This window comes from Acerihabitans sp. TG2 (genome assembly GCF_035013185.1).
GTDB lineage: Bacteria > Pseudomonadota > Gammaproteobacteria > Enterobacterales > Enterobacteriaceae > Acerihabitans.
On record NZ_JAYGJO010000010.1, the window covers coordinates 1 to 164,687 of the forward strand.

Annotated in this window: 152 protein-coding genes, 2 tRNA genes, 1 other RNA gene, 4 pseudogenes and 1 other annotated feature; of the genes and pseudogenes, 91 read left to right on the forward strand and 68 right to left on the reverse strand. The window is 50.8% G+C overall.

Features of this window, described 5'->3' with window-relative positions; genetic code table 11:
• Positions 1-166: 166 nt before the first annotated feature.
• The 3 genes from SJI19_RS10720 (at position 167) to SJI19_RS10730 (ending at position 4,237) form a co-directional block, all read left to right on the forward strand.
• Positions 167-2,068, forward strand: coding sequence for a hypothetical protein (locus SJI19_RS10720; protein WP_323478254.1), 1,902 nt, complete (start codon positions 167-169; stop codon positions 2,066-2,068).
• A gap of 166 nt (positions 2,069-2,234) precedes the next feature.
• Entirely contained in the window at positions 2,235-3,692 is a 1,458-nt protein-coding gene (nifB, locus tag SJI19_RS10725; protein ID WP_323478255.1) for a nitrogenase cofactor biosynthesis protein NifB, read from the forward strand.
• Complete coding sequence (locus SJI19_RS10730; RefSeq protein ID WP_323478256.1) at positions 3,692-4,237, forward strand: nitrogen fixation protein NifQ; 546 nt, start codon at positions 3,692-3,694, stop codon at positions 4,235-4,237. Before nifB ends, SJI19_RS10730 begins: the two co-directional genes overlap by 1 nt.
• On the opposite strand, the gene hutG is transcribed toward SJI19_RS10730, so the two are convergent.
• From hutG to hutC, 3 genes are read right to left on the reverse strand one after another with little or no spacing between them, the layout of a single operon-like run.
• Positions 4,234-5,034 (reverse strand): N-formylglutamate deformylase, encoded by an 801-nt coding sequence (gene hutG, locus SJI19_RS10735; RefSeq protein ID WP_323478257.1) that lies wholly within the window; start codon positions 5,032-5,034, stop codon positions 4,234-4,236. The genes SJI19_RS10730 and hutG overlap by 4 nt on opposite strands.
• Positions 5,035-5,068: 34 nt before the next feature.
• The gene (gene hutI / locus SJI19_RS10740; protein ID WP_323478392.1) at positions 5,069-6,286 is read right to left on the reverse strand and encodes an imidazolonepropionase; all 1,218 of its coding nucleotides are present in this window, start codon (positions 6,284-6,286) and stop codon (positions 5,069-5,071) included.
• 55 nt (positions 6,287-6,341) lie between these two features.
• Positions 6,342-7,052, reverse strand: coding sequence for a histidine utilization repressor (gene hutC, locus SJI19_RS10745; RefSeq protein WP_323478393.1), 711 nt, complete (start codon positions 7,050-7,052; stop codon positions 6,342-6,344).
• A gap of 188 nt (positions 7,053-7,240) precedes the next feature.
• Between hutC and SJI19_RS10750 the strand changes: the two genes are divergently transcribed.
• From SJI19_RS10750 to SJI19_RS10775, 6 genes are all read left to right on the forward strand, one after another.
• Complete coding sequence (locus SJI19_RS10750) at positions 7,241-8,614, forward strand: formimidoylglutamate deiminase (protein ID WP_323478258.1); 1,374 nt, start codon at positions 7,241-7,243, stop codon at positions 8,612-8,614.
• Positions 8,611-9,201 carry a HutD family protein gene (locus tag SJI19_RS10755; RefSeq protein ID WP_323478259.1) on the forward strand — a complete coding sequence of 197 codons (591 nt, stop codon included), beginning with the start codon at positions 8,611-8,613 and terminating at the stop codon, positions 9,199-9,201. Before SJI19_RS10750 ends, SJI19_RS10755 begins: the two co-directional genes overlap by 4 nt.
• 351 nt (positions 9,202-9,552) lie before the next feature.
• Positions 9,553-11,115 carry a histidine ammonia-lyase gene (gene hutH, locus SJI19_RS10760; protein ID WP_323478260.1) on the forward strand — a complete coding sequence of 521 codons (1,563 nt, stop codon included), beginning with the start codon at positions 9,553-9,555 and terminating at the stop codon, positions 11,113-11,115.
• 27 nt (positions 11,116-11,142) lie between these two features.
• Complete coding sequence (hutU, locus tag SJI19_RS10765; protein ID WP_323478261.1) at positions 11,143-12,828, forward strand: urocanate hydratase; 1,686 nt, start codon at positions 11,143-11,145, stop codon at positions 12,826-12,828.
• 101 nt (positions 12,829-12,929) lie between these two features.
• Positions 12,930-13,610 carry a metallophosphoesterase gene (locus SJI19_RS10770; RefSeq protein ID WP_323478262.1) on the forward strand — a complete coding sequence of 227 codons (681 nt, stop codon included), beginning with the start codon at positions 12,930-12,932 and terminating at the stop codon, positions 13,608-13,610.
• A gap of 117 nt (positions 13,611-13,727) precedes the next feature.
• Positions 13,728-13,976: a GlsB/YeaQ/YmgE family stress response membrane protein gene (locus SJI19_RS10775; protein WP_323478263.1), complete on the forward strand. Its 249-nt coding sequence runs from the start codon at positions 13,728-13,730 to the stop codon at positions 13,974-13,976.
• A 107-nt stretch (positions 13,977-14,083) separates the two neighbouring features.
• Here the strand turns inward: SJI19_RS10775 and SJI19_RS10780 are convergent, their stop codons facing one another.
• Both SJI19_RS10780 and SJI19_RS10785 read right to left on the reverse strand, forming a co-directional pair.
• Positions 14,084-15,184: an ABC transporter ATP-binding protein gene (locus tag SJI19_RS10780; protein ID WP_323478264.1), complete on the reverse strand. Its 1,101-nt coding sequence runs from the start codon at positions 15,182-15,184 to the stop codon at positions 14,084-14,086.
• A 468-nt stretch (positions 15,185-15,652) separates the two neighbouring features.
• A complete protein-coding gene (locus SJI19_RS10785) occupies positions 15,653-17,134 on the reverse strand; it encodes a PLP-dependent aminotransferase family protein (RefSeq protein ID WP_323478265.1) in 1,482 nt (493 codons plus the stop codon).
• A gap of 128 nt (positions 17,135-17,262) precedes the next feature.
• On the opposite strand from SJI19_RS10785, the gene SJI19_RS10790 reads away from it, so the two are divergent.
• The 5 genes from SJI19_RS10790 to SJI19_RS10810 all read left to right on the forward strand — a co-directional run bounded on the left by SJI19_RS10790 (position 17,263) and on the right by SJI19_RS10810 (position 23,678).
• Entirely contained in the window at positions 17,263-18,531 is a 1,269-nt protein-coding gene (locus SJI19_RS10790) for a 4-aminobutyrate--2-oxoglutarate transaminase (protein ID WP_323478266.1), read from the forward strand.
• Positions 18,532-18,553: 22 nt separating this feature from the next.
• On the forward strand, positions 18,554-20,005 hold the full coding sequence (locus tag SJI19_RS10795) for an NAD-dependent succinate-semialdehyde dehydrogenase (protein WP_323478267.1): 1,452 nt from the start codon (positions 18,554-18,556) through the stop codon (positions 20,003-20,005).
• Positions 20,006-20,355: 350 nt separating this feature from the next.
• Positions 20,356-21,384: an ABC transporter substrate-binding protein gene (locus SJI19_RS10800; protein ID WP_323478268.1), complete on the forward strand. Its 1,029-nt coding sequence runs from the start codon at positions 20,356-20,358 to the stop codon at positions 21,382-21,384.
• Between the two features lie 33 nt (positions 21,385-21,417).
• On the forward strand, positions 21,418-22,680 hold the full coding sequence (locus SJI19_RS10805; RefSeq protein WP_323478269.1) for an ABC transporter permease: 1,263 nt from the start codon (positions 21,418-21,420) through the stop codon (positions 22,678-22,680).
• 167 nt (positions 22,681-22,847) lie between these two features.
• Entirely contained in the window at positions 22,848-23,678 is an 831-nt protein-coding gene (locus tag SJI19_RS10810) for an ABC transporter permease (protein WP_323478270.1), read from the forward strand.
• Positions 23,679-23,764: 86 nt separating this feature from the next.
• Here SJI19_RS10810 and SJI19_RS10815 read toward each other — a convergent pair whose 3' ends face one another.
• Positions 23,765-25,177, reverse strand: a complete 1,413-nt coding sequence (locus SJI19_RS10815; RefSeq protein ID WP_323478271.1) for a hypothetical protein — start codon at positions 25,175-25,177, stop codon at positions 23,765-23,767.
• 314 nt (positions 25,178-25,491) lie between these two features.
• On the reverse strand, positions 25,492-26,166 hold the full coding sequence (locus SJI19_RS10820; RefSeq protein WP_323478272.1) for a GntR family transcriptional regulator: 675 nt from the start codon (positions 26,164-26,166) through the stop codon (positions 25,492-25,494).
• 276 nt (positions 26,167-26,442) lie between these two features.
• Here SJI19_RS10820 and SJI19_RS10825 point away from each other — a divergent pair, with 276 nt between their 5' ends.
• Positions 26,443-28,134 carry a sensor histidine kinase gene (locus SJI19_RS10825; RefSeq protein WP_323478273.1) on the forward strand — a complete coding sequence of 564 codons (1,692 nt, stop codon included), beginning with the start codon at positions 26,443-26,445 and terminating at the stop codon, positions 28,132-28,134.
• The gene (gene btsR / locus SJI19_RS10830; protein WP_323478274.1) at positions 28,128-28,853 is read left to right on the forward strand and encodes a two-component system response regulator BtsR; all 726 of its coding nucleotides are present in this window, start codon (positions 28,128-28,130) and stop codon (positions 28,851-28,853) included. The genes SJI19_RS10825 and btsR overlap by 7 nt, the downstream gene beginning before the upstream one ends.
• A 36-nt stretch (positions 28,854-28,889) precedes the next feature.
• On the opposite strand, the gene SJI19_RS10835 is transcribed toward btsR, so the two are convergent.
• From SJI19_RS10835 to SJI19_RS10860, 5 genes are all read right to left on the reverse strand, one after another.
• A complete protein-coding gene (locus SJI19_RS10835) occupies positions 28,890-29,813 on the reverse strand; it encodes a cation diffusion facilitator family transporter (protein ID WP_323478275.1) in 924 nt (307 codons plus the stop codon).
• A 207-nt stretch (positions 29,814-30,020) separates the two neighbouring features.
• Positions 30,021-30,989, reverse strand: coding sequence for a TRAP transporter substrate-binding protein (locus SJI19_RS10840; protein WP_323478276.1), 969 nt, complete (start codon positions 30,987-30,989; stop codon positions 30,021-30,023).
• A 17-nt stretch (positions 30,990-31,006) separates the two neighbouring features.
• Positions 31,007-32,365, reverse strand: coding sequence for a TRAP transporter large permease (locus SJI19_RS10845; RefSeq protein ID WP_323478277.1), 1,359 nt, complete (start codon positions 32,363-32,365; stop codon positions 31,007-31,009).
• Positions 32,366-32,368: 3 nt separating this feature from the next.
• A complete protein-coding gene (locus tag SJI19_RS10850) occupies positions 32,369-32,893 on the reverse strand; it encodes a TRAP transporter small permease (RefSeq protein ID WP_323478278.1) in 525 nt (174 codons plus the stop codon).
• A gap of 606 nt (positions 32,894-33,499) precedes the next feature.
• On the reverse strand, positions 33,500-33,649 hold the full coding sequence (locus tag SJI19_RS10860; protein ID WP_323478279.1) for a hypothetical protein: 150 nt from the start codon (positions 33,647-33,649) through the stop codon (positions 33,500-33,502).
• Positions 33,650-33,663: 14 nt separating this feature from the next.
• Between SJI19_RS10860 and SJI19_RS10865 the strand changes: the two genes are divergently transcribed.
• Positions 33,664-33,801 (forward strand): hypothetical protein, encoded by a 138-nt coding sequence (locus SJI19_RS10865; protein ID WP_323478280.1) that lies wholly within the window; start codon positions 33,664-33,666, stop codon positions 33,799-33,801.
• Positions 33,802-33,910: 109 nt separating this feature from the next.
• On the opposite strand, the gene nudI is transcribed toward SJI19_RS10865, so the two are convergent.
• Positions 33,911-34,339, reverse strand: coding sequence for a nucleoside triphosphatase NudI (nudI, locus tag SJI19_RS10870; RefSeq protein WP_323478281.1), 429 nt, complete (start codon positions 34,337-34,339; stop codon positions 33,911-33,913).
• A gap of 204 nt (positions 34,340-34,543) precedes the next feature.
• Here nudI and SJI19_RS10875 point away from each other — a divergent pair, with 204 nt between their 5' ends.
• Positions 34,544-34,693 (forward strand): hypothetical protein, encoded by a 150-nt coding sequence (locus SJI19_RS10875; protein ID WP_323478282.1) that lies wholly within the window; start codon positions 34,544-34,546, stop codon positions 34,691-34,693.
• 143 nt (positions 34,694-34,836) lie between these two features.
• Here SJI19_RS10875 and SJI19_RS10880 read toward each other — a convergent pair.
• Positions 34,837-35,565: pseudogene (locus tag SJI19_RS10880) on the reverse strand (transposase).
• Positions 35,566-36,074: 509 nt separating this feature from the next.
• Here SJI19_RS10880 and SJI19_RS10885 point away from each other — a divergent pair.
• Positions 36,075-38,453, forward strand: coding sequence for a membrane-bound PQQ-dependent dehydrogenase, glucose/quinate/shikimate family (locus SJI19_RS10885; protein WP_323478283.1), 2,379 nt, complete (start codon positions 36,075-36,077; stop codon positions 38,451-38,453).
• A 293-nt stretch (positions 38,454-38,746) separates the two neighbouring features.
• Here the strand turns inward: SJI19_RS10885 and SJI19_RS10890 are convergent.
• The 4 genes and pseudogenes from SJI19_RS10890 to pth form a co-directional block, all read right to left on the reverse strand.
• A pseudogene (locus SJI19_RS10890) lies at positions 38,747-38,872 on the reverse strand (IS30 family transposase); the annotation flags it as partial.
• Positions 38,871-39,017 (reverse strand): annotated as a pseudogene (locus SJI19_RS10895) (Arm DNA-binding domain-containing protein); the annotation flags it as partial. The pseudogenes SJI19_RS10895 and SJI19_RS10890, both read right to left, overlap by 2 nt.
• A gap of 214 nt (positions 39,018-39,231) precedes the next feature.
• Complete coding sequence (gene ychF, locus SJI19_RS10900) at positions 39,232-40,323, reverse strand: redox-regulated ATPase YchF (RefSeq protein ID WP_323478284.1); 1,092 nt, start codon at positions 40,321-40,323, stop codon at positions 39,232-39,234.
• A gap of 135 nt (positions 40,324-40,458) precedes the next feature.
• The gene (pth, locus tag SJI19_RS10905) at positions 40,459-41,043 is read right to left on the reverse strand and encodes an aminoacyl-tRNA hydrolase (RefSeq protein WP_323478285.1); all 585 of its coding nucleotides are present in this window, start codon (positions 41,041-41,043) and stop codon (positions 40,459-40,461) included.
• Between the two features lie 741 nt (positions 41,044-41,784).
• Between pth and ychH the strand changes: the two genes are divergently transcribed.
• Complete coding sequence (gene ychH, locus SJI19_RS10910; protein WP_323478286.1) at positions 41,785-42,054, forward strand: stress-induced protein YchH; 270 nt, start codon at positions 41,785-41,787, stop codon at positions 42,052-42,054.
• A 171-nt stretch (positions 42,055-42,225) separates the two neighbouring features.
• On the opposite strand, the gene prs is transcribed toward ychH, so the two are convergent.
• From prs to lolB, 3 genes are all read right to left on the reverse strand, one after another.
• A complete protein-coding gene (gene prs / locus SJI19_RS10915) occupies positions 42,226-43,173 on the reverse strand; it encodes a ribose-phosphate diphosphokinase (RefSeq protein ID WP_323478394.1) in 948 nt (315 codons plus the stop codon).
• 153 nt (positions 43,174-43,326) lie between these two features.
• Complete coding sequence (ispE, locus tag SJI19_RS10920; RefSeq protein ID WP_323478287.1) at positions 43,327-44,187, reverse strand: 4-(cytidine 5'-diphospho)-2-C-methyl-D-erythritol kinase; 861 nt, start codon at positions 44,185-44,187, stop codon at positions 43,327-43,329.
• The gene (gene lolB / locus SJI19_RS10925) at positions 44,184-44,807 is read right to left on the reverse strand and encodes a lipoprotein insertase outer membrane protein LolB (RefSeq protein ID WP_323478288.1); all 624 of its coding nucleotides are present in this window, start codon (positions 44,805-44,807) and stop codon (positions 44,184-44,186) included. Before lolB ends, ispE begins: the two co-directional genes overlap by 4 nt.
• 223 nt (positions 44,808-45,030) lie before the next feature.
• Between lolB and hemA the strand changes: the two genes are divergently transcribed.
• The 6 genes from hemA to kdsA are packed head-to-tail and all read left to right on the forward strand — an operon-like array spanning position 45,031 to position 50,384.
• Positions 45,031-46,287 (forward strand): glutamyl-tRNA reductase, encoded by a 1,257-nt coding sequence (gene hemA / locus SJI19_RS10930; RefSeq protein WP_323478289.1) that lies wholly within the window; start codon positions 45,031-45,033, stop codon positions 46,285-46,287.
• A 32-nt stretch (positions 46,288-46,319) separates the two neighbouring features.
• Positions 46,320-47,402: a peptide chain release factor 1 gene (prfA, locus tag SJI19_RS10935; RefSeq protein ID WP_323478290.1), complete on the forward strand. Its 1,083-nt coding sequence runs from the start codon at positions 46,320-46,322 to the stop codon at positions 47,400-47,402.
• A complete protein-coding gene (prmC, locus tag SJI19_RS10940) occupies positions 47,402-48,235 on the forward strand; it encodes a peptide chain release factor N(5)-glutamine methyltransferase (RefSeq protein ID WP_323478291.1) in 834 nt (277 codons plus the stop codon). The genes prfA and prmC overlap by 1 nt, the downstream gene beginning before the upstream one ends.
• Before the next feature lie 29 nt (positions 48,236-48,264).
• Entirely contained in the window at positions 48,265-48,663 is a 399-nt protein-coding gene (locus SJI19_RS10945; RefSeq protein WP_416347531.1) for a SirB2 family protein, read from the forward strand.
• Positions 48,660-49,469, forward strand: coding sequence for an invasion regulator SirB1 (sirB1, locus tag SJI19_RS10950; RefSeq protein WP_323478293.1), 810 nt, complete (start codon positions 48,660-48,662; stop codon positions 49,467-49,469). Before SJI19_RS10945 ends, sirB1 begins: the two co-directional genes overlap by 4 nt.
• 60 nt (positions 49,470-49,529) lie before the next feature.
• Entirely contained in the window at positions 49,530-50,384 is an 855-nt protein-coding gene (kdsA, locus tag SJI19_RS10955; RefSeq protein WP_323478294.1) for a 3-deoxy-8-phosphooctulonate synthase, read from the forward strand.
• A gap of 73 nt (positions 50,385-50,457) precedes the next feature.
• On the opposite strand, the gene dauA is transcribed toward kdsA, so the two are convergent.
• Both dauA and chaA read right to left on the reverse strand, forming a co-directional pair.
• Positions 50,458-52,173, reverse strand: coding sequence for a C4-dicarboxylic acid transporter DauA (dauA, locus tag SJI19_RS10960; RefSeq protein WP_323478295.1), 1,716 nt, complete (start codon positions 52,171-52,173; stop codon positions 50,458-50,460).
• Positions 52,174-52,315: 142 nt separating this feature from the next.
• On the reverse strand, positions 52,316-53,410 hold the full coding sequence (gene chaA, locus SJI19_RS10965; protein WP_323478296.1) for a sodium-potassium/proton antiporter ChaA: 1,095 nt from the start codon (positions 53,408-53,410) through the stop codon (positions 52,316-52,318).
• 665 nt (positions 53,411-54,075) lie between these two features.
• Between chaA and SJI19_RS10970 the strand changes: the two genes are divergently transcribed.
• On the forward strand, positions 54,076-54,783 hold the full coding sequence (locus tag SJI19_RS10970; protein WP_323478297.1) for a gamma-glutamylcyclotransferase: 708 nt from the start codon (positions 54,076-54,078) through the stop codon (positions 54,781-54,783).
• 78 nt (positions 54,784-54,861) lie between these two features.
• Here SJI19_RS10970 and SJI19_RS10975 read toward each other — a convergent pair whose 3' ends face one another.
• Positions 54,862-56,220: an acyltransferase gene (locus SJI19_RS10975; protein ID WP_323478298.1), complete on the reverse strand. Its 1,359-nt coding sequence runs from the start codon at positions 56,218-56,220 to the stop codon at positions 54,862-54,864.
• Positions 56,221-56,822: 602 nt separating this feature from the next.
• Between SJI19_RS10975 and astA the strand changes: the two genes are divergently transcribed.
• From astA to spy, 3 genes are all read left to right on the forward strand, one after another.
• On the forward strand, positions 56,823-57,923 hold the full coding sequence (astA, locus tag SJI19_RS10980; protein ID WP_323478299.1) for an arginine N-succinyltransferase: 1,101 nt from the start codon (positions 56,823-56,825) through the stop codon (positions 57,921-57,923).
• Positions 57,907-59,250, forward strand: a complete 1,344-nt coding sequence (astB, locus tag SJI19_RS10985; protein WP_323478300.1) for an N-succinylarginine dihydrolase — start codon at positions 57,907-57,909, stop codon at positions 59,248-59,250. The genes astA and astB overlap by 17 nt, the downstream gene beginning before the upstream one ends.
• A gap of 296 nt (positions 59,251-59,546) precedes the next feature.
• A complete protein-coding gene (spy, locus tag SJI19_RS10990) occupies positions 59,547-60,032 on the forward strand; it encodes an ATP-independent periplasmic protein-refolding chaperone Spy (RefSeq protein WP_323478301.1) in 486 nt (161 codons plus the stop codon).
• Between the two features lie 126 nt (positions 60,033-60,158).
• Here spy and nadE read toward each other — a convergent pair whose 3' ends face one another.
• Entirely contained in the window at positions 60,159-60,986 is an 828-nt protein-coding gene (gene nadE, locus SJI19_RS10995; protein WP_323478302.1) for an ammonia-dependent NAD(+) synthetase, read from the reverse strand.
• Positions 60,987-61,214: 228 nt separating this feature from the next.
• Here nadE and osmE point away from each other — a divergent pair, with 228 nt between their 5' ends.
• Positions 61,215-61,547 (forward strand): osmotically-inducible lipoprotein OsmE, encoded by a 333-nt coding sequence (gene osmE, locus SJI19_RS11000; protein WP_323478303.1) that lies wholly within the window; start codon positions 61,215-61,217, stop codon positions 61,545-61,547.
• A gap of 179 nt (positions 61,548-61,726) precedes the next feature.
• Here osmE and SJI19_RS11005 read toward each other — a convergent pair whose 3' ends face one another.
• The 3 genes from SJI19_RS11005 to kduI form a co-directional block, all read right to left on the reverse strand.
• Positions 61,727-62,302: a metal-dependent hydrolase gene (locus tag SJI19_RS11005; protein ID WP_323478304.1), complete on the reverse strand. Its 576-nt coding sequence runs from the start codon at positions 62,300-62,302 to the stop codon at positions 61,727-61,729.
• A gap of 141 nt (positions 62,303-62,443) precedes the next feature.
• Positions 62,444-63,205, reverse strand: a complete 762-nt coding sequence (gene kduD, locus SJI19_RS11010; protein WP_323478305.1) for a 2-dehydro-3-deoxy-D-gluconate 5-dehydrogenase KduD — start codon at positions 63,203-63,205, stop codon at positions 62,444-62,446.
• Positions 63,206-63,286: 81 nt separating this feature from the next.
• The gene (gene kduI / locus SJI19_RS11015) at positions 63,287-64,123 is read right to left on the reverse strand and encodes a 5-dehydro-4-deoxy-D-glucuronate isomerase (protein WP_323478306.1); all 837 of its coding nucleotides are present in this window, start codon (positions 64,121-64,123) and stop codon (positions 63,287-63,289) included.
• Between the two features lie 233 nt (positions 64,124-64,356).
• Here kduI and SJI19_RS11020 point away from each other — a divergent pair, with 233 nt between their 5' ends.
• Positions 64,357-64,689 carry a cupin domain-containing protein gene (locus tag SJI19_RS11020; protein WP_323478307.1) on the forward strand — a complete coding sequence of 111 codons (333 nt, stop codon included), beginning with the start codon at positions 64,357-64,359 and terminating at the stop codon, positions 64,687-64,689.
• 60 nt (positions 64,690-64,749) lie between these two features.
• Here the strand turns inward: SJI19_RS11020 and hxpB are convergent, their stop codons facing one another.
• Entirely contained in the window at positions 64,750-65,415 is a 666-nt protein-coding gene (hxpB, locus tag SJI19_RS11025; RefSeq protein WP_323478308.1) for a hexitol phosphatase HxpB, read from the reverse strand.
• Positions 65,416-65,581: 166 nt separating this feature from the next.
• Between hxpB and SJI19_RS11030 the strand changes: the two genes are divergently transcribed.
• Complete coding sequence (locus tag SJI19_RS11030) at positions 65,582-66,127, forward strand: YniB family protein (RefSeq protein ID WP_323478309.1); 546 nt, start codon at positions 65,582-65,584, stop codon at positions 66,125-66,127.
• 43 nt (positions 66,128-66,170) lie between these two features.
• Here SJI19_RS11030 and SJI19_RS11035 read toward each other — a convergent pair whose 3' ends face one another.
• On the reverse strand, positions 66,171-67,052 hold the full coding sequence (locus SJI19_RS11035; protein WP_323478310.1) for a fructosamine kinase family protein: 882 nt from the start codon (positions 67,050-67,052) through the stop codon (positions 66,171-66,173).
• A 319-nt stretch (positions 67,053-67,371) separates the two neighbouring features.
• On the opposite strand from SJI19_RS11035, the gene SJI19_RS11040 reads away from it, so the two are divergent.
• Complete coding sequence (locus SJI19_RS11040; RefSeq protein ID WP_323478311.1) at positions 67,372-68,505, forward strand: ABC transporter substrate-binding protein; 1,134 nt, start codon at positions 67,372-67,374, stop codon at positions 68,503-68,505.
• 74 nt (positions 68,506-68,579) lie between these two features.
• On the opposite strand, the gene pfkB is transcribed toward SJI19_RS11040, so the two are convergent.
• The 3 genes from pfkB to SJI19_RS11055 all read right to left on the reverse strand — a co-directional run bounded on the left by pfkB (position 68,580) and on the right by SJI19_RS11055 (position 71,790).
• Positions 68,580-69,524: a 6-phosphofructokinase II gene (gene pfkB / locus SJI19_RS11045; RefSeq protein ID WP_323478312.1), complete on the reverse strand. Its 945-nt coding sequence runs from the start codon at positions 69,522-69,524 to the stop codon at positions 68,580-68,582.
• Between the two features lie 971 nt (positions 69,525-70,495).
• The gene (locus SJI19_RS11050) at positions 70,496-71,428 is read right to left on the reverse strand and encodes a glycosyltransferase family 2 protein (protein ID WP_323478313.1); all 933 of its coding nucleotides are present in this window, start codon (positions 71,426-71,428) and stop codon (positions 70,496-70,498) included.
• Positions 71,425-71,790 (reverse strand): GtrA family protein, encoded by a 366-nt coding sequence (locus SJI19_RS11055; RefSeq protein WP_323478314.1) that lies wholly within the window; start codon positions 71,788-71,790, stop codon positions 71,425-71,427. The genes SJI19_RS11050 and SJI19_RS11055 overlap by 4 nt, the downstream gene beginning before the upstream one ends.
• 357 nt (positions 71,791-72,147) lie before the next feature.
• Here SJI19_RS11055 and thrS point away from each other — a divergent pair, with 357 nt between their 5' ends.
• From thrS to SJI19_RS11135, 16 genes are all read left to right on the forward strand, one after another.
• Positions 72,148-74,076 carry a threonine--tRNA ligase gene (thrS, locus tag SJI19_RS11060; protein WP_323478315.1) on the forward strand — a complete coding sequence of 643 codons (1,929 nt, stop codon included), beginning with the start codon at positions 72,148-72,150 and terminating at the stop codon, positions 74,074-74,076.
• Between the two features lie 3 nt (positions 74,077-74,079).
• Positions 74,080-74,622: a translation initiation factor IF-3 gene (infC, locus tag SJI19_RS11065; protein WP_323478395.1), complete on the forward strand. Its 543-nt coding sequence runs from the start codon at positions 74,080-74,082 to the stop codon at positions 74,620-74,622.
• A 96-nt stretch (positions 74,623-74,718) separates the two neighbouring features.
• Entirely contained in the window at positions 74,719-74,916 is a 198-nt protein-coding gene (gene rpmI, locus SJI19_RS11070) for a 50S ribosomal protein L35 (RefSeq protein ID WP_009112988.1), read from the forward strand.
• Positions 74,917-74,958: 42 nt separating this feature from the next.
• Entirely contained in the window at positions 74,959-75,315 is a 357-nt protein-coding gene (rplT, locus tag SJI19_RS11075; protein ID WP_323478316.1) for a 50S ribosomal protein L20, read from the forward strand.
• 71 nt (positions 75,316-75,386) lie between these two features.
• Positions 75,387-75,510: a sequence feature (Phe leader region), on the forward strand.
• A complete protein-coding gene (gene pheM / locus SJI19_RS11080; protein ID WP_001386830.1) occupies positions 75,392-75,436 on the forward strand; it encodes a pheST operon leader peptide PheM in 45 nt (14 codons plus the stop codon). Its footprint overlaps the feature before it by 45 nt.
• Positions 75,511-75,558: 48 nt before the next feature.
• The gene (gene pheS / locus SJI19_RS11085) at positions 75,559-76,542 is read left to right on the forward strand and encodes a phenylalanine--tRNA ligase subunit alpha (protein WP_323478317.1); all 984 of its coding nucleotides are present in this window, start codon (positions 75,559-75,561) and stop codon (positions 76,540-76,542) included.
• Positions 76,543-76,556: 14 nt separating this feature from the next.
• On the forward strand, positions 76,557-78,944 hold the full coding sequence (gene pheT / locus SJI19_RS11090; RefSeq protein ID WP_323478318.1) for a phenylalanine--tRNA ligase subunit beta: 2,388 nt from the start codon (positions 76,557-76,559) through the stop codon (positions 78,942-78,944).
• 4 nt (positions 78,945-78,948) lie between these two features.
• Positions 78,949-79,245, forward strand: a complete 297-nt coding sequence (ihfA, locus tag SJI19_RS11095) for an integration host factor subunit alpha (protein WP_011411244.1) — start codon at positions 78,949-78,951, stop codon at positions 79,243-79,245.
• Positions 79,246-79,514: 269 nt separating this feature from the next.
• Positions 79,515-80,867, forward strand: a complete 1,353-nt coding sequence (locus SJI19_RS11100; protein ID WP_323478319.1) for a D-serine ammonia-lyase — start codon at positions 79,515-79,517, stop codon at positions 80,865-80,867.
• Between the two features lie 217 nt (positions 80,868-81,084).
• A complete protein-coding gene (locus SJI19_RS11105) occupies positions 81,085-81,909 on the forward strand; it encodes a DUF2502 domain-containing protein (RefSeq protein ID WP_323478320.1) in 825 nt (274 codons plus the stop codon).
• A gap of 70 nt (positions 81,910-81,979) precedes the next feature.
• Positions 81,980-82,453: a DUF2502 domain-containing protein gene (locus SJI19_RS11110; RefSeq protein WP_323478321.1), complete on the forward strand. Its 474-nt coding sequence runs from the start codon at positions 81,980-81,982 to the stop codon at positions 82,451-82,453.
• Positions 82,454-82,723: 270 nt separating this feature from the next.
• Positions 82,724-83,728 carry a vitamin B12 ABC transporter permease BtuC gene (btuC, locus tag SJI19_RS11115; protein ID WP_323478322.1) on the forward strand — a complete coding sequence of 335 codons (1,005 nt, stop codon included), beginning with the start codon at positions 82,724-82,726 and terminating at the stop codon, positions 83,726-83,728.
• Positions 83,729-83,782: 54 nt separating this feature from the next.
• Complete coding sequence (locus tag SJI19_RS11120; protein ID WP_323478323.1) at positions 83,783-84,334, forward strand: glutathione peroxidase; 552 nt, start codon at positions 83,783-83,785, stop codon at positions 84,332-84,334.
• A gap of 58 nt (positions 84,335-84,392) precedes the next feature.
• On the forward strand, positions 84,393-85,196 hold the full coding sequence (gene btuD, locus SJI19_RS11125) for a vitamin B12 ABC transporter ATP-binding protein BtuD (RefSeq protein ID WP_323478324.1): 804 nt from the start codon (positions 84,393-84,395) through the stop codon (positions 85,194-85,196).
• 10 nt (positions 85,197-85,206) lie between these two features.
• Entirely contained in the window at positions 85,207-85,674 is a 468-nt protein-coding gene (locus SJI19_RS11130) for an NlpC/P60 family protein (RefSeq protein WP_323478325.1), read from the forward strand.
• A 134-nt stretch (positions 85,675-85,808) separates the two neighbouring features.
• A complete protein-coding gene (locus tag SJI19_RS11135) occupies positions 85,809-87,254 on the forward strand; it encodes a protein adenylyltransferase SelO (RefSeq protein ID WP_323478326.1) in 1,446 nt (481 codons plus the stop codon).
• A gap of 42 nt (positions 87,255-87,296) precedes the next feature.
• On the opposite strand, the gene SJI19_RS11140 is transcribed toward SJI19_RS11135, so the two are convergent.
• Both SJI19_RS11140 and SJI19_RS11145 read right to left on the reverse strand, forming a co-directional pair.
• On the reverse strand, positions 87,297-88,343 hold the full coding sequence (locus SJI19_RS11140) for a 3-deoxy-7-phosphoheptulonate synthase (protein ID WP_323478327.1): 1,047 nt from the start codon (positions 88,341-88,343) through the stop codon (positions 87,297-87,299).
• A gap of 107 nt (positions 88,344-88,450) precedes the next feature.
• Positions 88,451-89,272 (reverse strand): pyruvate, water dikinase regulatory protein, encoded by an 822-nt coding sequence (locus SJI19_RS11145; protein ID WP_323478328.1) that lies wholly within the window; start codon positions 89,270-89,272, stop codon positions 88,451-88,453.
• A 165-nt stretch (positions 89,273-89,437) separates the two neighbouring features.
• Between SJI19_RS11145 and ppsA the strand changes: the two genes are divergently transcribed.
• Entirely contained in the window at positions 89,438-91,813 is a 2,376-nt protein-coding gene (ppsA, locus tag SJI19_RS11150; RefSeq protein ID WP_323478329.1) for a phosphoenolpyruvate synthase, read from the forward strand.
• Positions 91,814-91,913: 100 nt separating this feature from the next.
• On the opposite strand, the gene rprA is transcribed toward ppsA, so the two are convergent.
• Both rprA and ydiK read right to left on the reverse strand, forming a co-directional pair.
• An RNA gene (gene rprA, locus SJI19_RS11155) (antisense sRNA RprA) lies at positions 91,914-92,016 on the reverse strand.
• Between the two features lie 211 nt (positions 92,017-92,227).
• Complete coding sequence (ydiK, locus tag SJI19_RS11160) at positions 92,228-93,328, reverse strand: AI-2E family transporter YdiK (protein ID WP_323478330.1); 1,101 nt, start codon at positions 93,326-93,328, stop codon at positions 92,228-92,230.
• 280 nt (positions 93,329-93,608) lie between these two features.
• On the opposite strand from ydiK, the gene SJI19_RS11165 reads away from it, so the two are divergent.
• From SJI19_RS11165 to SJI19_RS11205, 9 genes are all read left to right on the forward strand, one after another.
• Entirely contained in the window at positions 93,609-96,740 is a 3,132-nt protein-coding gene (locus SJI19_RS11165) for an FAD-binding and (Fe-S)-binding domain-containing protein (protein ID WP_323478331.1), read from the forward strand.
• Complete coding sequence (locus tag SJI19_RS11170) at positions 96,737-97,171, forward strand: hotdog fold thioesterase (RefSeq protein ID WP_323478332.1); 435 nt, start codon at positions 96,737-96,739, stop codon at positions 97,169-97,171. Before SJI19_RS11165 ends, SJI19_RS11170 begins: the two co-directional genes overlap by 4 nt.
• A gap of 712 nt (positions 97,172-97,883) precedes the next feature.
• On the forward strand, positions 97,884-98,255 hold the full coding sequence (gene sufA, locus SJI19_RS11175) for a Fe-S cluster assembly scaffold SufA (RefSeq protein ID WP_323478333.1): 372 nt from the start codon (positions 97,884-97,886) through the stop codon (positions 98,253-98,255).
• A gap of 13 nt (positions 98,256-98,268) precedes the next feature.
• Positions 98,269-99,774, forward strand: coding sequence for a Fe-S cluster assembly protein SufB (gene sufB / locus SJI19_RS11180; RefSeq protein WP_323478334.1), 1,506 nt, complete (start codon positions 98,269-98,271; stop codon positions 99,772-99,774).
• 77 nt (positions 99,775-99,851) lie between these two features.
• Positions 99,852-100,598: a Fe-S cluster assembly ATPase SufC gene (gene sufC, locus SJI19_RS11185; RefSeq protein WP_323478335.1), complete on the forward strand. Its 747-nt coding sequence runs from the start codon at positions 99,852-99,854 to the stop codon at positions 100,596-100,598.
• Positions 100,573-101,871, forward strand: a complete 1,299-nt coding sequence (gene sufD / locus SJI19_RS11190) for a Fe-S cluster assembly protein SufD (RefSeq protein WP_323478336.1) — start codon at positions 100,573-100,575, stop codon at positions 101,869-101,871. Before sufC ends, sufD begins: the two co-directional genes overlap by 26 nt.
• The gene (gene sufS / locus SJI19_RS11195) at positions 101,855-103,075 is read left to right on the forward strand and encodes a cysteine desulfurase SufS (RefSeq protein WP_323478337.1); all 1,221 of its coding nucleotides are present in this window, start codon (positions 101,855-101,857) and stop codon (positions 103,073-103,075) included. The genes sufD and sufS overlap by 17 nt, the downstream gene beginning before the upstream one ends.
• Before the next feature lie 26 nt (positions 103,076-103,101).
• Positions 103,102-103,515: a cysteine desulfuration protein SufE gene (gene sufE, locus SJI19_RS11200; protein WP_323478338.1), complete on the forward strand. Its 414-nt coding sequence runs from the start codon at positions 103,102-103,104 to the stop codon at positions 103,513-103,515.
• Between the two features lie 221 nt (positions 103,516-103,736).
• Positions 103,737-104,804, forward strand: coding sequence for a L,D-transpeptidase family protein (locus SJI19_RS11205; protein ID WP_323478339.1), 1,068 nt, complete (start codon positions 103,737-103,739; stop codon positions 104,802-104,804).
• A gap of 122 nt (positions 104,805-104,926) precedes the next feature.
• On the opposite strand, the gene SJI19_RS11210 is transcribed toward SJI19_RS11205, so the two are convergent.
• The 5 genes from SJI19_RS11210 to SJI19_RS11230 all read right to left on the reverse strand — a co-directional run bounded on the left by SJI19_RS11210 (position 104,927) and on the right by SJI19_RS11230 (position 109,159).
• A complete protein-coding gene (locus tag SJI19_RS11210; protein WP_323478340.1) occupies positions 104,927-105,163 on the reverse strand; it encodes a major outer membrane lipoprotein in 237 nt (78 codons plus the stop codon).
• A 340-nt stretch (positions 105,164-105,503) separates the two neighbouring features.
• Positions 105,504-106,916, reverse strand: a complete 1,413-nt coding sequence (gene pykF, locus SJI19_RS11215; protein ID WP_323478341.1) for a pyruvate kinase PykF — start codon at positions 106,914-106,916, stop codon at positions 105,504-105,506.
• 556 nt (positions 106,917-107,472) lie between these two features.
• A tRNA-Val gene (locus tag SJI19_RS11220) sits at positions 107,473-107,549 on the reverse strand.
• Positions 107,550-107,557: 8 nt separating this feature from the next.
• A tRNA-Val gene (locus SJI19_RS11225) sits at positions 107,558-107,634 on the reverse strand.
• A 151-nt stretch (positions 107,635-107,785) separates the two neighbouring features.
• A complete protein-coding gene (locus tag SJI19_RS11230; RefSeq protein ID WP_323478342.1) occupies positions 107,786-109,159 on the reverse strand; it encodes an MATE family efflux transporter in 1,374 nt (457 codons plus the stop codon).
• Between the two features lie 230 nt (positions 109,160-109,389).
• Between SJI19_RS11230 and SJI19_RS11235 the strand changes: the two genes are divergently transcribed.
• A complete protein-coding gene (locus SJI19_RS11235) occupies positions 109,390-110,031 on the forward strand; it encodes a riboflavin synthase subunit alpha (protein WP_323478343.1) in 642 nt (213 codons plus the stop codon).
• An 87-nt stretch (positions 110,032-110,118) separates the two neighbouring features.
• On the opposite strand, the gene cfa is transcribed toward SJI19_RS11235, so the two are convergent.
• Complete coding sequence (gene cfa, locus SJI19_RS11240; RefSeq protein ID WP_323478344.1) at positions 110,119-111,270, reverse strand: cyclopropane fatty acyl phospholipid synthase; 1,152 nt, start codon at positions 111,268-111,270, stop codon at positions 110,119-110,121.
• A 465-nt stretch (positions 111,271-111,735) separates the two neighbouring features.
• Complete coding sequence (gene purR / locus SJI19_RS11245) at positions 111,736-112,752, reverse strand: HTH-type transcriptional repressor PurR (RefSeq protein ID WP_323478345.1); 1,017 nt, start codon at positions 112,750-112,752, stop codon at positions 111,736-111,738.
• Positions 112,753-113,047: 295 nt separating this feature from the next.
• On the opposite strand from purR, the gene SJI19_RS24850 reads away from it, so the two are divergent.
• Positions 113,048-113,137, forward strand: a complete 90-nt coding sequence (locus SJI19_RS24850; RefSeq protein ID WP_416347532.1) for a YnhF family membrane protein — start codon at positions 113,048-113,050, stop codon at positions 113,135-113,137.
• Between the two features lie 134 nt (positions 113,138-113,271).
• On the opposite strand, the gene SJI19_RS11250 is transcribed toward SJI19_RS24850, so the two are convergent.
• A complete protein-coding gene (locus SJI19_RS11250) occupies positions 113,272-114,135 on the reverse strand; it encodes a C40 family peptidase (protein WP_323478346.1) in 864 nt (287 codons plus the stop codon).
• Positions 114,136-114,530: 395 nt separating this feature from the next.
• Between SJI19_RS11250 and SJI19_RS11255 the strand changes: the two genes are divergently transcribed.
• Positions 114,531-114,887 (forward strand): Grx4 family monothiol glutaredoxin, encoded by a 357-nt coding sequence (locus SJI19_RS11255; RefSeq protein WP_323478347.1) that lies wholly within the window; start codon positions 114,531-114,533, stop codon positions 114,885-114,887.
• Between the two features lie 427 nt (positions 114,888-115,314).
• Here SJI19_RS11255 and rnt read toward each other — a convergent pair whose 3' ends face one another.
• Complete coding sequence (gene rnt, locus SJI19_RS11260) at positions 115,315-115,980, reverse strand: ribonuclease T (RefSeq protein ID WP_323478348.1); 666 nt, start codon at positions 115,978-115,980, stop codon at positions 115,315-115,317.
• A gap of 180 nt (positions 115,981-116,160) precedes the next feature.
• Positions 116,161-116,568, reverse strand: a complete 408-nt coding sequence (gene gloA / locus SJI19_RS11265; RefSeq protein ID WP_323478349.1) for a lactoylglutathione lyase — start codon at positions 116,566-116,568, stop codon at positions 116,161-116,163.
• Between the two features lie 230 nt (positions 116,569-116,798).
• Here gloA and SJI19_RS11270 point away from each other — a divergent pair, with 230 nt between their 5' ends.
• Together SJI19_RS11270 and slyA are read left to right on the forward strand one after the other, a co-directional pair.
• A complete protein-coding gene (locus SJI19_RS11270) occupies positions 116,799-117,044 on the forward strand; it encodes a DUF1289 domain-containing protein (RefSeq protein ID WP_323478350.1) in 246 nt (81 codons plus the stop codon).
• Positions 117,045-117,781: 737 nt separating this feature from the next.
• Positions 117,782-118,216, forward strand: coding sequence for a transcriptional regulator SlyA (gene slyA, locus SJI19_RS11275; protein ID WP_323478351.1), 435 nt, complete (start codon positions 117,782-117,784; stop codon positions 118,214-118,216).
• Between the two features lie 114 nt (positions 118,217-118,330).
• Here the strand turns inward: slyA and SJI19_RS11280 are convergent, their stop codons facing one another.
• Positions 118,331-118,798, reverse strand: coding sequence for a glycine zipper 2TM domain-containing protein (locus SJI19_RS11280; RefSeq protein WP_323478352.1), 468 nt, complete (start codon positions 118,796-118,798; stop codon positions 118,331-118,333).
• A gap of 326 nt (positions 118,799-119,124) precedes the next feature.
• Between SJI19_RS11280 and anmK the strand changes: the two genes are divergently transcribed.
• The 5 genes from anmK to pdxY all read left to right on the forward strand — a co-directional run bounded on the left by anmK (position 119,125) and on the right by pdxY (position 123,596).
• Positions 119,125-120,228 carry an anhydro-N-acetylmuramic acid kinase gene (anmK, locus tag SJI19_RS11285; RefSeq protein WP_323478353.1) on the forward strand — a complete coding sequence of 368 codons (1,104 nt, stop codon included), beginning with the start codon at positions 119,125-119,127 and terminating at the stop codon, positions 120,226-120,228.
• A gap of 51 nt (positions 120,229-120,279) precedes the next feature.
• Complete coding sequence (locus tag SJI19_RS11290) at positions 120,280-120,555, forward strand: MliC family protein (protein ID WP_323478396.1); 276 nt, start codon at positions 120,280-120,282, stop codon at positions 120,553-120,555.
• 69 nt (positions 120,556-120,624) lie between these two features.
• Positions 120,625-121,275 (forward strand): pyridoxamine 5'-phosphate oxidase, encoded by a 651-nt coding sequence (gene pdxH, locus SJI19_RS11295; RefSeq protein WP_323478354.1) that lies wholly within the window; start codon positions 120,625-120,627, stop codon positions 121,273-121,275.
• A gap of 100 nt (positions 121,276-121,375) precedes the next feature.
• Positions 121,376-122,650 (forward strand): tyrosine--tRNA ligase, encoded by a 1,275-nt coding sequence (tyrS, locus tag SJI19_RS11300; RefSeq protein WP_323478355.1) that lies wholly within the window; start codon positions 121,376-121,378, stop codon positions 122,648-122,650.
• Positions 122,651-122,732: 82 nt separating this feature from the next.
• Complete coding sequence (gene pdxY / locus SJI19_RS11305; protein ID WP_323478356.1) at positions 122,733-123,596, forward strand: pyridoxal kinase PdxY; 864 nt, start codon at positions 122,733-122,735, stop codon at positions 123,594-123,596.
• Positions 123,597-123,678: 82 nt separating this feature from the next.
• On the opposite strand, the gene gstA is transcribed toward pdxY, so the two are convergent.
• The 12 genes from gstA to SJI19_RS11365 form a co-directional block, all read right to left on the reverse strand.
• Positions 123,679-124,278, reverse strand: a complete 600-nt coding sequence (gene gstA, locus SJI19_RS11310) for a glutathione transferase GstA (RefSeq protein WP_323478357.1) — start codon at positions 124,276-124,278, stop codon at positions 123,679-123,681.
• A 105-nt stretch (positions 124,279-124,383) separates the two neighbouring features.
• Positions 124,384-125,019: an endonuclease III gene (gene nth / locus SJI19_RS11315; protein ID WP_323478358.1), complete on the reverse strand. Its 636-nt coding sequence runs from the start codon at positions 125,017-125,019 to the stop codon at positions 124,384-124,386.
• Between the two features lie 4 nt (positions 125,020-125,023).
• Entirely contained in the window at positions 125,024-125,713 is a 690-nt protein-coding gene (locus SJI19_RS11320; RefSeq protein ID WP_323478359.1) for an electron transport complex subunit E, read from the reverse strand.
• The gene (gene rsxG / locus SJI19_RS11325) at positions 125,706-126,341 is read right to left on the reverse strand and encodes an electron transport complex subunit RsxG (RefSeq protein ID WP_323478360.1); all 636 of its coding nucleotides are present in this window, start codon (positions 126,339-126,341) and stop codon (positions 125,706-125,708) included. The genes SJI19_RS11320 and rsxG overlap by 8 nt, the downstream gene beginning before the upstream one ends.
• Positions 126,342-126,351: 10 nt before the next feature.
• A complete protein-coding gene (gene rsxD, locus SJI19_RS11330) occupies positions 126,352-127,404 on the reverse strand; it encodes an electron transport complex subunit RsxD (protein WP_323478361.1) in 1,053 nt (350 codons plus the stop codon).
• Positions 127,405-129,087 carry an electron transport complex subunit RsxC gene (gene rsxC / locus SJI19_RS11335; protein WP_323478362.1) on the reverse strand — a complete coding sequence of 561 codons (1,683 nt, stop codon included), beginning with the start codon at positions 129,085-129,087 and terminating at the stop codon, positions 127,405-127,407. It lies immediately after the preceding gene.
• Positions 129,080-129,655 carry an electron transport complex subunit RsxB gene (rsxB, locus tag SJI19_RS11340; protein ID WP_323478363.1) on the reverse strand — a complete coding sequence of 192 codons (576 nt, stop codon included), beginning with the start codon at positions 129,653-129,655 and terminating at the stop codon, positions 129,080-129,082. Before rsxB ends, rsxC begins: the two co-directional genes overlap by 8 nt.
• Positions 129,655-130,236, reverse strand: coding sequence for an electron transport complex subunit RsxA (gene rsxA / locus SJI19_RS11345; RefSeq protein WP_323478364.1), 582 nt, complete (start codon positions 130,234-130,236; stop codon positions 129,655-129,657). The genes rsxB and rsxA overlap by 1 nt, the downstream gene beginning before the upstream one ends.
• Positions 130,237-130,311: 75 nt before the next feature.
• Positions 130,312-130,743 (reverse strand): DUF2569 domain-containing protein, encoded by a 432-nt coding sequence (locus SJI19_RS11350; RefSeq protein WP_323478397.1) that lies wholly within the window; start codon positions 130,741-130,743, stop codon positions 130,312-130,314.
• Positions 130,744-130,754: 11 nt separating this feature from the next.
• Positions 130,755-130,970: a transcription modulator YdgT gene (gene ydgT / locus SJI19_RS11355; protein WP_323478365.1), complete on the reverse strand. Its 216-nt coding sequence runs from the start codon at positions 130,968-130,970 to the stop codon at positions 130,755-130,757.
• A gap of 214 nt (positions 130,971-131,184) precedes the next feature.
• Positions 131,185-132,690: an L-arabinose isomerase gene (araA, locus tag SJI19_RS11360; RefSeq protein ID WP_323478366.1), complete on the reverse strand. Its 1,506-nt coding sequence runs from the start codon at positions 132,688-132,690 to the stop codon at positions 131,185-131,187.
• A 45-nt stretch (positions 132,691-132,735) separates the two neighbouring features.
• Positions 132,736-134,409, reverse strand: a complete 1,674-nt coding sequence (locus SJI19_RS11365) for a ribulokinase (protein ID WP_323478367.1) — start codon at positions 134,407-134,409, stop codon at positions 132,736-132,738.
• Positions 134,410-134,786: 377 nt separating this feature from the next.
• Between SJI19_RS11365 and SJI19_RS11370 the strand changes: the two genes are divergently transcribed.
• From SJI19_RS11370 to SJI19_RS11415, 10 genes are all read left to right on the forward strand, one after another.
• Positions 134,787-135,776 (forward strand): arabinose ABC transporter substrate-binding protein, encoded by a 990-nt coding sequence (locus tag SJI19_RS11370; RefSeq protein WP_323478368.1) that lies wholly within the window; start codon positions 134,787-134,789, stop codon positions 135,774-135,776.
• Positions 135,777-135,931: 155 nt separating this feature from the next.
• The gene (araG, locus tag SJI19_RS11375; protein ID WP_323478369.1) at positions 135,932-137,461 is read left to right on the forward strand and encodes an L-arabinose ABC transporter ATP-binding protein AraG; all 1,530 of its coding nucleotides are present in this window, start codon (positions 135,932-135,934) and stop codon (positions 137,459-137,461) included.
• Positions 137,462-137,478: 17 nt separating this feature from the next.
• Positions 137,479-138,462 (forward strand): L-arabinose ABC transporter permease AraH, encoded by a 984-nt coding sequence (gene araH / locus SJI19_RS11380; RefSeq protein ID WP_416347535.1) that lies wholly within the window; start codon positions 137,479-137,481, stop codon positions 138,460-138,462.
• Between the two features lie 117 nt (positions 138,463-138,579).
• Positions 138,580-139,515: an arabinose operon transcriptional regulator AraC gene (araC, locus tag SJI19_RS11385; RefSeq protein ID WP_323478371.1), complete on the forward strand. Its 936-nt coding sequence runs from the start codon at positions 138,580-138,582 to the stop codon at positions 139,513-139,515.
• Positions 139,516-139,605: 90 nt separating this feature from the next.
• Positions 139,606-140,655 (forward strand): oxidoreductase, encoded by a 1,050-nt coding sequence (locus SJI19_RS11390; protein WP_323478372.1) that lies wholly within the window; start codon positions 139,606-139,608, stop codon positions 140,653-140,655.
• Between the two features lie 65 nt (positions 140,656-140,720).
• Positions 140,721-141,743: a bile acid:sodium symporter family protein gene (locus SJI19_RS11395; protein WP_323478373.1), complete on the forward strand. Its 1,023-nt coding sequence runs from the start codon at positions 140,721-140,723 to the stop codon at positions 141,741-141,743.
• A 471-nt stretch (positions 141,744-142,214) separates the two neighbouring features.
• Complete coding sequence (locus SJI19_RS11400) at positions 142,215-143,228, forward strand: Zn-dependent oxidoreductase (protein ID WP_323478398.1); 1,014 nt, start codon at positions 142,215-142,217, stop codon at positions 143,226-143,228.
• 122 nt (positions 143,229-143,350) lie between these two features.
• On the forward strand, positions 143,351-144,883 hold the full coding sequence (locus tag SJI19_RS11405) for an MFS transporter (protein ID WP_323478374.1): 1,533 nt from the start codon (positions 143,351-143,353) through the stop codon (positions 144,881-144,883).
• A gap of 10 nt (positions 144,884-144,893) precedes the next feature.
• Entirely contained in the window at positions 144,894-145,919 is a 1,026-nt protein-coding gene (gene yiaK / locus SJI19_RS11410) for a 3-dehydro-L-gulonate 2-dehydrogenase (protein ID WP_323478375.1), read from the forward strand.
• Entirely contained in the window at positions 145,916-146,386 is a 471-nt protein-coding gene (locus SJI19_RS11415) for a YhcH/YjgK/YiaL family protein (protein ID WP_323478376.1), read from the forward strand. Before yiaK ends, SJI19_RS11415 begins: the two co-directional genes overlap by 4 nt.
• Before the next feature lie 199 nt (positions 146,387-146,585).
• Here the strand turns inward: SJI19_RS11415 and add are convergent, their stop codons facing one another.
• From add to manA, 3 genes are all read right to left on the reverse strand, one after another.
• Positions 146,586-147,590: an adenosine deaminase gene (gene add / locus SJI19_RS11420; protein ID WP_323478377.1), complete on the reverse strand. Its 1,005-nt coding sequence runs from the start codon at positions 147,588-147,590 to the stop codon at positions 146,586-146,588.
• Between the two features lie 177 nt (positions 147,591-147,767).
• A complete protein-coding gene (locus SJI19_RS11425) occupies positions 147,768-149,279 on the reverse strand; it encodes a YdgA family protein (RefSeq protein ID WP_323478378.1) in 1,512 nt (503 codons plus the stop codon).
• Positions 149,280-149,423: 144 nt separating this feature from the next.
• Positions 149,424-150,599 carry a mannose-6-phosphate isomerase gene (manA, locus tag SJI19_RS11430; RefSeq protein WP_323478379.1) on the reverse strand — a complete coding sequence of 392 codons (1,176 nt, stop codon included), beginning with the start codon at positions 150,597-150,599 and terminating at the stop codon, positions 149,424-149,426.
• Positions 150,600-150,788: 189 nt separating this feature from the next.
• Here manA and fumC point away from each other — a divergent pair, with 189 nt between their 5' ends.
• The 3 genes from fumC to SJI19_RS11445 all read left to right on the forward strand — a co-directional run bounded on the left by fumC (position 150,789) and on the right by SJI19_RS11445 (position 152,985).
• A complete protein-coding gene (gene fumC / locus SJI19_RS11435) occupies positions 150,789-152,186 on the forward strand; it encodes a class II fumarate hydratase (protein WP_323478380.1) in 1,398 nt (465 codons plus the stop codon).
• Between the two features lie 263 nt (positions 152,187-152,449).
• A complete protein-coding gene (locus SJI19_RS11440; protein ID WP_323478381.1) occupies positions 152,450-152,701 on the forward strand; it encodes a type II toxin-antitoxin system Phd/YefM family antitoxin in 252 nt (83 codons plus the stop codon).
• Entirely contained in the window at positions 152,698-152,985 is a 288-nt protein-coding gene (locus SJI19_RS11445; RefSeq protein ID WP_323478382.1) for a type II toxin-antitoxin system RelE/ParE family toxin, read from the forward strand. Before SJI19_RS11440 ends, SJI19_RS11445 begins: the two co-directional genes overlap by 4 nt.
• A gap of 174 nt (positions 152,986-153,159) precedes the next feature.
• Here SJI19_RS11445 and tus read toward each other — a convergent pair whose 3' ends face one another.
• Positions 153,160-154,101, reverse strand: coding sequence for a DNA replication terminus site-binding protein (gene tus, locus SJI19_RS11450; protein WP_323478383.1), 942 nt, complete (start codon positions 154,099-154,101; stop codon positions 153,160-153,162).
• Positions 154,102-154,432: 331 nt separating this feature from the next.
• On the opposite strand from tus, the gene SJI19_RS11455 reads away from it, so the two are divergent.
• The 3 genes from SJI19_RS11455 to SJI19_RS11465 are packed head-to-tail and all read left to right on the forward strand — an operon-like array spanning position 154,433 to position 157,146.
• Positions 154,433-154,843, forward strand: a complete 411-nt coding sequence (locus SJI19_RS11455) for a type III secretion system chaperone (RefSeq protein WP_323478384.1) — start codon at positions 154,433-154,435, stop codon at positions 154,841-154,843.
• The gene (locus tag SJI19_RS11460; protein WP_323478385.1) at positions 154,840-156,801 is read left to right on the forward strand and encodes a hypothetical protein; all 1,962 of its coding nucleotides are present in this window, start codon (positions 154,840-154,842) and stop codon (positions 156,799-156,801) included. The genes SJI19_RS11455 and SJI19_RS11460 overlap by 4 nt, the downstream gene beginning before the upstream one ends.
• Before the next feature lie 45 nt (positions 156,802-156,846).
• A complete protein-coding gene (locus tag SJI19_RS11465) occupies positions 156,847-157,146 on the forward strand; it encodes a TSUP family transporter (RefSeq protein ID WP_323478399.1) in 300 nt (99 codons plus the stop codon).
• A gap of 94 nt (positions 157,147-157,240) precedes the next feature.
• Here the strand turns inward: SJI19_RS11465 and SJI19_RS11470 are convergent, their stop codons facing one another.
• Together SJI19_RS11470 and SJI19_RS11475 are read right to left on the reverse strand one after the other, a co-directional pair.
• Positions 157,241-158,479, reverse strand: a complete 1,239-nt coding sequence (locus SJI19_RS11470; protein WP_323478386.1) for a sodium:proton antiporter — start codon at positions 158,477-158,479, stop codon at positions 157,241-157,243.
• 372 nt (positions 158,480-158,851) lie between these two features.
• The gene (locus SJI19_RS11475; protein WP_323478387.1) at positions 158,852-160,126 is read right to left on the reverse strand and encodes an MFS transporter; all 1,275 of its coding nucleotides are present in this window, start codon (positions 160,124-160,126) and stop codon (positions 158,852-158,854) included.
• A gap of 120 nt (positions 160,127-160,246) precedes the next feature.
• On the opposite strand from SJI19_RS11475, the gene SJI19_RS11480 reads away from it, so the two are divergent.
• From SJI19_RS11480 to bioD, 3 genes are all read left to right on the forward strand, one after another.
• Positions 160,247-161,140: a LysR family transcriptional regulator gene (locus tag SJI19_RS11480; RefSeq protein ID WP_323478388.1), complete on the forward strand. Its 894-nt coding sequence runs from the start codon at positions 160,247-160,249 to the stop codon at positions 161,138-161,140.
• A gap of 211 nt (positions 161,141-161,351) precedes the next feature.
• Positions 161,352-162,569: an ROK family protein gene (locus tag SJI19_RS11485; protein ID WP_323478389.1), complete on the forward strand. Its 1,218-nt coding sequence runs from the start codon at positions 161,352-161,354 to the stop codon at positions 162,567-162,569.
• Between the two features lie 120 nt (positions 162,570-162,689).
• Positions 162,690-163,370 (forward strand): dethiobiotin synthase, encoded by a 681-nt coding sequence (gene bioD, locus SJI19_RS11490; RefSeq protein ID WP_323478390.1) that lies wholly within the window; start codon positions 162,690-162,692, stop codon positions 163,368-163,370.
• A 161-nt stretch (positions 163,371-163,531) separates the two neighbouring features.
• On the opposite strand, the gene SJI19_RS11495 is transcribed toward bioD, so the two are convergent.
• Both SJI19_RS11495 and SJI19_RS11500 read right to left on the reverse strand, forming a co-directional pair.
• Positions 163,532-163,828 carry a DUF1161 domain-containing protein gene (locus tag SJI19_RS11495; RefSeq protein ID WP_416347533.1) on the reverse strand — a complete coding sequence of 99 codons (297 nt, stop codon included), beginning with the start codon at positions 163,826-163,828 and terminating at the stop codon, positions 163,532-163,534.
• A 76-nt stretch (positions 163,829-163,904) separates the two neighbouring features.
• Positions 163,905-164,252: a DUF1283 family protein gene (locus SJI19_RS11500; RefSeq protein WP_323478391.1), complete on the reverse strand. Its 348-nt coding sequence runs from the start codon at positions 164,250-164,252 to the stop codon at positions 163,905-163,907.
• Positions 164,253-164,364: 112 nt separating this feature from the next.
• On the opposite strand from SJI19_RS11500, the gene SJI19_RS11505 reads away from it, so the two are divergent.
• The gene (locus SJI19_RS11505) at positions 164,365-164,487 is read left to right on the forward strand and encodes a hypothetical protein (protein ID WP_416347534.1); all 123 of its coding nucleotides are present in this window, start codon (positions 164,365-164,367) and stop codon (positions 164,485-164,487) included.
• Positions 164,488-164,580: 93 nt separating this feature from the next.
• Positions 164,581-164,687, forward strand: a pseudogene (locus SJI19_RS11510) (recombinase family protein); the annotation flags it as partial.

Consider the following 164,687-nt stretch of genomic DNA (forward strand, 5'->3'; position numbering starts at 1 on the left):
GGTGCTGGCCGAGTGATTGTAATCAGTGAACAAACAACATGTTTATAACGTGGAATATAACAGCGCTACAATGTGAATATATAGCCGCTTAGCTTCATTAATTATTAATTTTATGTAGTTTAGGTTTTATTATTATCAAGGATGTTAATGAGGTATATGTCATAATATGAAGGCGCGTTTTTATCGATTATTTTCGCTTGCGGGCATGTTCACAGAACCCTCAGCTAATAGCATGGCGCAACAGGAAAAAAATCAATTCTGGGTACACCGTTGCACAGTGATCTTGTTTGCCGCTTATTGTCTGCTGGGTACTTTTGGCCGCTTTCCTTGGAAAGCCGATGAGCCTTATTCGTTTGGCATTGTGTGGAATATGCTGGTAAACGATCGGTGGCTGGTGCCCCATGTGGGAGCTGACCCCTTCCTGGAAAAACCGCCCCTGATGTTTTGGCTCGGCGCATTGTGCGCCAGATGGCTGCCCTGGCTGGCGCCGCACGAAGCGGCACGCCTGGCGGTGGTGCTGTGCGTGGCGCTGACGGGGTGGGCCTTTTGCCGTACCTCTTCATGGTTGTATGACGAAACCCGCGCTAGCGCGGCCGGGTCGGTGGATACTGCAGCGCAGCTCGGGCCGGTGGCCTGGCGTATGCTAGCGCTGACGCTGTTGGTGGGCACCCTCGGTCTGGCCGAACATATACATAAATTCACCGCCGACCTGGGCCAGTTGGCTGGTGCCGCCCTGGCGCTGGCGGCGCTGGTGCGCGCCTGTCCCCGCAGTCCGGCAGCGGCCCCGATTCAGCATCAGGCGATCCGCCAAGGCGTTATGTTGGGGGTGGGGGTCGGTGTGGCGCTATTGTCGAAAGGACTGCTGGTTCCCGGTATCATCGGTCTTGTGTGTATGCTGTGCTGTTGGTTACTGCCCGCGTGGCGACAGGCTACCGGGCGGCGGTTTTACCTTGCCGCTGGCGTGGCGGCGCTGCCGTTTATCCTACCCTGGCCCTGGTCGTTATATCAGACTGCGCCGGGACTGTTTGATGAATGGTTTTGGGTCAACAACGTGGGACGATTCACCGGGGGCACGGCGCTAGGCGGGCATGATAACCCGTTACGTGACCGGATGGTGTCGACCTTGGTAAACGGCGCGCCTGCGTCGCTGTTGCTGCTGGTGGCGCTACCTGGCCTGGCAATAGGCATGGGCCTTGGCGCGCCAGGCCGGTTACGTCGCCTGCTCACCCTGGCGCAGCGTCACCCGGCATACACGATTATCGCAGTGTATGCCGCGCTCTTTATCCTGCTGTTATGTTCATCGGCAAGCATGCGGGATATTTACCTGCTGCCGGTGTATCCGGCGTTGGCACTGTTGGCCGTACCGTTGGCACAATCGAGAGGGGACTCGAGCGCCGGCGTCATTGTCCATTCCGGCCCGGTGATCTGGGTGCGCGGCCTGTGGAATCTGTTGGTAGGTCTGCTGCTGCTGGTGGTTGTGATCACCTGGGCTCAACTGGTGCAGCGAGGCGAACCCTCGCTGTTACTGATGCTGTGGCCCGGGGTCGCTCAGCAGTTTCCGGTACCGTTCGACCTGCAGCGGCAGTGGGCCGCACTGGTTATCGCCCTGGGGCTGATAGCCTGCTGGTGGGTGGTCATCCGTGCCCGCGCCGGCGTGGGGCTATTGCTGTCCTGGACCTGTGGCCTGTCGGTGGTGTGGAGCGTCACATTTTCGTTGTTGATGCCCTGGCTGGATGCCGCGCGCAGTTATCAGGAAACCTTTACTGCATTAGCCGGGCATCTTGCCGGGGCCCACTGTGTGGCCACCGACAGGCTCGGGGAATCAGAGTTGGGGATGCTGCATTACGTCACAGGCCGAACCGGGATCCGCATTTATAATGGGTGGTCCGGCCAAGGTGACGGTGTCACTAAAAATCCCCAGGCAACCCACTGTGAACTGCTGCTGGTACAAGAGCACGGGGTAACGCCGCCACCCGTGCCGCCCGCGCACCGGGTCGAGTGGCGTGGGCGCCGACCAGCGGATACTAATGGTTTTACCCTTTATCGTCGGTCACCCCGAGGTGAATAAATTGTCGGTTTTAAGACAATGTCTTTTTATGGCATGGTTCGGCACAAGCTGTTAAGGAGGTTTAATTAACTTAACTTATTGTATTTTATTATTATAATGACAGATTGGTCACCGGCATGGCTATTGCAATAACCTCCTTAACGTGGTTCTGACTAAGGCGGTTTACATGGCATCCTGTGATTCATCATCAACCAAAAGCGGCTGTGGATCTGTCGGCGCCGCAGATTTCAGCGCGTCGTTAACGCCATTACAGGCGGATAAAGCGGTGCTGCATCCTTGTTACTCGCGCAATGCGCATCATCGCTACGCCCGTATGCATTTGGCGGTGGCGCCGGCCTGTAACTTACAGTGTCATTACTGCAATCGGAAATATGACTGCAGTAACGAATCGCGCCCTGGCGTGGTGTCCGAGGTGTTGACGCCGGCGCAGGCCATTGCCAAGGCGCGTCAGGTGGCCGCAGCGCTGCCGCAGTTGTCAGTTATCGGCATCGCCGGTCCCGGCGACCCGCTGGCCAACATTGCCCGTACCTTTAATACCCTCGAAGGGCTGCGCCTGGCGCTACCTGACATCAAGTTATGCTTGTCGACCAACGGCCTGGCTTTGCCTGAGGTGGTGGACCGGCTAGTGGAGGTGGGTGTTGATCATGTCACCGTGACGGTAAACGCGCTTGATGTGGATATCGCCGCGCAAATTTATCCCTGGCTGTGGGTGGACGGGTCACGTGTGGAAGGGCGAGAGGCGGCCGCTATATTGCTCGAACGCCAACAGGCAGGTATCCGTCTGCTGAGCGCACGTGGGGTATTGGTTAAAATTAACTCGGTATTGATACCCGGTGTCAACGATCATCATTTGCCGGCGGTCAGTGAAAAGGCCCGTGAATGGGGTGCGTTTTTGCACAATGTCATGCCGCTGATCTCGCAACCGGAGCATGGCACGGTGTATGGCTTACGCGGCCAGCGGGAGCCCACCAGCGCCGAAGTTGATCAGGTTCGCAGCCGTTGCGGTGGTTCGATGCCGCAAATGGCACACTGCCAGCAGTGCCGGGCGGATGCTATCGGCATGTTGGGCGAAGATCGCAGCCAAAGTTTCCCGCTATCGTCAGTGCCTACCACCCAGGTACCCTATCTGCCGATCCTGCGTCAACGGGCACAGATCCAGGCCGGTATCGCCAGCCAGGGAGAATCGGAATCGGCCGGAGCCTGTCTGGTCGCAGTGGCAACCCGCAATGGCATCGCCATTGATGAACATTTCGGCCATGTGCGGCGCTTTCAGATTTATAGTGTCTCTGCCGCTGGCATAATCTCCATCGGTGAAAGATTCACCCCGCCGTTTTGTACCGATAAAAACGTGTGCGAAGCAGACAATGCGCGGGAACATGAGCAGCGTTTGACGGCGCTGGTTGACCTGTTGGGGGATATGGCTGCGGTATTTTGCGCACGTATTGGTATGGGACCCTGGCAGCAATTGGAGCAGGCTGGCATCGAGCCGCATATCAAGGGGGCGTGGCAACCGCTGATGGAAACGGTGGCGCAGTGGTGGCGGCAGCGTGAAACCGCTGCGGACAACGGCGGCGCTAATTCCCATGCTGCCCGGCCTGATACGGACATCAAAGGGGTCGCCTGATGCTCAATCCCCCTAGCGCTGTGATGCCTAGTGCGCCGGCAGACCAATGGCTGCGTTGCCTGGCGGTTAACCACCTGGAGGGGCACGCCCGTTTCCCGTTATTTATGGGTTTGTCGGCCTCAGACTACCAGCAACTGATGTGTCGGGTTTTGCTGGCGCCGGCAGACCGATCTGCCGCGCTCAACGAGCAGGATCGGCTGCTGCTGACATTACAAGACCGGCGGCGGCAGGAATGTTTGGATCTGGCGCAATGGCTGAGCCAGTATAGGGTGCCGGACGCCGCGCCGCTTGATCGTTTGATCGCCACCGCCTCCATGGGTTTTAACCATCTTTGGCAGGATCTGGGTCTAGCGTCGCGCGGCGAATTACGTCAATTGATGACGGACTGTTTTCCCGAGCTGGTGTTGATGAATCAGCAAAATATGCGCTGGAAAAAATTTTTTTATCGCCAGCTGTGTTTGATAGAAAGTGGTGAAATCAACTGCCGCTCGCCCAGCTGTGATAGCTGCTGCGAGCAAGCGAGCTGTTTTTCGCCCGAGGATTAACGCGGCCGTTCTCCCCATGCCAACAAGGTCGCCAGCAGCGCGCGCAATGTCTGCTGTAGCTGACTGGCGCGTTCGGGCAGGTAGTCATACGGCGCCTGTTCGCGCATATAATTGCACTGTGCCAACTCCAACTGTACCGCATGCTGTTGTGCATGAGGTTGGCCGTAGGCGCGGGTAATATATCCACCCTTAAACCGGCCATTGATCACTGAACTGAACGGCTGGTGGGGGCAAAACGCCGTGAGCTCATCGCAAAGTGACGGTGCACAACTTTCCCCGTCGTTGGTGCCAAGATTGAGATCCGGCAAGGTACCGTCGAACAGCCGGGGAATCACCGAGGCAATGGAATGGGCGTCGAGCAGCAACACATATTCATGACGTGCTTTAATCACACTCAGACACTGTTGTAACTGCAAATGGTAAGGGCGCCAAATCTGTTCAAGATAACGCTTACGCTCTTGCGCGTCTGGTGTGGCACCCGGTTTGAAGGTGGGGGTTCCGTCAAACAACGTGTCGGGATAAAGGCCGGTGGTGGCAGTGGCATAGAGCGGTTGATCATCCGATGGTCGATTAAGATCAATCACCAAACGCGAATAATTCCCCGTCAGAATATGCGCACCCATGGCGCGGGCAAAATCATACAGCCGAGGAATATGCCAGTCGGTATCCGATAATGGACGGGCGGCATCGCTGAGACCCTCTTCCACCGCCGGGGTTAACCGGGTCCCGGCATGAGGAATACTCACCAATAGCGGAACCGTGCCGGCTTCATAAGTAAAAACGTCAGAAATTGTCATACTATTCCCCTCTTTTTAGCGGCGAATGAATTCATTAACGGCGTAAGCCGCGATAGACCACGGTGTTGGGGAGTTGTCCACCCAGCCAGTAAGCCAGCGCTGCAGGGTGCGCCACGGGCCAGTGCACAAAATCAGCCATTTTTCCGGCTTCAAGCGTACCCAACTCGGTCTCCAGTCCCAGTGCCCGCGCGCCGTTGATGGTAACCGCAGCCAGCGCTTCTTCCGGCGTCAGGCGAAACAAAGTACAGCCCATATTCAGCATCAAGCGCAGCGAACAAGCAGGCGAGGTGCCGGGGTTACTGTCACTGGCCAAGGCCATAGGGACCCCGTACTGGCGAAACAGCGCCACCGGTGGCAGTTGGGTTTCCCGTAGCATATAACACGCTCCGGGCAACAGCACCGCCACGGTGCCCGATTGCGCCATAGCCTGTACATCCTTTTCGGTAGCATATTCCAGGTGATCGGCTGACAGTGCCCCATAACGCGCCGCCAGCGCGCCGCCACCCAAGGATGATAACTGTTCGGCGTGCAATTTTACCGGCAATCCCGCCGCCCGCGCAGCGTCAAATACCCGGGCTATCTGTGCTGGGGAAAACGCCAAGTGCTCACAAAATCCATCAATCGCGTCGGCCAGACCCAGGGCTGCCACCTCAGGGATCCACCGTTGGCAAATAAGCGTCACATAATCATCGGCTCGTCCGGCAAACTCGGGTGGTATCGCATGGGCCGCCAGTAGGGTGGTTTTCACCGTGACCGGATGCGTTTGCGCTATGCGCCTGGCCACTCGCAACATTTTAATTTCGCTGTCCAACGTTAACCCATAGCCGGACTTAATTTCAATACAGGTCACCCCCTCCGCCAATAACATGGCTAACCGCGCTTCGGCCAGCGCCAACAGCTCATCCTCGCTTGCCGCGCGGGTGGCATTAACCGTCGACAGAATACCGCCGCCACCGGCGGCAATCTGCGCATAACTCACACCATTGAGCCGCTGCTCAAACTCACGACTGCGGTCACCGCCAAACACCAAGTGGGTATGGCAATCAACCAGTCCCGGCGTGATGATGCCACCGCCAAAATCATGAATGGCCGCGCCACAGGACGGCGGCAGGTCGCTACGCGGACCCACCCAGGCCAGTTTATCGCCGCAGACCGCGACGGCGCCATCTTTGATTATGCCGTAACGACCATCGCGCAGCGTCGCCACATCGGCGCCCAACCAGATACTGTCATAGTGTGTTAAAGACATGATAAATTCCCGTCATACGTCACATTGCTGATGCGTTGGGTTTCCGGCTACGGTAACGTTAAGCAATAAAGCTGCCAAACAGCTGGTACCGGCTGCCCGGATACAATAGGCGTGCCGAGGTGACCACCAATTTGCCGAACCAGGTGCGTCTATGGATCAGCAGACAAGGTTCGTTGTCCGCCAATTGCAATAATTCACGCTCGCGGCTACTGGCGCATACCGCCTCGACCCGATGCTCGCCGGCGGTCAGCGGTGCCGCCTGGGTCAGGTAACAATAAGGCGTAATGTGATTAAAATCCTGCAGCAGATAGTCCGGGGCGGTGAGGGGATTGACACAACGATCCTCCAACTGCACGGCTATATCGTTCTCATAATGCACGATCAACGAGTGAAATAACCGTTGTCCGGGCTGGATGCCCAATGACAGCGCTTCCTCGCCGGTAGCTTGACGTGCTTCCAGGATCAGCAGCTTGCTGCTATGCCGATGCCCGCGGGCGGCAATTTCATCGGCGATATTACGCACTTCAAGCATTGCGGTTTGTGGCTTGATTTCGGCGACAAAAGTACCGACCCCCTGCATGCGAACCAAATAACCTTCTCCGGTCAGCTCACGCAGCGCGCGATTGATGGTCATCCGGCTGACGCCCAGCTCCGCCACCAGCTCACTTTCTGAAGGAATTCGTTGGTGTGGCTGCCAGACGCCGGAGCGTATTTGCTGCACTATTGCCTGTTTCACCCGTTGATAAATCGGTGCGGGCGAATCACTCATAATGGCAGTAAGTTGCGCAGCGGACTGTATTTCATGTAGCTCAGTCACTTTTCCAACCTCAACAATAGGGGAAATAATAAAGTAGTTTACTGTTCAATTCAGCGTATGTATATGTATAGACAAGTGGATAAGCATTTCCTCTGGATGCTTCCTTAAACCCGATGTTTTAACCCTAACCGGAAATCGCCATGCCCGTCTATTTTGCCCCGCGAGCGTTATTGCCGCACGGATGGCAGCACAATGTGCTGCTGCATGTTAACCCGCAAGGGCAACTGATCGAGGTGCAACCGAACGCCAGTCAACTGGGGGCGACACCCTTGGCTGGTCCAGTGGTGCCCGCGATGCCTAATGTGCATTCCCATGCGTTTCAACGCGCCATGGCCGGGCTGAGTGAAATCTTTGGCGATCCTACGGATAGCTTTTGGACCTGGCGTGAGCTGATGTATCGCATGGTGCAACGCCTGTCGCCGGAACAGGTGGGGATTATCGCCCGTCAACTGTATATTGAGATGTTGAAAGGAGGCTATAGCCAGGTGGCGGAGTTCCATTATTTGCATCACGCACCGGGTGGAGAGCACTACGACAATCCGCTGGAAATGGCGTTGCAAATCAGCCAGGCGGCGACCCAAAGCGGCATCGGCCTGACGTTGTTGCCGGTGCTCTACAGCTATGCTGGTTTTGGTGCGCAGGCGGCCCAGCCCGGTCAACGGCGGTTTATTCAGGATACACAAACCTATCTGCACCAGCAGCAAACGTTGGCATCCGCTCTGGTCGACGTACCCCTACAGCGCGTGGGCCTGTGCTTCCACTCCCTGCGGGCGGTGAGCCCGGCGCAACTCACTGACGTCCTGGCCGCGGCGCCGCAGGATTTTCCGGTGCATATTCATGTGGCGGAGCAGCAAAAGGAAGTCGATGACTGTCTCGCCTGGTCGGGATGTCGCCCGGTGCAATGGCTTTTGGATCACATGCCGGTCAATGACCGCTGGTGCCTGATCCATGCCACCCACCTTGACGCCGCAGAAGTCAGCGCCTTGGCGCGTCATCAGCTGGTGGTCGGGTTGTGTCCCACCACCGAGGCCAATTTGGGCGACGGCATATTCCCAGCTACGGAATATCTCGGCCAGGGTGGACGCTGGGGCATCGGTTCCGATAGTCATGTTTCGCTCAACGTGGTCGAGGAGTTGCGTTGGCTGGAGTACGGACAACGCCTGCGGGATCGCCGCCGCAACCGTTTGGTTACCCAGCAACATCCCTCAGTGGGGGATAATCTCTTTTCAGCCGCGCTGGCTGGCGGCGCCCAGGCCTGCGGCGTGGCGATCGGGCGACTCGAGGTCGGCTATCGCGCTGACTGGCTGGTGCTTGACGGTGACGACCCCTATATCCAGAGCACTCCTGATGACGGGCTGCTAAACCGTTGGATTTTTGCCGGCGGACCGGGACAAATTCGCGATGTGTTTGTGGCCGGGAAACAGGTGATAAATCAAGGCCACCATCCCTTGGAACAGACCAGTGCCACCGACTTTGCCCGCGTATTACGCGAGTTGCGTGAGGAGGCAATATGAGCGGACCAACGCCATTCTCCTTTGACCGTCTGCCGGTCAGCCGCTGGCGCAATGGCGGTGGTTCCACCCGGGAAATCGTCAGTTGGCCAGGGCAGGGCGAACCCGGCACTTTTGGGTGGCGGGCCAGCATTGCCACCCTGGATTGCGATGGGGATTTCTCGGCTTTTCCAGGAATAGATCGCATCATTACCTTGTTGGAGGGATCGGGGGTGGTATTGCACAGTGCCGGCGGCATCTCCCATGCGTTGATCCAACCCGGACGGCCACATGCGTTTGCCGGTGAGGATCAGATTCATGCCACATTGGTGGGTGGTCCAAGTCTGGATTTTAATATTATGACGCGCCGGGATGCTTATACTGCCGAAGTGCGGCTCATCACCGGGCCACAGTTATTACCCGCCGATCACGCCGGGGTGCTGTATGTCTTGGCGGGCGAGTGGCATCTGGCCGGCCAGATGCCGATGACGGCCCGAAACGGTATCTGGTGGCATGCCGACGCTGGCACACTATCGCCGTATCCTGCAGTGCAGGGCGGCCTGGCGCTGTGGGCAGACATTACCGCCCGCCTGCCTGATAGTAGTGCATAGTGCGCCATAATGGGGCGAAGACACGAACTGCAATAAGCGCTGCCGCCGAGATGGGCGGTCGGCATAAACCGGGATGATAGCCATGCCGCAGCCACTCAGTGCCGACGGCATGGCGGGGGGGCGCGGCCAAAGGATAATGTGGCACAGGCTTTGCTTGATAATGCTATCTTGTATAGACAAGACTATACACAATTCAGCGCAACGCTCAGGCAAGGATAACCTAAACACGATAGCCGGTTATACTCATACTCTGACCGGCGTTTGGTCAATAAACCAAAATTCATCATGGCGCGAAAACGCTGTTTAACCTTAAGTTCTCGCGCCGTTGGCTTGTATAGACAGGAATAGACTATGTCACCTTCTGCAACATCTTTACGTCCATGTCGTTTGGTGCCGGGCGAGGTTGATTTGACCACCCTGCGGGCTATCTACCACGGTGAGGTGGCGCTCTCCCTCGATCCTGCGGCAGCTCAGGCCATTAATGCCGCCCAGCGCACGGTGGAACAGATTCTGTCAACCGGCGAAGTGGTTTATGGCATTAACACCGGCTTTGGTAAGCTGGCGCAAACGCGTATCCCGGCCGAGCGCCTGGCGGAACTGCAGCGTAATCTGGTCCTGTCCCACAGCGTCGGTACCGGCCAACTGCTGGACGATAATGTATTGCGTTTGGTGATGGCGTGCAAAATCATCAGCTTGGCGCGTGGCCATTCTGGCATTCGTTTATCGGTAGTGGATGCCTTGCTGGCGCTCTACAACGCAGGCGTTATGCCTTGCATCCCCGCCAAAGGGTCAGTCGGGGCGTCGGGCGACCTGGCGCCGCTGGCACATCTGGCATTGATGCTGATTGGTGAAGGGCAGGTCAGAGTTAATGGGGCGTTGATCAGCGCGTGCGAAGGGCTGGCGTTGGTGGGGCTGGAACCGGTGAAACTGGCGCCTAAAGAGGGCCTGGCACTGTTAAACGGTACCCAGGTGTCCACATCCCTGGCGCTGGTGGGGCTGTTCGAAGCGGAACGTTCGTTTGCCGCCGGGTTGGTGGCCGGCACCCTGACGTTGGAAGCGATTAAAGGCTCGGTGAAACCCTTTGATGCACGAATCCACCAAGCGCGCGGACAAGCGGGACAAATTGCGGTGGCGCGAGCGGTATCGGCCATGCTTGACGGCAGCGACATCGTGGTATCCCATGCTGACTGCGGTCGGGTACAGGATCCCTACTCCATTCGTTGTGTGCCACAAGTGATGGGGGCGTGCCTGGATAACTTGCTGTTTGCTGCGCGCACCTTGCAAATCGAAGCCAACGCCGCATCCGATAATCCCTTGGTGTTTACCGATACCGGTGAGGTGATCTCGGGCGGCAACTTTCACGCAGAGCCGGTGGCGTTCGCTGCCGATATCATCGCCTTAGCGGTGGCGGAAATCGGTGCGATCTCCGAACGGCGGCTGGCATTACTGTTAGATAGTGGACTGTCAGGACTGCCGCCGTTCCTGATTCAGGAAGGCGGCATCAATTCCGGTTTTATGATTGCCCAGGTCACCGCCGCCGCGCTGGCGTCGGAAAATAAGTCCCTGGCCCATCCCGCCAGTGTAGACAGTCTGCCGACCTCCGCCAATCAAGAAGATCATGTGTCGATGGCTACCTTTGCCGCCCGTCGCCTGGGCGATATGTGCTTTAACACCTCGGTAGTGGTGGGTATTGAAGCCATGGCCGCCGCGCAGGGCATTGAGTTCAACCGTCCGTTACACAGCTCCGCGATACTTGAACAACAGTTGGCCGACATCCGTGCACGTGTGGCATTCTTAGCCCAAGACCGGCTACTGGCGCCGGATATTGAGGCGATGCGCCTGTGGGTCGCCGAATTCAGCGTGCCGTCGGACGTGCTGAGGTTATTGCCCAGCCACCTACCGACACCCCGATAAGCCGATTTGACCATAAAGGAATCCGTGATGAAAGATGACTTCAGCAACGCTGTCGCCCGCCCCGTCAGCGCCCCACGCGGCAGTGAATTAACCTGCAAGAACTGGCTGATTGAAGCCCCATACCGCATGATCCAAAACAACCTTGATCCCGATGTGGCCGAACGCCCCGATGATCTGGTGGTGTATGGTGGCATTGGCAAAGCCGCGCGCAACTGGCCCTGTTTTGAGGCCATTTTGGCCAGTCTGCGGGATTTAGAGGAAGACGAAACACTGTTAGTGCAATCGGGTAAACCGGTGGGCGTATTTCGTACCCATGTGGACGCGCCGCGCGTGATGATCGCCAACTCCAACCTGGTGCCGCATTGGGCCAATTGGGAACATTTCCATGAGCTCGACCGGGCCGGCCTGATGATGTATGGCCAGATGACCGCCGGCTCATGGATTTATATCGGCGCTCAAGGCATCATTCAGGGGACGTTTGAAACCTTTGCCGAAGCCGGACGCCAACACTACGGCAACGATTTGCGCGGCAAATGGATCTTGACCGCCGGACTGGGTGGCATGGGTGGGGCCCAACCGCTGGCCGGTGTGCTGGCCGGTGCCTGCGTACTGGCCATTGAATGCCAGGAATCGCGCATTGATTTCCGTTTGCGCACCCGCTACCTGGATCACAAGGCTTATAATATAGATGAGGCACTAAAGCTTATTGAAGACGCTTGTGCCAAGGGCGAAGCCATTTCCGTCGGGTTGCTGGGTAATGCAGCCGAGATTATGCCGGAACTGGCCAAACGCGCTGCCGCCGGCGGTGCGCGCCCGCATATCGTCACCGATCAAACCTCTGCCCATGATCCGCTGAACGGTTACCTGCCGTCCGGCTGGAGCCTCGATCAATGGAATGCTGCCAAGACTGCCGATCCTGCCAGCGTTATCAGCGCTGCGCGCAAGTCCATGGCGGTACATGTTAACGCCATGCTGGCGTTCCATGCCATGGGTGTGCCCACGGTAGATTATGGCAATAATATTCGTCAGGTGGCATTTGATGAAGGTATGGGCAATGCCTTTGATTTCCCGGGTTTTGTCCCGGCTTACATTCGTCCGTTGTTTTGCGAAGGCAAAGGTCCGTTCCGCTGGGTGGCGTTATCCGGTGACCCTGAAGACATTTATAAAACCGATGCCAAGCTTAAGGAACTGTTTCCCGATAACGCGTTACTGCATAGCTGGCTGGACATGGCGCGTGAGCGCATTGCCTTTCAGGGTCTGCCGGCGCGTATCTGCTGGCTGGGGTTGGGAGAACGTCACCTGGCCGGTCTGGCGTTTAACGAGATGGTACGCAGCGGTGAACTGAAAGCGCCTATCGTGATTGGCCGTGATCATTTGGACTGTGGTTCGGTGGCCTCGCCAAATCGGGAAACCGAATCCATGCGTGACGGCTCGGATGCGGTATCCGACTGGCCGTTACTGAATGCGTTGCTCAGCACCGCCGGCGGGGCGACCTGGGTCAGTTTGCATCATGGCGGCGGCGTAGGTATGGGATTTTCACAGCATGCCGGCATGGTTATCGTCTGCGACGGCACTGAAAAAGCCGACGAGCGGCTGGCCAGGGTGCTGTGGAACGATCCGGCCACCGGCGTGATGCGGCATGCCGATGCGGGTTATCCCGACGCCATTGCGTGTGCGGAAAAATATGGGCTTAAACTGCCGATGATCAGATAAGCGTCAGCTTTAGCGGGTATCCCCCCTCATCGAGCTTAGGCGCGCCAACAGCAGGGCGCTGCTATGCTTAATAAACCAGTGTGTTTATTGGGGGGGACGCTATGACCAGCCAGAAATCGGTGGCGGTTTATCGCAAAATTGATCCCGCAAGGTGGCAACGCCTCTTTGTGGTGGGCGATCTGCACGGCTGTTATGATCAACTGCTGGAAAAACTGGCGCGGCAGCAATTTGATAAGCAGCGCGATTTGCTGATTTCAGTGGGAGATTTAATCGATCGTGGACCGGAAAATCTGCAATGCCTGTCATTATTAGATGAACCCTGGTTTTGCGCGGTGCGAGGCAACCATGAGCAAATGGCTATCGACGCGTTGCACAGCGGCGATAGCGGTCTGTGGCTCGCCAATGGGGGTGCGTGGTATTTACGTATGGCTGACTCGGAGCAACGGCGCGCGCAAACGCTGGTCACGCTGTGTGCCCAGTTGCCTTTGGTTATCGACATCCCCATGGCCGATCGGCACATCGTGATTGCGCATGCGGACTATCCTTTGGATGACTATGGTTTCGAACAACCGATATCGACCGAGGAAGTCTTATGGAGCCGTCGGCGCATTACCCGTAATCAGCGAGGGCGGGGAACGCCTATTTCCGGTGCGACCCATTTCTTTTTTGGCCATACGCCGCTAAATCGTATTCGGCATTATTATAACCAGTTTTACATTGATACCGGGGCAGTATTCGGGGGCGAACTCAGTCTCATCGAGTTAACTGCATTGCCAGTATAATTTCGTACTAAATTTTTATTATTAACTATAATAAGATAGTTTCATGATTTATTTGATAATTGTTTTTTTATTTTATTGACCGTCACCAACGTCAAGTGGCAACCAAGGGGAGAAAAGATGGGCATTTTATCATGGATTATTTTTGGTCTTATTGCGGGTATTATCGCGAAATGGATCATGCCGGGCCGAGACGGCGGCGGGTTTATCATCACCGTGCTGCTGGGGATTATCGGTGCAGTCGTCGGTGGTTATATCAGCACCTTCTTTGGCCATGGGCGGGTTGATGGGTTTAATTTCGGCAGTTTTGTCGTGGCGGTGATAGGTGCCATTGTGGTGTTGTGGGTTTATCGCCTCATCCGACGCTAACCACTGAGGCACTTGATGCGTTGCGCTATGAGTTTGCTGGCGCGTGATAGCCCCGGGGGATCCCCCGGGATAATAAAAAACGGTCTATTGTAACCTGTCATCATGCATCAATGCGTGATGATACCGTCCAACGCACGCATATGGCGTTCATGCCAGGATAACCACACTTCGCTTCCTACCACCCACTGGGCATCGACCTCCGCGGCACTGAGTTTGACCATAAAATTCGGTTGCCCGGCGACTTCGGTGATCATGCGCACATGATCGCCCAGGTAAATATACTGGGTAATACGCGCACTAATCCGCTGTGAATCCGGCGGCAATTCGGTGGGTGGAACATTGATCTTGATGCGTTCCGGACGGATACACAGCATAATTTTACGACCCGGCGAACTGGGACGTACCTTCAAGGCTCGCAGTCGTTCGCCGTTATCCAGCGTGGCCAGATAATAATCGCCATCGCTACCGGCTTGGGTCGCCAGCAGGCTATTATTTTCGCCAATAAACTGGGCAACAAAGGTATTTTGTGGCTCTTCGTAAAGCGTACTGGGGCTATTAATCTGCTGGATGATGCCGTCATTAAACACCGCCACCCGATCCGACATGGTCATCGCTTCACTTTGATCGTGGGTAACATAAACAATGGTCAACTCCAGCGCCTGATGCAGCGCTTTAATCTCCATTTGCATATGTTCACGCAGTTGCTTATCCAAGGCGCCCAAAGGTTCGTCCATCAAGACTAACTTAGGCTCAAACACCAGCGCGCGCGCCAATGCCACACGCTGCTGCTGGCCACCAGACATCTGGGCAGGATAACGGTCAGCCAGTTCGGTAAGTTTAACGCGATCCAGCACCCGATCGACTTTTTCCTTAATATCACTGCGGTTCATCCGGCGAATGGATAAGGGAAACGCCAGGTTTTGCGCCACCGTCATATGAGGAAACAGCGCGTAATTTTGGAATACCATGCCAATATCGCGCTGATGGGGCGGTAAATGATGCAGCGGCTGACCGTGCAGTAAAATTTCCCCTTGAGTGGGCGTTTCAAAACCTGCCAGCATCATTAAACTGGTGGTCTTACCGGAGCCTGAAGGTCCCAGCAACGTCAAGAATTCTCCTTCGGCAATATCCAAATTCAGATTCTTCACCACCAGCTTGTCGCCGTCATAGGTTTTCTGGATATTTTTAAAACTGACATAGCTTTTCATAGAGCAATCATACCTCTTAACCTCTTGGCGGCATGCGGATGCGTTGGTCAGGCAGTCATACACCCGCCAAACCAGCCGCGTAGACCATCACGTAAACATTGACCTGTTAATGGGAGTTAAGCAGGTGCATGTCTTTGCCGACGAGGTTATGGCACGGATTATGCTTTACCCCTATGGGGCGAGCTCCGGACCTAATATTGACTATCTTTACCATCCGGGATTGACCGCCACAAGCTATTTTTAGCGCAAACAGCCAAAAAAAATCGGTGGAGATGATTTTCTCAACTGACTGATATCCCATGTCTTTTTTATATTATTATCCCGCAGTCCGGGCTGATGTGATCCAACTGTATTGGTCGGCACCAAAACAGTGCCACCGTGGCCAATTCGGGGCGTAACCGCCAAGGGACGCACAATGACTCACGGGTTGCCGGTCAACGCGCGTTATGCTCCTGATGCAAATATGACTTATTGCTGGCGTTGCTGCGCTAAACAGCGCATCAAGACCATGAACGCAGGCTCAATAGCGTCATCCTCCACACAGGCATATCCCAGCAGTAAGCCTTTTTTACTCGGTGCCGTGAGGTAATAACTCGACAGTGGTCGCACATAGATCCCATGCTCACCTGCCGAACGCGCCAAAGCAACATCATCCACCTCATCGGGTAAGGACATGACCAGATGCAGCCCAGCGTTGCTATCGTCGCGTAATGCGTCGGGGCCAAGCTCGCGTAGAATCAGTCGGCTTAGCGCCGAGCGGCGTTTACCGTACAACAGACGCATGCGACGAATATGGGACGCATAATGCCCCTCGGCAATAAACTGCGCCAACACCAATTGAGTGATCCAGTGCCCACCGCGATACAGTTCCGAATGTGCACGACGCATCTCGCCGGCGAGAGCCAAAGGCAGCACCATGTAGCTAATGCGCAGTCCGGGATAAAGGGTTTTGCTAAACGTGCCAATGTAGATAACCGGCGCACCAGGCACCAGGCTTTGCAACGCGGGGATCGGGTTACCGGAAAAGCGGAATTCACTGTCGTAATCATCCTCAACCACCCAGGCGCCACATTCCTGCGCCAACGACAGCAGCAACTGGCGCCGCTGCAGACCCATGACGGCTCCGGTCGGGTACTGATGTGACGGTGTCACGCATATCAGTCGAGGTGGCGGGGTCTCTGGACGGTTTGTCGGCGGGAAAAGCCCGTTATTATCCACAGCGATGGGTATAATCTCCACGCCGTTGATCGCCAACACATTGCGTATTCCCCAATAACTCGGCTCTTCAATCCAGGCGCTATCGCCGTCATTGCACAGCATTTTGGCCAGTAAATCAATGGCCTGATGGGTGCCCTCAGTGATAATGATCTGCTCTGCCACACAGTTTACCGAACGGGCAACCCGTAAATAGTCCACCAGCGCCTGCTGTAATTCAGGGCTGCCACCCATGCGTGAATAGGTCAGATAGTCAGGTTTGATCCGCCGGATCAGGCGCGAATGAATACGGCGCCATAGGCTATGGGGGAAACTCGACACATCGGGCACGCCAGGGATAAACGCCCCCCACTGATGTGGCGACGCGCCCGCCTGTGTCAACAGGCGCGCCCCCCGACCGGAAAATGCCTCTATAGCGCGACGTGAGCAGTCCGGCAATACGGGTTCCACGGTGGCCATAAAACCGTCGGGCATATGGTCGGTGACAAAAGTACCACTTCCGGCGCGGGTAAAAAGATACCCCTCCGCCAGCAGTTGATCATAGGCGGCGCTTACGGTGTTGCGAGAGCACGACAGTTCTTTCGCCAAATCGCGGGTGGGGGGCAAACGGCTGCCTGAACGAATGCCGCCATCAAGGATTGCCAGGCGAATACAGTCGTACAACCGGCGATGCAGAGGGCCGTCAGTACGCGCGCTGAGCTGGGATAACAAAAAATCCGTTAAGAGACTACGCAATTGGCACCTTCATTTATTTAAAACTGGCACTGGATTATAGAGCCACAACAGGGGTAAATGGCAATGGGAGTTAAGCTTGGGTCGGTTTCACCGCATGTTATGCCGCATCATATTGGGAGAATAGCAGCATGAAGAACAGCGAATTAGATCAACGGCGCTTATTGGCTACACCGCGCGGTGTCGGGGTGATGTGCGATTTTTATGCCGCTCGGGCGGAAAACGCCACGTTGTGGGATGAAGAAGGTCGACAATTCACCGATTTCTCCGCCGGTATCGCGGTGCTTAACACCGGCCACCGACATCCCAAAATTATCGCGGCCATCAAAAAGCAACTGGAGCTATTTACCCATACGGCTTATCAGGTTGTGCCTTATGGCAATTATATCGAGCTGGCAGAAAAACTGAACGCCAGAGTGCCAGTGGCCGGCCCGGTTAAAACCACCTTGTTCAGCACCGGTGCTGAAGCGGTGGAAAATGCGGTGAAGATTGCTCGTGCATACACTAAACGACCGGGCGTGATCACCTTTGGCGGTGCATTCCACGGCCGTACCTTGCTCACGCTGGCGCTGACCGGCAAAGTGGCTCCCTATAAACTGGGTTTTGGTCCTTTGCCTGGACAGGTATTTCATGCGGTCTATCCCAACCCACTGCATGGTGTTTCGGTAGCCCAGGCGTTGGCCAGCATTGATAGCTTATTCCATACGGACATCAGCCCGGACCAGGTTGCCGCCATTTTATTTGAACCCATTCAGGGCGAAGGTGGATTCAATATTGCCCCGGACGAATTTATTATCGGCCTACGTCAATTGTGCGACCAGCACGGCATTTTACTGATTGCCGATGAAGTGCAAAGTGGTTTTGCCCGCACCGGCAAACTGTTCGCCATGGATCATTGTCCGCAGGTGAAGGTGGATTTGATCACTATGGCCAAAAGCCTGGGCGGTGGCATTCCTATCTCCGCTGTGGCCGGCCGCGCCGAGGTGATGGATGCTCCAGGGCCTGGTGGTTTGGGTGGCACCTATGCCGGCAATCCGCTGGCGGTGGCCTCGGCGCTGGCGGTACTTGAGGTGATAGACGACGAGCAGCTCTGCGCGCGCGCGCAGCGCTTGGGAGCCCATTTGATGGAAGTGCTGGAACAGGCCCGTCAAACGTGCCCGGCGATTTCTGCGGTACGCGGTCGCGGATCAATGGTCGCGGTGGAATTTGCCGACCCGATCAGCGGAAAACCCGATGCCCTCTATACTAAACGCATCCAGAAACAGGCTCTGGAAAACGGTTTGCTGCTGCTGACCTGCGGCGTACACGGCAATGTCATTCGTTTCCTGTACCCGCTAACCATCCCTGATGATCAGTTCTCGGCGGCATTGGACCTGTTGAGCCGGTTGCTCAAGGCATAATTTCAAGAAGGATGTGATTCGTATGCAGCTAGATAATCCGCAATTGCTTCGCCATCAAGCGTTGATCGACGGCCGGTGGTGCGATGGTGATACCTGTGTGCCAGCGGCGGTACTGAACCCGGCTACCGGTGAAGTGCTGGCTGAGGTGGCGCAGGTCAGCCGCGACCAAACCGACGCGGCTATTGATGCCGCGGCTGCCGCGCTGGTGTCCTGGCGCGCGTTAACCGGTAAACAGCGTGCAACGCTGTTGCAGCAATGGGCACGGTTAATTGATCAGCATCAAGAGGATCTTGCACGGCTGCTTACGGCGGAACAGGGAAAATCCCTGGCTGAAGCGCGCGGAGAAATAACCTACGCCAACAGCTTTATCATCTGGTTTGCCGAAGAGGCAAAACGGGTGGAGGGCAGCGTACTGCAGTCTCCCCAGGCCAACCAACGACTGCTGGTCATCAAGCAACCCATCGGTGTGACCGCCGCCATCACCCCATGGAATTTTCCGGCCGCGATGATCACCCGTAAAGTTGCCCCCGCATTGGCGGCGGGGTGCACCATGATCGTCAAACCGGCAGAACAAACTCCACTTACTGCGTTGGCGCTGGCCTGGCTGGCTCAGCAGGCGGGGATCCCCAATGGCGTGTTACAGGTGTTAACCGGGCCGGCGGCAGCGGTAGGCAAAGTTCTGTGCGACAGCCCGATAGTGCGCAAACTCAGTTTTACCGGCTCGACCGAAATTGGCCGCTTATTGATGGCGCAGTGCGCGCCAACCATCAAAAAACTCTCCCTGGAATTGGGCGGCAATGCACCGGTTATCGTCTTCGACGATGCCGACCTGGATAGCGCAGTATCGGGCATTATGGCCTCTAAGTTCCGCAACAGCGGCCAGACCTGCGTGTGCGCTAACCGTATTTATGTGCAACAGGGCATATATCCGGCCCTGGCGGCCCGTTTAGTCAGTGCGGTCAACGCGCTCAAGGTCGGCAATGGCATGACCGCGGGCACCACGCAAGGACCCTTGATCGATGCTGACGCCATCAGCAAGGTGCAGGCCCATATCGACGATGCCTTGTCACAAGGGGCAACCTTGCTTACCGGCGGGCATGTCCATGCCTTGGGCGGAACATTTTTTGAGCCTACGGTGATTGGCGGGGTAACGGCGAGCATGCGTTTTGCTCGTGAGGAGACCTTTGGTCCAGTGGCACCGCTGTTTCCTTTTGTCGATGAAGCTCAGGCGGTGGCGTTGGCCAACGATACCGAGTTCGGTCTGGCGGCCTATGTCTTTACCCGGGACGCCGGGCGTCAGTGGCGGGTACCGGCCGCGCTGGAATATGGCATGGTCGGCGTTAATACCGGCGCGATCTCCAACGAGGTCGCACCGTTTGGCGGCGTCAAGCAGTCCGGCCTCGGACGGGAAGGATCCCGTTTTGGCATCGATGAATACCTGGAGATGAAATACCTTTGCCTGGATGTCTCTTGATCTAGCGATCCCGCACCGCGCCGACCGATGAGGTCAATGGCGACGGTGTAGCAAGGGGTTGCCTCTATAAGGTGCAACCCCTTCGCTAGATGCACGAAGATAACGCATGAATTTGTTATAATTAACCACTTTTCCCCGAAGTTCCCGCTAAATACGCCAATATCCCTTTACTGACAAAGTGGCACGAAAGATGCTTAATATATGATGCATGATGCATCATAAGTATCACGCAAGCCGATTTCCATGATCAAAAAGCTAAACAGCATGCGCTAGATGCTGAGGGTAATGAACCCTCGTCGCTACGGCATTGATGATGACTTACTGATTGATGACATTTAAAGGGGCAGGGTATGTTGAAAACATTTGCGGTATCCACATTATTGATCGGGTTGGCGTTTCAAGCGCAGGCGGAGACGTTAACCGTCGTGTCCTTTGGTGGACAAAATAAGAATGCCCAGGAAAAAGCCTTCTATCAGCCTTTTACCGCTGCGGGCAACGGAGACATCCAGGCGGGTGAATATAATGGCGAAATGGCAAAGATTCGCGCCATGGTGCAGACCGGTCAGGTGGGTTGGGACATCGTTGAAGTGGAAGGACCAGAATTACGTCGCGGCTGTGACGAGGGCCTGTTTGAACCCTTGGATTGGTCCAAGTTAGGCGATAAGGCTGGCTATGTCACTGGATCTGCTACCGAGTGCGGCGCCGGCATCTTTTTGTGGTCGACGGTGTTGACCTACGATGCGCAAAAGCTGAAAACGGCACCGACCAGTTGGGCTGATTTCTGGAATGTCAAAGAGTTTCCCGGCAAGCGTGGGTTGCGCAAAAGTGCCAAATTTACGCTGGAGATTGCCCTGCTGGCGGACGGCGTCAAACGCGAAGATGTGTACCCGCTGCTGGCCACCAAGGCTGGTGTGGATAGGGCGTTTCGTAAGCTTGACCAGCTAAAACCGGACATCCAATGGTGGGAATCTGGTGCGCAACCGCTGCAATGGTTGGTGGCCGGCGATGTCGTCATGAGCTCCGCTTATAATGGCCGTGTTGGCGCAGCGGCAAAAGAGGGTCATGAGTTTAAAATGGTCTGGGATAACAGCCTGTATGATTTAGACAGCTGGGCGATCGTCAAGGGATCACCGCATAAGGCGCTGGCTGAAAAGTTTATTGCTTTCGCCAACCAATCGGAAAACCAGAAAGTATTTGCTGAAAATATTCCTTACGGTCCAACCAATAAAAAAACCATTGCGTTGCTTGACCCGGCACTTGCCGCTAACCTGCCGACTGCGCCGGCTAACCTGGCGCACGCCCTGCCGGTGGATACCAAATTCTGGATTGAACATGGCGAAGATCTGGAACAACGTTTTAACGCCTGGGCCGCTCAATAAGTGGACTTCGCCATGCTTACCGGAGAATAATTCATGACAGAAATGATAACGGCCGGCAACGAGGCCGGACACGGCTCGACGCTTATGCAGCAATTGCATCAGTCGCAAAAAAAACATAAGCGTCGTACCTGGCTGTTGGTGGCGCCGCTGCTGCTATTTATCGGCCTCAGTTTTGTCGTCCCGATTGCGTCGGTGCTGGTAAAAAGCGTGGCGAATCCCGAGCTGCGAACGGCGATGCCTACCGTCACGGCGGCGTTGTCCCACTGGGATGGCAACGCCATCCCAGATGATTCAACCTTCCAGGCGCTGGTCAGCGATCTGCGCTCGGCGCGCGCGAGTGGGCAGATTTCATCAGTGGCTAAGCGGTTAAGCTATGAGGATCCGTCCTATCGCTCGTTGATTATGCACACGCTGCGCGCTGCCCCAGACGATATCACCCAGCCGGGCGCGACCCGCACGGCGCTAACCACCGCGTTACCGCTGTGGCGCAACATTGACACCTGGCGTTCTGTGCAACGGGCCTCCCGGCCATTTACCGCGCTATACCTGCTGGCGGTATTTGATCGTAAAGTGGATATTCACACGGGTGCGGTAACCCGGTTACCGGACGATAAGGCGTTGTATGTGAATGTGCTGGAGCGCACGTTATTAATGGCGGGGGTGGTCACACTATTATGTTTGGTACTGGGTTATCCGTTAGCCTACTGGTTGTCCAAGCAACCTGCTGGCCGGGCAAATTTGCTGATGATTATGGTGCTATTGCCCTTTTGGACCTCGTTGATTGTGCGTACCGCCAGTTGGATTGTGTTATTGCAGTCTGGCGGTCTGATCAACGGCGGGTTAATACACCTCGGTATTATTGATAAACCCCTGGAGCTGGTGTTTAACCGGATTGGGGTTTATATCGCCATGACCCATATCCTGCTGCCCTTTATCGTATTACCGCTTTATGCGGTAATGAAGGGTATTTCGCCAAACTACATGCGCGCGGCGATTTCCCTCGGTGCCCATCCGTTTGTCGCCTTTTGGCGGGTGTACGTGCCGCAAACCTACGCGGGCGTGGCAGCCGGCGGGCTGCTGGTCTTTATCATGGCCATCGGTTATTACATCACCCCGGCGTTACTGGGGGGACCGGGCGATCAAATGTTGAGTTATTTTGTCGCGTTCTTTACCAATACCACCATGAACTGGGGAATGGCGGCGGCGCTGGGTAGCCAACTGCTGGTGATCGTGATCATGCTTTACCTTGTTTATATCCGGGTTACCCGGACTCAGGCGGAAATAGCTGCCCGCTAGGCGATACCTGTTGATATTTCACCTTGCATAAGCATTGGCGGTGCAGGTTAACCCGAGTTTTTGACCATCCAGGCTCATCGGGATCCACGTGTTAACCCACTGCCGACAACGTGACATCGAATAGGTATAACGGAAGAGATTTATCGGATAACCATCGGAAATTTATTATGCTAAGACCCAAAGGTACCGCGCTCATGCGCTTATGGAACGGACTGTTTACTCTCTACGGGGCGGCGGCGCTGTTGTTTCTGATCGTGCCGGTGTTAATCATCGTCCCACTCTCCTTTAACGTCAGTGCATTTCTCAGCTACCCGTTAAGTGGTTTTTCCCTACGCTGGTACCGGGCATTTTTTCACTCCAACGAGTGGTTAGACGCTTTGGGCAACAGCCTTATCATTGCCCCGCTGGCCACCATCTTGGCCACGGTACTCGGCGTTTTGGCCGCTATCGGGCTGTCGCGTGGTGAGTTTCGCGGCAAAGCCCTGGTCATGGCGATTATCATCTCGCCGATGATCGCCCCGGTGGTGATTGTTGCCGTCGGGTTGTTTTTCTTTTTCGCCCGTTTGTCGCTGCTAAACAGCTATCTGGGGTTAGTGCTGGCGCACGCCATGTTGGGGGTGCCGTTTGTGGTGATCACGGTGACGGCGGTGCTGAAAAATTACGATCAAAACCTCTCGCGGGCTGCCGCCAGTCTTGGCGCGCCGCCCTGGCAAGTGTTGCTCAAGGTGACGTTGCCGCTGATTGCACCAGGGGTGTTCTCAGGCGCGTTGTTTGCCTTTGCCGCATCGTTTGATGAGGTGGTGGTCACTTTATTTTTAGCCAGCCCGGCACAGCGCACGTTGCCGATTCAAATGTTTGCCGGTATTCGTGAGAATCTAGACCCAACCATTGCCGCCGCCGCGTCGCTGATGGTCGGCGCCTCGCTTGTGCTGCTGCTGGTGATGGAAATGCTGCGCCGACGCGCGGAGCGGATCCGCGGCACGACGGCCGGCGGGTAGGCAGCGAGGTAGCGCATACCGGCTGGAGGCAGGCTTGTATGCGGCATCCGTTCAATATTAAAGGCTATTGTCGCAATAGTTGGCGTTTAACGAGTATTGAGACTAGTAGGTTTTTTATCATACATTCTTGCAGCTCCCGGGCTCATCCATGGAGGCGGTGTATTCGGCACATACTTATATTCATACCATTTCTCGACCGTTTTTGTTGCAAGATGATCAGTAATATTTATCTCGCTGAGAAGCTTATCCTTTTGCTCCTTACTGGTCTCTTTGGTGATTTGTGGTTTGATGATCAACTCGACAAACCGCATCTCGAGTAATTCGAGGCTTTTCAGTTGAGTGAGCCCTAGCGAAAGCGCCACAGAGTCCACCGTAGGGTTCTTCTTTTTATCCTTGATAAGGCCATCCGCAAAATGAGCTATAGCCTGCTTATCAAGTTTTTCTAAAGCAGCGGCTGAAAAAATCTGATATGTTGAGGCGATTGATTCACAGTTTATGCAACCTGGACCTTTCTTTGACGCTAGCTGTTCCACTTCCCTTGATACTATTTGTTTCACAACCGCCAGATAAAATGAATTTTTGGTTTTTAGCGTATTGATTTCATAATACTCGAACAATTCCGCACGGCTCTCTGGCTTATTAATATAGTGGTCAATACCGTGCTTTAAAAGGTGCATATCCTTTATGCTTGATGCCACTTCCTTGGATGATTCTGGAAAATCTTTGGTGACGTATTGCCAGGTTTTTTTTCCATCCAATAGGTCCTGTTTTCCAAAATGATTAATGAATAGTTCATAAAGAGGTGTCAGGTTGAATTCATAATTTAAACCCAATTCATCAATAATTTCCTGACAGCTTTTACCTTCATTTATCAATGCTTGGCCTTTTTTTTCCAGCGTCAGAGAAGTTAAAATGTTAATAGCTATTTCTGGTAACTTAAATCTGCTACAAAGACTGTTATATTCATCGATTATATCGCTCACTTTCCAGTTTTGTTCGATTAACGCTTTACCTCGAATTTCGACAAAAGGTTTCGCAAATTGCATAGGACTAAGAGGATCATGAAAATGCGGTATATCTTGATATAATTCAGCAACAAATTGCTTAAGGGGCTCCAGTGAATCATGGGAACTTAACAGTTTCACTGCCGTAAGTGGTATAGCATGATGTTGGTCTATGCAAAAATAGGCGATGTTGTGGATTAATTCCTCGCATTTCGCCGGATTGCTAACGTTACACAAATGGCTAACCATACTGTTTTTCTTTTCGTAATAAGAATCTTCTGGGTCGTCAAAATCAAATTCTAAAAATTCATCTTCTAACACCTCTTTCCACTGTTCTTTTTCACGAGAAGATTTTTTGTCCGTAATGATTGTTCTGCTGCAGACATCAATGATTTGATTGACAAACGCACGTTGCTGGTCGTCGGTAGGATCGAATGGATGATATAAACCAGTACCTATGGGGTATGTAAATAAACCAATACTTTGGTCAACCATATTTTTCTCTACTAAAGTAATTATTTAAATGGATTTGTAATTTGATATGATACTAAAGATTTTTTTGATGTCAACTTTTAAAAAACATGTGAACATTTTCATATTAATAATATGAATACTAATATGATAGTGCAAGTAAATATATTAGCGTGAATATATAACTCCATATAACCGAATTGATTGGCTGCCATTTTAGCACGTCCCAGCCGGGTAATCAGCATGCGTTGTTTTGGCAAATAGCGTGGCCACGAAGCCTGAAGGTAATAAAAAATAATGAACCTTGCACAATATTGTAGCCTGTTAAACGAGCTTATCTACCTTGATGCTAAATACCCGATCAACAGCTGGTGCACCGCCATAATATCCAGACGAATGGCGGCGGCGGCGGCTTCGCTGTCTTGCCGGCGCAGTGCGGCCAGTAGATCCTGATGATGTTTCACTACACTCTTCACTACACTCTGCTGGGCCGCATTGGTGAACGCCTGCGCGATATGCGGCCCGGCACGCATCCACAGCCGATCGATAAAACTGCTCAGCAACGGCATTTGGGCGCTGCGCGCCACCAGCAAATGAAACTCACTGTTAAGCCGCAGGATCGCAGCAAGATCGTCTGTGGTCATGGCGTGCAGGGTGCTTTTGATATTGACGGTCAACCTTTGCAGGTCCGCTGGATTAATCAGCTGTGCTGCCCGATGGGCACCAAGGGCCTCCAGCTCCAGGCGCAGGGTACAGATCTCCCCATATTGTGCAGACGTCAATATGGGGACGCGGATATCCTTGGGTGTACGCATTTCCAACGCCTGCTCGCGGGCCAACTGCAGCACGGCGTCCCGTACCGGCGTGACGCTGGTGCCGACCTGGGCAGCCAGTTCGCGGATGCGCAGCCGATCGTTGGGCTTCAACTGACCGGTTATCAGCGCCTGCCGCAAAGAGGCATACACGCTGGAACCCAGAAAAGCGTGCTCAATCGGATCGGGTTGATAACTCAACGTTTTGTCCTGTGTTATGGTCGCAAAAGCGCCGCTAGCAATCTTATGCAGCAAATATACAACATGATGCGTCAAATTCCCATTAGTGCTGACGCAACCGTCAAGACCCGGCACTATGGCGCACCGTAGTCCAGTGATAATAGCAATATAAATGATTAGCCAATTAGTAGATTAGTGAACGCGATCAAATACTGCTGCGATGGTTTTCGCTACTGTAATGGCATTATGCCCGGGTTGTGCTTTTTCCCGCCCGGGGGGTATTTAGAGCCATTTCACATGCATGAATTTAATCTGGTTTTGCTGCTGCTTCAGCAAATGTGCGTCTATTTAGTGATTGCGTATCTTCTCAGTAAAACTCCACTATTTATCCCGTTGATGCAAGTGACCGTTCGTTTGCCGCATAAACTGCTGTGTTATGTCATGTTTTCCATGTTTTGCATTATGGGCACCTATTTCGGGTTACATATCCAAGATTCCATTGCCAATACCCGAGCTATCGGTGCGGTGCTGGGGGGACTACTGGGCGGTCCGGTGGTGGGTATCCTGGTGGGCCTGACCGGCGGAATACATCGCTACTCTCTGGGCGGTATGACGGCGGTGAGTTGCATGATCTCAACAGTAGTGGAGGGGTTGCTTGGTGGGTTGGCGCATCGTTTTTTGCTGCGACACGGCCGCATCGATCGGTTATTCAATCCGTTTACCGCAGCCGGCGTGACGCTGGTCGCGGAGATTGTCCAGATGATGATTATCCTGGCGGTGGCTCGGCCTTACGAGGAAGCGTTGCGTTTGGTAAAAAACATTGCGTTACCAATGATTGTGACCAATAGCGTTGGTGCGGCGATGTTCATGCGGATCTTGCTGGACCGGCGGGCCATGATTGAAAAATACACCTCGGCCTTTTCCGCCCGGGCGCTAAAAATAGCCGTCTGTACTGAAGGTTTGCTGCGTCAGGGGTTCAATCAGGAAAACAGTATGAAGGTGGCAGAGGTGATTTATCACGAACTGGAAATCGGCGCTGTCGCCATCACCGATCGAGAAAAACTGCTGGCGTTTATCGGCATTGGTGACGACCACCATTTGCCCGGTACGTTAATTTCTTCATCCCAATCACGACGGGCCATTGATAACAATGAAGTGGTGTATGCCGACGGCAATGAAACACCCTATCAATGCTCGCTGCGACGCAATTGCAAATTAGGTTCTACCCTGGTGATACCCCTTCGCGGCGAGAACGATGAAGTTATTGGCACCATCAAATTATACGAAGCGAAGAACCGCTTGTTTGGTTCCATCAATCGCACCTTGGGGGAAGGCATTGCCAGCCTGCTATCCGCCCAAATTCTGGCCGGACAGTACGAACGCCACAAGCTCTTGCTGACCCAGTCGGAAATAAAATTATTACATGCCCAGGTTAATCCACATTTTTTGTTTAACGCGCTTAACACCTTGGTGGCGGTCATTCGCCGCGATAGCGATCAGGCGAGCGAGTTGGTACAAAATCTGTCGACGTTTTTTCGTAAAAATCTCAAACGTTCGGCGGAGATTGTCACTTTGGCCGATGAAATAGAACATGTTAATGCCTATCTACAAATCGAAAAAGCCCGCTTCCAAGAGCGTTTGGAGATCAGGTTCGAGTTGCCCCCGGCGCTGCTGGGTATGCACTTACCGGCTTTTTCCCTGCAACCGCTGGTTGAAAATGCCATCAAACACGGCACGTCACAACTGCTTGGTCAGGGGATCGTCACCTTGCGCGCGCAATGCCGGGACCAACAGCTACGGCTAAGTATTGAGGATAATGCAGGTCTGTACCACATTGAGGCCGACAATAACGGACTGGGCATGAATCTGGTGGATAAACGTATTCGCATACGCTATGGCGAAAAATTTGGCGTCAGCGTTGAATGTCAGCCGGACTTATTTACCCGCATCACGTTAAGTTTGCCCTTGGAGGAGCTGGTGGCATGTTAAGTGTATTGATCGTCGATGATGAACCACTGGCCCGGGAAAACCTGCGCTGCTTGCTTCAACAAGACCCGCTGGTCAACCTGATTGGGGAATGTGCCAATGCTCTCGAAGCGATCGGCGCGATACACCGACTGCATCCGGATGTGGTGTTCCTGGATATCCAGATGCCGCGTATCAGTGGCTTAGAAATGATCAGTATGATCGATCCCGCCAGCATGCCTTATATCGTTTTTGTGACTGCCTTCGATGAATATGCCATTATGGCATTTGAAGAGCGGGCGTTTGATTACCTGCTTAAACCTATCGAAGCCCGACGGCTAGCCAAAACACTCAGCAGCCTACACGCTGAGCGGCCCGAACAGAATATCCTCACCTTAACCGAACAGGAAGGCCGTTTGGCCTATATCCCCTGTGCGGGTCATAGTCGCATTTATCTGCTGAAAACCGACGAAGTGTTGTTTGCCAATTCGCGCTTGAGCGGAGTCTATGTCACCAGTCTGGCCGGAGGGGAATGTTATACCGAACTGACGCTGAAAACCCTGGAAAACCGCACTACACTGGTACGTTGTCACCGGCAGTTTTTAGTCAATATGGCACATCTGCGCGAGATTCGACTAGAAGAGTCCGGCCAGGCGGAAATTGTCTTAAATAATGGTCAAGGGGTACCAGTAAGCCGGCGCTATTTAAAATCACTCAAACAACTGCTGGGGCTAAAGGGGTGATGACACTGAAGCGCTGTAACCGCACTGTGGTCGGATTTAAGTGTGCGAGCGGTCTAGCGCTTGATCGTTCATTGACGCGGGATCTTCCAACGGTTCTACGTGAGTGGTGATATGGATATAAGGCAGTGCTGTGCGGATATCATTCTCTATGCGCTCAGCCCAGTTGTGCCCGTATTGCACGGTCCAATGCCCAGGGACCAGGATATGCAGTGTCATGAAAGCGCGCCCGCCTGCCTGGCGTGTGCGCAGTGCATGGAAATCGAGTCCTTGCTCACGGTATGCTGCCAGCAATGACTCGATTTTTTCGAGTTTTTCGGTCGGCAGTGAGACGTCCATCAGGCCCGCGGCCGAACGACTCATGAGTTGATAGCCGGTCCACACGATGTTGGCTGCGACCAGCAATGCAACCACCGGATCGACCCAGAACCAGCCGGTCAGCGAAACCAGCCCGACGCCCAAAATGACACCGACCGACGTCCAGACATCGGTCAGCAGGTGGTGCGCATCTGCCTCAAGCGTGATTGAGTTGTGCTGCTTGCCCGCTCTTAACAAGATTCGTGCCGTGACAAAATTAAGCACCGAAGCGACCACTGAAACCAGTAGCCCGACACCAATCGCGCCGAGCGGCTGCGGGGTTAATATACGCTCAACCGCGGCATAGGCGATACTGGCGGCCGCCAGTAGGATCAGGAATCCCTCAAAAGCGCTCGAAAAATATTCGGCTTTGCCGTGTCCATAGGCGTGGTTGTCGTCGGCCGGAAGCGCAGCCAGGGTTAGCATCCAGAGCGCCATCAAGGCTCCCGCGAGGTTGACCACGGATTCGATGGCATCAGACAGCAGACCGACCGAACCGGTCATTTTCCACGCCACACCTTTGAGTCCGATGGTGGCAATAGCCGTTGCGATGGACAGCCAGGCATAGCGCGTAAGCGATGGAGGCAAAGCGTTGGCGTTACTCATCTTATTTGGTTTCCTAGGCAAGACGGTGGTTTGTCTGCCATTGATACAGTAAACTGCAAAAAAAAGAACAAAATCAATGATGTACTATTGATTTTGTTCTTTTTTTATCAATCGCATTAATTTTCTGTATTTATCACAAAATAATTAATTTATTCATCCACTAAAATATAAAGTATATGCAGTGAGCTGCATATACTTTTTTATTAATTATTTTTGTGCATTTTGAATTTGATCTAACAGGCTAGACAAACCAGGATTTTCTTGTCTAAATTTAGCGTAAACCGGTTTCACCGCTTCTTGGAACGCTGGAATATCGCTATCAACAAAAGTGACATGTTGTTTTTTCAGGTTAACTAATGATTTCTCAACGTAGGCATTCCAGTTTGTTTTTTGTTGTTCAACTGTTTCTTTTGCAATTTTACGAATGGTGGCTTTTTGTTGATCGGTAAATTTATTCCAAACAGCTGTAGATACCACTAAGACATCGGGGACCATGGTATGCATATCATATGAGTAGAATTTTTTAACTTCATAATGGCGTGAAGAATAGTAAGACGGAATGTTATTTTCCGCGCCGTCAACCACACCTTGTTGCAGGGCTGAATACAATTCACCGTAGGGCAATGGCACCGCTGTTGCGCCTAACGCTTTCATGGTATCGATGGAAATAGGCGAGCTTTGTACACGAATTTTCATGCCTTGCAAATCTGCAGGTTCTTTGATGGCTTTACTTGCATAAAAATTACGTGCTCCGGCATCCAAGAAAGCAAGACCAATAAAACCCGATTTTTCGGAAGACGCTAAAATTTCATCACCAATGGGTCCTTCTAACACCTTGTCATAACTGGCTTTATCTTTAAACAAATAGGGCAGGGATAAAACATTGTAATCAGGCGCGAAGGTACTTAACGGCGCTGCACTCACTTTAGTAAATGCGATTGTCCCATTTTGAACCATTTGCAGCAGGTTCGTTTCATCACCTAAGGTACCATTTGGATAAACCTTAACGCGAATACTAGGGTCCTTCGAAACCTGATCAGCAAACCAGGTGAGTGATTTATGAACTGGGTGTTCAGTTGGCAGAGCATGAGCTAATTTCAATGTTTCAGCTTGGGCTTGAAATGCCATAGCTGAAGCAAATGCGACTGAGACCAATATTTTTTTCATATTTTTCATTCAACGGTTCCTTTCTATTATTGTTGATAGCCCGCAAGGCGAGGCAGCCAGAGAGATAGTTCAGGAAAAACGGTAACAATACCAAGTGTAATAATCATTATGGCGAACAGCGGGAGCAATTTAGGGACAACCCGGCCTAACTTGGTACCAGAAACACTACAACCGACAAACAACGCAGTACCTACTGGCGGAGTACAAATCCCGATACAGAGGTTAAACACTAAAATAATACCGAAGTGGACAGGGTCAACACCTAAGTGAACCGCAATAGGTAAGAAAATGGGGGTAAATATTAATACTGCCGGCGTCATGTCCATAAAGGTACCGACAACTAATAAAATCACATTCATCAACAACATAACCATAATGGGGTTAGTTGATGCTTCTAAGACGAAATTGGCAATAAAACCCGGAATATCGGCATTGGCCATCGCCCAAGACATCATTGACGATGTTGCTACCATTAAGAGAACTATCGAGGTGGTCACCACACTCTCAGTCAACAGAGGGAGCATGTCCTTCATTTTCAGTTCGCGATAAGCAATCCCAAGAAGCAGACTGTAAACAACCGCAATGGCAGAGGCTTCTGTGGCGGTAAAAATGCCCCCTAAAATGCCCCCCATAATGATGATAACCAGGCTAAGGCTCGGTAAAGCATCAAGAATAACTTTCCTTTTTTTCTCTTTAAAAACAATCTTTTGTGCAGGTATTCCGTAGCGTTTTCCTAAAAGGAAAATACCAAGCATAATACCTAGTCCCATCAAGATGCCAGGGATATAACCTGCAATGAATAAGTACTGAACCGAAGTCGTACTTACCAATGCATATAAAATCAATATGTTAGACGGTGGGATTAATAAACCAGTAGGACATGATGCGATATTCACTGCGGCTGAAAAGTCTGCCGGGTATTTGTATTTTTCTTGCAGTGGTTTCATGATGCCACCGACCGCAGCAGCAGACGCTGCAGCTGACCCAGAAAGCGAGCCAAACATCATATTCGCTAAAACGTTAACATGAGAAAGAGAACCAGGCAGTTTTCCACCAAATATCATTGCCAAATTGATGAGTCTTGACGCCAGTCCCCCTCTATTCATCAAATTACCCGCGACAATAAAAAAGGGCAGGGCAAGCAGACCGAAATTATCCAGACCATTAGCAAATTTCTGCGAACTCAACACCATGGCCTGATCTATAGGAAAATCAATAAAAATCGTTAATATGGCTGCAATGCCAATTGAAAATGCAATCGGTACGCCAATAAGCAACAAGACACATAACACCCCAAACAAAACAGCTACTGGTATAAAATCAAAAAAGATTGATGGTGCATTGGCTAAAAATTGGGATGAAAATAATAAATCTAATAGGGTCATTGTTTATTTTCCTTGAACTGCATTCTTAGGTGAAACCAGAGATATGATTGATTCACATATGTCGACTACTCCATAATAAAGGATGAGTATTCCAGAAATGGGTACCGCCAGATACACATAACCCATCTTTAGGTTTTCACCAAACACCATGATACCCGGAGAGATCTGCCCATGCTCCAAGGTGGTGCTCACCATTACCCCACCACCATAAACCATGGCGACAGCAGCAAAAGCACAAATGATAATGTTAATAACGATACCCAGTACAAGCTGGCCTTTATGACTTAACTTGGATGAGAGCATTTCTAAAGCAAGGTGACGTTTAATCGAGTAGGTATAAGCCCCCCCTACGATCCCAATCCACATTAATAAGTAACGTGATAATTCATCAGTGAAACTTGCCGGGTCTTGAAGTACAAAGCGCGTAAACACCTGCCAAACAACAGCAATGATCATGACTGTCATAAAAAAAGCGAGCATCAGCTCTAATGCCTTTCTTAGGTAACAGTTGAATCGTTCTACAATCATTTCATCCTCTTTATGTCTTCTTTTATTTACTCAATTATATATAATTGATATTCATGTAAGGTGCATGAACAAACCCAAATTGTTATACCAATACGCGTCTGCAATACATACCTAGTGGTCATCTTGATTCGCATACTATGTATTGGTATAACATCTAAAGCCAGACTCAAGATCAAGTAAATCAAAATAAAGGGACTGCTTGTTACAATTATTTGAAGTGCGTCACTAAAATGAACTTCCAAAGCCGCAAGATTTATGTGATGCAACACACTTCACAGTACCGTCATTATCCTGTTGAGGGTTCGTGGGTACGGCAAGTAGGGTATCAACTACCGAGAGCTGCACGAGATGATGGTTGAACGTGGTGTAAGCGTTCACCATACCACGCTCTGGCGATGGGTTCAGCGTTCTGACGCAGAAATTGAGACGTGACAACACTACTGGTGTTATCTCTCTGATCTCGGTTGTGGCACGCTGAAAATACCCAATCCACTGACTTCGTGTGATTCTGTTTTCAGCTTACTTTATTTGACATGACATCAGTGATTAACCGGTTTGCTTCAGGTTGACTTGGGCTAGTTTGTTATCAGCGTAGCCAGGCCTGAGTTAAATGCGATTATTGCCAAGTCGGGCAGACAGCGATGACGAGATATCTACCAGTTTGTGGCCGATAGTCTCAATGGTCGATGCTGTCGCTTCCTGTCCTAGCATACTCACCGCCAGCCCTGCGACCACCTGACCTGAAAAATCATACACGGGCGCGCCGATATATGTCCTCGGCGGTCGACGCGGTGCGAACGGTGCAAAAGATGCGCATGCTGGCCAGTCGCATGGACGTGCAAGTGGTGACGGGGCATGACCCGGATGCCAGGCCAACGTTCAGACACGCACCTGAATATTATGATTAAGGTGATGCTAGCGCGCATGGTTGACCATGGGTGAGATAAGTCAGCCGTCTGAAGCGCTATCTATTGGCTATGGGATAGCGCTTTTCTCACGCTGAGCAAAATAGGACGCCTAAAGTAGAAGACCTTTCTGTTTGAACGTAATCCGAGTGGCCTCATTCAAGTCAAGAGCGCCGAGCTCGGTTGGGCTGACCCAAGCAATCTCTTGAAACTCTTCATTAAAAGTGATTTCACGGTTGGCACTGATGCAGTCGAAAATGAGATAAATCATATAGATTTCTTCTTTTGTCCCGTCCTGATAGTGCTTGACGCGGATATCATCCCTGAAGGTCCACGGTGTGATACGGGTTATCAGTAGTGCCTCGCCCAGTTCCTCTTTGATCTCCCTCCTCAGTGCTTCTTCAATTGTTTCTCCTAGCTCAATACCTCCACCGGATAGCGCCCATTGACCAGGGAAAACCCCGCGGTCATCGGCCATTTTACAAAGTAGATACTCGCCGTTATTTTCAATAATCGGACAAACAATGATTCGCTGACGCATTTAACCTCCTGATGCTGTGAAATTTTTTCAATTACCTTATCAGAAAAATTTTCTACCGTCCCGGTCGACAGGCAGGTGAACACCCGTTTTTTAACGTTCTTTAAAAGGCAGGGAAGGTTCTGAGTAACATGCTGATATTCAGTATGTCAGCCGGTCCTGCCATGGCCAATTTAACCTGACCATTTCAGTAGCAATGCCGGTACAATGCCGGTAGAAATGCCGGTAGAAATGCCGGTAGAAATGCCGGTAGAAATGCCGGTAGAAATGCCGGTAGAAATGCCGGTAGAAATGCCGGTAGAAATGCTGGGAGAAAATCAGCCATCGGTGATCCCGGTATGGCGTGACGAATATTAGCGGTTGTTGCAGTACATTCTTCGATTACCCTAACGTATACTGGCTTATTACCTTGATGCTATGTAACAACATCTCGTCTCACTTTGAGTGGTTTTGTTGAATAAATCGTATTTAGATAAAAGCTCCTCTCGTCACTGATTCCCTCAGGCAATCCGTACACTTTCTGGCATACCTGCACCCGTCATTTTGTTTAAGGCACGGATCATGGCCATAGCTTATCCAACCTGCGCATCGTGATCACGTAGCGTAAAATACCCACCAAACAGCTGTTTTACACGGTACATCGCCGTTTCGGCCACAGAACGCCTGTTATAAGCCGTGTGCCATTTCCAGTTAGCATTGCTCCCGGTAAGCTGTTGCCTCGCCACCGCCTGATTTCTGTCGGCATACTCCGTTGACCAGTAACCGGCGCACGTTCGCGGCGGGATAAGCGCCTTAATTTTCTTGCGCCGCAGCTCGTCGTGGCACCGTTTGGTGTCATAAGCCCTGTCGGCTGAATCGACCCTGATTTTCCGGTGGAGTCGATAACCAGGTGGGCAATTTCGCCGCGTGTGGTTTTTTTGAAAGGGATGCTGACGGACTTAGCCCGCCTGCTGACACAGGAATAATCCGGGCAACGGAGCGGGATTTTCATTAGGGTAAAGATGGAGTCAATGAATCCCTACGCGGCGCGTAGCGTGAGGCGAAAAACGCGTTTGAGCATCATGACCAGCTCAGAATAACGTTGTGGACGACCACGCGAAGACGTTTTGGGTTCGTCGTACCAGTCCTGGATGGCCTGCTCATCCAACACAGAATGTCAGTGAGCCTCGATTGATGAGCACCTTGTGGTAGGTTTTCCAGTTGGTGATGTTGAACTTTTGTTTTGCCACGGGATACCACTACAGGGTCAGAGATGTGGTGATCTGATCCTGATAACGGCCAAAAGTTCGATTTATTCAACAAAACCGCGCAGGTCTCGTTTAATCGCTATCGGCAATCTGACTGGCAGAATGGCCGTAAGTTGTGGCGGGGTCATGGCCCGTATGAGCTTGAGGTGAGTTAAGTAAATTTTATTGCTTAATCGTAAACAAATATGACTAGGCCTCGCATCATCGATTCTTAACCAGCGTTTAAGTCTATATTTTTAGAGCAAGCATCTGACAGAGAAGAAATGGATTAGAGCAACACAACGTTCTCATGCCTGACTCTCTTTAATCTTTATATTTTCAGCTATGAATAAAATTCAGACTTCGATTGATGAAAACATGTATTTTTTTCATGCCATTAGCAGGGGGGCAAATCTCCAGAAAGAAAAGCGACCGCACACCATCAGCCCAGATCAATACAAAAGGCTGTCAGCTCTTTCATAAAATACGGGGTTTATCCTATGGAGAACACAATGAGATCAAAACGTCCCTGGCTCATCGCTTTATTACTGCTGATAATTGGCTTGGCGATGACGATTGGCGGTGTTTGGCTGATCGCCTTGGGCGGCTCGCCATTTTACCTACTGGCTGGCGTCGCACTGCTGATAGACGCCGGATTGGCCTGGCGCAGGCATAGCGCCGCTCTGTGGATCATGGCTCTCATCCTGCTAGTCACCATAATCTGGTCTCTTTATGAGGTGGGCTTCAATTTCTGGCAGCTTGAGCCGCGCCTAGTCATGGTAATAGTGCTCGGCATACTGTTGCTGCTTCCCAGGGTGCGCCGTAAATTATTCCCCGCCACCCGCGCTGCGGGACTGGCCCTGGGTGTTGCCGTCGCCGCCGCTGTTCTGGTGATGATTTTTGCCGCGACCCGCCCGGTAGGCGTCTCCGGCGTGGCCGATTTCACCGCCCGGAATACGGATTTCCACGACGCGTCGGTGCCTGACAGTGATTGGTTATATTATGGCCGCACCGCTAACGGCGATCGCTATACCCCCCTTGATCAAATCAATACCGGCAATGTGCAAAACCTCAAGCTTGCCTGGAGTACGCAGACCGGTGATACAATGCAACCCGGAGAAAACCAGGGCGGCACCGATGCCGGACATGAATTCAACTTTGAAGATACACCGATCAAAGTCGATAAGACCCTCTTTGTCTGCACCGGCCACAGCTGGGTGGAAGCCTTCGACGCCGCCACCGGCAAAGTCATCTGGAAATTTAATCCCAAAGCGGATACCAAGGCGGATGTTTATCTTGCCTGCCGTGGCGTCAGCTATTATAAAGCCCCCGAAGGGACCGTAACGGACTGTCCTGAGCGCATTATCGCTCCCGTGCTGGACGCGCGCATGGTGGCGTTGAACGCCAAAACCGGTCAGCTTTGCCAGGATTTCGGCGACCATGGCTATGTCTCCCTGACGCAGTATCTCGGCCATGTCCCCGCAGGCTACCATTTTGTCACGTCGCCGCCGCTGGTGGTGAACGATCGTGTAATACTCGGTGGTTGGATATCTGATAATCGGGCGACCAATGAACCGTCCGGCGCGGTACGCGCTTTTAATCCCATCAACGGACAGCTGATTTGGGCCTGGGATATCGGTCATAATCCGGAAAACTGGAAACCAGGTCCGAACGATGAATTTACCCGTGGCACCCCTAATGCCTGGGGCGTGTATACGGCGGACCCCAAACTCGGACTGGTTTATCTGCCCACCGGCAATGCCACGCCTGACTACTACGGCGGCAAACGCCGTCCGTTTGACGAAAAATACAGCAGCTCCACCGTCGCGCTGGATATCAACACCGGCGCCCCACGCTGGAATTTCCAAAACGTTCACCACGACCTGTGGGATTTTGACGTTCCGGTTGGCCCGTCACTGGTGGATCTTCCCGGTCCGGGCGGGAACACGATCCCAGCGCTGGTGCAAACCACCAAACGCGGCGAATTTTTCATGCTGAACCGCGAGACCGGTAAGCCCATTGCTCAGGTGGAAGAGAAAAAAGTGCCCCAGGGCGCGGTGCCCGGAGATCACACCTCGCCGACCCAGCCGTTTTCAGTGGGTATGCCTTCTCTGGCGCCAAAAGATCTCACCGAACGTTCGTTATGGGGCGCGACGCTAATTGATCAGATGATATGCCGGATCGAGTTCCGTAATTCTGTCTATCAGGGCCAGTTCACGCCGCCGCATCTGAAAAATACCATAGTTTATCCCGCTTTCGATGGTGTGATTGACTGGCAAGGCGCAAGCATCGATCCTACGCACAAAATCCTGATTGCCAATGCCAATTACATTCCTTTTATGGTCAGCCTTACGCCCCGAGGTCCCGCGGAGCAAAAGGGTCTGGTACGGAAATGGAACGGTAGCGGTAACGAACCGCTGGTGAAAGGCAATTTTTCACCAATGTACGGCACGCCTTATATCGGTAAAGTCCATCCCTGGCTTGACCCTATAGGCGTTCCTTGTAACCCCCCGCCGTGGGGCACTTTGACCGCCATCGACCTAGTGAAACGTAAAATAATTTGGCAGCATCCCATCGGTACTACCCGCGATACCGGTTTGTTTGGCATCCATACCAATGTTCCATTACCAACGGGTATCTTTAATATCGGCGGCAATATGGTGACCAAAGGCGGGCTGATATTTATCGGTGCCACTGCGGATGATTACCTGCGCGCCGTAGATGAACGCACGGGTAAAGTGGTTTGGAAAGCACGTTTACCCGCCGGCGGACAAGCCACGCCGATGTCTTATACAGCAGACGGAAAACAGTACATTGTCATTGCTGCGGGTGGCCATGGCGGTTTGGGAACCCGCACCGGTGATTATGTTTTGGCTTATGCTTTGCCTTAAATGTTTCAGTGTATTTTACCTCCCGAGTCCGCAGGATAAAACTAGAGCTAACCGTATCCGGCTCCCACAACGGGGGCCGGAAAGAGCTTGTAAAGTTGCAGAACAAGTTTTCTTTAAAGCGACGCAGCCACAGAGGGGCGTTGTTGAATAAATCGGTTTTGATCAAAAAATCGTTTGATTAGTAATCTTAGGTTAACGGAGAATCAATTAATTACAGCTGATCATGCTCCGCCAGCATACATCAAAATGATTGCATTTCGATTTATTCAACAGTGCCCAAATTCATTTACAGGCTCTTCTTTAATGCTCCCCCGAGTTTGTATGAAATGCGTTTTATAAATCGTTTCGTGAGACACATGCATTTCCTGATTATCGGGATGATAGCGTTTCAGCCAACCGGCGATTTGTTCTGACGACCATGCTCGATTTGCCATTGAGTTTAAATCGATAGCGCCATGCTTTTTTGCCGTTGGGTTTTACTTCGAGATACAGGCCATTGAAATCATCGAGCCGGTACAACTTCTCTTTAGGTTTGGCAGTACGGCATTGAGTATCAGTGAGCATAACGAGTCCTTGTTCATTTATTATACCGTTATTGCACTCACTTAAAATGAAGATGGAAGCAGGTTGTACTCATCCTTTTACTCATTTTTGACTGCGCTTTCGCGAAACAAGTTGAGACTTTATGAAATGAAAAATCCACGCAATTGCGTGGATTTTATAGGGTGTCTTGACGTTCATGAGATTGAATGAAATCTCATGAGACAACAGATTTTATTTAGACGTTAAACAAAAAGTTCATTACATCGCCATCTTTGACCACATACTCTTTGCCTTCGGAGCGCATTTTGCCGGCTTCCTTGGCACCTTGCTCGCCTTTGTAGGCAATAAAATCATCAAAGGCAATGGTTTGGGCGCGGATAAAACCTTTTTCAAAATCCGTATGGATCTTGCCGGCTGCCTGCGGAGCGGTGGCGCCGACGGGGATGGTCCAGGCGCGCACTTCTTTTACCCCAGCGGTAAAGTAGGTTTGTAGATTCAGAAGTTCATAACCGGCGCGAATCACCCGGTTGAGTCCCGGTTCTTCCAGGCCCAGTTCCGCCATAAATTCGGCACGTTCATCTTCTTCCAGCTCGGCAATATCGGATTCTACCGCCGCACAGACTGCGACCACCACCGAGCCTTCCGCTTCAGCAATGGCGCGTACTTTATCCAGATACGGATTATTTTCGTACCCGTCTTCATTCACGTTGGCAATGTACATGGTGGGTTTAAGCGTCAGAAAACTGAGGTAACGGATCGCCGCTTTTTCGTCATCGCTTAAATCAAGGGTGCGCAGCATGCCGGCTTCGCTTAGATGCGGCAAGCATTTCTCCAATGCGCCAAGTTCGATCTTGGCATCTTTATCACCGCCCTTGGCGCGTTTTTGCACCCGGAAGATTGCGCGCTCGCAGGCGTCCAGGTCAGAGAGTGCCAGCTCGGTATTGATCACATCAATATCATCCACCGGATCGACTTTTCCCGCCACGTGGATGATATTATCGTTTTCGAAACAGCGCACGACATGGCCGATCGCTTCGGTTTCGCGAATGTTGGTCAGGAACTGATTGCCTAGACCTTCGCCCTTGGACGCGCCTTTAACCAGACCGGCGATATCAACAAATTCCATGGTGGTGGGTACAATACGCTGTGGCTTGACGATGACAGCCAATTGATCCATGCGAGGGTCCGGCATCGGGACGATACCCGTATTTGGTTCAATGGTACAAAACGGGAAGTTGGCGGCTTCGATACCCGCTTTGGTCAATGCATTGAATAGCGTGGACTTACCCACGTTCGGCAGACCCACAATACCGCATTTAAAACCCATGGTTATATCACCTTAAATGACTTTATTATCAATACTATCATGCCGTTGTGTGTTTTTTACCGGACAATCGACAACTCTAGCCGTTATTATACACAGAAAGTGCAGATAACTCGATTGGCATCGCCGAACACAAGGCTAGTCCGGTTTAAACGCATGCAGGCGATTCATGGCTTTGACCGGTCCTTCCTGCAATAAAATCCCGGTGCAGGTAACGGCTTCGCTAATGGCCTGATCGATCAGTGACTGCTCTGATACCGGGGGTTTGCCCAGCACAAATCCCACCACTTTAGTTTTATCGCCAGGGTGGCCGATGCCAATACGTAAACGATGAAAGTCAGCATTGTTGCCGAGTTGGCTAATGATATCCTTGAGGCCGTTATGACCACCATGGCCGCCGCCGAACTTCAACCTGGCGTTTCCCGGTAGCAAATCCAGTTCGTCATGGGCCACCAGGATCTCGTCCGGCGCGATGCGATAGAAGCTGGCTATGGCTGACACGGCTTTGCCGCTCAGATTCATAAAGGTGGTGGGTACCAATAACCGCACATCCTGCTCGGCGATGGTTAACCTGGCAGTATAGCCATAAAATTTACTCTCTTCCTTAAGCGAGTTCCGGTACTGTTCCGCCAGCAGATCAACATACCAGGCGCCGGCGTTGTGCCGGGTGGCGGCATATTCCGCGCCCGGATTGGCCAGGCCGACGATTAATTTGATAGTCATTACAATATCTTTCTCTATTGTTCAGTTTTACAGCGATAGACGTTAAGCCATACAGCAGCGAGACCAACTAAAAACACGCTGGTGATGTCGGGGCATTCAGCTTGGCGGTTATGTTACCAGAATTTTGTGCATGGCATGGTTTGCCGCAGGCGATTGCCCGGTAAATACCGAGAATTTTACCCACAATAGATATTTTTGCTGGTTGTCATGCTGCGGTGCGGTGCGGTGCAGTGCGATTTCAGGCCAGGACGGCAACGGCGGGAAGGCGGAGAAAAACGACAATATTGCCGACGCGCTTTCCCCTGGGTTTAACCATGTTGGTTAAACAGTTTGGTTCGTTCCTAAAGCAAGGCGCAGAACAGTGCAATAATCAGCAACGCTATCGCCATGGTGGACATCACTTCCAGATCGTCTTTGTACATAAGACATCTCCTTGTCGCCTTCGCGCAACGCGGTAGGTCTAAGGTCTATGTTGGCCCTCCAAGATGAGACAGATTGTGATCGGCCATTCATTTATGGGGGCCTATCCTCGATACGGCAAGTCGCAGCTGTGTTGATTTCCCCCGCACACACTCGCTGTCGGTATTGTAGAACACTATTTTTAGCAATTTGTGTGATTATTTCACTGCGTTGTGATCGTCGGCACGATTAGCTTAGTCAACTAATGACTATACTTTAATCAGAGAATTGTTAAGGACGGGAGAGAAATTCTTGTTTTCATTGATAACCCGGAGGTGAACGATGAAACGTAAATCAGCACTTTTTTGTGGCAACGGACTGATGGGCTTGGGCATGCTGATGATGATTGGCGGACTGGCTTGTTCGGTGCTTAATCAACTGCCCCAACTGAATTTTTCCACACTGATTGCCCACGGCGCAATTATGGGTATCTTTATTGGTGCGCTGCTATGGGTCGCCGGTGCGCGTATGGGCGGACACGAACATATTTCCGATCGTTATTGGTGGCACCGTAGGTTTGACGAACGCTGCCGCCGTACCGGACACCACTAGCCATTAGGTTAGTCTGGTGGACTTGAATATAATAAAAATGGCTTTTAAAAAAATGCGCTTATCTACCAAATAGTCCTGACCCCGTAAATCGGGCTCGGGATTTTTTTTGCGTATGGTTGCGCACATGAACCCGCAGGGCGCGCCGCGTAAGCGGCAGCGCCATGGGTCTTCTTAGTGCTCAAACATAGCGGAGATGGATTCTTCGTTACTAATGCGACGAATGGCCTCGGCCAACATACCCGACAGCGTTAGGGTCCGAACATTGGGTAAGGCTTTTATCTTCGGATCCAAAGGGATAGTATCGCAAACAATTACTTCATCAATAACCGAGCTTTTGATGTTTTCGAAAGCATTGCCTGAAAAGATAGGGTGAGTCGCGTAAGCAAAAACCCGCTTCGCACCACGATCTTTAAGCGCTTCCGCTGCCTTGCACAAGGTGCCGCCGGTATCGATCATGTCATCCACCAACACACAGTCCCGGTTCGCTACATCACCGATGATATGCATCACCTGAGATACGTTAGCACGAGGACGGCGTTTGTCGATAATGGCCATATCGGTATCGTTAAGCAATTTGGCGATAGCACGGGCGCGCACGACGCCGCCGATATCCGGTGAGACGACAATCGGGTTTTCCAGGTCCTGTTGCAGCATATCTTCCAGCAGGATTGGACTACCGAAGACGTTATCGACCGGAACGTCAAAGAAACCCTGAATCTGTTCCGCGTGGAGATCAACGGTTAAAACGCGGTCAACACCGACGCTGGATAAAAAGTCGGCCACCACTTTGGCGGTGATCGGCACGCGCGCAGAACGTACACGTCGATCCTGACGGGCATAACCGAAGTAGGGGATAACAGCAGTGATACGTCCGGCGGATGCGCGACGTAACGCGTCAACCATAACAACCAGTTCCATCAGGTTATCGTTGGTTGGCGCACAGGTGGACTGGATGATGAATATATCACCACCGCGTACATTTTCATTGATTTGCACGCTGACTTCGCCGTCGCTAAAGCGACCTACAGCGGCGTCACCAAGACTGGTATATAAACGGTTGGCAATACGTTGTGCTAGTTCCGGGGTGGCGTTACCAGCAAAAAGCTTCATATCAGGCACGAGAAGAACCTCAGGCTTGCGTCCAGAGAAGGTATTGCAACAGCATAACACTCGAGAACGGAGTGCCATAGCAGGCAATTCCATTGGGTAGATAATAAATTAAGGCAACCTGGCAGAACCGTCGGTTTTCGGCGGCATAACGGTCTGGCTAACTTAATTCACCCCGACCAACGTGTTATGCAACGAAGAGACGTTAACGCCACGGGCTACAAAACAACGCATCCATGCCGGGGCTTGCTCAAGCACCTGACGGGCGGCGGTCTCAGTATCAAATTGAGCAAATACACAAGAACCGGTGCCAGTCAGTCGCGACGGCGCGTATTCTAACAGCCATGAAAGATGCTGTTCAACCTCGTAAAAGCGTTTTCTTGCTATTGGTTCACAATCATTGGCAAATGGCAGCGCCAATAACGTCTCCAATGAGCGAATTGGCGAGTCCCGTTTTAGCGCCGGATCAGTAAAAATAACCGGGGTAGAAATACTCACGCCAGGGGTGGCTACCAGGTACCATTTTTCGGGTGGGTTGGCCGGGGTTAAGCGTTCACCGATTCCTTCAGCAAACGCTGCGTGGCCGCGGATAAACACCGGTACATCAGCGCCGAGGATGAGTCCCAGAACGGCCAATTCGTCCAGATCAAGACCACCATGCCACAAATGGTTTAATGCTACCAGCGTGGTGGCGGCATCAGATGATCCGCCACCTAATCCTCCCCCCATCGGAAGACGTTTATCGAGCTGTATATCAGCACCGAGCGGGGTGAAAATATTTTTTTTCTCCCGCAGGTAACATTGCAACAGCGTCGCCGCCCGGAAAATAAGATTATTGGCGTCGTCCACCCCCGGAAGTGGGTTAATCAGCCGGATATTTGATGAGTTTACCGGCTCAATGGTCAGCGTGTCGCCATAATCCAGAAACTGAAACAGCGTTTGTAGCAAGTGATAACCATCCGGTCGGCGTCCGGTGATGTACAAAAATAAATTAAGTTTGGCGGGGGCCGACCACTGCGTCGTCATTTAAGGTCCCAGTTATCCATTTTAAGTTTGATGCGTTGCTCCCCCTGGTGCAGTTCCAGGTTGCTCGGCAATACCGGCCGGCTGTCTTCCCGGTAGCCCAGGTAGGTGACGGTCCAGTTTTGGTCGCCCTGCGTATAGTTGACCTGTTTTAGTCGTCCCAGGTCGTCTAGGGTAAAGTCGCTGGCGTCTCCCGGTAGACCTAGCATCCATTTTCGCAAATTATTCAGCGGGATGTCCATTCCTGTGAGTTTTTGGAGCATGCCCTGAGGGTCGTTGCTGACATATTTTTTGCCTTGGCTGGTGATAATCTGTGCCATGCCTGGTTGGACCCTAAGGTCCATCTCGGTGCTGCCTAACGGATTGGTAAGCAAAAGACGGTAACGGTCGGTACCGGTTTGCTGCCAGTTAAAGCGGGCATAGACCTTTTGTTGTCCAGAAATATAGGCAAACGATCCACGGGTCTGGTAATGAGTCAGTTGCGCCACTGACTGTTCATGCGAAAGCCATTCGGGGGAGGTTCGGCTTTTTGCCGGTCCCGACGGAGTATGAACGCTACAGGCAGCCAGAATCAGACTGGCCAGCGGCAGCACGCGATAAAAGGCTAAAATACGCTTGGGCATAACTTACAGCTTCCTTAATTTTTTCTTTTGGGATATGGCTTTCATTTAGAGTAATAAAACCATGATAGCGTCAATTTTTGACAGAAGCGGCATTTATTTCTCTCCTGTTCGGTCCGCTGATGGGTCGAAAATGCGGTGTTACTTTTCTTGATCACCCGCATCAAGTAGAATGCCTTTAAACGATAACCATACTAACACTCGTATTATTTAATAGCCGTACTCCATGACGCTGCTTGCTTTAGGTATTAATCATAAAACTGCTCCGGTCGCATTGCGCGAGCGAGTGGCCTTTACACCCGAAATACTCGATCAGGCACTGGCCAGCCTCCTGTTGCAACCTCTGGTAAAGGGGGGCGTTGTGCTGTCCACCTGTAACCGAACCGAACTGTATCTCAGTGTTGCACAGCAGGAGGATGTCAAGGAGTCGTTGGTCACCTGGTTGTGTGATTTCCATCATCTCGCGCCGGATGAGGTACGCCAAAGTCTTTACTGGCATCAGGGCGACGATGCGGTAAGCCACCTGATGCGCGTGGCCAGTGGCCTGGATTCACTGGTGCTGGGCGAGCCGCAAATACTTGGACAGGTGAAAAAAGCCTTTGCCGAATCCCAGCGCGGTCACTCGCTCTCCGGCGAGTTGGAGCGTTTGTTCCAAAAATCTTTCTCCGTAGCCAAGCGGGTGCGTACCGAAACTGAAATTGGTTCACACGCGGTGTCGGTGGCCTTTGCCGCCTGTACGCTGGCGCGCCAAATTTTCGAATCCTTGGCCGAGGTGACGGTGCTGCTGGTGGGCGCGGGTGAGACCATCGAACTGGTGGCGCGCCATTTGCGTGAACATCATGTTAAGCGGTTGATTATCGCCAATCGAACGCGTGAGCGGGCGCAAATCCTGGCCGACCAGGTTGGTGCCGAGGTGATCGGTCTGGTCGACATTGACCCACGGCTGGCTGAGGTCGACATTATTATCAGCTCCACCGGCAGTTCCTTGCCGATTATCGGCAAAACGATGGTCGAGCGGGCCATGAAGCAACGCCGCAACCAGCCGATGCTGATGGTGGATATTGCGGTGCCTCGTGATATCGAGCCCGAGGTCGGCAAAGTTGCCAATGCCTATCTTTACACTGTTGATGATTTACAGACGATCATCGCTAAAAATATGGCCCAGCGCCAGTCCGCCGCCGTTCAGGCGGAGACTATCGTTGAGCAGGAGTGCCTGGATTTCATGGGCTGGCTGCGCGCGCAAAGCGCGGTGGAAACCATTCGCGATTACCGGGCTCAGTCCGAAGCGTTGTGCGCCGATATGGAAGCGCGGGCTGTAACCGCGCTTAAACTTGGCGCAGACCCTGAACTGGTCATCCGGGAAATGGCCCATCGTTTGACCAACCGCCTGATCCATGCCCCCACCAAATCGCTGCAACAAGCCGCCCGCGAGGGTGATGTCGAGCGGCTGCAAATCCTGCGGGACAGTCTTGGACTGGACTAGCTTATTATACTAACAAGGTAAAATCACCACCCATGAAGCCGTCTATTGTTGCCAAACTGGAAGCGTTACAAGAACGTCAGGAAGAAGTCGAGGTATTGCTTGGCGATGCCGGGATCATTAATGATCAGGATCGTTTCCGTGCGCTGTCCAAAGAGTATGCCCAGCTTACTGATGTCACTGCGTCTTTTCAGCGCTGGCAGCAAGTGCGTGAGAATATTGAGTCCGCTGAGCTGATGCTTGACGATCCGGAAATGCGCGATCTGGCGCAGGAAGAATTGCTCGATGCCAAGGCGCAGCAAGAAGAGTTGGAACAGCAACTGCAATTATTGTTGCTGCCAAAAGATCCCGACGATGAGCGGGGCTGTTTTCTTGAAGTGCGCGCAGGGACCGGTGGTGACGAAGCCGCTATTTTCGCCGGTGATCTCTTTCGCATGTATAGCCGCTACGCCGAGGCGCGTCGCTGGCGCATCGATATTGTCAGTGCCAGCGATGGTGAACACGGGGGTTATAAAGAAGTTATCGCCAAAATTGAAAATGATGGGGCCTATGGTCAACTGAAGTTTGAATCCGGCGGACATCGGGTGCAGCGGGTGCCTGAAACCGAATCACAGGGGCGTATCCACACCTCTGCCTGTACGGTGGCGGTCATGCCGGCGATTCCCGAAGAAGAATTGCCGGTCATCAACTCAGGCGATCTGCGCATCGATACCTTTCGCTCGTCCGGCGCTGGTGGCCAGCACGTCAACACCACAGATTCGGCGATTCGTATTACCCATATTCCTTCGGGATTGGTGGTGGAATGTCAGGATGAGCGCTCGCAGCATAAAAATAAAGCCAAGGCGTTGGCGGTGCTCGGCGCGCGGCTGCGTGCGGCCGAAGTGCGCAGGCGCCAGCTAGAGGAGGCGTCCACTCGCCGCAACCTATTGGGCAGCGGCGATCGTTCTGACCGTATCCGTACCTATAATTTTCCACAAGGCCGGGTGACCGATCATCGCATCGGGTTGACGCTCTATCGCCTGGATGAAGTTATCGAAGGCAAACTTGATATGTTAGTCCAGCCGATTATGCAGGAATATCAGGCCGATCAGTTGGCGGCGCTGGCAGAACAATCCTAATGGAAATACGCCAGTGGCTTGATGCCGCCGTAAGCCGCCTGGTGGATAGCGAGAGCCCTAGGCGCGACGCCGAAATTTTGCTCGGCCATGTCATCGGCAAACCACGCACCTGGCTGTTGGCGTTTGGCGAAACCGAGCTTACCTTGGATCAAGGTGAACGATTGACCGCATTATTGCAGCGTAGAGCGCGGGGAGAGCCCATTGCGTATGTGGTCGGTGAGCGCGAATTTTGGTCCCTGAATCTGCGTGTTTCAGCGGCCACACTGATTCCCCGGCCTGATACCGAGTGCTTGGTGGAGCAAGCGCTGACGCTGTTATCGGCAGCACCGGCCGAGGTGCTTGACCTCGGTACCGGTAGCGGTGCTATTGCCCTGGCCTTGGCCAGCGAACGGCCACAGTGGCAGATTACCGGCGTGGATGTGCAGGCTGACGCGGTCGTACTGGCGCGGGAAAATGCACTCAGGCTTGCAATAGACAACGTGCATTTCATGCAGGGAAGTTGGTTTAAATCGTTGCAGGGAAAACGCTATGCCCTTATTGTGAGCAACCCACCCTATATTGATGCACATGATCCTCATTTAACACAGGGCGATGTCCGCTTCGAGCCGCTTAGCGCCCTGGTGGCGCCAGCGGGCGGATTGGCGGATTTGGCCACTATCATTGCTCAGGCTCCTGACTATTTGCTGCCAGGGGGCTGGCTCGCGGTGGAACATGGTTGGCGTCAGGGAGAACCCGTGCGTGTTTTATTGTCTCGCTCGGGTTTTGAGTGTATCGCCACCTACAAAGATTACGGTGACAATGAACGGGTATCAATAGGGCGCCGACCGGTTTAAGGCCTGGATATTTCGATGATGGAGCAGTGATGAGTGCTTACACAGCAATCAAGTATTTACATATAACGACGGTTCTGATCACCATCACGCTATTTATCATACGCTTCTACTGGCGCTGGCGCGGTTCCCCGCACCTGGCGCGGATCTGGGTACGCATCGTCCCGCATATTAACGATACCTTACTGTTGGTTTCCGGTGTGTCGCTGGCCATACTCTCCGGTATATCGCCTTTCAGTCCGGATGGCCGCTGGTTGCTGGACAAAATTGTATTGGTCGTTGTTTATATTTTATTCGGCACCGTGGCGCTGGGTAAACGCGCACGGCAAGAAAAAATTCGCTGGTTGGCATTTATTTGCGCCTTGGCGTGTCTGTACACTATTTACCGGCTGGCTAGCAGTAAGCTTCCCCTGCTGACAGGATTTATATGAACAAGATTGCAGATTTTGAATATAACGCGGCACCACTGAGCGAGGGTGTTATTCGGATCTCACTCGCCGTGCGCGAGGATTTTCCTGCCGAAAACGTACGCCAGCAGTTACAACTGCTGAGTGAGGATGCGCGAGCGAAAATACCGGCGGAACTTAATCAAGATCAGCAACTTAGCCAACTGCTTACGTTGTTTTACCATACTTGGGGATTTGGCGGCGTCGGGGGTGTCTACCGTTTGTCTGATGCGTTATGGTTGGACAATGTTCTGGAGCATCGGCAGGGGTTGCCAGCGTCGCTGGGCATTATCCTGCTGCATGTCGCCCATGCGCTGAATATTCCTCTTTCACCGGTGATATTCCCCACGCAGATGATATTGCGCGCTGGCTGGCTGGATGGCGAAATGTGGCTGATAAATCCAATTAACGGTGACACGCTCGATGAGCATACCCTGGATATCTGGTTGAGAGGAAATATTGGCCTGGGTGTTGAGCTCTCAGATGAAGACCTGGAAGAAGCGGATAATAATACCGTGGTGCGCAAGCTACTCGACACGCTGAAATCAGCGCTCATGGATGAAAAACAGATGGTGTTGGCGTTGGGCGCCAGCGAAGCTATGATTGAGTTTGATCCCGATGACCCCTATGAAATTCGCGACCGAGGTTTGATTTATGCGCAACTGGACTGCGATCAAGTGGCGCTGACCGACCTTAATTATTTTGTGGAGCAGTGTCCGGAAGACCCCATAAGTGAAATGATCAAAGTGCAAATACATACCATAGCGCAAAGATCAGTGACCCTGCATTAAGCGTCCCGTGCTCGGTACAACGCTACCTGGTGCTTAGAGTAAAGTTGATAAGGTAAAGATATGAAACAACGCGTGGTCAATATTGGCGAAATACCGGTAGCCAACCCTCTGCCCTTTGTTCTGTTCGGCGGTATGAATGTGCTTGAGTCGCGAGAACTGGCGATGCGCATCTGCGAACATTACGTTACCGTAACGCAAAAATTGGGCATTCCTTATGTGTTCAAAGCCTCATTTGATAAAGCTAACCGCTCATCAATACACTCCTATCGAGGCCCGGGTCTGGAAGAGGGATTAAAAATCTTTCAGGAATTAAAAAGCCAGTTTGGTGTAAAGATCATTACCGACGTGCATGAAGCATCGCAGGCGCAGCAAGTGTCGGAAGTGGTGGATGTTATTCAACTACCGGCATTTTTGGCGCGACAGACCGATTTGGTGGAGGCGATGGCCCGCACCGGTGCGGTGATAAATGTAAAAAAACCGCAGTTTATCAGCCCATCCCAGGTCGGCAATATTGTCGATAAATTTCGCGAAGCCGGGAATGAACAGGTGATCTTGTGTGATCGTGGCAGCAATTTTGGCTACGATAATCTGGTGGTGGATATGTTGGGTTTTAACGTGATGAATCGTGTTTCCGGTGGATGCCCGGTCATCTTTGACGTTACCCATGCACTGCAAACCCGTGACCCGTTCGGTGCGGCTTCCGGTGGCCGCCGCGCCCAGGTGGCGGAGCTAGCCCGTGCAGGAATGGCGGTAGGTATTGCGGGTCTGTTTATCGAGGCGCACCCGGATCCCGATCATGCTAAATGTGATGGTCCGTCCGCGCTGCCGCTGGATAAACTTGAGCCATTCCTACTGCAAATGAAGGCGATTGATGACGTGGTGAAGGGTTTTGCGCAATTAGACACCAGTCGCTGAAACGTTGTCAGCCGACTGACGCAGGGGATACTTACACCCCCTGCGTTTTTTAGGCCAGGTCGGTAGCGGGTAGCTAATTGCTATTCGTTATCTGCGCAATGGATTCATCATGCAACGCGTCCGGCAGGGTACTGAAAAACACCAGCCGACCCGGGATAGGAATGATATTGGCCCGAGCCAACGTTTTCAGCGGTTGGAACGGAATATCGGTGATCACCAGACGTTTTTCCAGCGGCAGGTGTTCGTAGAAGTTTCTGAACGCCTGAAGGCCACCGGCATCTAGCACCGGCACCGCATCCCACTGCAGGATAATCAGCGTATCGTGCTCGGTTAGCTGGGCTATTTCCTCAAATATCCGCTCAGCGGCGGCAAAAAACAGCGGGCCGTTAATCCGGATAACCCGACGTTGCCCAGCAAGATTTTGCGGCAGTTCGCTGATGCGGGTCATGCTGGCGATGCGGCGCATAAACAGCAATGATGCCAGCACGATCCCCACGGTAATCGCGATAACCATATCAAACAATACTGTCAACGACATGCACAAGAGCATGACCACAATATCGTCTTTCGGTGCGCGGCGCAGCAAATACACGACTTTATGCGCCTCGCTCATATTCCAGGCCACCAGCATCAGTAACGCCGCCATTGCCGACAGCGGCAGATAAGACAACGCTGGCGCAAGAATCAGCAATGTCAGCAGCACCAATAATGAATGCACCAGTGCGGAAACCGGCGATGTCGCGCCTGCCCTGACATTGGCTGCCGAACGGGCAATGGCTGCAGTCGCGGTGATCCCCCCAAAAAACGGGGCGATAATATTGCCGAATCCTTGACCAATCAGCTCGTTATTAGAGTGATGTTTTTTACCGGTCATGCCATCGAGCACCACGGCACACAGCAAGGATTCAATGGCGCCAAGCATTGCCATGGAGAATGCGGCCGGCAACAGGGCCGACACCGTATGCCAACTAAAGACCATCGGCATACCCTGTGCGTTTGGCAAATGCCACGGCATCACCAACTGCGGCAGAATCGGTGGAATTCCGTGGCCATGGGTGCCATCAGCCAACACATAGCTAAAACGCGTACCTATGGTCTCAACCGGTATATTAAACCACCATAACAGTCCCATTATCGCACAACCGGTGACCAACGCGGGCAGATGCGGCGGAAAACGAATTCCCAGCTTCGGCCAGTAAATCAGCACCGCCAACGTAACGACGCCGATCAGGGTGTCGCCCACGTTAAGTGTGGGCAGGGCGCCCACCAATGCTGCTACTTTGCTGATATATTCTTCTGGCACATGTTCCATATGCAGCCCGAAAAAATCTTTGATTTGCATGGTGGCGATAGTAATACCGATACCTGAGGTGAAACCCAGAGTGACAGATAACGGTATAAATTCTATCAGCTTGCCAAGCCGGGCCATGCCCATGATCACCAGGATAAAACCCGAAAGCAGGGTCGCAATTAATAAGCCGGCAATACCGAATTGTTGCGATACCGGGTAAAGGATCACCACAAACGCGGCAGTGGGGCCAGACACGCTAAAGCGCGAGCCGCCGGTAATGGCGATGACAATGCCGGCAACGGCGGCGGTGTAAAGGCCGTACTGCGGTGCTACACCGCTGCCGATGGCCAGGGCCATGGCCAAGGGGATGGCGATGATGCCAACGGTGACGCCCGCAATGATGTCTTTAAGTAGACGTTGAAATGTGTAAGGTTCTTTCCAGCAGGCCTCGATGATAGCGCTGAACGGACGGATACCGGTAAAAAGATGATTTTTCATGAAACTACGAACCAAGGCGTTAACTGGGCGGGCCGACAGGTCCGTCGTGAAGAGTGACTAAAATAGCAGTTTCAGCGCTAAAAAACCCAATTTTCTATCAAAGGATGCATATAAGGGGCCTTTGTGGCCCCAGTTTAGGGTGTTACAACGTCAATATCATAATGTATGCCCCGAACAGCGCCAGATGCGCAGTACCGTTAAGCACATTGGTGCGGCCGGTGGAAAAAGAGATCTGGCACAGAATCATCGCCGTCAGCATGATGACGATTTGCGGTATGCCGAGTCCAAATGCCAGCGGGTGGCCGGTAATAATTGCGATAAGGGTTACTGCGGGCACTGTCAGTGAAATGGTCGCCAGTACTGAACCAAAAAACAGGTTCATGGCCCGCTGTACCTGATTTCTCAGAACCGCTTTAATAGCCCCCAGCCCCTCGGGAGACAGGATCAACAATGCCACCAGAAAACCGGTGAACTGTGGTGGGGCGTTTAAATCCCCCAGCAACTGTTCCAGCGGGCCAGCGTTAAATTTTGTGATCGCCACCACGGCCAGCAAATGGATGATCAGCCAAATACTATGCCAGGTTGAGCTGTGAGCAGAAGGTTTACCGTGAGGATCGTCGTCGTCGCCGTCTTCGTGCTCGTAAATAAACCATTTTTGATGGGTCTTGGTCTGGATCAGTAGGAATACACCATACATGGCAGCGGAAATCAGCGCGGCAAACAGCGCCTGGCCAGTGGAGAAGTTACCCTCGGGCAAAGCGGCGGGCAGGACCAGCACAATAACCACTAGCGGTATAATCGCCATCAGATATTGTTTGATCCCCGCCAAATTGACCGACTGGGTGGCGAATTTTCGCCCGCCTAGCAAGAGGGAAAAACCCACCAGACCGGTGGTAACAATCATGATGACGGAAAATAGACTATCGCGCATCAAACCTGGCGATGCGTTGCCGGTAGCCATTAACGCCGTGATCAGACTGACTTCCAAAATGACCACCGACAAACTCAGGATAAGCGAGCCGAAGGGTTCACCGAGTCGATGAGCCAATACATCGGCATGGCGAACTACGTTAAATGCACTGACCAGAATGGCTATCAGCGCCAGCAGATTAATGGCCAGAGTGGCAATGAAGGAGGACGTGGATCCCCAGCAAATCAATATGGCTAGCGAGACGATGGAAAATAAAATGCTGTATTCTTTGTGACGCGTTCTGATCCCTTGTACGGAAGATTGCATAACGGGTAATCTCCTTGTTATACCGTTGATACTCCACGTTGCCGGCGCGTGACCCGCAATGAAATATGAAGACGCAACTTTAGCAGAAAAAAAGTCAATAAATGTAAGTTTGTGTATAAACAGCGGTTTGAATAAAAATAAGTTCATAAGCCGTTAAAAATACATTTTAAAACTGTTTTTATGCCGTTTATCTTCAGGTAAATTAAAAATATTATTCTGCTATATACTAATAATAAATGAGGTTCATCATCTAATGGTTATTTTACCGCTATTGGATACCAAATTTACCCTAGATTCCTATTAGCTGGCTATAGCCTTTTTTGCCATTCGATTGCTGAATTTGGCAATTCGCGTCGGCCTATCTCTACTTTTTCTCTGTCCTAAACCACGCTCCCCTCTGTCACCAAGGCGGGGAGTTCAGCGAGGATAATGGCGTTTTGCCATTCTCCATGCCACCAGCGCCGTTTTATCCAATAAGGTGAAACCGCGACGGTTAACGTTTTTTTCTTTTGTGACTCAGATCAAACTTGCTAGATCCCGCCTAAACGAATAATGTCATGGTATTGCATCAAAAAAATTGACTATTTAATAATTAATGTTGTAGGTATCTGCTGTACGGCTTTACCTTACTTAAGTCACACACGTGGTTGGGAGAGAATAAGCAAGTGTTAACACGCGATTTTTTGCAGAAAGCCGACTGTAAAACCGCCTTCGGCATTATCGACGAGGCGTTGTTGTTAACGCCGGCACAACGTGATGCTTCTTTGCAGTGCACGTTGTCGCGCCGACCGGATAATAAACCAGTGTGGGTCTTTGGTTACGGTTCGTTAATGTGGAACCCGGTATTTGAAGCGGACACAGTCAAGCCCGCGACACTTAATGGTTGGCATCGCGCGTTCTGCCTGCGTTTAACCTCTGGGCGTGGCACAGCGGCGCAGCCTGGTAGGATGCTGGCGCTAAAAGAAGGCGGGCAAACCGCGGGGCTGGCCTTCCGACTGCCTGAGGCACAGCTATACGATGAGTTGGTACTGCTATGGAAACGGGAAATGTTGACCGGATGCTATATTCCAACCTGGACCGAGTTGACGTTGCAAGATGAATCGCCGGTGACCGCATTGGCGTTTATCATGAATCCCAACCATCCGTTTTTTGAGGCAGATACCCGATCGCAAATTATCGCGCCGCTTATAGCCTGTGCCAGTGGTCCTCTGGGCACCAATGCGCAGTATCTTTTCGCGCTGGAGCAAGAACTGAACCACTACGGCATGTACGATGAATGCATCGCTGAGTTGGTCATGCATGTAAGACAATTGCTCCCAGTACGATCGACAGTCAATTGTTTGCCCTACGGCGAACCGCCGTTAGCCTGTTGATTTAGGCAAAAGCGTATCGTGTTAAGCGTCGATTCCTGAGCAAGTATCAGGAATCGACAAACCACAGGCTGATGATGGTTATTTCCGACGGTTTTCCTTGGGCTGGGCTGGTGTTGGGGCGCCGACGGCGGCGTGATCTATGGCAGTGCACGGTGTAAACCCTGGTGGTGGAACATCCTTGCTCAAAAACCGTGCGCTCAGTCTAAGGCGAACGCGAGTGACAAACTGTTCCTGAAATACCATGCACAGTAGAATCGTCAATAGTATATAGATGGCATAACCACTGAGCGACAGCTGTACCTCACCGGCTGCCGCAATACATCCGCTCCAGTCGCTCAAGCAGGTCAGGGGACTGCCACGGAAAAACTGTTCCAGCGTCCTGGTCAGATTAAACAGCGGCACATGAAAAGCAAAAATAGATAAAGACGCGGCACCAAGACGTGGTGCCCAGCGACGCACCCATTGGTTTTGCGGGGTTCGGGCCAGTGAGCAAAGATAAACCAGCGCGATTTGTGATGGCAATAACAAGCCGTTATGCAGCAAGAAATACCAATACTTATCGCCATGGGTAAACAACGCCGTCGCCACCAGAAAGCACACTACAATAAACGCCCCAATGGCGCGGCATTGCCAGAGGGTCAAAACGTATTGTTTAAGCCGCGCCTGACGGAACAATGCATAGCCTAAAATCCCGCCAAAAAATTCCGGCACCCGGAAAATCGGTAGCCGCTGTAATAATCCAGTATAAGGAATGCCATAAAGTTGTTGCCAAATAACCCACACCGGTGGCAGCAAATAAACCATCCAAACGGCGGCCAACCATAACCAGGTGTGCTGCGCATTCATCAATTTGGGAGCGCAGTATGGGAATAAAACATAGAAAAAAAACAGCGCGGATAACGACCAAAGCGGCGCGTTAAAGGTCAAAAAATAGGGATTCCAAGCTTGCAGCATAAACAACTGCAGCACGCTGTTAAACACTAACTGTATATTATCCATATAGTGGCGGAACAGTTCAGGATGGGTTTGCCCCAAGAGCTCATTGGTATCATAAACCACAAACCGCACGCTTGACGTCGGTCCCTCAGGCGGAATGGCAAGCCATTGCATCAGTGAAATCACCAAAATGGAGAATAGCAGTGCCATAATATGGATCGGATAAAGATTAAACAGGCGCTTTGCCCAAAACGTTTTTGCTGAATCCCGTAGCCGATCGCCACGAACGTACACATGGGCCAATAAGAATCCGGATAATACAAAAAACGTGCTGGTGGCGAAAAAGCCCATGCTGGTTAATTCATCTAAACCGCGGATGCTTTTGATTTGGGGATAGGTATGGGCGGTATGGTAAAGCATGATATAACACCCCATCAGAAAACGTAGCCACTCAAGGCCAATAAAACGGTCTTTCTCTATAGGGTTATCTATAGGCTTCATGCGATTTTCTCCAGGCCATCTTATCTCTTATAGCAGCTTTTTGCGGGTGCACAGGCGCCATTTACGGTGAGTTAAACAATGATTATAACCAAAATCACTAATTTGGTTAATGAGATCATGACGAGTTTAATTGTCCCACAACAGACGCAAATGCACTATTTTGGTGCGATGACGCCTGTTGTGAGGAATATTAAGTGGTTATGCAGAGAGAAAAATACACTGCTAAACAACGCGATTAACGGCATGCATAAATTTGCTGTTTGCTGGCATTTATTCTGGGTAGTTTGCATAAAATACAGTATATATGCAAATAATGTGAATAAAAAAGGTTATTAACTTATTGATTTTTAACATACTGAATATTTTTATTCATTTTTTTAGCCTTTACTGGCACGATGTGTGCAGTAGCTTATATAAACAGTAGCGCCAGCATCCTAAGGCATAAAGTAGCCTGCATGCTAACGGACCGTCGCTGCCTCGATTGACCTGCCCGCTGATAGTGCATATACGCGCGGGTAAAACCTAGCCGGTGCGACAACCATTAACCGTGCGGGATTGTGTCGGATTAATGCAGTGTCCTTAGCGAATAATGGAGTGTGAATATGATGATCATCCGACCGGTGGAATATAACGACTTAGCCGATATTTTGGCCTTAGCGGCCAAGTCCGGTGCAGGTCTGACCTCGCTCCCCTCCAATGAATCGGTGTTGGCGGCACGCATCGATCGCGCGGTGCGGACTTGGCAAGGCAATGTGCCACGGGCTGAACAGGGTTATCTGTTTGTCCTTGAGGATAGCCAGCGGCACAAGGTGGTGGGCGTCAGCGCTATTGAGGTTGCGGTAGGCCTCAGTGACCCCTGGTATAATTTCCGCGTTGGCACACTGGTGCACGCATCGCGGGAATTAAACGTGTATAACGCAGTGCCAACGTTATTTCTGAGCAATGACCATACCGGGCATAGCGAACTTTGTACCCTGTTTCTTGACCCCGATTATCGTCATGGCAAAAACGGCCAATTGTTAATGAAATCCCGTTTAATGTTCATGGCCGCCTTCCGGCAATTTTTTGGCACGCGAGTGATCGCTGAAATGCGCGGTTACTGTGATGAACAGGGCTATTCACCCTTTTGGGCCAATTTGGGCCAACGTTTTTTTTCCATTGATTTTGTTCGTGCGGATTATCTTAGCGGCACGGGTAACAAATCATTCATCGCCGAGCTCATGCCTAAGCACCCGCTTTATGTTGATTTTTTGGCGGAGGAAGCGCGCGATACCATCGGCAAGGTGCATCCACAAACCGAACCCGCCAAAGCGATCCTGGAGGCCGAGGGCCTGCGTTATCAAGGCTATATCGATATATTTGATGGGGGTCCGACGCTGGAAGCCGAGATAGACCACCTGCGCTCGGTCCGGGAGAGCCGACGAGTTGCAGTACATATTACCGCTGCGGCGAAACCTTGTGACGACCCGGCGGCAACCTGGTGTCTGCTGACCAATGATAATTATCTGGGCTTTCGTGCCACGATCACCCAGTGTGTCATCGGACAACATGTGCTTTCTCTCGGCAATGATATTGCCGAGGAACTTGGGGTGCTTGAAGGCCAATCAGTGCGCGGGGTAGAACTGTACGCGACGGGCTCTGGTCGCTCGGCGGTTAAACCTTTGGCTGAACAAGGAGGACATCTTTATGCCGCACTCAGTTGAACTGAATTTGGATGGGCTGGTCGGGGCAACGCATCACTACGCGGGGTTGTCATTCGGTAACGAAGCCTCGACCCGTCATAACCAACAGGTTGCCAATCCTCGGCTGGCGGCACGTCAGGGGCTGGAGAAAATGAAGACGCTGGCGGATGCGGGATTTGCCCAAGGCATACTGCCGCCCCAGGAACGTCCGCATATTGGCTATTTGCGCCAGTTGGGTTTTAGCGGTACTGATGCCCAGATCCTGTCACAGGTCGCGACCCGCTATCCGCAGTTACTCTCTGCGGTCAGTTCGGCATCGGCCATGTGGGTCGCCAATGCAGCCACCGTGAGTCCGTCGGCCGACAGTGCCGATGGCAAGGTGCATTTTACGCCGGCCAATTTGCATAATAAATTCCATCGCGCGATCGAAGCTGATACGACCAGTGCCATCTTACGAGCGGTTTTTCACGATAAGCGCTATTTTCAACATCATGCCATGCTGCCGCAATCAGCGCTGTTTGGCGATGAAGGCGCGGCCAATCACAACCGGCTGGGTGATTACCAGGGGCCGGGCGTGCAAATGTTCGTTTATGGAACCCGTGGTTTCGACACTGCGACGGGGCCGGTGCGCTATCCTGCCAGGCAGACACTGGAGGCCAGTGAAGCCGTGGCGCGTCTTCATCAACTGGAGCCGGCGCGTTGCCTACTGGTACAACAACATCCTCAGGTCATCGACCAGGGGGTATTTCATAATGATGTGATTGCCGTCAGCAATGAGCGGGTGCTGTTTTATCATCAGCGGGCATTTGTGGATAATCAGGCGGTACGCGACGATTTGCAGCGGTCACTGGCGCAACTTGGGCAGGAATTTATGCCGATTGAGGTGCCGGAACGGCGGGTCTCGGTGGCGGATGCGGTGGGTACCTATTTGTTTAATAGTCAGTTATTAAGCCGCCGGGATGGCAAAATGACGATTGTTGTACCCCAAGAGGTCCCAGAACATCCGGCTGTGTGGGAGTATTTGCGTGAGTTGGTGGCTGAGGGCAGGGCGATAGATGATATCAAGGTGTTTGACCTGCGCGAAAGCATGCGTAACGGCGGTGGCCCGGCTTGTTTGCGCTTAAGGGTGATCCTGTCGGCGCAGGAATATCAGCACATGAATCAGTGCTGCCTGTTGACCGATGATCGGGTAGTTCAGCTTAATCGTTGGATAGATCGTCATTACCGAGATCGGCTTTGCCAGGCTGATCTCGCCGACCCGATGTTATTAAATGAAGTGCGAACCGGACTGGATGAATTGACTCAGCTGTTGGCGTTAGGTTCTATCTATCCATTTCAGCACCAATAGAGCCCAGCGGCATTCAATGCTTCGCAAAAATAATATTTTTCCCACAGCATATTCGGAGTTATCTTAATGGTATAATATGGCAAGCGGTGGCACTGGATATATATCTCGCTAAGATTAATGACGCAATCCAGACATAAAATTCATAAAGTCTCCATGATTGGGTCAAAATTGCGTTTTACACTTTCAGTTATTTACTCTTTCCGTCATTACTTTAAGCTATCCAGAGTACACTTATATCTGTAACGAATACTGCTAGCGACGACCTGTGGCAGACAATAAACAGATATGAGGAAATTATGCGTAAATTAACCGCTTTAGTAATGGCCACGACTCTGGTGTTAGGTTCTGTTCAATTGGCAAGTGCTGCGGATAGTACTGCGGATAGTACTGCGGATACTGCTGCTATGGCACCACGCCATGGTGAAATGCGTCATCATCCTAAACAGGGGCCAATGATGGAGCATATGTTTAAAGATTTGAAACTGACCGAGCAACAGCGTCAACAAATGCGCGACATTGCTCGTGAATCCATGAAAACTGTGAAACGCCCACCCGCTGAACAACGCCAACAAATGCATGATCTCATTGCTACCGATAGTTTTGATACGGCTAAGGCCCAGAGTCTGGTAGACAGCATGGCGCCGGAAAGAAATCAGCACATGCTTGCCAATTTGGAAATGCAGAACAAGATGTATAACGTGTTAACTGCAGAGCAAAAGGCACAGTTTAATAAAGACTTTATGCAACGTAGTGAAAAAATATCCCAGAAAGACGTAAAATAAGTCGCCATTAATCACATTCAGGCAGTAAATAAAAAAACGCGGACATAAGGCTCGCGTTTTTTTATTCTGTAGCATATGTGATATCGGTTCTTTTAGGCGGTTAACCGGAAAAAAATCTATGGTCGATTATTCTTGCCAAAAATCGTCAAACACGGTGATGGGTGGACGTCGTTTATGCTCAGTACGTTGATACCAATTCTCAATAATCAGCGCCGCTTCCTGATTGATGGTTTTGCCTTCGAGATAATCGTCGATCATTTCATAGGTTACGCCAAGCGCTGACTCATCCGGCAGGGCGGGGCGATCTTCTTCCAAATCGGCGGTGGGGGCTTTGAGATACAAATGTGCAGGACAACCCAAATGCTGCAGTACCGACCGACCCTGGCGTTTGTTGAGACGAAAAATCGGGTTAATGTCGGTGCCGCCATCGCCATATTTGGTGAAAAAGCCGGTCACCGCTTCAGCCGCGTGGTCGGTGCCCACCACCAGTCCCGACGTCATTCCCGCAATACTGTATTGCGCTTTCATCCGTTCACGGGCTTTTTCATTACCTTTAATAAAATCACTCAGGACAATACCAGCATCGCGTAGCGTCGCTTCGCTGGCCAGAATGGCATTTTTAATATTGATCGTCAGCACCCGGTCGGGCTGGATAAAACCAATAGCATCCTGGCAGTCTTTTTCATCTTTCTGCTCACCATAAGGCAGACGTACCGCAATAAATTGATACTCGTTATTGCCTGTTTCCTGGCGTAATTCACTGATGGCGGTTTGGCATACTTTCCCGGTTAGGGTGGAATCTTGCCCGCCGCTGATCCCCAGCACCAAGGTATGAAAAAAACGGAATTTTAGTAGATAATTTTTCAAAAAATCGACACTGACCCTAAATTCTGTGGCGGGGTCGATTGTGGGCTTGACGCCCATAACCTCGATAATTTTTTGTTGCTGGGACATGGGTTTACTCTCCTCATCAGTATGGCAATAGACTATCGCTGCGCAAGGTAGGCTTATTAAAAGAGTGTAAAGCGAATTGGCTGCAAGAGAAAGGGTAACCGTTAGCCAACGCATGAACTGGCTATAAAACCGGCGAATAAAAAAAAGACGAACTGCGTTGCTTAAATTTGTGAAAAAGCCTTTTGCCTTCTACACTTATCTTTACATACAATGAATGGGATGACACTTATGAATAAGACGCTTGTGCTCGCTTTTACCACCGCCACCGCACTTACCCTGCTTTCTGGCTGTACCATTTATGATCGCGCCGACAGTTATATGAAAAAACCCGTGGTCAGCGATGTTAAAAAAGACATGACTAAACAACAGGCCCGGGCTATCGGTGGCATACCGGCAACGTCCATCACCATGATTAATGCCCATGGGACCTGTGATTCTTACATTCTGGGTACCCGTGATGGAAAACCAATCAATTACTTTGTCAGCTATGATCAAAATAATAGGGTACTCAACAAGGGTTTCCAGAGCTGCCAGGAATACGATACCAATCCGCAAAAATAATCGCAAATCTCGTCACGCTGGGTTAAGCTGAGGTGAGTCAAATAGCATCATGGGAGATAATTCAATTTATTCACATATCTCCCATGGGTTAACGCAGCGGTTCAAGTCGGAACGCGTGTTATGTGGTCTATCTTCCCCGGCACACGATTTACACTCATCCAGAAAATCCCGCAGTTACGCTAACTGGCAAATATGCAGTTGCGTACCTTATACCAAAGAACCTGCATGGCATCGGGAATCACCACTTTTTCACACAACGGCACGCCTTGGGAATGCAGCACGGCAAAGACCAACATTGCCACGCAAAGCAGTCGCTCCAACTGCTGACCATTTTTTGCCGGTAAAATGGGTAAACGAAAGCGCCAGCGGCACGGCCAAAGCAGGGGTACCCCGGCCGGCGTAAGCATATCGGCGACAATGTGGCTTAGATAACCGATTATCATGCCATGGAATGCATCCAGCGGCACGATGCCTGGGGCAATATGCAACGTAAATAGCAAAATCCCCCCCATGATGGCCAGTAGGCTATGGGTGAATCCGCGGTGACCGAAAACGCGGGCAATGGGTAACGACAGCCATTTGAGCCGCTGACCGAGCACTGATTTGGGATGATCAATGTCAGGTAGCAGGCTGGTCAGTAAACCGCCAGCAATAATATGCCACCAATCGCCGTGGGCCAGTGCAGGGGATAACTCCATTTTTTTAGCCAAAATGGTGCTCGCCAAGGCGAAAATAAGGTGCCCTTCAGCGGTCATGGTAAGATATTTCGTTATGGCTGGTCATACGTCCAGTATAAAGGATTCTTGCCTTTTCGGAAATAGGTTACCTTGTAACAAAAAAAAGCTCTGCCGTCGGCAGAGCGTTAACTCATGGAGCAGGCGGAACTTAATAACGCGTTATCGTGCCAGCCAGCCGCCATCTACGGCAATGGTGTAACCATTGATATAATCAGAAGCGCTCGATGCCAGGAAAACCGCCGGTCCCTGCAAATCAGCCGGTAAGCCCCAGCGTCCGGCCGGGATGCGTTCCAGGATTTCTTTGCTGCGATCTTCATCCGCACGCAATTGCTGAGTATTGTTGGTTGCCATGTAGCCCGGGGCGATGGCGTTAACATTGATATTATGTTTGGCCCATTCGTTCGCCAACAGTCGGGTCACACCCATGACGGCGCTTTTCGATGCGGTGTATGAGGGTACCCGGATCCCACCCTGGAAGGAGAGCATCGAGGCAATATTAATGATCTTGCCGCCCTTGCCTTGTTTGATAAATTGACGCGCCACCGCTTGGGACATAAAAAACACGGTTTTAATATTGATATTCATCACATCGTCCCAGTTTTTTTCACTGAATTCGATGGCGTCCTCGCGACGGATGATCCCGGCATTGTTAACCAGAATATCGATATGGCCGTATTCGGCCACGGACTTTTCAATAATCCCTGGGATATCATCAAGTTTGGTCAAATTAGCAGTCAGGCTCAGGAAACGGCGTCCCAGTGCGGTGACTTGTTCAATGGTTTCTTCGGGATCGACAATATTAACCCCAACAATGTCGCAGCCCGCTTGTGCCAAGCCGATAGCCATTCCTTGGCCCAGACCGGTGTCACAACCGGTGATCAGAGCCACTTTACCTTGCAAATCAAAAGAATCTAAAATCATACCTTAACCTCATTATTGACAATAAACTGCATCGTCCGGGCTCATAAATGAATAGCCAGCTCAGGCCGGCCGGAATTAAATTCAGCGAATGTCACTGACCTTGACATGGTCCATATCGTCGAACTGTTGATTCTCGCCGACCATGCCCCAGATAAAGGTATAATTTTTAGTACCTACCCCAGCGTGAATTGACCAACTCGGCGAAATCACCGCCTGCTCGTTGTGCACCAGCAGGTGACGGGTTTCCTGCGGTTGGCCCATCATATGGAATACCGCTGTATCTTGGTCCATATCAAAATAGAAATAGACCTCCATGCGGCGTTCGTGAGTATGGCAAGGCATGGTATTCCAGAGATTGCCTTCAGCGAGTTTAGTTAACCCCATGGTGAGCTGACAGGTCGGCAACACGTCAGGAACGATAAACTTATTGATGGTGCGCAGATTGCTGGTGGCATTATCGCCAATGGTCTGGGGTGATGCCTCAGCCAAGGTGATTTTACGGCTTGGGTAGGTCATATGCGCCGGGGCGCTGTTGTAATAAAATTTGGCCGGTTTGGCACCCTCTACGCTGGTAAACTGCACATCCTTGGCGCCCATACCAACATATAAGGCTTCTTGATGGCCAATGTCATAGGACTTGCCATCGACCGCAATGACCCCTGGCCCACCAATATTGATGACACCCAGTTCGCGGCGTTCAAGAAAATAGCTGACGCCAAGCTGCTTGCCCACTTCGCTACCGATGGATACAGCCTTACTTACCGGCATAATACCGCCGACAATAATACGGTCGATATGACTATAGGTCATAGTATAGATATCGGCTTCAAAGATTTTTTCGATCATGAACTGGCGGCGTAGACCGTCGGTATCCAATTGCTTCGCATGATCGCTATGAATGCTTTGGCGAACTTCCATATGGTGATGCCTCTCTTTCAAACTCAGAACATAGTCGAGATAAGGATAGTGTAGATGATGAAAGGATAGTTCGAATGGGACAATAATTCAATAAAAATGAAATGTTGTTTTATTTATTTTTGATGACAGTCATGTTTTTTGGGATTGTCAGTTCCATTCTGGCTGTTTCCCCTTACAATGGTGACTACCAAAAATTGTTATCCCGCCTATTGCGCGGGTTTGCGGGAGCAGCTATGAAAACTTTTTTTATTGACGACGAAACCCCTTGGGAAGTGGTGGGTGACGGGGTAAAGCGAAAAATCATGACCTGGAGTGATGATTTAATGATGGTCTGTGTACATTTTGCCAAAGGCGCAATAGGTACAGCACACCAGCATGACATCCACGATCAGATTGCCTATGTTGCCTCCGGCAGTTTTAGGGTGACCATTGAAGGCGTGGAACGTGTGCTCAAAACCGGCGATGCTTATCGTGCGGTGAAACACGAGATGCATGGTGTGGTGTCGTTGGAGGATGACAGTATGCTTATCGATACCTTCTCACCTAAGCGTGACGACTTCCTGTAAACTCAAGACTGGCGTTGGCCGCGAGCGTTAGTGCCACGCCAGGCAAAGATGTCAAACGATTTAGCGAAGATGCTCGACGCTAAATTCAAGCAGGGAATCGAGCTTAACATCCGCTAGCACCCAGCGCGGATCCTCGCGATAAGCGGCATCCGGTACCACAATAGAACGCATACGGGCCGCTTTGGTAGCAATCATGCCGTTAACGGAGTCCTCAAGAGTAATACACCGATCCGCTGGTACGTCTAAATGGGCTGCCGCCAGCAGATAAACTTCCGGGTGCGGCTTGCTATAGGGTAAATGCTCCGCTGATTCGATATGATCAAAAAAGTGGCGTAGCTCAAACATCTCCAGCACCTTTTCCAACATAAAAAGTGGCGAGGCCGATGCGAGACCTATCTTCAATCCGCTTTCCTTAACCCTCTCCAATGCCTGTTCCACCCCAGGTAGCAGCGGACGGTGTTCATCCACCAAAGTGACCGCGCGCGCGATAATACGCTGCGTCACCGCCTCAAGTGTTTCCCCCGACCAAGGGCTCAGTTGATACCAAAGTTGAACCACCTGATCGATACGCATACCTAAGGTATCGGAAATCAGCCCATGGGTTGACGGATCCTTACCAAGTGAACGAAAAACGTCCAGTTCCGCTTGGTGCCAAAGGGGCTCAGAGTCGATTAGCAAACCGTCCATATCAAAAATTACGGCTTGTCGTGGTAAATTTAGCGGCATTATTGATGCTCCAATGGGCAAAAAACATGTCCTTGAGGATATCATCTTTCGGTATTTAGCCTAAAGAGGTTAGGGTAAAACGATTCACGAAAAACAACGAGGCATAAAAAGTAAATTATAGATAAACTTACTGACTATGGTTGGCGTCGTTTAACAAGGGGAACGCATGACGTATCAACAAGCGGGTCGACTGGCCGTGATCAAACGGTTGACAGGATGGATCATTTTTATACCGGCGGTGCTTTCTACTCTGATTTCGTTGTTGAAATTTATCTACCAGCACAGTGAGCAAAATAAGGGGATCAATGCGGTGATGGCGGATTTTTTCCACGTTATCATCGATATGGTTCGTTTCAATACGTCGTTTCTTAATGTCTTTTGGTACAATTCACCGCAGCCGGTGTTTGCCGAACACCCACTCAGTGGCAATCTGTTATTTTGGATCATCTATATTTGTGTATTTATCGGGTTGGCATTGCAGACTTCGGGTGCCCGAATGTCACGCCAGGTCAAGCATGTACGAGAAGGCGTAGAAGATCAGATGGTCTTGGAACAGGCCAAAGGTGATCGCGGCTTAAACCGGGGGCAGTTGGAACAAAAAATTATCATGCCGCGCCATACCATTTTATTGCAGTTTTTCCCACTCTATATCTTGCCGATTATCTTGGCGGTAGTCGGTTATTTTGTGTTGAAACTGCTGGGATTACTGTAATCGGGCCAACGTCATAACCCATATCCTTCGCGTGGCAAGGAGGCTACGCCCGCTGCGCGTTATCTTCTGGGTTAACGACTTTATCCAGCGCATCGCAGGCGCGGTCAATATGCTCACCGCCGAACAGGTAGGCTCGATTTAATAAGTAATAGAGTTGGTAAATAGGCTGGCGCTGGATAAAACCCTTGTCCAGTGGCCAGATACTTTGATAACCATCGTAAATTTGCGGTAACAATTGGCTGTAAAGCGGCAGCATGGCTAAATCACATTCCCGATCGCCCCAATAGCAGGCCGGGTCGTACAGGAAGCCCCCCAGGTTGCTATTGGCGCAGTTATCCGGCCACAGGTCGCCATGCAATAATGAGGGCTGGGGTTGATGGTCGTGCAACTGGTCAGCAACCAGCGTGATGATGTTGTCGATATTGCCGAACGTCAGGCCCTGTTCCGCCGCTAATTGAAGTATCCAACCGATGCGCTGTTCAGCGTAAAATGACGACCAGCGTCGTTGCCAGGCGTTTGGCTGAGGTACCGTAGAAAGGTCATTGTCAAAATCAAGACCGAACTGGGGTTGTTCGCTCCATTGATGCAATCGGGCTAACCGTTGCCCGAAACAATAGGCGCCATGGGCATCAAACGGTCGTTCATGCAAATATTCCAAAATCAGAAAACTGTCGTCCCGTGAACTGCCAACGCCGTAGACTTTCGGTACCCGCACCGTATTGCTGCGGGCCAACATTGTTAGCTGATCGGCTTCACTGGTAAATTTTTGTAATAAATCACGGGTGTCGCTTTTGATGAATAACGAATGCTCACCATAACGTAAATACCAGGCGCTATGAAGTTCTCCCCCCGGCAGTTGGCGGCGCTCATGAATTTCGTTTTGATCAAAATGCTCCGATAGCATAGCGCTGATAGCGTGCCACATGGACATATCCCCCTAAATTCACTAATGGATTAAGGAAACGATCATTTTTTGACAAACGATATACCCGTCCTACTTCACCTTTCGAGTGCAGAAGAACACATCTTGTCAGTGCCATTTGGCATCACGACGATTGATGCGTCAAACCGGTTGAGCTGTTACAGAGTGTTGTGGTGATTGGGCCCGATGTCAATAGATAAATTTCGTGCATGGGGCGGTGGTCTGGCATGACCCGTAAAAAAAGCACGCTTAGCAAATCATCAGGTTGCAATGAAAATGAAATTGATTATCATTAGCATACACTTTGCTAACGGAACATGTTATGAACGTCTCTCAAACCATCACCTTGCTTGCCGCGATCCTGCTGGGTCCCTCGGTGGCATACGCCACCACTTACCCCGTTACTGTTACCGACGTGGATGGACAAAACCTGATCATATCCCATGAACCCCAGCATGTTGTATTACAGGATGGGCGCGATATTCTTAGCTTGGCGCTATTGGACCGTGACAATCCTTTTCAGCGTCTGGTCGCGTGGAATAATCTGCTGAAAAAAAGTGATGGCCGAACCTGGCAACTGCTGGATAAAAAATGGCCTGATGCAGCAAAAATTCTCGATATGGGCTTTAGCGATCAAGGCGAAGTGAATATAGAAAGTGTGATCGCCGAAAAACCGGACCTTCTCATCGCTCAGTTACGAGCCAAACCTGCGTTGGCTCAAGCCGGGGTCTTAGCAAAAATGAACCAACTCGGCATTCCGGTGGTGTTCATAGATACGATGTTTAAGCCGGTAGAAAATACACCGCGCAGTATTCAATTGCTCGGCACTATTCTCAATCGTGAGAGCCAGGCCAAAGAATATGTGGATTTTTATCAGGCGCATTATCACCTGATCGCCGATCGGGTGGCGAAAGTCAAAAAAACACCGCGAGTATTTATTGAAGCGAAAGCAGGGCTGGGCGGATTGGACAACTGCTGTTTTACCCATGCCCATGTGGGGTGGGGTGGTTTGGTGGAAGCGGTAGGTGCCCGCAATATCGGTTCTGAATTATTACCCGGACCGACCGGGAATATCGCAATGGAAAAAATTATTAGCCTGCAGCCTGACGTTTATATTGTCTCCGGTTCCCAGTGGGCACAGAAAAATAATTCAGCCGTTCCCTTTGGTTATGGTGTGACCCAACAGCAGGTTAATGCCGCCTTCAGGCTCATGGAAAAACGCATCGGTTTTAGCGAACTGTCGGCGATAAAAAACCATCGTTTCTACGGTATTTACCACAATTTTTATAACCATCCTTATAACATCGTAGGCATGGAATATCTGGCTAAGTTTATTTATCCTCAAATATTCAACGATCTCGATCCGGCCAAAACCTACCACGATATCTTGCAGCGGTTTACTCAAATCCCTCAAGAATCAGGCATTTTTGCCGCGCAGGCACCGTCACAACCATAACGATTGTCGTGTGGGCTGTGGGTTAACGTCTTTCGGTGGGGATCTTTACCGATCCTCACCGGTCATGGTCAATGTTATGCGGTGATGACGTCACTGCGCAGATAATCATAAATGCGCTGGGTATCTTCCTGAGTACACAAACGGGTGCCGGTATGCAGTGTTGCAGCACTGCCTGCCGCCACGCCATAACGCACCATATCCAAGAGGTCTGCCCCGTCGGCCAGCTTTTGTGTCATGGCACCGACCATACTGTCTCCCGCACCGACGGTGCTCATGGTTTTCACCGGCGGCGGCACGACCTGAAAAGCGCCTTTTTTATCTACCGCCATCGCGCCTTGTGGTCCAAGAGACACCACTACCCGTTCGGTTTTACCCTGGGTGATGATCTCCATGGCGGCACGTCTAACCGCGTCAGGATCGTTAAGTTCCCGATTGACTAATTCCGCCAGCTCTTTTTGATTAGGTTTCACCAGCGCGAGATGACCGATGTCAAGACAGGCTTTCAATGCCGGACCAGAGCTGTCGATGATACAGCGCAGGCCCAGGCGTTGAGCCTTAACCAATAGATGCTGCAGATCCTCTGTGCTGATGCCAGGCGGCAAACTGCCGCTTATTACCAGCAATGAGTCGGTCTCGAGCTGTTCCAGGCGCTGTTCAAATAATTGAAATTCCGCAGGCGTTAAGTGGGCCCCTGGCATCACAAAACGATATTGCTCACCGGTACTTGCCACATGGACATGCAGATTTTGCCGGGTCCAATCATGGGTTTCGATGGTATCCGCGCAGACACCTTCGAGTGTCAGTAGTTCGGCAAGATGACGTCCGGTGGGACCGCCGATGGGAAACAATGCCGTTGCCTGTCCGCCCAAATGAACAATAGCGCGCGCTACGTTAATGCCGCCACCCCCGGGTTCAAACAACGGCGCCGAGCAGCGCAGTTTGCCTTCGGCATACATGCGGTCGGTGGTAGTGGCACTGTCCAACGAAGGTGCTAGCGTCAGGGTAGTTATCTGCGTCATTTCACTCTCCTTGCAAAAATAAACTTGGGTATATGGTGGGGGCGCTGCGTTTGCTTATTTACCCCAGTGACACCATGAACCGCTGAGAATGGGGAAACCTCATTCCCCTAGGTTCACCCTTCGGGCAAGCCGCCTGTGCTGTTTAACGCTGCTCCAGGCCGATTTGTCGCGGTGCGTCGTGTTCCTGCCACGAAGTCTCTAGGGTATAGCATACATCTAATGCAGTCGGTTTATTTTGGCTAAAATCGACTTTTGTTCAGCCTGCCTTAAGGTAGAGCAACGCATACTATTTTTTTGCATTGACCATCAAGTTATCCGCCGACACGCCGATATATCGTGGAGGAAAATTAGGAGGATGAGATGAGTCTTAAATCAGAACGACGTTGGAAGTGGATAAGTTTGCTTTTATTGTTCATTTTAGTCGGATTATCCAGTGTGCTATTTAAGCTGAACGGCTAGGAGCAACAACTCGCTGTGCAGGATTAACAACCGCGACCATCCGGGAAAACGACGGCTAGGATGTGATCTAGTCGGGGTTTTTATTATGTAAAATTACTTAAATAATGATCCATCTCCTGTTTTAGTGGCCATAAAGAGCGTAGGATTATTCTTAAAAGATGTCAGGTAAATGAGGGGGTGTTATGGAACAGTTCTATAAGTTAACGTTGCCCAGCATAGTATTAATATGTATGGCTTTTTGGGTCGCTGTCGTTACTGCGTTGGTATAACTTACCTCTTTGTGACACACGAATTCAAACAAACCCGCTTCGGCGGGTTTGCTGCTTTTTGGTGCAATGAATTTTTTTTCACTTGACACTTCATTAATCATGATAATGTTCTGTTAGGTCGATTTTGATTGGATGTTAATGTCTTGGATGAATAGGCTAATATCTCGATCTGCTTGATAACAAATCGGGGGGCTTTGTGGTCATGTTGACCGTTCCTTGCCCACCTTGCCGGTAGTCGCGATATTATCGTTTATATTGGTCAGGTTTATGTTTGAGGATATAGCGCGGCCGTTGTTTTGTTTCCATATAAATGCGGCCAATATATTCCCCCAATACGCCGATGCCGATGAGTTGAACACCACCAAGAAACAGGATTGCCGTCATAATAGAGGGATAGCCCGGAACGTTATTGCCCCAGACCAGCTTGTCGATAATCATCCAGATGGCGTAAAAAAAAGCGATAAGTGCAACGGACAAGCCGAGGTAAGACCAGATACGTAGCGGGAAGGTAGAAAAGCTGGTAATCCCTTCAATGGCCAGATTCCACAGTTTCCAGCCGTTGAATTTCGATTCCCCCGCCACGCGTCTGGCGCGTGAGTATTCCACCACCTCGGTGCGCCCGCCTACCCAGGAAAGGATGCCTTTCATAAACAGGTTACGTTCCGGTAACTGTATAATATTGTCCACTACCGTCCGCGACATCAGCCGGAAATCCCCGACATCAGCTTCGATTTTTGGCGTACTGATAGTATTATGCAGTTGATAAAACCATTGCGCAGTCTTGCGTTTTAGACGGCTGTCGCTCAGACGATCGGATCGTTTTGCCAATACAATGTCGGCGCCATTTTGCCATTTTTCGATCAACCGGGGGATGACGTCGATAGGATCTTGCAAATCAACGTCAATAGGGATGATGACGTCGCCAGTGGCGTATTGCAGCCCGGCGAACAGCGCCGGCTCCTTACCGAAATTACGGGTAAAATCCAATACTATTACCCGGTTATCGGCAATGGCCAATGCGGTGGCAATCTCACCGGTTTTATCCCGACTGCCATCATTAATAAAAACAATTTCAACGTCATATTGCTGCAGCGGTTCAAATTCGCGCACTGCTTTGTAAAACAACGGTAGGGTTTCTGCTTCGTTAAACACCGGGACTACCAAAGAGAGTTTCACGCTTTTTTTTCCTTAAAAACGACCAACTTGGAATAATAAAAGCCACATATCAGGCTAATCGCTGAAAAGGCCATCAAGGTCACAACAACCGGGGATTGAAGCAGGTCGGCACACCAACCCACGGCAAGCGCCATGGCGCCCATGAACAGGACATAAAACACATAGCGCTTGGTGGTTGCGTCCTGTTTGAAGGTAAAACGCGCATTAACAAAAAAACTAAAACTGACCGCCAGACAAAACGCACAAAGGTTGGATAACGCTTGATCCAGACCTGCCACGTAGTGAAACAGCGCAAACGCCACCCAGTGAATCAGGGTATTGGCGACACCGACCAATGCATACTTCGAAAAAATAATAAACATTATCGCTAGCCTGTAGAAATCGCGGGCAAAATAATAACATGAGTTGGCTTGAGAGCGTGGTGACTAAGATAGATTATCTCAATAAAATCGGCAGAAAAAAGCGACCGGCCTAACGGTGTCTTATCCCCTGATTGTCAGGGCTTTTTTTCTTTATACCTAGTGACATCCACGGTTTCAGTGGTAGTATTGTGTTTCCCAAAATTGCGCCACACCTCCCCACGTCACATTGGTGCGGGTGAGTGTTTATATCCAACAAAGTAAAGTTCGATAGCGCATACAACCTAATGATTTTGAAATTAAAATAAATTTGTATGTGATCTTGCGTATGGATCACCACTGCAAATTAAGGAAACAGCCATGCCAGTGATTACCCTTCCCGATGGAAGTCAACGTCAGTTTGATCATCCCGTATCTCCCCTAGATGTCGCCCGTGATATTGGTCCCGGCCTGGCCAAGGCCTGCATTGCCGGTCGTGTGGATGGTGAGCTTATCGATGCTGTTGATCTGATTAGCGATGATGCGCAGCTTGCCATTATTACCACCAAGGACGAGGCCGGACTGGAGATCATTCGCCATTCTTGCGCCCACTTGTTGGGGCATGCCATCAAACAGCTGTGGCCCGATACCAAAATGGCCATCGGCCCGGTAATCGACAAGGGCTTTTACTACGACGTTGATCTAGACCGTACCCTGACCCAGGAAGATATCGAGCTGCTGGAAAAACGCATGCACGAGCTGGCAGAAAAAGATTACGACGTTATTAAGGAAAAGGTGAGCTGGCAGCAAGCTCGTGACGCTTTTGTCGCCCGTGGTGAGCAATATAAAGTGGCGATCCTTGATGAAAATATCAGCCACGATGACCATCCTGGCCTTTACCACCATGAAGAGTACGTGGATATGTGTCGTGGTCCGCATGTGCCGAATATGCGGTTTTGCCACCACTTCAAACTACAAAAAACCTCCGGGGCTTACTGGCGCGGTGACAGCAAAAATAAAATGCTGCAACGCATCTACGGCACGGCCTGGGGGGATAAAAAACAGTTAAATACCTATTTGCAGCATTTGGCAGAAGCCGCCAAGCGCGATCATCGCAAAATTGGTAAACAACTCGACCTGTATCATATGCAGGAAGAAGCGCCGGGCATGGTGTTCTGGCACAACGATGGTTGGATTATCTTCCGTGAGCTGGAAGCCTTCGTTCGTATGAAACTCAAGGCTTACCATTATCAGGAAGTGAAAGGGCCGTTTATGATGGACCGGGTGCTTTGGGAAAAGACCGGTCATTGGGAAAACTATGCTGAACATATGTTTACCACGTCATCGGAAAACCGGGAATATTGTATTAAACCGATGAATTGCCCTGGTCATGTGCAGATTTTCAATCAAGGGCTTAAATCCTACCGTGATTTACCGTTACGGATGGCCGAGTTCGGCAGTTGCCATCGTAACGAACCGTCGGGCTCTTTGCATGGGTTGATGCGTGTGCGAGGTTTTACCCAGGATGATGCTCATATTTTCTGTACCGAAGAACAGGTACGGGATGAAGTAAACAATTGCATCAAAATGGTGTATGATATTTACAGTACGTTTGGCTTTGATAATATTCTGGTTAAGTTGTCTACACGTCCGGTAAAACGTATCGGTTCTGATGAATCGTGGGATCGGACGGAAAAAGACTTGGCCGAGGCACTGACTGCAAATGGTATTGCCTTTGAATATCAACCGGGCGAGGGTGCTTTTTATGGTCCAAAAATAGAATTTACCTTGTTGGATTGCCTCGATCGCGCTTGGCAATGTGGTACGGTGCAGTTGGACTTCTCCTTGCCAGGCCGCTTAGGTGCGTCTTACATAGGTGAAAGCAATGAACGTTTAGTACCGGTAATGATCCATCGTGCTATTCTCGGCTCGATGGAGCGTTTTATCGGTATACTAACCGAAGAGTACGCGGGTTTTTATCCAACATGGCTGGCGCCGACCCAGGTTGTGGTGATGAATATCACCGATAATCAGTCGGAATACGTCGCAAAAGTAACAGAAAAATTGTCTGCTGCAGGCATTCGTGTAAAAGCAGACTTGAGAAATGAGAAGATAGGCTTTAAAATCCGCGAACATACTTTGCGTCGGGTGCCCTACATGCTGGTCTGCGGTGATAAAGAAACCGAGGCAGGCAAAGTTGCCGTGCGTACACGCCGTGGCATCGACTTGGGCAGCATTGACGTTAACGAGATTATCGAAAAGCTGCAGCACGAGATTCGCAGCCGTAATCTTCATCAACTGGAGGTATAAAGTATTAAAGGCGGAAAACGAGTTCAACCGGCGCGTCCTAATCGAATTAACCGAGAAATCCGCGCAGCAGAAGTTCGTCTGACGGGTATTGACGGTGAGCAGATTGGTATTGTCAGCCTCAGTGATGCGCTTGAAAAAGCCGAGGAAGCGGGTGTAGATTTAGTTGAAATAAGCCCTAATGCCGAGCCGCCGGTTTGCCGTATTATGGATTACGGCAAGTTCCTCTACGAGAAGAGCAAATCGACCAAAGAGCAGAAAAAGAAACAAAAAGTTATTCAGGTCAAGGAAATTAAATTCCGGCCTGGTACCGATGAAGGCGACTATCAGGTAAAACTACGCAACCTGATTCGTTTTCTGGAAGACGGCGATAAAGCCAAGATCACTCTGCGGTTTCGTGGACGTGAAATGGCGCACCAGCAGATTGGTATCGAAGTGCTTAACCGCGTTCGTGACGATCTGAGTGAACTGGCGGTAGTTGAGTCCTTTCCGAGTAAAATCGAAGGACGCCAGATGATCATGGTGCTAGCCCCCAAGAAGAAACAATAAGGCCTAACAAGTAAGGCAACGTGGCGCGATAGTGCAAAACGTTGCTTTCGCCTCATTGATTCATATTATTAACAATGCGCAGTAGAGAAATCATCAATGCCAAAAATCAAGACAGTGCGCGGTGCTGCCAAACGCTTTAAGAAAACCGCCAATGGCGGCTTTAAGCGTAAGCATGCTAACCTGCGTCATATTCTGACCAAAAAAGCGACTAAACGTAAACGTCATCTGCGCCCGAAAGGCTTGGTCTCCAAAGGGGATCTCGGCTTGGTCATTGCGTGTTTGCCGTACGCTTAATCGTTTGTTAATGGGTTTGGATAAGACTTTAGGAGAGAGCATATGGCTCGCGTAAAACGTGGTGTGACCGCTCGTGCACGTCACAAAAAGATTCTGAAAAAAGCGAAAGGCTATTACGGTGCCCGTTCGCGTGTGTACCGTGTCGCCTTCCAGGCGGTTATCAAAGCAGGCCAATACGCCTACCGTGACCGTCGTCAGAAGAAACGTCAGTTCCGTCAACTGTGGATTGCGCGTATCAACGCTGCAGCCCGTCAGAACGGCATTTCTTACAGCCGATTCATTAATGGCTTGAAAAAAGCCTCTATTGAAATCGACCGTAAGATCCTGGCAGACATCGCTGTATTCGACAAAGTGGCTTTTGCCGCTCTGGCTGAAAAAGCGAAAGGTGCGCTGGTGTAATACAAGATAATAGAAGGGGGAGTCTGACTCCCTCTTTTTTTTAAAAATACTGTTTCACGCATAAGGTAATGCAAGCATGAATGCTGCCATTTTCCGTTTCTTTTTTTACTTTAGCACCTGAGTACCGGGAGCTTGCGCATAAAAGAAGAAACGAAAAATAGCGCTAAAGCCTCCCGGTGTGGAGGTTTTTTTTTGCTCGCCATTAACGAACAAGCCATTTAAGGCCGGAAAAAGAGGAAAGCAATGCCACATCTCGCAGATTTGGTTGTGCAAGCCAAACAAGCCATAGCACAAGCCCAGGATATTACGGCGCTAGATAACGTGCGGGTCGAGTATCTCGGTAAAAAAGGGTATTTAACCCTGCAAATGACGAGCTTACGCGATTTGCCGCCGGAAGAACGCCCTGCCGCCGGCGCGGTGATCAACCAGGTTAAACTGGAGGTGCAACAGGCGCTAAATGAACGCAAGGAGAGTCTGGAATCTTCGGCACTAAACGCCCGCCTGGCGCAGGAAACCCTGGATATCTCGTTACCGGGACGGCGCATGGAAAATGGTGGGCTGCACCCGGTGACCCGAACCATCAGTCGCATAGAGCAATTTTTTGGTGAATTGGGCTTTTCAGTGGCCACCGGTCCTGAAATAGAAGATGACTACCATAATTTTGACGCACTGAATATTCCTGCTCACCATCCGGCCCGTGCCGATCATGATACGTTTTGGTTTGATGCTACCCGTTTGTTGCGTACTCAGACATCAGGTGTGCAAATCCGCACCATGAAAAACCAGCAGCCGCCGATCCGTATTATCGCCCCAGGGCGGGTGTATCGTAACGATTATGATCAGACCCACACCCCGATGTTCCATCAGATGGAAGGGTTGATCATTGATACCAATATCAGCTTCACCAACCTCAAGGGTACGCTGAATGATTTTCTGCGTAATTTCTTTGAAGAGGATCTGCAGATACGTTTTCGCCCCTCCTATTTCCCGTTTACCGAACCCTCGGCGGAAGTCGATGTTATGGGTAAGAACGGTAAGTGGCTGGAAGTATTGGGATGCGGTATGGTGCACCCGAACGTGTTACGTAATGTGGGTATCGATCCGGAAGTGTATTCTGGCTTTGCCTTTGGCATGGGGATGGAACGTCTGACCATGCTACGTTATGGCGTCACGGATTTACGTGCATTTTTCGAAAACGATCTGCGTTTTCTCAAACAGTTTAAATAAGGCGGGACGAACACATGAAATTCAGTGAACTTTGGCTGCGTGAGTGGGTTAATCCGGCCATCAGCAGTGACGAACTGGCGGAACAGATTACCATGGCCGGCCTGGAAGTGGACGGTGTAAGTGACGTCGCACCCGCGTTTACCGGGGTAGTGGTGGGACGGGTAGTCTCCTGTGAGCAGCACCCGAACGCCGACAAATTGCGCGTGACTAAAATAGACATCGGCGGCGACGTTTCGCTCGACATTGTTTGTGGTGCGCCGAACTGCCGACAAGGGTTGAGGGTGGCGGTAGCCACCATTGGTGCGGTATTGCCCGGCGATTTCAAAATAAAAGCCGCTAAGCTTCGTGGCGAACCCTCTGAAGGCATGCTGTGTTCGTTTGCCGAACTGGGTCTGGATGATGATCATAGCGGCATTATTGAGTTGCCGGATGATGCGCCTATCGGTCAGGACATTCGTGAGTATCTTCAGCTTGACGATAAAACCATTGATATCAGTGTTACACCGAACCGTGCCGATTGCCTCGGTCTGATGGGCATCGCCCGCGACGTTGCGGTGCTTAATCGCCTGCCGCTCACTATGCCGCATATCGATACCGTGGCACCGGTGGTCAATGATCGGGTGGAGGTGCGCGTGGAGGCCACCGATGCCTGCCCACGTTATCTGGCCCGCGTGGTCAAGGATATCAACACCGCTGCGCCAACGCCGCTATGGATGAAAGAGAAACTACGCCGCTGTGGGTTACGTTCAGTGGATGCCGTCGTAGATGTGACCAATTACGTCTTGTTGGAATTAGGTCAGCCGATGCATGCGTTCGATTTACAGGCAATCGACGGCGGCATCGTAGTGCGCATGGCCGATGACGGGGAAGTGTTGACCTTGTTAGACGGAACCCAAGCCACCCTGTCAGCGGATACGCTGGTGATTGCCGATCGGCAAAAAGCCTTGGCGATGGCGGGTATATTTGGTGGTGAGTTTTCCGGCATCAGCGCCACCACACGTGATGTGGTTCTCGAATGCGCTTTTTTCAAACCGTTGGCCATTGCTGGACGTGCCCGTCGTTACGGGCTGCATACCGATGCATCCCACCGCTATGAGCGTGGTGTCGATCCGGCACTGCAGCATCAGGCAATAGAGCGTGCTACCGGATTATTACTTGCCATTTGTGGTGGTCAAGCCGGGCCGATTGTGGAGGCCAGTACACCATCGGCCTTGCCGACGCGTGCCACCATCACGTTGCGCCGTGAAAAACTCGATCGGCTGATCGGCCATGTTATTCCCGATGCCGATGTTGGTGATATTCTCACCCGTTTGGGATGTGAGGTGACGCTAGGCCAGGATAGCTGGCAGACGCTCGCACCGACCTGGCGTTTCGATATGGAAATTGAAGAGGATCTGGTGGAAGAGGTGGCGCGGGTGTTTGGTTACAATACCATTCCCAACGTGCCGATTCGGGCCGATTTGGTGATGACCCATCACCAGGAAGCCGCATTACCGTTAAATCGGGTGAAAACCTTGCTGGTTGATCGGGGTTATCAAGAAGCGATCACTTACAGCTTTGTCGATCCAAAGATACAATCTTTGTTGCATCCAGGGCAAGCGGCGTTAATGTTACCCAGCCCGATTTCAGTGGAAATGTCTGCCATGCGGCTTTCCCTGTGGAGCGGTTTAATCGGGGCGGTGGTCTATAATCAGAATCGTCAACAAAGCCGGGTCAGGCTGTTTGAAAGCGGATTGCGCTTTGTTCCTGATAATACAGCGGACCTGGGCATCCGGCAGGATCTTATGCTATCGGGTGTTATTACTGGTCCTCGCTATGAGGAACACTGGGATCTGGCGCGACAGCAGGTTGATTTCTATGATTTGAAGGGTGATATTGAATCAATACTTGAACTTACCGGCAAACTTGCCGATATTGAATTCCGTAGTGAAAAAAATCCTGCATTACACCCTGGTCAGAGCGCAGCATTATATCTGAAAGGGGAACGTATTGGATTTATTGGCGTTATACACCCTGAATTAGAACCAAAACTGGATTTAAATGGCCGTACCCTGGTCTTTGAACTACTCTGGGATCAGGTTGCCGTGCGTAAAGTGCCTCAAGCGAATGATATTTCTCGCTTCCCGGCAAACCGTCGCGACATCGCCGTTGTGGTAGCTGAAAACGTGGCGGCAGCAGATATTATCGCAGAGTGTAAGAAAGTTGGCGCAAATCAGGTAGTTGGCGTAAACTTGTTTGATGTGTACCGGGGGAAGGGCGTAGAGGAAGGTTTTAAGAGCCTGGCTATCAGCCTGATACTGCAGGACACCACTCGTACACTGGAAGAAGAGGCTATTGCCGCCACCGTTGAAAAATGTGTTGCGGCACTAAAACAGCGATTCCAAGCATCCTTGAGGGATTGAACCTATGGCGCTTACTAAAGCTGAAATGTCAGAATACCTGTTTGAAAAGCTCGGGCTGAGCAAACGGGATGCGAAAGAAATAGTAGAATTATTTTTTGAGGAAGTCCGGCGTGCGCTGGAGAATGGCGAGCAAGTAAAATTATCAGGTTTTGGTAATTTTGATTTGCGCGACAAGAATCAACGACCTGGGCGTAATCCAAAAACCGGGGAAGATATTCCGATCACCGCCAGACGGGTAGTCACGTTTCGTCCGGGGCAAAAGTTAAAAAGCCGCGTTGAAAATGCTTCACCGAAAGAGTGATGTATTTATAACCATCTGAAAGGCCGCATAGTGCGGCCTTTTTTTATAGTGCGGCTTTTTTTATGGTGCGGCGTTTTTTATAGAGGTTTTTTTATAGCACGGTTTTTATATGGCGTGCCAAGCATGAAGCAGCCTTTTGACCCTAGTGCTTGAGGCGCGAGATGGATGAACGATGCCGACTCGACCCCGACAGACCCCTGTGTTACAACATTTCAAGCCCAATCAACATATGCCTCGACCCGCCATCACTTTTTACCTGGAGACCCGTTATGTCGCCGTTTGACATTGAGAAACTCGCTGCGCAGTTCCCGCTAATTCGTTCACTGATGAACCTGGAGCCGGTGACCTGGTTCAACCCGGCGGCCACAACCCTGGCTGCTGGGCTAGCCTATGTCGGCTTGACCGAGGCAGATGTGACCCAGGCAGAACAACGTCTGCAAAACTTTGCACCCTATCTGGTACGCGCGTTTCCTGAAACTGCTGCTAGCAGCGGTATTATCGAGTCTGATCTGGTGCCATTACCCCATTTGCGCAGTACACTCAATCAGCATTACGGCGTAGAACTGGGGGGACAACTCCTGTTAAAAATGGATAGCCATTTACCGATTTCGGGCTCGATCAAGGCCCGCGGTGGCATTTACGAAGTCCTGACGCATGCAGAGCGACTCGCGACGGATGTTGGAAAACTGCGGCCAGGGGATGACTATGGCAAACTGTTTTCAGAAGAGTTTCAGCAATTTTTTTCCCGCTACAGCATTGCGGTAGGATCTACCGGCAATTTGGGGCTATCGATTGGCATCATCAGCGCCAAACTGGGTTTTCGGGTCAGTGTACATATGTCCGCCGATGCCCGTGAATGGAAAAAAAATAAACTGCGTGAGCATGGCGTTAATGTGGTGGAGTACGCCGATGATTATGCGGTAGCCGTAGCACAAGGGCGGCGCGAGGCTGCCCGGGACCCGCAATGTTTTTTTATTGACGATGAAAACTCCCGCACGTTATTTCTTGGCTATGCCGTGGCGGGCGGGCGACTAAAACAACAGTTTGCCGAGTTGAAATTGCCGGTGGATGCGGAACATCCCTTATTCGTTTATCTGCCCTGCGGCGTGGGTGGCGGCCCTGGTGGGGTGGCTTTTGGCCTCAAACTGGCTTTTGGCGATCATGTCCATTGTATTTTTGCCGAGCCGACCCATTCCCCTTGTATGCTGTTGGGTGTGCATACAGGACTGCATGAGGGCATCAATGTGCAGGACTTGGGAATCGATAATCTGACCGCTGCTGACGGGTTGGCTGTCGGACGTGCCTCCGGTTTTGTTGGCCGGGCCATGGAACGGTTGTTGATGGCATTCTACACGCTCAGTGACGCTGAAATGTTCACGTTATTGGGATTACTCGAGCGCGATGAACACATCAAGCTTGAGCCATCGGCCCTGGCTGGCATGGCAGGTCCCTGGCGCATGGCGGCTGCAGCAGCGCAACTGGCTGCCCGGGGAATCGATGCCAAAGCGATGGCTGAGGCCACGCATCTAGTGTGGGCTACTGGCGGCGGCATGGTGCCGGCGGATGAAATGATGAAATATTTGTCCGTTGCCAAGCTTAAGATAGCATGTGGCTTGGGGTAAGGGGCGACGTGTCGGTGTCAGTTTGTTATACGCTAGGCATCAACCGTCGGTGTCTCTCGCGAGGGACTGAGTCAAGGTGCCTGGTGTTATGCAATAAAAAGTCAGGAATTCGTTAATATTTTGCTTGTTTATGGTAAATGTGTGGTTGTCTGATAGTGGCTCGATGGCGCCGCTGCTATAACCGCTACACATCGTCCTCGCGACACAGGTAGTGATTGTGAAAAGAACCACATTAGTGAGTATTTTGGCGCTATTATTGCCGTGCGGCGTATCGGCCAACGATATTCGTGTCACTATCGTTACCGCTGGCAACAGCGAACCTGGCCAGGTGATCCGCCTGGGCAGCCAGGATGAGAACGGTTTTTTTTGGGATGGCGATACTTGGCGCAGCCCATACTGGTGGCATGAACATCAGGGAAGACACTTGGGTGAACGCAACGCGCGGGGTTGGGTATGGGATGGCTATCAGTGGCGGACTGAAGCGTGGTGGTATGATCACCAAGGTCACGATATTGGTGATCGAAATGACTATGGCTGGTATTGGGATGGCGGGCGCTGGGTCGAACAATTCCCGGATGGTATGCGTGACGATAGCGGAAGGTATTGGTATGAAGGTACCTGGTTTATTGATCCACCGCCACGTGATCATCGCAGGCGTGAATATGATTCAAGAGAACCCGGTAACCGGGGGGGATTTCCTCATCACGAAGAAACACCACGTCGGTTTGGTGGTGGACAAGGCCAGCCGGGCGGCAACCCTCAACCGCAGCACGGTGGTGGACAAGGCCAGCCGGGCGGCAACCCTCAACCGCAGCACGGCGGTGGACGAGGCCAGCCGGGCGGCAACCCTCAACCGCAGCACGGCGGTGGACCAGGCCAACCGGGCGGCAACCCTCAACCGCAGCACGGCGGTGGACCAGGCCAGCCGGGTGGTAATCACCAACCGCAGCACGGGGGTGGACCAGGCCAGCCGGGTGGTAATCACCAACCGCAGCATGGCAATGGTGGGCAAAAGGAAATTATCAAGCCCAAACCGCAGTGATGGCACCGCTATGTTAACGACGTTGGGCTAAGCCTGATACTAGCGTTTCAAATATAACCAGGAAAAATAAATGAAAAAATATGCGGCCTGTTGGATGTTGGCCTTATCAGCGATGGTTTACATCGTGCCTACGGTGGTTCAGGCCGAGACCCACAAGGCGAACACCTCTCCTAGAAGGACTGCTCAGATCGGCGATCGGGATCATCAGGGTAATTATTGGGACGGTTACCTCTGGCGTTCATCTCAGTGGTGGCATGGTCATCAAGGGAAACATCTGGGGGAACGAAACCAACACGGCGAATACTGGGATGGTGGCCGCTGGTCGCCAAAAAAACCGGACACCGGTCATGAAACCACTCAACCGCAGGCACAGTCACATGGCAACCGCACCACGCACAATGTGCCGGTGCATTCGCCAATCGCAACAACCAAACATGGACAATCCCAAGGGAACCCAGCTGCAAACGTCGGGCCTAATGGTGGGGAAACAAAGCAAAATCAGGGTGAAAATAACGTAACCTTGCCGAAAAAAAACCAACATTAATTTACGCATCGGTGTGAAGTCTGTGGTTTTGATTTCATGACCGATGCCATAATCGTGAAGCAGCAGCCGTCACTGGCCCAGAACTGCAACCGAGTCAGTTATCAGTACCCACCGCAAACTAAGATGATGAGCCAGCTTTTACGTTGACTCTACCGCTCGGACGCTATTCCCGGTAGGATACCCCTCAATTTACGCCGACCTTTTTCGGTGATCCCTTAACGGAAATAAATCGATGATCCGCTTCGGCCACACTTTATCGGGATTGATGCAATGATACCCGATGATAGCTTAACCTTTAGCGCCTTGAAACGTCGGCAATGTCGGCAAGATCACCTGCGTATTAGTTGGTTGGCGTTATTATTGTTAATGGCATTATTGCTTAGTCTTTGCGCTGGCGATGTGTGGTTATGGCCGACGCAATGGTTCAACGATATAGGGCGGGTGTTTGTCTGGCAGATACGACTACCCCGTACGTTGGCGGTAATGGCGGTGGGCGCAGCGCTAGCTTTGGCCGGCGCGGCAATGCAAGCTGTTTTTGAAAATCCGCTGGCTGAACCCGGATTGCTGGGCGTGGCAAATGGTGCCGGGGTTGCGTTAGCGCTTGGTGTGTTGCTTGGGCGAGGACTCATGCCGCCATGGGGCTTGGGGCTTTGTGCCGTGGGAGGCGCACTGGCCATTACCGTATTGCTGCTGTGGTTTGCCCGGCGACGAGCATCGAATGCACGGCTATTACTGGTAGGCGTAGCCTTGGGCATCGTGTGTAGCGCGGTGATGACCTGGGCGGTCTATTTCAGTACCAGCCTGGATTTGCGACAACTCTTATACTGGATGATGGGCGGATTCGGCGGCGTGGATTGGCGCACTAAATGGTTAGTGTTATCTCTGCTACCCTTTATCATTTGGCTAAGCTTACAGGGCCGGGTAATGAATCTGCTGGCGCTCGGTGAGCAGCAGGCCATGCAATTGGGCTTGTCGGTGTTTGTTTGGCGCAATGTGCTGGTGTTGGCCTTTGGCTGGATGGTCGGCATTAGTGTCGCTTTGGCCGGGGTTATCAGTTTTATCGGTCTGGTGATCCCCCATATGTTGCGCCTGGTGGGGCTAACCGACCATCGCCGTTTATTACCTGGCTGCGCTCTGGCCGGGGCCGGCGTATTGCTGCTGGCGGATGTGATTGCACGCGTCGTCTTACCCTCTGCTGAACTGCCTATCGGTGTGGTCACCGCCACTCTGGGCTCGCCAATATTTATCTGGCTATTGACAAGGATTAGAGGATAAGCTTGAGGCCTGAAGTTAACCTACTGATTATAACTGTATCCGGAGGAGACTTTGATGAGTGATGCCCTATTTACTCTACCGCTAAAAGGGATAACCGGGGAGATAACTACCCTGGAAAATTATCGTGGTTCGGTACTATTGATCGTCAATGTTGCATCAAAATGTGGCTTGACGGACCAGTATGAAGAATTGGAAAGTTTGTATAAAGAACTGCACCATGAAGGGCTGGAAATTCTAGGCTTTCCTTCGAATGAATTTGCTGGACAGGAACCTGGCAGCGATGAAGAGATCTTGTCATTTTGCCGCGCAACTTTCGGTGTTGAGTTCCCTATGTTCAGCAAAATAGAGGTGAATGGCACCCAACGGCACCCGCTATACCAAGCTTTGATTGATGAACGACCTCAGGCAACGACGTTGCCGGACAGCGGTTTCTATCAGCGCCTGGCGGATAAGGGGCGCGCGCCAAAGCAGCCAAGCGATATTTTATGGAATTTTGAGAAATTTTTGGTTGGCCGCGATGGCCGGGTGATAGCGCGTTTTGCCCCGGATATAAAACCGCAAAACCCGGTGGTAGTGTCGGCGATAACCAAGGCGTTGGCTGAATAGTATGACTTGCCGGTCATGAAATGCATGCCGCGTTTCATGACCGTCGGAGCGAACGATAATGGTGCAAGCCCTGCTGGAATGTCGTAGCCTGAGTGTGACCCGCCGGTTACATCAGGTGTCTGTACGGGTATTCCCTGGCCAACTGGTTCATATTATTGGCCCGAACGGCGCGGGGAAAAGTACGCTACTGGCGAGCATAGGTGGTCTATTGCGTTGTGAAGGTGAAATCACACTGCTGGATAAACCGCTGTCGCAATGGCACGGCGAGGCGTTGGCCCTGCGACGGGCTTATCTTCACCAACAGGCGTCCCCTTATGCGGCCATGCCGGTGTTTCAATATTTGTCGCTCCATCAACCGGTCAATGTTGCTGAACAGCACATCATGCGCACGGTTGATTATCTTGCCGACGCATTATCCTTAAGCGATAAATTGGGCCGACCGCTAAATCGGCTATCGGGAGGGGAGTGGCAACGGGCCAGACTGGCGGCGGTATTGTTGCAGGTCTGGCCGACAACCAATACGCGGGCCAGACTGTTACTGCTTGATGAACCCGCAGCCAGCCTGGATATTGCCCAGCGGGTTGCGCTGGACCGATTGCTGTCGGAACTGACCGCTTTAGGTCTTGGTGTTCTGGTGTGCGCCCACGATCTCAACCACAGTATGCAGCATGCGGGTGAAGTATGGCTGATGTCTGGGGGGAAACTGGCTGCTCAAGGCGCGGCGAGGGACGTAATGTGCCCGGCGCTCTTGTCACCGGTATTTGGCGTGGGCTTCACGCTGCTGCAAGCGGGCGATCGTCCTTGGCTGATTGCGCACGACGGTCACCCATCTGCCCAGTGGGCACCCAACCCTATTTTATGATGAGCTGACGATGAGACGGATTTCTTTCTGGGTGTTGCTGTTAACGCTATTTCTTACCGGATGTAGCCACCATGCGCCGCATCCCGATCCCCGATTGGCTAATAGCCGCGAAGTCAAAGCCCAGCTTCACGCCCAATTACGGCAATGGCACGGCGTGCCATACCGTTATGGGGGTATGGATCGCGCTGGTGTTGATTGTTCAGGATTTGTCTACCGTACCTTTAGGGACCGTTTTAATATTTTATTGCCACGGACTACCGAACAACAGACGGAAATTGGCACCCGTATTTCCCGGGATGATTTGCTGCCCGGCGATTTGGTTTTTTTTAAAACGGGTAGTGGTGGTAATGGCTTGCATGTAGGGATTTATGATGCGGGTGATGTGTTTATTCATGCGTCTACCAGTCATGGCGTCACCCGCTCATCACTTAATAATGTCTATTGGCGCAAGGCGTATTGGCAGGCCCGGCGTATTTGATAACACGCCGGATGGCAACCGTGTTTGTCAGGTTAACGACCCAGGGCACTCTGACGCGGCCGGAGTAGCGTTATCCATGCATTATTCTGTCAACATGCACTGAATGCCCTACACTGAGTTCAGGAGGTGGCGCCATGACCCAAAACCCCATATTCAATAATAGTTTTTTCCAGCAATTACCTGGATTTTATACCGCGCTTGCGCCAACGCCATTGCGTGGGGCGACGTTGCTCTATCACAGTGAAGACTTGGCACGGGAACTGGCGCTGCCGGAGGAACTGTTTACTTCTGCGGGCATATGGTCCGGTGAACAATTGTTGCCCGGAATGCAGCCGTTGGCCCAGGTTTACAGCGGTCATCAATTTGGCGTTTGGGCCGGTCAGCTTGGGGATGGACGGGGCATACTGCTTGGCGAACAACAACTCGCCGATGGCCGGCAGTTGGATTGGCATCTCAAAGGCGCCGGACTCACGCCCTATTCACGCATGGGTGACGGTCGTGCCGTGCTGCGCTCGGTGATCAGAGAATTTCTGGCATCTGAAGCGCTACATTACCTTGGTATTGATACCACGCGCGCGTTGTCCATTGTGACCAGCGACGAGCCGGTGTGGCGTGAGCAGCCCGAACCGGGAGCCATGCTATTACGGGTAGCGCCAAGTCATGTGCGTTTTGGTCACTTCGAACATTTTTACTATCGCCGCGAGCCTGAAAAGGTGCGGCAATTGGCGGAGTACGTCATCAGCCGCCACTGGCCCGAGCTGGTGGGGGAGCCGGACCGTTTTACCCTTTGGCTGGCGGATGTGGTGGCGCGCACCGCCAGGACCGTCGCCCAGTGGCAGGCCGTGGGATTTGCCCATGGCGTGATGAACACCGATAACATGTCTATTTTGGGTATGACTATTGATTATGGCCCGTTTGGTTTTCTGGACGCCTATCAGACTGATTACGTATGCAACCACAGCGACCACCAGGGACGCTATGCCTTTGACAACCAGCCTGCGGTCGCACTGTGGAATCTGCATCGGTTGGCGCAGAGTCTTTCCGGCCTGATGACGGTAGCGGAGCTGGAACAGGCCCTGGCAGGTTATGAACCGGCATTGATGTATGCCTATGGGGAGGAAATGCGCGCCAAACTTGGTTTCAGCCGCCGTGACAAGCAAGATAACGACATATTGACCGGGCTGCTTAGTCTGATGGCCAACGAAGGCGCTGATTACACCCAGACCTTTCGGTTATTGAGTCAGAGTGAAATGGCTGATTCCCGTTCTGTGCTACGTGACGAAATGAAAGATTTAGCCGGATTTGACCAATGGTATGCCCGTTATCGGCGCCGATTGCAGCAAGATGAACCGGATGACCTGACACGGCAGCGGGCTATGCAAGCGAAGAACCCGCGCATTATCTTGAGAAATTATTTGGCTCAGTTGGCAATCGACAGTGCGCAGCAAAACGACATTTCTGTTCTGGCGCGGCTCCACCAAGCGCTGCGCGCGCCTTTCACCGATAACCCCAACGACGATGATATGGCCGCGCTGCCGCCTGAATGGAGTAAAACGCTGGCAATCTCCTGCTCAAGTTAACTTCACCCAAGCATGCTTGGGTGAGCGAGGTCTAACGTGCGATTAAAAGCGACGTTCGGTCGCATCGGCGAGCATTTTCAGCAGCGTACAGCTGTCTTCCCAGCCTAGGCAAGCATCGGTGATAGATTGACCGTAGGCGAGATTCTGACCGGGCATAAGCGTCTGGCTTCCTTCCTCCAGGTAACTCTCGGCCATGATGCCGACGACGTGCTGTGAACCGTCACTTATCTGGCGGCATACCGCTTGTGCCACATCCAATTGACGCCGATGTTGTTTTTGGCTGTTGCCATGGCTGAAATCCACCAGTAGGTGAGGCGGTAATGCATTTGCAGCCAACTGTGCGCAGGCCTGCTGTATATCCTCCGCGTGGTAGTTGGGGGTTTTGCCGCCGCGCATAATAATATGTCCATAAGGATTGCCGGCAGTTTGGTAGATGGTCATCTGCCCTTGTTTATCAGGGGAAAGGAACATATGTTCCGCGCGAGCAGCGCGTATGGCGTCGATGGCAATCTGCGTATTACCATCGGTACCGTTTTTAAAACCCACCGGGCAGGAAAGTGCCGAGGCCATTTCACGGTGAATTTGACTCTCGGTGGTACGTGCGCCGATGGCTCCCCAACTGATTAAATCGGCGATATACTGTCCGATCACCATATCAAGAAATTCGGTGGCGGTTGGCAATCCTAATTCGTTAATGGCCAGCAGTAATCGGCGTGCTGTGGCCAATCCTTCATTCACCCGATAACTACCGTCGAGTCCGGGATCGGCAATCAGGCCTTTCCAACCGATCACTGTGCGCGGTTTTTCAAAATAGGCGCGCATCACGATTTCCAGACGATCTTGGTAATGCAGCCGCAGTTGATTTAATTTCCGTGCGTAGTCGATGGCGCCGTCCACGTCATGAATGGAGCAGGGGCCAATGATCACTAACAAACGTGGATCCTTCCCATGCAGTATATCTTCGATCCGGTGACGTGTGGCAGTGAGTTGATCAGCCAACTGAGCGCTGACGGGTAATGATTCGGCCAATGTTGTCGGCTCAATCAGCCGACCGATGCGCCTGGTGCGTAATTCATCAGTGTTAAACATGCACAATCTCTAAAATGTGTTCTTCGCAACGGTGGAATACCGAGAAGAGATGGCGATCACAATAAACCAAAATCAGATGATATCAACAACAACCACAATGAAATTAATCAGTAAATGCGCCGATTCATTCCCAGTAAATCTATTATTTTGGTGGCCATTTCTTCCACTGAATGATTGGTGGAGTTGAGGTAGGGTATTTGGTTATTACGAAATAATAACTCTACCTCGTTCACCTCAAGACGACATTGGCGTAGGGAGGCATATTGGCTATTGTTGAGCCGGGCATCGCGGATGGCGGCCAGCCGCTCAGGGTCAATGCTTAAGCCGAACAGTTTATCATGAAACGGCTTTAACGCGGCCGGTAAACGTAAATTGTCCATATCGTCGGCGATAAACGGATAATTCGCGGCGCGAATACCATACTGCATGGCCAGATATATGCTGGTAGGCGTTTTGCCACAACGCGATACGCCCAACAGGATGATTTGGGCCTGATCAAGGTTGCGCATTGAGATACCATCGTCATGGGCCAACGTGTAATCAATGGCCGCTATCCTGGCATCATATCGTGTCAGGTTGGTGGCCGTCAGGCCGTGGGTGCGGTGGGCCACGGGATCGGGCGCCAATCCCAATTCCTGTTGCAATGGCGCGACCAAGGCCTGCACCACATCTTGGCAAAAACCGTCACTGGCTTCGATGATGGTTCGAACCAGTGGAGACACAATGGAATAAAACACTAACGGTCGTTCACCGCTTTGCTTATACAACGCGTTGATTTGGTCACGAACCTCCAATGCCCGGGTTTCGCTTTCCACAAACGGTAAAGTGAAACTGGCGGTGGAAAGCGGAAATTGTGATAACACGGCGTGACCGACGACTTCCGCGGTAATGGCGGTACCATCAGAGATGAAAAAAACGTTTCGTTCCATTGGCGACTCCTTTGGAAAGGTTAAGCTTACTCTGATTTTATTCGCTGGCTCGATTCATCCCAGGCAGCCACATGGAGCTTTATGCTAGTCTGACTATGTCATGGTTTTTCGACATTATCATACGCAATACCCTATTCCATTATAAGTGATAAAAGGAAGACGCAGATGTCTCAAACTGACAATGATTCAGATAGCGTATTATGGTACGACCAGCTCGGAATGCAGGATGTTGACCGGGTGGGTGGCAAGAATGCTTCTCTAGGTGAGATGATTACACATTTATCGTCTCTGGGTGTGTCGGTACCCAACGGTTTTGCCACCACGGCGAAGGCGTTTAATGATTTTCTGAATCAGAGCGGCATCAACCAGCGTATTTATGAATTATTGGATCACACAGATATTAACGATATCGGTGAGTTGTCTCAGGCAGGCAAACAAATACGACAATGGATTGTCGACATCCCCTTTCAGCCGGAACTGCAGGCTGTCATCAGCACCGCATACCAACGGCTGTCGGCGGATGATCAAAACGCTTCCTTCGCGGTGCGTTCCTCCGCCACCGCTGAGGATATGCCGGACGCGTCCTTTGCCGGCCAGCAGGAGACGTTTTTGAACGTTCAGGGCATCGATGCGGTGTTGATCGCCATTAAACATGTCTACGCATCGCTGTTTAACGATCGGGCCATTTCCTACCGGGTGCATCAGGGCTACGACCACCGCGGCGTGGCGCTTTCTGCTGGGGTTCAGCGCATGGTTCGTTCGGATCTGGCCGCATCTGGCGTCATGTTCACCATTGATACCGAGTCAGGGTTTGATCAGGTGGTCTTTATTACCGCAGCCTACGGGCTGGGTGAAATGGTGGTGCAGGGGGCGGTAAACCCGGATGAATTTTATGTCCACAAACCCACATTGCAGGCGGGCAAACCGGCAATTGTACGGCGTAATATCGGGTCGAAAAAAATCCGTATGGTCTATGCCCCCAGCCAAGAACATAACAAACAGGTAAAAATCGAGGATGTGCCGGAACAGCAGCGGCGACAATTTTCCCTCTCCGATGATGAGGTTCAAAACCTCGCCCGTCAGGCTCTACAAATCGAGCAGCATTATAAACGCCCTATGGATATCGAATGGGCCAAGGATGGACATACCGGACAATTATTTATCGTACAGGCCCGTCCGGAAACGGTGCGTTCGCGCGGTCAGGTGATGGAGCGCTATCAACTCGCTTCTCGGGGGGACATATTGATTGAAGGCCGGGCCATAGGACATCGTATCGGCGCGGGACCGGTAAAAGTGATTCAAAATATCAGCGAAATGGACCGGGTGGAAGCCGGTGACGTGCTGGTCACCGATATGACCGACCCCGATTGGGAACCTATCATGAAAAAGGCGGCCGCGATTGTCACTAATCGTGGTGGGCGCACTTGCCATGCGGCGATCATTGCGCGGGAACTGGGTATCCCGGCGGTGGTTGGTTGTGGTGATGCCACCGACCGTATCGCGCAGGGGCGCAACGTAACGGTCTCCTGCGCTGAGGGGGATACCGGGTATGTCTATGATGAAGTGCTGGATTTTGTCATCAATAGCTCGGCCATTAATGAATTGCCGGTCTTGCCGCTGAAAATCATGATGAACGTAGGCAATCCCGACCGAGCATTCGATTTTGCCGGTTTGCCTAATGACGGTGTGGGCCTGGCCCGGCTCGAATTTATTATTAACCGTATGATCGGCGTCCATCCGCGCGCCTTGCTGGAATTTGACAGCCAACCCCCGCAATTGCAGCGGGAAATTGAGGACATGATCCAAGGCTATGCCAGCCCCAAGGAATATTATATTGCCCGTTTGACCGAAGGCGTGTCGACCTTGGCGGCGGCATTTTGGCCCAAGCGGGTCATCGTCCGTCTGTCCGATTTTAAATCCAATGAGTATGCCAACCTGCTCGGTGGGGAACGCTACGAGCCCCATGAAGAGAATCCGATGTTGGGTTTTCGCGGCGCCGGGCGTTATATTTCAAAGGATTTCAAAAGCTGTTTTGCGTTGGAATGCGATGCCATCAAACGCGTACGTAATGATATGGGCCTGACCAATGTCGAAATTATGATCCCATTTGTCCGCACGGTGGCGCAGGGTAAAGCGGTGGTGGAGGAACTTGCGCGCCAGGGTCTAAAACGTGGGGAGCAAGGACTTAAGATCATCATGATGTGTGAAATTCCTTCCAACGCGCTGTTGGCGGAACAGTTCCTGGAGCATTTCGATGGATTTTCCATTGGTTCCAACGATATGACTCAATTAGCTCTGGGGCTGGATCGTGATTCCGGACTGGTTTCGGAGCTGTTTGATGAGCGTGACGAGGCGGTCAAAGCGTTATTGTCCATGGCCATTAGTGCGGCTAAAAAACAAGGTAAGTATGTTGGCATCTGCGGGCAGGGTCCCTCGGATCATGAAGACTTCGCCGCTTGGCTGATGAAACAGGGCATTGACAGTCTATCGCTTAATCCCGATACGGTGGTTAAAACCTGGTTGAGTTTGGCCAAACTCTAATCTCCTGTGGCCTTCATTTCCTGAAAATAATAAAGTCGGGTGTTTGCCCGGCTTTTATTATTTTAATGGGTTTAGTGCATGGCGCGCTGTAAATAGCGCCCAAAAAAAAAGCCTATCCTATAAGACAGGCAAAGACTACACACAGCAATTCATTTAACTCAGGGGAATCCGTGATATACCATCGTGGATGAGTTAATTGATGTGATATATAATATTATTTACAACGAGCTGGGTCATTAAGAATCATCCGAAAGGTAAATGGAAAGTTATTTTTTTGAAATACTCATGAGTATTTATCAGAACTGCTGATTGACTTATTCATCGAAGAAAAAAATAAGCAGCCCCCGTGGGACGGGGCTGCTGGACTGGTGACACCTGCGCGTAGGTGTTTAACCGAGTGGAGATGCGAAGCGGTTAAGAGATATCGCTTAAATGTTTTTCAGGGCTATGAATAACGCTCGGTGGTGGTGCTTCATGAACCCAAGCGAAGATCAGCCGGTATGAAACGGCCAGCACCACCGGTCCGATAAACAGGCCAATCATGCCAAAGGCCAATAACCCACCAATGACGCCGCATAATACCAGGAGTATCGGCAAATCGGCTCCCATGCGAATAAATATCGGTCGAAGTACATTATCCAGGGTCCCTACAATGCAGCTCCAAATCAGCAGTACCGTCCCCCACGTGGTGTCACCACTCCAGTAAAGCCAGATCATGGCGGGAATCAGTACCAACAGCGGCCCTAACTGGGCAATGCACAGGACAAACATGACGACGGTTAACACGGTTGCCAGCGGAATACCAGAAATCGCCAGGCCTATCCCGCCCAGCACGGCCTGGACGATGGCGGTAAGCACGACGCCCAAGGCTACGGCACGGATGGCTTGGGCCGCCAACTGAACCGACGCATCGCCGCGTTCAGCAGCCAGGCGAATGGCAAAGTGGCGTACCGCCAGGGCGAGTCGTTCCCCACGCAGGTAAAGTAATATGCTGAACAGGATCATCAGTGCGCAGTGGATCAGAAAGCTACCCACCTGTGCGACCTGAGATAACAGCCAGGTGGCTGAGCGACCGATATAGGGCTGAATCTTGCTGACCAGGGGACCGCCGCCGCCGGAGATCATGGTTTGCCAGCCGGCATAGAGTTTATCGCCCGCCATGGGTACATCCTTGAGCCAATGTAGCGTCGGCAAAGTAAGGCGGTTTGGCTGGCTTGCCCACGCGACAAGTGGGGCGCTTTTCTCAATGACGCTACTAATCAAAACAGACACCGGCAGTACGAACAGCAGCAGTAACAGCAACGTCATGGCAATGACCGCCAGGGAGCGTCTTCCCCAAAGCAGTGTTTGCAACTTAATCAGTAAAGGCCAGGTGGCTATCACCACCATGCAGGCCCAGGCAAAACCTAATATAAAGGGTTGCACGACCCAGAAACAGGCCAAGGTCATTAGCGCAATAAAGGTAACGCTAAAAAGCATCCTTGGCAGATCAAGCTGTTGACGCGGGTATTCCATTAAAAAGTTCTCACCTCAGTTAGCAGGCAGGTCAAAGTAGAATGACAACGGGCACCTTAGGGAATGCCTTGGGTGGGCAGTCTTAATAATGCGTTATTTCACGATTTTTTGACAGATCGGAACAAAAAATATAACCGAGTTAGCTTATATGCAGCTAGCATAGGCGAAGATTTTTTATCCGCAACGGCGCACGTTAAAAAAAAATATGATAAAACGTTTACATGCATCTTAAAAAACGTGATTCCTTCTACATTACTTTTGAACAGCAGGCCCAGAGTTCATGATCCCACAGATTTCGCAGGCGCCGGGACTGGCGCAACCGGTTATCGATTTTATTAACCACCTTAAAACCAAAGGTTTCACCGGCGATACGGCGACCGGATATGCTGACCGGCTTATTATGGCCACGGATAACAGTATTTATCAGTTGCTACCTGATGCGGTGATTTTTCCCCGCACCACGCAGGATGTGGTATTGGTGGCCCACTTGGCCAGCGAGCCGGGGTTCGACGGTCTGACGTTTACCCCGCGCGGTGGTGGCACCGGCACTAACGGGCAGTCGCTCAATACCGGCATAGTGGTCGATATGTCGCGGTATATGAATCATATCCTTGAGGTTAATGTCGAGCAGGGATGGGTGAGAGTGGAAGCCGGTGTTATCAAGGACCAGCTGAATGAATATTTGCGGCCATTGGGGTATTTTTTTGCACCGGAGCTATCGACCAGCAATCGCGCCACCCTGGGGGGGATGATCAATACCGACGCATCGGGACAAGGGTCGTTGGTGTACGGCAAAACCTCCGATCATGTGCTCGGCGTGCGGGCGGTGCTGATGGGCGGAGAACTGCTCGATACGCAGTCGATGCCGACGGTTCAAGCAGAACGGCTAGCCGCCCAGGATAGCGTCATCGGGCACATTTACCGAACGGTGCTCGATCGTTGCCGTGAGCAGCGCGAATTGATTTTGACAAAATTTCCCAAGCTCAACCGTTTTTTAACCGGATATGATCTGCGCCATGTGTTCAGCGATGATCTGCAACACTTCGATCTGACGCGCATTATTACCGGTTCCGAAGGCACGCTGGCGATGGTCACCGAGGCGCGGTTGGATATCACTGCGTTGCCGAAGGTGCGCCGGCTGGTGAATGTGAAATATGATTCTTTTAACTCCGCATTATGTAATGCGCCCTTTATGCTCAAAGCCAAGGCACTTTCGGTAGAAACCGTCGATTCCACGGTACTTGACCTGGCGCGGCAGGATATCATCTGGCACTCCGTGCGGGATATGATCGAGGATGTGCCGGGACATAGCCTGTCTGGCCTGAATATTGTGGAATTTGCCGGTGACGACGAGGTGGTGATTGATGGGCAACTTGCCGCGCTCTGTGAAGGGTTAGACCGTCTGATCGACCAGGGCCAGGATGGGGTTATCGGCTATCAAATCTGCAATCAATTGGCCGGTATCGAGCGCATCTACGCCATGCGTAAAAAAGCCGTGGGGTTGCTCGGCAACAGTAAGGGTCGCGCCAAACCGATACCTTTCGCCGAAGATACCTGTGTGCCGCCCGAACATCTGGCACCGTACATTGCCGAGTTCCGCCAACTGCTTGATGATAATCATCTTAGCTATGGCATGTTTGGCCATGTGGATGCCGGGGTACTCCATGTACGCCCTGCGCTGGATATGTGCGATCCGCAGCAGGAACTGTTGATGAAACAGTTATCGGATCAAATCGTGGCGTTAACCACTAAATATGGTGGCCTGCTTTGGGGTGAACATGGCAAGGGATTTCGCGCAGAGTATAGCCCAGCGTTTTTTGGCGAAACGTTGTATAACGAACTGCGACGAATCAAATCGGCGTTTGACCCCGACAATCGGCTAAATCCAGGTAAAATTTGTGCTCCGCTTGATTGCCTTACACCGATGAAAACCATCGATGCGGTCAAACGCGGCACGTTTGACCGGCAAATCCCGGTGGCGGTGCGTAGTGAGTTCCGTGGCGCCTTGGACTGCAACGGTAACGGGCTGTGTTTTAATTTTGATACGCGCAGCCCCATGTGCCCGTCAATGAAAATTACCGGTGATCGTATTCATTCACCTAAAGGTCGGGCCACCCTGGTTAGGGAGTGGTTGCGGTTGCTGGCGGAACAGGGCGTTGACCCGCTGGTGTTGGAGAAAAACCTGCCAACCGGTTTCGCCACTTTACGTGATTTATTAAGCCGCTTGCATAATAGCTGGCGAGCGGCGAGTGGCGAGTATGATTTTTCCCATGAGGTCAAAATGGCCATGTCAGGCTGTCTGGCCTGTAAAGCCTGCTCGTCCCAATGCCCGGTCAAGATCGACGTGCCGGGATTTCGCGCACGTTTCCTTCAGCTTTACCATACCCGCTACCTGCGTCCTTTACGCGATCATCTGGTGGCGGGAGTAGAGGGTTATGCACCACTCATGGCGCGCGCGCCACGGGTGTTTAATTTTTTCCTCAAACAACCCTGGCTGCGTGAGCTGAGCCGTTGGCGTATTGGCATGGTGGATTTGCCCCTGCTGTCTGCACCTTCGCTGCGCGTCAGATTGACCGGTCATCGCGCCACCACCACCACGCTTGAACAACTGGAAGCGATGAATGCGGCGCAGCGCCGGGGACATGTGCTGATCGTGCAAGATCCCTTCACCAGCTATTATGATGCTGGTGTGGTCGACGATTTTGTTCGGTTAGTGCAAAAGTTGGGTTTTAAACCGGTGCTGCTGCCATTTTCGCCTAACGGCAAGGCGCAGCATATTAAAGGATTTTTGCAACGGTTTGCCAAAACTGCCGCCAAAACGGCAGATTTTCTCAATCGTACCGCGCTGCTGGGGTTGCCTATGGTGGGCGTGGATCCTGCGTTAGTGCTCTGTTATCGTGATGAATACCGGGAGATTCTCGCACAAGGTCGTGGCGAATTCAGGGTATTGCTGGTGCACGAATGGCTCATGTCGCTACCGGTACAGGTCAACGACGTGGCACCTGTGACGCCGTCACTTAAATTGGCGCCTGCGGTGGTGTTGAAAAAAGCGTTACCCCGCGCACCAGGCGAACAGCGTCCGGTGCCATCTTGGTATCTGTTCGGCCACTGTACCGAAGCGACCGAATTACCGGAAAGCGCAGGACAATGGGCGGCGGTGTTTGCACGTTACGGCGCTCGGTTGGAAAATGTCAGCGTAGGCTGCTGCGGTATGGCCGGTACCTATGGTCACGAGAGCGCCAACCTGGATAACTCCCTGGGTATTTACGCCCTCTCGTGGCAGCAGGCGTTGCAACGGCTGCCGTTCGAACGCTGCCTGTCCACCGGTTACTCTTGTCGCAGCCAGGTAAAACGCATCGAAGGCAAAGGTATTCGTCATCCCTTGCAGGCCTTGCTGGAGATTATTGCATGATCTGGAAACGCCAGACTTCACTCGAGGCCCTCAATCAACAAAGTGAAGGTACCCTCATCTCCCATTTAGGTATTATTTATACCCGGTTGGGGGATGATGAATTGGAGGCGGTCATGCCGGTTGACGCCCGAACCCGCCAACCGTTCGGTCTACTGCATGGTGGGGCGTCGGTGGTGTTGGCTGAATCCCTTGGTTCGGTGGCTGGTTATCTTTGTACTACTGATGGCGACCGGGTCGTTGGGCTGGATATTACCGCCAATCATCTGCGCGCGGTGAAAGAGGGCGACGTCCGTGGTGTGTGCCGACCGATGCGCATCGGTCGCGCCCACCAGGTCTGGGAAATCCATATTTATGATGGAAAAAACCACTTGAGTTGTGTTTGCCGACTCACCACTGCGGTGCTGCCGGCTGCCGGTAAAACGCCGCACTAGAGAAACCTGCTACTCAGCAAAAGTTGAATATTTGTGATATAATTGTACCTATAATGTAAACGAAGGGCGATTTTAGACTTGTTGATCCCGCAATATCAACGTACCAGAAACGCGAAGTATGCCGGGTATAACGCACGAATTGCTTGTAGAAAATGAGATGGGCTGGGGTAGGGTAACATTCCATTTTTCGTGTTGCAGGGGTAAGACTGCCCTACGAGAGTGGCATATAACGTATGGCGGTCCACGGCCGAGTGAATTAAAATGAATATCTATGCGTATGCAACTGCGTATTAATAACGAGATGGTTATCATTATCAATTGGCGACGGCAGCCAGACAATAAAAAAACAGGAAAAATACTCGATAGCAGCTATTAAATGCATGCCAAATGCTCAACTTGGGCTGTTAAAGATGACCTTTCATAAAAATAGCTTTTTTCGAAGAACTTTTTTTTTATAAGTCGCAGCAAAAGTACTAATAGCAACTGTAGGGTTTGAAATTTAACAAACCCTTTTAAATCAAAAGATTAATAAGAAACAACTTTGACAGTCTGCTCTAGCATTAGCACATAAAACGCTTATTTCTTACCTTTCTCGTTTTTTTACCGCCGCTTTTTGCTATTCCCCTGCAAAGCGCAAGGTTGCAGTGATAATTCATATCACTAACATAGAGGGATGCTGTTTATCATCTTGAATCATTGAGAGGTAAGTTTTATGCAAATGGATACCGTTGAAACGTTTTCATTAAAAGAAAATATTTGGCAGGGTCTTACGCTAAGTGAGAACGCCGCTGGGCAAATCCGTCATTTAATGGAGCAAAACAGCGCCATGCTCGGGTTGCGCCTTGGGGTCAAACCCTCGGGTTGTGCCGGTTTTGGCTACGTTTTAGATGTGGTTACCGGCCCCTCCGAGGATGAACTGGTGTATGAACGCGATGGTGCACGGCTGCTCGTGCCGCTGAAAGCCATGCCGTTTATTGACGGCACCGAAGTGGATTACGTGCAAGAAGGATTGAATCACGTATTTAAATTTAACAATCCCAAAGCTCAGCATGCCTGCGGGTGTGGTGAAAGTTTTGGTCTTTGAGCGATGAACCATTATGGCACGAAGCACTATAGAAACGCCTGAGGGCATCGATACCGCGCAACCTTGGGCAAAAAGCAAAGAGTATAAAGAAGGCTTTTTTACCCAGTTGGTTACCGACGAGCTGGCCCATGGCATCAGCGAGGATGTCGTGCGGGCGATCTCGGCGAAACGTAATGAGCCGGAGTGGATGCTGACGTTTCGTCTTGACGCCTACCATGCATGGCTGAAAATGGAGGAACCCCATTGGCTTAAGGCACACTATAAGAAACTGGATTATAACGATTACAGTTATTATTCAGCCCCTTCTTGCGGCAGCTGTGACGACACCTGTGGTTCGCAACCTGGCGCGCTGCAGCAGCCAGGTGCCGACGCGACCAATAATTACCTGACCAGCGAAGTCGAGAACGCCTTTAACCAATTGGGTGTACCGGTGCGCGAAGGGACAGAAATCGCCGTTGATGCCATTTTTGATTCGGTTTCGGTTTCTACCACCTATCGCGATAAACTGGCCGGGCAGGGTATTATCTTCTGTTCGTTTGGTGAAGCTATCCATGAACATCCCGAATTGGTGCGCAAATACTTGGGCAGTGTGGTTCCGCCTAACGACAACTTTTTTGCTGCGCTAAATTCCGCTGTGGCTTCCGATGGTACCTTTGTTTATGTACCGAAAGGGGTACGTTGTCCCATGGAATTGTCCACCTACTTTCGTATCAATGCGGCGAAAACCGGGCAGTTTGAACGCACCATCCTGATTGCCGATGAAGGCAGTTATGTCAGTTATATCGAAGGCTGCTCCGCGCCGGTGCGTGATAGCTATCAATTGCATGCTGCGGTGGTGGAAGTGATTGCGCATAAAGACGCCGAGATCAAATATTCAACGGTGCAAAACTGGTTTGCCGGGAGTGAATCCGAAGGTGGCATACTCAATTTTGTGACCAAACGGGCGTTGTGCGAAGGTGACAATTCAAAAATGTCCTGGACTCAGTCGGAAACCGGTTCAGCCATTACCTGGAAGTATCCGAGCGTGATCTTGCGCGGTGATAATTCCGTGGGTGAATTTTTTTCGGTTGCATTGACCAATGGTCGGCAGCAAGCGGATACCGGCACCAAGATGATCCATATCGGTAAAAATACGCGTTCAACTATTATTTCAAAGGGGATTTCCGCCGGTAAAAGCGAAAATACCTACCGTGGTCTGGTCAAAATCATGCCCAGCGCGACTAACGCCCGTAATTTTACCCAGTGCGACTCTATGCTTATTGGCAGCGAAAGTGGTGCCCATACTTTCCCTTATGTGGAAGTGCGCAATAATACCGCTCAATTGGAGCATGAAGCGACGACATCGCGTATCGGCGAGGATCAGCTGTTTTATTGCCGTCAACGCGGTATCAGCGAGGATGATGCTATTTCCATGATCGTCAATGGGTTCTGTAAGGATGTTTTCTCAGAACTGCCGCTGGAATTCGCCGTGGAAGCACAGAAATTATTGGCTATAAGCCTTGAACACAGCGTGGGCTAAATCCCTTTTTGTTGCATGCCACGCCATGCCTTATGCTGCCCGCCCGGTCATCAACAGAGTTGGGTAAAGGAAAAAACATGTTAACAGTTCGTAATTTAAACGTCAGTGTGGAAGATAAATCCATTCTCAAGGGATTGAATTTGGAGATCAAACCCGGCGAAGTGCACGCAATTATGGGGCCGAATGGCTCCGGTAAAAGTACCTTCTCGGCTACCTTGGCCGGGCGCGATGACTATCAGGTCACTGAAGGTGAAGTGCAGTTTAATGGTAAAGATCTACTGACGCTGGCTCCTGAGGATCGCGCAGGGGAAGGCATTTTTATGGCGTTTCAGTATCCGGTGGAAATTCCCGGCGTCAGTAATCAGTTTTTTTTGCAGACTGCAGTAAATGCAGTACGCAAGTACCGTGGGCAAGAGCCTTTCGACCGTTTTGAGTTTGCAGATTTTATTGAAGAAAAAATTGCGTTACTGAAAATGCCGCAAGATTTACTGACCCGGTCGGTTAACGTTGGATTTTCCGGTGGCGAAAAAAAACGCAACGATATTTTGCAAATGGCGGCACTGGAACCACAGCTCTGTATTCTTGACGAGACCGATTCCGGTTTGGATATCGATGCGCTTAAAGTCGTGGCTCATGGTGTCAACACCCTGCGTGACCAACAGCGTTCATTTATTATCGTCACCCATTACCAACGTATTCTGGATTACATCAAACCGGATCACGTCCACGTGCTTTACCAGGGCCGCATTGTTAAATCCGGTGACTTTTCCCTGGTGAAACAGCTTGAGGAGCAAGGCTATGGCTGGCTTACCGAACAACAATAATGCCCAGGCGTTGCAGCAATGGCACCATCTGTTCGAAGGGCTTAATCCCTCGCGCTCGGCGCAAGCATACGAACATTGGCAACACGTGGAAAAACTTGGCTTGCCGACCCGCAAGCATGAGAACTGGAAATATACGCCGCTTGATGGCCTGCTGGCGCACCATTTCGTCGCTCCCGAGGTTGCTCGTGTCAATCCATCACTGCTCGAGGGTTTGGCCCTGGTATTTGACGCCGTGCGCGTGGTGTTTGTTGATGGCCGTTTTGATCCCCGACTGAGCGATACCGATACCGGTTGCTGGCAGGTTACCGTAGAGCGTGATGCCGAGCGCCAGCCGTTGCCAGAACCCATTCTGCCGGAAATTTTTTTGCATTTGACTGAAAGTTTGCATCATGAAACCACGCGAATTCGTCTGCCTGCGGGAAAAATTGCCGACAAACCGCTGTACGTTTTGCATATCAGTCACGGTGGTGAAGATGCCGACAGCTTAACGACCGTCCATTATCGGCACCATGTTGAGGTAGAACGTGGCGCCCAGGCGCAGATTATTGAACATTTTGTCAGCGCAAATGAGCAAGGCCATTTCACCGGTGCACGCCTGACCATGGCGGTGGGTGACAATGCCCACCTGACACATATCAAACTGGCGTTTGAAAATCAACAAAGCTACCATTTTTCGCATAATGATATCGCCATCGGCCGCGACGCTGTGGTGCGTAGCAGCAGCTTTTTATTAGGCGCAGGGCTGACCCGCCACCAAACCAGCGCCCAGCTGAATGGCGAAGGTTCGGATCTGGCCATCAATAGTCTGTTATTGCCATGTGGCAACGATGTGGTTGATACCCGAACCTATCTTGAACATAACAAAGGGTATTGTCTTAGCCGCCAACTGCATAAAATTATTGCACGCGACCGTGGCAAGGGTGTGTTCAACGGTTTGATTAAAGTCGCTAAATATGCGATTAAAACCGATGGACGCATGACCAATAACAATTTGTTAATGGATCGGTTAGCGGAAGTGGATACGAAACCGCAGTTGGAAATTTACGCCGATGATGTGAAATGCAGCCATGGTGCCACCGTTGGGCGGATCGACGAAGAACAAATGTTCTATTTGCGTTCCCGCGGGATCCGCCGTGAGGATGCCCAGAAGATGATTATCCACGCTTTCGCCGCTGAGATCACCGAGTCGATCGCCAATCCAGTGGTGCGCGAGGTCATACTGGCGCGCATCGCCGACTCCTTAAAAGGGGGAATTAATGACTTATCCCATTGAGCGTATCCGATCGGATTTCCCAATATTGGCGCAGGAGGTTAACGGGAAATCGTTAGTTTATCTGGACAGCGCGGCCAGCGCACAGAAACCTAATGCCGTCATTGACGCACAAAGCGACTTTTATCGTCAGGGATATGCCGCCGTCCATCGAGGTATTCATACGCTCAGCGCCGAGGCTACCTCCCGTATGGAAGATGTCCGCGCACAGGCCGCGCGTTTTATCAACGCGGCTTCGGTTGACGAAATTGTTTTTGTCAAAGGCACAACCGAAGGTATTAATCTGGTGGCCAACAGTTATGGCCGCCACTTTTTGCAGCCTGGCGATAACCTGATTATCACCGAAATGGAGCATCACTCCAATATTGTGCCATGGCAAATGCTGGCGGCTGAAAAGCAATTGGATATTAGGGTAATACCCCTGCTGCCGGACGGTACCCTTGATGAGTCAGCATTACCTGGCCTGATTGACCAACGCACCCGGTTGCTGGCAGTGACGCAAGTGTCAAACGTTCTGGGTACGGTAAACCCGCTGGATCGGTTGATTGCCACGGCGCGTGCCGCCAATCTGGTGGTGCTGGTGGACGGTGCCCAGGGGATCATGCACCAACAGGTGGATGTTCAGGCGCTGGATTGCGATTTTTACGTGTTTTCTGGCCATAAAATCTACGGCCCCTCCGGTATCGGCATCCTGTACGGCAAAAAGCAGTTACTGGACCAGATGCCACCATGGGAGGGCGGCGGTTCGATGATTCGTACCGTTAGCCTCAGTGAGGGCACCACCTTCCTTGAACCGCCTTGGCGTTTTGAAGCCGGTTCGCCGAATACGGCGGGCATGATAGGGCTTGGTGCGGCGTTGAGTTATGTCGAGGAATTGGGTATTGATCGTATCCACCGCTATGAGCAGGGGTTGATGCACTATGCCCAGGAAGCGTTGCTGCAGGTGCCGGATCTGGTGGTGTATGGTCCGGCCGATCGCGCCGGGGTGATTGCCTTCAATTTGGGCAAGCATCATGCCTATGATGTGGGTAGCTTCCTCGATCAGTACGGTATTGCTATCCGTACCGGCCACCATTGCGCGATGCCGCTGATGGACTACTACCAGGTGCCCAGCATGTGCCGTGCTTCCCTGGCCCTCTACACGACCCGTGAAGATATCGATCGATTGGTGGCCGGATTGTTAAGAGTGAAGCATTTGCTGGGTTGATATGAATGCCAGGGAGAGATGAACCGATGGCAAGCTTGCCAGATAAAGAAAAACTATTGCGTAACTTTTCCCGCTGCGGTAATTGGGAAGAGAAATATATGTACATTATTGAGTTAGGCGCCCAGTTGCCGCCGTTGGCACCGCAGGCGCATAACCAGGCTAACCTGATCGCCGGCTGTCAAAGCCAAGTCTGGATTCAGCTCACTACAGATGCGTCGGGTCGGGTGATGTTGTCCGGTGACAGCGATGCAGCCATCGTTAAGGGTCTGGTCGCCACGGTGTTTATCCTTTATCAAGGATTAAGCGCGCACGACATTGCCAACCTGGATGTGCGACCCTTTTTTAACGCATTGGCGCTCACGCAACATCTTACGCCGTCTCGTTCGCAGGGGCTTGAAGCCATGGTGCGGAGCATCCGCGCCAAAGCCACTGCGCTATAACACTAAAAAGTGTCGTATATACTCCGCCTCAATCGGGGCGGAACCTTGCTTTGTTCTTTATGTTACCCATAGTTTTTGCTAAACCGCACATAATCAGCACTATCTGATAGCGTGCGCTCAGTTTGGTTGCTATTGCTATGGACACTTACTCCGTCGTTACCTACCAGGCACCGTGCCAGGGAACGTCGACAAGCCACGACAACTTGCCTAAAGGTGGTTTTATGAAAAAAGCGTTGACCCTAGCCACCCTCGCTTTCGCCGCGTATCTGACCGGAACCATCCCGCGAGCCAACGCAACGGAATATGCGCTGCCAGCGGCAGACAGCCGAATCATTGGTGAGAACATCACCGTCACCGTCGACAATAGCGGCGGTTCACTGGAAGCCATTGCCGCCACCTATAAAATTGGTCTGCTGGGAATGCTTGAGGCCAATCCTGGCACCGATCCCTACTTACCGCATCCCGGCACGGTGTTGACTGTTCCTACCCAGATGCTGTTGCCGGACGCGCCGCGCGAGGGCATTGTGATTAACCTGGCCGAACTGCGGCTTTATTATTATCCACCCGATAAAAATAGCGTAATTGTCTATCCCATTGGCATCGGTCAGCTTGGTCGGAACACCCCGGTAATGACCACCAGCATCATGCAGAAAATTCCCAATCCTACCTGGACACCAACCGCCAACATTCGCAAGCACTACCTGGCGGAGCAGGGGATAACCTTGCCTGCGGTGGTTCCTGCCGGGCCCGATAACCCTATGGGGTTATTTGCCTTGCGTATGGCTGCCGGTAGGGGGGTTTATCTTATCCATGGCACCAATGCCAACTTCGGTATCGGTATGCGCGTGAGTTCGGGTTGTATCAGGTTAAGACCGGATGATATCGAGGCATTATTTGAACAAGTGCCGGTGGGAACCAAGGTGCGAGTCGTCAACGAGGCGGTTAAGGTTGCGCTGGAGCCGGATGGCAAGCGCTATATAGAAGTTCATCAACCCCTGTCGCGTAACGAGAAGGATGATCCGCAAACCATGCACATTAACCTCACGAGCAAGGTTAAACATTTTTTAGCGGAGGATAATACCGACCAATCGATGGTCCATGAGGCAATGATGAGACGCTCGGGCATGCCAGTGCTGATATCGACGGGTGTGCTTGCAGAGACCTTGCCGCAGAATATCACCTCAACACCGAGGGTTTCGCCAGAAGTGATGGACGCAACACATACCGTAGAGGTCACTCATCTCAATACAAGCGCCTCACTGGCTCCTGGTGATGATAATACGCATTAGGGCAGACCAGGGTAGGAGTGAATTATTGGTGGCCGTAGTGGGGGCGACAGGACGTTTCAGCAGAATTATGGAAAAAAAAATGGCGCACACCGTGCGCCATTTTCTAAACAAGTCTATGACTCTTATTTACGATAAGAGTGAGCTTGGTTATCTAAACGTTGGTTAGCGCGGGCAGCATCATCTTTAGCGGCCTGTACGTCAGAACGAATAGCGGTTACATCATTGCTCAGTTGGTCAACTTTGGTGTTCAGAGTCTGAACGTCAGAAGACAGTTGATCAATTTTAGCGTTGCTTGAACAGCCAGCAAGCAAAGTGGAACCTAAAATTACCGCGCCCAGTACCAGTTTAGTACGATTCATTATTAATACCCTCTAGATTGAGTTAATCTCCATGTAGCATTACAAGTATTACACAAAGTATTTTCGAATGAGAATAAATTTTAGCAATAAAACGATTAAATTCGATCGACCGCTCAAAGAAACATCTTGTTTTACAGGGAGGTTAAATAAAAACGCCCAAATAGCAGCATTCCATAAGATAACTCCGATTCGACCAGCCAAAAAAGACAGGACATTTTGTGCTATTGAGTCAACATGAAGGTCGGTTATGAGTAAAAAGTTTGTCGGTAGGATGCTTGCAGGGTAAAAAAAAGCCCCCGAGGAATCGGGGGCAGAGTCATATACAACAGTTACGGCAGACTTACAGCAGATGAACCGATGCCGTATTGGTCGTGCCACTCGATACCAATGCACCGGAAACCATTACGATGATCTCGCCTTTTTTCGCCAGGCCGCATTCCAGCGCCATGGCCTTACCGATACGATAGAAATCATCAGTAGACGCGATTTTATTGACCAACTGGCAGGTGACGCCTTTGGACAGCAGTAATTGCCGGGCAGTCAGTTCATTGGTGGTCAAAGCCAGTATTTCCGCTTTCGGGAAGTACTTGCGTATCGCCTTGGCTGATTTGCCCCCTTCGGTCGCCACGACAATCAGTGGGGCTTCCAGTTTTTCAGCGGTTTCAACTGCGCCACGGCATACAGCTTCGGTGATCCGCAGTTTGCGGCTGTCGCTGGCGCTGTCAATACGGCTTGGCATTACGCGATCAGTACGATCACAGATGGTGGCCATGATGGTAACCGCTTCCAGAGGATATTTACCCTTGGCGCTTTCACCGGACAGCATGACCGCATCGGTACCGTCAATGATGGCATTAGCCACATCACCGGCTTCGGCACGGGTCGGCCGAGGGTTTTTGATCATAGAATCGAGCATCTGGGTGGCAGTAATCACCACCTTACGTGCCCGGTTACATTTTTCGATCATCATTTTTTGCGCAAAAATAACTTCTTCTACCGGGATTTCTACCCCGAGATCGCCACGCGCTACCATGATGCCGTCCGAGGCTTCAAGGATCTCGTCAAAATTGTTCAGGCCTTCCTGATTTTCAATCTTGGAGATGATCTGGATATGCTCGCCGCCGTGTTGTTTTAAATGCTCGCGAATTTCCAACACATCGGAACGTTTGCGAATAAAAGAGGCGGCAATGAAGTCCACCCCTTGTTCGCAACCGAAGATCAGGTCGCCCTTGTCTTTGTCAGCCAATGCCGGCAGCGCGATAGACACCCCTGGCAAATTGACGCCTTTGTTCTCGCCCAAATCGCCATTGTTGCGCACCTTACAAACCACAGTGCTGTCGGTGATGTTGATCACTTCCATGCCCAACAAACCGTCATCCACCAGTATGGTGTTGCCGATGGACAGGTCATTGGCGAAACCGGAGTAGGTCACCGCAACACTGTCCTTATTGCCGATCACGGTTTGATCGGTAGTGAAGGTAAAGGTCTGGCCGGCAACTAAGGATACGTCATTGCCGTTTTCCAATCTCATGGTACGGATTTCCGGTCCCTTGGTGTCGAGCAAAATGGCTGCTTTCTGGCCAGTTTCTTTGAGAATGGCGCGCAGATTGACGATGCGTTGACCGTGCTCGGCAAAGTCGCCATGGGAGAAGTTGAGGCGCATAACGTTCATGCCCGCATTCAACAGTTTAGCAAGCATTTCTTTTGATTCAGTTTTCGGACCGATGGTACAAACAATTTTTGTCTTTTTCATAGCAATGATATCTGCAAGTTGTGATGGATGATGAATCTGATATATCGCCGGAGAAAATCGACGACGAAAAAAAGTGCAGTCCTGTGGGCCGGTTCCCCATGTTCAAGGATAGATGACAAAAGTGTGAAAGTGATGAAAATATCGTTTCGCTCTCTGACCAGCAGTGCCGGCAAGGGATATTGGATAAGTCTGTTTTAATTAGTATTTGGTTAAGCAATCAGCGAGAGCCATTTAACTGAAATAACGTTTTGTATTATAGTTATTGAGCTGACGGAAACAAGATAAAAACAGCACAATTAATGCGTAAGCAATAAAATGCAGTGCATTTGTGGCATTTATGCAAAGAGTGAGTATCAAGTGTTGCGCATATGCACAATAAAAGCGGCAACCTTTGAGTAACAATGTGGCGAGGCAAAATAGGTACCATAGCGTATTTGAGGGACTGTTCCCCATGGAGATTTATCTCGGTGCGGTGAATAATGACAAGTAGGTTGCGAACAGGTTACAGCAAGGTTAACTACAAGCAAGGTTAACTACACGGTGAATTACATTGAAGTGGTGCGTCCGAATGGACTCGAACCATCGACCCCCACCATGTCAAGGTGGTGCTCTAACCAGCTGAGCTACGGACGCACTAAAAATGGTGCGTTCTAATGGACTCGAACCATCGACCCCCACCATGTCAAGGTGGTGCTCTAACCAACTGAGCTAAGAACGCATTTTATAACAACTGCCAGGTTGGCAGCGGACGAATATTAACGGGCTCTAACGGCGCATGCAAGAGGAAAAAGCGATTTTCCATGTCCACAGCGATCAACTGACGATCTAATGCGCAGCGTGATGATTTTTTGCGCATGGGCAGAGCGGCTTTAGTGAGCCGCTCGCCGCAGTATCCGATGTGGCGGTTGGCGTTGCAACCACCACAGTCGCAGCGACATCATCAGTGCTGCCGCCGTCAAACCGATGATAAACCCAATCCAGAAGCCGCTGGGCCCCATGGCCGGTACCAGATGGTTGGTCAAGGCCAAGATATAGCCGCTGGGTAACCCCAGTAACCAATAGGCGGTGAAGGTAATAAAAAAGATCGCCCGGGTATCTTTATAGCCGCGCAATACGCCATTGCCAATGGCCTGTATAGAGTCGGAAATTTGGTAAATGGCCGCCAGCGCCATAAGATGCGCAGCCATGGCGACCACCTCAGGCGAACCGTTGTAAAGGCGGGCGATATCCACCCGGTACACCAACGTGAAAATCGCGGTGCAGCAAGCAAGTATAATACCGACGCCCAGGCTGGTGCGGGCAGAAACCCTGGCCGCCGCTACGTCATTTTCCCCCAGACGAAAACCCACCCGAATGGTGGCGGCTACGCCCACCGACAGCGGCAACACAAACATTAGTGAGCTGAAATTCAGAGCAATTTGATGACCGGCCACCGACACGATACCCAGCGGTACCACCAGCAACGCCACAACCGCGAACAGCGTTACCTCGAAGAACAGTGAGAGGGCAATTGGCAGCCCCAGGCCGCTCAACCGTCGCAATGTCGACCAGTCCGGTTTAACCAGCCGGCGACCTAGCCGCAATTCCTTGAACCCGCCTGCTTTGCTCACATAAAACCACATGGCTGCAAACATAAACCAATAGACTGCTGCGGTGGCAATACCACACCCCACACCGCCCATGGCCGGCATACCTAGCTTACCGTAGATAAACACATAGTTGATGGGAACGTTGGCCAGTAACCCGAGAAAACCAATCACCATACCCGGTTTTGTCTTGGCTAGCCCTTCACATTGACAGCGCAGCACCAGGAAAAACAGGTAGCCGGGCGCCCCCCAAAGCAGATAATGCAGATACGCAATGGACTTTTTTGCCAGCATCGGGTCGACGTCATGCATACTTTCAATGAATAACTGGCTGTTATATAAGACAAACATAATAAGAAGCGATACACCAAGCGCCAACCAGAAGCCTTGGCTTACTTGAGCTTCAATGCGGTCTCGGCGTCCAGAACCGTTTAGCTGCGCCACGACTGGCGTCAGTGCCAGAATCAAACCATGGCCGAATAAAATCGCCGGCAACCACACGGAGGTTCCTACCGCTACGGCGGCCATATCCGTCGCACTAACGGAACCTGACATGATGGTATCTACCACGCCCATTGCGGTTTGGGCGATTTGGGCAAGAATAACCGGAATTGCCAAGAACATTAATGTACGCGCTTCCAAAAAGTACTTCTGCACGCAGGCACCTATAGTTTTACGAGAATAGAATAAGCAGGAAAATTTAATCTAATGATTCAAGGTTAAATTATGTGGCACAGTGTAAAGCATTTAGGCGGTTATGCCAGTGCGATAAAGCATAATTTAGCGAAATCAGGCGTGGGTTTACCCGGGGGAGTGTTTGGTTTTTGTGCTAAAATCGGGCAAAATGAACTTACGATCACCAGGTATGATTTACAGAGGCGATAGTCATGTTTACGGGTATTGTACAGGGCACGGCATCTATTGTTGCCATAGAAGAAAAAAGCCACTTTCGCACGCATTATCTTACATTGCCAACGGCGATGATGGCTGGGTTAGAGCTCGGTGCCTCAGTGGCACATAATGGCTGCTGTCTTACGGTGAGTGCCGTTAACGACGGCGTAGTGGCTTTTGATTTGATGAAAGAGACGCTGCGTGTCACCAACCTGGGGGAGCTAGGGGTGGGTGATGAGGTCAATGTGGAACGCGCGGCTGCGTTTAATGCTGAAATTGGCGGCCACTTAATGTCCGGCCATATTATGTGTAGCGCAGAAATCGTAAAAATTGTCACATCAGAAAATAACCGGCAAATTTGGTTCAGGTTACCCGACAAAAATCTGATGAAATACGTGTTATACAAAGGGTATATCGGCATCGATGGCATTTCGTTGACTATCGGCGAAGTGGTGCAGGATAAATTCTGCGTTCATTTGATTCCCGAGACACTAGCCCGGACGACCCTGGGTAAGAAACGGTTAGGGCAGCGGGTCAATATTGAAATCGACTCACAGACCCAGGCAGTAGTCGATACCGTTGAGCGGGTGCTGGCACAGCGGGATGCGATGTCCGCCACGTCGGTAACCTCACTCTAAACCGCGCAGTAACGAACGCCGGGCATGATTGACCCGATATGATCTTGCCCATCATGCCCGCAAGTCTGTCTTGCGGTTACAATCTTGCTAACGTGCTACCCGAATGCCGCCTTCTACACCCTCTGGGCTGAAAAGTACCTGCCAAAGCTGGATGTTTCGCGCGCGAAACGCACCGGCGCAGGCGTTCAAATAATAAGTGAACATGCGATAAAACTGGTCAGAGTATTTGTCGGAGAGTTTTGGCCAGGCAGCAATAAATCGTTCGTACCACGCCATAAGTGTCCGGTCATAATCTGCGCCAAAATTATGCCAGTCCTCCATCACAAAATGCCGTTCGCTGGCTTGAGCAATGTGCTGAACCGACGGCAAGCAGCCGTTGGGGAAGATATACTTATTTATCCAGGGGTCGACACGCATGTCGGTTTGATTCGAACCAATAGTATGCAGCAGGAATAAACCGTCGCGCTTAAGGTTATGATCAATTACGTCAAAATAGGTTGAGTAGTTTTTGGGGCCGACATGTTCAAACATGCCTACAGAAACTATCCGGTCGAACTGCATATTCAGATCGCGGTAATCCTGCAATAGGATCGTCACATCCAGGCCTTCACATCGCTTTTGTGCCAGCTTCTGTTGTTCGGCTGAGATGGTAACGCCCATGACGGATGCGCCATAATTTTTTGCTGCATAGGCGGCCAGGCCACCCCAACCGCAGCCGACATCCAGCAAGGACATGCCGGGTTTAAGCTGCAATTTATTGCAAATCATTTTTAGTTTGTGAGATTGTGCTTGTTCCAGATCGTCAGTCTGGTGCCAATACCCGCACGAATACTGCATATAATGATCAAGCATTTGTTCAAACAGATCATTTCCCAGATCATAATGCTCTTTGCCCACTATCCAGGCGCGTTTTTTTGACTGCAAATTCAGCACGCGCGCAGCGGCAACGCGAAAAGTATCCTTTAAATGATGCGGAAGTTTATTTTCCAGTCCGGCTCTAAGCACCCGTTGGAAAAAAATGTCCAACCGGTCGCATTCCCACCAGCCTTCCATATAGCTCTCACCTAAACCGAGTGACCCGTCTTGCAACACGCGCTTAAAAAAACCGGGATTGTTGACCCGAAGATCAAAAGGCCTTGAGCCATTGATTTCAACGCCGGCTTCAGTGAGCATTTCACAGACGATACGGTACCACGCGTTATCATGAAAGCTCAGATCTTCAACACACGAGGAACTCATAGCTTCTCCATCACCTTTACTTTGTATTGTCCCGTTAGGTACAGCCAGGCTGTTTCCTGCGGGCCTTTATAAGAATCCACGATTTACCGTGGTGTCTGAAGTTCCGCCATCAACAACAGCGGAATATAAAGCAAGCCTAAGATTGGTTTATCGCTGGGGGCTTTATAAAAAGGGTGATGCCATGCGGCAAACACAACATTTTTGTAATAAAAGTTACTAGACAACTCGTTATAATTGTTAACGATATTAAGTATAAGCCTGCATTTGAGTTTAGACAATAGTTAAGACTGCAATGTATTTTGTGATATAACTTAATGATTTCCATGCTGAACTATTGCGTGTTGGGAACAAAAGCCAAATGACAATACCGCGTATCAGCTGTGCCATATTAGCCGCGATTCGTTCGCTAATGACACGGCGCCCGGTGAGAATGATGGCGCCGGTGGGTGGGGTGTAGAGGTAACGTTAGGAGAGGCAAGGGCCATCGGCAACCGAGCGCCGTTCAATCAGTTGAGGATGGACTTCGATGCATTTAGCATCTTCTCTTTTACTGATAATGCGATCGAGTAGCATGGTCAGCGCAGCTTCTCCCAGTTCCTGTTTTGGCTGATGGATAGTGGTCAGTGCGGGAGAAAAAAAGCACGAATTGCGCACATTATCATAACCGATAATCGAGATATCGTCCGGTACGCTTAAGCCTAGTTCATTGATGGCGCACAAGGCGCCCATCGCCATGATATCTCCACCACAAAATACGGCGGTGGGGCGTTGTGCTTGCGCCAGGATCTGTTTCATCGCGCGGTAACCCGATTCAGGTTCAAAATCACCTTGTACCACCCAGCGTGTCTCAACAGGTATTCCGGCTTGTTCCATCGCATGGAGATAACCACGGTGACGCCCGCCGCCAGTATTGCGCGCCAATTGTCCGGGTATGGCGCCAATGGCGCGATGCCCGCGTTTGAGTAAATATTGGGTTGCCAAGTATCCACCGGCGAAGGCGTTATCAATGATGGTATCGGTAAAATCGCGACGCGCTTCGCCCCAATCCATTACCACCATAGGAATATGACGGTACTCTTCGAGCATATCCAACAGTGCTTCGGGATATTCGGCGCACATCACCAATAAACCGTCGATGCGTTTTTGCGCCAGCATAGCCAAATAGGCACGCTGTTTATCCAGATCGTTATGTGAGTTGCATAAAATCAGTGTATATCCTTGAGCGAAACACTGGTGCTCTATTGCCTCGATGATTTCGGCAAAGTAGGGCGCTTCGCTGGTACTGGCCAAGAGGCCAATGGATTTGGTGCGGTTGACCTTCAAACTTCGCGCCACAGCGCTCGGGGAGTAATGCAGGTATTTTATCGCGTCCAACACGGCAATTTTTGTTTCCTCCGCGACGAAACGGGTTTTATTAATGACGTGTGAGACGGTGGTCGTCGATACGTTAGCGCGTTTCGCCACATCTTTGATGGTTGCCATGCTTTAAATACTCCTAAACGCCCTGAATGAATGACTGTCGAAGGCGCAAGCACTTTACGACACAATAAGAAAGAACCGGTAATTTTCCTTGATTCGGCGACAAAGTGAAAGTGTTAAATGTTGCGCATGGCTGTGAAGCGACAAGCATTTCAATCATAAATGTGCCAGAATCGCGTTAGGCAGACATCTGCCATCGACTGGCAGCGCCGCTCGCAGATCATGCGTGATAACGCTATTGCGTCATTATCTGCCGGACGCCGCGGCTGATAGGCCAGCAACATGTTAAGGAGCCATTATGAACAGCGATTTCAAAATATCATTAGCGACCACAATATTTTCACTTTTTGTTATTATGGCGTTCAGCTTTACTGCCGTCATGAACTGACTCTATGTGCAAATAAAAAAGGAGCCATGGCTCCTTTTTTCAACGCTATAGTGGTTTGTCCCTCGCCTCTTCCCTTTTCCAAATGCCTTGACTGCGCGCGTCACTCCCATCATTTATAGTAATGCAATCGAGCCTTAACGGATCGTTTTGGGGGTCACTACGCGCCGCGCGCCAACATAGTGATCCTGCCAATAGTCTTCGTTTAAGTAGCTGATGCGAATGTCGCTTCCGGTGCGCGGCGACTGGATAAACTTCCCATTGCCCAAATAAACACCAACATGATCCGCGGCACCACGATTGGAAATATGGAAAAATACTAAATCCCCGCTCTCCAGTTCATCTTTTTTAACCGGTGCGGCATCTCGCAAATGAAACATTTCATTGGCGGTGCGGGGCATGTGTATCCGTACTACATCTTTATAGGCGTAATAGATGAGCCCACTGCAGTCAAAACCTGTGGTTGGGGACTTTCCACCCCAGTGATAGGGTTTTCCCATCTGGGACAGCAATTTATTCATCGCGGTAAGTTTGGCGTGCTGGTACCGTCTTTTATGGCTGTCGCTCATTTTTATCGGCTGGTTTGAGATGAGCTCAGTCTTCGCCTGATGTTTGATTCGGTGCCGGCCATAGCCTACTTTATAGCCCTTTTTCGGTTTAGTGATTTTGGCTATTTTCTTAGTGTCCGACGGCACAATGATTTTTTTTGTATGTATTTTAGCCGATCCGTGCAGGTTTTCGTTTTTGGTCTTGTGCAGATCAATTTTTTTGACTCGGGCCTTCGATATGCTGATTTTTTGTACGCTGATTTTTTCAGTAGCGGGGAGTTTATTTTTCTTGGCGATCTTGACCGGTTTTCGTTTGCGCCTGTCACTGGCTTTGGCCGCAGTCGACTGGGATTTTCGTTGGTCCGCATTGACCCCCGCATTGGGCGCGGCATGAGCCAAATTGAAGAACAACTGGGTAAAAAGCAACACAAAAAGCGTAAAGCATAAACGCATGAGAAACGCTATCCTTATGTGGCCCAATGGAAGGGGGTTAACAACGTCTCACAGGAATTTAATCTATTTAATCCGTTAATGCATCTGTAATTGTCTCCTTATTGTGTATAAACGTGAATAAACTCGAATTTGTCGCTTTTAACAGCACTGTACGCCCGAAATTTCATCGATTCCTGATTGGGAACCCTGGTGCTTAAAGCCCAATTTGTATTTGGTACCAGCAACAAAAACGCTAAAATCACTGTTTAACGTTGGGCAAAACACGTTAACTGAGCGTTAATGTTGTTACGAAAGTGCTAGCAGGGTAAAAAAGATTTATCTTCGTGCCCGGTAATCGTTAGAATGTAATCTGCCAAAAGTAAATAAGCCGGTTACTGGCTTGAGGAAACGAGACAATGACGACAATTGAAAAGATTCAGCAGCAGATTGGCAAGAACCCGATTCTTCTCTATATGAAGGGGTCGCCAAAGTTCCCTGGCTGCGGTTTTTCCGCACAGGCAGTACAAGCACTTTCCGCCTGTGGCGAGCCATTCGCGTATGTCGATGTCTTGATAAATCCGGACATTCGCGCTGAACTGCCAAAATACGCCGATTGGCCTACCTTTCCTCAACTCTGGGTGGATGGTGAGCTCGTGGGCGGCTGCGATATTATTATTGAAATGTACCAACATGGCGAACTGCAACCGCTAATCAAAGAGACTGCGCTGAAATACAGTACCCAATCTGAACCGCAGGTACCGCCTGCCAGTTGATAGCATAGGGTGCACCCGTCATCTTTCACGCTGCAGGGGTGTTGGCTAAGTGCGTTCACCCGAATCACTTACTCAAGTAAGCTCATCGGGTTCTCTTACTTGCCGCCTACCTGCAACGCGAAATCTATAGGGTGCCGTGTCATCTTTCACGCTGCAGGGGTGTTGGCTAAGTGCGTTCACCCGAATCACTTACTCAAGTAAGCTCATCGGGTTCTCTTACTTGCCGCCTACCTGCAACGCGAAATCCATAGGGTGCACCCGTCATCTTTCACGCTGCAGGGGTGTTGGCTAAGTGCGTTCACCCGAATCACTTACTCAAGTAAGCTCATCGGGTTCTCTTACTTGCCGCCTACCTGCAACGCGAAATCTATAGGGTGCCGTGTCATCTTTCACGCTGCAGGGGTGTTGGCGCCTGCAGCGTGAACCTTCATTGTGGGGTGTCGGTGGTTTCTGAGTCCACAGGGGCTAACGGCCAGCCACCTAGCCGTTTCCAGCGATTGACCAGTTCACAAAACAGCTCGGAAGTTCTCTGTGTATCGTATAGCGCAGAATGCGCCTGGCTTGCGTCAAATTCTATTCCTCCGGTCAAACAGGCTTTGGCCAATACGGTCTGACCGAGCACAAGCCCGCTAAGCGCGGCGGTGTCAAAAGTGGCGAATGGATGGAAGGGATTGCGTTTTAACCCCGCCCGTCCCGCTGCCGCCATTAAAAAACCATGATCGAACCCGGCGTTGTGGGCGACGATGATTGCCCGATTACAACCGCGATCTTTAATACCCTTGCGTACCATTTTAAAAATTTCGTGCAGTGCCTCATATTCGCTCACCGCGCCGCGCAGGGGATTGCTGGGATCAATACCGTTGAAGGCCAAGGCTTCAGGTTGCAGAAGTGAACCAGGGAACGGCTCTACGTGGAAATGTAAACACTGATCGGGGATCAGCCATCCCTGATCATCCATATTTACTGTTACGGCGGCAATTTCAAGCAGGGCATCGGTGTTGGCGTTAAAGCCGGCGGATTCAATATCGATTACCACCGGATAAAAACCGCGAAAACGTCCGCGAAGGGTATTTACATCATCAATTTCAGCCATGCCAGCTCTTACTATTCAGGAAAATAGGTCGCATTATGGCAAATTTTGACGCGGGATGCATGGCCTCAATAAGCCGTTTAACCGTCGTGCTAGCGTTACGGGGCATGCCGACGCCCCCCGAACATCAATCACACGCCTGTCGGGCGTGCCCCAGCACATGTGGGAGGCGTGCCATTAAACTTAAGCGCCGAGGCCTTTGCCGGCATGACGTTGCTCGATCAGCTCAATTTTGTAGCCATCGGGATCTTGGATAAAAGCAATAATCGTGCTGCCGCCTTTCACCGGACCAGCTTCGCGCGTCACCAACCCACCGGCTGAACGAATACGATCGCAAGTTGCGGTGACATCGTCTACCCCAAGCGCCACATGGCCATAGGCGCTGCCCAGATCATAATGGTCGACGCCCCAGTTATATGTCAGTTCAATGACCGCACCGTCGGTTTCCTCGGTATAACCGACAAAAGCCAGCGTATATTTATACTCGGTATTTTCACTGGTGCGCAACAAGCGCATTCCCAATATTTTAGTATAAAAATCAATAGATCGCTGCAAATCAGTCACGCGCAGCATGGTGTGAAGTAAGCGCATATGTTCCCCTGGTTTATTCGGCAGCGGGTATAACCCGTCACCATGAAGTACGGCAGTAAATTGTCAGTACTGTCAGTATAGCCGAGTAAAATGACCAGACTCAATGATACCGAGTCGTCTGGACCGCCGAATTGGGAGAACGTGGATGGCTATCGGCTGATCTTTGCACAAAAAAAATTGCCAGCAGACGAAATAACGCCTTCAATTAGCTTAAGTGAGTGGGAGGAGGCATGCCTGAGCAACTTGAATTTTTTGATATCACCAGCCCTTGTCGTGGCATTTGTCAAGTGGATGCACGGGGCTATTGCCGTGGATGCCTGCGTTCCCGACAGGAAAGATTTGGTTGGAGTAACATGAGTGATGGTCAAAAACGCGAGGTACTGCGACTGTGTCGTCAGCGCTATCTGCGCGCGATTCGACACGCTGATGCAGTGAATAATGACCTTGAAGGCCCACATCAACCCTCCTTATTTTAAGTCATCCTTCGCGACAGCGTACCGTCCTGTAACTCGACATCTATTGGGTAACACGTGGTGTCTTTGATGTTTTCTGAGTTGATAGAAGTCGGGGCTAATGTCGACGGATCATATGCATTAGACGGTGGCATTAATTATGAAATAGATGGATTCATAAATATATATTATAATTATATATTTTTTTGCACTTTTTGCTTTGATGGCAGCAGGGTGCTCAGGTACTCATTTAGCAAGATCATATTTATTAAGCCATACATTATATCTGAAATAAATTGATTCACAATTATATGTTATGATTACATTATTGGATCTAATACATGACATTATGGTATTTGTTATGTCTTCATTTAACTTAAACTCGCAATAAATCAAGATGAATGGCAATAATAGTGTTACAGTAATGAATAATCCGCTTTGTATAAGATCTCAATAGTTGTCAATGCCGAGCAAAAGGCATGTGGAACGGGTTATATGACGTTTGCAAAACCTGCATTATAACAAGCGGAAGACTCAGTGAATGAAGGGCCGATGCATTCTCCAGGGCGGGCACCTGGTTAAGAACAGTGGGCTCTTCGGTCATGTCCATTATTGCAAAGGAATAACATGCCCATAACTTCAATATCATCTTAACTGTCACCTTACTCATATATATATATTTGTAATTTGCCATTCCACCCATTAGAATGGATGGGAATCCAGGGAACAAGCTTAATCAGCTTTATTATAAGGAGAGAGAAGTGGAATCGCCATTAGGATCTGATTTGGCGCGACTTGTTCGTGTTTGGCGCGCACTGATTGACCATCGTTTAAAACCGTTAGAACTGACACAAACGCATTGGATAACGCTGCATAACATTTGCCAGCTACCGCCTGAGCAATCCCAGATTCAATTGGCGAAAGCGATTGGCATCGAGCAACCCTCATTGGTTCGAACACTTGACCAGCTTGAAGAGAAAAAACTTATCACGCGTCACACCTGCGCGAACGATCGGCGGGCTAAACGCATAAAATTGACGGAGTCAGCTGAGCCAATCATAAAAGAAGTAAACCACGTTATAAATAGTACTCGGGATGAAATCCTGACGGGCATATCAGAACAGGAAACGCAATTCTTGAGTAATATGATTGCCAGGCTGGAGAAAAACATCCTGGAACTTTACAATAAATCCTGATAGACACGCTGTATTAAAATAACGTTTAATAAAACAACCGGCTGACGATGCCGGTTGTTATTTTTTTTATTGCAAGCCTGATTCGGCTAAATGGCCTTTGACCGGCCATGATATTCAGCGCGGCGAGACGGTTACAGTACGCCCGTTGGTAGCAATGGCTACGCGTTGACCTACGCTATAACGTGTCTGGCCCTGCTTTTGCACGACCATGATGGTGCTGCCATCGTCTTTATGCACTTCAAGCTCAACGCCTTGGCTGCGGTTGGCCGCTCCTTCAATTCCCTGGCCAGCTACACCACCAGCCACTGCGCCTGCAGCGGTGGCCAGGCTGCGACCGGTTCCGGCACCAATAGTATTACCAAGGAATCCCCCCAATACTGCACCGCCCAATGCACCGATGACATTGGAGTCATCGCCGCCTTGTATCTGTACCGGTCGGACTCCCACCAGAGTACCGTAGCTCACGCTCTGAACCTGCTTGGCTTCAGAGGCTGAATAAACATCGCCAGATAAGCCGCTGTTATTAGCACAACCCACCAGTGTCAAACCTGCCAGGGTGACTACGAGCAAACTTTTTTTCATTGAAAACTCCTTTTGAATGCCGTCCGTCAAGGAATACCCAGACAGAACAAATACAAATATCGCTGTGAGCCGCAAGATACGCCAAGGTTAGGTAAAATCCTCCTCAGTCTATCGTAGCTGAAAATAGGGTTATAACCCTAAACTGCGATTCAACAGCCACTAATTTTGTATTATAACAATAATTTCGACGCTAAGCTTAGGGTGTACCAGTGAGTTTATTGTAACAACTATTAAAAAATAGGCGATTATTCATAGCCTCAAGGTAAAAACCTGTTTAACGTAGCTACCACGGCAGCGAACGAGACGCTGCGAAAAAGGACAGTCTTATGAGATCGGGACGTTATATAGGCGTGATGTCGGGCACGAGCCTTGATGGGGTGGATGTTGTGCTTGCCGCCATTGATGAGCATACGGTGGCGCAGCAGTTCAGCTATTGCCATCCCATTCCCGGCGAGATCAAGCAGCAAATTCTAAACATGTGCCAAGGGCAGCAGGTGACGCTGTCACAAATAGGCCAACTTGATTGCCGGCTTGGTATTTTATTTGCTCAGGCAGTACAAGCGATGTTGCGTGCCGCAGCTATCGATCCACGGGAAGTGACGGCCATAGGTAACCATGGACAAACGGTCTGGCATGAGCCACAAGGGGAGGCGCCATGTACCCTGCAAATAGGTGATAACAACCGCATCGCCGCGATGACGGGCATCACTACTGTGGGCGATTTTCGTCGCCGTGATATGGCGTTTGGCGGCCAGGGCGCACCACTGGTGCCCGGGTTTCATCACGCCTTGTTAGGACATCCCGCGGAGAGGCGCATGGTGCTCAATATTGGCGGTATTGCCAATCTATCGTTACTGCTGCCAGGCCAGCCGGTGCGTGGTTATGACACCGGGCCCGGAAATATGCTGATGGATGCATGGGTTTGGCGCAACTTAGGGCTGCCGTATGATAAGGATGCTGCCTGGGCCTGCGGTGGTACTGTTCATCATGCCTTGTTACAGCAAATGCTATCCGATGAGTATTTTTCCAAACCGACCCCGAAAAGCACCGGTCGCGAATATTTCAATCTTGGCTGGCTTGAATATCAGCTGACGCATTTTGTGCCGATCGCTCCTCGGAATGTGCAGGCCACGCTGGCGGAGTTAACCGCAATAAGCATAGCGGAACAGGTCATGCTCTGCGGCGGAGGGGAGCGCTTGATGGTTTGCGGCGGCGGGGCGCGCAATCCTTTGCTTATGGCCAGGTTATCGGCATTGTTGCCGGGTATGGAGGTGGGCTCCACCGATAAGTATGGCGTCAGTGGCGATGATATGGAGGCATTGGCCTTTGCCTGGCTGGCGAGCAGAACGTTATCCGGCTTGCCGGGAAATCTGCCATCAGTGACCGGCGCCAGCAAAGAGACGCTGCTGGGCGCCATTTATCCGGTATAACAGAAGGGATACAATATGATTATGCGCTGTATTTGTTTCGCCTGTTTATTCATGCTCACCGCCTGTGGCCAGTTTGGTCGCCAACCGCCGTCGGTGAAGACACTTCATTATCAATGCGGCACGCTGCCGCTAACGGTGCGCCAGTCCTTACAGCCGCCACAGGTGTCCTTTATCCTGGATGGACAACAATTAACCCTACATCAGCAGGTTTCAGCGTCAGGGGTGCGCTATAGCGACGGCCATTACACTTTCTGGTCAAAGGGGAATAATGCTTTTATTGAACGTGAAGGAAAAATTATCATAAATGATTGTATTATCGCTGGTTGAATGGGATTTTATTGAGATTTTCAACCACCTGGCGCACAATAAAACCATGGTTAGGCTCTGAATATCACTATGACTCAACAACAACTCGATATTGCGGACCTGCGGCGCGAATATACCCGCGGCGGGTTACGGCGTGCGGATTTGACGGCGGATCCTTTGGATCTGTTCGAACGCTGGCTAAAACAGGCTTGCGAAGCTAAGCTCGCCGATCCCACGGCAATGTGCGTGGCCACGGTGGACGAACATGGGCAGCCCTATCAACGGATGGTGTTGCTCAAGCATTACGATGCCCGCGGCATGGTATTTTACACCAATCTGGGTAGCCGAAAGGCTGGCCATTTATCGAATAATCCCAGAATAAGCCTACATTTTCCCTGGCATGCTTTAGAGCGTCAGGTCATGATGCTGGGGCGCGCCGAGCGCTTGCCTCCCCTCGATGTGATAAAATATTTTCACAGCCGCCCAAAGGACTCTCAGATTGGCGCCTGGGTTTCGCACCAGTCCAGCCGCATTTCCGCCCGCGGTATTCTGGAGGGGAAATTTCTTGAGATGAAACAGAAATTTCAGCAAGGTGAAGTACCTTTACCCAGTTTTTGGGGAGGATATCGCGTATTTATTGATACAATGGAGTTTTGGCAGGGTGGCGAGCATCGATTGCACGACCGGTTTATTTACCAGCGTCAAGATGCGGGCTGGACAATAGATCGTCTGGCTCCATAGCGTCGTGCCATAACATATTTTTGCCACACCCGCTCCGGTGGCGGGGGGTTAATTTCCCGGTGTTTAAGCACCGATACTGATAGCAATAATGGAGTTTTTGATGGCAAGCAGTAACCTGATTCAACAATTGCAAGAGCGGGGTCTTATTGCCCAGGTAACCGACGTGGCAGCGCTTACCGAGCGTTTGGCCCAGGGTCCGCTGTCGCTTTATTGCGGTTTTGATCCCACCGCCGATAGCTTGCACTTGGGGCATTTGGTGCCGCTGCTGTGTCTGAAACGTTTCCAATTGGCAGGGCACCGCCCGGTAGCTTTGGTTGGCGGTGCCACCGGTCTTATTGGCGATCCTAGCTTTAAGGCGGCAGAACGCAAGCTCAATACTGAGGATACGGTACAGGAGTGGGTGGATAAAATCCGCCGCCAAGTCTCGCCATTCCTTGATTTTGATTGCGGCGAAAACAGCGCAGTGGCCGCCAATAACTACGATTGGTTCGGCAATATGAATGTGTTGACCTTTTTGCGGGACATTGGCAAACACTTCTCAGTGAATCAGATGATTAACAAAGAAGCGGTTAAACAGCGGCTTAACCGTGATGACAGCGGCATTTCGTTTACCGAATTTGCCTATAACCTGTTGCAAGGCTACGACTTTGCCGCCTTGAACCAACTGCATGGGGTTGAATTGCAAATTGGCGGATCCGATCAATGGGGTAATATCACCTCTGGTATCGATTTGACCCGTCGTATGCACCAAAAACAGGTTTATGGTTTGACTGTGCCATTGATTACCAAATCCGACGGCACTAAATTTGGCAAAACTGAGGGGGGCGCCGTTTGGTTGGATCCAGCCAAAACCAGTCCTTATAAGTTTTACCAATTCTGGATTAATACTTCCGATGCGGATGTGTATCGCTTCCTGAAGTTTTTTACCTTTTTGTCCACGGCGGAAATCGATGGGTTGGAGCAGGAAGACCGCAACAACGGCGGTGCGCCACGCGCGCAATACGTACTGGCGGAGAATGTGACCCGTCTGGTACATGGCGACGTCGGGCTCGCGGCGGCAGTCAGGATCACCCAAAGCTTATTTTCCGGACAACTTCGGGATTTGACCGCGGACGATCTGGCCCAGTTGGCCCAGGATGGCATGCCGACGATTTCCCTCGATGCGGGCGCTGATTTGCAACAAGCGCTGGTTGATGCAGGGCTGGTACCTTCTCGTGGTCAGGCGAGGACCATGATTGGCTCGAACGCTATTGCGGTAAATGGCGAGAAACAATCCTCCGCAGACTATATTTTCAACGACGGAGATCGTTTGTTCGAGCGTTACACCCTGCTACGTCGTGGTAAGAAAAACTATTGTCTGATTTGCTGGAAGTAATTTTGCACTATTACGAAAGGCCGCCGGCCTTTCGCTATTTTATTGTTGCGGCCGCCAGGCCAAGGGTGTTAAGGCAATCTTGATGAAGAATATTCTGTCTATTCAATCCCACGTGGTTTTTGGTCATGCGGGCAACAGTGCGGCGGTTTTTCCTATGCAGCGCATGGGCGTTAACGTATGGCCGCTCAATACCGTGCAGTTTTCCAACCATACCCAATATGGTCACTGGACCGGTTGCGTGATGCCTGCCGCCCATTTAACCGAAATCATAACCGGCATTGACGCCGTGGGGCAGTTGAAAAACTGTGATGCGGTGCTAAGCGGTTATATCGGCGCACCTGAGCAAGGCGAGCATATCCTGGAGATTGTGCGTCAGGTAAAAGCGGCAAATCCGAACGCGTGGTATTTTCTCGATCCCGTCATGGGCCATCCAGAAAAAGGGTGTTTTGTGGCGCCGGGTGTGGCGGAGTTTCATTGTAAGCGCGGGTTGCCTAATGCGGATATTATTGCGCCCAATCTGCTTGAGCTCGAACAACTGAGCGGCCACACGGTTAAATCCGTTGATGAAGCTATTGCCGCTGCCCGCGAACTGTGTTGCCAGGGACCAAAATTAGTCTTAATCAAGTTCCTCAGCTATGCCGGATATGACCGTAACAGTTTTGAAATGCTATTGGTCACCCAGGATCAGGCTTGGCATACCAGCCGTCCGTTGGTTGATTTTGGCGATCGGCAACCGGTGGGGGTGGGCGATTTGACCAGCGGGCTATTGTTAGTGGACCTCCTTAAGGGACTCACTCCGGTCAATGCGCTAGAACATGTCACAGCCGCAGTGTATGAAGTGATGAAACTGACCAAGGAGATGGGCGAATATGAGCTGCAGGTGGTGGCAGCCCAGGATCAGATTGCCCTGCCGCAGCATCATTTCCCGGCAAAAGAAATAAAATAAGCCTATACCCAACGGCTTTCACCCTGCAGCTAACACATTGCACGGTGAAAGATCACGGCAACGGCTAGCGAGGCGCTTACGTTTATTCCTCTGCCGCTAGCGCCGCGATCACCGCCGGACGGGTGGCGATCCGTTTTTTATACAGCGCAATCGCAGGTGTAGACGCCAAATCAAACGCCAGCGCGTCAATCCAGGTCAGCATGGTAAACAGATAAGCGTCAGCGACACTAAAACGCGTCCCCAGCAAAAAATCCTGATCTGCTAATTCTCGCTCCAAATACAGCAACTTGTTTTCAATCTCATCGCGCAGCACCGTTTTATAGTTTGCCGGCGTATCGGCTTCCATAAGCGGGCCCAGGCTTTGATGCAATTCGCTAGAAATATAATTGAGCCATTCAAGGGCCTGATAGCGCGACAAGGTATTTGGCGCGGGAATAAGGTGCCTATCCGGTACCTGATCGGCAAGATATTGTACAATAGCCACCACTTCGGTGAGCACCGTGCCATCATCGAGCAGCATTGCCGGCACCTGTCCTTTGGGATTGATGCGCAGGTAATCTTCGCCATGCTCGGTTTTTTGGCCGGTCAAATCTACTTTTTCGATGGTGAAGTCCAGTCCCGCCTCACGCAGGATAATATGTGCACTCAGCGAACTGGCCCCAGGCTTATAGAACAGTTTCATGTAGCACTCCTTCGCGCAACGCGAGTTATCTAAAATATAGACAGAGCAGGTACCTGAATAAGTCAGGATACGATTAACGTTACGGCCATAACCGTGATGTTGATACTATTCGAGGTTTTTTTCCCGGTATTCACACAGATCCTCAATCAGACAAGAACCGCAGCGAGGTTTGCGGGCAATGCAGGTGTAACGTCCGTGCAAGATCAGCCAATGATGACAATCTTGCGCAAACTCGGCGGGGACGACTCGCAACAGTTTTTGTTCCACCGCCTCGACATTTTTGCCGGTGGCGAACTGAGTACGATTACACACCCGGAATATATGCGTATCTACCGCAATGGTCGGCCAGCCAAATGCGGTATTGAGCACCACGTTAGCTGTTTTGCGGCCAACGCCGGGTAGTGCCTCTAGTGCGGTCCGGTCCTCCGGCACCTGACCTTGGTGTTGTTCAAGCAGCATGCGGCAGGTTTTAACGATATTTTCGGCTTTGCTGTTGAACAGTCCAATGGATTTTATGTAGTTTTTGATGCCATCGACACCCAGTGTTAGCAGTGCGGCCGGGGTATTGGCAACCGGAAACAGTTTTGTTGTGGCCTTGTTGACGCTGACATCGGTGGCTTGAGCCGAGAGCAATACCGCGATTAACAACTCAAACGGCGTGCTATAGACCAGTTCGGTAGTGGGGTGTGGGTTGTTTTCGCGCAGCCGGTCTAGAATAGCCAACCGAATGATTTTATTCATGATGTTATGTTCGCTTGTGCAGGGTAACCAACGCTGAATCGGCTAACCGTTGGCGCCGTAATGTCATCCGTTGATCAATAAAATATTTGCCGGCCAGCATAAAACCAAGACCGATAAACGCACCCGGTGGCAGCATGGCCAGCAGAAATGGTGCATCCAAATGGAATATTTCAATGCGCAATACGCTGGCCCAATGGCCTAATAACCGATCTGCACCATCAAACAGTGTGCCGTTGCCGAGGATTTCACGCCCGGCACCCAGTACCACTAAAGCACTGGTCGAACCTAACCCCATGGAAAACCCATCCAGTACTGACAGCGCCACCGGATGGCTTGATGCATAGGCTTCTGCACGGCCGATAACGATGCAGTTGGTGACGATTAACGGGATAAATATACCTAGTGATTGATACAGGCCAAAGGCATAAGCGTTGATCAACATCTGTACTGACGATACCACCGATGCGATGATCATCACATAGATGGGAATGCGTATTTCCGTTGGTACCCAGCGCCGAAGCGCGGAGACCGCACCATTGGTACACACCAACACCAGCGTGGTGGCCAACCCAAGTCCCAAGGCGTTGGTGATGGTATTGGAAACGGCCAGCAGGGGGCATAACCCTAGTAACTGTACTAATGAGGAGTTATTGGCCCACAGTCCCTGGCGGAGTAATCGTTTGGCTTCACTCATGATGGTGTTCTCCGCATTGGGGCAGGTGGTCGATATCCTTGGGGAGGTTTTTCAGATAAACCACCGTGCGTTTTACCCGGTTTACCACGGCACGCGGCGTAATGGTCGCTCCGGTGAACTGATCAAACTGCCCGCCATCTTTTTTGACCGCCCAGGTTGCATCGTGGTCTGAAGCGACGTGTTTGCCTGCAAAATGGGTGATCCAATCCGAGACGCGCAGATCTATTTTGTCACCGAGTCCTGGCGTTTCGTGGTGTTCGGTAACCCGAGTACCCAACACATTACCGTCAAAGTCCGCGCCAACCAATAGCTGAATGGACCCGGAATATCCATCGGGCGCAGTGGATTCGACGGCGGCGGCCACGGGTTGGCCGTGCCGGCGTGCCAGATAGAGACGATGCGCAGTGCCGTTGCCTAATGCGGTATCGGTCACCCAATAACACTCTTTAAGCATATCATTATCATGCAGCGCTGGCGGAATGACCTGATCGATTAATTGGCGTTGTTGCGATACAGCCTGTTGATGAATGGTGGGTTCAGTTAGCGCATTAACGGTGGCGGTTAACGCCGTGCACAGCGCAGCGAAAACCGCCAGGGTAACACCGTGTTTTCGCATGTTGGTCAACATGGTTTACTCCTTAGCGGTGGCCATAGGCACGCGGCTGGGTATAATAATCAATCAGGGGCACACAAATATTAGCCAATAAAATCGCAAAAGCCATGCCTTCGGGATATCCGCCAAAGGTTCGAATCAGCCACACCAGCAGGCCGACCAGGGTGCCGAAAATCAATCGACCTCTGATTGTGGTGGCGGAGGTAACCGGATCGGTGGCAATGAAAAATGCACCCAGCATGGTGGCACCGGATAAAAGATGTAACGCAGGGGAAGCGCATTGCTGTGGATCCCATAACCAGCCAAGGTAAGCACATATCCCCAGCGTCAACAGTAGGCTGGCCGGGATATGCCAACTGATGATACGTCGACGGATCAGATAAAGTCCTCCCGCCAGAAAACCCAGATTGACCCATTGCCATGCTTTTCCTGCAGGCAAACCGCTAAATATCGACGGGTCTAGCAGCGATAACGCATGGTGCCCTTCACGCAAATGGGTCTTAACCGCATCCAGGGGGGTGGCCTGGGTCATCCCATCGAAACCGGCCCTTAACTGGTGCAGATCCATCCCACCCTGAGTGTGTCCGAAAATAATCATGCTCAGGGTATCCATCATTGAGGTGACGGGGGCATGCTGACCCACTTCAGGTAACCAACTGGTCATTTGCACGGGGAAGGATATCAATACCACGACATAGCCGACCATTGCGGGATTAAACGGATTTTGCCCCAGCCCGCCATACAGTTGTTTGGCGATAACAATGGCAAATAATGTCGCGACCACCACCACCCACCAAGGCGCCATTGGCGGTATGCTTAATCCCAGCAATACCGCAGTAAGCAATGCGGAATTATCGCGCAGCGCCTGAGCGATTGATCGGTCGCGCAACCGCTGCAGTGCGGCTTCAGACAGTAGGGCCGTCAACGAGGCCAGCACGATTTGAATCAGTGTACCGTAGCCAAAAAAATAGCTTAAGGCAATCAATCCCGGCAGGCAGGCCATCATCACCTGCAGCATAATTCGGCGGGTATTTTGCTGATGGTGCGTGAAGGGGGAACTTGCAATTCTAAAAGCCATTTATTCCTCTTGGGTCACGGTAGCCGCAGCGGTTTTACGCGCTTTAACTCTGGCAATAGCGGCGGCCACCGCTGCTTTGCGCGGATCATCATCAACGGGGACAGACGTTGCTGCCGTCGGCGTTGCGGGTTGATGTTTCGGTGCTGATACGGTTAACGCTACGTTGTCACTTTTTTTATTCACTGCAACTGCAGATTTGCTGGACGCCGACGTGGTGACGGTCTGATCAACGGGTACCGCCGCCTGTCGGTGACGAGCCTCGCGTGCCAGTTTTTCACGTTCGCGTCTGGCCTGTTTGGCTTCGAACCGCGCCTTAGCCTGCACGGCGCGTTCCTCCGCCAGATCAATAGTGCGGATTTCGGCTTTTTCCTGGCGATAATAATGCACCAACGGAATATTGCTTGGACACACGTAAGCGCAGGCACCGCATTCAATGCAATCCGCGAGATTATGCGCTCGGGCCTTGTCATGCTCTTTTCCCCGGCTATACCAGTATAATTGCTGCGGCAATAAGCCCGCAGGGCAGGCGTCGGCACAGAGCCCACAACGAATACAGGATTGCTCAGGCTGGGGAACGCCGGTTTCTGTCGGCGATGGCGCCATAATACAGTTACTGATCTTGACCACCGGCACATCTAGCGCCGGCAGTGTGAAGCCCATCAGCGGGCCACCCATAATCACCAATTGCTCAGAACCTGGGTGAAAACCGGCATGGTGGAGCAGGTGGCTTACCGGGGTTCCTAGACGTGCCCAGACATTTCCGGGGTGTTCCAACGCGCCGCCGGTAAGTGTTACCACCCTTTCAGTGAGCGCTTCTCCGTCAATGACCGCACGCTTGATGGCATACAGGGTGCCAACATTAAGCATCACAACGCCTATAGCGGCGGAATGCTTCCCGCTTGGTATTTCTTGCCCGGTAAGGATCTGGGTCAGTTGTTTAGCGCCGCCCGACGGGTATTTAGTGGGGATCACCCTGAGTTGATAACCCGCCTGTGGAACCATGGCCTGGCGTAGGGCCGCTGCCGCCGCGGGTTTATTATCCTCGATACCGATCAGCACCCGCTGAGGTTGCAGTAGATGCACCAGCACGTCTATGCCAGTGATAATATCCTGCGCGTGCTCGCGCATTAACCGATCGTCGGCGGTGATGTAAGGCTCGCATTCAGCCGCGTTGACGATCAGGGTTTTCACCGTGCCTATCCCGTCCTGCAGTTTGGCTGCAGTGGGAAAACCCGCGCCACCCAACCCGGCAATGCCGCTTTGATGGATAAACTCCAGTAGATCGGTGGCGTCGCGCTGGCGATAATCGGTCGGTGGGGAGCGGGGATACCAACGATCGTCGCCGTCTGGTCGCAGCACAATACTCAACTCGGCCAGTGCTGATGGATGAGCAGTTATATGGGGGGTAATGGCTTCGATCAGGCCCGACGTAGGCGCATGCACCGGTAGGGTGCGTCCGTACCCGGTGGTGAGGGGTTGTCCGCGCAGAACCCGATCGCCGACGGTTACACACAGCTCTCCTTGTGGCCCCAGATGCTGTTTGAGCGGAATGTACAATTTTGGCGGCAGAGGAATATGTCGCAGCGGTTGTTCACTGGACTGACTTTTCATTTCAGCAGGATGAATGCCGCCGTTAAAATCCCAAAGACGATCTTTACGCCCGGTGGTGAAAAAATTAAACATGGTGTTCAACCTCAATCACCCGTACGGGGATGGCATCGAGGTCCCATTTCCAGCTCGCGGTGGAAACCGCGACCGGCCGCATTTCGATGCAGTTGGTCGGGCAAGGGGCGACACACAGATCGCAGCCGGTGCATAAATCGCTCACCACCGTATGCACCGCGCGGGTTGCGCCAATAATGGCATCAACCGGACAGGCCTGGATGCATTTGGTACACCCAATGCAGTTTCCCTCATCGATCCAGGCGACCTTGGCGAGCGGATGGGCGAGGGCGGTGTCTCCTTCAATCGGTTGTGGATCAATATTCAGTAACCCGGCGATCTTGAGCATCGTCTGCTCACCCCCCGGTGCACATTTATTGATTTTTTCGCCGTCAGCCACCGCCTGAGCGTAAGGCTTGCATCCTGGATACCCACACTGACCACATTGACTTTGCGGCAGTAATGTATCGACCTGGCTTGCCAGCGGATCATCCTCAACGTTAAAACGGCGGGCGGCGAATCCCAATAACGCGCCGCAGAGCAATGCCAATGCACTCAGCGCGCCGATGGCCAACCATAACGACAACATTAAAATTTCACCAGCCCGGTAAAGCCCATAAAGGACAGCGACATCAGCCCGGCGGTCACCAATGCAATGGCAGAACCTTTAAATGGCGCGGGCACATCAGCCACCGTCAGGCGTTCGCGAATGGCGGCAAACAACACCATCACCAAGGAAAATCCCACCGCGGCACTGAATCCATAGACAGCTGACTGAAGAAAATTATGATTGAGATTGACGTTGAGCAACGCCACGCCAAGCACCGCGCAATTCGTGGTGATCAGCGGTAAAAAAATGCCCAGTAGACGATAGAGCACCGGGCTGGTCTTACGTACCACCAGTTCGGTGAATTGCACCACTACCGCGATGATGAAAATAAATGACAGGGTGCGTAGATAAAGCAAATCAAGCGGTTGTAAAATAAAATCATTGATTAACCACGAGAATACCGATGCCAGCGTCAACACGAACGTGGTGGCCATGCCCATACCTATTGCTGTTTCCAGTCGTTTGGACACACCCATAAAAGGGCAAAGCCCGAGAAATTTGACCAGAACAAAATTATTCACCAGCACCGTGCTGACAAACAGTAACAGGTAACCATTCATTGCCGTACCTAATTCAATTGCGTAGAGAAACCATAAGGTTATTATGGATAATGCATCACTCGGGCAAACCCGGCATCAGGGTAGGATAAACGTATTTTTGACCCGGCGCGAACGTTTAATATAGGGTACCAGTCCGGCGGCGGCCAGCAGCGACCAAAATAACACCCGCAAAGCCAGGTCGTCAGTCACCGGTGAAAACGCAAAGGTTTTTAGGGCTATTAGTACCCCGACTAATAACCAGATGATGAAAATTTTTGGAAAACGCCGCGAACGCCGTAGCAGTAAGCGCAGTGTCCAGAAGGTGAAAGCCCACATCGCCACGAGGGTAACGAGGGAAGCGGACCATTGGATGAGCAGCGTATGTGCTGGTAGTGTGCTGGAGGAATGATTGACGAGTTCCAGCAAAAACACCACCGCCGTCAGACTGGCGCTCAACAGTGTAAGAATCAGGTAGCTTACCGGCAGCCAAAGCCAGCCGCCAATGCACGGTATTCCTTTTGGGCACATGCGAAGGTCAGTCAAATCACATACCGCCACACTGATTTTGGAACCTGTCCCAGATTGAATAAGCGCCCGCCCGAGACTAATTCTGCCCGGCGATGATCTGCCGCCCGATACATATTAATCATATCGGCGCTGTCGCCCAGGCTGTAGTTTACATGGTTGAACAGCTTTTCCAGGCTTTCAGGGGTATTCACGCGGCGAAACGTCATAAGATAATCTTGCGCAGTCATCGTTAGGCATTCAAGGAAAAAGATATTTGCAAAGTAGTATATTCAGCGCCGCTGTGGTGTCTATAGCCAGCACTGTAAAAAAAGAAAAAAGAGTGGGGTTGGCGTGTTATCTCACCGGTTAGCATGCCGAGGTTTGAACATTTGGGGGGCTGGCGCCCCCCCTTCAATTTGACCTATTTACAGTGTCGTTATGCTTGATTACGTTTCGTCACACCTATTTAGCGCAGAACTTGTAATACATTTCGTTCCAACGCAATGCTTGTTTAAAGTCCGGAATGCGGGTCTCGTTGTCAATCACCAGCAGTTCGATATTATGCATCTCTGCGTACAAGCGCATATGATCAACATCCAACGCCTGACTGAATACGGTGTGATGCGCACCACCGGCGAGGATCCAGGCTTCGGCGGCCACTTCCAGAGAGGGTTGAGCTTTCCAGATAGCCCGGGCTACCGGCAGTTTGGGCAGAGGGTGTGGCTGCTCAACCGTATCCACCAGATTCACCACCATCCGGAAACGATCGCCCATATCGATGACCGAGGCGTTGAGTGCCGGGCCTGCCGGGGTAGAGAATAACAGACGTGCCGGATCAGCTTTGCCACCGATACCAAGGAACTGCACATCCAGCGTCGGTTTCGCTTCTTTGGCGATACTAGGGCAAACTTCTAGCATGTGTGAGCCCAGTGCCAGATTGTTGTCCGGCTGGAAGTTGTAGGTATAATCTTCCATAAACGAGGTGCCGCCTTTCAGGCCACTCGCCATCACCTTGAAAATCCGCAACAATGCGGCGGTTTTCCAATCGCCTTCGCCAGCAAAACCATAACCTTGCTGCATCAAGCGCTGAACCGCCAGGCCTGGCAACTGTTTCAAACCATAAAGATTTTCGAAATTTGACGTAAAGGCTTTACAACCAGTCTGTTCCAGGAACCGTTTTAGGCCCAATTCAATGCGCGCAGCGTCCAACAGATTTTCCCGTTTTTCACCGTGCTGTTTGATTTTGTCAGTCAGAATATAGGTGGCTTCATATTCTTCAATCAACGTGTCAATATCGCCTTTGGAAACCTCATTTACTACGCTGACCAGATCGCCCAGGCCATAAGCGGTGACAGAATAACCAAATTGGATTTGCGCCCCGACTTTATTGCCTTCGGTCACGGCCACTTCGCGCATATTGTCGCCGAAGCGCGCGACGATCAGTTGTTGGCTTTCTTGCTTAGCAGCGGCGGCGCGCATCCATTTGGCAATGGTGAGGTGAGCCTGTTTATCCTGCCAGTGACCGACCACGACTTGATGATCCAGATGCATGCGGGCACCAATAAACCCAAATTCCCTGCCGCCATGCGCGGTTTGGTTTAAGTTCATGAAGTCCATATCCATCGTGTCCCATGGGATCTGGGCATTAAACTGGGTATGGAACTGTAGCAGCGGCTTGTTGAGAATGCTGAGTCCACCGATCCACATTTTGGCCGGAGAAAACGTATGCAACCAGGTCAACAGGCCGATACAGTGGGTGGAATAGTTAGCTTCACGGCATAACGCAAGAATTTCGTCGGGGGACTTCACCAGGGGTTTAAGCACCAGCTTAACCGGTAATCCCGCTTCGTTATTTAGGCCTTCGACGACGGTCTGTGCATGTTCGGTGACCTGGCGCAGCGTTTCTGGGCCATAAAGATGCTGGCTACCGATAACAAACCACACTTCATGTTGTTTAAAATTTTCCATTAGAACTCCTATACATTCGTTAAGCGTATCGCACAGCGTGATTAATCAATGTGTTGCGGCATAGGCTGGTTCAGCCAAGGTGCCCCAGCTCTGATAGCGTTCATACAATTTTTGGAACGGAGCGACGCGTGCCGGATCCGGCTGCAGGGTGCGTTCAATCCTGCTGGCCATAAACTGTTGTGCCAGCGCGATATCCGCATACTGACCTGCGGCTACCGCCCCAAAAATTGCGGCACCCAGAGCACAGCACTGGTCAGAGGCTACAACCTGCAAAGGCCGGTTCATCACGTCGGCACATACCTGCATTATCACCGGCGATTTGCGTGCAATGCCCCCGAGCACCAGCACGTTTTCCACCGGGATGCCCTGTTCTTCAAAGCATTCCATAATGGCGCGCGCACCAAAGGCTGTGGCGGCGATTAATCCACCGAACAGTGCCGGCGCGTCGGTACCCAGGTTCAAACCGGTGATCACACCCTGCAACCGTTGGTTGGCATAAGGGGTACGGCGGCCGTTGAACCAATCAAGCACGACGGGTAAATGCGCTAATGAAGGCTCATCAACCCAGGCTTGCGCCAGCGCGGATAACATGTTGTCTTGGATCGCGTCCATGGTGGGTTTTAGTGATGGATTCTGTTCTACCGCCTGGCGCAGTGGCCAGCCGAGTAAACGACCAAACCAGGCATAAATATCACCAAACGCGGATTGCCCTGCCTCCAGGCCAATAAATCCCGGCACTACGCTACCGTCAACCTGACCACAGATGCCGGCGATGGAACGGTCTCCCACGCGTTTTTCATCAGCAATCAGAATATCGCAGGTGGAGGTACCGATAACTTTGACCAGAGTATAAGGCTGGGCTCCAGCACCCACTGCGCCGATGTGGCAGTCAAACGCACCCCCCGCAATGATTACCGATTCAGGTAGGCCCAGCTTGTGCGCCCATTCGGTGCTGATGCGGCCAACCGGGATATCAGCGGTATAGGTCTCGGTGAATAGGGGATACTGCAAGTGTTCCGTCAGCACGGGATCAAGCGCTTCAAGAAAGGCTTTTGGTGGTACGCCGTCCCAGTCGGGATGCCAAAGTGATTTGTGTCCGGCTGCGCAGCGGCCGCGCTTAATTCGTTCTGGTTGCTCGGTACCGGACAACATTGCCGGGATCCAGTCGCAAAGTTCAACCCAGGACACCGCCTGACTGCGGACTTGGGCATCCTGGCGAGTGATGTGCAAGATCTTGGCCCAAAACCATTCGGAAGAATACACGCCGCCAATATAACGGGTGTAATCAGGGAAATCGCCGCTATGACAAAGCTGATTAATCGCCTCGGCTTCCTCTATCGCCGTATGATCCTTCCAGAGGATAAACATGGCGTTCGGGTTGTCGGCAAACTCTGGACGCAGCGCCAGAACCCGGCCTTCGCTGTCGATGGGCGCCGGCGTTGAGCCGGTGGTATCCACGCCTATACCGACGATTTTCAGCCTTTGGGCCGGGGATAAGTCCTTTACTACCGCGCAAATGGCCTGTTCCATCGATTCCAAATAATCTGCGGGATGGTGGCGAAACTGATTATCCGCAGGGCGACAGTATTGGCCTTCACGCCAGCGTGGATACCAAACCACCTCTGTCGCCAGCTCCTTACCGCTGTGACAGCCTACTGCCAAGGCGCGTACCGAATCGCTGCCGAAATCAAGCCCAAGGCTGATGGCCTCTTCAGTCATGCTGTTCTCTCCTATATACCCGAATACTTATGATGAGAACAACCATAAGGAGGTTTGGCCAACGACGTGAGGAGTGGTTAGCTGGAAGTATGCACATTTCTGCCACGGGTGACAGAAATGTGATGGGTGTCATAAAGTTTTACGGAGGTGAAAATTGCTGTATCTATGCACAAACCTGCTGAAATCGAGAACTGTGATAACGCTCTACATTCTTGTAACCCTTTAACGTTAAAACTACATCCGTCTCATGGGCCCTGTGGGATGAACGGTGATATTTCTGCCGCTTAGCTGTACTGCGAGGCCAGATTTTTCCGACTGATAACGCTTACACGCTTCAGCATTTTGAAGCCAGGCTAAAAAAAATACCGGAGATTTACATGCATAAATTCACTAAGGCATTGGCAGCGATAGGTTTGGCTGCGGTTATGTCTCAATCGGCTATGGCGGAAAATTTAAAATTGGGTTTTCTGGTTAAGCAACCCGAAGAACCCTGGTTCCAGACCGAATGGCGTTTTGCCGACAAAGCGGGCAAGGATCTGGGCTTTGATGTGATTAAGATAGCGGTGCCGGATGGCGAAAAAACACTAACTGCTATCGATAGTTTGGCGGCAAACGGAGCCAAGGGTTTTGTTATCTGTACCCCCGATCCGAAATTGGGCTCGGCAATCGTGGCCAAAGCACGCAGCTATGACATGAAAGTGATCGCAGTGGATGACCAATTTGTTAACGCTGATGGCAAACCGATGGTCGACGTGCCGTTAGTGATGATGGCCGCAACCAAGATTGGTGAACGTCAGGGTCAGGAACTGTGGAAAGAGATGAATAAACGTGGCTGGAAAGTGGCCGACACCGCCGTAATGGCGATCACCGCTGATGAATTGGATACAGCCCGTCGCCGTACTACCGGGTCCATGGATGCGCTTAAAGCCGCTGGTTTCCCGGAAAAACAGATCTATAAGGTGCCCACTAAATCTAATGATATCCCTGGGGCATTTGATGCTGCCAACTCTTTGCTGGTGCAACATCCTGGTGTCAAAAACTGGCTGATCCTCGGTATGAATGACAATACCGTGTTGGGCGGTGTCCGTGCGACAGAAGGCCAAGGTTTCAAAGCACCTAATGTTATCGGCATCGGTATTAACGGTGTGGATGCGGTGAACGAATTGTCCAAGGATAAGGCTACCGGCTTCTACGGTTCGCTGTTGCCAAGCCCTGATGTGCATGGCTACAAAAGCATCCAGATGCTGGATAACTGGGTGAAAACTGGCGTTGAACCACCGAAATTCACCGAAGTTACCGATGTGGTGCTGATTACCCGTGATAACTTCAAAGTAGAATTAGCGAAAAAGGGCCTGGGCGGTAAGTAATCCCCCCGTTGTTCTCACCGGGACGGCCACATCGTCCCGGTCCATGACGATGTCATTCATCAAGAGGATGTGTACGTGTCAGCCAAAACCCCTGATGACTACCGTGGCGGGATTGCCTGCGCACTGTTCGTATCAGTTAACGCGAGGATGTGTTCATGACAACTCAGACACCTTATCTATCGTTTCGCGGTATCGGTAAAACTTTTCCCGGTGTCAAGGCACTGGATGATATCAGTTTCGATTGCTACCAGGGCCAGATCCACGCCCTGATGGGTGAGAATGGTGCCGGTAAATCAACCTTGCTGAAAATTCTCAGTGGGAATTATACCCCGACCCAAGGCGAGATATTAATTAAAGGACAACCGGTTCATTTTGCTTCAACCGCCGATGCACTGAATGCCGGCGTGGCCATCATTTACCAGGAGTTGCATCTGGTACCGGAAATGACGGTGGCGGAAAATATCTATCTCGGTCAGTTGCCCAATAAGTTCGGTGTGGTTAACCGCTCGATTTTACATTACGAAACCAAGTTACAACTTGATCATTTGGGCTTGGACATTGCGCCGGATACGCCCTTGAAATATCTCTCCATTGCCCAATGGCAAATGGTGGAAATTGCCAAAGCGTTAACCCGTAACGCAAAAATTATTGCTTTTGACGAGCCGACCAGTTCGTTGTCTGCTCGGGAAATTGAACAACTCTTCCGGGTGATTCGCGAACTGCGCGCCGAGGGAAGGGTGATTTTATATGTTTCGCATCGCATGGAAGAAATTTTTACCCTTGGCGATGCCATTACGGTGTTTAAGGATGGCAAGTATGTGCGCACCTTTGATGATATGACCGCAGTGGACAACGCCATGCTGGTGCAATCTATGGTGGGGCGCAATCTTGGTGATATCTACGGTTATACACCGCGGGATCACGGCGAAGTACGGCTTCAACTGAACAACATCAAGGCAATTGGCGTCAAAACGCCCATTACCTTATCGGTCCGTGCCGGTGAAATTGTCGGTTTGTTCGGGCTGGTGGGCGCGGGACGCAGTGAACTGATGAAAGGACTGTTCGGCGGTACCTTAATTACCGACGGGCAGTTGTTACTTGATGGGAAAACCCTGAATATCCATTCGCCCAGTGATGCTATTCGGGCCGGTTTGCTGCTTTGTCCCGAGGATCGCAAGGCCGACGGACTGATTCCCGTTCACTCGGTACGTGAAAATATCAATATCAGCGCCAGGCGTAAAACTGTCAAAGCTGGATTTCTGATTAACAATAAGTGGGAACAGGAAAATGCCGAAGAGCATATCCGATCGTTGAATATCAAAACGCCCTCTGCCGAGCAACTGATAATGAACCTCTCTGGGGGTAACCAGCAGAAGGCTATTCTCGGTCGCTGGCTCTCCGAGGAGATGAACGTCATCATGCTTGACGAACCAACGCGCGGTATAGATGTGGGCGCTAAGCATGAAATTTATCAAGTCATTTATGAGCTGGCTAAACGCGGTATTGCTGTGCTATTCGCCTCAAGTGATTTGCCTGAAGTGCTTGGCCTGGCGGATAGAATAGTGGTGATGCGCGAAGGCGCGATCTCCGGTGAACTTACCCATAACGATGCCACTGAGCAGAAAGCATTAAGCCTGGCTATGTTACATACCACTGAAACCAGCCCCGCGGACGCGGTTGCCTGATAGTGAAGGAGTTTATGATGTCAATAGAAACCACACCCGCTCCAAAAGCGAGTAACATATTCAGTGTTACCCGTATATGGGATAATTTCGGCATGCTGGTGGTTTTTGCCGTGTTATTTATTGCCTGCTTAATCTTTGTGCCAAATTTTGCCAGTTTTATTAATATGAAAGGCCTGGGCCTGGCCGTTTCCATGTCCGGGATTGTCGCTTGTGGTATGTTATTTTGCCTGGCTTCGGGTGATTTTGACCTGTCGGTAGCGTCAGTTATCGCCTGCGCCGGGGTGACCACCGCCGTGGTGATGAACATGACCGGAAGTATGTGGATTGGCGTGGCGGCGGGTTTGTTGCTGGGCGCAGTCTGTGGGTTGGTGAATGGTTTTGTTATTGCCAAGCTTAAGGTTAACGCCTTGATCACCACTCTGGCCACCATGCAAATCGTGCGTGGTCTGGCCTACATTATTTCCGACGGTAAAGCGGTCGGCATTCGCGATGACCGGTTTTTTGTACTCGGGTATGCCAACTGGCTGGGCATTCCGGCGCCAATTTGGATCATGGCTGTGTGCATGGTGATCTTTGGTTTCCTGCTCAATAAAACCACCTTCGGGCGTAATACCCTGTCCATCGGTGGTAATGAAGAAGCCGCCCGTCTGGCCGGCGTACCGGTGGTACGCACGAAAATCATTATATTTGTCCTGACTGGATTGGTCTCAGCCGTGGCGGGGATTATTCTGGCGTCGCGTATGACCAGTGGCCAGCCGATGACCTCGCTGGGGTATGAGCTCATCGTCATCTCGGCCTGCGTGCTGGGTGGCGTTTCCATGAAAGGCGGGATTGGCAAAATGTCATATGTGGTGGCCGGGGTACTGATTTTGGGTACCGTGGAAAATGCCATGAACCTGCTGAATATCTCGCCTTTCTCTCAGTATGTGGTGCGTGGCGTGATCCTGTTGGTTGCGGTTATTTTTGACCGCTATAAACAAAAAACCAAAACGACGGTGTAAATGTACCGGGCCAATCGGTGAGATCACCGGTCGGCCCACTCAGTTTCGCGAGCGTAGCAGGCTATTTTCCGTGCTATAGGGTATTCTCAACTAGATGACAACCGGTCCGGAGGTGAGATGTATCATCGAATGACTCACGAGACACAATCGAATCCATTGCTGCCCGGCTATATGTTCAACGCCTATCTTGTGGCCGGTCTTACGCCGATAATCGCCGGCGGACCGCTGGATTTTTTTATCGACCGTCCCGATGGCATGAAGGGTTTCATTCTCAATTTAACCATCAAGGGCCAGGGCAAAATATTTGAAGGCAATCGATCTTTTGTTTGTAACCCTGGTGATCTGTTACTGTTCCCGCCCAAGTCTGCGCATTATTATGGCCGCTCACCCGATAGTGATAGCTGGTATCACCGCTGGGTCTATTTCAGACCGCGGGCCTATTGGGCCGATTGGCTGGAATGGCACAGTAAAATCCATGATGTGGGGCGCTTGTCTCTGGGCAATGATAGTTTATTGACCGAATTCGACCGCCTGTTGGCCAATATTGAACAAACCCAGCGCTCGGGCCGTCGCTTCTCGGAAGAGTTGGGCATGAACCTGCTTGAGCGCATGTTGCTACGCGCCATGGAAGAAGATCCGCAAAGTCCAAGCAAAATTATGGACCCACGCATTATCGAAGCTTGCCAATTTATTACCGGCAATCTATCCGGTGAACTGCGCATTGACGAAGTGGCTCGCCATGTTTGCCTGTCTCCCTCACGACTGGCCCATTTATTCCGTGAGCAAGTTGGCATCAATATCCTGCGCTGGCGGGAAGATCAGCGGGTGATCCGCGCCAAGTTATTACTACAAACCACCCAGGAGTCCATCGCCTCTATCGGACGGGTGGTCGGTTATGATGATCAGCTCTACTTTTCTCGGGTCTTTCGTAAACGTGTGGGCGTCAGCCCCAGCGATTTTCGCCGGCGCAGCAGTGAAATCAATTATCCAGGGCGCAGCATTCAGGCCACCCATAATTGGCAATTACCACGCGAAAAAGTTTTTAGTGGTTAATATTTATTGCTATTGTAAGTCCGCTACGCGATTCCCCCGCGCCCGGCGAACGGGTAGATAACCGGGGGGTGGCATCATAGAGGAAGCCAAATGGCGAAAAATATCGGTATCGGACTTATTGGTTATGGTGTTTCCAGCAAAACGTTTCATGCACCACTGGTCGATGCAACCCCAGGTCTGACATTGTCGGCAGTGTGTTCCCGCGATGCCGCTAAGGTTCATGCCGACTGGCCGGCAGTGAAGGTCATGGCCGACCCTGGTGCGGTTATTCATGATCCAGCGGTCGATCTGGTGATTATTCCCACGCCCAACGACACCCATTTCCCACTGGCCAAACAGGCACTGTTGGCCGGCAAGCATGTAGTGGTGGATAAACCGTTCACTGTGACACTGTCACAGGCCTACGAGCTCAGGCAACTGGCGCAAAGTCATGATCGACTGCTATCCGTCTTTCACAACCGCCGCTGGGACAGTGATTTTTTGACGGTGAAGCAGCTGATACAAGACGGCATCCTGGGGGATGTGGTGTATCTGAGTTCTCAATACGATCGTTTCCGTCCGCAGGTTTTAGCGCGTTGGCGTGAACAACCGGGCGCTGGTAGCGGCATCTGGTTCGATTTAGCGCCGCATTTGCTTGATCAGATTGTGCAGTTGTTTGGTATGCCGGTGGCCATCACCGTAGATTTGGCACAGCTGCGACAGGGGGCCGTTACGGATGACTATTTCCACGCTATGCTGACCTACGCTCAGCGTCGGGTGGTGCTGCACGGCGGCATGCTGGCGGCAGCGCAAACGCCGCGCTTTACCGTCCATGGAACGCAGGGCAGTTATGTTAAATTCGGCCTGGATCCGCAGGAAAATAATCTGAAAAACGGCATAAGGCCACCGCGATCCGATTGGGGAATGGATACGCTTGACGGGGTGCTAACCTTGGTGGACGCTGAGGGTTCTATGACCGAGCAGCATGTCCGCACACAGCACGGCAATTATCCGGCTTATTACGCCGCTATCCGTGACGCGATCGCCGGTGAGGGCGCCAATCCGGTGAGCGCAGATTCGGCTATTCAGGTGATGGAATTGATTGAGTTGGGTATATTGTCGTCTCAACAAAAGAAAACATTGGCGGTAAAGAACAGATAATGCCAAGGTGATGGTTTTGGGGCGCAGGCCGCGCCCATGGACCTGAACGCGTTAAGGGTAGTGACATGTCTTGGTTACAACGTTTGCGAATAGATAAATTTTTGTTAGTGTTGGTCATGGTGGTGATTTTGGCTTCGCTGTTCCCCTGCCGGGGAATAATAAAAACCCTGTTTGAATATCTCACCACTGCAGCCATCGCGTTGCTGTTTTTTATGCACGGTGCCAAGTTGTCCCGCGAAGCGATCGTTGGTGGCATGGGGCATTGGCGCCTGCATGTCGTGGTCTTCCTGAGTACATTCGCATTATTCCCGTTGTTGGGCATTGCCATGAAGGTATTTGTTCCTTCGATGTTATCCTCGCCGCTTTATATGGGTTTTTTGTATCTCTGCGCGTTGCCCGCTACCGTCCAGTCTGCCATTGCCTTTACCTCGGTGGCAGGGGGGAACGTCGCCGCCGCTATTTGCAGCGCCTCAGCGTCCAGTATTCTGGGAGTGTTTTTTTCCCCGTTGCTGGTGGGAATATTAATGCGTACCCAGGAGGGTGGCTCGATGAATATCCTCCATGCCATTGGCTCGATTATTCTGCAATTGATGGTGCCGTTCATTCTTGGACATCTGGCTCGCCCCCTGATTGGCGCTTGGGTAGCCAAGCATAAAAAACTGGTGAATATTACTGACCGGTCATCGATTCTACTGGTGGTTTACACCGCCTTCAGCGCAGCAGTAGTAGGCGGAATTTGGCATCAAATCACCGGTTGGTCCCTCGTGTCGATCCTGGCCTTTTCGTTGGTACTGTTAGCGATAGTGCTGGTGATTAATACCTGGACTGCTCGCTGGTTGGGTTTTAATACCGCAGACGAAATTACTATTGTATTTTGCGGTTCCAAAAAAAGTCTGGCCAACGGCATTCCCATGGCCAATGTGCTCTTTCCCGCGGCGGCGGTGGGTACCATGGTATTGCCATTGATGATCTTTCATCAGGTGCAGTTGATGGTGTGCGCCATTCTGGCGGCCCGTTATGCCCGAAAACAGGTCCAGCATATCGAACCAGCGACTGCGCCAATCCCTAGCGCCACAACGAAAAAATAACGTGTTGCTGCCGCCACCATTGGCGGCACAGTTTGACATTAACATCGATTCTACTCAGTTATCTGCTTAAATAGCTTCAATTTTACACTCATCAGAAACGTTTCTTATCGGCATTGTTATTCCTCATTTAACTGCAAATATGAGAAGGCAACGTGTCTATGGGAAACGGAACGATTCACACATCGCGACACAGAATCCCCTCGTTGAAAACCGCATTATTCCTCTTTCTACACCAAGTGATATGAATCACAAAATGAATAATTACTCATCAAAATGATTCGTGGATACTTGTATGGTAGTAAATTCGATCATATCTTGACCTTACTTTCTTGTTTTAACCAATGCAACAACGTTATTCGTCAGGATGGGGGGGCATGTTGAAAACCTTAAGGGCATAAGTGTTTGACCCCACTTATTTGCCACTAGCCCGTCGGGCGATGGTACGTCGTGTAATGGGTAAAGGAGCCAATGATGAAAAGTGTTGTTATCAGAGAACCCGGAGTACTTACCATTGAATCGCGCCCTCTCCCTGAGCCTATGGCTGGGGAAGTCCGAATCAAAGTTCAGTATGCCAGTATTTGTGGCTCCGATGTGCATATCTGGCATGGGTATAACCCTTTTGCCCGTTATCCTCGGGTGATCGGACATGAATTTTTTGGGGTAATAGATATGCTCGGTGCAGGCATTGACAGCAAACGTTTGGGGGATAAGGTGTCAGTTGACCCGGTGGTCAGTTGTGGTCACTGTTATCCTTGTTCGGTGGGTAGACCTAACGTTTGTACTGAGCTGCAAGTCATCGGTGTGCATCGTGATGGGGGCTTTAGCGAATATGTCTGTGTCCCTGCGGTCAATGCTTACTCAATCCCTGAATCTATACCTGACAAACTGGCCAGTCTAGTTGAACCCTTCACTATTGCAGCGAATATCTGCGCATTTGTGAAACCGATGCATCAAGATGTAGCGCTGATATACGGTGCTGGCCCGATTGGGCTAACCGTTATACAAGTACTGAAAAAAGTCTATGGGGTATCACAGGTGATTGTGGCAGACCGTCTAACCGAACGCTTAGCCATAGCCCGTGACAATGGTGCCGATGTGATGCTGGATAACAGTGAGATTTTATTAGCAGATCAATTACGGGGTATCCGCCCAACCTTGATTATTGACGCAGCTTGTCACCCATCGATTTTAGCAGAAGCTATCGGGTTGGCCTCACCAGCCGCACGGATTGGCCTGCTGGGGTTTTCCGGGGAGCCTAGTATTATCACCCAGCAAAGTATTACCAGTAAAGAAATATCCCTTTTTACTTCGCGACTCAATAGCCATCGTTTCCCGACGGTAATTGATTGGTTGGACCGGGGGCTTATTGAACCGGAAAAACTTGTGACCCATTATCTGCCGCTCTCTCAGGTAGAAAAAGCCATGACTATATTTGAGAACGATCCTCGGGGCTGTTGCAAAGTCATTTTAAGCATTGGCCAATGACATCAGTAATAGCTGATGTCATTGCTGTATGACTCAATAGCGAAATAAACATAAATATCTTTGTTCCCTACTTTTAAAAATAATAAAACAAATATTAACGAGGTCCTTTAATGATAAATCATATGAAAGAAAGACCATTAACATCAAAAAATATGCTAGCCTATGGTGGTGGCGACTTCTTTGGCGGGGGCAGTTTTGCTGTACTTGGCCTGTGGATCATGTTTTTTTATACCACTTATGCGGGTTTAAGCCCTGTTGAAGCTGGTGCAGTTATTGCAACAGCCCGTTTATTAGATGCTTTTTTTGATCCGCTAATGGGCTACGTTACGGATAATTTTTATCGTACACCTATGGGGCAGCGCTTCGGGCGCCGTGGTTTTTTCTTCTTATTTGGTGCACCTTTAGTTTTTATTACCTATGTCGTCATGTGGGTAAGTGGAATGAGTTTTGGTTATTACCTGTCAACCTATATTCTCTTCTATGTGGCCTATACACTCGTCATTGTTCCTTATGAAACGCTTGCCGCTGAAATGACAACGGACTTTAAAATACGGTCAAAACTCACTGGCGTGCGTATGTACTTCTCCACCGGGGCAGGGATATTGGCTGCCTGGTTGCCAGGACGTATTATCGAATTACTGGGTAATGATTCGTCCTCGTCATTTTTATACATGGGGATCATTTTTGGCGCTTTGTTTGCGGTGGTTATCACCTGTCTTTATAAATTTACCTGGGAACGACCCATTGCGATTAATCCTGACATGCCTAAAATGTCGTTTAAGCGTGATATGGGGCAGTTATTCAAATCCCTGGTATCAACATTCCAGGTAAGGACGTTCCGCCAACACGTTGGTATGTACCTCGGTGCCTATGTTGCATTGGACGTTCTGGGTGCAGTACTAGCCTACTATATTATCTTTGTGTTGGGGCAAAACACCGTCAATGCTTCTAATGCACTGACACTGATGACAGTGGTTCAATTCCTGTGTGTTGCCTTGTTCATCACGTTATGTTTGAAGTTTGGTAATGGCCCGTCATACAAAATCGCACAAGTATTTATGCTATCCAGTGTGGCATTATTTGTCGCCATCTATTATCTTGATTTACCTCATGCTGGCGTTTTAATTTATGTCGCTGCTCTGTTGATGGGTATTGGTCGCTCAGGGACATATTATGTTTGTTGGAATATCTACAGTTTTATTCCAGATGTTGATGAAATGCTGACAGGGAAACGTAGAGAAGGCATTTTTGCAGGTGTAATGACGTTTGTGCGTAAAGCGGTTCAAGCCATTGCCTTATTTATTGTTGGGCTGGTCTTGCAATATTATGGCTTTGCGGCAAAAAGCGCGACTCAATCTGCTGATGCCATCCATGGTATTGTAATTATCTTTGCTGTCGGCTCAATTATATTCTTGATATTTGGTATTGTTAGTTCTCTAAAGTTCAGTCTAACCAGATACAATCATTCAATTCTTGTTGATGAAATTAATCGACTAAAATCAGGAGGCAGTAAAACAACCGTGACGGCGGAAACAAAAAAGGTCACAGAAAAACTGACTGGCTGGGATTATGAACATCTTTGGGGGAATAACCATATTTCCCGCAATTCATCTGATGCTGAAATAAGCGCAACGCTTAACCCTGAAAGCAAATAAGGCAAACAGTATGCAACGAATAAATTTTAATGAAATGAAAAATACCGTCAAAAAAGCATTCTTAAATGCAGGTTTACCTGACGCCAAAGCTGATATTTGTGCGCAAATTCATACTGAATCCAGTTGCGATGGCATTTACTCTCATGGGGTAAATCGCGTAGCTCGGTTTATTGATTACGTTAACAAGGGTTGGGTTGATATCAACGCTGAACCAAGTTTAGTCAAATCGCTGGGTGTCATCGAGATTTATGACGGTAATCGGGGGGTAGGGATCACTAATGCGCTGTTTGCTGTTGAACAAGCAACCGACATCGCTCATAAAAATGGTATGGGTATTGTTGCATTGCGTAATACTACGCACTGGATGCGTGGTGGTACCTACGGGTGGAAAATCGCAGAAAAAGGGTTAGCTGCCATTTGCTGGACCAATACCGAATCCTGTATGCCGGCCTGGGGTGCCAAAGATACGCGCCTGGGCAATAATCCTTTTGTGATGGCAGTTCCTCGTGAGAGTGGCCCGCTGGTTCTGGATATGGCGATGTCACAATATTCGTATGGCAAGCTTCAGGTTACTCGTTTGAAAGGCGAAAAATTGCCTTTCCCGGGCGGTTATGACAAAGACGGTATTCTGACGGATGAGCCAGGCCCGATTGAACAATCCATGCGTATCTTACCCACCGGTTATTGGAAAGGTTCTGGTATGGCGGTATTACTGGATGCAATGGCTGCATTACTTTCCGCCGGTTCTCCGACCAATGCCATTGATAAAATTGAAGAGGGTAGTTGTACCGGTGCCAGCCAAATATTCATGGTCTTCGATCCTGCTCAGTTGGGTGGCAGCGACTTCACTCACCAAATGGCCAATAGTGTGGCTGATTACATTAAAACCTCTGAACCGGCTGAAGGGCAAAGTGAGGTGAATTACCCCGGTGAGCGGTCAACAAAAAACCGCCATGAGAATTTGCATCAAGGTATTCCTGTTGATGACGGTGTTTGGGCGGAGGTCATTGCATTGGCTGAGGGGAAGACAAAATGATCGTTGGCAATATAAGGCAACTTGAAAAAAGCAGACTGGAGTTGCCCTCCACGATTTATCAGGTGTTGAATACCATTGCCGGGTGGAATTTCAGTCAGCACCCAGATGGTGAAAAAACTGAAAATAATGTGGTGTACAAAACCTTCCACGCAGATACCGCCCCTGCAGCGACAAGGACTGCAGAAACGCACGTTGAGAACATCGACGTTCAGTTTGTTATTTCGGGGCAAGAAAAGCTTGAGTATCAGCCCGTTAAGTCACATATCGCGGCTGACCCTCGCCCTGATCAGGATAATTATTTTTACCAGGGAAAAACCGGTGACGAGCAAACGCTATTGCTCAGTGAGGGCGACTTCGTGGTGCTCTTCCCTTGGGATATCCACACACCACTATGCCAAATAGACACCCCACAACAGGTGCGTAAGATTGTGGCTAAAGTACCACTCAGCCTGCTGGTACCGGGTTAAGCAAGGCAATGCGATAATTCACAGATTTACCCTAGGGGACGATAGTCCCCTGTTATCTGATTGGGTAGATCAACCGCCTTCCAGGCAAAAAGGATGAAACTCAAGCGGATCATGGTAGTTACTCCGTTTAATGAGAAGTACACATCGGTAGGGCCTGGCGTCCCTTAAATACTATCATGCCGTATCCATGCCATTGGCGTTATGGTCGGTCGTTCTTTTTTTTCTCTAACGCGCGTTTTTCCTCAGCGCTTAAAAATGCGACGGTCAGCCCATTGCGCTGCGCGGTGTCAATGTCGTCGGCGCTAAGTCCCGCCTGTGGCGCCGCCACCCGGTATTCATAGTCGATATCAATACCCTGAACCGCCGGATCGTCAGAATTAATCGTTGCCAGTATGCCGTGGTCAAGAAAGCGTTTTAACGGATGATCCACCAGGGAGGGGACAGTACTGGTCTGCACGTTGGATGTCAGGCAGCTTTCTATACCGATATGATGCTCGGCTAAAAAATCCATTAAACGGGGATCCTCTATGGCCTTGACACCATGGCCAATGCGTTCGGCGCCCAATTCATGAATCGCCTGCCAGATACTTTCCGGCCCGGCCGCTTCGCCGGCGTGAACGGTAATATGCAGTCCGGCGTCACGGGCACGGGTAAAGTGGGGTAAAAATAGGCTGCCGGGAAAACCCAGTTCATCACCGGCCAAATCCAGGGCAGTGATGTGATCTCGGCAGGCCAGTATCGCCTCCAGTTCCTGTTGGCAGGCATCCTCACCAAAAGTCCGGCTTAAAATGCCTATCAGCCGCGCTTGGGTAGCGAAGGCCTTCGTGCCGGCGTGCACGCCGTCAATCACCGCCTCGACCACCCCTTGCAGCGGCAAACCATGCTTAAGCGCCATATAATACGGTGAGAAGCGCAGCTCGACGTAATCCAATCCCACCAGAGCTGCATCCTGCACGTTTTCATAAGCAATCCTACGGCAGGCGTCGAGGGAACCTAACACGGCTACGCCCCAGTCCAGCTTTTGCAAAAAACTGACCAGATCCGGCTCGGTTTGGGTAACCTGAACATGGGCGCGTAACGCTGCCAGATTATCCGCCGGCAGGGCCACTGCAAACTGATGGCCCAGATCGAGGATGGTTTGTGCACGAATATTGCCGTCAAGATGGCGATGGATATCGGTCAGGGGTAATAAATGATCTGTCATGGCTTACGTCGCTGTTGATAAATTATATTTTGATTATAACGTACTCATGCCGGCGAGATCGAATACTGCAGGTTTGCTGTTAATGTCTACGGAGTGTGCAGGGGGCCTGAAACGGTGGGTGGGATTGTCTGGCGTGGAAAACACCCCGGTCAGCGCCGGGGTGGGTTAGCCTAATCATTAGGGTTGCGGCTGGGTCTGTGGCTGTGCCTGTTCACTGTCTGGTAAGCCAAACAGACCAAACAAACCGAGGAAGCTTTTCAGCGACATTTTTTGGCCGTTCAGGTTTACCTGATTATCAGCATATTGGAGGCTGCTTGTCAGGGTGTTGTCTTTAACGGTGGTCAGCTTGAACATCTGACCCATAGCCGCCAAACCCTGTATCTGCTGTTTGGCCAGTTTTTGTGCATCGTCGTCGCTGTAGCCTTGCAATTTGCCGACCTGGGTGGTTAGTTCGGTCGCCATATCCAGCGGAATGCTCAGTTTAGCATCCAGTTTGTTGACATACGGCAGCAATGGCAACATGCCTGCAGCTTCACTTGCTGGCGACTGGGACGGATCGTTAAGATTAAGCGTCAAATTGAAGACGCTTTCTCCCTTACTATTTTTCCAACTTAACGGGGCGATCATCAGGTACGGATTGCCTTTCAGCGCGATCGGCAGGTTTTGCAATAACGCATGGCTGATTTGCTGCTGCTGCAGCGCCGGGTCGACATTACCGGTTTGCTGCATAATCTGCTGCGCCTGAGCCTGATATTGCTGACTAAATTGGGCAATGGCCTTGGGATCGAGATTCGACAGTTTCAGCATCAGTTTTCCCGAACCAAAATCCTGTCCGCGCACATGCAAAGCATCCAGGCTGTAGGCGACTTGTGCGCTGAGCTTGCCATTGTCTTCGTTGGCGCTGGTGATCTGCGACAGATTATCGGTGCTCAGGATATCCTTACCGTCGATGCTATAGGTCAGCGTCTTAACCTTAAGGGTATTATCACCGATACTGTAATCCTGCTGGCCTTTATGGGTGGTACTGTCCAGACTGAGATTCTGCAAGGCAACTTGCTCATGCTGTTGCCACTGGTTTACGCCGCCAATCACCAGACTACCAATGTTGCCTTTCGCCGCCACTTTATTCAGCTCGTGATCAATCGACAGATTAACATTGCCGCCATTGGTGCTCAGCAGGCTGGTGGCGTTTTTAAAATCAAACGGCACTAGCGTGATGTCTGACACAGTGTCGCCATTGTATGACACCCGCGTCACAGCGGTTAACGGTGATTTGCCTTGGCTGGCTTCCATCAGAGGTTTTACCAGCGGCGTAGTGTCCAACTGGCTGTACACCGAGGCCATACTGGGGATGATCACCCCTTTTTTCAGTTGGCCCAGCGGGAAGGGGCCATGATCGATGATCTCATTGATAACAATTCGGTCTTCTGGTTTAAGGGGTTTGTTATCGCCGGTAGAACCATCAGACACCAACACCACGTTAACCCGGCTGGAAAACAGATGGCGCTGATAATCCTCGACCACCAGCTTGACGCCCATTTCAGGAAAGGCGGTTTTAATTCGCATATTGGCATCAGCAACCACTGACGGCAGTCGTTGCTCAAACTGCTTGCCGGTGTACCAAGCGCCGCCGGTCCATGCTGCACCCAGTATGACGATCACGCCGATCGCTACAAGAGACTTTTTCATAACCTGTTCATCCTTATTAGTGTTTCCTGTTCCAAATTGCCTGACCGCCATGGGTACAGGCCAAACAAAAGTGGTGCAACGTGAATTATCTATGGTACTCGCCATTAAGCATAGCAACTGGCGCAAGAACCGATACAAATGTCATCACAGATCGTTGTAAACACGCGCTAATCTGCCGCTACCGCTGACCTCGATCGGCGATTCATCCGCTGTAATAAAGGCTGACTCGCCCGGGTTGAGCGTTAACGTCTGCCCGTCTTTTAGCAGCAATGCCTGACCTTCCAGGCAAAATACGATCGCTGCGCTGTTTTGTGCAAGTTGCCGACCCTTTGGGGTAAGGTCATGAAGCGAAAAGGCAAAATCGTCCACCGGAATAGGGAAAAAAAGTGAACCGTCTTCACCACGAGGCGTGGTTAACAGCGTGTTTTCAGGTTTGGCGACGAATTGCACATTGTCCAGTAGTTCGGGTACATCTATATATTTTGGTGTCAGCCCGGCACGCAGTACATTATCCGAGTTTGCCATCACCTCCAGCGCCACACCGTGTAAATAGGCATGGGGTGTTTCGGCGTAAAGAAACATCGCTTGCCCGGGTTGCAGTGTAATGACATTAAGCAGCAGCGGGGAGAATAACCCACTGTCATCCGGATATTCGCCAGCCAGGGTTTTAATGGTGTTCCAGGGTTCGCCGTGCTGATGTTTCAGCGTGGTTTTGAGAACATCGATGGCCAGTGATTTTTCATCACCGTCCATGGACAGTAAATCGGCGAACAACGTGGCAAGATGCTGTTGGTCAGGATGTTGTAAAAAGGCGGCAATCGTTGGATGGGCGCCGGCTACCGGTTGCAATAACGAGACAATAGCGCTGTTTTCACGAAATCCGTTCATCGCCTGGAACGGGGTAAGGGCAAAAACCAGTTCGGGTTTATGGTTAGGATCTTTGTAATTGCGATTAGCCGCATCCAGAGCCACCCCGCGGCTATTCTCCAGAGCAAACCCCCGTTCGGCAGCGGTTTTGCTGGGGTGTACCTGAATGGATAATGGCGCGTTCGCGCACAATACCTTGAATAAAAAAGGTAATTCGCCAAAACGACTGGCCACTGCCTCGCCCAGAGCCGCTTGTGGCTGTCGCGCAATATCGTCTCGTAAGGAAACGGTATCACCCAGAGCGTCATGAATGAACGAGCTGCTCTTCGGATGCGCGCCCATCCAGAGTTCCGCCATAGGCTGACCGCCGGGATTGGGGATGTCATACAGCCGCGTCAGCGCGTCGAGACTGCCCCAGGCGTAGTGCTGAACCGAGTTAATCATCTTTTTCATGGTGTTACTGTCCCTGCTAAGGTCGATTCATTATGTAATAACGCGAGTCGGTCGCATTAATGGTAAGCTTTTCTTTGCCACTATACTATCAAGGCCGATATATCATCGTCATACTATCAATGTCCGGTGAATCCTTGAACTTCATCCGGGCAGGAGATTGATCTTTAGGAAGAATACCAGGAGGAAGTCATGTCAGCCACACGCATTGAAAAAGATTCCATGGGTCCCATTGACGTCCCGGCCCAGCGACTATGGGGAGCACAAACCCAACGCTCTCTTGAACATTTCCGCATTTCCAGCGAGAAAATGCCTCCGGCGCTGATCAACGCTCTGGCGCAAACCAAGCGCGCGGCGGCTCAGGTCAATCGAGATTTAGGCTTACTCCCGGCCGAACGTGCCGAGGCGATTATCAAGGCAGCGGATGAAGTCCTGTCCGGTGGGCATCCGGATGAATTCCCTTTAGCCATTTGGCAAACGGGCTCCGGTACGCAAAGCAATATGAATATGAATGAAGTGTTGGCCAACCGCGCCAGCGAGCTACTGGGTGGGGAGCGTGGCGAAGGCCGGTTGGTACACCCCAATGACGATGTCAATAAAAGCCAAAGTTCCAATGATGTATTTCCCACCGCGATGCACGTTGCTGCAGTCGTGGCGCTGCGTGAACATTTATTGCCGCGCTTGACGTCCCTGCGCGATCAACTGGCGGCAAAAGCCAGTGCTTTCAGCCAGATCGTAAAAATCGGTCGTACCCATTTGCAGGATGCCACGCCGCTAACCCTGGGCCAGGAAATTTCCGGCTGGGTCGCCATGCTCGATCATAGTCTGCGGCATATCGAACAGAGTGTGCCCCATTTATGCGAACTCGCCTTAGGCGGTACTGCCGTTGGCACTGGGCTCAATACCCATCCGGAATATGCGGTTCGGGTGGCAAAAGTGCTGTCAGAACTGACCAACCTGCCTTTTGTGACTGCACCGAACAAGTTTGAAGCGCTGGCCACCTGTGATGCGCTGGTGCATGGGCACGGGGCACTTAAAGGGTTGGCAGCGTCACTGATGAAAATCGCCAACGATGTGCGGTGGCTGGCCTCGGGCCCGCGCTGTGGCATTGGCGAAATCAGCATTCCTGAAAATGAACCGGGTAGTTCAATCATGCCGGGCAAGGTCAATCCCACCCAGTGTGAAGCCATGACCATGCTCTGTTGCCAGGTGTTGGGCAACGACGTGGCCATTAATATTGGTGGTGCGTCAGGTAATTTTGAATTGAATATTTATCGTCCGATGATTATTCATAATTTTCTGCAATCCGTGCGTTTATTAGCCGATGGTATGGAAAGTTTTAACCACCATTGCGCGGTGGGTATCGAACCCAATCGCGATCGGATTAATCAACTGCTAAACGAGTCGTTGATGCTGGTGACCGCACTCAATACGCACATTGGTTATGATAAATCGGCAGAAATTGCCAAAAAGGCACATAAAGAAGGGTTAACCCTAAAGGCCGCCGCGCTGAAACTGGGCTATCTGACCGAGGCACAATTTGATGCGTGGGTACGCCCGGAGGATATGGTTGGGTCGCTGAAAAGCTAATGTTGGTTTAAGCACAACCTTTGGTGGGGCAAATACGTGGCGCGCGATTGGCCGCGCCATAACGCGGGCGTGCTGGTTGCTAGCCATCTCCTGTAAAAATAGATTTTCCAGTCTCGAACAAAAGGATAAGCCTCCAGATACAAATCTAGAGTGACTTGGTTGTGCTGCGTAATGCGCTCAATACGTCATAAAAAGACTTGTTAACAGGTCTTTTAAATGACACTATAAAAACCTGTTAAGCAGTCATTACATACAGGTGCCATATGCCAAACATTATTCTGAGTGATACAAGCGCCAGTGTCAGCGAACTGAAAAAAAATCCGATGGCGACAGTCAGTGCTGGAGATGGCTTTCCGGTCGCCATTCTCAACCGCAATCAACCCGCTTTTTACTGCGTTCCGGCAGAGCTTTATGCGCGGATGCTCGATGCTCTGGATGATCTCGAACTGGTGAAGCTGGTAGCCGAACGCAGCAACCAACCCCTGCTTGATGTGGATCTGGATAGCTACCTATGAGTTATATGGTCAAATTCAGGGAAGATGCGCTGAAAGAGTGGCAAAAACTGGATAAGACCATTCAGCAGCAATTTGCTAAAAAACTGAAAAAATGCTGTGAAAATCCACATATTGCCCACGCAAAGCTGAAGGGAATAAAGGATTGCTACAAAATAAAACTTCGTGCGTCTGGTTTTCGCCTGGTGTATCAGGTCATAGACGATAAATTAATTATCGCTGTAGTTGCCGTTGGTAAACGTGAACGTAGTGATGTTTATCATCTGGCAAGCGAGAGAATGAGATAAATAACATGGCTAAAATTGGCTCATTCCCTTCTGCCCTATAATTCTAGGTAGCGATAGAGTTCGACCCGATGTTCCCAGCGGGTTTGCTCGCTTATGCTCGACGGGTTCCGCGATCATCGAAAAGTACCAAAAACACGCTTAACGTACAATCATTTCCGATCTCCAAACTGCCCCCTATGTTGCCACGTAGAGATGTAGGCGTTCAATCACCAGATGTGCCGGCAGAGCCGGTGGTTTATATTTATGGCGAATGGATGCCTGATCGTAGCTCAGTAATTCCCCCAACTGCGGTATCTGTGGCGGCAACGTCTCATCCGGCGAGACACGGCACAATACCACCAGCGGGGAAGGGCAGGCCAACTGCACCTGCTGTTGTCGATCCTGATACCAGACCCGGGCAATTGGCTGAACTTTAACCGGCCGTTTAATCTTTAATTTGACGGTGGGGGGCAGTTTACTAATAGTGTCAATTTCCTCCCGCACTTTTTCTGCCCACTGCTGTTTATCATAGTGGGGGACTGCCCGGCCGGCCGCAAGACTTTTTTGCAACATCTCCAGAACCTGTTGTCGAGTCAAATTTTTAATAATGTGTTTGTTGGCCCAGCCAAAACGCAGGCTCCAGGGATCGGTGATCACCGAAAGCGAGCGGTATGCGCTGAGGGTTTTTAATCCACGTAAATGGTGATGTACGAATGCAAAGCGTTGTTCAGGTGGTAACTGAGATTCCACCGTGATCATATGCGACAGCGCGGTTTTCATCCGATTAATGTGTTCAATCAGCGTCAATGCCGCTTGGTACTGCTTATCATCGACGGCAAAACACAATGCGCCGGGTAATCGGATAGCCGCCTTGGCACTGGTGTTCTGTTTTTGATGGTAGATAAACATCCGTTGAAAATGGGCAAGTCCCAGGGCTAATGCTTGCGTACCCACATGCTGAGTGACAGGTATCACATCAAGCGCCGCCTGTTCCTGCCCTTTTTCTATTTCCGGCAGTTCAAACACTCGGCCGACCAGCAATCTAAAGTCGCCCAACAGACTTTGCAGCTCGCTTAAGCCTGACTGCAGCTGGGTAAAATGTTCATTTAAACGCGCGATAAGATCTAATGCAGGCATTTGTATTTATCCGTAGCTAACCGTTCTTTAGTTACAACATACATTAAAGTATAAATCAAGCCCCGCCAGTAGACTACGGTTATTAATGTGCTGAACAGCAGCAGCATAAGCAAGGTGAAAGGGCCGCCCGCGATACCCTGTTCGCTGGAATTTATTGGCTGTTGCCAAGGGAAAAGCGATATATGCAAGAATATTCACACTATATATATATTATAAGCCTGAGTATAGATGCGCTTAAAAACTAAAGACAATTAACACCTTATATATTAACCCGTTGAGAATTCCTATGACTTTTTCCGAACTATTACATATCATCTCGGCCGAGATGCAATTGGACCTCGATGAAGCGATCAAAAGCGGCGGCTGTAGCTTGTGTTTTGACGGTAATATTAACCTCACCTTCGAGCATCATAACAACCAGGTTTATCTTTTTTCACCAGTAATGACCATTCAAGAACGGCTTAGCGATGATTTTTTTGCCTGCTTATTGCAAATTCAGCTTTTCGGCGTAGCCACTAATCGCTGTTGGTTTGGTTATGATGCTGGTGGGCAACGCATCATGTTATTTTGCTTACTTGATTTAGATAACACGACACCAGATCATGCGATAGCGCGTATTGAAGCGTTAGTCGACCAGGTTCAGTACTGGCAGGAAAATTTACCGCAGATTAGCCAAACGACCACAGGTCATTCAAGCGAGTTTTTGGCAAGCGACAATTTTCAACGGAGAAAATTAAAGTGAAAAATGTGTCTATTCCTCGGCTCGCTGTCCAATTTATAACCTATGCAGCGATGGATAAGAGCAAGGTATGCAATGGAATAGTTAAACGCATTTCTGGCGGGACCATTACTCGGGATACACTGGCTAAATCCATCATTTCAAAAACCGTCTCCTTAGGTCTGCAGCATGCATCCTCAAATAATATGCTGGGCAAACGTAGTGCCGAGATTGTTAACCAGGTACGAAGCGTATTATTTGATAATACCCAACGGCAGGTTAAAGAAGGGGTGGCTCCGCTGATTGAACTGATCGTAAAGTCCAAGGGCCAAGGTGAATTTGCGCAAAAAATGGCTGCAGGTATTGGGCAATTTATCGGACCGTCGCTACTGCAAAATAATGCTTTAGAACGCGTGCTGGTGGCATTAAAGGAACAACCCGGTGGAGAAAATGCGTTAAAACTGGCGCTGGAGAACGCCCTAGGTGGATTTACCGGTGGGAAAATGATTTCTGCCACCTTCATGTCCATATTGAAACGTGCCATATTAGATAATCCTGACTATAAACCCACATCATTCCTGCATCATATGGCAGCCTGGAAACTACACCAAAATCTGACCAGCGATCCAAGTCAGTTACCGCCGGCGCCACTCGGATTACACAGTGTAGAAGCCATTGCCGGGAAAATTCCAGGTCTGGTCACCACCGTTTGTCACCAATTAGATAATTTACAAAAATTTTTACAGCTACCCTTAAGTGAAAAAGAGCTGTCTAGTGTCTATACAGAATGCTGGCCGAGCGATCTGAATGTTGCGCAAACAACATCCAGAAAAGATTTTATTAAGTTGGTCATGATGGCGCATGCCACAGATCAACAGCATATTCTTGATAATAATATTGCCTTATTATCAAAAGAGACGGGTGAGTCCTTCCAGCGTCAACATCAAGAAATAAAAGAATTTTTATCGAAAATACCCGAACCAGAAATAAAAATAGCGCAAAATTGGTCAGGTGATATTGAGGCCATTTCGGCTTATCATCATAAGGATCATGATCCTTCCGCTCGCCTTGAAGCGTTTATGGCCTCCAGTTTCCGGACACCGGTTCATCACCCGGATGATGTGGCTTCTTATTTTGCCGATGGCGCTTTTATCAAGGTGCTCAGGTCGGGTATTGATCTCAACATAGACAACAGCCATCAAAGCTACGCCCGTTGGGTCAGTGGTTTCGGTAATCAATTAGTGTCACAAGCTAAACAAATGTGGACGGGTCAACACGAGCTTGCGGGTACACAACTGCGTCAATTAGGGCAATTATCGGAGATGGTGGATAATAATCCGCTGAGTCTACTGGCCTTGACCCGTTATCTGATCCCCGAAAATATTACCCATGCGGTGCAGAACGAGATATTTGAGCCGTTCTTGCAGCCAACGCCTTTGCCAAATCAGGCCTCAGAACGCGTAGCCGGGTCACAAAAAAAACCTATTATTATTGCTGCTGATAATGTTTGGATGAAAGTGGGTGAACCTCAGGTTAGTTTTGCGATAAATAAGCAACACGGCGTTAACCTGGATATATCCATTAAATGGCCCGTATCAGAATTCAGCAAGCAACAAGAGCCGGTAGGCCTAGCAAAAAGTAGGGCCATTAACAGTGCCCCTGTAGATGAATCTAGCAGCGACAAAACGAGTAATAACCTAGATAACGTCGCCACCGACTATCAACACACAGGGCATATATCGACGCAAGTGAACATCAATATGCTATTTAACGATCGCGGGCTAGAAAAGCAGACGATGAAAATAGGTAAAACCAGCATCGCGTTGCACGAAAAATTAACCTTTTTACCGGCGGACACCACTATATTAAAAACCCCGGTTAACCCGAACCGGGGTTCTGCTACTGACACGCTGGAGGTGGGGGCTAAAACCACTGAAAGGTTATTATTAGCCGGGGTGAGTAAAATGACATCATCATGTTAACCGCAGCTAACCAAGCTCACGTTAATACGGTAGGGGGGGGTTATTATCGTCCCGTTATTGCGGCAATTTTCCCCTTTATCCATTCACAGTTGTATCGCTACCTCATTAATAGTGGTGGCGCTGGTGAGTCTTGGGGGGATTGTTACTGCAGTGATGCATGGGGCCACCATGCCCTTGTTTTTTACCCTGTGGTTTATCATCAGTACGGTGACAGGCATGTTTATTGGCCGCCAACTGAGTCATCATTTACCCTATCATATTGTGCAAAAAGGGTTTGCCGGACTGCTGATCGTTGTTGCCCTTGGCATGGTATTTAATGCTGTTATGACGACGTCAATCGGCTAAATCGCGACCAATCATCTAGACACTTTTGCGTCCTTGATGAAACCCTTCCACTTTGGTCGACGATCCTGCCCTTATTTTGAGCATAACAACTGCCTTATGACTTAGAGGGAATCATGTGCTCAACAAGCTTACCAATCGACATTCCCTGAGCAAGAACCGAAAATACCACCACAAGATAAGTCAGAGAAACAACGATGTTGCGGCCTTCGCCAGCCGGTAAGGAAAGCGCCAACGCCACCGAGATGCCCCCCCGCAGGCCACCCCAGGTCAACACCGCCCAAGCCCCTTTGGGCAACCGAAACACCTTTCTAAACAGCGCTACTGGCAATCCCACGGTAATCATCCGGGCAATAAGTGTCAATGCGATCACTACGCTGGCGAGGCCCAGGAGCGAATGAGAGAAGGGGATTAATATGACTTCTAACCCAATCAACACAAAGAGTACCGCGTTCAGGATCTCATCGATAAGTTCCCAAAACATGTCCAAGTGCCGCTCAGTCTGTTGTGACATCGCGTAGGAACGGCCTTGATTACCTATAATGAGTCCCATGACCACCATCGCCAACGGCCCTGATACATGCAGGGTGGTCGCTAAGGCGTAGCCACCCAGTACTGCAGCCAGGGTGATCAGCACCTCTTCTTGATAGCTATCGATACTTTTGAGCATCCGATATGTGACGAAGCCAATGATTCCTCCCAGCAAGGTACCGCCACCGGCCTCCTTGATCAACAGCGTTGAAGCCTCCAAAACCGTTGGTGTTTCTGCTCCGGCGATTGTGGCGTAGATTAATGAAAACAAGACCACACTGACACCATCATTGAAAAGAGATTCGCCGGACATGACCAGCTCTACCTTTTGCGGTGCTCCTACAGAACGAAGAATGCCTAGCACGGCAATAGGATCTGTTGGTGAGATCAGCGCACCAAAAATAAGGCAATAAATGAAAGGCAGTTGCAACTCAGTAAGTTTTACTATCTCCCATAAGGAGAAGCCAATAATCACCGTCGAGACTGCCGTGCCAATGAGGGCCAGAGAGGCTACCTGCCATTTATAAGATCGCAGTTGTTGCAGATCAACGTGTAAAGCACCGGCAAACAGTAGCAAGGACAACATGCCTTGCATCAGCAGTTCGGAAAAATCAATAGAGGTCACCAGCGACTGTTCAAGCAAACGTAACGTATGGAATCCTAACCTGTCGGCGAGCATATTTAACAGTGATAGCACTAAAGCAATTGCCATGACGCCAATGGCAGACGGTAGCCCAATATAACGTCGGTTGAGATACGCTAATAGCGCGGTAATACACAAAAATAAAGCCACAACGTTTAGCATTCGATCACAAACTTCCTCATTAATTGCCCGTGTTACCGAGCATCTGATCATCAAGGTGATTAAATCAGAGTGGATATCCCAACCGTAAGTCTAGACCAGTCTAGGGACGCGTGCTTGCTCCTCACTGATTTAGGACAAGTCGTGTGGGTTGCCTAAGGGCGGATTTGGCCTGTTATACACGTTCGCGTTTTGCCAGAACCGGCTATAAAACACCGTCAATCAGAGTAGGAATCTATGTATTAGATATGGACTACTTTAGTTACAACATACATATTATCATCTATGAATTACCACCCTAGCACCCAGCAAATACTCCGTTTAACAGGATAGACTTAGGGCTCGTAGGATTTGCCGGCCCTAGTCTAAAAGGCATTACACCGCGCGAAGTTCGGTTAAGTTATTCAGGCGTTGAGCAACGACCAATCCCACCACTAAGAGCAACGCAATAAAGATCACTACGCCGCTCCAGGCGTAACTGTGCCAGAAAAATCCACCTAGAGTGCCGGCCACACTTGAGCCAACATAATAACTAAATAAATACAGCGAGGAAGCCTGTCCCTTTGCCCGGCGTGCGCGGCGGCCAATCCATGCGCTGGCAATGGAATGAGAAGCAAAAAAACCGGCGGTAAACAGCATCATTCCGCAAAGAATCACTATCAAGGATGAAAACCAGGTAAGCAGTAACCCGATAAGCATAACCGCCATTGATACCATCATCACCGGACCACGCCCGTAGCGTCCCGACATCGATCCGGCCCAGGGAGAACTATAGGTGCCGGTAATATACACCAGTGACAGTATACCCACCGTTGCCTGACTGAGGAACCACGGTCCGGCGAGCAGACGATAACCAATATAATTAAATAGGGTAACAAACGACCCCATTAATAAAAAACCTTCGACAAATAACAATGGCAATCCGGCATCGCGAAAATGCAAACGCAGATTGATAACTATCGTGCGGGGTTTAAGGGGAGTAGGGCGGAAATGCCGGGATGTCGGCAGAAACCGCCAAAACATCAACGCCGCACCTAGCGCCAGTACACCAATGGTGCCAACGGCTATGCGCCAGGAAAAAAAATCCGTCAGCACACCACTGAGCAGACGACCGCTCATACCACCAATGGAATTGCCGCTGATATACAACCCCATGGAAAATGCCACCACGCTGGGATGAATCTCTTCGCTCAGATAGGTCATCGCCACGGCGGCGACACCACTTAATGCCAGGCCGGTCAACGCGCGAAACACTAAGATGCTGTGCCAACTGGTCATAAATGCAGTGAGCAGGGTACATGTCGCTGCCAATAACAATGCCACCACCATCACTGATTTTCTGCCCACCGCATCAGATAATGGACCGGTGAACAGCAATCCCAGCGCCATCATGCCGGTCGCGAAGGATAAAGATAAACTGCTGGTCGCCGGTGAGACGCCAAAATCCTGGGTTAATACCGGCAAAATCGGTTGCACACAGTACAACAGGGCAAACGTCGCCAGACCTGCAGAAAATAAGGCTAACGTCAGGCGGATAAACTCGGGTGTACCACGCTTGACATGAGGTTGTTTGCGAGTGGAACCATGACTGGCCGAGGGAAAAACGGGCGTCTCTGGCGAATGCGCCGCAGTACGCAATGGGGTGTTCACAAAAAATCCTTAACAAGTGGGGTTACATTATGGCAATACACAAATATTCATAGCGAAATGATAGAAATGTTTCAGTTTTTTGTCTAATATATTAATAATCTCATTTGATATGTTTAAAGTATGAATATCGAATTGCGTCATCTACGCTACTTCATCGCTGTGGCAGAAACGCTCCATTTTGGCCGAGCTGCCGAACAATTACATATGTCGCAGCCGCCGCTCAGCCAACAAATCCAAATTTTAGAACAACAAATTGGTGCCAAGCTGTTTGATCGCAACAACCGCAACGTTAGGCTGACGCCGGCGGGTAAACAGTTTTTGCAACAAGCTTGGCTGATTATCGAGCAAGTTAACCAGGCCGCTGACCGCGCCGGTCGTATTCACCGCGGTGAATTAGGTGAAATCACCATCGGTTTTACCTCATCAACGCCTTTTATTCAGCGCATTTCTGCCAGCTTATTGGCCTTTCGCCAGCAAAATCCTGCTGTACATATACAAATGGTTGAAACCAATACCAAGCAACAGATCGAGCCGCTATTAAACGGAACATTCGATATGGGTGTTATGCGTAATACCGACTTACCCGGCGCGTTGTCCTACCGACTGTTGTTGAGGGAGGCACTGGTTGCCGTGGTGCACCGTGATCACCCCTTGGCCAAACAGCCCGGTGGTCATATAAGCATTGTGCAATTAGCCAATCAACCTTTCGTCTTTTTTGATCGTAAAGTGGGAACCGCGTTATACGATGAAACGCTGCGGTTATTAAAACAGTTTGCCATTACCCCTTACATTACCCAAGAAGTCGGGGAGGCAATGACAATCATCGGCCTGGTATCAGCCGGTTTGGGTGTTTCAATTCTACCCGCGTCGTTCGCGCGTATTCGAGTCGATAGCATCTGTTATCTTGAGCTTGAAGAGCCTGAGGCCATGACCGAAGTGTGGTTGGCCACCCTACGGGATAAAGAGCTTTCCGCATCCGCACAGATGCTGATCAATTTAATGTTAAAACAATGATGTTATGCTTGTGGCCGATGTGAAACCCACCGGGGTTAATCATTGCGGGAAACGTGAATTTGGCAGTCAAACGTCGGTTTTTGCTTGCTGACCAAGGCAAATTTGTGCGACAAATCACATAACTAATCAAATATTTGACGGCTAAAATGAAAAGTCACAACATAGCCCCAATGTATTATTTTATAGCGTGAAAATATCAGGAGCAAGGTGAGTGATAGGCCATGGTCAGCCGGGGCATATCGATCAAATCAAGCAAACGAATGCGGGAGCAGTCTATCGCCTGATCGATCAGTTTGGCCCCATTTCGCGTATTGCCCTGTCAAAGCTGGCCAGACTGGCTCCCGCCAGCATCACCAAAATTGTCCGGGAATTGGTCGAAGCCCATTTGGTAAGTGAAACCGAATATCAAGAAAACGGTCTGCGCGGCAGGCCGGCCATCGGCTTGGTCGTGGATACCCAAGCTTGGCATTTTTTGGCGGTGCGCATCAGCCATGGGTCCATAACCCTCGCGCTACGTGAATTGAGCAGCAAACTGATTGTCGAGGACACAGTGCCGCTTGAGGCGCAGGCAAAAGAACCGTTACTGGCGCGTTTGATATCAACCATCGACCAGTTTTTTATTCGCCATCAGCACAAGCTAGAGCGCCTGACCGCCGTTGCCGTCACGTTGCCCGGCATTATTGACGCCGGTGCCGGGATGGTTCATCGCATGCCATGGTATAATGTTGATAACATGGCTTTAGGTCCGGCCCTCAGTGAACATATTGGTGTTCCTGCCTACTTACAACACGATATTTGCGCCTGGACGATGGCTGAAGCGCTCTATGGCGCGGCACGAGATTGTGACGACGTGATTCAGATTGTGATTGATCATAATGTTGGTGCCGGCGTCATTACCGGCGGGACCTTATTGCATGGCAGCAGCCGGAGTTTGGTCGAAATTGGTCATACCCAGGTTGAGCCTTATGGTAAACGCTGTTATTGCGGCAATCGAGGCTGCCTGGAGACGGTCGCCGGTATTGAGAGCGTAATGGAACTCACTCGCCAGCGCCTGGTATTAAATATGAACTCATCAATGAGCGGTGCGCCGGTCAGCGTCGAAGCGTTATGTTCAGCGGCCATGTCAGGCGATACACTGGCCCGTGACATCATTGTCGGCATCGGCACGAGTGTTGGGAGGATCCTGGCCATTATGGTTAACCTGTTTAATCCGAAAAAAATCCTGGTCGGATCACCACTCAATCTTGCCTCCGATATTCTTTTCCCGGTCATCCTCGCCAATATCCGCCAGCAATCTTTGCCGGACTACAGCCAAGATATTACCGTGCAGGCAACGCGATATAAAAATCAGGGCACTATGCCTGCTGCGGCACTGATAAAAGATGCGCTTTATGACGGCTCCTTACTATTGAAATTGGTGCAAGGTTAACGCTTAACGAGAAAATATTGCGCTAACGCAAGCCACCCCGGCGCTATATCGGGTACATTTTGTCTTACCTATAATCCCATCCAAACATGTCCAATGGATTAACGCCAGGCTGGAGTTGTCATGTTAAAAAGAATTTTTGTTGCTGGTACGGATACCGCGGTAGGCAAAACTATTGTCTCCCGCGCCCTGCTGCAATATCTAGCCAAGCAAAATCTAAGCGCGGTTGGATACAAGCCCATTGCACGTGGAAGTGAAGAAACGACGGAAGGGTTGCGTAACAAAGACGCATTAGTCTTAAATGCATCGTCTACCATACAACTATCCTATAATGAAATTAATCCCATTACCTTACAAGAAGAGGAGATCAGCGCCTACTCTGGGGATGAGATAAATTATGGGTTAATGACTCAGGGATTAGCCCATCTAACCGAACTGGCCGATACGGTGGTGGTGGAGGGCAGCGGTGGCTGGCGCACCATTATGAGTGATTATCGTCCTTATTCCGATTGGGTGGTACAAGAGCAGTTACCGGTGATATTGGTTGTTGGCATCAAGCTCGGTTGTATCAATCATGCGATACTCGCCGCCGAGGCTATTATCAACGATGGATTGCCATTATTAGGCTGGGTGGCCAACCGTATAAATCCCGGCCTTGCTCATTACGCTGAAATAATGAATGTATTGCGCAATAAAGTTTCGGCGCCACAGTTGGGAGAATTACCTTATTTACCAAGACCAGAGAAACGCGATCTTTCTGGTTATCTTGATTTATCCAGTGTGTTGTGTATGAATGAAAAATAAAAATGAATTGTAATTACATTTATAATTAATAATTTTTTATGAATCTGAATCACTGCGTTCCTATTATATAAACGTTAATATAATACGTTAATAGAGTAGACCGTTTTGAGTACTCCATGGCATTACACTAGGCGGGAAACCGGGTTTCCCGCCCAAGCAGCTTATGGTGTTGGCGCGTCGGCAGCGGCCGGCTCATTGCCATTGGTGCGTGTATAAATGATTTTTTGCGAATCGCTCTCACAATGACCAACAACCTGACCGCCCGCCTGATCTGCCTGATCGCTTGGGACAATCTCAAGCTGAAAGCCCGATTGGGGTACACCGTTGGCGATAATTTTTTGGGTTATATCCGCTTTTACGCTTTCGCAGGATGCCTGCGCGGCTAACGGGGCCAACGCCAAAAACGCGACGGCCAGCATAGCAACGTGACTCCATGGCTTGAGGCTTTGTGTCTTCATCTTACGATCCTTATTTGAGTATGAAGTATTCGTTATAAGGATAGCAGTGTTATTGAAAAGGGTGAATTTTCTCAATTCATGGCGCCATTAATGGACGACCGGTGCGACGGTCCAAACAGCGGGCGGTATTAGGCTCCCAATAAGCGTTTACATTTTCACTGCTGGCACATCTGTCTTGCCAATCTACAGATTTATCATATTTATCAAAATCTTTTTCCACCCGATTAATCACTTTACCACGCAAATCATGAGTGGCATTCCACTGCTCCTGGCTCTGACGCGCCTCTTCTTTGGACTGGGCGCTATCCCCAGATTCCACAATCACGCGTTGAGTATTGCCGGCTGCATGCCCTGCGGCGGAGCAGGTTAATAAAACGGCGGTGAGTATTCCACCAAGCAGTCGGGGAGTGGCGTAAACTGTCATAACATCTTTTTCCTTCTAATCTTTACGTGAATAATAACGCAGGTAAAATCGAAATCTACCACTAACAGCATAATAACATTGCGCTATGCTGTAAAACCACCTGTTGTATATATTGACCGCATTGCTGTGGCTAAGGTTCATCGATGGGGTAAAATTATCTCCACAGGATTGGCAGGGTACCGGCGTGGTGTTTGTAGGGATGATGATTATGGCAGCAGGGTGGGGCAAACCCTGAATACGACGCGCCACCGGCAGATCTTAACAGCCCTGAATCAGCGTACCGATATCCGCAGCAGGAATGGTGCTATAGGGGTCCGCTTGGAAAACGGGAAAGTTTCCCAGACTACTCGACCATATGGAAAATGGCGATGTGCTGATTGTAACGAAGCTTGATCGTCTTGGGCGCAATGCGATGGACATCAGGAAAACAAAAAA

What these genes read in the sequence shown, in the direction of transcription:
- SJI19_RS10720 (WP_323478254.1), top strand. Translation starts at nt 167, where the DNA reads ATGAAGGCGCGTTTTTATCGATTATTTTCGCTTGCGGGCATGTTCACA.
- nifB (WP_323478255.1), top strand. Translation starts at nt 2,235, where the DNA reads ATGGCATCCTGTGATTCATCATCAACCAAAAGCGGCTGTGGATCTGTC.
- SJI19_RS10730 (WP_323478256.1), top strand. Translation starts at nt 3,692, where the DNA reads ATGCTCAATCCCCCTAGCGCTGTGATGCCTAGTGCGCCGGCAGACCAA.
- hutG (WP_323478257.1), bottom strand. Translation starts at nt 5,034, where the DNA reads ATGACAATTTCTGACGTTTTTACTTATGAAGCCGGCACGGTTCCGCTA.
- hutC (WP_323478393.1), bottom strand. Translation starts at nt 7,052, where the DNA reads ATGAGTGATTCGCCCGCACCGATTTATCAACGGGTGAAACAGGCAATA.
- SJI19_RS10750 (WP_323478258.1), top strand. Translation starts at nt 7,241, where the DNA reads ATGCCCGTCTATTTTGCCCCGCGAGCGTTATTGCCGCACGGATGGCAG.
- SJI19_RS10755 (WP_323478259.1), top strand. Translation starts at nt 8,611, where the DNA reads ATGAGCGGACCAACGCCATTCTCCTTTGACCGTCTGCCGGTCAGCCGC.
- hutH (WP_323478260.1), top strand. Translation starts at nt 9,553, where the DNA reads ATGTCACCTTCTGCAACATCTTTACGTCCATGTCGTTTGGTGCCGGGC.
- hutU (WP_323478261.1), top strand. Translation starts at nt 11,143, where the DNA reads ATGAAAGATGACTTCAGCAACGCTGTCGCCCGCCCCGTCAGCGCCCCA.
- SJI19_RS10770 (WP_323478262.1), top strand. Translation starts at nt 12,930, where the DNA reads ATGACCAGCCAGAAATCGGTGGCGGTTTATCGCAAAATTGATCCCGCA.
- SJI19_RS10775 (WP_323478263.1), top strand. Translation starts at nt 13,728, where the DNA reads ATGGGCATTTTATCATGGATTATTTTTGGTCTTATTGCGGGTATTATC.
- SJI19_RS10780 (WP_323478264.1), bottom strand. Translation starts at nt 15,184, where the DNA reads ATGAAAAGCTATGTCAGTTTTAAAAATATCCAGAAAACCTATGACGGC.
- SJI19_RS10790 (WP_323478266.1), top strand. Translation starts at nt 17,263, where the DNA reads ATGAAGAACAGCGAATTAGATCAACGGCGCTTATTGGCTACACCGCGC.
- SJI19_RS10795 (WP_323478267.1), top strand. Translation starts at nt 18,554, where the DNA reads ATGCAGCTAGATAATCCGCAATTGCTTCGCCATCAAGCGTTGATCGAC.
- SJI19_RS10800 (WP_323478268.1), top strand. Translation starts at nt 20,356, where the DNA reads ATGTTGAAAACATTTGCGGTATCCACATTATTGATCGGGTTGGCGTTT.
- SJI19_RS10805 (WP_323478269.1), top strand. Translation starts at nt 21,418, where the DNA reads ATGACAGAAATGATAACGGCCGGCAACGAGGCCGGACACGGCTCGACG.
- SJI19_RS10810 (WP_323478270.1), top strand. Translation starts at nt 22,848, where the DNA reads ATGCTAAGACCCAAAGGTACCGCGCTCATGCGCTTATGGAACGGACTG.
- SJI19_RS10815 (WP_323478271.1), bottom strand. Translation starts at nt 25,177, where the DNA reads ATGGTTGACCAAAGTATTGGTTTATTTACATACCCCATAGGTACTGGT.
- SJI19_RS10825 (WP_323478273.1), top strand. Translation starts at nt 26,443, where the DNA reads ATGCATGAATTTAATCTGGTTTTGCTGCTGCTTCAGCAAATGTGCGTC.
- btsR (WP_323478274.1), top strand. Translation starts at nt 28,128, where the DNA reads ATGTTAAGTGTATTGATCGTCGATGATGAACCACTGGCCCGGGAAAAC.
- SJI19_RS10835 (WP_323478275.1), bottom strand. Translation starts at nt 29,813, where the DNA reads ATGAGTAACGCCAACGCTTTGCCTCCATCGCTTACGCGCTATGCCTGG.
- SJI19_RS10840 (WP_323478276.1), bottom strand. Translation starts at nt 30,989, where the DNA reads ATGAAAAATATGAAAAAAATATTGGTCTCAGTCGCATTTGCTTCAGCT.
- SJI19_RS10845 (WP_323478277.1), bottom strand. Translation starts at nt 32,365, where the DNA reads ATGACCCTATTAGATTTATTATTTTCATCCCAATTTTTAGCCAATGCA.
- SJI19_RS10850 (WP_323478278.1), bottom strand. Translation starts at nt 32,893, where the DNA reads ATGATTGTAGAACGATTCAACTGTTACCTAAGAAAGGCATTAGAGCTG.
- SJI19_RS10865 (WP_323478280.1), top strand. Translation starts at nt 33,664, where the DNA reads ATGTCCTCGGCGGTCGACGCGGTGCGAACGGTGCAAAAGATGCGCATG.
- nudI (WP_323478281.1), bottom strand. Translation starts at nt 34,339, where the DNA reads ATGCGTCAGCGAATCATTGTTTGTCCGATTATTGAAAATAACGGCGAG.
- SJI19_RS10875 (WP_323478282.1), top strand. Translation starts at nt 34,544, where the DNA reads ATGCCGGTAGAAATGCCGGTAGAAATGCCGGTAGAAATGCCGGTAGAA.
- SJI19_RS10885 (WP_323478283.1), top strand. Translation starts at nt 36,075, where the DNA reads ATGAGATCAAAACGTCCCTGGCTCATCGCTTTATTACTGCTGATAATT.
- ychF (WP_323478284.1), bottom strand. Translation starts at nt 40,323, where the DNA reads ATGGGTTTTAAATGCGGTATTGTGGGTCTGCCGAACGTGGGTAAGTCC.
- pth (WP_323478285.1), bottom strand. Translation starts at nt 41,043, where the DNA reads ATGACTATCAAATTAATCGTCGGCCTGGCCAATCCGGGCGCGGAATAT.
- ychH (WP_323478286.1), top strand. Translation starts at nt 41,785, where the DNA reads ATGAAACGTAAATCAGCACTTTTTTGTGGCAACGGACTGATGGGCTTG.
- ispE (WP_323478287.1), bottom strand. Translation starts at nt 44,187, where the DNA reads ATGACGACGCAGTGGTCGGCCCCCGCCAAACTTAATTTATTTTTGTAC.
- lolB (WP_323478288.1), bottom strand. Translation starts at nt 44,807, where the DNA reads ATGCCCAAGCGTATTTTAGCCTTTTATCGCGTGCTGCCGCTGGCCAGT.
- hemA (WP_323478289.1), top strand. Translation starts at nt 45,031, where the DNA reads ATGACGCTGCTTGCTTTAGGTATTAATCATAAAACTGCTCCGGTCGCA.
- prfA (WP_323478290.1), top strand. Translation starts at nt 46,320, where the DNA reads ATGAAGCCGTCTATTGTTGCCAAACTGGAAGCGTTACAAGAACGTCAG.
- prmC (WP_323478291.1), top strand. Translation starts at nt 47,402, where the DNA reads ATGGAAATACGCCAGTGGCTTGATGCCGCCGTAAGCCGCCTGGTGGAT.
- SJI19_RS10945 (WP_416347531.1), top strand. Translation starts at nt 48,265, where the DNA reads ATGAGTGCTTACACAGCAATCAAGTATTTACATATAACGACGGTTCTG.
- sirB1 (WP_323478293.1), top strand. Translation starts at nt 48,660, where the DNA reads ATGAACAAGATTGCAGATTTTGAATATAACGCGGCACCACTGAGCGAG.
- kdsA (WP_323478294.1), top strand. Translation starts at nt 49,530, where the DNA reads ATGAAACAACGCGTGGTCAATATTGGCGAAATACCGGTAGCCAACCCT.
- dauA (WP_323478295.1), bottom strand. Translation starts at nt 52,173, where the DNA reads ATGAAAAATCATCTTTTTACCGGTATCCGTCCGTTCAGCGCTATCATC.
- chaA (WP_323478296.1), bottom strand. Translation starts at nt 53,410, where the DNA reads ATGCAATCTTCCGTACAAGGGATCAGAACGCGTCACAAAGAATACAGC.
- SJI19_RS10975 (WP_323478298.1), bottom strand. Translation starts at nt 56,220, where the DNA reads ATGAAGCCTATAGATAACCCTATAGAGAAAGACCGTTTTATTGGCCTT.
- astA (WP_323478299.1), top strand. Translation starts at nt 56,823, where the DNA reads ATGATGATCATCCGACCGGTGGAATATAACGACTTAGCCGATATTTTG.
- astB (WP_323478300.1), top strand. Translation starts at nt 57,907, where the DNA reads ATGCCGCACTCAGTTGAACTGAATTTGGATGGGCTGGTCGGGGCAACG.
- spy (WP_323478301.1), top strand. Translation starts at nt 59,547, where the DNA reads ATGCGTAAATTAACCGCTTTAGTAATGGCCACGACTCTGGTGTTAGGT.
- nadE (WP_323478302.1), bottom strand. Translation starts at nt 60,986, where the DNA reads ATGTCCCAGCAACAAAAAATTATCGAGGTTATGGGCGTCAAGCCCACA.
- osmE (WP_323478303.1), top strand. Translation starts at nt 61,215, where the DNA reads ATGAATAAGACGCTTGTGCTCGCTTTTACCACCGCCACCGCACTTACC.
- SJI19_RS11005 (WP_323478304.1), bottom strand. Translation starts at nt 62,302, where the DNA reads ATGACCGCTGAAGGGCACCTTATTTTCGCCTTGGCGAGCACCATTTTG.
- kduD (WP_323478305.1), bottom strand. Translation starts at nt 63,205, where the DNA reads ATGATTTTAGATTCTTTTGATTTGCAAGGTAAAGTGGCTCTGATCACC.
- kduI (WP_323478306.1), bottom strand. Translation starts at nt 64,123, where the DNA reads ATGGAAGTTCGCCAAAGCATTCATAGCGATCATGCGAAGCAATTGGAT.
- SJI19_RS11020 (WP_323478307.1), top strand. Translation starts at nt 64,357, where the DNA reads ATGAAAACTTTTTTTATTGACGACGAAACCCCTTGGGAAGTGGTGGGT.
- hxpB (WP_323478308.1), bottom strand. Translation starts at nt 65,415, where the DNA reads ATGCCGCTAAATTTACCACGACAAGCCGTAATTTTTGATATGGACGGT.
- SJI19_RS11030 (WP_323478309.1), top strand. Translation starts at nt 65,582, where the DNA reads ATGACGTATCAACAAGCGGGTCGACTGGCCGTGATCAAACGGTTGACA.
- SJI19_RS11035 (WP_323478310.1), bottom strand. Translation starts at nt 67,052, where the DNA reads ATGTGGCACGCTATCAGCGCTATGCTATCGGAGCATTTTGATCAAAAC.
- SJI19_RS11040 (WP_323478311.1), top strand. Translation starts at nt 67,372, where the DNA reads ATGAACGTCTCTCAAACCATCACCTTGCTTGCCGCGATCCTGCTGGGT.
- pfkB (WP_323478312.1), bottom strand. Translation starts at nt 69,524, where the DNA reads ATGACGCAGATAACTACCCTGACGCTAGCACCTTCGTTGGACAGTGCC.
- SJI19_RS11055 (WP_323478314.1), bottom strand. Translation starts at nt 71,790, where the DNA reads ATGTTTATTATTTTTTCGAAGTATGCATTGGTCGGTGTCGCCAATACC.
- thrS (WP_323478315.1), top strand. Translation starts at nt 72,148, where the DNA reads ATGCCAGTGATTACCCTTCCCGATGGAAGTCAACGTCAGTTTGATCAT.
- rpmI (WP_009112988.1), top strand. Translation starts at nt 74,719, where the DNA reads ATGCCAAAAATCAAGACAGTGCGCGGTGCTGCCAAACGCTTTAAGAAA.
- rplT (WP_323478316.1), top strand. Translation starts at nt 74,959, where the DNA reads ATGGCTCGCGTAAAACGTGGTGTGACCGCTCGTGCACGTCACAAAAAG.
- pheS (WP_323478317.1), top strand. Translation starts at nt 75,559, where the DNA reads ATGCCACATCTCGCAGATTTGGTTGTGCAAGCCAAACAAGCCATAGCA.
- pheT (WP_323478318.1), top strand. Translation starts at nt 76,557, where the DNA reads ATGAAATTCAGTGAACTTTGGCTGCGTGAGTGGGTTAATCCGGCCATC.
- ihfA (WP_011411244.1), top strand. Translation starts at nt 78,949, where the DNA reads ATGGCGCTTACTAAAGCTGAAATGTCAGAATACCTGTTTGAAAAGCTC.
- SJI19_RS11100 (WP_323478319.1), top strand. Translation starts at nt 79,515, where the DNA reads ATGTCGCCGTTTGACATTGAGAAACTCGCTGCGCAGTTCCCGCTAATT.
- SJI19_RS11110 (WP_323478321.1), top strand. Translation starts at nt 81,980, where the DNA reads ATGAAAAAATATGCGGCCTGTTGGATGTTGGCCTTATCAGCGATGGTT.
- btuC (WP_323478322.1), top strand. Translation starts at nt 82,724, where the DNA reads ATGATACCCGATGATAGCTTAACCTTTAGCGCCTTGAAACGTCGGCAA.
- SJI19_RS11120 (WP_323478323.1), top strand. Translation starts at nt 83,783, where the DNA reads ATGAGTGATGCCCTATTTACTCTACCGCTAAAAGGGATAACCGGGGAG.
- btuD (WP_323478324.1), top strand. Translation starts at nt 84,393, where the DNA reads ATGGTGCAAGCCCTGCTGGAATGTCGTAGCCTGAGTGTGACCCGCCGG.
- SJI19_RS11130 (WP_323478325.1), top strand. Translation starts at nt 85,207, where the DNA reads ATGAGACGGATTTCTTTCTGGGTGTTGCTGTTAACGCTATTTCTTACC.
- SJI19_RS11135 (WP_323478326.1), top strand. Translation starts at nt 85,809, where the DNA reads ATGACCCAAAACCCCATATTCAATAATAGTTTTTTCCAGCAATTACCT.
- SJI19_RS11140 (WP_323478327.1), bottom strand. Translation starts at nt 88,343, where the DNA reads ATGTTTAACACTGATGAATTACGCACCAGGCGCATCGGTCGGCTGATT.
- SJI19_RS11145 (WP_323478328.1), bottom strand. Translation starts at nt 89,272, where the DNA reads ATGGAACGAAACGTTTTTTTCATCTCTGATGGTACCGCCATTACCGCG.
- ppsA (WP_323478329.1), top strand. Translation starts at nt 89,438, where the DNA reads ATGTCTCAAACTGACAATGATTCAGATAGCGTATTATGGTACGACCAG.
- ydiK (WP_323478330.1), bottom strand. Translation starts at nt 93,328, where the DNA reads ATGGAATACCCGCGTCAACAGCTTGATCTGCCAAGGATGCTTTTTAGC.
- SJI19_RS11165 (WP_323478331.1), top strand. Translation starts at nt 93,609, where the DNA reads ATGATCCCACAGATTTCGCAGGCGCCGGGACTGGCGCAACCGGTTATC.
- SJI19_RS11170 (WP_323478332.1), top strand. Translation starts at nt 96,737, where the DNA reads ATGATCTGGAAACGCCAGACTTCACTCGAGGCCCTCAATCAACAAAGT.
- sufA (WP_323478333.1), top strand. Translation starts at nt 97,884, where the DNA reads ATGCAAATGGATACCGTTGAAACGTTTTCATTAAAAGAAAATATTTGG.
- sufB (WP_323478334.1), top strand. Translation starts at nt 98,269, where the DNA reads ATGGCACGAAGCACTATAGAAACGCCTGAGGGCATCGATACCGCGCAA.
- sufC (WP_323478335.1), top strand. Translation starts at nt 99,852, where the DNA reads ATGTTAACAGTTCGTAATTTAAACGTCAGTGTGGAAGATAAATCCATT.
- sufD (WP_323478336.1), top strand. Translation starts at nt 100,573, where the DNA reads ATGGCTGGCTTACCGAACAACAATAATGCCCAGGCGTTGCAGCAATGG.
- sufS (WP_323478337.1), top strand. Translation starts at nt 101,855, where the DNA reads ATGACTTATCCCATTGAGCGTATCCGATCGGATTTCCCAATATTGGCG.
- sufE (WP_323478338.1), top strand. Translation starts at nt 103,102, where the DNA reads ATGGCAAGCTTGCCAGATAAAGAAAAACTATTGCGTAACTTTTCCCGC.
- SJI19_RS11205 (WP_323478339.1), top strand. Translation starts at nt 103,737, where the DNA reads ATGAAAAAAGCGTTGACCCTAGCCACCCTCGCTTTCGCCGCGTATCTG.
- SJI19_RS11210 (WP_323478340.1), bottom strand. Translation starts at nt 105,163, where the DNA reads ATGAATCGTACTAAACTGGTACTGGGCGCGGTAATTTTAGGTTCCACT.
- pykF (WP_323478341.1), bottom strand. Translation starts at nt 106,916, where the DNA reads ATGAAAAAGACAAAAATTGTTTGTACCATCGGTCCGAAAACTGAATCA.
- SJI19_RS11235 (WP_323478343.1), top strand. Translation starts at nt 109,390, where the DNA reads ATGTTTACGGGTATTGTACAGGGCACGGCATCTATTGTTGCCATAGAA.
- cfa (WP_323478344.1), bottom strand. Translation starts at nt 111,270, where the DNA reads ATGAGTTCCTCGTGTGTTGAAGATCTGAGCTTTCATGATAACGCGTGG.
- purR (WP_323478345.1), bottom strand. Translation starts at nt 112,752, where the DNA reads ATGGCAACCATCAAAGATGTGGCGAAACGCGCTAACGTATCGACGACC.
- SJI19_RS24850 (WP_416347532.1), top strand. Translation starts at nt 113,048, where the DNA reads ATGAACAGCGATTTCAAAATATCATTAGCGACCACAATATTTTCACTT.
- SJI19_RS11250 (WP_323478346.1), bottom strand. Translation starts at nt 114,135, where the DNA reads ATGCGTTTATGCTTTACGCTTTTTGTGTTGCTTTTTACCCAGTTGTTC.
- SJI19_RS11255 (WP_323478347.1), top strand. Translation starts at nt 114,531, where the DNA reads ATGACGACAATTGAAAAGATTCAGCAGCAGATTGGCAAGAACCCGATT.
- rnt (WP_323478348.1), bottom strand. Translation starts at nt 115,980, where the DNA reads ATGGCTGAAATTGATGATGTAAATACCCTTCGCGGACGTTTTCGCGGT.
- gloA (WP_323478349.1), bottom strand. Translation starts at nt 116,568, where the DNA reads ATGCGCTTACTTCACACCATGCTGCGCGTGACTGATTTGCAGCGATCT.
- SJI19_RS11270 (WP_323478350.1), top strand. Translation starts at nt 116,799, where the DNA reads ATGCCTGAGCAACTTGAATTTTTTGATATCACCAGCCCTTGTCGTGGC.
- SJI19_RS11280 (WP_323478352.1), bottom strand. Translation starts at nt 118,798, where the DNA reads ATGAAAAAAAGTTTGCTCGTAGTCACCCTGGCAGGTTTGACACTGGTG.
- anmK (WP_323478353.1), top strand. Translation starts at nt 119,125, where the DNA reads ATGAGATCGGGACGTTATATAGGCGTGATGTCGGGCACGAGCCTTGAT.
- SJI19_RS11290 (WP_323478396.1), top strand. Translation starts at nt 120,280, where the DNA reads ATGCTCACCGCCTGTGGCCAGTTTGGTCGCCAACCGCCGTCGGTGAAG.
- pdxH (WP_323478354.1), top strand. Translation starts at nt 120,625, where the DNA reads ATGACTCAACAACAACTCGATATTGCGGACCTGCGGCGCGAATATACC.
- tyrS (WP_323478355.1), top strand. Translation starts at nt 121,376, where the DNA reads ATGGCAAGCAGTAACCTGATTCAACAATTGCAAGAGCGGGGTCTTATT.
- pdxY (WP_323478356.1), top strand. Translation starts at nt 122,733, where the DNA reads ATGAAGAATATTCTGTCTATTCAATCCCACGTGGTTTTTGGTCATGCG.
- gstA (WP_323478357.1), bottom strand. Translation starts at nt 124,278, where the DNA reads ATGAAACTGTTCTATAAGCCTGGGGCCAGTTCGCTGAGTGCACATATT.
- nth (WP_323478358.1), bottom strand. Translation starts at nt 125,019, where the DNA reads ATGAATAAAATCATTCGGTTGGCTATTCTAGACCGGCTGCGCGAAAAC.
- SJI19_RS11320 (WP_323478359.1), bottom strand. Translation starts at nt 125,713, where the DNA reads ATGAGTGAAGCCAAACGATTACTCCGCCAGGGACTGTGGGCCAATAAC.
- rsxG (WP_323478360.1), bottom strand. Translation starts at nt 126,341, where the DNA reads ATGTTGACCAACATGCGAAAACACGGTGTTACCCTGGCGGTTTTCGCT.
- rsxD (WP_323478361.1), bottom strand. Translation starts at nt 127,404, where the DNA reads ATGGCTTTTAGAATTGCAAGTTCCCCCTTCACGCACCATCAGCAAAAT.
- rsxC (WP_323478362.1), bottom strand. Translation starts at nt 129,087, where the DNA reads ATGTTTAATTTTTTCACCACCGGGCGTAAAGATCGTCTTTGGGATTTT.
- rsxB (WP_323478363.1), bottom strand. Translation starts at nt 129,655, where the DNA reads ATGTTGTCGTTATGGTTGGCCATCGGCGCGCTGAGTGCATTGGCATTG.
- rsxA (WP_323478364.1), bottom strand. Translation starts at nt 130,236, where the DNA reads ATGAATGGTTACCTGTTACTGTTTGTCAGCACGGTGCTGGTGAATAAT.
- SJI19_RS11350 (WP_323478397.1), bottom strand. Translation starts at nt 130,743, where the DNA reads ATGTGCCCAAAAGGAATACCGTGCATTGGCGGCTGGCTTTGGCTGCCG.
- ydgT (WP_323478365.1), bottom strand. Translation starts at nt 130,970, where the DNA reads ATGACTGCGCAAGATTATCTTATGACGTTTCGCCGCGTGAATACCCCT.
- araA (WP_323478366.1), bottom strand. Translation starts at nt 132,690, where the DNA reads ATGGAAAATTTTAAACAACATGAAGTGTGGTTTGTTATCGGTAGCCAG.
- SJI19_RS11365 (WP_323478367.1), bottom strand. Translation starts at nt 134,409, where the DNA reads ATGACTGAAGAGGCCATCAGCCTTGGGCTTGATTTCGGCAGCGATTCG.
- SJI19_RS11370 (WP_323478368.1), top strand. Translation starts at nt 134,787, where the DNA reads ATGCATAAATTCACTAAGGCATTGGCAGCGATAGGTTTGGCTGCGGTT.
- araG (WP_323478369.1), top strand. Translation starts at nt 135,932, where the DNA reads ATGACAACTCAGACACCTTATCTATCGTTTCGCGGTATCGGTAAAACT.
- araH (WP_416347535.1), top strand. Translation starts at nt 137,479, where the DNA reads ATGTCAATAGAAACCACACCCGCTCCAAAAGCGAGTAACATATTCAGT.
- araC (WP_323478371.1), top strand. Translation starts at nt 138,580, where the DNA reads ATGTATCATCGAATGACTCACGAGACACAATCGAATCCATTGCTGCCC.
- SJI19_RS11390 (WP_323478372.1), top strand. Translation starts at nt 139,606, where the DNA reads ATGGCGAAAAATATCGGTATCGGACTTATTGGTTATGGTGTTTCCAGC.
- SJI19_RS11395 (WP_323478373.1), top strand. Translation starts at nt 140,721, where the DNA reads ATGTCTTGGTTACAACGTTTGCGAATAGATAAATTTTTGTTAGTGTTG.
- SJI19_RS11400 (WP_323478398.1), top strand. Translation starts at nt 142,215, where the DNA reads ATGAAAAGTGTTGTTATCAGAGAACCCGGAGTACTTACCATTGAATCG.
- SJI19_RS11405 (WP_323478374.1), top strand. Translation starts at nt 143,351, where the DNA reads ATGAAAGAAAGACCATTAACATCAAAAAATATGCTAGCCTATGGTGGT.
- yiaK (WP_323478375.1), top strand. Translation starts at nt 144,894, where the DNA reads ATGCAACGAATAAATTTTAATGAAATGAAAAATACCGTCAAAAAAGCA.
- SJI19_RS11415 (WP_323478376.1), top strand. Translation starts at nt 145,916, where the DNA reads ATGATCGTTGGCAATATAAGGCAACTTGAAAAAAGCAGACTGGAGTTG.
- add (WP_323478377.1), bottom strand. Translation starts at nt 147,590, where the DNA reads ATGACAGATCATTTATTACCCCTGACCGATATCCATCGCCATCTTGAC.
- SJI19_RS11425 (WP_323478378.1), bottom strand. Translation starts at nt 149,279, where the DNA reads ATGAAAAAGTCTCTTGTAGCGATCGGCGTGATCGTCATACTGGGTGCA.
- manA (WP_323478379.1), bottom strand. Translation starts at nt 150,599, where the DNA reads ATGAAAAAGATGATTAACTCGGTTCAGCACTACGCCTGGGGCAGTCTC.
- fumC (WP_323478380.1), top strand. Translation starts at nt 150,789, where the DNA reads ATGTCAGCCACACGCATTGAAAAAGATTCCATGGGTCCCATTGACGTC.
- SJI19_RS11440 (WP_323478381.1), top strand. Translation starts at nt 152,450, where the DNA reads ATGCCAAACATTATTCTGAGTGATACAAGCGCCAGTGTCAGCGAACTG.
- SJI19_RS11445 (WP_323478382.1), top strand. Translation starts at nt 152,698, where the DNA reads ATGAGTTATATGGTCAAATTCAGGGAAGATGCGCTGAAAGAGTGGCAA.
- tus (WP_323478383.1), bottom strand. Translation starts at nt 154,101, where the DNA reads ATGCCTGCATTAGATCTTATCGCGCGTTTAAATGAACATTTTACCCAG.
- SJI19_RS11470 (WP_323478386.1), bottom strand. Translation starts at nt 158,479, where the DNA reads ATGCTAAACGTTGTGGCTTTATTTTTGTGTATTACCGCGCTATTAGCG.
- SJI19_RS11480 (WP_323478388.1), top strand. Translation starts at nt 160,247, where the DNA reads ATGAATATCGAATTGCGTCATCTACGCTACTTCATCGCTGTGGCAGAA.
- bioD (WP_323478390.1), top strand. Translation starts at nt 162,690, where the DNA reads ATGTTAAAAAGAATTTTTGTTGCTGGTACGGATACCGCGGTAGGCAAA.
- SJI19_RS11495 (WP_416347533.1), bottom strand. Translation starts at nt 163,828, where the DNA reads ATGAAGACACAAAGCCTCAAGCCATGGAGTCACGTTGCTATGCTGGCC.
- SJI19_RS11500 (WP_323478391.1), bottom strand. Translation starts at nt 164,252, where the DNA reads ATGACAGTTTACGCCACTCCCCGACTGCTTGGTGGAATACTCACCGCC.